The following is a 165,122-nucleotide window of genomic DNA, read 5'->3' as shown; positions in this document are numbered from 1 at the left end:
GCACGATTCGAAACTGGGCACAGGTGTATGGTGAACTGAGTATTATGTACGAAGGCCGCCTTCCGGAGTAACGAATAAACCAGCAAGGGAGACAGGTAGAAAACCGCCTGCTCTTGACATGCCATTCAACAACTGTTATATATAAAATAAGGATGAGAAGCCTGATTTTCAGGCTTACCACCCTCACATATCATAGAAGAATCTTATTTACAGACTTTTTCTCATAGTCTCAACGCTATAGAAATCCTTAAAAAGTAGAGAACTGTGCCGACCTCAAAGTCAAAACATTTAACATGTTGAGGTCGGCATTTTTATTTTTCCCAGTTGATTATCCATGGGGTTAATTCTTGCAAAATAGCCTTTGCTTCCTCGATTGTGTATTGAGGAATATATTCCTGAGGCTTTGTTTTTTCAGCATACATTTGTATAGCAATCTCGTATGAATCTACGTCATTTTTTTGCTTTGCTTTTTTGTATAAGATGGATAATTCATTTGGACGGATTTCATATAAAGGGATTTCATTATTTAATATAGCTAACTGGCGGTCGGTATAAGTATCTCCATACGAACTGACATAATCAGGACTGTCTTTGTTTTTAAATGAAAACCAAGCACTTTTTTTCATAGAATCATCTCCCGCATCTGATATTAATAGTGTATGAAATTTCGGGAAATGATTCAAGCACATCTTATTAGAAAACCAAAGGGAAAGGATTTTTGGTATTACCCCACATTTTCGCTGTCTTTCTGGATTAGCGCTCTTAAAAAAATCCCCACCCCAAATTTCTAATAGCCGTACAAAAAGGTTGAATTGACAATCTAATGGAATTATGCTACTCTTAGTCCATAAGATTGATTTTTACCAAGCATTGATTTTGGTATGTTGTTTAAGGATAAAAAAGCGTTTTTGTTTTTACGTCTAAATGGCGTGAAGCAAAGACGCTTTTTTGTTTTATTCAAATTTATTTTTTTAATGCCCGAACCGGGCGGAAAGGAGTATGTGGTATGATGATTCACATGACAACGGTAGGCGGTGTTACAGCGGATATTGAGGGGAAGGAGAGTGCCAATGGCGCAACATATCTTTCTTTTGATCTTGCAGTAACAAAGGGCTACGGCACAAGCAGGCACACAGTATATTTACAGGTATGGGCCTTTCGTGCGATTGCTGAACGGCTTATAGCAGCAAAGGTCAAGAAAGGGAGTCAGCTTTTGCTTTCCGGTGATCTTGACGTTGTTACATTTGAGCGGAAGGATGGCAGTAAAGGGACGGTAAACAAGGTGATTTTGCAGGATTGGGAGTTTGTAGGCGGAAGTAAAAATAATGAGGATGAAGCTGAGGGAAAGAAATCTCAACCAAAGGCAACGTATCAGGAGCATTACTGCACAGATGATGACGAACTTCCGTTATAAGAAGCAGAAGTGTATAAAAGAGGGATGAATCCAGTGTGAGAGACATAGATTTATCCCTCTTTTTTTATTGCAGACAAGGAAAGGATGAAAAAAATGCGAAAGAATGGAAAAACAAGGGAAACAGTTCTGTCAATGGCAGGTACATTGGCAGCGACAGGCATTGGATGCGCTGTTTTTGTACCGGAACGGTTTCGGGCGCATGCATGGCTGCTGATAATCGGCATTTGTATGGTTTTCCTTTGGGAGCTTTGGAAAGAAAAGCAGACAAGAAGAACGGAACGGGAAAGGGAGAGAACAATGCAGATTGTAGACCTTGAACCGGATTATAAAAATCTTTTTGCACAACAGCTGCAGATGCGCATACAGGAGAAGCTACGGGTGAAATTCCCGGAAGCAACTGTTGCACTAGAAGAAAAGGAAGTTATGTGTATTGCGGAAAGAAAAAAGACGGCTTATATCCCGGTTCAGCAAGCAGGTGAATATTGCCATATCAGTATTGCGCTGAGCGAAATGGGAGAAATTCATATGAACCTGTTTTCCCTTGTAAATTTTGAAAGTATCCAAGGGACAAAAAATCTTATGGAAGATAAGAATCAGGATATAGAACAATGGTTTACACAGAAAGGGCAGCAGCTTTTAACAGAGCTGATTACCAATATGAACAGCAGAGGGTACTCTAGGCTGTCTATCAATGAAAACGGAGATGTAACCGTAAAGGAGAACGGCAGAAATGTGCGGAAGGACCATTTTCGTGAAATTCCGCCAAAAGAGAGTTGGGCAAGACTCAGAGAACTGATGATGGATGAAGATGTACAGGTACAGGTGTCGGGCAGACAGCTGACCTTTGCATGGTAAAGGGAGGAATATATTTTATGGCAGCAAATAAGATTTTTGCATCATGGACTTGGAATCGGAAACTTCCGGCACCCTTTGATGATGTATCTGTGAATGTGAAAAGCAGTACGCATTTATCGACGTATAATACGGAGAGTACCCGTACAGCGTCCCTTCATGCGGCAACCTTATCTGCAATTTTACAGCGGATGGAGTTGCACATTACCCCGGAGGATGAAAATGCCGGAGCAGTCGGAACACAGGGAGATCTGCTGTATACGGTGGAGTATCCGAGTAAGACAGGCGAACTGCATACAGTAGTATTTAACCGCAAAACGGGGAAATTTATTGCAGGGCGTTATGATGACCTTACCCAGCCGCCAAAACTGTATGTCCTGAAGGAAAACGAACAAAGCGGAACGGCATTATTCTTTGCATTACTCGATATTGCACTTGAAGATGAGGAGTTCATGTGGCATTATAACATGCTTCTGGAACAGAAACGAATGGGGTTTCCTGATCTGGCTGCTGCTGCGGAGCACGCCTATATTCTTTGTGATAACCTGTACCGCAGGGTGAAAAAAGCAGATACATTAGGCAGTGCAGGTATTCATGTAGTCACACCGACAACGGGGAATATTCCGAATTTTACAGCGATTAACCTGAATCGTGGGGCATATAACCCGGATACTGTATTATTCGGAAAGTTCAAGGTATTTACTGTAAGCCAAAACGCAGGGAAGAAAAGGAGAATGTCGATTGCACATGAGGACTTTATCGGGAAATATGTGTTAGAAGAACGTGAATTAACGGAAAATGAACAGCAATGTGTGCCGACTCTTCCGGATTGGTATGTTGTACCGGATGAGGTTGTAAGCATCTGTAAGCATGCACAGCAGACCACACGCAGCAGTCGTCCGATGCGGAATTTCCTCCTGCGTGGCAATGCCGGAACAGGCAAAACAGAAGGAGCAAAAGCGATTGCAGCAGGCTTAGGATTGCCTTATTTGCATCTGACCTGCTCTGCTAATACGGAAATCTTCGATATTATGGGGCAGATGATGCCCGTATCGCAGAAACAGAACACTATGGTGGAATACCCGACCTTTGAAGACATCCGCATGGATGCGGCAACGGCGTATTTTAAACTGACGGGTGAATATAACGAAGCGATTACAGAGGATGAAGTATATCATAAGCTGCTTGAGGTGATTGCAGAGGATGCAAGGAAATTCGATGATACCACAAAACAGCAGTTTTCCTATGTGGAATCTCCGTTAGTGCAGGCAATGCGTAAGGGGTATGTTCTGGAATTGCAGGAGCCGACTGTGATTTCAAATCCCGGTGTACTTGTTGGTCTGAACTCTCTTTTAGATACCTGTGGTGCTGTTACATTGCCGACAGGTGAAAGAATCGAGCGTCACCCGGATACGATTGTGATTGTTACAACGAATATCGGCTATGAAGGCTGTCGTTCCTTAAACCAGTCTATTTTATCCAGAATGGATTTAATCATGGATATGGAGGAACCCGATGTAGATACCCTGGTAAAGCGTGTTTCCGGTATTACAGGCTGCAAGGAAAAAGGCAGGCTAAAAATTATGGCGGAGATTGTAACGAGCATACAGCAGAAATGCAGGATGAATATGATTGATGATGGCTGTTGCGGTGTAAGAGAGCTGATCAGCTGGGTGCAGAGCTATATGATCTGCGGCGATCTTATGGAAGCAGCGAGGTATACGATTTTACCCTCTGTATCCGCAGATGCGGAGAATAGAGCAGAAATTATGAGTACCTGCATCGAGCCTGTATTAAATGTATAGGGGGAATGCGGCTGTGTACGAGAATATTGCAGAGAATCTGAGATACCTGCGTGCAAGCAGAGATCTGGTTTATTCCCAAAGGGAGATTGCCAAAAAGCTTCATGTCAGTAAAAGCACCTATGCAAGATATGAAAGAGGTGAATTGATTCCACCGCTCTGGTTTTTACATCAGGTGGCTGTTTTTTATGGGGTATCGGTCGGCGTATTGTTGTCTAAGGAGTTAGGGAAGGAGTGAAAAAAGAGGAATGCGAACATCACATAAGGAAATGCGGCGAAAAATCAATGCAGAGGTATCTAAAATTACGGATGAGGAATTGTTCAGTTCCGCAGCCTTTGCGGCGTATCTGACAGATATTGCAGAGGCAGTAACAAAACGTTATAAGAGAAGGCTGCGCGTGGAAACGATATACGATACGTCTGAGAATGCGATGATTGCCTGTACCAATAACCGTAATATTCTGATTAACACAGGAAACTATATTTCTCAGAGCATGCCTTACAGAAAGCTGAAGGCGGAGAGTATTCTGGGGTTGGTCGGGCATGAAGCTGGACACATGCTTTTTACAAATTTCAGAATTTCGGAAACGTACTTTTCAGAATTATCCTATGGCAGGCTATATCCACAGATGGAGTTATCGGAAGAAGAACAGGAAAGCTTTACAGAAGTAACGGATTATTTTAAGACCGGCACAGAGGCACAGAAACAGGCAATTCTAAAGGCAGCAAAGCTTCTCTTAAATATCCTTGAGGATGCTTATATAGAGGCGAAAATCTGCGACCGGTATACAGGGCGGTTTGCTACGGGTATCCACCTTAATAATATCCGTTTTACGGAAATGATCCCATCTGTTACAGAGCAGTTAACAAATGGCTGCTATCGGTTTTCTGTGTTTTGTAATCTTCTGAATCAGTATTGCCGCAGTGGTGACATCAATAACCGCGATGGGTATACGGGAGAACTGTTAGACCTTTTTTATGATGTACTGCCGCTGGTGGATGATGCGATATACGACGAGGATATGAAACGCAGATGCTACGCAGTCAATCGAATACTGCTTATGGTTTGGGCGTATATCAAGGAAATTGCGGAAAAAGCGGAGGAGGAAGAAAACACGTCTGAAATATTGCAGAAATTAAACAAACAGATTCCGCAAATGGCAGAAGTGCCGAGTTTAAATGGCACACCGATTGTGGCAGGCAGTTCGGTTGATACACAGAAATACATAAGCGGGAGAACGGAGATAGAAGAAAAACTGCGGAAGGCAACAGAGCAGGAATCCGGAAGAATCCCCTGGATGAAAACAGATGATTTTGACGAAGGAGAAGAAGGTGGTGTAGAGCAGAATCTGTCCTATCATGGTGCAGGGTATTCCGCTGCTGGAGATGACATCAGCCGTATTTTAACTGTTGTTGCGAAGGAAAAGGTACAGGAAGAACTGTCATTGGCACTGGCAGAGGAAATGCAGCAGGAGGCAGAGCATATTCGATTGGGAAATGCACATAGCGGTATAAAAATTATCATTAACCGTATGCAGGAGATAGAGGAAAGCTATATACAGCAGTATCAGAGTGTAGCACCGCCCTTGCTTGCAATTTCCAAGCAGATACAGAAACGCCTGCAAAGGGTATTTAAGGATATGTCCTTTACAGAGAAAGAATCCGCCCTTCTGATGGGCAGACGTATAGAACCAAGACTGCTTAAGGATAGAGAAGGCAGGTTTTTCTCTAGAAATCGTCTGCCGAGTGAAAAGAAATCTCTGGCAGTTGCAGTGCTGATGGACGAAAGCGGCTCTATGGCGGATCAGGACAGAGAGACCTATGCCAGAGCGGCAGGTATCATTATTTATGATTTCTGCAAGGCAATGGATGTGCCGATTCTGATTATGGGGCATACGGATGATAGCAATGTTCAGCTATATGCCTATACGGATTTTGATTCCATGGATAAAATGGATCGGTATCGGTTGATGGATCTGTCAGCCAGATATGGGAATCGGGATGGTGCAGCCCTGCGGTATGTTGCGGAGCGTTTATTAAAACAACCCGAGGAAAAGAAGCTGTTGCTGCTGGTATCAGACGGACAGCCGGCCGGTACAGGCGGCTATCTGGGTTCGGCGGCAGAAGCAGATTTAAGAGGGATTAAGAAGGAATATACGAATAAGGGAATACTATTTGTTGCAGCTGCAATCGGGGATGATAAGGAAAACATTGAACGGATTTACGGAGATGCTTTTCTGGATATTTCTGATTTAACAAAGCTGCCTTTTTTATTAGTGAAAAAAATAGAAAAAGAACTGAAAGGATGAAATGAGCATGAGCGAACAGAACTATATTTCAAGACAGATTACAGTATACAAAACAGATAAAAAGCTGATTGAATTCATTGATAAGCTGAAACCTGCACCGACAGATTTCTATGCACATATCCATTCCTTCGGGGATAAGGACGAGGAGGGCGTAAAGCAGACCTCGTGCATCGGTATTGTTCTGCAGGATTACAGCAAGGGTACCGGAAAGCAGACGATCCGTGTGATGGCGAATATTTCACCGGATGAAGCAGAATATATTCTGACACAGCTGCAAAATAAGGTATCAAACTTTGAGCTGAAGCAGGAAAAGATTTTTGGCACGCCGGATAAAGATGGCAGAGCAAGAGTAACGAAGCTGCGTGTCATCCGCGCGGAAACAGGGAAAGATGGGAAGAAAAGAACATATCCATGGTATGTAGAAATCGGAAATGGCACCGGTGTAAAGGTAAAAACAGAGAAAGGCGGTTTTTATATCAAGGGAGATTCTTATAAAGAGGAGGGAAAGGTTTTTATCAATATCAATGATATGGATTTCTTTAAGCTTTTCTTCCGTGTCAGCAGATATATTGCAGCATGGGAACAGACAATTGCACCGCATATTATTATGTCGGGAAAACAGGCGATTGCAGATGCACAGGAAACAGCTGAAAAATGATTTTTTCTGTGGTTGAGGAAAATCATTTTTAGGCTATATTATTTATAGAAGAGATTTCCGATTATAATCCCAATGTGTATTACAGGGACAAGGATAAAATAAGATAATAGAACGGATTACAAGAACAGGAATGATTTAAAACAGATATGTTTTAAATTGTTCCTGCTTTTTTATTTTTAGGAGGAATTGAAATGGATATTTTCAAAAGTATGAATCAAACAAAGGTAGCAGACTTTAGTGTTTTTAAACCGAAGAAAAAGAACCCTGTAACAGCAGAAGAACAGAATGAACAAAATCCTGTTCCCCAAAAAGAAAGTGTTGCGGGCAGAATGACAGAAAAAACAGTATTGCCCATAAAAGAAGAAATTCCTGTAGAACAGGATGAAAAGGGTGATTCCGTACCGGAAGAATCTGTACCAAGGGAGAATGAAAAGGATAACGGAAACATTATCCCCTTTAAACAGCAGGAGAATCAGAGTGAAGAAGCAGCGGTTAAACTGGAGGCTGAGTTGGAAACTGCAAAGAGTAATCTTTTGCCGGTATTTCCCATTGTCAGATATTTGAAAAATAAATGTCAGAATGATGCTACATTCGCCGCATTGGTCAATGATGAGCAGAAAACACTTGCCAAGTGCTTTGCGTATGTAACAAGTGAGGTGAAGAAAGCATTAAACAGCCAGAATGGATGGTTGGATGATAATGAGGTTTATGCTTACGCAGAGACCTATTATATGACGGACGAAGCTACTTTTGAACGATTGGCGGCGGAAAAAGCTGAGGAAGAAAAGAAGCGGCAGGAGGAAGTAGCAAGAAAACAGAAAGAACGGGAAGAAAAACTTAAAAAACTGGAGAAAGAGCGGAAGAAGAAAAATGCCAAGGAAAAAGAAAAAACGGTTATAAAGGAAGAATCGCCCCAGACGGAGAATCCTGAAATACAGAATCAGCTTTGCCTACAGATGTAAAGGAGGTGTTTTTTAAGATGGGAAAGAACAGCTTAAAGAAAGTGTTGCTTCGGAAGATACCGGTACAGTTGGCGACAGAGGCTACCATCAGTCAGGCAAGACGGCATGAAAAAGCATCGTACTATATCAAAGCAGCGGTAAGGATGATAAATCATAAACGAATTCTGGTATTGCAGTTATATAGCAGAAAGGATCTTGTTCTTGGGATAAAAGAACCGAGAATCAGAACCTTCCTGACAAAAACGGATTATATCTCACAGTACTATGAAGAAGGTACTGTGAAATGGCGCACGGGCAGATTAGACTCTCTGCTTGCGTATGATTACTATAGCAAGGAAGAACCTGTTCTTTGTGATACCGCTTCGGAACGAGTGGTGAATGCCTACCTTTCCTATACGGAGGATGAAAGGATAAAGCGAAGTGGGTATGCAAAAATCAGGCAGGCGCAGAACATGATTCTGGAGCAGCGACTTCAAAAGAAGCATGCAATGATTGAGAGACGAATAGATCGGAAAATGCAGGAAGTAAAGCCCTTGCCCAAGGACTTCGATGATTGGATTGATGCGGTTGCGATGGCGCACAGCAGATATATCTATTATCGCTACAGCAGAAAAAAATATATGGACGGCTATTGCACGCATTGCCATCAGGAGGTAAAGGTGCATAAAGTACGGCATCGTGCAAAAGGACACTGCCCGAAATGTGGCGTAAAGGTTATATTTCTTGCAGAGGGAAAAGCAAAACATATTTTTGACCATGGGCAGGTTGCTTATTTCCAGAAAACACCGAAAGGGTTTCTGGTACGGTATTTTTCTGTTTCCAAATCGTATTATGGTGATTACCGTAATCCTAAAATCAGCACGAAGGAGCTGATGCGAGAGTTTTATGAAGATAGCTTGGTTCTTGGCTATGAATATCGGCAGTTTAAACAGACCGGTAAAATCAGATGGTGTGAGGATTGGATGAAATATAGTTTCTTAGACGTAGCGGTCTATACAAAGAATCTGCATGCTGTTCTGAAGAATACGCGGTATCAATATTGTGCATTAAAGGAATTTGCCTCCCGTTGGGACGGGGCCGCAGTGAATCCTTATGGCTATCTGAAGCGGTATCAGAGTATGCCTGAAATCGAATACTTCGTGAAAGCGGGGCTTTATGCAATGGCCTACGAGCTTACAAGCTATTCCAATTATGCATATCGTGTGCAGAGGAATAAGAAGTCCCTTCACGAAATGCTTGGGGTTTCCAAACAGAATTTTCGCTTTATTCAAGCCTGCGATATGTCCTTCTATCAGTTGGATATATATAACAAACTGTGTAAACAGGGTGTGAACCTGAGCATCGGCGAGTTTAAGCGGTTCTATGATACATATAGAGAAAACACGAATGTTATCTTTACACTTTTACAGTATACGACACTGCATAAGGCAGAACGGTACTGTAATGGTTTTATAGACCGACAGTATGACCTTTTAACAATTATGGGCATCTGGAAGGACTATATCTGTTTTTGCCGGGAACTTGGATATGATCTGAAAAATAGCTTTGTCCTGTTCCCGAAAGATTTACTTGTCGCTCATAAATTAGCATATCAGGATGTACTGAATAGACGGGAGCAGGAGCGGAGAAAGAAAATACAGCAGGAAGAAGGCCGAGCAAAGCGATTACTGAAAAAATATCGGAATCTCTATGCCTGGAAAGATAATCGGTTCGCCGTTGTTGTGCCAAAGGATTTACTGGAAATCAAAGAAGAAGGGCACACCCTCCATCACTGTGTTGCAACTTATACCTCCCGTGTGGCAGACGGAACGAGTATTATCCTCTTTGTGCGGGATTTGCAATCGCCGGACAAACCGTTCTATACGATGGAGCTGCAGAAGAATAAAATCATTCAGTGCAGAGGATACAGCAATCATGTTATGACGAGTGAGGTACAGGAGTTTGTGAAACGATACGAAAGCAGAGTTTTGAAGAAAATCAGAGAGAAAAATGCAGCATAAAGGAAGTGAAAACACAATAAATGGGATAAAGCGAGGTGGATCACGTGGACTACCAAAAGAAACTGAAAGAATGGTATGAGCATTATGAGGCACGTTATAAAAAGGCTGTTTCTCTGCATATTGATGAGGGCTCCAGACACTACCAAGCCTTTCGGGAAATAGAGTGCAGATATGTAGCACTTTATCTTGTGATGGAACTGATGCAGAATCTGCCCAAGTATCTTTTGCAGGAAGATACTGAAAAACGGATAAAGGAGGTTATCATGCTGATTCTACAACAGCTATTTCTTGGTGAGGTTATTGTAAATGAGCATAGGCAGAAGGAATATATCAGTCGGCGTATTATGCTTTCAAGAGAGGATACTAGGTCTATAGAAATATATCAGGCGGCAGAAAATGCCATAAAACGGATGGATGAAAGCACTTTTGCGTGGAAGGAAGATACACGCTTTACAGCAGAATTTCAGGCAGATTTGTTTCATATCGTGCAGTGGATGATACTTGCCAGAGAAATGATAGTACCTGTAGAGAAAAATAAGAAAGGTATCTGTGCTTAGAAAGAAAAAATATATCTACTAAAAGAGACCTTGAATAACACCCCATTTGTTAGATAGTACGATAAACAAGTGGGGTGCTTTATTATGCCAAAAGGATTCCCGGTTTTTAACCTTCATTTTTTAGCTAGTATGCTGATTAAATTTCTCGAAAACGTGTAAAACTACGGATATAAAAACTTTGAAAATGTGTATAATTATGGTGTTAAAATTTTGGATTTCGTGATAAAATAAAGGCGTAGTTTTATTATATAATTGAAAGGAGCTTTTAAATGAAGAGAAAAATATATGATGTGCTCCTGGAATGGAAGAAGGACGGAGCAGGAAAAACAGCATTACTGATTGATGGAGCAAGGCGTGTTGGAAAAAGCTATATTGTTGAGGAATTTGCCAAGGCTGAATATAAAACCTACCTTATGATTGATTTCAATAGGGTAAATGATGAAGTGAAAGACTTATTTAATAATTATCTGAATGATTTGGATTCGCTATTTATGTATTTATCGGTTTATTATAATGTAAAGCTATATCCGCATGAATCGCTAATCATTTTTGATGAGGTGCAGATGTATCCAAGGGCGAGAGCTGCGATTAAATATCTTGTGGCAGATGGGCGGTATGATTATATTGAAACAGGTTCACTCATGTCTATTAAAAAGAATGTGCAGGATATTCTGATTCCATCTGAAGAACGCCACATCAGAATGTACCCGATGGATTTTGAGGAGTTTCTCTTAGCATTGGGAAATGATACCCTTATGGGGATTATTAAAAAGTGCTTTACAGAGAATAAGTCAATGGGTCAGAGCATGCACCGTAAGGCTATGGATTACTTCCGGCAGTATTTAATTGTCGGAGGAATGCCGCAGGCAGTTCAGGAGTATGTTTTATCTAAGGATTTTGATAAAGTAGATAAAATCAAAAGAGACATACTTACCTTATATAGAGCAGATATTATGAAACACGCAAGTGGTTATGAAATTAAGGTAGCGAGTATTTTTGATGAAATACCGTCACAACTGCAAAAGCATGAAAAGAAGTTTAAGTTATCATCTATCAGTAAAGAGGCGCGCCTGCGGGACTATGAGGATGCGTTGTTTTGGCTTGAGGATGCAATGATCGTAAATATCTGTTACAATTCTACAGCTCCGAGCATTGGATTGAAACTTAATATGGATCGCATGACCTTAAAATGCTATATGGCAGATACAGGGTTGCTGATTAGTCATGCATTTGATGAAAATGGGATTGTAAGTGAGGAGCTTTATAAAAAATTGCTCTTTGATAAACTGGAAGTAAATAAAGGGATGATCGTGGAGAACATTGTTGCCCAAATGCTTGTTGCAAGTGGTCACAAATTATATTTTTACTCCTGTTCCTGCAGGGAAGATAAAGAAGAAAGAATGGAGATTGATTTTTTGATTGCAAAAAGCAAAACAAGCAATCGCCATAATATTTCTCCCATTGAAGTGAAATCTTCCAAAAACTACACAATCACATCCCTAAAAAAATTTATTAGAAAATTTGATCAACAAACAAATACCCCATACGTTCTGCATACAGGGGATCTAAAAGAGGAAAATGGAATTGTGTTCCTTCCTTTGTATATGACACCGTTGCTTTAATGATCTTGGCGGCACAATTTTATATTGTGCTGCTTTTTCTTGGTGCATTTATGCGTGGAAATAAACCCCCAGTTTTACTGGGGGAAGATAAAACTTTAGTATATAAAAACCTCCTTGTTATAAAATAGCAGTGGTTTGGCGACCGCATTGCTATAAAAAGGGCATGTGAGGGCTTTTCTGTAAAATAGTGTTTAAAGGTTCTTCTATGATACGATAAATATCATTAGTAGGACCTTTTATTATGGCAAGGTATAAGAAACCTAACCACTGAAATATTGCAAAGTGCGGCTACGCCGTCAGAGTTCCCAGACAATCTAAGTTAAAGGGTGCCTTCGGAATTTTTCCTTGTATCTGCAGTTTTGCCGCTATTTCAGTTATAATATGTTTTTTTATTTGGAGGCACCTAAGGCAGTGCCTTTTTTTATACTTATTTTTTAATGCCGCTGCTGCAAAGACAGTTTTATAAAAGTTTTGATTGCAGAATGGTAAGTCGTATGTTATGATAATTACATAATATTACAGGAGTGTAATCACAAGTATACTTTATATATGAAGGAGTGTGCTAATTTGCCGAGAGGAAAACAATCAGTAGGCCTTTTAACACAGCAGAAGGTACTGCGTGCAGCGGTGGCTCTGTTTCTGGAAAAAGGCTATACTAAAACCACGATCGGAGAGATTGCAAGGGTGGCAGGCTTTGAAGTTCTTTCGGCGGAGCAATAATTTTTTGAAAATTATCTTCTTGATTCTTCTTTTGGAGGGGCCCCAACAATATATTTTATTGTATTTTAACATTATAAAAGGAGGGATATTATGAGGGAAAAACTTTTAAGCTTCGTTTTAAGCATGGTTATGGTTTTTTCTCTTGTTCCGGCAAGTGCCTTTGCGGCGACCGATTTTGAGCCGCCATATGACGGCTACGAGCTTGTTTGGAGCGAGGATTTTGAATCTTATGATTCGGAGAGTTTTAAAGAGAACGAGGAATTGGGCTTTATGGCAAGCACCGATATGCCTGAAGAGTGGTCCGGCCAAGGGGCCTATGTTGTTGAAACTGGCGAGAACGTGCTTGCACCCGAAGGCAGCAAAAATTCTCTTTTTTTAAACGGAAAAGATGCTAAAGTAACAATTAAAACAAGCGATAATTTTGACCTTTCAATCGGTAAGGATTATTATCTTACCTTTGACTATTGGACGCTGGATGGCAAAAACCCAGGCAGAAAACTTGCTGCCGAAATTACGCCGGTAGGGCTGTCGGGCGGTTTTTCCGGTGTGCATTGGAGAGTTGAACCAAGCACAGAGAAAATTCAGAATAAAATATTTGACTTTTGGCAGGCCGCAGGATATACTGTTAAGCTTGAGTTTTACTTTGAAAATAATCCGGCGGAAGGTGTTGTGGCTTTTATTGACAACATTGCCCTTTGGAAGCCGAAAGGCGGAGAAACAAAATATAAGCTTTGGGTGGGAAACACACAGGTTACCAGCGCAAATGCAGGAAATGTTTTATCCACAGATACAGTTAACAACGGCAAGATTTCCTTTGATGCGGCAACAAACACCCTTACCCTTGACGGAGCAAATATAGACGAAGGACTTGCCTATAGTAAAGGCGGCAAGCATTATCCGATTTACGGAAAGCTTGATGAACTTAACATTAAAGCTACGGGAAAATCAAGCATTATTGGTACCTATGAAAGCACGTACTCCAACAACTATTGCGGTATTTATAATGAAGGAGCAATTAATATCGAGGGGGACTCGAACCTTACCATAAACCTTGGAAAATATCGTGAGGAGGAGGCCCAGGGAATTTATGCCACAGAGGGCATTACTGTTTCTGATGATGTGAAAATTACGATTCAAGACACTACTGATGATACGGAAAATAAATATATAGGTTTGTATTCTCCCGAAACAATTGAATTTAAAGGCAACTCGGAAACTACGGTGGATATAAACAATAGACATGACTATGTTTCGGCAATTGAAGCCAATGTTTTAAAGGTTTCGGAAGATGCCGTACTTGATATAAAGTCAAACAAAAAGGGCATTTCACATTCTGTAGCAAGCGGTTCAGGGTTTAAGCAGACAGGAGGCAGAGTGACTGTTAATGCGGCTGATGAAGGCATCTATATGGATAACTTTGAATTCGGCGGCGGAAGCCTTAACGTAACATCAGAAAAAACTGCCCTGCACACAGCAGATACTCTTAAATTTACCGGCGGCACGGCAGAGCTTTTTGGCAAAGAAAAAGCCATAGATTCCGGCAATGCAAAGTTTGATTTTTCAGGCTTTAAAAATTATGCCATTTCGGCAGGAAAAAGTGCGGGAGTTGCTGAAAAGCTTTCCCAAGTTCCTGCCACAGCAGAAGAAATCGGTGCACATAAATATTATAAAATTGAAAAAACAGCTGCGCCCGCCCAAGAGTATGACCTTTGGATTTCTGGAGTGCAGGTTACAAGCACAAACGCAGATGATGTTTTAAAAGACGGTACAGTTTCTTTTGATGACGAAACAAAGACATTGACCCTTAGCGGAGCAAATATCACAGGAAAACACGTCAATAGATTCGGTGCATCAATATTCAGCAGCCTTGAAAACCTTGTTATTAAAGTTGAAGGTAATAACACAATTGATTCACCAAAAGATGAAACTACCACAAGCTATAGAGGAATATATTCCTCAGGAAACTTAACCATTTGCGGAACAGGCAGCCTTGATATTGCCTTTGCCTCCGACTGGAACTATATCTATGGAATTGACTCGGTAGGGCTTTTAACTATTGAGGAAGATGTTTCAATTAAAATGGAAAACGTTGTTTCAGGGACTGCGGCTTATGGAATTAATGCAGAAGGCGGAATTAAAGCTTTGGGCAACTCAAAGCTGGATATTGCCTTAACCCGTGGGGCAAATGCTTCAACCGCAATTAAAGCAATTAACGCTTTGGGGGAATTTGAGGTTTTGGAAAACACCGAAATTACCCTTTCCACAGAGATGAACAATTCCTGGGGGATTTTTGTAAGTCTGGGCGGATCAAGCAGGCTTAATTACATTCAAAAAGGCGGAAAAGTGAACGTTAAGAGTACTGATGTTGGTATTGAGGTTACAAACTTCGACTTTAGCGGCGGAGCGCTTAATGTGGTTTCAAATGATAAAGCCTTGTGTGTGAACGGAAATGATTCCGTCACTTCGTTTACAGGCGGAAATGCAGAATTTTTTGCAAAAACCGGTGTTACAGTTTATGAACCTAAAGCAATCACCTTTAGCGACGTGGAGGTTAAAGGCGGCTCCTCTAGTGAAGCTGCACAGCCTATTAAGATTCCAACAAGCGCAGAAGAATTTAAAGCATATCCATATTTTGCAGTAAACGCAAAAACAGCACCGTCGGAATATAACCTTTGGTTGGGCGAAATTCAGGTGACGGAAGAAAACAAAGACGACATTTTAACCGATAATCCGACCTCTGCAAAATTTGACCCAACAACAAATACCCTCACACTTAGCAACGCAGGCTTTTTTGAATTGGTCGGTGTGCTTAGAACAGTGAATGGGAAAGCGGAATATGTTGGTATTTATGCAGATATGCCAAATCTTATAATTAATCTTGAGAATGAAAACATTCTTACTATGGCAAGCCCGACTACGGCTCTTACATGCGACTATGCCATTGCAATTGCAAGCACAGGCAATATCACCTTCACAGGAGGCGGAACAATACATGTGGATGTTCCGAAAGCAAATTTTGCTAAGGACAGCGGCATGAACATGGGAATTTTTGCCGAAGGCAACCTTACATTCGGCAAAAACACAACTGTTAATGTGAACACAATGAGTGACAACCCCGGCGATAAAGTAGGATTTGTTTATGGCGTTATATCTTACGGAAAATGCGTTGTTCAGGAAAGTGCAGAGCTTAATATAACAACCAGCACGAACGAAGACAGTTATAAAGAAAGTACATACTTCATAGGAGCCATGGCTAATGGTTTTGAAATTAAAGACAGCGCAGAAGTTCAGGTATATTCGTCATATGTCGGCATTGAGTCGGACAGCAAGCCTTATACTCAAAACGGCGGCACAGTGAGGATTACATCCGAATATGCAGGTCTTGCTGTGGAAGGCATGGAATTCACAGGAGGCAGTTTAATAGCTGATGGCGAAGAAGTGGGACTTTCTGTTGCAGTTTCGTCCAAAAAATTTGAAATTTCTAACGGAATAATTGAGGCTACAGGAGGTCAGCAGGCAGTTTATTTGGGAGGTATTTTGCCTGACACTTCAAGCTATACCGATATGAAAATACTCGCAGGGGAAAGCAAAGATATTGCGGCAGAAATCACTTCGCTTCCTAACACAGCAGACGGATATAAAATATATAAATATCTGAAAATATATTCTGAAAATTATGAGCCTGAAGAAAAATATAACCTTTGGATTGGTGAAACACAGGTTACAAACAAAAATGCAGCAAATGTTTTAGCAGGTACTGTGAATGATGGGAAAGTTAAGTTTGATGCCAAAACAAATACATTGACCCTTAGCGGAGCAAACATTACAGAAAAAGCGAACATGGGCGTATGGGCTTCTGTTTACAGCAAGCTTTCGGAGCTTAACATTAAGCTTGAGGGTGAAAATACGGTTGGTGCACCGTTTGACGGCTCACTGGGTTATTCTGGGTATAACGGAATATATTCCGAGGGAACCCTCACATTTGTGGGCGAAGGAACCCTTAACCTTAACATTGCTCCGGAATGGACTTTTGCCTATGGAATTGGTTCCAAAGGGCTCTTAACTATTGGTGACAAGGTGACAATTAAAACAGACCACCAGGCAACAGCAGGCACCCATGAAGGAATTTTTGCCGAAGGCGGCTTAACAATTGGTGGCGATGCTAACATTAACCTTAAAATGTCGGGAGGCGGCACTATAGGTATCTGCGCTGCGGGAGACTTTAAGGTAACAGAAAATGCCAAGGTTGACATTGTTTCTGATTTGTATTGTTTCTATCAAACATCAACCAAGGGTGGCTTTGACTATGTTCAAGATGGTGGCAAGGTTAAGCTTTTATCAACCGGCAGCTACTGCATTTATGCGAAGAACTTCGATTTTAAAGACGGTAAAATGACGGCAGTAACCGATTATTGGTATGCATTATTCCTTTTGGGGGATAAAATATCCTTTAGCGGCGGCAGTGCGGAATTTTCGGGCAATCCTGCAATTAAGGCAAATAAAGACAGCCTTGCCACAATAGCTTTTGAAGGCGTAACAGTTAAAGCGGGCGACAGTGCAGAAAATGCAGCAGCTATTAAAGCGCCGACAAATAAGACAGAGCTTGAGGCTCATAAATATTACAAAATTGAAAAAACAACGGTTGAACCTGAAAAATACGATCTTTGGGTTGGCGGAATTCAGGTTACAAGTGAAAATGCAAGTGATGTCTTGGGCAACGGAAAAATTTCGTTTAATGAAAGCACAAAAACACTAACCCTTGACAATGCGGAAATTACAACATACTACAAGAAAGACATTGCCACGGGAAGTGGCCAAACAGATTCTTCCGGCTTTATGATATACAGCGGATTGGAGGATTTAACGGTTGAACTGGAGGGTACAAGCAAAATGCTTCCTTCCAATGTATCTGCAGGTGAATTGGATAATTGTTATGGTCTTTACTCTGAACATAATGTAACGATTAAAGGAAACGGTACCATTTCTATTCCCTACATCACAACCGTTAAATTTGTGTGCGGCTTGGGAGCCTACGGAGATTTGACAATTGAGGAAAATGCGAAAATTTTGATTTCAATAGATCAGGACACGGGTACTGTTAATGAAATCATCAGCATCGGCGGCTCAAACATCACCCTCAAGGACAATGCTTATGTTCAAATTAGAACAATAATTAACGAGACTTTAGGCAATCAGGTGGAAAACATTGCTGTTTTTCCATCCGAAAAAATTGAGATTTTGGGCGATGCACAGCTTTTAGCGGAATCCTGTGGATACGGAATCTTCTGTGATGGACATGGTACAAAATATAAATACATCCAAAAGGGTGGAAGTGTGCAGATTGCCGCTAAAAAACAGGCCATTTCCGTAGATAACGTTATTCAGGAGGGTGGATATCTTCTTGCATCCTCCATAACAACAAATGCTATTTCGGCAGGAAGTGTTGAAATTTCCGACGGCACAGGCGAGTTGTATAGCCCAACAGGCACAATAGATTCAACAAATACTCCGGATTTCTCAAAATATAAAACACCGAAATTTACGGGCGGTGAGGACCCACAAACAGCTTCGGAGGTTGCTTCCTTTGATGCAACGTATGAATATTTCAAATATGAAAAGGCAAATACGCCCGGTACGAAATATACTTTAACGGTAAACGGCGGCACAGGCAGCGGCGAATTTGAAAAAGATGAGATTGTAATGATCGAGGCAAATGCAGCAGAAACAGGCAAGCAGTTTAAGGAATGGATCGGTCTTGACAGTGTAGAATTTGTTGAGGGCACAAGCAAAACAAGCGTAACAGCAAAATTTAAAATGCCTGCTGAAGCGGTTGCGGCAACAGCAACTTATGAAGATGTTATTTCCGGTGAAAAGTATACTGTTACAGCATACGGCCTTTATGGAGATACAATGATAATTACTCCGGGAACAACGTATAAGGCTGATTATGCCAAAGATGAGAGAGTAGCTCTCCAGATTGGTAAGAGAAGTGGATATACATTAAAAGACCTTACACTTGTGGGAATAAGTGAAAGCGACTTAACTTGGACTGCAAAAAATGAAGAAATCAACGACAGAGGCATTAGCTTTACTATGCCTGACCACAGCGTAACCATAACTGTAAACTGGACGAAAATTAACTCCGGTTCTTCCGGCGGTGGCGGCGGCGTAACAAAATATGCCGTAGCCGTTTCTCCCGCAGACAATGGCAAAGTTACGCTTGATAAGACAAGCGCGGCAAAGGGCAGCGTTGTAACCATTACAACAAAGGCAAACGATGGCTATGCACTTGACACAATCAAAGCAACCGACAAAGACGGCAAGGAAATCAAGCTGACCGATAAGGGCGATGGCAAATATACCTTTACGATGCCTGCATCTAAGGTGGAAGTAAAGGCTGCATTTAAGCAGAACGCATCCAAACCCGACCAGCCCGCAGAGGAAACAAAGACAGTCGTAGTAATGCAGATTGGCAGCAAGACAATGTTCGTAAACGGCAAGGCTTACGAAAAGGACGTTGCACCTGTTATCATGAACGACAGAACCTTGGTTCCGATCAGATTCGTAACAGAATCTCTGGGTGGTAAGGTTGCTTGGAATGAAAAGGAAAAAGAGGTCGTACTGACTATTGATGGCAAGGAAATTAAGATGACAATTGGAAAAGTACTTGAAAAATATGGTGTTGCTCCCGTTATCCTCAATGATCGTACCTATGTGCCTGTTCGTTTTGTAGCAGATGAGCTTGGTGCAACAACGACTTGGGATGCAGTAAGCAAAATGGTAACGGTTACAAAAATCGAAAAGTAAATTAAAAAAATAACCGGTAAGTAAGATTAGGCGTTCATCGGAAACGGTGAACGCCTTTTTTCATCCAATATAGTCACGATATATGATTGTTTTGCACTGCTAATGAATATAAATGTGATATATAATAAAGAGCAAGAAAAATTTCTATTCTAAAATTATTTTCGTTTCCCCTTTTGGTATATCTACAGTACAAGAAAATACCTAGCCTTTGAAAATTGAATATAAAATCTTGCAGACAACATTGGAGAGAAACTTCTGTTCAGCCACAGTCCGAGTGTGATGATAACCGCCGCAGGCAATGGGAGCAGGCCGTCAAACGGGGGCAGGTGAAATTCCTATGGGCATTTTGCCATCTGCAAGAGCGGAAAAGGAATATATGCTTTCAAAGAATTGTAGCAATTCAGGAAACCTTTCTGTAAAATAATATAATATTGCAATCAGGAACATTGACACAGCAAATCCTCTATGATACTCTAAAGGTACAAGTATTGTTGGGTATCGAAGCGTTCGCTGAGAGATGTTGTTTAAGGATGATAAGCGTTATTATTTTATGTCTATACGGCATAAGGCAATAGCGCTTTTTTTATTTTACAGTTTTTTAATCAGGAAGGATTTTAAGCGTGAACAGTTTAAGATGCCTTCCTTTTTTATTTGGGTCAAAAGGCAGATGCCTTTGATAGTAGAAAAAATATTATGTTACAGAAAGGTGGAAAAAGAAATGGAAGAAAGAGTATTTGCGGATGAATTCAGGAAAGGCTTCTGGCAGGAGGAGGATTTTCTTGCATTCCTTGAACGGCGAGAAGAAAACTCCGAATGGGGAAAGGTGAAAAGCAATGAAATCAGATTTTATCCTATCGAAGAGGGACATCAGATTTCTGCTATGCTTGAGGAAAAACTGAGAGAAACAGGCAAGGCAAATGTATTTGAGGATACCTTGGAGCATACGCGGTTGATTCTGAAGGTCAAGGAGGACTTGTACCCGGTTCGCAGCTGTGCGATTAAGACAATTCTGGAGCGTGCCAGAATATCCGGCAATGCATTGAATAAGGTGCAGAAAGCGGAGCTGGCACAGATTCTGAATTATTGCATGGGTGTAGCCGGTGGAGATGCACTCCTGCGTTTCTGCGAGGATAAAATTTCCGCTGTTCATGGCGGAGACGCTTCGGATTATGCTGTCTTGGAGACACCGGAACTGTTCCGCAGAACGGTAGAATATTTACAGGATAATTTCTCGGGATATACCTTTGCAGGGGCATCCTATGACCATTCTATCGCTACAGCCGTATGGTCTTTGGAGAATCAGGATAGCTTGTTGCAGGAGTATCGTGAAAGCTTACAGAAATATGGCTTGCCCAATCAGGAGATTCAGTTGGGGCTTCGGCTGACAACATCCGATACCGGGCAGAGTGGCGCAAATTTGTACCCTATGATTTTTTTCGGCTCTGAAGCGAGAAATATTCCTTTAGGCAGTGCTTTGAAATTGCAGCATAAAAATAAGGCTGACCTTGCAAAATTCGATGAGCAGCTGAATCTACTTTATGCACAGTATGGCAAGGCTTTGGGTAATATGCAGTCCTTAATGGATGTATATGTGCTGTATCCAATCAATGCGATGCTCGGCGTAATGAAACGTGTTGGCGTACCGAAAAGGTATGCAATGGAAGTTTCGGAGGGTTTTCGGATTCAGAACGGAAATGCACCATGCAGCGTATATGAGGTATATTTACAGATTGCAGAGGTTATTTATCTGATGCAGTGCGAAGGCATTGACGGCTCCAAAATCGTACAGATGGAGGAGAATATCGCAAGAGCCGTTCATCTGCGCTGGAAGGACTACGACATTGCAGGAGAGTATCATTGGTAAAGGGGGAAAAATTCATGGGATTAAATTTGAATTATACAGCAGATGTGCTTGTCAGTACAGAAGATATGCAGGAAGAAACATGGCTGCAATACCGCAGAAACGGAATCGGCGGCAGTGATGCAGCAGCCGTTATCGGTCTTTCGCCGTATAAAACAGCGAGAGATGTATACTTTGAGAAACTTGGCAGAGAGCCGGAGGATAATAATACGTCCGGATGGGTAGCTATGGAGGTCGGTAAACGACTGGAGGATTTAGTAGCTGCTATTTTTGCGAAGAAAACAGGTTTTCGCATCTGGCAGGAGAAGGTAATGTACCGACATCCGTTATTCCCGTTTATGCTGGCGGACGTAGACTACTTTTTTGAAACATCCGATGGTACGGTTGGTATTTTAGAGTGTAAGACGGCTAATATCCACACAAAGGAGAAATGGGAGAATGATGCTGTTCCGTATCATTATGAGGTACAGTGCAGACATTACATGGCTGTAAAGAATCTGGATACTGCTTATTGCGCGTGTTTATTCGGGAACTCGGAAAATGATTTTGTCTTTCGCAGAATCGACAGAGATTTAGATTTTGAGGAAAATCTGATTTTACAGGAGGAATCTTTTTGGACAGAGTATGTGGAACCCGGAATTGAGCCTGCCTTAAGTGGCGACGGAGATCTGGTATTAGCAAGCTTAAAACGCTATCAGATGCAGAGAAACAATCCTGATGAGGTTTTGATTGAGAGTGATTATGGAGAAGCGTTAGAGCTGATTTATCGTATGAAAAGTGAAAAGGCTGTGATTGACAGTAATTCCAGAATGCTGGAGCAGAAAATCAAAACGGCGTATGCGAAATTTGCGGAAATGCTTGGAAATGCAACAAAAGGGTTATGTGTTGCCGCAGATGGCAGTGAATATCACATCAGCTATAAGCCAATGCAGCGCACCGGCATTACCAAGGATAATCTGCAGAAAATGAAATTGAACGATAGCAAGCTTTATGAAAAATATGCGACAACGACAGAAAGCAGGGTATTTCAGGTAAAGAAGATTGTAAAATAAAGGGAGCTGATAAAACAGTGGAGCAAAAGGAAATGACTTGGAACAATCAGAATCGTGCAGAGAAAGGAGTTACGACAAAAGTAACCTTACTTGCACTTTATGAGAAAACCATATATCAGAATGAAAAGAATGGATTTTGTATCTTTAGAATGACCAGCGAAGACACCGGGATACCGAAAGAGCTTGGGTATGGCAGAGATAACAAAATCCATTTTTCTGTAATCGGGTATTATCTGCCGCCAATTCGCAATAGTATGCTTGCCTTAACAGGCGCATGGGAGAACAGCAGATATGGTCTGCAATTTCATGTAGACAGCTATACCGAGGTATTACCAAAAACAAAAAGCGGGATTGCAGCATACCTTTCCTCCGGCTTAATCAAAGGCGTTGGGAAAGCAACGGCGGATTTAATTGTAGCAAGGTTCGGGACAGATACACTGGATGTGATTGAGAAGGAGCCCAAGCGTCTTCTGGAGATAAAGCGTATTTCCGAAAAGCGTCTGGAACAGATTCTGGATTCCTATGCAGGCAGTAAAAGCATGCAGGAGATTATGACGTTTCTGGGAGCCTATGGCGTAACGCTGAATAAAGCAAAGAAAATACAGAAGCATTTCGGGAGTCGCTCGGTAGATGTGATACAGCATTCGCCGTATTTGCTTTGCGAAATTTCCGGTTTTGGCTTTAAAACGGTGGATCAGATTGCGAGAAATATCAATTTTTTACCTGCGGATCCGCTGCGGTTGGAAAATGGGATACTTTTTATTCTGGAAGAAGCAAAGGACAGTGGGGATTTATTTCTTATGCAGGATATTCTGCTGGAACGGGCTTATGTATTGCTTTCTGAAGCGGTGCCGAAAGGCGAGGTAACAGAAGCTATGATAAAAAATACGCTTTCGGATTTATGTGCTTACGGAAAGCTCTATGCAGATGGAGAACGGATTTATTTACCGCAGTTTTTCCATTTTGAGGAGCAGACAGCAAAAATAACAGCAAAGCTGTTAAGTGCGAAAAAGAGACATAGTGCAAAATTGGAGCAGTATCTGAAGGAAGTGCAGAAGGAAAATGGTGTTTTGCTTTCTGAGAAGCAGGCAGAGGCAGTTCGGATGTGTATGGAGAATCGCTTTTCTATCATTACAGGCGGGCCGGGTACCGGGAAAACAACGGTACTGAAAAGTATCCTTGCAGTCTATCAACGGCTGCACCCGGGGAAAGAAATCCTGCTGGCAGCGCCTACAGGCAGAGCAGCCAGAAAAATGGCGGAGAGTACAGGCTTTCCGTATGCGTCTACGCTGCATGCAGCCTTAAACCTTACCTCTGATACCGCTGATTATGAGGAGGTCATTATCCCTGCGGATTTTGTTGTAGTGGATGAAGCGTCTATGGTTGATATGCGCTTGGCGTATTATCTGTTACATAGCTTAGGTACAGGAACAAAGGTGCTGTTCGTAGGGGATGCGAATCAGCTGCCGTCCGTAGGCGCAGGCAATGTACTGAATGAAATGATTGCAAGTGGGATTGTGCCTGTGACGGTTTTGGATATGGTATTCCGCCAGAAGAATACCAGCCGGATTCCGTTAAATGCACAAAGCATTCAGATGGGAGAAACCAAGCTGTTATACGGGGATGATTTTCAATTTCTGCCTGCGGAAAATGCAGCGGAAGCGGCAGAGATTATAAAATCCGAATTTCTGAAACAAACTTCGATTTACGGTGTAGAGCATACACAGGTTTTAACACCGTTCCGTGTGAAAAGTGATGCAGGCGCTGCAATGCTGAACCTTGTATTACAGGATATACTCAATCCTTTGGTGAATAAGCGTCTGGAAATCAGTTCCGGGAATCGGACGATTCGATATCGGGATAAGGTAATGCAGACGAAGAATATGGAAACGGTCAGCAATGGGGATATTGGCTTTGTGTCTATGGTAGATAAGGATGCCGATTTTCCTGTAACCGTTACATTTTCTGATAACAGAATAAAAGAGTACAGCATGGACGAATTAGGTAGTATTGATTTGGCGTATGCAACAACAATTCATAAAAGTCAGGGGAGCGAGTTTGACTGTGTTATTATCCCGGTGCTTTCCACGTTTTATGTAATGCTGCAAAGAGCCTTAATTTATACTGCAATTACCAGGGCAAAGAAAGAAGTGATTTTAGTGGGACAGAAGCGTGCATTATTTACCGCTGTGCATCGCAATGATACCATTCAGCGAAACACAATACTGTCAAAACGAATCAGGGATATGTTTGAAAAGATGAAGCAGAAAGAACAGAAGGCTGTAAAACAAGAAGAAGCAGAGCAGCTGACACTTTAGGAAAGAGCTGAGTGATTGGGTAACTGATGACTCAGCTTTTTTATTATCAGGAAGAAAGGAGCGGAATTACAATGAACGAAGCAGTAGTAAACAACATGTCCATCATCAACGGGCTGAATAAGGTAGATGGCTTTGATCCCTCGGCTTTTTTAAGACGGCTGACAGGGGAGAATGGCGAGGAGCAGTTTTATTTAGATGTAAAGTATAGAAAACTCTGGTTTCGACTGATGCACCCGGAAGGAAAGATTACAAAGCGCATTATAAAGCTGGAAAATGAGGTTGCAATTATCGAAAGCAGGGTATATCTGAATCGCAATGATGCAGAGGATGCGTATATTTCCTGTGCATTTGCTCAGCGTTGGCGCAAAGAGGATGATGCCTACGGTTTGAAATATGTAGAGACCGCTGAAACGGCGGCCGTCGGCAGAGCATTGGCAGATGCAGGCTTTGGCATCCAGTTCTCCGAACCGGGAGAGGAACAGGACAGAAGCCTTGTGGATGCACCTGTGACAATTCCGGACAGCGGTTTATCAGAAGAAATGGGGCAGGATGAATCGGAGGAAGAACTGCTGGATGAAATGCCACAGGCCGCTGAAATGCAAAAGAAAGCATCGGAACAGAAGAAAGCGGAGTGGGACGCATCTATGCCTGTAGAGGAACTGATGCAGAAAATGAGTTTGGAGGATGCCAAGAATTATCTGATTCCGATTGGTGCGTATAAAGGGAAAACACTGGGTGAGCTTTGCGTAGAAAAGCCCGGTGCAATCAACTGGTACGTCGAGTCTTATCACGGAAAAAATAATGTGCTCCGCGCAGGCGCAAAACTGCTGCTTGCGTCAGTTGAAAAATAGGAGGCGAATAGATGCGTGATTATCCATTTACCATTTTAGATGTTGCGGGGATATTAAACTTAAAGGTTCGTCGCCGACAGCCCACCAATATGGACGTGGATTGTCCTTTTTGCGGACATAAGAAAGGCAAAATGAACCTTAATTTTGCCAAGAATGTATTCCGCTGCAATTATTGCGGAGAAAGCGGTGGAATGATAGAGCTTTACAGCAAGGTCTTTCAGATCAGCAATGCACAGGCATTTGCAGAAATCTGTGAGATTTTACATGATGACAAAAAAGCGGATGCACTGCCAAAGCCGATATATACGCCTGATATGGAGCAGATACCGAAAGCGGACTTAGAAATACGGTATCAGACCTATTCCATGCTGCTTTCACAGCTGATTTTATCAAAAGACCATCAGAAAAATCTTATGGAACGAGGTCTGGATGCAGAGCAGATTGTGAAATATGGCTATAAAAGCACGCCTGCTTTTGGCTTTCATAAAATCGTATCTGCGATTATGGCAAGAGAGTGTGTGCTGGAAGGAGTCCCGGGGTTTTATACGAAAAAGAATAATACCTATGGCATTAACTTCAATAAGCACGCCTCCGGGATTCTGATTCCGATACGTTCTATGGACAGAAGGATAGAGGGATTCCAGATTCGCTTGGACCGACCGATAGAGGATAAAAAGTATATCTGGTTTTCTAGCTCCAACCAATTTCGTGGTACATCTGTAGGTGGGCCGGTGCATTTCATTGGTAATCCGGCGGATAAAACAGTTTATGTAACAGAAGGCGCATTAAAAGCTGATATTGCACACGCCTTCTGTAAGAAAACCTTTGTTGCGCTGGCAGGCGTAAGCCATTACAGAGCATTAGAACCGATTTTTGCACAGCTGAAACGTAACGGCGTAGAGAATATTGTGGAAGCCTATGACATGGATAAGTACACAAACCCGCATGTGGAAAAAAGCTGTATGCAGATGATGGAAATGGCAAATGCGTATAAATTTTCCGTCCATCGGTTATGCTGGAATAAGAAATACAAAGGGATTGATGACTGGTTAGCATCGAGAAAGAAAAGGAATTAAGCAGGATTGGAGCCTGTGAATTTGCAGGTTCCAGATGAAGAAAATTAGTGATGAGATACTTAATACTATATACAGGATGATGTCTGTTCGTTAATGCATAAAAAAATTAAGAAAGTCGTTTTTTAGTAATTTCTGATTACTGGAAAACGACTTTTTTTATTTTGCGCAAAAAATTATGAATAAAGTTTGGTTTTTGAGAGCAGCTTTTGGCTTGTATTAAGTAGAAGGAAAGAATTTCATATAACAAAACTTCAATTAGTAGAAGGAGGTGAACCAAATGAATTTACTTCCTTCTGAGGTTAGCCTGCAGATGCGCTTTGATGCCTTTTGTAAAAAGGTTATAACGTATACAAATTATAAACTGTTACGCGAAGGACAGAAAAGGCGAGAACAGGGCTATGTATTTTCTGATTTTGAGGAGGGGGAGCTGGAACAATATTATTATACTTACGATACATATCCGGCATTGGCGTTAAAGATAGAACTGGAGCATATCAGGGTATTTATCGAAAATGAAATGCTATATCATGCATTGCTTTTACTGCCGAAGAAAAGATTGGAAATTATAATTCTTAGTTTTTTTGCGGATATGACGGATAAGGAGATTGGAAAAACCATCCTGATGCCGAAAAGCTCTGTGCAGTATAACCGAAATGTAGCGTTGCAGTATATCAGGAAGATGATGGAGGTGCATACAGAGGTAAATGAGAAACAGGAAAAACCAAAATGAATTTTTTAGCCAGAATGCAAGAAAAAGCATTTTTGGCAGCAAACAGAAACTAAAGACAAAAACGATACTTCTGGCTGTGTCGGGAGATACAGAAGCTTTGATGGAAGTGGTTGATACTTATAAGCCATACATAGAAAAGCTTTCTATGCGCGTTGTAATGGATGAGAATGGACATTGCAGAGAAATGGTAGATGAAACAGTGAAAAGAAGTCTGGAAGTTGGATTAATTGCAGCAATTATGAAATTTCATCCGTATATCTGAAAAAGCGCAGACACGATAAAAAAATTCGTTTCTTTTAGTAATATTGTACCTTGAAAATTGAATCATCAAATTCCGGAATTGGGCATATGAAAACCCGAAAGGGAAAGCCGTAGGGAGAGATTGCGCCATGACCATAGCAATATACGAGCGAGAAACATCTGCTCCTTTATCCTACTTATGGCAAAGATAGGATTGCGATGACCTTTCATATACCCAAGCCACCGTCAGGAAGTGTAAGACTACTGATGTATGCATAATGAAAAGCAGACCTTCTGAGAATATCGACAAGAATGGAGAATAGATTGACGTTTTTTGGGGGGAGTGGTTTGTGCCGACATTCCGGAATGATTTATATAGCCGGACAGACAAAAATAAATCTTTCTTTTCATACGTTGAACAAAGGGGGGATAATTATGAAACAAGTAAAACCTATCGTTCATTGTATCTATACAGAATCCAATAAGTCCTTAACACAACTTTTGGATGAATATTTCAGAGCATATCTTTCATGTTCGCTTGAAATGACTAACAAAGCTATGTTACCATATTTAAAGTGACTGGTCGCTTATTTCAAGGAGGAATATGATGTATTTAGAAATAAGCAACCCCATGGATTATCATGTTGCATTGTATATTCGTTTATCAAAAGAAGATGAAAGCGAAGGGCCGTCTGAAAGTGTTACAAATCAGAAATCGCTGCTGAATGAATTTGTGCAGCAGCATCGTTTATCTGTTTACGATACTTACATTGATGACGGTTGGAGCGGAACCAGTTTCAATCGACCCGCGTTTCAGCGTATGATTGGTGATATTGAAACAAAAAAGGTCAATATGGTCATCACAAAGGATTTATCACGCTTGGGGAGAGACTATATTATGACGGGGCATTATATGGAGCGGTATTTTCCGGAGAAAAGAGTCCGTTATATCTCCCTCCTGGATGGCATTGATACCGGCATAGAATCCACCGCAAATGATATTACACCCTTTCGTGCGATAATGAATGACATGTATGCAAAGGATATATCCAAAAAAATTAAAAGCGTAAAGCATGATAAACAGCAGAAGGGGCAGTTCATCGGCGGAAAACCTGTGTATGGCTATAAGATGCATCCGACTGAAAAAAATAAAATTGTAATTGATGAAGCAGTTGCACCTATCGTTCGCCGCATATTTGCAATGGCTTTGACCGGCATGAGCTGCCGCAGGATTGCAATGGTGCTGAATGAAGAAGGGATTCCAACACCTGCAACCTATTGCGGCTGGCAAAGGCGGCAAAAAGGCCCGTACAGCGGTCTCTGGTCCAGCGAGCGTATTTCGGATATGCTGAAGAACGAAACCTATATAGGAAATATGGTACAGGGTAAATCGGTTAAAATCAGTTACAAGTCGCAGAAATGCATCAAACAGGAACAAAGCAAATGGATTGTTGTTGAAAACACACATGAACCTCTTGTTGATAAAGAAACCTTCCATAAAGTAAGGCAATTATTAAACAGCAGAAAATATACCCGCAGCAGAAAATATGATTTCCTGTTAAAAGGGCTGATTTTCTGTCACGAATGTGGATATCCGCTTGCGGTCATCAACCGTAAGACGACAACAGGAGAGGACAGACTATTCTTTGTTTGCCGCACTTATCAGCGATTTACAAAAGCAGGGGTCTGTACCTGCCACTGCATAAAGGAACAGGTTGTTACAGACGCAGTGATTGAAAAGGTACGTGAAATCTGTCAGGCATATCTGCATCCGCATCGTTTGCAGATGATTGCCAAAGAAACGATACAAACGGATAAAAAGGAACTGAAGCAGGAATATGCCATACAGGCAGTGCATAATAAAATCAGCAGTCTGACAAACAATCTGGATAAGATGTATATGGATCGCCTTAGTGGCTTACTTACGGAAACAGACTTTGAGCGGATGTATCAACGAATGAAAATAGAACGTACCACTTTAGAAGAAAAATTAAAAGAGTTAGAGCGATTAAAGGAAAGTCCCATCAGTTCCGATACTTTGTCAAAAGAACTGGTGCAGCGCTTTTTACAATCTGCATATACCAGCAGAGAATTACTTGTCAGTTTAATTGAAAGAATTGAGTTAACCGAAACAAAACAGATTATTATTAAATTCCGCTTCCCCGAGCTGGAAGCGATTTCTTAAAGCACTTTATTTACAATAGATGTGGCGGTATACATAGGAACGGGAGATACCGAGCCGTCCGGCAATTTCCTGCTGTGTCAGTTCCTCCTGTCCCCACAGACCATAGCGGAAAATGACAACAATCTGCTCTCGTTTACTGAGACGTTCCCGTACTGCGTGCAGCATTTTTTCCGATTCGATGGCAAGATGCAGCTGTTCCGCAAAATCCAGTGTTTCGCTGTTGATGACATCCAGCATGACGATTTCGTTGCCGTCCCGATCGGTGCCAATCGGTTCATAAAGTGAAATATCGTTCTGAAATTTCTTGGAAAACCGCAGTGACATAAGGATTTCATTTGCTATTCTCCCCCCAATGCGTTTTTGATGCACTGAGGGGTTCAGTTTTTCCCAGGCCTTCATCCTCCATATCGTCATCATAATCTACATCGGAGAAGTCCACCAATTCCTCTGTTTCGTCATCACCCTCTGTATTACCGGAGAGGGCAGCAGCAATTTCCGGATACTCGATTTCATCATCTTTGACACCAAACAAAATCACATGAGCGTTGACACCATCCCATACCACCTTACGCACAATGGTGCGGATGGCTGCTCGTTTCTGCTCTATGGTCATTTCATCAATGCCATCCTTAAAGACAGTCAGCAGCTGACGCATCAAGTCAAACTCAATATCGCTGAGAGCATGCTGTGTGGTCAGACCCTCCAGCTCCTGAATACGTTTTTCAAGGGACTGGTATTCCTCGTTCAACTGCTCAATTCGTTTGGTTACATGAGCCTTGGCAGGGCTGTCACCCATATCTACAAGGGAGTCTACCAGAGAATTGATTTTCTTCTCTGTATCTGCCGTTTCCTTTCGCATATCATCCAATCGCTGTTCATAGTCCATGCGGTTGCCGGTATAAAATCTGCGGCGCTGTTCCAACTGTGCAATGAAAGTATCTCTGTCCTCTGCAAGCATTTTAATCTGCTCAATCACAGCCATATCCAATGTATTGCCATTTGCATTTTTACTGTTGCACACAGAACGCTGGCTGCGCTCCTTCATTTTGCAAACATAGGTGTAAATCACCTTTCCATCCGCAGTTTTTCGCTTGCTCATTTTCGGATACATACGCTCACCGCAGCTACAGAATAACAAGCCGGTCAAAAGCGCTTCGTTACTGCGTGGCTTTCTGAAAGATTTTGATTTATTGCGTTCCAAAGACTCTTGAATTTGTACCCATACTTTACCTAGAACCAGACCCGGATGCTTGCCAACGGATACAATCCATTCACTTGCAGGAAGGTACTTTGTAGCTCTGCCTTTCTCTTGATCGGTGCGGTTGTAAGCCATAATACCGTGCTTGTTGTCAAAGGCATTTTTCTCCGAGAACAGGTCTGTGTCATTCTGAATGAAGAAATTATAAGCATCTTCATCCGCAATCATATAAACCGGATTCTGTAAAATGGCTTTGATGGAAAAACGGGTAAAGTAATTGTTGTTCTTCGTCTTGATACCCTGTTTAATCAAAGCAGCTTCGGTTAAGGTCAGAGAATCCGTTTCTATATATAAGTCATAAATCATTCTGACAATATCAGCTTCTTCAGGAATCAGTTTCAGCTTGCAGGCTTTCTTAGACTTTCCATCAATGGTAATACTCTTGACTGCTTCGGAAGCATAGCCTGTAGGTGTTGTACCACCAAGCCAACGACCTGTCTTTGCCAGTTCGTGCATATTGTCACGAATACGTTCTGCAATGGTTTCACGCTCCAGCTGAGAGAAAACAGATGCGATATACATCATAGCTCGTCCCATAGGAGTGCTTGTATCGAACTGCTCTTTAATAGAAACAAAAGAAATATCAAGACGAGCCAGTTCTTCAATCAGGCTGGCAAAGTCACTGATGTTTCTGCTGATACGGTCAAGACGGTAAACTATGATAGCCTTAAACTTACGTTTCTTGGCTGCATCCATCATTATCTTAAAATCCGGACGATTCAGATTACCACCAGAAAAGCCCTCATCTTCATATACAGCAACTTTATCTACAGCGGTATCACCATAATGTACACGAACATATTCTTTGCATAGTTCTACCTGATTGCCGATACTTTCACCTTTTCCGGTAAATTTAGATTTACGGGAATAGATAGCTATGATGTCATCATTTTTCCGCATTTCATACCCTCCTTATCTTGATATGTGATGTGCCTTGTGGTATTATAACATAGCGTAGCAATAAAGTAAACAGATTGGAGGTATTTCTATGAAGTCAATCTTTGAAGAAATGGGCGGAACCTATACACTTGGCGAAGATGAAATGTATTATCCAGATTTGGAACTGCCGGTTGATGAAGAACCCCACTATGGAAAGTATGGTCGTATGCGTAAAGCCTACATAAAAGAGCATCGCCCTTGGCTGTACGCAGAGCTTTTGTTCGGAGGGAAACTGGTATCTCACTTAAATAGCATTGATGATACAGCTCATCAGAGAATGGAACTGCTGATCCAACAAATACAGGAGCAGCAAGGCGTAAATGAGGAATTAAAATCTCGTGATCAGATGGGTTGGGTAGGTGCTTGTAATAATATCCGCAATGCTGCGGAAGAAATCGTCTTAAATGAATTGATATATTGTTAAAAATGAAGGCCATCACGGTTCTCTATTTGAGAACCAGTGATGGTCTTTATCTTAATGCGAATTTAATGCCATAACCGGCACGCTAATGCCCATTTTATGGTTGAAATGCAATAATACAATTTAAGAAAACGAACATTGGAGGTGTTGAGATGGGAAAACTGGAACGTAAATTATCCTCCTCTCAGATGATTATTCTCGGTTTTGCCGCTGTCATATTGTTGGGTGCGCTGCTTCTGATGCTGCCGGTATCCAGTAAAAGTGGAGAGATTACACCGTTTCTGGATTGTCTGCTGACATCGACTTCGGCGGTTTGTGTGACCGGACTTGTGGTTTATGATACGGCGGCACATTGGACAGTGTTTGGGCAGGCAATCATTATTGTGTTAATTCAAATCGGCGGCATGGGCGTTATCACAGTAGCTGCTGCGATTACAATGGCAGCAGGAAAGAAAATCTCCTTGATGCAAAGAAGCACAATGCAGGATGCAATTTCCGCACCGCAGGTTGGCGGCATTGTCCGATTCACTGGTTTCATCTTGAAAGGCATCGTAATTATTGAGCTTTTGGGCGCAGCGATTATGGCTCCTGTGTTCATCGGGGATTACGGATTTGGCGAAGGTCTTTGGATGGCAGTATTTCACTCCATCTCAGCCTTCTGTAATGCCGGTTTTGACATTGTAAATGATGGTATTCTGTTTAATTCTTTGATGGGATATGCTGCGAATCCAATTATCAATCTGGCAATCATGCTACTGATTATCATCGGCGGACTTGGATTTTTGACTTGGAGCGATATTTGCACCAACGGCATCGACATAAAGCGATACCATATGCAAAGCAAAGTTATCCTTACTGTTACCTCAGGATTGATACTGGTTCCAACAGTCTACTTCTTCTTTTTCGAACTGGTACATCTTCCGTTTGCAGAACGCTTTTGGGGAGCCTTGTTCCAAGCCGTTACGCCGAGAACAGCAGGCTTTAACACCGTGGACTTGAATGCAATGAGTGAAACTGGACAGATGATTACATCATTGTTGATGATCATCGGCGGTGCACCCGGTTCTACGGCAGGAGGTATGAAAGTTACTACCTTTGCAGTAATGATATCTGTCGCAGCGGCAGTCTTTCAAAAACGTCAGAATGGTTGTTTCTTCGGGCGACGCATCGATGATGATACCGTAAAAAATGCGGCAACGGTGTTCTTTATGTATATTTCGTTATTTCTTCTTGGTGGAATAGCAATCAGTAAACTGGAAAATCTTCCGCTTGTAACTTGCCTGTATGAAAGTGCATCGGCGGTTGGCACAGTCGGGTTGACACTGGGTATCACACCGGAACTTGGAGCTATAAGCAAACTGATTCTGATTGCACAGATGTACATTGGCAGAGTTGGTGGGCTGACGTTGATCTTCGCTATACTGCCAGCAACAAAAAACACATTATCAAAACTCCCTGTCGAGAAAATCTCGGTAGGTTAAGAACAAGGAGGTTCTGTTATGAAATCGGTATTATTGATTGGTCTTGGACGATTTGGCAAGTTTATTGCTATGAAGCTGCACACTATGGGACATCAGGTTATGGCAGTAGATACCAGTGAGGAACGTGTAAATGCGCTGCTTCCTTATGTTACCAATGCACAGATTGGAGACAGCACCAATGAAGAATTCCTTGCTTCTCTGGGTATTGGCAATTACGATTCCTGTATTGTTGCCATTGGAGATAACTTCCAAAACTCTTTGGAAACCGCTTATCTGCTGAAAGAATTGGGTGCTAAAAAGGTTATTGCCCGTGCATCTCGTGGGATACAGGAAAAGTTTCTGCTACGTAATGGCGCAGATGAAGTGGTCTACCCTGAAAAGCAGTTGGCTGCATGGACAGCGATCCGTTGTTCCTCTGATAATATCTTGGAGTACTTTGAACTGGATAACGAATACGCTATTTTTGAATTGGAAATCCCACATGAGTGGAATGGAAAACCCATTGCACAGTTAGACATTCGTAAAAAGTTTGGCATCAATATCCTTGGTATCCGTGAGAACGGAAGATTAAATATGAGCATTACGCCGGATACCGTGCTTGGTCGAAATAAATCAATTCTTGTGTTAGGACAGGAAAAAGCCGTCCACAAGTGCTTCTGCATATAATCAATCCTTTTTTAATCAGGCTAAGGAAGTGTTCTTGATGAAGGATCTATTTTTAATACTAATTCTGTTGGCAACTTTTGCATTTGGATACTATGTTGTTGTAAGATTCGGAGATTTCATTGAAGAAAACCAACGCCTAATCGCCGAAGGTAATCGAAATAGCCAATGCAAGATTCATATTGCAGCAGAAACCCCGATGCTGTTGAATTCCATTGCATCTGCATTAGAGAGTTATTCTGAATCTGCTCCTCATGTTGAGTTCTTTCTCAGTAGTGGACAAATCAATCATCTCTTAGATAAGCTAATAAACGAACGTATCGACATTCTTCTTCTGGCAGATGACAGCACAGAACCTTTGGGGAAACAATATGCTTCTGTTCGGATTCCATACGAAAAGACAAAGATGCTGGTAACCACGCTTGGTCTAACAGTTGAAAATCCGGATGAGGAAAAATGGATTCGTGTTGTTTGGAAAAAGAGTTTGAAATCAAAAAATCGTGACCGAGTAATTACAGCATTGGAAATGGAACATTGTAGACTAAAATGCGGATATGCTGACTATTTAGACTGAACGTTCACATTTTCGGGGTAGAAATCAGGACTTTTGTATGGTAGAATCTATTACAAAGTTGGAGGTGAGGATAATGAACAAACTAAATAACATTAACAGCAAGCAGGATCATATCCTCGCCTGTCTGTCGTCGGCACCGTCCAATGCAAAGATCATTCGTTCCGCCGCAAGAATGGCAAAAGCCTTTGACAGTCAGTTTACAGCATTATTCGTTGAAACACCGGATTTTGCAGTGGCTACCGACGAAAACAAAAAGCGATTGGAGGAAAACCGCAAGCTGGCTGAACAGCTTGGAGCGACTATCGAAACGGTATATGGCGACGATATTCCGTACCAAATCGCAGAGTTTGCCCGCATCTCCGGTATTACTCGAATTGTTTTGGGCCAAAGCTCCGCTATCCAAAAGCATCTGTTTGGAAAACCGACATTAACACAACTTCTGTTGTCCTATGTACCAGAGCTGGATATTCATATCATTCCAGATAAAGCAGCAGATACGACCTATCATCCCAAAAAGGCGAGGAAATACCATCACGAGCAAATCATAAAAAACACTGTAAAGAGCGCTCTGATTCTGTTTGCGGCAACATTACTCAGTTTGTTGTTTCACGAGATAGGCTTTACCGATGCAAATATGATAATGGTGTATATTCTTGGTGTGTTGTTGACATCTATTGCCACATCCCATCAGATATACAGCTTGATTTCATCCATAGTCAGTGTATTTATCTTTAATTATCTGTTTACAGCACCTCGATTCTCGCTCGCAGCTTACGATACCGGTTATCCGGTAACATTCGTAGTTATGTTTTTAACGGCGTACATCACAGGTACATTGGCCATTCGATATAAAGAACAGGCACGACAATCAGAGAAAATCGCCAAACGAACAAAGGTACTTTTTGATACAGATCAGCTTTTGTCTAAGGCAGAAAACAAATTAGCCATTCTGCAAACTGCCGGACAGCAGATCAACAAGCTGCTCGGACGAAGTATAGTCATTTTTGACCACGAGGGTGGACGATTATCTGAGCCGATACGTTTCATTTCGGATGGACAGCGCTTTTACGATGAAGAAACAGAACTTGCGATTGTAGAGTGGGTTCTTCAGAACAATCATAATGCCGGAGCTACAACAAAGAACTTCCCGGATGCACAGTATCTGTATTTTGCTGTTCGTGTCAATGAACGAATATATGGTGTCGTGGGAATTGATGCAATGGCAGGTGCCTTGGATGCATCAGAGCAGAGCATCCTTTTGTCTATTCTCGGTGAAACAGCGCTTGCACTGGAAAATGAGAAGAATATCAGGGAAAAAGAAGCTGCAGCAATTCTGGCAGAGAGCGAACAACTTAGAGCTAATCTGCTGCGAGCCATCTCCCATGACTTACGCACTCCACTGACAACGATTTCCGGTAATGCAGGCAATCTTTTACACAACAGTCATAGCTTTGATGATGAAACCAAACAGCAGATTTATGCAGATATTTACGATGACTCCATGTGGTTGACCAACCTGGTGGAAAATCTTTTGTACTCTACTCGTATCGAAGAAGGTCGCATGATGCTGAAAACCTCTCCAGAGCTGGTTTCTGAAATCATCGAGGAAGCGATGCAGCATATCCGCCCCAATGCAAAAAAGCATTCCATCACTGTGAATTATGGGGATGATTTACTGATGGTACGGGTAGATGCAAAACTGATCGTGCAGGTCATCATCAATCTTGTGGACAATGCACTGAAATACACACCTTTGGACACCTTGATTAGTATCAGTGCTGAATGCAAGAACGGGATGGCGGAAATCAAAATCGCTGACACCGGCAAGGGCATCAGCGATGTGGAAAAAGGAAAAATATTTGATAAATTTTACAGCGGCGAACATAAAATAGCGGATAATCGCCGCAGTCTTGGGCTGGGTCTGTACCTCTGCAAAGCTATTGTGGAGGCGCATGGCGGATCAATCCATGTTACGGACAATTTACCGCATGGTTCTGTGTTCCGTTTTACCCTTCCGCTGGAGGAGGTAATAATACATGAAGAAATTTCAAATCCTCGTTGTGGAGGATGATGCTCCGGTACGCAATCTGATAACTACTACATTAAGAGCACATGATTACCGCTTTATTACATCAGGCACCGGTGAAGGAGCCGTGATGGAAGTAGCTTCTCATAATCCTGACATAATTTTACTGGATTTGGGACTACCAGACATTGATGGAGTGGAAGTAATACGCCGTGTCCGTAGCTGGTCAAACGTTCCAATCATTGTTATCAGCGCAAGAGCTGAGGATAATGATAAAATTGATGCACTGGATGCCGGTGCAGATGATTATTTAACAAAACCGTTCTCTGTTGAAGAATTACTGGCACGTCTGCGTGTTACCCAGCGCCGCCTTGCGCTGATACAAAATGTGAGCAATGAACAGGCGGTCTATCAAAACGGTCCACTTCGAATTGACTATTCTGTGGGTTGTGCTTATCTGGGTGACAATGAGCTGTCTCTGACTGCAATGGAATATAAGCTGCTGTGTTTACTTGCACGAAACACAGGCAAGGTATTGACACATCGTTTTATTTTACAAAATGTATGGGGAAGCAGTTGGGAGAATGACATTGGTTCTCTGCGTGTTTTTATGGCAACTCTGCGAAAAAAACTGGAGAAAACCCCTGGCGCTCCACAATACATCCAGACTCATATTGGCGTTGGATATAGGATGCAGAAAGTGGAATAATGCTAAGAAACAGTTAAAAAATCTCTACTTACCCTTTGTTGATGGAGTTATTGTTGACATAGCCAGAGAGCTATTCTATAATAAAAAACATTATATTGTGGGAAAGAAGGTGAAATCACAAAATGGATACAAGCGACAGTTGTCCTGACCCTAACCGATGTAATTACAAAATCTATTTGTTCAGATATAGAAGTTAAGACACGACCCGTGCATTGGAATCCATGCATGGGCTGTGTCTTTTGCTTTTTTGAAGATAGTATATTGTTATTGCAGAAAGAGGTTAAAATGTTAGTATTGTTTTTATTACAGATTATATTGATTGCATTAAATGCAGTTTTTGCTTGTGCAGAGATTGCGGTACTTTCCATAAACGAAACAAAATTGGAAAGGATGGCGGATCAAGGAGATAAACGAGCAAAACGCCTGTTCCATCTGACAAGAGAGCCTGCCAAGTTTCTGGCAACCATTCAGGTGGCAATCACATTGTCTGGCTTCCTGGGTTCCGCATTTGCGGCGGATAACTTCTCTGATCCATTGGTGGATTGGGTGATTAATCTGGGGATTACTGTTCCCAGGGCTACACTGGACACCATCGCCGTTGCTTTGATCACTTTGATTTTGTCCTATTTTACTCTGGTCTTTGGCGAACTGGTTCCCAAACGAGTGGCAATGAAAAAAGCAGAAGCATTGGGACTGGGCATTTCCGGCTTAATTAGAGGCATCTCCATCGTGTTCAAGCCTATTGTATGGTTCCTATCTGCTTCTACTGATGCTGTTCTGCGACTTCTGGGCATTGATCCTAACGAAGAAGACGAACAGGTCAGCGAGGAAGAAATTCGCATGATGGTAGATGCTGGTAGTGAAAAGGGTGCTATTGACGAACAGGAAAAAGAATTCATCCAGAATGTCTTTGAATTTGACGACCTGACCGCAAGGGAAATTGCTGTCCATCGTACAGATGTTACTATGCTGTGGGTCGAAGATTCTATGGAAGAATGGAACAAAACCATCCATAACAGCCGTCATACTCTTTATCCCGTTTGCGGAGATTCCTCAGATAACATTATCGGTATTCTGAATGCCAAGGATTTCTTCCGCTTAGACGATAAAGGACGAGAAAGTGTGATGCAGAATGCCGTCAAAACTCCTTTTTTCGTTCCCGAAACTATTAAGGCAGATGTCCTATTCCGCAAAATGAAAAAAAGCAGCAATATCATGGCCATCGTGCTTGATGAATATGGCGGTGTTGAAGGTATTGTGACATTAAACGACCTGATTGAACAATTGGTTGGTGATTTAGGTGAGGACACTGCTGAGGAAGCCGCAGCAGAACCCTATGTCGAGCAAATAGATGTAAATATCTGGGCTATCATCGGCAATGTGGAACTATATGACATTGAACAGGCTTTGGGTGTGGATATTGGTATGGAGGATGTGGACACTTTCAGCGGACTTGTATTTGGCGAGCTGGATATGATTCCTAACGATGGGGAGCAGAATATCGAACTGGACTTCAAGGGGCTACATATCCATATTACTCATATCGAAAACCACCAGATTTCTAATGCTTTGATTAGCAAGTTAATCCTTTCTGAACCAGACGCAGAATGATTTCGTTGCTGTGACACAGTTAAAAAGCGGGAGTGCATTTTTACGATGCACTCCCGCTGATTTTGTTAGCGTTCTCTGTCTTTCTGCTTTTTTAGGGGGTGGTTCTGCCTGCGTTCTTGTTGGAACTTGCGCTGTTGCTCCTGTTTCAGTTGCTGAATTCTTTGTTCCTCGGCGTATTCATCCAGCATAAGGGAAACCTCCCGCCTTCCGTCAACCATGGTTATATAGCTATATTCGTCGGTATATCGTTCCTGCAATTTGTGTACAGCATCCTGCTCCATTTCGGAACGGATAGCTTGTCGTGCATTGTACAGGTCGATGGGATCAAAGTCTGCCACCTGTTCCTGTAGTGAAGCAAATTCTTTCTGTGCTGCATCCAGCTCGGCAGAGAACTGTACCTCCTTGGCGTCCAGATTTTTCAGTGTATCTTTCATGGTGGACACGCTGGTTTTTACTTTCTTTACTTCCTTATTGTCAGCACAGTCCAACTGGTTCAAAAGCATGGTTCGTTCAGAACATAGTTCTTCCAGATCTTCGGTTAGTTCTGCAATGCGCTGAGATAGCTCCATCTGCTTTTTGACATTAAAAATGGAGGTACCTTTCTTTTCAGAGCGAAGGGATTTCTGCTCACTGCTCTTTTCTCTGATTTCCTGTTTCAACTCCGCATAGCGTTCCAGAATAGGATCTGCGGTATCAACATATTTGGAAATGCTACTCTTGCCTTTGCAGATATACCCAAGCTGATAACAGAAAATAATCATCTTCGCACGCAGAGATTCCATTGCTTTAGCAAGGGAGGGAATGGTATTTTTTGCTGCATCCATCAGTTTCTTGACAGATGCCTTCAGTTCACGCAGGAGCTTATTATCTGCTCTGATCTGACGGTTCAGCTCGCAACGGTCAGAAACAATTCCCATGGATTCCAGTTTTCTTGCATGGTAGCCTTCGTGTACAGTCGGCTGTTCGGTCAGTCCTCTGGCGGCATGGCTGCGGCAGTCTACACGATCAACAATACCATGACGTTCCTGTTCTTCATTGATAATCATTTCCCAACTCTTACGCCACGCAAATATCTGTTCTTCGCTGTTCCAAAGCTCTGTAAGAGGATTTTGTCTCCCATAGCGGGTACTTTTAGGTGTCTTTGATGTTCTGATACATCCCTCGATTTTCTCTGCTTCAGATGGGGTTAAATACTCCTTTTTCTCCCCGAACTGATACATATATTGTTTCTCCCATCCCTGTGTCTTGGCAACTTTGAACTCGTCAGCGGTAAAGCCACATTCTTCTTCGCCACGCTTACAGAGATATTCTTTCTGGGCCTTTGCCTGCCATTTGCCATGCTCATCCAAGGGGCGCATCGTGAAAAGAATATGGCTGTGTGGATTATGCCCCGGAGGGTATGGGTCATGAATGTTCACATCTGCACACATACCAAGATCCGTTCCCTGTTCTCGGATAAAACGCTCCAACATATTTTTCCAATCGTCTAAAGACAACTCAGATGGCAAAGCTACTACAAGCTCTCTTGCCAGTCGGCTGTCCTTTGTTTTTTCTACGGACTCGACCGCTTCCCATAGCACCTGTCTGTCTTTCCAATTCTCCGGTGCATACTGCGGCAGAAAGACTTCGCTATACAGACAACCTTGCTTTCGGGTGTAATCGTGGGTCAGTCCATCGTAGTCGTTGTAGAGTCGAGAGCAGGATGCGTAAGCAGCAGCCGCTATGACGGAACGGCCTGCACCACGACTCACAACTTTAGCTTCTAAATGGAAATAGTTCATTATTTTCCTCCTTCCTGTGCCGCAGCACATTTTTGTTTCTTTTTGCGAAAAAGAAAATAGGTGCTGTCAGATGCTGCACCTATCTCTGCGATAAAGCTGCCGGTGGCAGGTTTTCGCAGGCAGTTAACACAGTAGGGTACAAATTGTCCCCCTACTTACAAACGCTGTAGCGATTGTACTTGTGGAAACTGCGTGGACAATGACAGCAATTTGAAAAAAGTGTGGCATTGTACATAAGGCTCCAGAGGAGCCGCAAAGCCTCGCAGAGCGCACGACCTTGAAGGGGATACCACCGCCCATTTTATGGGTGGTGAGTAAGTGCGCCCTTCGGGATAGCAGCAAAGCTGCCAAGGCTTATGCCTTCAATCGTTCTTCCGTATTCAATCGTCTTTTCAACTCCATTTTCACATCATCAAGCCCCATAGTCTGAACTTCCGGAAACACACTCTCCAAAACGGCTCCCATCTGGATCAATCGTCTGGTTCTTGATTTTCGCTCTTTCTGACGGTTACGGGCTTCAATCGCTTCCATTCTGTGTTGTGCCTGTAATAATTTCTTTTCATCTTCGGTCATAGGTCTGTTATTTGCCATAATATCATCTCCTTTCTGGCATCGGTGTGGTACTGTAATCCAATGTAGATGGTGCAGACACAATTCGCTTTGCAATCCTAAGGTTATCTGTGTACTGACGGGCGAATTGTTCAGCACCATCGGCTATGAAATTAAGTACCGGAATTTAAGATTTTTCGTGCTTCCTGCATATTGGCGGCTGCATTCACCTCTCGGATATTCTGATTGTTGATTTTCAGAGGAACACAACGCTCCAATACTCGGTCATAAATTCTTGCTCTTGCCAGATCTTTCGGATGTTTCAACTCATCCAAGGTCAGATTGGTGGTTACAATCAGCGGTTTCTTGCTTCGATAACGGCTGTCAATCACATTGAATACCTGCTCCAGAGCGAATTCCGAACTTCGCTCAATTCCCAGATCATCAATAATCAGCAGACTGTATTTATTAAAGCTGTCGATGAACTGGCTTCTATCATCGGAATACATTCCGGTCAGCGTATTCAGGATTCTGGAAAAGTTGGTCATCAGAACCGGAACACATTTGTCTAACAGGGCATTTGCAATGCACCCGGCGAAAAATGATTTACCGGTTCCAACATCTCCCCAGAGAAGCAGCCCCAATGATTTCACTTTCATTTCCTCCCAATGTGCCACATAATCATGGGCTTTCTGCATTTCCGGATTGTAGCCTTTATCATTGGAAAAGTTATAATCATGCAGAGATTTATCCTGCAATCCATTGGCTTTCAGACGAGACACTTGCATGAGAAATTCCTGATGCTTGCGTTCAGCTTCTTCTTTGTTGTATTCTTCCTGCTGACAACGGCAGCGAACTGTTGGGAGAAATACTCGTTCCTTCAGTTCAATGTGGTGCTGTCTAGGAGTATGACATTTGGAGCAATAGATCAGTCCGTCAGCTTCATTCAGATATTCATCTTCCGCAAGCTCTCTCGGCTGAAATAAATCGTCCACAGTATTTGCTATTGGCTTCATAGGCTTTCGTTCTCCTTACATTCATAAGTTCGTCTGACAGGAGCAGGATGGTCTTGCAATGCCCAGCTTCGTATGGTAGCTGCATGATTGGCATATTGCTTTCCGCTGGATGCCATATATCTGGATAATTTCTCAATGTATTCCTGATAGTGGGGTACTTCGCTTTGTAAAGCTGACAACTCCTCCGCAGTCAGAAAAACATTTTGATAGGAACCATAGGCGGTGCGATTATCCTTACTCTCTGAATTTGCTCTTTTAATATTGTTCTTCTCTTTATTACTACTGGACAGTTTTCTTTCTGTTACAGAGACAGTTTTCTTTCTATCCGTAGGACAGTTTTCCGTCTGTCTGCTGGAAAGATTTCTGTCCGTCTGCGCCAGAGTTTCCGGTGGCACTCTTACATAGATACTGTTCGGAAACCCTGCGCCCTGACGTTTACGGACAATCAGATTGTCTTTTTACAGAGCAGATAGTGCGGTCTTAATGGACATTTCACTTTTGTGCATTGTTTCTGCCAGATTCTTGATGGGGAAGAAAATGAACACACGACCTTGTTCATCAGTCCAACCATCATTTTTTTGTGACAGCCTTGCTCGGTCGAGCAAAATCGTATAGAGAATTTTGGCAGTTTCATTCAGTCCATCTTTGTCCAGCAAAAATCTTGGGAATGCCATATACGGCGGTATCGGACCATCCTGTGTCAGAAATTGTGTCATGTGTTCACTTCCCTCCCGTGAGATCAGCTTGGAGAAAATTTATTCTCCAAGGAAATCCCAATCCAGTTCTGCATCTGGCTCCTGGTGTGTGACCGAAGCTGCTGCAACAGGCACTTGCGACAATCCCGCCATACAACCTGCCAGAAATATCGGAAGTGTTTTCTCCATGGCACTTTCTACAGAGGAAATAATCTGATTTACAAATCGATCCTCACGTTCTCTGGTTTCAAAGTAAGGATCATCCTGACTGCGGTAATAACGTTCAAAATACTCCACCAGAGCTACGGCTATTACATTGCTGTAGGATTTGAAATGCTGCTTGTCCATGGTCTGAAGATACTGCCATGCTTGTTTCTGTGTGTCCTTTTCTAAATTGAAGCGAAGATTTGTGCTGCGGATATTCTCGCTCATGGGTTACTCCTTCCTGCGAGGACTGGCAAAGGCGAGATATTCATAACCCTTGGCTGTCGCACAAATATCATCCAGAATAGTCACTCGGTTTTCATCATACTGTCCGAAGTGTTTGACCAGACAGCCGCCACCACCCACAATATACAGCCGCATCAGATCCGGATTGTATTCATAGCGTCTGAGCGTGGCGAAAATATCAGCCACATATCGCTTAGCTACGGAAGTGATGCAGCCCAGATATGGCTTGCTGATGTCAGCAGTTCCGAAGCGAAGTACCTGCTCAATGGTAGATTCCTCGATTTTCACGCCGAAGCTGTCCAGTACCGCATTCTTGGCGGCAATCATACATTGATTGACACCGAATTTTTCTGTCCAACAACAGCTTTCCACAGCCTTTTTGTTGTTGATATACAGAATATTCATCGTGCCGTTTCCGATGTCTGCCAGAAGATTGGTTCCCTTGAAATCTCCCAGACGGCTAACAATGGCAGGGTATCCCTGCGGGAACAGACTGCATCCGACAAAACGGATATGGTAGTCCTTGCCGTTAAAACGGAAATCCACATCCTTATTGCGGAGCAGATAGCTTCGGAAATCTTCTCTCTGTTTGCGAATCCAGGTCAGCGGAAGACCGGCAGCCAGATGAATATCTGCTTCACGGATACCATACACATTCAGTTCTCTGGCAACTGCCATCAGAGTCAGAATGTAGTAGTCCTCATCCATAGCCTTGTCTGAGATAAATTCCTTGTGACCTTCCCCGATGCGATAATAGATGCCGCCATACTCCAGAATGTTGCCAGAGAAGATTGGTTCGGTTTCATAAGCTGTCACTCCGGTAGGTGTGACTGTGTTCGCAGTCTTGATGTTGCCATAACCATGATCAACGGCAATAATTTTGATGTTGTTCAGTTCTCTCATTTGCTCTGTACCTCCTTGTGTTTGTTTGTGTTCATAAAAAATGCCCCCTTTCAGTAGATTTGCTTTGAATTAGCACCGAATTTTTTGATTTGGTGTTGTTTTCATTGCAATTTCATTCTACTGAAAGAGGGTGTAAAACTCATTGAGCGTGGATTGAGCGGAAATTGAGCAAAAAAAAGAAAAGCAGCCACACACCGTAGTGCATGACTGCTATGTATTGAACCTCTATTTTTGCTCTTTTGGTAAATAACTCTTGTCGATTGAAAGATTAACGCAAGTTGCCGCCGCAATATAGATTACTAAAATAATAATCTCTAAAACCAAGGTATTGTATGGGCGAGGATAGAAGCTTACCGCAACGCTTATGATAAATCTAATCGGGAAATAAAGTCCCAACCAAGCAGAAATCTTGTAAAACCTTCTACGGAAGTTCTTTGTTTTTTCTGTTGCACTGGACGCTTTCTTTTGGTATGCGTATTCAAAACCGCCAATAGCTGCAACAAACGGAATAAAACTCAAAAAGCCAAAGAACACATTTTGCAGAATAACCGTAGTCATAAACTGCATCAAAAGCGCCATGACTTCGAGAGTTACCAGATAGATCATAATCTGCCCAAGATTATCGTTTTGTACTTCTTTTACCTTTGGCAGGTCATTATCGCTCTGGTAATCATCATTCAGTAAGTAATCTGTGGTGACACCGAACAGCTTACCGAGTTGAAGAATGTTGCTTGCATCAGGCATCGCAGTACCCGATTCCCAACGAGAAATAGCTTGTCGTGATACATTCAGCTTTTCAGCCAAATCTTCCTGCGACATTCCATTAGATTTCCTTAATCCGATAATTTTATCTGATAGCTTCATTTGAAACCCTCCTTTGCTTTTGTGATTTCATTGTACTTAATAATACCAAGAAACTCCACCACATCAGCTTTACATCTCCGCAACATGAGTTTACATTGTTTATTTTTCAAGAATTTGCGGATCAAGGAGGAAGTCATAAATGTTCACAGTCAAAATACCATACTCATCGTAGTGCGGCTGAACGATGTCTTTGGTAACAACAATTTTCTTGAAAGAATCATCAATCTTTCTGAATGGTCTGATTTCCTGAGTACGCTTCGCTTCATCTGGCAGAGAATACGCAGACTGGATGTAGTATCTGGAAGAACCAAGATTGCATACAAAATCAACTTCAAGTTGTTTGCGGATAACCTTACCTTCTTGATCTCGTTCCGCAATCGGTATTACACCTACGTCCACGCTGTAGCCACGCATACGAAGTTCGTTATAAATTACATTCTCCATAGAATGGGTCTGCTCGAACTGACGGAAGTTGATTCTGGCATTGCGAAGTCCAAGATCGGAGAAATAATATTTCTTTGGAGTTTCGATATATGCCTTTCCTTTAATGTCATATCTTTGCGCCGATTCAATCAGGAAAGAATCCTCAAAATAATCCAGATATTTCTTAATGGTAGCGGAAGTGATTCTGGATTTCTTTACCGTCTTGAAAGTATTCTTCAGTTTTTCCGGATTGGTCAGTGAACCAATAGCAGAGGAAAGAATGTTCAGAAGATCTTCCAGTTCTCCAATGTTCTTTACCCGGTTACGTTTGGTAATATCTCGAAGATAAATTTCATTGAACAACTTCTGCAATGCAACTGCTTTATCGTTTGCTCCCTCACGAAGAACAACCAGAGGGATGCCGCCATATAGCATATATTCAGATAATCCCATGTACTTATCACCGTTGTAAACGGTCATGAACTCGACAAAGCTCAGGGGATACATATGAACTTCGTCACCACGACCGGCGAACTCGGTAGCTATATCTTTGGACAGGAGCTTTGCGTTACTTCCGGTCACAAATACATCCATATGATCTTTACGAAGATAGCCATTCAGAACAGCTTCAAAGCAATCCAACATCTGAATTTCATCAAGTAGCAGATAATACATTCCTTCACCTACGACCTTGGAACGGATATATGCCATGAACTTTTCAGGATCAACTCCACGCTTTTCCTTTTCAATCTGAATCAGGCTTTCTCCAATCAGATAAAGATCATCTGCTGAGTCAAAAGCAAAACGGATAATGTGGTCGGCATCAACACCGCTTTCCAGTAAGTGATGATAAAACAGATTATTCAATAAATAGGATTTGCCGCATCGGCGGATACCGGTAATTACCTTAATCAGTCCATTGTTTTTTCTTTTTATTAATTTATCCAGATAAAAATCTCTGCGAATCTCCATCTCAAAGTCTCCTTACGAAAGATTTTTGCAACATGTTGCACTTTTCTATTCTATTATATCCAGATAGACTTCGGAAATCAATATATCATCGGGATGTTGAAATAGATTTTTGTAACTTGTTGCATTTTTCTATTCTACAATCATATTATATGCTTTAGTAGCGGTTATTATCCCTCATTTTATTCGTATTCTTGTTAAAAAAGCAGCCATACACCGTAGTGCATGACTGCTACATATCTAAGATAAGATTTCATTAAGAAGTTTTTGATATTTTTTTCCCAAAGATACAATCATCAACTTATACCAAGTATCACGTGAAAATTCACCATTTTCGATACACCATATTTTGTAATGCAAATCTCTAGTAGCGGTATATTGATCGATAGACATTCCATCCACGCTGTCAGCATATTTCTGAACATAGTCAGTTCCACTATATTGATTCTTTGTATAATCAATATGCGTAAAAACCCCTCTCCGAGGATAATACATTCCATGCAAAAATGTTGTAATTACATGACCGGAGCTACTTTCTTTATATGGCAATGCTTCAATTTCAATATGCAAAAACTCTTCATTTGTGTTCTGATCCACCACTTTTTTTACGACCATAAGAAGCTTTGCCATCGTGTCACTATCAATATGAACAATAACTGTTTTAGTACCAGTTAGGTTACTGCCATCAAACCTGAATTGCGGACCATAGAATTTTTCAAATGCTACTCCCGTATAGTCATAATACTCAGCAGCCGGCATAGCCAGTCTTTCATCCAGACGATACAAAATGTCACAATCCGATGTATCATCATGAATTATTCTTGCAAACCCAACCATGGTATCAAAAGGATTAAGCATAGTTTTGTCCGTAAAATAATTATAGAAATAACCTTTGCCATCAAAAATCAAACCATCTTTTCTGAAGATAGCCCCATTCACCTTTGTTAATCCATATTGATTGATTGGATAAGCAAATTCTTCTTTACCGACAACGTCAGCAATATCAACCTTGCTGGGATATAAATTATCAAAAACAAATGAAACAACAATTAACGCAACCTTATTCATATCTATGTCATCAACAAATGGCGTTAATATTTTGTATTTTGCAATGGCATTGTAATAAGCATCTGAAGAAATTTCTTTCTTTGGTTTAAACATAGTAGTAGCGGCGAATAAAGCACAATTCGATTGATCATTTTCAATCATGTATTTCATCAGCTCATCTATGTCAAGTCCATTCTCTGCTATTTTCGTTTTCACGAAATCTCTGAATGGAATCATAAACGGATCAATAACGCCTCGTTCATGCTTCATTGCATAATAGAGTCCAATATATTTATGAATTGCTAATCGCTTATACATTATTTTGTTGCATTCTTCTGACTCTGCCATTTCCAAAAGAAAAAGTTCTGGTTCCATAACTATCCTCAATTCATTTTTTCTCTAACAACAGTTGTGCCAAATACACTCCCGCCTGTGCATACGTCCCAAGAAGTTCCTGCTTCTTAGTTTCAATCATATTCGGTTCAAACTCAAATACCGTTTCATAGATTTCCATTGCTTTCTGGAAATAAGAAGTTGCCTGCTGGATTTCTCCCATAGTCAGGCAGATACCACCCATTGCTTCCTGAACGCTGGCATAATCCAGACCCATATCAGAATTATATTCTTGGATCACACGGCAGAGTTTTCTTAATGCAGACAAGCCGACATCAGGCTGTCCCATATCTGTCAGCAATACAGAGCATAATTTGTAATCTGCACAACGCTGTCATGGTAACAAAGCAGACCATATTCATCCATAATTCTAATTGCCTGTTCCATATTCTCTTTGGCAAGTTCAAGTTTGCCGTTCACACGGTACATACCGCCAAGATTAGCATAAAGGTTGGAAACCAAAAGCGCATTATCTGTTGTGGCCTCTGGAATCATAGCAATGGCATCTTTCTGCATCCTAATCGCTTTATCTGCCTTCTTCTCACAAGCCGCCTGATAGCTAAGTAGCAATGCTCGATCAGATACAGAACCGACAGCCACATCTTTCAGCAACGCAGAAAGTGTATCAAGAACCAGTTCCATGCCCGGATAATAATAATAATTCTCCATATACGGGAACACATCTTCCAAGAAACGGAGATATACTGACATATCATCATTTTCAATCTGTACGATCACGGATTCGATGGTCTGGAATAGCTGCTTATAATAAGGAACTTCTTCTCCATGACGCAGACAGATCTGCTGTAAACTGTCCAGTAAGGTGTGGCAAGTTTGCACAGAAGGGCTTGTTTCTTCCATTGTCACTTCCTGCATCATTGGATGAAGGGCGATCATACGACCTTCCATTTCCTTGACAAAACCTTTTTCAATCAGATCATTGACCGTATTCATATCTCGCAGCTTCAGCCAGTTCGCAAATAATCTGTTTTGAACACCGGGCAACGGAACCAGTGCAAGGTTTCTCATAATATCTGTTTCTGCTTCTGAAAGCTGATACAGAGAGAACAATGTGTGAATGTGGTCATAATAGGTAGCCTTACGACTTTTACCGTCTTTGGAGATGCCAATGGTATCGGTAGCATCCAGAGCGGCTTTTTCTTCTCTCAGCTTCTTTAACAGGAGCATTGGTTCCATAATTCCGCTTTCCAACAAGCGGGCAGATATTTCTACCGCCAATGTATGACTGTGTACCGTTTGGATGATTTGCTCCAAAATCGGGCGATTCTTTTCAGCGTCGGAATAGAAGCAACCCATTAACTTAACCAACGCTTCTGTATCAGCGATTTCTTCCAGATTCATGGAAGTGTAATTGTCGAATCTGCTTCGGGTAGTAAACAGAATACGGCAATGATATTTCAGGATTACATCCAGAACACTGTCCTTTGCTGTTACAGTATTGAAGTTGTCAATAATCAGCAGACTGTCTGCTCTCAATTTGCGAAGATGGCGATGGTGTCTGCTGAATCTTGCATCGGCAGTTTCGTTTTCGTCTACATCATCAGCAAAGTCCAGATTTGCAATATCGTTCTTCAGATCACCGGAATAGGTGATATACATGATATTGGTGTATTCTTTGTCGTATTTCTTCGCATAGGCTTTTGCCAGTTCGCTTTTACCAATACCGGCGATACCCTGAACGAACACTTTTCCCTTTGAGCAAAGAAGCTCATGAAGCTTTTCCAACTCTGTATCACGACCGCAGAAATGACGGCATGGTCTTGGTACTTTCACATCAAAGATAAAATCACGCATCAGTGGAGAGAAAGAACCAGCTGCTAAAAGAGCTTTGTTATTGACATCACGCTTTCTGAACTCACGCTCCATACCAAAGAATAAAACAGCAGCAAGGAAATCTGCTTTGTCCCTATCTGTCTGACAAGGATAGCTTACAGTTAGTTTGTTCTTTACTTCCGGTGAAATGGTTGTATTCTGAATTAACAACGTGTGAGCATCTCCCACAGCCATAGCACTGTCATACATCAATGGCAGCACATTGTATTCTATATCAGCTGAAAGCAAATCCCTGTTTTCTTCATCCATATAAAAGGAAATGATTCGAGGGCTGATTCTTGCCTGCCCATTGAACCAACGGCAGACCTGTCCGTTATCAAAAGCAAAATCTAATGAGTCTGCATCGTCACAGAACGACGCAAAGACCTGATCCAGCAAATGCATCTGGTCAATCTTAACTTCTTCATTAAGGTTTCGGTCAACAACGGTGCGTTCGTCATTGATATATTTACGAATAATGGTGATGACTGAACTGAAATCTAAATATTCCATAGACAGCCCTCCTCCCAAAAAGTAGTCAATTTACGCTCAATTCACGCTCAATGAATCTTTGACAGATTCTTGATAAGATGATACCACGAAAGAAGTTACGCAATATCCCAATAATATTATAGCAGAAAACGCCATTTTTTGAAGTAGGAAAACCGGCGTTATATCTTTGGTATAGCGGACAACTTCTCTCTCATAGACTGAAATAACGAGGGAGGTGCGTGGTATCGCAAGAAAGAGTGCTCCAATCAATGTAATTGTCCATTATCCTAAAACCATAGAAGGTCAGCGTGAATTGGCAGAGCGTGTTGCCGGTGTCCACGCAAGCTTGGTCAATCAGCATATCAAAAAACTAAATTGTTCTTCTAAGCAGAAGGTACGGCTACTGGATGCGGTTATCAAATCCGCATCCATAGAAAAAGCAGGTGAACAAACTCCTTAAAGTTTGAACACCTGCTTTTTTCTATTCCTTTATGATGTCTTTGAAGTATTTCTCCCAAGAAATCTTGAACATCTGCTTTTCATCATTCTCCCAACATCTGAGCGTTCCCGGATCAAGATTTATCAACCGGGCAAACTGTTTCTTTTTCAAACCAAGACTTTCACGATATTCTCGTATCAGTTTTCCTTGCCCTTTATATAAGAAGCGATTGTAATCATCCAACAAATCATCCACCGGAACCCGATAGAGTGCTGCCAGCTTGTCCACGATTTCTTTCGGATAGTAATCTACATATCCAACCTCAAAGTCTATGTAATGTCCTCTGCTAATTCCAATCAAGTCAGCAACTTCTTTTTGCATCAGGCCCATATGGTGGCGGCACCAGCGGAGCCTGTCCGGTACATTTGGAATATCTTCATAGTTCTGATAGTGCTGATTGAACAGCTGCGCTTCCAATAACCTGTGAGGGGCGATCAGTCGGAAACTATGGATATACATAGGTGCATACCTTACGCAGCCGTCCAAAGTGGAGCAAAGTATATACATATTCTCGGATACCTGCGTCAAAATACGCCATTTTGGTTCTTTTCTGCTCTGAGGGGATTGATTTGGAACCATAAACGCATCCGTGAGAGGATAGCATTTTCAATACAGCGAGAGGCATAGGTGGCAAGGCGGATGCTTTTTTCGCTATCATAGGAAAGAATCGCCTTAATCAGCCCAACGATACCAATGGAAATCAGTTCCTCCGATTCTCGTTGGGCATTGTTGTATTTCTTCGCAATATGGGCGACCAGACGCAGATTATGCAGAATCAGTGTTTGCTTGGCGGATTCCTTTTCTGCATCTGTTCCGTCACGCAGGCGAAGGAGAAGCTGCTGCTCCTTCTCTTTTGCAAGGGGCTTCGGGAAGGAGCCGCCGGAAGAAAAACCACTTAGGAGCGGAACAAAAAATATGGGCAGCATAGGTAAGAAAAACACAGGCGCACCTCCGATGGAAAGGGGATACTTTATTCTATGGCAGCAGGCTATTGTCTGTGCGTGTCTGAACGGAAGTTATCCTGTCCTATTTTTGCAGGAGAGGACGAAAGTTGCGGTTGAAAGAGAAAAAAACAAGCATGAAATCGTGTATGCTTTTGAAAAGGAGGATTTTATATGGATTTGAAATTTAAGCGAAAAAATAAAACACTCATCATTCTGGTTGCAGGAGAAATTGACCATCATTCTTCTAAGGAATTACGCAGCAAAACAGAAAGTGCCTTGGAGCAAATGGGAGGAAGAAATATTATCTTCGGGTTTCAGGAGGTGACTTTCATGGACAGCGCGGGCATCGGCGTAATGATTGGCAGATACAAGCAGGTGCAGTCCTTAGGAGGGCGCATTGCCATTGCCTGCCCAAATGAAAAAATCGAGGAAATGATTCAGCTTTCGGGACTGTCTCGTTTGTTGCCGACCTTTGTTTCTCTGGATGCGGCGATTGCCTATGCGGAGGGGAGGAAATCGGATGCAGTATGAAAATGAAGCGCGGGTATTTTTTACCGCGAAATCAGAAAATGAGGGTTTTGCCCGCCTATTTGCCGCAGGCTTTCTGACGCAGCTTGACCCGACTATTTCAGAAATGACGGATGTAAAAACTGCTGTTTCCGAAGCAGTGACAAACGCCATTATTCACGGCTACGAAGAAAAAGGGGGCTTAGTGGAGCTATTTTGCGGCTATATCGGCAGGAAAATCTACATAGAGATTGCCGACACCGGCAAGGGGATTGAAAACATCGAAAGGGCGAGAGAGCCGCTCTATACCTCCAAGCCGGAGATGGAACGTTCCGGTATGGGCTTTACAATCATGGAAACCTTTATGGAAAAGGTGCGTATTGAAAGCCGTATCGGGGTAGGTACACGCATCTTCATGGAAAAAACACTGGCAAAGGAGTGATTCCATGGAGCAGACCTATGAATGGATTCGTCTGGCGCAGGCAGGAGATGCCGCGGCAAAGGACAACCTGCTACAGGAAAATTCCGGTTTAATCTGGAGCGTAGTGGGACGCTTTCGCGGACGCGGCGAGCCGGAAGACCTCTATCAGATTGGTGCAATCGGACTGCTGAAATGTATCGAAAAATTTGATTTCAGCTATGATGTGAAATTTTCTACATACGCCGTACCCATGATTCTGGGGGAGATTAAAAGATTTCTCAGAGATGACGGGACGGTGAAGGTGAGCCGCAGCCTGAAGGAGCTTGCATGGCGGGCGAAGCGCTTACAGGAAGCGGCGATGCAGGAGGAAAGCAGAGAATTATCCCTACAGGAGCTTGCAGAACGATTAGAGGTAGAAAAAGAGGAGCTGGTTTTGGCATTGGAATCTACAAAGGATGTAGAGAGCCTGTATGCTTCTGTGGACGGAAACGAAGGCACCTTACAGCTGATTGATAAGCTCACAGACAACACAGAAAACGAGAAAGTGATGGAGCGGCTTTCTTTGATGGAGGCCTTGGAGCATCTGGATGCGAAGCAGCGACAAATCATTATTCTGCGATATTTTCAGGATCGCACGCAGGCGGATGTGGCAAGGTGCATCGGCATCTCTCAGGTACAGGTTTCGCGCATTGAAAAACGGGTACTTTCCGAACTCAGAAGGCATTTACAGGAAAAGGACTAGGAAAAAGAGAGAGCATAAAATAAAAAGCATAAAAAATAGAAAACAGTGGTTTGTTTTTCTCTGACAAAGCCACTGTTTTTCTGATGCTTTAATGAATTTTTCTGCCGCATTTCGGGCAATAGGCGTATTCCTGCGAAAGCAGATAGCCGCAGTCGGGGCAATGTATTTCCTGCGCTTGTCCCATGCCTGCGATGGTTAAGTCCTCCTCGCGGAGAGTGACGCTTTCGCCATGCTCGATTGCCTTGCCCAGTTCTGCATCAATGGCATAAATAGTATGGCAGCAGTTGGAAACGGCATAATACTGCTTGCCCCACTTAAACAAAGGAATGAAAAAGAAGCTGAAGCAGGTATAGGTCATAAAAACGGAAATACTGCACAAACGTCCGCATTTTTTGCAGACTATCGTCTGCCGAAAGTGTTCAAATTCCTTTTTGCCCTGAAAAATACCGCCGATAAAAAACATAAAATCACATCCAATCGTAAGAATTTATTTTACAACTCTTGGCTAACATGATAAAATGATTTTAAATAAAATGCAACTATTTTCCTAAGGAGGGGAGTATATGAAAATTTCTCGTTTGGTTGTAAGCGCAGTTTCTTTGGCTGTTTCCGCAGCCATGCTGACACTGAGTATCATTGATTTAATTCGCAACGATGAATATTGATTTTTGCATAAGAATTGAGAAACAGGAGAAACTGTTAACAGTGATTCCGAAAAAAAGACTTGGCGGGAGAAACACAGCACTTGCATGGTTTTCTTTCGCCATAAATTTTATTTATGATTTATCCAAGGAAATATTATGTATTTTTTCGGGAAATAGGCAATTTTTTCTATTTTTTTATTGTGCAAAATATTTTTTGTGCTATACTATAGGTAATAGGACGTTTGAAATAACGCGATGCAAAAAATGTCCCACGCAAGAAATCATATTTGTTAGGAGGAATTTTTTATGGCTAAGGTTGGTATCAATGGTTTTGGCAGAATCGGTCGCCTGTTTTTCCGTGCGGCTTTGGAACGCGGCGATGTAGAAGATATCGTTGCGGTAAACGATCCCTTTATTGATGTAGATTACATGATTTATATGCTGAAATATGACTCTGCACATGGTCGTTTCAACGGCAAGCTGGAGGATAAGGACGGCAAGCTGGTTGTAAACGGACATGAGGTAACGGTTTTCAACGTAATGGATCCGAAGGAAATTCCCTGGAAGGATGCAGGTGTTGAATACGTTCTGGAATCCACAGGGCTGTTTACCACAATGGAAAAGGCGGCACAGCATTTTGAAGGCGGCGCAAAGAAGGTTATTATTTCCGCACCCTCCGCTGATGCACCTATGTTCGTTATGGGGGTAAACCACGAAACCTATACAAAGGATATGAATATTGTTTCCAACGCATCCTGCACGACAAACTGTCTGGCACCTTTGGCGAAGGTAATCAATGATAACTTCGGCATTGTAGAGGGTCTGATGACAACCGTACACTCCATCACAGCAACACAGAAAACCGTTGACGGCCCTTCCAGAAAGGACTGGAGAGGCGGACGTGCAGCGGCTACCAATATCATTCCTTCCAGTACAGGCGCGGCAAAGGCAGTAGGCAAGGTTATCCCTGCGCTGGCAGGCAAGCTGACAGGTATGTCCTTCCGTGTGCCTACGGTTGATGTATCTGTTGTAGACCTGACCTGTCGCTTGGAAAAGACTGCAACCTATGAGGAAATCAAGGATGCGGTAAAGAGAGCATGTGCAAACGAAATGAAGGGTATTATGGATTATACCGAGGATGATGTGGTTTCCACAGACTTCCTGACAGACCCTCATACCTCTATTTTCGATGCAAAGGCAGGCATTGCCCTGAATGACCACTTTGTAAAGCTGGTTTGCTGGTATGATAATGAATGGGGCTATTCCAATAAGGTTCTGGATTTGATTCAGCACATGGAAAAGGTAGATAATCAGTAAGCACTACGCAAAAAACAGTATAGAAAAGCAGACAGCCTTGGGTGTAACAGCCTGAGGCTTTTGTTTTGCAATCCTTATAAAAAAAGTCAAGCGGAAAACAGGACAAAAAATGTCCCACTTTTTTGTCCACAATCACGAAAGGGACATAAAACGTCCCACAAAAATAGATACATTGTCTAAATCATATCCCATTCCTTTCTGTATTTCCTGTATAGACTTCTGAAAAATAAAAAAATACAAAATTCTGAGTTTTTTTTCACTCTGATGTGGTAAAATGAACTGGTAAAAGTTACTGGTCATTCCTATTTTTATATATGAGAGGGGAAGAATCTAATGGCAATTAAAGTTGGCATCAATGGTTTTGGTCGTATCGGCAGAGTTGTATTCAGAGTTCTGATGCAGCGTCAGGATGAATTTGAACTTTGCGGTATTAACCTGAGAAATGCAGAACTGGATTATATGGCATATCAGTTGAAATATGACTCTATCTTCGGTCGCTTTGAAGGCGATATCGAAATCGGCGAGGACTGCCTGATTGTAAACGGTCAGAAAATCCACGTTTTCAGTGAAAGCGATGCTTCTCTGATTGAGTGGGCAAACTGTGGTGCAGAATACATCATCGAATCCACAGGTGCGTTCAATACAATGGAAAAGGCTTCTCTGCACAAAATTGGCGGCGCAAAGAAGGTTATCCTGACAGCACCCGCTAAGGATGAGGTTACACCTACCTTTGTTGTTGGCGTAAACCACCAGACATACAGAAAGGACATGGATATCGTTTCCAATGCATCCTGTACAACAAACTGCCTGGCACCTCTGGTTAAAATCGTAAATGACGCGTTCGGTATCGAACAGGGTCTGATGAGCACTATTCACTCCGCAACTGCAAAACAGAAGGCTGTTGACGCGCGTGCAGGACGTGACTGGAGAACCGGTCGTTCCGTATTCAACAACATCATTCCTTCCACAACAGGCGCTGCAAAGGCAGTAGGTCGTGTAATTCCCGAACTGAAGGGCAAAATGACAGGTATGTCCTTCCGCGTACCTACAAATGATGTATCTGTTGTTGACCTGACAGCAAGACTGAAAACTCCTGCTACATACGAACAGATTTGTGAAAAGGTAAAAGAAGCATCTGAAACCTACATGAAGGGTATCGTAAGATACACAGAGGATGAGGTTGTTTCCTCCGATATGCTGGGTGAATCCAATACCTGTATCTTCGACGCAAAAGCAGGTATCATTCTGGATGATAACTTTGTAAAACTGATTGCTTGGTACGATAATGAATGGGGTTACTCCAATAAGGTTGTTGACCTGATTGCACACATGTACGAAGTAGACCACAGATAATCAAAAAAGAAAACACAAAAAAGCCTTGGTTCTGAAAGATGATCCAAGGCTTTTTATATTCATTTGTAAATTCTGATAAGTAAATCAAGGGGTATCTACCATGCGGTAGCCGATGCCGACCTCAGTAAAGATATATTCGGGGGAGGCAGGGTTTTTCTCCAGCTTTCTACGGATATTCGCCATATTTACGCGCAGAATCTGGTTATCCTTTACAGCATAAGGCCCCCAAAGCTCCGTGATGATGTAATCGTATGTAAGCACGCGTCCGGCGCTTTTTGCCAGTAAGGAAACGATTTTAAATTCAATCTGCGTCAAATGAACATCCTTGCCATCTACAGTGATTTTACGCTTATCGAAATCAATCGTCAGCCCCTTGGTAGAGAATACATCATTATTTACTGCACCGCCGTTGTTTTTTGCACTGTGACGCAAGGCGGTACGGATACGCGCCAGCAGCTCAGATGTGCCGAAGGGCTTGGAAATATAATCATCTGCGCCCAAATCCAAGGCTTCTACCTTATCGGATTCCTCCCCGCGAGCAGAAACGACGATAACAGGAACGGCAGACCATTCTCTGATTTTTTTCAGAATTTCAATCCCATCCATATCCGGCAAACCCAAATCCAGAAGAATCAAATCGGGGCAATGGGAGGGTATCATGGAAAGTGCCTGTCCTGCTGTTTTTGCAAGCAGAGGCGCATAGGCATTTGCCTTCAGCGTGGTTGCAATGAAGTTGCTGATGGCATCCTCATCTTCGATAATCATGATTTTAATTTTATTGGGCATAATCAGATTCTCCTTTCATTGGCAGAACAAAGGTGAAGCTTGCGCCGCCGTTCAAATTATTTTTTGCAAAAATTTTACCGTCATGGGCAAGAATAATCGATTTACAGATAGATAGACCAATGCCGATTCCTCTGGAAGAATCACTTGAGCCATGCTGGGTTTTTCCGTCAAAAATATCAGGGATACGGGAGGGATCAATTCCCTTGCCGTTGTCTGATATGGTAAAGACTGCGCCGCTTTTTTTTCTGGATACCTTTACACCAATCGGCGCGGTACTGCCGGAATGGCGAATGGCATTTTCCATCAGATTGATGAGTACCTGTTCGATCAGGGTGGCATCCATGGGAACAATCAGCATTTCCTCCGGAACAGAAACATTTACAACGGAATCGGGAAAACGCTTGCGAATCCGACCGACAGCCTCACCTACAATTTCTTCTATGATTTCATCCTGCTTTTTCAGATTGGTTGTGCCGCCTGTAATTTTCGTAACAGAAAGCAGATTTTCCACCATGTGAATCAACCATTCTGCATCATGCTGGATATCCATTAGCATTCTTCTGGAATCCTCAGAGGCAATCTGTGTGCCGTTTTCCAAAAGGGTGGTTGCGGCACCTATGATGCCCGTTAGGGGCGTGCGCAAATCATGCGAAACTGCACGCAAAAGGTTGCTCCGCATTTTTTCCTTTTCTGTTTCCAGAAGGATTTCCTGCGCTTTTTTTCGTGCCTGCTGTCTTTGCAGTGCCAGAATAGTCTGCGAAATCATTACGTTGATGAAACTGAAGGTATCGTCAATCAGAAGCTTGGTTTCATCAAAAAGGAAACCGACCACGCCATAAATTTTATCCTCCGTGATGATAGGGAAGTAGGTTCCCTTACAGTTCTGCGTACCGTCTTCGATTTCCGCGCCGACGGGATTCTGCGTATCATAGGCTCTCTGTGCAACCTGTTTTTCCAGAAAGCTATACAGAATCCGTTCATCCTCATCTCTCAGGGTACAGATGGACTGCTTGAGAGGCTTTAGCGGTTGATCTACATAGAGAATGACGCTGCACTGGTTTGTTTCAGAAAAATATTTTGCGGAAATATCAATAATCGTGTCCACATCGCTGGCAGAAAGAATTGCCTTACTCATTTCCGTCAGCGTTTCCGCACGCTTTTTGCCTGCCGCGGAAAGCAATGCCGCCATTTTTACCTTTGCCGTAACAAAGCTGGTTAAAATCGACATCAGAAGCATGATGGAAAAGGTGATGGGGTACCCTGTAATGGAAAAATTCAGGGCGAAATAGGGGAAGGTAAAGAAGAAATTTACCCCGATAACGCCGCCGATTGAAGCAATGACACCCCAGAAATAGCCGCTGGTCATATAGGAAATTAAAGCGACCGCCAGCATATATACGCCGAAGATATTTTCATTTAAAACCTCTGCACCGTTTAAGCAGAGCGCAAGGCAGGTTGCCACCAGATAGACCGCAGCGGTGCGGATGAAATCCTGAAACAATGCAGCTGCATTGAAATTATTTAAGGTTCGTTTGATTCTTTTTTTCATAAATTCTACTCCAGTTTTTTCATATATTTTCAAATAAAATTCTGAACTCCTTTGTTTTTCCTTCCTATTATACAACATTTTTTCAAGAAAAGGAATTGAGAAGTAATATTTATTTGGAAATGGTTTCCATGCTATATCAAAAAGTGTTGGAAAAGAAGGGAATTACGCATTGCAAAGCGGAAATGCCTTTGTTATAATAAAAAAAATATACCTTGACGATAGAAGAAGGAGAAATTTGCAAATGAAAAAACCTTTTGTTACATTAGAACAGGCGAAGAAAATCATCGAAACATACCCTACACCCTTCCATATTTACGATGAAAAGGGTATCCGCGAAAATGCGAGGAAGGTAAATGCCGCATTTTCCTGGAATAAAGGGTTCAGAGAATATTTTGCGGTAAAGGCAACCCCCACACCCGCTATCCTGCAGATTTTGAAGGAGGAGGGTTGCGGTGCGGACTGCTCCTCTTACACAGAGCTGCTGCTGGCGGATGCTGTTGGGCAAAAGGGAGAGGATATTATGTTTTCCTCCAACGTAACCCCGGCGGAGGATTTCATCAAAGCGGCAGAGTTAGGCGCAATTATCAACTTTGATGATATTACCCATATTCCGTTTTTTGAAAAGCTTGCAAAAATTCCTGAAACGGTTTCCTGCCGTTATAACCCCGGCGGCGTATTTCAGGTAAGCAACAGCATTATGGACAACCCAGGTGATGCAAAATACGGCATGACAAAGGAACAGCTGAAGGAAGCCTTCAAGCTGTTGAAGGAAAAGGGCGCAAAGCACTTTGGAATTCACGCCTTTCTGGCAAGCAATACAAAATCCAATGATTATTATCCTATGCTAGCGAAGATTATTTTTGAACTGGCTGTGGAGTTGAAAAACGAGCTGAATATTCATATTGCATTTATCAACCTTTCCGGTGGGGTCGGCGTTCCTTACGAACCCGATGAATTTGAATGTGACATCATGGCAATCGGCGAAGGGGTAAGAAGGGTATACGAAGAAGTTCTGACACCGGCAGGCATGGGCGATGTTGCCATCTTTACCGAAATGGGACGCTTTATGCTGGCTCCCTACGGCGCACTGATTGCAACTGCCATCCATGAAAAGCATACCTATAAGGAATACATCGGACTGGATGCCTGCGCGGCAAATCTGATGCGTCCTGCTATGTACGGCTCCTATCACCATATTACTGTTCTGGGGAAGGAAAACGCACCCTGCGACCATAAATATGACGTAACAGGCGGTCTGTGCGAAAATAACGATAAATTTGCAATCGACCGTATGCTGCCGAAAATTGATATGGGCGATATTCTCTATATCCACGATACCGGCGCACATGGTCATGCAATGGGCTATAACTATAACGGTAAGCTGCGCTCCGCAGAGCTGCTTCTGAAGGAGGACGGCAGTGTGGAAATGATTCGCAGAGCCGAAACACCTGCTGATTATTTCGCAACATTGGATTTTACAGGCTTATAATAATTGAAGCACGAAAGAAAAGCAGGGTCGAAAGACTCTGCTTTTTGTGCCTATGGAAAGGGGCAGAGCATGAACGGTATTTTGTATATGGATGTATCTGTTTTTGAGGATGTTCTGTTATATGAAAAAGGGAAAACACTGCTTTCCGCAGAACGTAGGATGTATATTGAAAAGCTGAAAAATCCGAAGACGGCAAGACTCTCTTTGGGTGCAGGTGTGCTGTTGTTTTTTGCTTTGCAGAAATGCAATTATACAGAGCAGCTAGAGAAAATCAAAAAAACACCCTTGGGAAAGCCATATTTGAAGGGAATTGATTTTCAGTTCAACCTGTCTCATTCGGGAACGTATGCGCTTTGTGCCTACAGCAACAGGAATATCGGCGCGGATTTACAGCAGATGAAAGAGAAGCTTCCCGAAAAAACCGAAAAAATCTTATCGAAGGACGAAACATCTTTTCTGGCAAAATTTACGCAGCCGGAACAAACACAGCTGTTTTATCGACTTTGGGCAAGAAAGGAAAGCCTTATTAAATGGGATGGCAGGGGACTTCGCTTGCCCTTGCAGGAAATTTCTTTTATCAAAAACGGAACCCTGACAGACATCCTGGAATGGGAGGATAAGACCTTATATTTCAAGGAATATCCGAAAATCAACGAGAACTACGCTGCTTGCATCTGTAAAGAGGGCGCGGATTTTGCGCTGAATGCAGAGGAAATAACTGCAGAAATGTTAAAAATTTTTTAAAAATATGAATTTTCGTTGAAATATTTCAGATAAATCCTTATAATAAGAGGATAAAGATTGAAAATATGAGGTTATAATATGAAAAAATTTAAAAAATTCGTCTGCGCTGCCTTGGTTGCGGCAGTTTCGGCGTGCGCCGTTCCAACGTATCAGGCAGATGCAGCTTCAATTTCACAATTACAGCAAAAACGCCAAAATCTGGCATCCAGTACAAAAAAAGCAAAACAGGAAATTGCAAATATCAAAAATAAAAAGCTTTCCGCCGAACAGGAAATGGAAGCAATGGATAAGGTTTTGACCAGCATTCAGGCAGAACTGGATGAAGCAACAGAAGATTTGAATATTCTGACAAAGCAGTTGGAAGAAGCCGAAAAAGCTTTGCAGGAGGCAACGGAAAAACGAGATGCGCAGTTTGCATTACTGGGCAGCCGTATGCGTTTCCTGCAACAGAAGGGCTCCAGCGGCTATCTGGAAATCCTTTTTGATGCACAGAGCTTTTCTGATTTGTTCCTTCGTATGCAATATGTAAACGATATCATGGGCTACGATAAGGAAATTCTGGAGGAACTGGAAGAAACCCAAAGAACGATTGAGAAAAAGAAAAAAGAGATTGAAAAGAATAAGGCTGAGCAGGAAGAGGTTGTTAAGCTGCAAAAAGAAAAGCTTGCCGAGCAGCAGGAAATTGTAAACGAAAAGAAAGCCTTGGTTGCATCCTATCAGAACGATCTCTCGAAATATGAACAGATGGTTGCAGCAAATGAAAAGGCGGATAAAGCCGTTTTGAACCAGATTGCGAAGCAGCAGCAGCAGAGCAAGAGCAGCGGTAGCAGTTCTAAGGTATATTATACCGGAAACGGCTCTCTGGGTTGGCCTGTTCCCGGGCGTACCACTGTCAGCAGCGGCTTTGTCACTCGTACCAGCCCGATTACCGGTAGAACAGAATCCCACAGCGGTCTGGATATTCCTGCACCTTATGGTACAGCGATTGTTGCGGCAGAGGCGGGTAAGGTTACATATTCCGGCTGGATGAATGGGTATGGGAATACCATTATCATCGACCATGGTGGTGGATTGAGTACATTGTACGGACATAATTCCTCTCTGGTTGCAAGAGTAGGACAGGTTGTCAGCCGCGGTCAGACCGTAGCAAAATGCGGCAGCACCGGTTGGTCTACTGGGAACCATTGTCATTTCTCCGTATTGAAAAACGGCGCGTATGTAAATCCCAGAAACTACTTATAAGAAATAAACAGGCAGGGTGATATCAAAAAGGGTATCATCCTGTTTTTTATTGCAAAGAAATAAGATTAACCATAATTTTATTATGTAAATAAAATATTGCTATAGCAGCTGTCAAGTCTCAAATAATATCAATATTTTCGTAAAAGTATCGTTTTGCGAATAAATACAGATTTCCCCTTTTCCATGAATATCAAGCCACTTCTTACAGATTATCATATTTTTGCTATAGCAAAAAGTGTCTGCAAAAAATATTTCACAGACACTTTCTTCCTATTTCATTTCTTTTGTTTCAAATCAGTTTTTAGTTTTAAATTAAAGATTCTATTCTTGTAAACTGATTTTCGTTTTCCTTGATTTTCTGTTCCTTACCGATGCTGCATACGTTTTCGCAATCGACACACCGCAGCAAATCTGCGCAGTCACGAATATCCGCAGCGGTTGTCTGTAGGATTTCAGTGCGTTCCTGCAGAAAATCCGCATCCGTCAGCTGTTTATAAAATCTGCCGATGGCATGATTCAGCTGCTCCATATTCGTTTTCGGCTGATCCAGCGTGTTAATTGTCCCAAGGATATATTTTATCATTTCCCGTTTATCCGCATCAAAATGTTCGATTTGCTGCGCAAGTCCCTTGAAAATATCATAGGTTTCCGTCAGTCTGGGGTCTCTGTAGGAATAAAAATAACTGAAACCGCTCCGCATAAACTGACAGCCACAGCCATACGCGCCGCCTTGTACGCGCACCTGATTCCAGAGATATTCCAGATTGATAATGGTTTTCAATACCTGATATTTCCCATGATATGCCAACCCGTTCTTCTGATAATCAAAGGAAGTTGTGTTGTATAACACGCCGCCTGCATTGGCGAAGGCTGCCCTTTCGGGTTTCAAATCAAAATTGTATACAAAATGCTTTTGTTCCTTCGCAGGTAATTTCTGACGGAAGGTGTCGATTTTTGTCTGTACAACCGCCCTTTCACTCTCCTCACAGCCCAGAGCAACCTCCAGATTCCGCTGTGTAAAGAGAAGATCTGCCGTTTTTTTCAGCTTCGCAATGACAGGTGCTGCATCCTGCTCCAACTGTGCATCTATCTCGCAGAGGAATCGATAATAGCGGATGCCGCTTGTGATATCCTCAATACGCAGTGCCGGAAAGAGATTGCTGCCGCCGTAGAAAATTGCAAAATAATGGGACTGATTCAGCAGTTCATTTTCCCCTTTGATTTTCGCGGATTTCACGATTTTTTTCATACTTTCTACTACATCATATTTTGTGTGGAAAAGAATTTCCTCTGTCATGGCAATCGCAGCATCCAAATCCTCTTTGAGCAGCTTTTCCTTTACGGTCACAAAAGCGCGATAATCCGCCGCGTGGCTATTATAGGTATTGTTATGCAAAGAAAAATCACCGAAAATCTGGTTTTTCACGGTTGCCAGTGTCTGGAAGGAATATTTTTCCGTATCCAGCTTGCCAAGAAGTTCTGTCAGAAGCCCTGTATACGGTAACAATTCCTGTGGCACGGCAGAGATATCAAACATCAGCTTAAGATACAGAATCCCATTGCTTTCCAGCGGCACATGCAGAAATTTTGCGGCTGTATCCGCATTATACGGCACAAGCTGCGGCTTTTTATCAATCTCAGAAATTTCCAGTAATGGAATCTGCGCCAGAATTTCAGGTGTATCTGCCTTTGTCTGGAATTGCTCCAGTTTTTTGGAATCCTCTTTGATTTCCGCAAGGTCTGCGTAGGTCATAGCAGATTTTCGTTCAGCCATCTTTTCTGCAAAAGCCTGCGCATCCTTCTGCGCCTTTCCCTTTTCGGGAGTAAAAACAAGATATGTTTTTTCTTCATTGTGCAGAAAAACCTCTGTCAGCAACCGTTCAAAGTATCCCTCGTCCTTTTTCAGCCGCTCAATCACAGATAACAGCCGTAGGCTATCACAGGGGTCATCGCCATGCAGCCAACGCTTCATCAATCTGGTTGCATAAATCAGTCCCTTCGGCGTAGAGCCGTAATCCTCCTCACGCAGCAGGAAATCAAATTTTCGTAAAGCACCCTTGACTAAATCCACAGGCAGACCTTCTGTAGCCAGACGCTTCCATTCTGCATCAATGATTCTGATAAAGGCATCCGCCTGTTTCACATCCGCATTTTTTGCAATGATACTGAATACCATTTCATAGGTTGAGGAATCAAACCATCCCTCTGTTTCCTGACAAATGCCTGCATCCAACAGAGCTGTTTTTAAGGGAGACGCATTCGTTTCCAGCAGAATATAGGAAAGAATCTGCAATGCCATCACACGCTCAGGGTCTGTGCATTTGCCCGCCTTTATGCTGTAGGCAAGGAAGGAACCGCCCTCTTCGCCCTCCTCCGCCGCAGGGTAGGTTTCATGCAGCAGCTTTCCCTTCTGCACACACTCCGTTTCTGTAATCACGGGCAAGGCATCACTTTTTTCAAAGCCATCCAGATAGTCCTCACTGATATGCTGCAAGCATGCCATCGGTTCCATATCTCCGTAAAGATAGAAATACGCATTGGAAGGATGATAATACTTCCGGTGGAAATTCAAAAAGCTTTCATAGGTCAGATCGGGAATGGCAGCAGGCAGCCCACCGGATTCATAGCCATAGGTGGTTTTACCGAAAATTGAGCGGGAAATTGCACCACTCAGCAGGCTTTCCGGATCAGAAAGCGCACCCTTCATTTCGTTATAAACAACACCCGTTACATCTAGTGTGTTTTTCTCTTCATTCAGAAGATAACGCCAGCCCTCCTGCCGGAAAATCTCTTTTTTCTCATAAATCTTCGGAAAGAAAACCGCATCCAGATACACATCCATCAGATTATGAAAATCCTTTTCATTGCAGCTTGCAACAGGATACATCGTCTTATCCGCATAGGTCATGGCATTGAGGAAGGTATTCAGAGACCCCTTCGCCAGTTCATTAAAGGGGTCCTTTGCTTCATACTTTCGCGAACCGCAAAGCACGGAATGTTCCAGAATATGCGGCGTACCACAGTCATTTTCAGGCGGCGTTTTGAATGCCACATTAAAAACCTTATTGTGATCCGCATTTTTCAGATATAATAAGCGCGCACCGCTCTTTTCATGAGAAAAAAGATACGCTGTGCTGTGAATATCGTTGATTTCTTCGATTTTCTGTAACCGAAACCCAAAATAAATCTCATTTTGCTTGAATTCTGCCATAAAGCACCTCCTTGATTTTGCTTTTATTGTACCATGTTTGCAGGGGAAGAGAACAGCTGCGAAGCAAATATTTTCTTCCGCAAGGCATGGTATGAGCAGGCTCTGCCTGTGCGAATTGTAGAATTTGCTGTGAAAACAGCAGATAGACGCTGTAAGCGGCTAACCCACGGACAAATCCGTGGGTATTATACCACAAAAAGGACGGGATTTCTCCCGTCCTCTGAATTTTTGTATTCTGATTATTTGAAGTATCTGTTATACAGACCCAGGAATGCTTTGCCGTGTCTTGCTTCGTCACGCGCCATTTCATGTACTGTGTCATGGATTGCATCCAGATTTGCAGCCTTTGCTCTCTTAGCCAGGTCAAATTTACCTGCTGTTGCGCCGTTTTCAGCGTCAATTCTCAGTTCCAGATTCTTCTTTGTGGAATCTGTTACTACTTCACCCAGCAGCTCTGCAAATTTTGCAGCATGTTCAGCTTCTTCAAAAGCAGCCTTCTCCCAGTACAGACCGATTTCAGGATAGCCTTCTCTGTGTGCCACTCTTGCCATTGCCAGATACATACCAACCTCAGTACATTCACCTTCAAAGTTTGCTCTCAGGTCAGCCATGATATCTTCGCTTGCGCCCTGTGCAACGCCTACAACGTGTTCAGCAGCCCATTCCAATTCGCCGTCCTTCTGTTCTACGAACTTATCTGCGCCAGCATGGCAAATAGGACATTCTGCGGGAGCGGAATCGCCAACATGAACATAACCACATACGGAACATACAAATTTTTTCATAACTTTTTCCTCCTTGAAATCTCTCTTTTATTGTTTTCTATTTAAATTGATAAATTATTGTTATCTGATAATCATTATAAATTAGAAGTCTGTATTTGTCAACACCAAATTGAAAAAAAATATAAAAAATTTGAATTTTCTTCGGAATATAAAAAAGCCGAAGTATATTTCAACTCCGACTCATTTTATTCTGCTTCTTATGCTTCCTCTTTGCCCCAGATACCCTTTTCTTCACGCAAATCTCTGGTGCTGATAAGATATTTTTCAATCATTTTTACAGGGTTATAGGAACGTTTCGCCTTACGCATCCCTTCAATGCCCATGTCCTCTTCTCTGTTAATCAGTTCCACATCCTCACATTCATGCAAAACATACTGCTGATTGATAATCGGGAAGATACCGTCATACTCTGTATCCCCTTTTTCAATATGAATCAGCTGCATCTGCGGATGCAGGCGCTCACCAATCGTAAAAGCGCACAACTTTCCGTCAATATAAATCGTACCGCCTGTCAGTCCCAGCGCATCCATATTCTGTAATGCCAATTCAACAGAGCGTCTTTCGTCCGCCATTTCCTGCGCATCCTCGCCTGTTTTCTCATCCATCCAATGGTCATATAACGCTATGCAGTCTGCAATCATGCTTTTGTCAAGCCTTCTGTATTCATAATCAGGATATTTCGACAGAAATTTATTGATATGATTTCGTTTGCCGTGCAGCTTTTTCCCTTTCAATGTTGCGAGGCTTTCTCTGGTATATACATAATCCCATGCAATATCGGTTGGCATGGAGAATAATTCAGGGCATGCCGTCAGCATTTTATCCTTAAACACAGTCCAGACGGAACGATAGGTCGGCTCCACGCCGCGCTTTTTCATATAATCAATCCCCTCGTAAACTGCTTTGCGATAATCTACTTCTACGCCGTATTTGGGGATAGGTGCCCAGAGGAATACGGGAACTCCCTTAAATTCCAGCTTGATATACAGCACATTATTTTTCTCTGCATATTCCATTTTCCCATCTGCGCCCCAGATAAAGAGATTTGCAAAGGAAAGATCGGAGCACTGTAGATTCCAAGGCTTTGTGTAGGAATCAATCAGCGCTTTGTCCTCTAATGCGAAGGGCTTGAACATCAGTTCAGCGGTTTCTGCTGCATTGTTTTTTGTTTCTTCTATTGTCTTATTTTTTTCACATTCCAAACATCTTGGCATAAGGCCTGCCTCCATTTTTAATATTCATCTATAATATAACACTTTTGTTTCGGAAGAAAAGCATCCAATTCCTTGTATTTTTCTTCATCGAAAATTTTCAATTCATTTCTTATTTCAGCAAAGGAATGATATCCCACCAGCACCTGTAACAGATGCCCTGCGGAAATTTCAAAAACAGGAGTTTCCGCGGAGGGCTCCCCTTGAAAATTAAATATACCATTATTTTCAGAAATGACAGCATCCGTCAGGCGGAACGCATACGGCAGCTCAAGCTGCAACGCCTGCAGCAGTGCAGACGCATTGCAAAGTCCCATCACGCCCTTCTGTTTCCTCTCGGTTTTTGCAAAGGGAAGTTTCATCTCAGGCGGCAGCTTTGCAGAAAATACCAGACCATCTGCTTCCTTGCGCAGCCCTTCCATTAGCATGGGATAGCATTTCTCATCAGCAACCGCTTCCACGCAGGTTAGCTCCGTTTCTGTCTTATAATAAAAAGCATAGCCCTTTATCTCGTTATTTCTAATATATGCAGCACATTTCCCCCCGTCCGCAGCATAATCTGCCGCTTTACGCAGGAAATCCTCTTTGGTGCGCAAAACCATACCGCTGTATTTTTTAGCAAATGCTGTATAAAGCGGAAATAACGAATCCAATTCTGTAACAGGAGCAAGCGTTACATTTCCTTTTGTTGCATGCATACCGTCGTAGGTCAGATACGCTGCATCCGCAACAGGGAAATGCCCGAAGGGAAAATAGCTCTGCAAAACCGCAGGTGTGTGTGGTGCAACCAGACAACCCTTTTCGCGCAGAAGCTTCATTTCATAGGTGAAAATCTGCCCCATGTAGCCCTTTTTTCTATAATCCGGATGGGTAGAAACACCACAGAGCATCGCTCCCGGAATTTCCCTTCCGCGTATCCAAAGCATATACGGAAACGCCTGCATACAACTGACAATTTTGCCCTCCGTTTCCAGAACAACAGAATAATCAGGCGCAAAGCGGTTTACGAAAAACCAATCGCAAAAGGCATCGCTGTCACCAAAGCAGATTTTCCAAAGATCATAAAACGCTTTTTTATCTTCCGCTTTCGCAATTCTGACAGCTGTCATAAATTCGCACTCTCCTTATCCTATCTTTCCTCTATGTCTTATTCTTTTTTATTATAACGCGCAAAAGCATAAAAAACAACCGATAATTATTATTATTTAACAGTAAATTTTATATTTTTTTTGTACACTGTAACGAAAATACAGACCTATTTCATCTGTTTCAACCCTTCCGCCCATATTTTTTTGAAGGCAGAAGGCAGTGCATACTGTGCTTCAGCTTCTTCTCTTGTCAACCAAAGCAAATCGGATTCTGTTTTTTTTGTTACCCTTACGAAATAGCAGTCCATGTGCCATTCCACATGCGTAAAAATATGCTTTTGCCCCTTCATAGGAAGCAGCTCAGCCTCTAAAATGCCCATTTTCTGCAATGTAATAGGCGGCGCGATGTCTCTCTGTCCGTTCGGCAGCTCCCAAAGTCCCGAAAGCAAGCCATTTTTCGGGCGTTTGCCAATCGCAATTTTCTCCCCATCTACGCAGAAAAATACGTTCAGATATTCTAATGTACGCGGTTTTTTCTCCGCCTTTACGGGATACACTGCTGTCTGATTTTTGCAATATGCCATGCAGCTCGCCCGAACAGGACATACGCTGCACTTCGGCGCGCCGTTCGGCAGACAAACCATTGCGCCAAGCTCCATCAATGCCTGATTCAAATCCCCAGCACACTCCTGCGGCATGATTTCTGCAAGACGGCTTTCCCATTCTTTTTTTGTTATTTGTAAGGAAATATCCGATGCATCTGCTGTAATGCGCGACATTACACGCAGAACATTCCCATCTACCGCAGGAATCGGCAGACCAAACGCAATCGAGCCGACCGCTCCTGCCGTATAAGGCCCAATGCCCTTGAGCGAAAGCAAATCCTTTTGATTTGCAGGAAACACGCCGCCGAAATCTTCCATAATCTGTATCGCCGCCTTCTGCATATTGCGGACACGGCTGTAATACCCCAGACCTTCCCAAAGCTTGAGAATCACTTCCTCATCCGCATTCGCTAAATCCTTTACAGTCGGCAGGGTCTGCAAAAAGCGTATATAATACGGCTTGACCGTCTCAACTCTCGTCTGCTGGAGCATAATTTCCGAAACCCATACAGCGTATGGGTCTTTTGTTTGTCGCCATGGCAAATCTCTTTTATTTTCCCGAAACCACCGAATCAACGGTTCAACAATTTCTTTCAAATCTTTCATAGTTCCACCTCTGTTTTTATCTCCAAAAAAATGAGGAAGGTGTGATACCTCCCTCATTTTTCATCATCTTTGTTTAAATACCTTTAAATAAATCGGAATCAGCATTCCGCCGACGGCATTCCCCAATGTCATCACCAGAACGACAACAAAGCAATGTGCGCTCCATGTTCCGGATAAGCTGAAATAGAACATATTCGCGATAACGTGCTCGAAGCCGCTCAGGATAAATACCATAACGGGAACGAAAACACCAATAAACCGCAGGGTTGAGCCCTGCACATTGCGAAAGCAATCCACCGCAATAAACATCAGCATGCCGCAGAAGACCGCAAGCAGAAAAATACTTGTGAAATCATCCGACAGCTTCACTTCAGCCATGCCCGCAACCCGTTCAGCCATTCCCTCATAAATACGGCTGTTTCGTACCATTGTTGCTGTAATCCATGTGCCAACAAGGTTCCCCAACCAAGTGACCACCAGCTCAATGAGATACACAGGCTTGTTGAAGGGCGTGTAGCCAACCTTCCCGGTAAACAGATGCAGCTGAAACACCACGATGGTAAATAAACCGATGGCGAATAAAAAACTGCCGACTACCGGATTTGACTGCGAAAGGAACACGGTTCCCCCCATGCCAATCAGCATACCTGCCAGGATTGCAGAAAAAAATTGCCTTACTCTTTCCATAAAAACCCTCCTTATTCAGTTGTATAAAAACTTTTCATCTGTCCTTTTATTCTACAAGCTATGACTTTTTCTGTCAATCCTTTTTGTTTCTCTTCTCTTGTTCTATGATAGATACATTCCCCTTGCGGCGTGTTCTCTGCTGTGCTAAAATAAAGGGGCAAAATAAATATCTCTATATTTTAAGGAGGTTTTTGTATGAATCAAGAACTTTTAGAAAAATGCAAAAATGCTGATCTGCTGAAGGAAGTTGCAGAAGGCAAGGAAGTTGTATGGATTAACGAAAATCTGGAAAAAACTGAGGATGCAATGGCAAAAATCAATATCACAATGGCGAATATTGATGATGCAGAGGCAAGACTGGCGCGTTTTGCACCTTTCTTAATGAAGAAATTTCCTGAAACCATCCCCACAAATGGGTTGATTGAATCTCCTCTGACCTATATTCCCAATATGCAGAAAAAGCTGGAGGAGCATTATGACACAAAAATCCCCGGCAAAATGTTCTTAAAGCAGGACAGCCATCTGGCAATCTCCGGCTCCGTAAAGGCTCGCGGCGGTATCTATGAGGTGCTGAAGCATGCAGAGGATTTGGCTCTGGAACATGGTATGCTCAAGAAGGATGATGACTATAGCGTATTCGCTTCTGATGAATTCAAAGAATTTTTCAGCAAATTCAAAATTCAGGTTGGCTCCACAGGCAATTTGGGTATGTCTATCGGTATCATGAGTGCGGCTCTGGGCTTCCATGTAATCGTACATATGTCCGCAGATGCAAAGCAGTGGAAGAAAGACCTGCTTCGCCAGAGAGGTGCAGAGGTTGTGGAATATGCGGATGACTACAGCAAGGCAGTTGAGGTTGGGCGTAAAAATTCCGATGCCGATCCCAATAGCTACTTCGTTGATGATGAAAACTCCGTAACGCTGTTCCTTGGCTATGCGGTAGCGGCAAAGCGTATCGTAAAGCAGTTTGCAGAAAAGAATATCATTGTGGATGCAGAGCATCCTCTGTTCGTTTATATTCCCTGCGGCGTTGGCGGCGCACCCGGCGGTGTTGCTTTCGGCTTTAAAAAGCTTTTCGGAGATAATGTGCATGTATTCTTTACCGAACCTACACAGGCACCCTGCATGTTAGTCGGCATGGCATCCGGTCTGCAAAACAAAGTCTGCGTAAAAGATTTCGGTCTTTCCGGTCTGACCCATGCAGACGGTCTGGCAGTTGGCCGTCCTTCCGGCTTTGTCGGCGGCGTGATGGAGCATCTGCTTTCCGGCGAGATGTCTCTGGAGGACTATCATATTTATGACCTGATGCGTGATCTGGTTGCAACAGAGGATATCTTTATTGAACCCTCTGCTTGTGCATCCTTCTGGGGCCCTATCATGCTGAAGGATGAAAAGGTACAGGCTTATATCAAGAAAATGGGTCTGGAGGATAAAATGGCAAACGCAACACATATCCCTTGGGCAACAGGCGGCAGCCTTGTTCCGCAGGATATCCGCGAAGAATATATGCATACACATTTGAAATAAAATTATATAAAGCATAGCAAAAAAGGCGAGTAAGAAATAAATTGTTTCTCCCTCGCCTTTTTTGCTATGCTTTTTTAGTTTATTATTTTACAATCAGATTGATGATTTTGCCGGGAACGTAAATTTCCTTCACAACTGTTTTACCTTCCAGTCTGGATGCCAGTGCTTCTTTTGCCTGTGCAATCGCTTCTTCCTTGGAGACATTTATTGCAACCTGCATTTTACCTCTCAGCTTGCCGCCAATCTGCAATGCGATTTCTACACTGTCCTGAACCAGCTTGCTTTCGTCAGCTTCGGGCCAGCCTGCTTCGAATACTGTATTTTCATGACCCAGTTCGTGCCACATTTCTTCTGCAATATGGGGTGCGAAGGGAGCGAGCATAACAGTCAATGTTTCCAGAGTGGACTTGGACAGACTGCCTTCCTTCTTCGCTACATCCATCAGTTTATTTGTGGATTCCATGAAGGTGGAAACGATAGTATTCATTGCCAGAGATTCCACACGCTTTGTAACATCTGCAATCATCTTGTTTACGATATATTCTTCATCCTTGGAAGGAGCCTTATCAGAAGCTTTATTTGCATAAACCATCTTCCATACTCTGTTCAGGAAACGGAATACACCGTCGATACCGCTGTCATCCCAGTCGCAGTCCAGTTCGGGAGGACCTACGAACAGTTCATACATTCTCAGAGAGTCGCAGCCGTATTTTTCAACCAGTTCATCGGGGGAAACAACGTTACCCAGAGATTTGGACATCTTGCTGCCGTTCTTTGTAATCATACCCTGATTGAACAGCTTTGTGAAGGGCTCATCGAAGGGTACTGCACCAATATCATACAGGAATTTTGTATAGAAACGTGCGTACAGCAGATGCAGAACCGCATGTTCGATACCGCCGACATACAGATCTACGGGTGCCCATTTCTTCAATGCATCCATGCTTGCCAGCTCCTTATCGTTATGAACGTCTGTGTAACGCAGGAAATACCAGCTGGAGCCTGCCCACTGAGGCATTGTGTTTGTTTCACGCTTTGCAGGTCTGCCGCAGACAGGGCATGTTGTGTTTACCCATTCATCGATATGCGCCAGAGGAGATTCGCCTGTTTCTGTGGGCTGATAGGATTCTACATCGGGCAGCAGTACGGGCAGCTGATCCTCAGGAACAGGAACGGTGCCGCAGTGTTCGCAGTGGATAAGAGGAATGGGTTCGCCCCAGTATCTCTGTCTGGAGAATACCCAGTCACGCAGTTTGTAGTTGGTTGTCTTTCTGCCCCAACCTTTTTCCTCCATCAGGTGAGGAATCTTCTTCTTTGCATCGAATGCCTTCATGCCGTTCCAGTCGCCGGAGTTTACGATGATACCGTCACCTGTGTAAGCTTCCGTCAGAGGCTTTCCTTCATCCTCGCCTTCGGGCAGGATAACAGGGATGATGGGCAGTTTGAATTTTGTCGCAAAATCAAAGTCACGTTCATCATGCGCAGGTACACACATTACTGCACCGGTACCATAATCAGCCAGTACATAGTCAGCAACCCAGATAGGGATTTCCTTGCCGTTTACGGGGTTCACGCAGTAGGAGCCCGTAAATACGCCTGTTTTTTCTTTATTTGTCATACGGTCAACGGCAGATTTTGTAGATGCTTCGTAGCAGTATTTTTCTACGGCATCCTTCTGCTCTGCGGTTGTCAATGCAGCCAGACCTTCATATTCGGGAGCCAGCACCATAAAGGTACAGCCGTGCAGTGTATCCGGTCTTGTGGTGTAAACAGTGATTTTATCATCAGAGCCTGTCAGCTTGAAATCAACCTCAGCACCATAGGATTTGCCAATCCAGTCGGTCTGCATTTTCTTTACCTTATCAGACCAATCCAGCTTATTCAAATCCTCCAGCAGTCTGTCTGCGTATGCTGTGATTTTCAGCATCCACTGACGCAGGTTTTTCTTTGTTACAACAGTACCGCAGCGTTCATGCACACCACCGGCAGCCTCTTCGTTTGCCAATACGCATTTACATTTGGGACACCAGTTCAAAGGCATTTCCTTTTCATAAGCCAGACCCTTTTTGAACATCTGCACAAAAATCCATTGTGTCCATTTATAATATTTGGGGTCTGTGGTATCTACTTCTTTATCCCAGTCATAGATTGCAGAAATTTCATGCAGCTGTCTTTTTGCGTTTTTGATATTCGCATCTGTGGAAACTCTGGGGTGTGTATTCGTTTTGATTGCATAGTTTTCTGCGGGCAGACCGAAAGCGTCCCAGCCCATGGGATGCAATACCTGATAGCCCTGCAGCACCTTATAACGGCTGACAACGTCGGAAAGCACATACCCTCTCCAGTGACCTACATGCAGACCAGAGCCGGAAGGATAAGGGAACATATCCAGACAATAAAATTTGGGCTTTACAGCATCCTCCTTGTTGATGGGATTTTTTTCCCATTCTGCACGCCATTTTTTTTCAATCGTTCTGAAATCATAGCGACTTTCCATAGTAAATTCCTCCTTAAAAAACAGTGTTTTTTGATTTTTCTTGTTTGTGAAACCTAAAAATCCCTCCGTCTCAGTTAGAGACGAAGGGATACTCCGTGTTACCACTCTAGTTTGCCTGCCGAAAAAGCAAGCACGCTCAAAACCGATAACGGCGGCTGCCGCTGCATCCTACTCATGTCATACATTTTCAGAACAGAACTCCGAGGCCAGTTTTGCTTCTCTTTTCTGCCCCCTCGCACCAACCGACGGCTCTCTGTAAGAAAATGAAAAAGCTTATTTTTCCTCATCAGTGTCTTTATACAAATACATTTATATCATATTCACCAAAATAAATCAAGCATTTTTGGGGAATTTTTAAAAGAATACAATCTACATTATGCAGGTTTTTTGTTATACTGCTTCATTTTGGTCAAACTGATTTGTATACAGGTTATAATAAAAGCCCTTTTTCGCCATTAGCTGCTCGTGATTGCCTCTTTCAATAATCTCCCCATGCTCTACAACGGCGATTAAATCCGCATCCTTGATGGTACTTAAGCGGTGTGCAATCACAAAATTTGTTCTGCCCTTCATCAGGTTGTGCATTGCCTCCTGAATTTTCACCTCTGTACGGGTGTCCACACTGCTGGTTGCTTCATCCAGAATCAGTACGGATGGATTGGCAAGAATAGCGCGTGCAATGGAAATCATTTGCCGCTGCCCCTGACTGAGGTTGCCGCCGCCGTCCGTCAGCATGGTATCATAGCCATCAGGCAGTCTGCGGATAAATTCATGTGCATTGGCAAGCTTTGCCGCTGCCTTGATTTCCTCGTCTGTTGCGTTCAGTCTGCCATAACGAATATTCTCCTTGATAGAGTCGGTAAAAAGATAGGTATCCTGCAAAACGATACTCAAGGCAGAACGCAGGCTGTCCCGCTTGGTCTGATAAATATCATGCCCGTCAATGGTGATGGAGCCGCTGTCGATATCGTAAAAACGCGTCAGCAGGTTGATAATTGTAGTTTTTCCTGCGCCGGTCGGGCCGACAAAGGCAATGGTCTGCCCCGGCCTTGCGTAGAGGTTGATGTGCTTCAAAATGGGATGTCCTTTCTCATAGGAGAAGCTGACATCCGTTAGTTCAACATCCCCTTCAATTTCGCCCATTTCGTAAGCATCGGGAGCATCAGGCTTTTCTTCCTCCTCATCCAGAACCTCAAACACACGCTCCGCCCCTGCCATAGCAGAGAGAATCGTATTCACCTGATTGGCAAGTTCCGTCAGCGGTCTTGCAAACTGCTTGGAATAAATGATGAAGTTGGAGATAATCCCCAATGTCATGCCGTTGCCGATAACCATCAGAATACCGCCGACCGCAACCACAATGGCGTAGGTCATGTTATTGATTGCCGTCATAATAGGCCCGATGGAGCCGGAGAAAACCTCCGCGCGTACGCTTTTTGCAAGCAGTGCATCGTTCAGCTTTTCAAATTTATGAATTTCTTCTTCCTCACGGCTGAATACCTTTACAACCTTCTGTCCGGAAATGATTTCTTCAATATGCCCGTTCAGCTTACCAAGCTCCTCTTGCTTTGCCTTGAAGTATTTTCTGGAATGGCTTGTTACCCATTTTGTCACAAGAAGCATTAACGGAATGGTTACAATGGTCGCAATTGTCAGCGGAATACTCAGATAGAGCATCATGGCAAAGGTGCCGATAACGGTCAGGATACTTTGCAGAATTTGCGAAATGCTGCTGTTCAGGCACATGGAAATATTATCAACATCATTTGTTACACGGCTCATTAGTTCACCATGTGTGGTTTTGTCAAAATATTTCAGAGGCAGTCTTTGGAATTTTTCAAAAATTTCCCTGCGGAGCGTCGCAACCGTTTCCTGCCCTACCTTCAACATCAGATAGCTGTAAAGCCATGTTGCAAAAGAGGCTGTCAGATAAATCAGCAGCAGCTCCAGACAAATCCTCCAAAGTCCTGTAAAATCGAATACGGAAATATATTTATCAATCGCAACACCAATCAGGCTGGTTGCGTAAACCGTACCAAGGGTTGTAAGTGCAATACAGATAACGGAAATCAGAATCAAAGGCCAGAATCTTACGAGGTAGCCGCAGAGACGAAGGATGGTCTTTCCTGTGTTTTTCGGTTTCCCGTGCGCAAACATTCCTCTCGGTCCGCCGGGACCGCCGGGGCGTTTTCTTGTATTTTCATTCGCCATCTGCCATCACTCCCTTCTTCATCTGAGAGGCAAGGATTTCCTGATATTCCGTGCTAGTTTCCATAAGATATTTATGGTTACCTTCTGCAACGATTTTGCCGCCGCCCAGAACCAGAATCTTATCTGCATCCCGAACAGAGCTGATACGCTGCGCGATGATGAACTTCGTACAGCCGCTGTGAGAGGTTTTCATCGCCTGCCGAATCCGTTTTTCCGTCAGGGAATCGACTGCACTGGTGCTGTCATCAAAAATAATGATATTCGGGTTCTGAATCAACGCTCTTGCGATGGAAATACGCTGCTTCTGTCCACCCGAAACATTGACACCCCTCTGCCCCAGCTCCGTATCATATTGATCGGGCAGTTCCATAATAAAATCATGCGCCTGCGCCGCTTTTGCCGCCGCAATGATTTCCTCATCGGTTGCATCAGGCTTGCCCCACTTGATATTTTCACGAATTGTACCGGAGAACAGAATGGTCTCCTGCAGAACAACTGCAACACGCTTACGCAAATCGTGAATCGCATAATCGCGCACATCAATCCCATCCACTAGAATCTGTCCGCCTGTTACGTCATACAATCGGGGCAGAAGGTTCACAAGAGTTGATTTGCCGGAGCCTGTTTCGCCCAGAATCCCGACAGTCTGCCCCGGCTCTGCCGTAAAGCTGATATCATCCAGAACAGGGTCACCGCTGCCAAGCTTATAGCGATAGGAAACATGGCGGTATTCCACACGCCCCTCTGCTCTTGCCGGCTGCTTGGGTTTATTGGGGTCTGCAATATCTACAACCGTATCCAGAATTTCTTCCAGACGGTCTGTAGAAATTTTTGCCCTGGAAATAAACATAAAGTTCATCGCCAACAGCATCGTTGCCATCATCATCTGCATCAAATAGGTAATGCACGCCATGATTTCCTCTATGTGCATATTGCCTGCCTGCGTCTGCAAGCCGCCAAACCAAAGAATCCCAATGATTGTGCCGTTTACCAAAATCATCATTACAGGAGACATCAAAAGCATCATGCGAAACGCACTGACGGTGGTTTCTTTATAATCCTGATTGACCTCATTAAATTTTTCGACTTCATAATCATGGCGCACAAAAGCCTTCACCACACGAATCCCTGCAAGACATTCCCGCATAACGGTATTGACCTTATCCAGCTTTTCCTGCACCATTTTAAACTTTGGCATTGCCACACGCAGAATCAGATAAACTGCAACAGCAAGCAAAACCACCACAATCAAAAACATGCCCGCAATTTTTGCGTTTATGGAAAATGCCATAATGATACTGCCGATGCAGAGCAAGGGAGAACGCACCAGCATCCGCAGACAGATCATAATCACCAGCTGAATCTGTGTGATGTCATTCGTCAGACGGGTAATCAAAGACGGTGTGGAAAAGGTATCAATATTATGGAAAGAAAATTCCTGTATCTTTTCGAATGCCGCACGTCTAAGGTCTGTCCCCGTTCTCTGACTAACCAGTGTTGCGCAGATTAAGCACCCAATGCCGCCGATGATACCGATAATCGCAATCACGAGCATTTCAATCCCCGTTTTTGTAATGATGGCAGTGTTTCCTGTGCCGACCCCTTGGTTGATCATAAAGGTCATCAGCTTTGGCATGGCAAGCTCTGCTCCAACCTCCAAAAGCATTAAAATGGGTGCCAAAATCGCCAGCCTTTTATAGGGCTTCATATATTCCCATAGTCTTTTCATTTTTTCACCTCTTCTTTTTTCTACATAAAAACTGCCGCAGTAAGCCATTCGCTTAAGGGCAGTTTTTTCGTTCTTGCTAAAAAAGTCAGGCATCTGAAAAGATGCCCGATACTTTATTTTAACATTTTTTATGAAATTGTCAACGAAAAGAAGATTAAAATACTATTACAGAACATATAAAAACATAAATGCGATATGGAAAGCAGAGCCAAGCATTACGAATACATGGAAAATCTCATGGAAGCCAAAGCTTTTCAGAATCGCGAGATTAGGCTTTTTCAGCGCATAAATCACCGCACCGATGGTATACACAATGCCGCCTGCCAGAAGCATCCCCAGTCCGCCCCAGCCGATGGCTCTTTTCAACGGAATAAACGCCGCAACCGCAAGCCAGCCCATGCCGACATAAATCAGCGTAGAGAGCCAACGCGGTGCATTCATCCAGAAGATTTTCATAAAAATGCCGAAAATTGCAATCCCCCATACTGCCGCAAGCAAAGCCTTTCCCCATATACCGGGGAGGATTACCATGCAGACAGGTGTATAGGTTCCTGCGATTAAAACGAAAATCATCATGTGGTCAATCCGTCTTAAAAACGCAATTTTTTCGGGAGCAAGGCACAGGGTATGATAAATTGTGCTTGCACCATATAGCAAAAGCAGAGAAATGCCGAAGATTGCGAAGGAAACCGCCTGCGCCGTTGTTTCCGATTGTTCCAGCAGGCAGATAACAGGCGGAATCACCGCCAAAAAGCCGATGAAATGCGTCAGTGCGCTAAGCGGATCTCTTGCACGAAATTTCATTTTTTTCCCGATTACTGTTTCCATAATTTCATCTCCCTTATATCAAGTAGTTTTTAATACTACATCTTGCGATATAGGTATAGTATCACATTATGTTTGCCATTTCAAGGGATTCCTGAAATTTTTTAAGAAAAACTTGCGACATAGTATGAAATACTATATAATGAAGAATATGAATATTTTTGAAATTGAGGTGAGAACCCATGAACACATTTAATGAAGTGATTGAACGCTATGCCGCACAAATTCGCACCGCGGATGTCATCGAGATTGCGGATATTCCTACCATAGATTTGTATATGGATCAGGTGACAACATTTATGGATAAGGGCTTAGCGCGGTATAAACGAAATGAAACGGATAAAATCCTTACAAAAACCATGATTAACAACTACACCAAGGCGAAGATTTTCCCCCCTCCGGTGAAGAAAAAATATAGCCGTACCCATTTGATGCTTTTAATCATGATTTATCATCTGAAAGCCATCCTTTCCATTAAGGATATTGGTGTACTGTTTCATGTTGCATTGGCAGAGCCGGATGCAGAAAAGCAGGCACAGCAGATTGAAACGATTTACGCAGGCTTTGTTGCATTGCAGAAAAGCACCTATGCTTATCTTGCCAATATGGCGGAAAATAAGGCAGATGACTCCTTCTATGGGAAGGATATTATGCTTGGCTGCGAGGACAGAGAGCTACGGCGGATTCTTCTGGTTCTGGGACTTGTCATTCGCGCGAATACGGAAAAGCAGCTGGCAGAGCATGCGCTGGATGCCTATTTTTAAGTAATTTTCAAAAAAAGAAAGCAGTTTACGAAATGCTTCGCAGACTGCTTTTTCTTTTGCCTCTTTTTTATTTTTTTTATTTATCAGAACAGACAAAGCTGATTCGTTTCGGGAATCCCGTCCAAAACACCGTTTTCCTTGAGCAGATCAATCAGCGAGCGTCCCAGAGAGGTGCGCTCCTTCAATTCCTCAAGTGTATTGAATTCACCGTCCTTTCTCCCTTCCACAATGCTCTGCGCCGCATTCACGCCTAAGCCCTGCAAAGAGCTGAACGGCGGCAGAAGCCCCTCCTCTGTCGGAAGGAAGTTCTTCGCATCAGAACGGTAAAGGTCAATCGGGCAGAATTTGAACCCTCTTGCATAAAATTCAACTACAATTTCCAGAACAGTCTGTTTATTTTTATCCTTTGCGGTTGCCTCCTGCCCCTTCGCCTGAATTTCGCGAATGGCATCCCTTGCCACATCAATGCCCTGACACATGCAGGAATAATCGAAATCATCACAGGCACGAACTGAGAAATAGGACGCATAATACGCTTCGGGGTAATTGATTTTGAAATACGCAATGCGGAATGCCATCATAACATACGCTGCTGCGTGCGCCTTCGGGAACATATATTTAATCTTCTGACAGGATTCAATATACCAATCCGGCACATCGGATGCCTTCATATCGGCAATATCCTCTTCCGTTAACCCCTTCCCTTTTCTGACCTTTTCCATGATTTTAAAGGATTTTTTCTTTTCTACCCCCTTATTGATGAGGTAAATCATAATGCTGTCTCGTGTGGAAATGGTTTCCTTTAGCGTAATCGTGCCGTTTTCAATCAGGGTCTGCGCATTCCCCAACCATACGTCCGTCCCATGAGACAGACCGGAGATACGCAGTAAATCTGCAAAGGTTTTCGGCTTCGTATCAATCAGCATGCCGCGGACGAATTTTGTCCCAAATTCGGGAATCCCCAGTGTGCCTGTCTTGCAGTTGATTTCTTCTTCTGTTACACCCAAAGCCTTGGGAGATTCAAACAGAGACATCGTCTCCGGGTCGCCCAGAGGCACATCCTGCGGATTGACCCCCGTCAGGTCATAAAGCATACGGATAACCGTCGGGTCGTCGTGCCCCAGCAGGTCAAGCTTCAGCAAACGCCCCGAAATGGAATGATAATCAAAATGCGTTGTCGTAACAGTCGAATTCACATCATTCGCAGGACGTTGAATCGGGCAGAACTCATGAATATCATGGTCGCTCGGTACAACCATCAGACCGCCGGGATGCTGTCCCGTGGTACGCTTGACCCCTGTGCATCCCTCTGTCAGGCGTTGAATTTCAGCATTATGCGGCGTGATTTCTCTGGCATCAAAGTATTTTTTGACGAAGCCATACGCTGTTTTATCTGCCAATGTACCAATTGTCCCTGCCTTGAAAACCTTGCCCTTCCCGAACAGCACCTCAGTATAGGCGTGCGCCTGCTGCTGATAATCACCAGAAAAGTTCAAATCAATATCAGGTTCTTTATCCCCTTCGAACCCAAGAAAGGTCTGGAAGGGAATATCATGCCCGTCCTTTCTAAGCTTATGTCCGCAGACAGGGCAGTCCTTATCCGGCATATCACAGCCGCTTGCCTCCTCCATCGCAAACGCTTTTACTGTTTCCGATTCAAAATCGGAGTATTTGCAGTGGTCGCAGATATAGTGCGGCGGCAGAGAGTTTACTTCCGTAATCCCTGCCATATTTGCGGCAAAGGACGAGCCAACCGATCCTCGCGAACCAACCAGATACCCATCTGCAACGGATTTCCAAACCAGCTTCTGTGCGATGATATACAGTACTGCATAGCCATTGCTGATGATGGAATTCAGCTCTGTTTCCAATCTGTCCTGCACAATGGGAGGCAATGGGTCGCCATAGATGGAAATTGCCTTATCCATACAAATCTGGCGCAGCTCCTCATCTGCTCCTTCGATTTTCGGAGGAAAGGTATCATCGGGAATGGGCTTGATTTTTTCAATCATATCCGCAATCTTATTTGTATTGGTGATAACGATTTCTCTCGCCTTTTCCTCGCCCAGATATGTAAATTCCTTCAGCATCTCCTTTGTGGTGCGGAAATAAAGCGGTGCCTGCTTGTCCGCATCGGCAAAGCCTTCTGCCGCCATGATGATTTTACGGAAGGCGGCATCTTGCGGATCAATGAAATGCACATCACAGGTTGCCACAACAGGCTTATTGTGCTCCTCACCCAATGCAACAATCTGCTTATTGATGGCGATGATATCCTCCATGGAATGTACGCTTTCCACCTTCGGAGACTCAATCATAAAGCGGTTGTTGCCAAGCGGCTGAATTTCCAGATAATCATAGAAATTTACCAGCTCCTCAATCACCTGCTTTGGCTTTTTATCCAGAAGCGCGCGATAAAGCTCCCCTGCTTCGCAGGCACTACCCAGAATCAGCCCTTCCCTGTGCTGAATCAACTTGCTTTTAGGGATGCGTGGTCTGCGGAAGTAATAATCAATATGAGAAAGCGAAATCAATTCATACAGATTCCGCAAGCCGACATAATCCTTTGCTAGAATAATCGCATGATATGCCTTCAGCTTCTTATAATTTACCGTCTGGCTGGAGAACACATTGATATCGTCCACCTTATAAATTTCCTTTTCCACGAGCATGTCAATGAATTTCAGAAAGACCTCCGCCGTTGCTTCGGCATCGTTGACCGCACGATGGTGTCCCTCCAGAGAAACACCCAGCTGCTCACAGACGATGTCCAGCTTATGCTTTTTCAGCTCCGGTAGAAGCGAACGGGAAAGCTCTAATGTATCCAGAACGGTATTTTTTACTTCAATGCCGCATTTTCGCTCTGCATTCAGGCGGATAAAGCCTGTATCGAAATTGGCATTATGCGCCACAAGCACCGCATCTTGGCAAAATTCCAGAAACCTCGGCAAAATTTCTGTAATGACAGGCGCATCGGCTACCATTTCATTCGTAATGCCTGTCAGCTTGGTAATCTCCGCAGGAATGGGGCGTTCGGGGTTCACGAAGGTGCTGAAACGGTCGATAACCTTGCCGTCTACTACCTTCACTGCACCGATTTCCGTAATGCTTTCGGTTTCCTTGGAAAGTCCTGTTGTCTCAATGTCGAATACCACAAAGGTGTCATCCAGAGATTGTCCGCGCGGCATGGTGACAACGCTGCCCAAATCGTCAATCAGATAGGCTTCTACGCCGTAAATCACCTTCAAGTCGGATTTGCCGATTGCGTTCATCGCATCAGGAAATGCCTGCACAACACCATGGTCCGTAATGGCAATTGCCTTATGCCCCCATGCAATCGCGCGTTCAATATATTTTTTCACAGGTGTCACACCATCCATACTGCTCATCTGTGTATGCAGATGCAGTTCCACGCGCTTTTCCTCCGCATCATCCATACGGGGAGCAGGCGCGGCGGCAGCCATGATATTTTTCGCCATAATATCGATTTCCTTGGTATATTTATCAAACTGCACTTCGCCCTGCACGCGCAGATATTTACCCTTTTTGATTTTATCGCTCAGTTCGGCATCAAAAACACTTTTCTTCACGAAAAATTTCACTGTAGTCGAATCGCTCAAATCCGTAATATCAAAGGAAACAATATATTTTTCGCCACGAATTTCTCTCGGCTCGATGTTATAAATACTGCCCTCGATAATGACATTTTCCCCGAGAATTTTCGTATCAATAATCTTCTGGTTTGCGCCGTTGATTTCTTTGCCAAGCAGAATCCCCTTGGAAACGGAGGAGGATACCGCCGCCACCTCTGCATTGGCTTTCTCCTGCACCGCCTCAGCCTGTGTGGTGATAATCTGTCGGCTTAGCTCCTCAAACTTCTTTTTCCTGTTGTTCTCAAGAGCGGCTCTGTCCGCTTCGGTTGCTTTCTGATTCTTAAATTGCACCAGAAGCGTTTCGCCCGTTTCGGTATGAATCATGTTCGCAATGGCATCATCCAGATGCTTCTGCGCCAGATAATATGCCATGTTATGCTTTACCAGAATTTGCAGCTTATGCTCCGTAACTCTCCACTCTGCGTCCGCAATTACACCTGCACAAATCTTGCTTTTTTGGCTCACAAGGGTTTTGATGCTTCCCCAATAGCCTGCTGCCAGTGCTTCGGGAGTTTTATCTGTCAGCTCATAGAAAACGGCAAGTGAAACCGCCTGTATCCCCGGAAGGCTCTCTAAAAGCGCACCCTTCAGCTCCTCCTGCTTTTGCAAGGGAATCATCTTATTTGCGGCAATCTCGATGCTGACAGTACGTTCCTTTTTATGTATCGTCAGCTTGCGTACCTCTGTGCCCTGAAAGGCTTCCAGAAGCGGCAGGGACAGCGAAATTTTCTGAAAGACCAGTTCAAATTTCTGTGCAGTCAAGTTGTCTCCCTCCTTTCCGTTTGGATTTATTATTAAATGCGGTCAATTTCCTCCATCAGTGCGGCAACGAGCTTGTCCTCGCTAACCTTGCGGACAATCTCGCCCTTCTTGAAGACAAGACCAACGCCCTTGCCGCCTGCAATGCCGAGGTCTGCCTCTTTCGCTTCTCCGGGGCCGTTTACCACACAGCCCATAACGGCAACCTTAATATTTTTCTGTATGCTTCTGCATTTTTCCTCGACCTCATTCGCAATGGAAATCAAGTCTATCTCTGTTCTGCCGCAGGTCGGGCAGGAAACGAAGGTTACACCGAATTGGCGCAGACCAAGGCTTTTCAGAATTTCTTTCGCCGCGCGGATTTCTTCGATAGGGTCGCCTGTCAGGGAAACACGAATCGTGTCCCCGATACCCATGGCAAGAATCGTCCCGATGCCGACAGCAGATTTAATCGTGCCTGCATAGGGCGTGCCGGCTTCTGTAATGCCGACGTGAATGGGATACGGGATTGCTTCGGAAAGCAGGCGATACGCTTCGATGGAGAACGGCACATCCGATGCCTTAATGGAAACCACGATATCATAAAAACCGAATTTCTCCAGAATATGTACATGCTTCATCGCGCTTTCCACCAAGCCCTGCGGTGTTACGCCGTCATATTTTTCCACCAATTCCTTTTCCAGAGAGCCGCTGTTTACACCGATGCGAATGGGAATCTGTTTTTCCTTCGCCATATCTACTACCTGCTTGATGCGTGCTTCGTCCCCGATATTCCCCGGATTGATGCGTACCTTATCAATGCCCAGCTCCATTACGCGCAGCGCCAATCTGTAGTCAAAATGAATGTCCGCAACAAGGGGGATATGAATCCGTTTTTTGATTTCGCCGACTGCGTCTGCTGCCGCCATATCCGGAATTGCTACGCGCACCAGTTCGCAGCCTGCTTTTTCCAAGGCCAAAATCTGTGCCACTGTCGCTTCTACATCTCTTGTGTCTGTGTTGCACATGGACTGGATGATAATGGGATTCGTTCCACCCATTTTCAGACTGCCGATTTTAACTTCTCTTGTCAGTTTTCTTTCCATAGTCTCACCTTTTCAAAATTCAGAAAACGCCCAATTTACATCAGGCGTTTCGTTTCATTTAAATCATGTATTTTTTAATGTCGCTGAAAATCACAAACGCCATCAGCCCCATCAGAAAAACGAAGCCTAAAAATTGCAGCTTGGATTCCGTTTCAATATCCATCGGCTTTCTGCGAACCGCCTCAATCAGCAGGAACAGAATTCGCCCGCCGTCCAGCGCAGGAATTGGAAACAGATTTAGCACACCGAGGTTTGCACTCAGCACCGCACCGATATAAACCACGTTTTGGATTGCCGCCTTAATGCTGTATTGCAGCCCTGCCTGATAGCTTTGTCCAACCATATTGAAAATTGCAATCGGGCCGCCGTATTCATCGGGGTTCGCCGTAAAGGTAAACACGCGCAGAAGTCCCTCTGCCGTCATTTTTACATAATTTATCATAGCGAACAGGCTGTAACGTGCCGTTTCCGCAATGCCCATTTTCGCATAGCCGTCCACGCTTTCGGCAAACAGCCCTGTTTTCACCTCAGGCGAAAAGCCAATCAGATATCTGCCCTGCTTCTCGTCCAGCTTTGGTTGCAGCTTATATTTATGATGCGTCCCTGTGGCATCCACCACGTCCAGCGTCAGGCTTTCCCCGTGGTTGGACTGCAATGTATACTGCAATTCATCATAGATATGAATCGTTTTTCCGTCAATTTTTTGAATCCTGTCGCCAACCTCCAGACCGGACGCAGCTGCCGCGGAATCAGGCAGAACCTCTTTGATGACGGGCGTTGCCGTATAGGTTGTACAGGTCAGCCCGAAAATCATGAGAAACGCCAGCAGGAAATTCATGACAGGTCCTGCCGCCATAACTGCCATTCGCGCGCCGACAGACTTGCTGAGGAAGGAGGTCGAGCTGGATGCGCCGTCCTCTGCTTCCCCCTCCATGCGACAAAAGCCGCCTAAGGGCAGAATACGAATACTGTATTCCGTATCCCCCTTGGTGCGGGAAAAAATCTTCGGCCCCATGCCGACCGCAAATTCCTGCACCCAGATGCCATTTTTCTTTGCAATAATAAAGTGTCCGAATTCATGTGCAATAACAAGAACACCCAGAAGTATTATGGTAATCAATAATGAGGAAATGTTCTCCACCTCCAGACAGATTTATCAGAAGCGCACAGACTGTGCATACGCTCTTGCCCATGCGTCCGCCTCCAGTAAATCCTCTAATGTATATTTATATTTGACAGTATATGCGTCCATCGTCCGTTCTATCAGCGAAGGAATCTGCAAAAACGCCAGCTCTCCCTTCAAAAAACGGGCAACTGCAATCTCATTTGCACCATTCAGCACGGCAGGCATTGTTCCGCCTGTTTTCAAGGCACAGTATGCCAGAGAAAGGCAGCGGAAGGTATCCAGATCGGGCTTTTCAAAGGTCAGATGGCTACGCACGGAAAAATCTACCCGAGGAAACGGGCTTTTCGCGCGTTTGGGATACGTCAGCGCATACTGAATGGGAATCCGCATATCAGGCTCACCCATCTGTGCGATGATTGCGCCATCCTCATATTCCACCGCGGAATGGACAATGCTCTGCGGATGCACCAGAACCTCAATCTGATCTACATCTACATCAAACAGCCATTTCGCCTCCATCACTTCCAAGCCCTTATTCATCAGCGTTGCAGAATCAATCGTAATCTTCTTACCCATGTGCCAGTTCGGGTGCGCCAGTGCATCCGCCGCCGTTACATGCGCCAGCTCCTCGCGCTTTTTGCCGCGGAAGGGGCCGCCGGAGGCGGTCAGCAGAATACGCGAAATGCGGTTGTCTGCATTTCCCTGTAAGGACTGAAAGATAGCAGAGTGTTCGCTGTCCACAGGATAAATCCTTACATGGTGCTGTTTCGCAAAGTCCATTACAAGCTGTCCTGCGGAAACAAGCGTCTCTTTATTCGCAAGCGCGATATTTTTGCCTGCACGAATTGCTGCAAAGGTGGGCTGCAAGCCAACATTGCCGACTACAGAGGTCACAACTGTATCCACATCCTCGTATGTAGCCGCCTCGACCAGACCATCCATCCCGCTCACTATGCGAATTTTCGTATCCGAAAGGCGACTCTGCAATGCCTTTGCGTTCTCCGCGTTCATCACCGCAATCAATTCAGGGTGAAATTTACGCGCCTGTTTTTCCAAAAGCGCAATATTTTTATTCCCAGTAATAGCGGCAACACGGATATCACCTAAATTTTCGACAACCTCAAGGGTTTGTGTCCCGATAGAACCTGTCGAACCCAAAATCGAAATTTTTCTCATTTTTTACACCTTCTGTTTTAATGAATCAGAAACAGCATGACATAGTATAACACAGGCGTGGTCAGAATGACGCTGTCAAACCTATCCAGAACGCCGCCATGCCCGGGCAGAAGATTCCCGTAATCCTTAATGCCAACCTGACGTTTGATGGAAGAAGCCGCAAGGTCACCAATCTGGGAGAGGATGGAGCCGAAGAATCCCACCAGACCGCAGAGCAACAGCACATTTACCCCTGCAATGGGGTGGAAACGGTTAATCCAAAGACCATAAAGCAGGCAAAGCACCAATGCGGTAATGATACCACCGATAGAGCCTTCAATGGTTTTTTTCGGGCTTAATGCGGGGCAAAGCTTATTTTTCCCAAGAAAATAGCCGGAGAAATACGCCCCTGTATCACAGCCAAAGGCAGAAATAAACGCCAGCCAAATCAGCAGCTTCCCGTGGTCAAATTCTCGTACGAGATAGACATGAGAAAGCAGGAAGCAGGCATAGAAAAAGCCAAAGAAGGATGCACAGCATTCCACATAGCTTGTTTTTCTGTAGCAAAGCACGCTGTAAATCAGCAGAGCAAGCACAAACAAAGAGGTAAACACGCTGAACAGTGTCTGTGTATACACAAGCTTATCCATGAAAACCACATAAAACAAGCCGAACAGATATGCAATGATATGTGCGCCCTTTACCTCACCTGCAATCGCACGATTGAATTCATACATCCCAATCAGACCAAGAAGCCCAACGCCTACATGCAGCCAAATGCCGCCGCTGATGACGATAAACAACAGCAGGGGAAGTGCCACCACAGCGGAAAGTATTCTCGTTTTCATACAGTGTCACCTCATTTCACTCTGCCGCCAAAACGGCGTTCTCTGTTCTGATAGTAATAAATTGCCCGTTCCAGTTCCTTTTTATCAAAATCGGGCCAAAGCGTATCGGAAAAGAAAAATTCGGAATATGCAATTTGCCACAGAAGAAAATTGCTGATTCTTTCCTCACCGCTGGTGCGAATCATCAGTTCGGGGTCAGGTGTGCCTGCCGTATCCAATGCGTCAGAAATGGTATCCTCCGTAATGGCATCGGGAGAAAGTGTACCATCTGCCGTTTCCCTTGCGATTTTTGTTACCGCGCGGCGCAGCTCATCCCTGCCGCCGTAATTCAGTGCAACATGAACGGTCATGCCGTTCTTTTCTCTGGATAAATCCTCAATTTCTGCAATCGCCTTTTGAATATCTGTGTCCAAGCGACTCTTTTCGCCAATGACGTGCATCCGAATGTTATCCTTCACGAATTTCTTGAAATAATTTTTCAGATAAAACCGCAGAAGATCCATAATCGCCCCAACCTCTTCAGCGGAGCGTTTCCAGTTTTCCGTTGAAAAAGCATATACCGTCAGATGTTCCAAGCCAAGCTCCTTTGCGGCATAAATGATTCTTTCCAGCGCTTCCGCGCCTGCCTTATGCCCTGCTTTTCTGGGCAGACCGCGCTTTGTTGCCCATCTGCCGTTGCCATCCATGATAATTGCAACGTGCTTTGGCATCTTTTCGGGGTTCAGCTGAAAGGATTCGTTTTCATAAAGCATAAATTGCCTCCCTGTAACAAAACCCCTCTCCGAAGAAGAGGGGCTTGGATATTTTGATGAATTAAACGGTAAGGATATCCTTACTCTTCGCGTCACATTTCTTTTCGATTTCAGCAACGTATTTATCTGTCAGCTTCTGTGTTTCATCTTCTAGATCCTGCAATTGATCCTCTGTGATTTCCTTCGCTTTTTCAGATTTTTTGAAAACATCCATAGCATCTCTTCTGATGTTTCTGATTGCGACCTTAGACGCTTCTGCTTTTTTCTTAACTTCCTTTGTCAGTTCCTTACGTCTTTCCTCTGTCAGTTCAGGGAAAACCAGACGAATCACCTTGCCGTCGTTATTGGGGTTGATGCCCAACTCGGACATATTGATTGCCTTTTCGATTGCCTTCAGCAGGGACGCATCCCAAGGCTGAATCTGCAGCAGACGAGGCTCGGGAACCGTAATATTCCCAACCTGATTCAGGGGTGTGGGGGTACCGTAATATTCCACCATAATCTTATCCAGAACATGGGGGTTTGCACGGCCTGCGCGGATGGTGCCGTAATCACTGTCCAACGCGGTCAATGTCTTTTTCATTTTTTCTTCAAAAGGTTTTGTCAGTTCAGATGCCATACTCGTTTCCTCCTATGTGAACAAAATCTTACACAGTTACAATCGTACCGATTTTTTCGCCGCCGACTGCGCGCATAATGCTGTTTTCCTCATTCAAACCGAAGATGATAACAGGAATCTTGCGCTCAAAGCAGAGATTTGCGGCTGCCATATCGATAACCTTCAAATTGTTCTTCACAATATCCTCTGCACGGATGCAGTCGATTTTCTTTGCGTTGGGGTTGGTTGCAGGGTCGTCATCATAAACACCGTCAATGCTCTTGGCAAAGAACAGACCATCCACATCCAACTCTGCACCTCTCAGGGCAGTAATCGTATCCGTAGAGAAGAAGGGGTGTCCCATACCGGCTGCAAAAATTACTACTTCGCCCTTTTCCAGATGCGCAAGAGCGCTTTCCTTGGAAAATTGCTCTGTCATTGTGCCGATGACGATGGGTGTCTGTACGAATGCCTTGATGCCGTTCTGACGGAACGCATCTGCAACATAAATCGCATTCATAACTGTTGCGAGCATGCCAATCTGGTCTGCCTTCGTGCGATCCATCTTGGAATCTGCACTTCTGCCTCTCCAAAAATTGCCGCCGCCGATAACCAGAGAAACCTGTGTCCCCTTTGCCATCACAGCCTTAATCTGTGCAATCAGCCCCCAGATGATGCTGTCGTCAAAGGTAACCCCCTTTTTCTCGCCTGCCAGCGCCTCGCCGCTCAGTTTCAGCACAATTCTTTTATACATTTTTACAGCCTCCTTACTACTCTAATGTATCACAAATTACAGAAAATTTCCAGATATTTTCTCTGCGGCTATGCAGAATATAAAAAAATTTAAGAAATTGTAAAAATATCCGAAAAGATTCCTTTAAAAAAGGAAACGCCGGAGCAATCAATGCAGTAGCGTTTCCTTTTCATTTTTAAAAATAATCCGTTAACGAATTAGTTCATTGCCTTTGCAACTTCTTCTGCGAAGTTTTCATCCTTCTTTTCCATACCTTCGCCTGTTTCAAAACGAACATATCTTGTGATTTCGATGGGTGCGCCAACAACCTTTGCAACGGAGTCGATGTACTGTTTTACAGTCATATCTGTATCCTTAACATAGGGCTGCTCTACCAGGCAGAATTCCTTCAGTTCTTTTTTCAGTCTGCCTGCAATCATCTTTTCGATGATGTTGTCGGGCTTCTTTGCATTCTTAGGATCGTTCTTTGCCTGTACTGTCAGGATTTCTGTTTCCTTTGCAATGAAGTCAGCGGGAACATCGTTTTCTGTGATGAATTTAGGGTTCAGAGCAGCAATCTGCATTGCAATGTTCTTGCCCAGTTCAACCAGCTCTTCTGCTTCGTTTTCGCAAGCCAGTTCAATCAGAACGCCGATTCTGCCGCCGCCGTGGATATAGGAAACCAGCTTACCTGCCTGTGTCTTTTCATATTTTTCAAAACGTCTGATGTTCAGGTTTTCACCGATGACAGCTACCTGCTGAGACAGTGCTTCCTTTACTGTGAACTGAGGGTCAAGTGCCCATTTTTCTTCAAAGAAAGCGTCCATATCTGCTGCTGTTGTTTCGGAAGCCTGTTTTGCAACTGCTGCAACATAGTCTCTGAATACCTGGTTCTTTGCAACGAAGTCTGTTTCGGAGTTTACTTCTACGATTGCACCAATCTTGTTGTCATCGCTCAGGTATACTGCAACCATACCTTCGGATGCGATACGGCCTGCCTTCTTTGCGGATGCAGCCAGACCTTTTTCTCTCAGCAGCTCAACAGCCTTTTCCATGCTGCCGTCAGCCTCTGTCAGAGCCTTTTTGCAATCCATCATGCCTGCGCCTGTCATTTCTCTCAGTTCTTTTACCATACCTGCTGTAATAGCCATGTTTGATTCCCTCCTAAATAATCTTATGTGCGTATCTTTTTCCGTCTTCTGCGAAAAAAAGCTGTTCCGTCTGATATAAAAAGAGCCTCAGCCCGTTTTAGGCTGAAGCTCGGGCAAATGCCTTTTTCTGAATTATTCAGCTTCTACTGTTTCTGTTTCAGCTGCTTCCTGTTCACCCTGCTTGGATTCCAGAACTGCATCAGCAACCTTGGAAGCAATCAGCTTTACTGCGCGGATTGCGTCATCGTTACCGGGAATTACGTAATCGATTTCATCGGGATCGCAGTTTGTATCAACGATAGCAACTGTGGGGATGCCCAGTGTGTGTGCTTCCTGCACAGCGATTCTTTCTTTTCTTGTGTCAACGATGAACATCATATCGGGAACCTTTTTCATTTCCTTGATACCGCCAACGTTTTTCTGCAGTTTTTCCATTTCGTGCATCAGCTTTGCAACTTCTTTTTTGGGCAGTACATCAAATGTACCGTCTTCCTGCATTTTTTCCAGATCTTTCAGTCTTGCGATTCTTGTTTTGATTGTTGTGAAGTTTGTCAGCATACCGCCCAACCATCTCTGGTTTACATAGTACATGCCACATCTTTCAGCTTCTTCACGAATGCATTCCTGTGCCTGCTTCTTTGTACCTACGAACAGGATTTCGCCGCCGTCTGCGATGCATTCACAGATTGCTGCATAAGCCTCGTCAACCTTTTTTACTGTTTTCTGCAGGTCGATGATGTAGATACCATTTCTTTCTGCGAAGATGTATTCTGCCATTTTAGGGTTCCATCTTCTTGTCTGGTGGCCGAAGTGAACACCGGCCTCTAACAGCTGTTTCATAGAAATTACGCTCATTGTATGAACCTCCTATTGGTTAATCCTCCGCATCCGTTTGTCGGGAAAACTGACCCTGTCAGCACCAATCCGCTCTTTTTCGGATACGTGTGTACTAAAAGTTACCTATGGGATTATAGCATATCCAAAACCAAAAAACAACCGTTTTTCTCAATTTTTTTAAAAAAGAGAAAAGCAGCTGTCTTTTGCATGATTTTTGTGTTGTATTTCGATTATTCTTCGTTCTCTTCCTCTGTGGGCTTTTCCTTCATATAGCCGCATTTTTCATTGGAGCAGACGATTTTCGGATTCTTTCTGCCCTTTTCCTCCAGAAACGCACCGCATTCGGGGCATTTTTCGCCCGTCGGCTTATTCCAGCTCATAAAATCACAGCCGTCGCCGTTGTGCTCGCAGCCGTAATAAATACGTCCCTTCTTGGTCTTTTTAATCAGAACCTTGCCGCCGCATTCGGGGCAGTTCACGCCTGCTTCTTCAAAATAGGGCTTTGCATTCTGACATTCGGGGAACCCCGGGCAGGCTAAGAATTTACCGTATCGACCGTATTTGATAACCATATTTCTGCCGCATTTCTCGCAGATAATATCGGTTTCCTCGTCCTTGATTTCGATTTTCTCCAGCTTCTCCGCCGCATTCTCCACGCTTTTTTTGAAATCGGGATAAAAATCACGGATAATCTGCTTCCATTCCTCCTTGCCCATTTCCACGTCATCCAAACGCTTTTCCATGTTCGCCGTGAAATCAATATCCACGATGTCGGGGAAATAGGTTTTCATGATTTCATCAACCATTTCGCCCAACTCCGTCGGGAAAAGATTTTTCGCTTCCTTCGTCACATAATGTCGTGCCTGAATCGTGGTCAGTGTAGGTGCATAGGTGGAAGGTCTGCCAACACCGATTTCCTCCAGTGTTTTAATCAGGGAAGCATCGGTATATCTTGCGGGGGGCTGTGTGAAATGCTGTTCGGGCAGAAGCTGCTCCGCCTGCAGAATATCCCCCTGTGTCAGCTTGGGAATGACTTTTTCATCCTCCTCCTCGCCCTTGCTATAGGCTTCCAGAAAGCCGGAAAAGCGCAGTCTGGAGCCGGATGCACGGAAGGTATAGTCCCCTGCCGAAAGCTTTACAGAAAGCGTATCATATACCGCAGGGCTCATCTGGCTTGCCACAAAGCGCTCCCAGATAAGCTTATAGAGGCGATACTGGTCTTTGGAAAGGGAATCCTTGATGCTTTCGGGTGTTCTGCTCACGTTTGTCGGACGAATCGCCTCGTGCGCATCCTGTGTTTTCCCCTTGGATTTATAAACGATTCTTTCAGGGTTTACGAAGGCATCCCCATAGGTTTCTTTGATAAATGCAACGGCTGCTTCGTATGCTTCATCGGAAATGCGGAAGGAGTCCGTACGGATATAGGAAACCAGACCGACCGTTCCCTCGCCCTTGACATTCACGCCTTCATACAGCTGCTGCGCAATCATCATGGTTTTCTGTGTTGCCATGTTCAGGTGCTTGCTCGCCTCCTGCTGCATGGTACTTGTGGTAAAGGGGGCAACGGGCTTTTTCTGTCTGCTGCCTGTTTTTACGTCCGTAACGGCAAAATCCTTACCCTTCAAGCCGTCCAGAACTTCGTTTGTTTCCGCTTCGTTGGCAAGCTCTGTTTTTGTTTCACCCTTGCCGTAAAATTTCGCTTCAAAGACCTTGCCGTCCGCATCCTTCAGCTTTGCGCCCAGCGTCCAGTATTCTTCGGGGATAAATTCGCGGATTTCCCCCTCTCTGTCGCAAATCAGGCGCAGCGCAACAGACTGCACACGACCGCCGCTCAGACCCTTCTTCACTTTTTTCCAAAGCAGGTCACTGATAGTATAGCCCACTACGCGGTCAAGTACACGGCGCGCCTGCTGTGCATCCACTAAATCCATGTCAATATCTCTTGCTTCGGTAATGGATTTTTTTACTGCCGTTTTCGTGATTTCGTTAAACGTAATACGGCTGATGGGTTTTTCCTCACCCAGATTGAGCGCGTGAAGCAGATGCCAGCTGATGGCTTCCCCCTCACGGTCCGGGTCAGTTGCGAGGTATACCTTATCAGCAGCCTTTGCATCCTTGCGCAGCTTGCCTAAAAGCTCCCCCTTCCCACGGATGGTAATATATTTCGGTTCAAAGTCATGCTCAAAATCAATACCCATCTGGCTTTTCGGCATGTCACGCACATGTCCCATGGATGCTTCGATTTTGTAATTGTTCCCCAAAAATTTGCCGATGGTTGCCGCCTTTGCAGGAGACTCTACGATAACCAGATATTTCTTTCCTGTTTTCGCAGCCTTTTTCACCGTTGCTTTCTTTTTTGTTGTTTTCTTTGCTTCTTTTTCTGCCGTGGCTGTTTTTGCCATTCGTTTCTCACCTCAGTTTTCAATGTGCTCTGATGTAGCCTGCCTGCGGTATTTTTTCAATATAGCCGGAAAGCTCTAACAGAGACAGAATATACTGCACCTCCTGCACCTTTCTGCCAAGCCTTCTGCAAAGCGCTTCAGCAGAAATCGGGGTACTGTCCTCAATCAGATCGAAGATTTCCTTTTCCTCAGGCGAAATATTTTCCGCCGTTTTAATCTGAAATTTTACCTTTTCTGTTTCTTTATATGCAATGCCCAATGCCGACAGGATATCGCTGCCCTCCGTAATGATGGGACAGCCCTGCTTAATGAGGGCGTTCGTGCCGTAGCTTAATGCACTGGTGACATTTCCCGGGACGGCATAAACCTCCCTGCCGTAATCCAGTGCCAGATCTGCCGTGATAATCGTGCCGCTTCTCTTTCCCGCTTCGACCACCACAACCATTTTGCTCAGTCCCGCAATGATGCGGTTTCTGTTCGGGAAATTCTTAGCAACCGCAGGCATTCCGGGCGGATATTCGGAAATGACGCAGCCGTTTTCGATGATGCGCTCCATCAGCTCCTTATTTTCCGCAGGATAGCAAATATCCACACCGCAGCCGAGCACAGCAATCGTTTTTCCGCCACCATCCAGAATCCCTCTGTGTCCCTCGCTGTCAATGCCACGCGCCATGCCGCTGACCACAATCACATTGGTCTTACCCAAGTCCTTCGCAATGTCATAGGCAACCGTTGCGCCGTAACGGGAGCATTTTCTTGCACCGATGATAGCAACCGTATCAATTTCATCATCGGGAATCTCTCCACGGACATAAATCCCAAGCGGCGGATTCTGAATTTCCCTCAGCAGTCGGGGATACCTTGGATGCCAGTAGGAATAAAAGTCAATTTCCTTTTCCTCTAATTCAATAATCCAATCGTTCAGTTGGTCTTCCTCTCTGGAAAGGAGCAGACCCTCCGTCAGCTTCTCTCCCAGAATTGCAGACCGCCGAATTGCAGAGGGTTCCGCACGCCAAACGGCTTCTGCGCTGCCGAAATGCTCCAGAAGACGATGCGCACGTTTCAAGCCGATGCCATCAATCCGCGTCAGCCACATCAGATAATATTCTTCCATACGAACACTCCTTCCCCTCTGTGAGTTACGACCTATACTATAAATGCTTTCTTTTCAAAATTCAATACCAAATTTTTTAAAACTTTAAAAATTCAGCAATTATGATGTATATAACAGATGGATTTTTGTGTTCTGATTGAAATTTTTGTGAAAAATTGTTATGATGTAAAAAAATTGTTCAAAAACAAAAAGAAAAGAGGCTTCGAAATGCTTTCCATTATAAAATCAGCTGCACTCCTCGGCATCGACAGCTATCCTGTCGAGGTTGAGGTAGACCTGAGCAACGGTCTGCCCGCCTTTGATATTGTCGGTCTGCCCGATTCCGCAGTGAAGGAATCGCGTGAGCGTGTACGTACCGCTATTCGCAATGCAGGCTTTTCCTTTCCCGTCAAGCGCATTACTGTCAATCTTGCTCCTGCCGATACAAAAAAAGAAGGGGCTGCCTTTGATTTACCCATCGCACTGGGAATTCTTTCTGCCTGCAATCTTTTTTCCGCAGAAAAAACAGAGGATGCCCTCATTACAGGGGAGCTTTCTCTGGATGGGTCTGTGCGCCCTGTCAACGGCGTTCTGCCCATGCTGTATGATGCCCTGCGCCGCGGCATTTCCGTTTCCTATGTTCCCTTTGAAAATGCAGAAGAAGCGGCTCTGGTAGAAGGAATGACAGTCTATCCCGTTCATTCCGTGAAGGAGATTGTCGCACACCTTTCGGGCGGCACGCAGATTGCACCCTATCATAAGGAAGGTAATGCCTTTTCCCTTACCCAAACGGATATACCTGATTTGGATTTTTCTCATGTAAAGGGGCAGGAAAACGCCAAACGTGCCATGGAAATCGCTGCGGCAGGCGGACATAACATCCTTCTCATCGGGCCGCCGGGCTCAGGGAAAACCATGCTCGCCAAGCGTCTGCCTACTATTCTGCCCGATTTAAGCTTCGAGGAAAGCATTGAAATCACAAAGATTTACAGCGTAGCAGGACTTCTGAAGGAGAAAAATTCTTTGGTCAGAACAAGGCCCTTCCGCTCTCCCCATCATACCATTTCCGCCTCTGCATTGACTGGCGGCGGCAGAATTCCGCGTCCGGGCGAAATTTCTCTGGCGCATCACGGGGTACTGTTTTTAGATGAGCTACCTGAATTTCAGCGCAATGCGCTTGAGGTTATGCGCCAGCCTCTGGAGGACGGCAAGGTCACGATTGCGCGCGTCAACGGCACACTGACCTTTCCATCCGATTTTATGCTTGCGGCAGCGATGAACCCCTGCCCCTGCGGCTATCTGGGCAACAGTGAGAAATGCCATTGCTCTGCGAATGAAATCATGAAATACCACAGAAAAATCAGTGGCCCTCTTTTGGATCGTATTGATTTAATGGTAGAAATGCCACCCGTTGCGTATGAGGAGCTAGACAGCACTATCCCTGCGGAATCCTCCGCCACCATTAAGGAGCGTGTTGTCTGCGCACATAAAATTCAGCTGGAGCGCTTCCGGAACGAAGGCATTTTCTTTAATGCGCAGATGAACGCGGCACAGATTGAAAAATACTGCGCTTTGCGCGAAGAGGATAAGGAACTGCTGCGTACCGCCTTCGCAAGAATGGAATTAAGCGCACGCGCCTACCATAAAATCCTTAAGCTGGCGCGCACTGCCGCTGACCTTTCGGGTGATGCGCAGATTACACGAAAGCATCTGCTTGAGGTGCTGCAGTATCGCTCTCTGGACAGAAAATATTTATTATAAAATTATAAAATCCTGATTTCGACTTAAATGAGTGAGGTAATTTACAAATGATGATTTATTCTAAACGACAAATGTCTGATACTTTTCTGATTGCTGTCCTGCTTGCTGTGGTTGGCGGTTCTCTGGATGCCTATAGCTATGTAGCAAGAGGACATGTTTTCGCCAACGCGCAGACGGGGAATATCGTCCTGTTCGGTCTGCATTTGGCAGATGGCGAATGGATGCAGGCAGGAACGTATATTATCCCTGTGCTTGCCTTTGTGCTGGGTATCTTCATTGATGAATGGATAAAAAAATTCATCTCCCCCCTGCCGAAGGTACACTGGCGGCAGATTGTATTGCTCTTTGAAATTGCGATGCTTTCAATCGTAGCGTGGCTCCCCTTCGGAGAAAGGCACGATATAGTTGCAAACGTGTTGGTTTCCTTTGTCTGCTCCATGCAGGTGCAAAGCTTTCGTAAGGTACATGGCTTGCCCTATGCCTCCACAATGTGTACGGGCAATCTCCGTAGCGGTACAGAGCTATTGTTTCGTTTCGTGCAGAGCGGCGATAAGGAGCTGCGCTATAAAAGCCTGCATTATTACGGCGTGATTTTCTTCTTCATCCTCGGCGCAGGCTGTGGTGCGCTTGTCACACAGCATTTCGGCAGCACCACTATCGTCTATTGCAATATTCTCCTGCTTCTGACCTGTGCACTGCTTTCCATTGAGCATGTGGAGGAATAAGAAATCCGATAAACCGGATAAACTAAAAAGACCTTACCCATTCGTGAAAATGAGCAAGGTCTTTTTTTATTATGTGTTTTGATTATTTATTATGCTTTTCAATCGCTTCTGTCATGCGTTCCAGTCCTGTTTTAATGATGCTGCGCGGCATTGCAAGGTTCAGACGAACATACCCTTCCGCATTGCCGACGAACAAATCATTGCCGCCTTCCAGCAAAACGCCTGCGTTATTTGCAAAGAATCCGGGCAGATCCACAACATCCGGCAGGCAGCCCTTCAGATTCACCCAGGCAAGATAGGTTGCTTCGGGAACAGAGAACACCGCCGCAGGCAGATGCTCCGCCAGATATTCCTTTACAAACATAAAGTTTTCATCCAGATACGTCTTAAATTCCGCAAGCCATTCATCACATTTCTCATACGCCGCCTGATGTGCAGCAACGGAAAGCGGATTAACAAAGCCTACGATTTTATCCCGTTTGCAGAAAATCTTCCGCAGCTGTGCATCTCGAATGATGATATCAGAGAACATCAGCCCTGCCATATTGAAGGTCTTGCTAGCAGACATGCAAGTAATCAGCTTGTCGTAAGCGGGCATAACCTTCCCCATAGGAATATGCTTTCTGCCGTTTCTGATGATATCGCAGTGGATTTCATCAGAAATAAGCCAGAGATTATGCTTCTCCACGATTTCCGCTACCCGCTTCAATTCTTCCTCTGTCCACATTCTGCCGGAGGGGTTATGGGGGTTGCACCAGAGCACCAGCTTCACCAGAGGGTCTGCCGCTTTTTTGGCAAAATCATCAAAATCAATCATAAAGTAGCCGTTTTTATCAATCTTCAAATCGGAGCAGACATATTCCACACAGTTATATTCTGCGGCATGCTGAAAATAGCCATACGCAGGTGCAACCATTAGAACCTTTTCATTCTTTGTCAGCAAAGATTCCAGAAGCTGATACAGCGCAGGAATAATCCCTGGAGAAAAGGTCAGTTCTTCCTTCGGGAAGTCCCAATCGTACATCTTTCTGCACCATGCGGAAAATGCCTGATAGTAATCATCACTGTAAACACAGCTATAGCCGAAAATACGCTTCTCTACCCTTTTCTTAATGGCTTCACAGATTTCGGGAGGTGTCGCAAATTCCATATCCGCAACCCACATTCTGACAAATTCATCATCCGCATAGGGAAATTTCATTTCAGGGCCTGCATGGAAAATATAGCCACGAAAGCCGTCCGTATTGAGCGCATTCGTATTTCTTCTGTCGATAATTTCATCAAAATTGTACTTCATGTAACCACTCCTTTGTATCTGTTTTCCTCTGTCGCCGTCAGCATTTTTGCCTGTTCAAAGTATAAAGGAAAATTTTCCGCAAAGCAATCAATTCTTAGCATTTTTATAGATTTTCCATGAACCGCTTATTTCCCAAGTATGTCTTTAATTTCTTCCAGCGTTTCCGCAAAAAAGATGCCCTTCTGCCGTTCCGCAGAGGAAAGCCCCTTTTCAATCATAAGAGAGAGCAGATGCTTCAGATCATCGTAGTATCCATTCAGATTATACAGAATACAGGGTACATTCAACTGATTCAGGGCAACCTTGCTTATAATTTCAGAAATTTCCTCCAGCGTGCCTGTGCCGCCCGGAAATGCAATAAACGCATCCCCAAGGGCAATCATTTTCGCCTTCCGTTCGGACATATCCTTCGTAACAATCAATTCTGTCAGCCCATTGTACTGGAAGCCTGCATCCATGAAAAACTGCGGTTCTACGCCTGTTACTTTGCCGCCGGCTTCAAGGACAGCCTTTGCAAGCTCACCCATCAGCCCTGTTTTCGAGCCGCCATATACCAGTGCATTGCCGCTTTCACCAACCCAATGCCCCAATGCCTGCACTGCCTCACGCAGACGGTTGTCATTGCCTTCATTTGCTCCAAGGTATACAGTAATATTCATTCTTATTCTCCTTCTTCCTCAAAAAAAGTAACACAAAAAAGAACCAACCGATTCTTCGGTCAGTCCTTTTGATTTTTCATTAAAAAATTCGTCTTGCTGTTACATATGTATTTGCGCTGTAGCCGCTGTTCAGATTTGTTACGGTAACACCGTTGCCCTTTCCATCCGTTGAATGAACGTATGTACCGTCACCGCAATAAATGCCGACATGGCTGATACTGCTGTTTCCACCTGTATTAAAAAATACCAAATCGCCTGCCTGCAGATTCGCCTTGGAAACCTCTACGCCGTTGCTCGTCATAGATGCAGAAGAACGACTCAATGTGATGCCGAAATTTTTATAAACAGCGTATACAAAGCCGGAGCAATCTACGCCTGTGTTCAGATTCGTGCCGCCCCATACATAAGGCGTACCGATGAACTGCTTGCCGTATGCAACCACCGCAGCACCCTTTGCAGATGCTGTATTGCTTGTAGTGTTATCAGGCTTTTCGCCTGTTTTCACAGTCAGGTAATCTGCGGAAACATATCCCTTCTGCCCTGCATCTGTCACAATGCTGACCCAATCCTGTCCAGCACGTTCCACATCAACAATCGTACCGGAAGGAAGAACCGTCAGCACCTCTGCACTTGTGGATGCTTCCTTGCGCAGCTTCAAGCCAGAGCCTGCTGTTACCACGCCGTAGGTATCCTCTGCTTTTGTTGTTGCGCTTACAGGTGCAGCTGTGGTTTCGCTGCTTACCTTGGAAACATACTGCAACAGATTGCCGGAAACATAATCCTTGCTGACATAAGCAGAACCGCCGTTATAGGAAACACGATACCAATCGTCATTCTGTCCTGTTACGGTGACTGCTTCCCCGCTGCTGAATTTTTTCAGAGAATTGGAGGCTGTAGTTGCCTTTTCTCTCAAGTTAACACCGGAGCCGGTAATGCTGCCATCTGCCTTTGTTACGGAGAAATAATCTGTGAATACATAACCGGTTGCACCGTTATAGGAAATCTTGAACCAGTTATCAACCTTATCCAGAACGGTATATTCCGTACCCTTGTTAATTTTACCTAACACATTTGCACCTGTACTTGCCCCTGCGCGGACATTTACATTTGTACCGGAAGCCTGTCCCACGTTTGCCGCGAACGCAGTTACAGTACTCAGCACAACAAGTGCAGCTGTGACACAAAGCTGTTTCATTACTTTATTTAAACCCATTGGAATCTCCTCCAAACCATTTTCCGTCATAATTGTTACAAATCTATTACATTCAGTATAAAAAAAAGTAATAAATCTGTCAATAGTTTTCTGTCGACAGAACCTGTATTTTCTGATTTTTCCGGAAGAAAAGGCTACAGAAAATACTCATTTTCCGTAACCTTTCGGTATTTCCTCTTTCTTAGGATTTCTTTAAGATTTCTTCTTTGAATTTCCCGTTTTCATAGAAAAGCTCACCATCGGCATAGATTTTACCATCCCTTGTCATGTCATTGATCATGTCCCAATGGATAGCAGATTCGTTTTTGCCGCCTGCCTCCCGGAAGGCTTCGCCAATCGCCATGTGCATAGAACCGCCGATTTTTTCATCAAACAGGATATTTTTCGTGTGCCGCTGGATTCCGTAATTCGTGCCAATGGCAACCTCGCCGAAATAGCGAGAGCCTGCATCGGTGTCCACATAGGACAGCAGGGTGTCCAACATTTCTTCATTTTTGCAGGAAACATCCACAATGCGTCCCTTTTCTACCGTCAGGCGTACCTCGTAAAATTCATTCCCGTTCATGATGGCGGGATAGGAAAAGGTGATATAGCCGTTAATCCCATCCTCTACAGGAGAGGTAAAAATTTCGCCGTCAGGGAAATTGGCATCCCCGCAGCAGTTAATCCATTTTCTGCCTGCCACGTTCACGAAAATATCCGTATCCTTAGAAAGAATATGCAGTTCCTTCTTTCCATCCAGATAGCTTGCCCATTTTTCCTGCCATGCCGCCATTTCCTGCCATTTTGCAACAGGATCTTCCTCGTAAAGATAGCCTGCGGTGTAAACGAAATCCTCATATTCCTCCAGGCTCATGCCTGCATTTTGGGCATCCCCGTTGGTCGGGAACTGTGTGCCGCACCAGCGCAGCTCACCCGTTCCCATGCGTTCGGAATAAATCTTGCGGTTGTCCTTATTCGCCAGACGCTTCTGTTTCAGTCGCTCCGCTTCGATGGACTGCATGGTCTTTGTGTTTTCGCTACCCCATGCGCTGATCCAGACATCGCTTTTTGCGCAGGCACCAAAACGAATATTTTCTCTGGCATATTGCTCCTCTGTCCCATTTTTCAGAAGCTCCGCATCCACATCGGGAACGTCAATATAATATTCCACCAGCGCGCCCGCTTTCACTGCCGCCCTTGCGACTGCCTTGATAAACGGCAATGCCGCATCCTCTGCGGAAATAGCAACGCGGTCGCCTTTTTTCACCTTTGTTGAATAATTTACCAGCACATCTGCTAGCTTTTCTAATCTTTCGTCCTTCATACCCTCACGTCCTTACAAAAAAATTTCTATAAAAAAGATTCTCTTTCTGCAAAAAGGTGCTTTTTACCGCACATGAATCTGACACATCTGCATGGTCTGCAATGCCGCCGCATGGCTTTCGGGTCTTACCCCTGCACAGCAGGATGCGTCCACGCTGATTTTCACCTCAGGCAGTCTTGCCTTTAAAATCAGCGCATTAGAAACCACGCAGATATCGGTGCAAAGACCGATAATCTCAATTTCACATTCTTCCGCAGGCAGTCCTGCAAATTCCATGACCATCATATCTGCCAGCTCCCATGAACCGAAGGATGGTTTATTCATCACAACGGCACTGCCCAGAGCCGCCTGTACCTTTTCATTCAGCTGCCAGCCGTATGTGCCTTCGATACAATGCACAACGGGGAGGTTTTCACCCTCCTGCGTTTGCAAATAATTATCCTGATGGGTGTCTCTGGTTGCATACACGCAATCCTTGGTGTAGGTGTTGATTTTTGCAATCACATTGTCTACAATCGCCTCCGCCTCAGGTGTGCCGAGAGAGCCGTCAATAAAGTCATTCTGCATATCCACAACAATCAAAATTTTTTTCATTTTTCTTTATCCTTTCCCTTTTTTCGGGTTATTTTTCTGATATAGATGTATCATACCACAGGGAAATTCTTCTTTCAAGTAAAGTCGTGTATCTAATCTGTTCTAATCCAGTTCCTTTTATCGTACCTCTGCGCCGCCCCATTCCAGAACGGTGAAGCCCTCTCTTGTAAGCGTCGGCAGCTCCTGTTCGGGAACGGAAACAGGCTGTTCCAACGACTTAAATGCCATAAATACGCGTAGCATATAATCAGGCTCAGGAGTAATATGCAGCTTTGCGGATGCATCATAATTTTCCCATTGGAAGGAAATCAGATTATAGGCGTTATTCTGCATATATGGCAGCCAGTAAACAATAAATTCATTGTATTCCTTCGGTATCATGCCCATTGCCGCAAGCTTTTCCTGCAGGAAGGCAACCGTATCCTCGCCTTTTACGACAAAGCCCTGAGAAAAGTCCATTTCCCCATAACCCTCTCCTTCCCAGAAAAGGTAGGAATACTCTCTGCCATCGGCGTGGTTAATCAGTGTGCCGTCAGGCTGTGCTGTTACCTGCCAGCCATTGTTGTAGGCAGGATAGGTCGTTGTCAGTGCGCCATCGTATTCCAATTCCACAGAAACATCGGTTGTTTCCTCGGGATAAAGATAAATGGCAGGCTTTCTATATAAAATCGGCTCACCGTTCTCATCCTGCCAAGGCATGGATACTAATTCAATTACTTTTTCCTCTTCACACCATTCTATATGCATATCAAACAGATCCGCCAACTCTCTCAACATATAAAAGGTATATCCATCGATATTATAGCCATGCAGTATCTTATCTGCCACAATGTCACGCCCACCAAAACGAACCGGCATCATCGAGCGAATCGCCTGTCTTTCCTTTGTACCCGTCACATACGGCTTCGCGTCTTCTACAGGCACATAAGGTTCCCTTTTGAAGGTATTCTGCCAGTTTATCAGCTGAATTTCATTTGTTTTTGCATCATAGGATACATTGAAAAGATGGATGTAATTCTGAATATGATCTGTTACCTCCTGTGCCACATCGCGCAGGCGAAAATAGGTATACCCATCAATGTTATAGCACTGCATAGTTTCCGTATGCCCATCAAAGGATACCTCCTGCTGCAAAGGAATTGCCGTTTTTGTTACCCTTTTCTCTGCCGCATAGGCTGTTGTTTCGAACATTGTCATTGTCAAAAGCACCGCAAAAAATCGTTTCATACCCTTTGCTCCCTTCGCTTTTTCCGGAAATATTATCCTTTTTTGTTGTTTGACATCTTCATTTTACCATATTTCCTCTTCGGCAATATTACAGTCCTCTAACAAAATCCGAAAGAAATTCTTAAGAAATTTCCCTTTCTCCTTGACACAGCCTGCTTTTTCGGGGTATCATAGAAACCGTGAAAAACAATGACAGGGAATAGTAAAAAAGCCCCCTTGCCCCCAGAAAACAGGCGGTTGATGCGAGCCTCGGCAAGCCTTTTTGAACCTGCCCCTTGAGTTCCGCAGGGAAAATGCGGCGTAAGTGCGGCGTTAACGGCTTTGAGAGGATGCGTTTTTGCATCAATAAGGGTGGCACCGCCGAATGACCTTGGTCCCTTTTCAGAGGGATGAAGGCTTTTTTTATTTTCAGAAATTCTCTGTACAGAAAAGTTTTAAGGAGGAAATCAAATGGCAAAAGAAAAGAAATTTGTAGAATCCATCACCGATATGGAAGTGGATTTTCCCCAGTGGTATACGGACGTTGTAAAAAAAGCTGACCTGACGGCATATTCCAGCTTGAAGGGCTGCATGATTATCCGCCCTTATGGCTATGCCATCTGGGAGCTGCTGCAAAGACAGCTGGATGACCGCTTCAAGGAAACAGGCGTAGAAAATGTATATATGCCTATGTTCATTCCCGAAAGCCTGCTGCAGAAGGAAAAGGATCATGTAGAAGGCTTTGCGCCCGAGGTTGCATGGGTAACCCACGGCGGCGAAAAGAAGCTGGAGGAACGCATTTGTGTTCGTCCCACTTCCGAAACCCTGTTCTGCGAGCATTATGCAAACATCGTGCAGTCCTACAGAGACCTGCCCAAGCTGTATAATCAGTGGTGCTCCGTTGTTCGTTGGGAAAAAACAACACGCCCCTTCCTGAGAACCATGGAATTTTTGTGGCAAGAGGGTCATACCGCACACGCAACCGCAGAGGAGGCACAGGAAAGAACCATCCAGATGCTGAATGTTTATGCGGATTTCTGCCGTGACGTACTGGCTATCCCCGTTGTTAAGGGCGAAAAAACAGAAAAGGAACGCTTTGCAGGTGCAGCACACACCTTTACTATTGAATCCCTGATGCATGATGGGAAGGCACTGCAGTCCGGCACCAGCCATAACTTCGGTGACGGCTTCGCGCATGCGTTTGGCATCCAGTATACCGATAAGGAAAACAAGCTCCAGTATGTACACCAGACAAGCTGGGGCATGACAACCCGTATGATTGGTGCTATCATCATGGTGCATGGTGACAACAGCGGTCTGGTTCTGCCCCCTCGTATCGCGCCCACACAGGTGATGATTGTTCCCATCGTGCAGAAAAAGGAAGGCGTACTGGAAAAAGCAGCTGAGCTGAAAAACAGACTGGCAAAGGTTTGTCGTGTAAAGCTGGATGATTCTGATAAATCCGCAGGCTGGAAGTTCTCCGAATATGAAATGAAGGGGATTCCCGTTCGTCTGGAAATCGGCCCCAAGGATATTGAACAGAATCAGTGTGTTCTGGCAAGACGAGATACCGGAGAAAAGATTTTCGTTTCTCTGGATGAGCTGGAAACAAGAGTTCCTGCCCTTCTGGATGAAATTCACGAAAATATGCTGAAAAAAGCAACCGAACACCGTGAATCCAGAACCTACGTTGCAAAAACAATGGATGAATTTGAAAAAATCATCAACGAAACACCCGGCTTCATTAAAGCAATGTGGTGCGGCGATCAGGCCTGTGAGGATGCCATCAAGGAAAGAACAGCGGCAACCAGCAGATGTATTCCTTTTGAACAGGAAGAAATCTCTGATGTCTGCGTATGCTGCGGCAAGCCTGCGAAGCACATGGTTTACTGGGGCAGAGCATACTAATCCCACAACAGAATAAAGCAAATTAAAAAAGGGTAAATCTTCAAATAAAAATGAGGATTTATCCTTTTCTTTCTTCATTCTCTTTTCGGTTATTCCTTTTTCTGCCCTTTCAGATTAAAAAGCAGCAGACCACAGATGATAATCGCACCACCGACAAAGGTTCCCATCCCCGGCACCTCATGCAGAAGCAGAAAACTCATCAGAGTGGACAGCAGCGGCGAAAGGAACATAAAATTCGCCACTTCGCTTGTTTTTTCCGCATACGCCAGAGCCTTCGCCCAGAGGATACAGCCGACGGCATTAGAGATAATTGCAAGATACAGCAAGGCGAGAAAATGCTTCGGCTCCCCGGTTACCATCTCCCGAAAGCCCTGCATAGCAGAAAAGCAGAGCCACAGCGCTGCTCCAAGCATGCTGAAGCAGGTAATCTGTGCGGAGGTATAGCCCATGGCAACCAGCTTTCTTGTCATAATGTTATAGCCTGCCCAGGAAGCGGCAGAAAGAAGCATCCAGAGCATTGCCGCATCAATGGAAAACATGCCATGGCTGTCCCAAAGCAGAAGAATCATAACACCTGAAAAGGCAATAAAAATTGAAATCCAACTTACCGGACCGATTTTTTCTCGGTACACCTTGGATGCAATTATTGCCGTCATAATCGGAGATGTAGCAACCAGAAGGCTGCACGTTGCGGAAGGCAATGTCTGCAAGCCGATATTCATTGCCACCGTATAAATCACATACCCAAGCGCCCCCGCAAGCAGGAATAACGGAATATGCTTTTTCTTCGGCAGTGCCATTCCTTGGAATTTCCCGATGAACAGCATGAAGCTCCCTGCAATGAAGCTGCGAAGAAACGCCAGCGGCACAACCGTAAAATGTGTCTGCGCAATTTTTGTCAGCGGATATGCCGAAGCCCAAAGGAATATGGTAAATAGGCTGTACCCGATGACCTTTTTCTTTTGTATTGTCAAAGCTGTCCCCTTCTTTCTCTTTAGACACGATACACCATTTTTCGCAAAAATGCAAACAAAAAAAGAGAGGGACATCTAAGCCCCTCTTAAAATCATTTCCCTTTCAGGTTAAAGACTACGATACTGATAATAATAATCGCGCCGCCGATAAATGTGCCTGCATTTGGCACCTCATGCAGAATGATAAAACCCATGATGGTGGAAAGCAGCGGTGTCACAAACATGAAGTTTGTTACCTCACTGGTGCGTTCCGCGTAGCTCATTGCCTTGCCCCATGTAAAATATGCCGTTGCGGAGGGTAAAGCCCCCAGATAAATCAGTGCAATGATGTGGCTCACGCTTGCACCTGCCAGCTGATGCAGTCCATCCCCCGCCCAGAAGCCAAGCAGAATGGCACCGCAAATCATGCTGTAGGTTACGATTTCTAAGGCATTATAGCCCATTGCAGAAAGCTTCCTTGTCATGATATTATAGCCGCAGAATACGATTGCCGCACCGACTGTCCAGATAAGACCGATATTGATGGAAAATACGCCTTCCCACAAAAGCAGAATCAGCACACCGATAAACGCAGCCGCGATTGCCGCCCAGCCGATGGGTTTGATTTTCTCTTTATATAGATGGGATGCTACGATTGCAGTCAGAATCGGGGTTACCGCAATGATAATACTGGAGGTTGCGGAGGTCAGTGTCAGAATACCTGTGTTAAAGGTAATCATATAGCCCGTAAAGCCAAGACCGCCGGATACAAAGAACAAAGGGATGTGCTTTTTCTGCGGCAGGCGAATGTGACAGCATTTCCCTATGATAATCAGAAAAATTGCTGCGACCGTACAGCGCAGAAAACCCAGAGGAATGGACGTAAACTGCTGCTGTGCCACCTTCGTCAACGGAAAAGCAGATGCCCAGAGAAAAACACTCAGAAAACTCAAACCAAATACCTTTTTCTTTTCACTCGTCATTTGTATTACCTCCAAAATTATAAAGTAAAATGCGGAAAGTCTTTATTTTGTTCATTATATCAAACAAATGTAAATAATACAATGCCGAATTATATATTTTCAAAAAAACATTTTACAATAAAAAACACCCGAAAATCTTCGGGTGCGAGAAGCTGATAGCGGGACTCGAACCCGCGACCTATTGATTACGAATCAATTGCTCTACCAACTGAGCCATATCAGCGTGACTGAATGATATTATAGTATACTTTTATAAAAAAATCAAGTTTTTCCTAAAATTTCTATCCGACAAAAATTTTATTACTGTTTTTATTACTATATTTATGAAATGATAAAAAAAACGAACCGATTTCCAAAGGAGTTCGATTCGTTTTTGTTTTCTTTTTTTAATTACATTTTTTCGGGTTCGGGATAATCCACGCCAAAGGTATCTACGGTTACCTTCACCATAACCTGATCCTCCAGAGGCTTGTCCTGTCTGTTTGTTTTTGTTTCGGCAATACGGTTTACTACATCCATCCCTTCAATCACCTTACCGAATGCAGCATACTGCCCATCCAGATGTGGAGAGGTTTCATGCATGATAAAGAACTGAGAGCCTGCGCTGTGAGGGTGCATTGCTCTTGCCATAGAAAGTACGCCGGGGGTATGCTTCAGGTCATTTTTGAAGCCTGCCATGCTAAATTCGCCTGCGATATGATAGCCGGGGCCGCCCATGCCTGTCCCCTCAGGGCAGCCACCCTGAATCATAAAGCCGGGAATCACTCTATGGAAAATTTTGCCGTCATAAAAGCCTTTTTTCACCAGAGAGATGAAATTATTGACTGTATTGGGTGCAATTTCCGGATACAGCTCAGCCTTGATGATGCCGCCGTCCTTCATTTCAAATGTTACGATAGGATTCATACGATTTCTTCCTTTCTGAATTTAAGTTATCTTTATTTTAACAAAAAAGCCTCCGCCGTACAAGTCCCTCTGCGGTTATTTTCCCTCTTGCCGCAGTGTTACCTCAATCAGCTCGGGGCGGTTGAAAATACGGAAAGGAAAGCTGCTGTTGCCTAAGCCGCGGCTGACAATCATAACCGTTCCGTCCTTTTCGTGCATTCCCTCTGTATATTTCGGGAAAAAGCCCTGATGCGGCGCAAAAACCCCCTGTCTGAAGAAGGGAATCACAATCTGTCCGCCATGCGCGTGCCCTGTAAAGACCAGATCCAATCCTTCATGCACATAGGTTTCAAATAATTCCGGTCGGTGGGAAAGCAGAATGTTAAAGCTGTCCTCCTGCCCTGCCATCAGGCTATGCAGAAGCAAATCATAATGCCGATTCGCCTTTTTATCTGCCAGACCGAGCAGTGTTATCGTATCTCCATTTCGCTCGATAACAGATTTTCCGTTATTCAGCACCGTAACCCCGGCCTCGACCAGTGCTTTCTCCAGAATTTCCCATTCGCCGCTCTGATGCTCATGGTTGCCGCTGACAAAATACACGGGCGCGTAGGTCACCAGTGCGTGAATGAATTCCATTGCACCGTCTACGTCTGTTCTGTTCTCATGCCTATCTACAAGATCTCCGGTAATCACAATAATATCCGGACAGCTTTGTTCGATTTTGCGCAGGAGCGGCTCCTGTCTCCTCCCGAATACCTTATTCTGCAAATCCGCAATCTGCAAAATTTTATAGCCGTCGAAGCCGGCAGGAATCTCCCCTCGGTATGTCATTTTTGTCAGAATCAATCCATTATTCTGCCAATAAAGAAATGCCCCTAAGAGAAGCCCTCCACAAATACAGCCCAGGGTTCTTTTTTTCATCATACTGCTTCACCCTTTCGTTTTTCTTTACATTATAAAGGCAACTACGGCGGCTTTCAAGAAATACCGAAACGAAAAAATTTCTTTCTTCGTTGAAAAATGACAAAAAAAGTGATATGCTATCAGAAAGTATGTTCGTATTTTAGGAAAGGAGGGCTCTTATGACCAGAATTATTTTTCATATTGATGTCAACAGTGCATATCTCAGTTGGACTGCCATTTCCCTTCTGAAAAAGGGAGAACCGACCGATTTACGCACCATTCCCTCCATCATTGGCGGGAGTATAGAGGATCGTCACGGCATTGTTCTGGCAAAATCTACCCCCGCGAAAAAACACGGCATTGTGACAGGTGAGCCGATTATACAGGCATTGCAGAAATGTCCGAATCTGATTGCCTATCCACCCGATTTTGCGCTGTATTCCAAATGCTCTCGTGCCATGTTCGATATTCTTTCGGAATATTCTGACCGAATTGAGCCATTCAGTATAGATGAAGGATTTCTGGATTATACAGGAATGGAAGCTCTGTTTGGGCCTCCAATCGAAGCCGCAAAAGCCATTCAGAAGCGCATCCTTGCAGAGCTTGGCTTTACCGTCAATATCGGCATCAGCACCAATAAGCTTTTGGCGAAAATGGCAGGCGAATTGGAAAAACCGAATAAGTGCATCACCCTTTTCCCCGAGGAAATTGAAACAAAATTTTGGCCCTTACCGATTGAGGATTTGTTCATGGTCGGGCGGCGCACCGCTCCGCGTTTGCGAAAAATGGGAATTCGCACAGTTGGCGAGCTTGCTGCGTATCCGCCATTGCTTTTGGAAAAGGAATTCAAAAGCTTTGGCAAGCTGCTTCACGCTTATGCAAATGGGATAGATGACAGCCCCGTTGCCCCCTCCGTTTCCGAAAGCAAATCTATTGGCAACAGCACCACAACCCCCTTTGATGTGACCGACCGCGAAGCTGCGTACAAAATTCTGTTGGCTTTATCGGAAACCGTTTCCATGCGTCTGCGGCAGGAAAAGCTTTGTGCAGAGGAAATCGCCGTTACGCTGAAAACCGCTAATTTTCAAGTTTATTCCCACCAGAAGCAGCTGCCAAATGCCATCGACTGCACCAATGCGGTTTATGCCGCCGCGGCGGAAATCTTTGATGAGGTCTGGAAGGGCGAACCTCTGCGGCTGTTGGGGGTGCGCGCGGGCAAGCTTTGTAAAGAGGATTGTATACAGCTTTCCCTTCTGGAGCAGGATTGGAGCAAACAAAAAAAGGCAGATGCCGCCATGGATGCCATCCGCAAAAAATACGGAAAAAACAGCATCCGCCGCTCTACCTTTCTGGGCGAAAAAAATACATTTCAAAAGGAATAAATGACAACCTGCTTTGGAATGATTCTGTTACGCCGCATATTTCATAATTAAAAGCTCTACCGCGGTTTCCTCTGCCGCCCTGCCCGATTTGATATCCAAATCCGCTTGCAGGCAATCTCTGACTGCCTGTTTCCAGCCTGCCACGGGGAAGCGTTTTGACTGCCGCTGATATTCCTTCACCGCAAATTCGCGCAGCTCCAGCCTTGCCGCAATCTGCTCCTGTGTTAGCCCGTTCTGCGTCAGCAGCATCGTTTCCAGAATCAGACGAAATTGTCTGGTAATCAGCGAAAGCACCATATACGGGGATTCCTTCATGGAAAGCAGTGTGCGATAAATCTGAACCGCCCTTTCGGGATGCTTTTCTGCCACCGCCTTCACAAGGTCAAACACACGCGCCTCCAGAGAAACTGTACAGACTGCACGAATATCCTCCGCGCGGATTTCTGCTTTCTCTCCCTTATAGGCAATCAGCTTTTGCAGCTCGCCATCCAGATTTTCCATATCATGATCCACTGTCTGCAAAAAGAGATTTAGTACGCCATCGCTCATCTGCATCCCGTTTGCTTTACAGCGCTGTTTTATCCATGTGCCTAAGTCCTTTTCCGCCTGTTTTTTGAACTCAACCGCCTGTCCGTTTTTGACAACCGCCTTATAAAGTGCATTGTTTTTTTCTACCTTTTCCTCAATGAAAAGCAGGCAGACCGTTTCGGGTAGATTAGAAAGAAAGGCTTTGAGCTTTTCACCCTCCTCTTTTCTGCCACCCTTCTGGAAAAAAGCACTGTTTCGCACGATGACCAGGCGTTTATCATTCAGAAACGGCAAGGTTTCCGCCGCATCCATGATTGCCGCCGCAGTTGCCCGTTTTTCCTCGAAGCTGTCCTCATTCATCATTTCCGCGCCATCGGGCAGAATTGCCTTGCGTAGTGCCGCTTCATATTCCCGAATGAGGTAGGTTTCTTCGCCGAAAAAGAGATAGCAACGGCTAAATTCATGATTTCTCCAGTTTTTCTTTAATGTTTTCATATAACGGTTTCCTTTCCGTCATGGTTTCTATGTTCATTGCACCGTCTTTCCCTATGGTCACAAGGATGGTTCCATCCTCATCCGTACGAAAAATTTCGGCACCCGTTTTTTGCAGACGTTCCATGGCTTCCTTATGCGGATGTCCGTATACATTGTTCGTACCGCAGGAAATGACTGCTGCCTTTGGCGATACCTTTTCCAGAAAAGCGGCATCCGAGCTGTATTTTGAGCCATGATGCGCCACCTTCAGCACATCCGCCGAAATATTCTGCGCCAAAAGCTGCTGTTCCTCCTCCGCGGTAATATCCCCCGTAAACAGCACCTTTGTATCACCATAGCTGTAGCGCAGCACCATAGAGCCTTGGTTTTCCTCTCCTGTCCCGGCAGAAGCTCCTGTCGGATATAAGCAAAGGAACGTATCCCCTAAAGAGGAATCACCTGTTTTTATAGTATACAATGGAATATTGTATTTTTCCACCATTTCTTTCAGCAAATCGGTCTGCTCATTTTCCGCAAAGGCATAATCAGAAAGATAGAGTCCTTTTGTGGGAAGGGTTTCCAGAACCTCAAGCAGACCTGTCATGTGGTCGCTGTCCGGATGGGAAAGAAACGCACCGTCCAGTGCGGACACCCCAAGATATTCCAGATAGGGCAAGACAACGCGCTTTCCGACATTTTCACCAAAATCCTGCCCGAATTTCCCGCCGCCATCCACAAGATATGCCGCGCCATCGTATGTAGAAATCACCGCTGCATCGCCCTGTCCTACGTCCAGAAAGGCAATCGTATTTTCCTTACGGAACAGCGGATTTTCAAACACCGCACAGAACAGTGCCGCGCTCAGCATCGCCCCAACCTTCCAGCTGCCCTTTCTGCCGCCGTATTCCAGAACGAAAAACAGCAGGACATAGTACAGCACAATGGACAGGTAGGATGGACACCCAACGAGTACATACGCAAAGGGCAGACGAACCAGTGCTGTGCAGACAATTTTGAAAGCCTGCAAAATGGCATAGACACTCCCTGCTGCAAAGATGCCCGCAGGCAGACAGACTGCACCAAGCAAGACACTCAGAAGTCCGAATCCCAGAAGCAAGCCGCTCAACGGCACAATCAGAAGATTCGCGAAAATGCCGACCAGAGAGACGGAGGAAAAATAATACGCCACCGCAGGATAGCTGAACAGAGATGCATAAAGGGAGACAAGCAGACTTTCCTTCAGCCAATCAAACTTACCCCTGTCCTTCTTTTTCTTCCGCTCCATTCTGCCTATACCAAACCAGATGCCGAATACCGTCAGAAACGAAAGCTGAAAGCCTGCATGAAACAGATACAGCGGCTGAAAAAGCAGAAGAAGGAACGCCGCAATCGCCATGGTATTCAGCGCATCCGGCAGGCGATAGAACGCTCTGCCCAGAAGCACAACCGTAATCATCAATGCTGCGCGATAGGAGGACGGGGAGGATTTGATAAAAAGCAGGAAGGCAAACACAGCAAAAATCGTCACAAGCGCGGAGGTGCGTTTGCTCCTTCCCAGAGCCTTTTCCAGAAAAAATGCCAGATACAGCGCCAATATGGACAAATGCAGCCCTGAAATGCAAAGCACATGCACGACACCTGCCTTGCTGTATAAAGTATAGCTTTCCTCAGGAATTTTTTCCTTATCCCCCGTCAGCACCGCCTGCATCAATCCGCTTTCCTCCGCAGGCAAAATTCTATCCAGAACCATCTGCACACCCGCTCTGGCTCGCGCAAGCCGAACGGAAAGAGAGGTATCCTGTCCCGTTACTTTGATTTTCTCCGGATAAAGCTTATACTCATAGCCCTTTGTCAGAAGATACAGCTGTTCATCATAGCCGCCGGGGTAGCTTTGCTTGGAAAACGGCACGATTTCACCCGAAAAAGCAACCCGCTCTCCCTCCTGAAAGCGTTCCTCTCCTACCCAGACGGCATAGACCTTGCAGGGCTTTTCCTGCTTTTCAAGACTACAGCGAAGGGTCAGCTTCTGATTGCCGGAGGTAGTTTCTCCTTCTTCCAGAATCACGCCCTCGCCTGTTACGGTTTTTGTCAAAAGGCTCTGCTCTGCCTGCCAATGCACCCCTGCTGAAAAGAATCCAAGCGGAACAAAGAACAGAAGCAGCAGATAAGCAGGCTTTTTCTTGTTTATCACAAAACGAAACAGAAAAAAGAGCAGAAAAAGAAAAGAGACCAGACATATCACTTTCGATATGCCCAGTCTCATATATATTCCACAAATCATGAAAATTGTTGTCCAGAGTATCGGACGCTTCATTTCTGTTCTCCTCTTATTTCTCCTCAAGTCTTCTGATACTGTCAACTGCGGTAAACGGCGTTTTGAACTGCAAATTATCCTTATAGGTATCCAGCTTTTTCCCTTCTACCAGAAACTGCACGCGGTCAATCTGATCCAGCTTGCACAGGGAATTTACAATCGAATAAATCGTCAGCAGCTCCTCCCTTTCTCCGCCGGTGTGCTTCAGCACAAATTCCTCACTCAGATTGACATAGCAGGTGCCGTCATCTGTTGTGGTTACATCCTTGATTTTTGTACCGACAGGAATCGTTGCAACACTGCCTTTTTCCTCCGGTCCTGCAATCAGCTGTTCCAAAACGGTTTTTTCTCTGGTCTGGTTTGCGTTTACCTCTACCACACGCTCCTCCGCCACCAGATCCGTGCCTTCCGCATTTGCGAAATACAGTGTCAGAATTGCGTAGCCTGTGGTTTCCGCGGAAATTTCCGTATCTATCCAGACATTATCTCTGTTGAAAATCGCATACGCCTCACCGTTCTGATTTTTCAGCGGCTCACCCTCTACCAGAATTCGTACATTCTTCACGAAATCCAGAGAGGTCAGCGTCCAGACGACAGAGGAACGGCAAATAGTCTCCTCCAAATCATTCATCTGTAAATATTCCTCGGAAAAATCCACTGTAACAGTGGCTTGCTCCAGTGTAACAGAGCGTATCTCCAGATTCTGCGGCATAGAAGCCGTCGCACCATCCGCATTAGGGCCCTCCTGTAAAATCGCAAGCACGTTTTTCAGCATTGCCTCCTTGTCCGTTCGGGGAATATTTTTTTTCAGAGCACCCATGCCGCCGTCACTCATCATATAATAAAAATCCACTCTTTCCTCATTCGATGAAACTACGGTATCATACACCAGAACGGAACAGGGAATCAGTATGACCAGCACAATAAACAGGACGATCAGCTTTCGCGCCAAAGATTTTCGTTGTGTCATAAAATTCCTCCTTTATCCGTGTGTGGTCGGCTGCTTGAGAGGAATCCGCACCAGAATGGTCGTGCCTTCCTCCTCCTTGCTGTTTACCTTAATGCTGCCCTTGTGCATCATGATGGTGCTGTGGGTAATGGAAAGCCCAAGCCCTGTGCCGCCGGTTTCTCTGTCTCTTGTTTTATCCACACGGTAGAAGCGTTCAAAAATACGGTTGACCTCATCCTCCGGAATCCCAATGCCCGTATCTGCCACGCTGATAAATACGTTTTGATGGTCTGCATCTAAAGAAACCTTTACGGTTCCTTCCTCCGGGGTATATTTCACTGCATTATCAACCAAATTAGAAATCGCAAGGGAAAGCTTCATTTCATCTGCCTCTGCATGGATTTCCTTTGATGCGTCCCATTGCAGAGAAATATGCTTGGCATCAGCCATTGGCTGCAAGCGCTTGATGATATCCGTCATCATCTGCGTAAGATTTGTTTCCTTAAAATTCAGGGGGATTTCCTTTTGATCCAGCTTAACAAGCGTCAAAAGGTCATTGATGATTGCAGTCATACGGTCAACCTCAGAGGTAATATCATGCAGAAATTCCACATACATTTCCTTCGGAACATCCTCCTGCAGCAAAATAGATTCACTCAGCACCTTTACGGAGCTTAAAGGCGTTTTCAGCTCATGTGATACATTGGAAACAAACTGCTGGCGGCTGGATTCTACCTTTTCCAGCTGGTCTGCCATCTGGTTACAGGAAATCGCAAGATCCACAATTTCATTATGCACAATCCCCCTGACCTTTGCACGCTGTTCAAAATGCCCCTCAGACATTTTGCGAATAACGTCAATCAGATTTTTCACAGGCTCTGTAAAGACCTTTGAAATAATAACCATCACAATCAGCACTAGAAGGACAAGCGTTCCCAACAGCAGATATGCCTCCTTGCCGATATCTCCAAGAATATCATGCACATCTGCCAAGCTGTCTACAATCAGCACAACACCAACACGCGTATCACCTGCACCGACAATGGAGGCTGCGGCATAAACCGTACCGTTTTTCTGCTCCTTTGCGGTATCCTTATGCTGTAATGCCTGCACAACCTCAGGCAGAAGCAGCGTTTTCCCGACATCCTCATAGCCTGTATCATAGGTTACCAGGCAGGAGGAATCTAAAATCATAACACGAAAATTCTTTTCCTGACTGGTCTCCAAAATGGTTTCCTCCAGTGCGCTGCGGTTTTCTTCATCAAACAAAAATTCCGAGGATGTAACCTGTCCGGAGATAACATTTGCCTGACTGAGCAGGACCTTCTTCCGCTCATCCAAGAAATATCCCTGAACAGAGTGAAGAATGGTGCTTGCCAGAAGCAGGAGCGGAACAATCCCCCCTACCAGATAGCCTGCAAGCATAATCCAGCGCAGAGAAATAAACGGGAGCTTTTTCTTTTCTTTCGTCGCTTTAGTTAAAATAGTAACCAACTCCCCATTTTGTAAAGATATACTTCGGTTCGCTCGGATTTACTTCAATTTTTTCTCTCAAACGGCGCACATGTACATCCACCGTACGCACATCACCGGGGTAATCATAGCCCCAGACGGTATCCAGAAGCTTTTCTCTGCTGTAAACCTTTCCGGGGTTTTCCATGAGCAGCTCCAGAAGGTCGAATTCCTTCGCGGTCAGGTTTACCTCCTTTCCGCTGATAAATACACGTCTGCTGTCGAAGGAAAGCTCTAGGTCTCTTGCCTTCAGAACTTTTTTCTCCTGTGTCTCGGTAGGTGCTTTTTTCACACTGCGGCGCAGAATGGCTTTGATTCTCGCCTTCAGCTCCAGAATGTTAAAGGGCTTTGTGATGTAATCATCCGCACCGTATTCCAGCCCCATAATTTTATCCATATCCTCGCCCTTCGCCGTTACCATAATAATCGGCACCTGTGAAAATTCTCTTGTCTGCTGGCAAACCTCAAGCCCATCCATCTTCGGCAGCATCACATCGAGCACCACCAAATCGAAATTCTTTTCCTTGATGTTTTGCAGAGCCTCTTCCCCATCATACGCCGCAGTGACCTCCATGCCGTCCTGCTCCAAGGAAAATTTAATTCCCTTTACGATGAGCTTTTCATCATCCACCACTAAAATCTGATACGCCATTTTCAGCCTCCTTATTCTCCCACTGTAATTTCATCCTGTATTTCTGCAAAGGTTTTTTCTCCGATACCGGAAACACGCATCAGCTCCGCGATATCAGAAAAGCCGCCGTTTTCCTCCCGATACGCAACAATTTCCGCCGCCTTTTTCTCGCCAATGCCGGAAAGGCGCGTCAGCTCCTTCGCTGTTGCGGTGTTGATATTCAACCTGCCTGCATCATTTTCTGCGTTTATTTCCCGTTTTTCGGTGATTTTCTCCGCAGAAGCAGGTGTTCCCATTTCCAATGCGCCCGTTGCAAAGCTATGGCTGTACCAGATGCCGCTGAACAGAAAAAACAGCAGCACTGCCAGAAGCTTCAGGCGTTCTGTTCCGATTTTTTTAAAAAATGTATTCTCATGCAACTTTAATACAAACCTCTTTTTCTTTTTCGTTTCATGTGATAAAATAAGGTATTGCCGTTTCCTTCGGAAACGCAGATACTCATACGAAATAACTATATCACATATAAGATAAATTTTCAAATATATAGGAGATTCACATGAAAAAACGATTGACACGATTCCTGCCGTTCTTATTGGCATTTACGATAGCTCTTCCCTCTTATTCCGTCTTTGCAGAAGAAGAAAACCAAGCAAAAGAAACGCAAACAAATAAAACAAACGAAACGCAGGCAGATGAGACCACTGCGAACGATACGCTGAGCCTTGCCGCAGAAACCGCCGTTCTGATAGATGCGGCAAGCGGGGAAATTCTCTATGATAAGGATGCAGACAAAAAAATGTATCCTGCCAGCATCACAAAGCTGATGACAATTCTTCTGGCATTGGAAAACGGCAAGCTGACGGATGAAATCACATTTTCCCACGATGCCGTTTACAACATTGAGCCCGGCAGTGCGCATATTGCCATCCTCGAAGGCGAAACACTAACCTTGGAGCAGGTGCTGCGTGCAATTATTCTGCGTTCCGCAAACGAAGCCTCCAACGGCGTAGCGGAATATGTGGATGGCTCTGTGGAGGCATTTGCCAAGCACATGACGGAGCGGGCGAAGGAGCTCGGCTGTACAAATACAAATTTTGTCAACGCCAATGGACTGTTTGATGAAAACCATTACACCACTGCACATGACATGGCGCTGATTGCAAGGGAGCTGCTCAAGCACGAGGAATATCGTTCCATGATGAGCGAAACCGATTACGAAATTCCTCCGACCAATCTACAGACAGAAACCCGCTATCTGCATGGACAGCACCAGATGTTGAACCCCAATTCCATCTATTATTATAAGGATGCCATCGGCGGCAAAACAGGCTATACCGTTGAGGCAGGCAATACACTTGTGACATACGCCGAACGGGACGGGCTGACGCTGATTGCCGTTGTGATGAAGTGCAATGGTGCAGAGCATTATACCGATACCGCTGCTTTGTTCGATTACGGCTTTGCAAATTACGCATCCGTGAAGATTGCCGCGGTCAGCGACTATACCTCAACCGTACCTGTAACCGAAACCTATAACAAAAAAACCGTTGACTTGGGCAAGGTGACGATTGCACCAAGCGAGGATGTGTATTACACTCTGCCGAAGGGAACGGATGCCTCTGCCGTTACCGTAAAGACGGATATTCCCGAAGGTGTAGAGGGCACAGTCAAAAAAGGGCAGACCCTCGGCACATTGCAGCTTTCCTATAATGGCAAAACGCAGACCGTTGATTTGATTGCACAGAATGCTGTAGACGCGCTGACAGATACACAGAAGGCAGAGCTGGATAAATCCTCTCTTTCCGGCATGGTGAAAAGGGTCGCCATCGGTGTGGGGATTGCGGCAATCGTTCTCCTTCTTATTTTCTGCATCACCCGATTCATCGGCTACAGAAGCTATCAGCGCAGAAAGCAGCTGCGCAGACAAAGACCCCGCAGAAGAAGAAATTACAGAAGATAAACAAAAAGCAGACATTCGTAGAAATAAATTCTATGGTGTCTGCTTTCTTTTTCTGTTTTTTATAATCCCAAAGGCGCAAGGCTTCTTTCCAGAATCCCATGAATATAGGCGATACAGATGCCGTAATTCGTCATTTTCGCGCCCTGCTCCTTCGGTATGGAAAGTCGGTGCTGCATTTCCTTTTCATTCAGCATGCAGCCGCCGCAATGCACAATCAGCGCATAGGGAGATAAATCCGCAGGGAATGTGCCGCCGCTTGTAAATTGAAACTGCAATTCCTTCCCCGTATATTCCCGAATCCAACGGGGCAACTTGACCGTTCCGATATCCTCACACTGACGGTGATGGGTACAGCCCTCGGAAATCAGTACCGTATCTCCATTCTTCAACTGCTCCAAGGCTCTCGCCCCTTTGACATTTTGCTCCAGATTGCCCTTATACCGCGCCATCAGAATCGAAAACGAGGTCAGAGGGATATCCTCCGGTACGATTTTAGAAACCTTCCCGAAAATCTGGCTGTCCGTGATGACCAGCTTCGGACGTTTTCCAAGGGCTGCCAGCGTTTCCGCAAGCTCAAAATCTCTTGCGACAATCGAAACCGCGCCCGCCTCCAGAATATCCCGAATCGTCTGCTGCTGCGGCAAAATCAGCCTGCCCTTCGGCGCAGCGGAATCAATCGGCACAACTAAAACCACAAAATCATTTGGTTCCAGTAAATCCCCGATAATTCTGCGTTCCTTCTCCCCCTTTGGTGCTAACGCAGCAATGCGTTCCTTCAAGACGGAAATATTTTCGCCCGTTTTTGCGCTGACGAAAATTTCATTTTCTCCATCCTGCTTCTGCGTCAAATCCGCTTTGTTTTTTACGATGATATAAGGAATGCTTCTCTTTTGAATTTCTGCAAGAATTGCCGCATCCTCTGCTGTCTCCCCGACAGACGCATCTATCACGATAACGGCAATATCGGTTTTTTGCAAAACCTGATATGCCTTTTCTACGCGCATTTTTCCAAGTTCCCCCACATCATCCAGACCGGGGGTATCAATCATAACAACAGGCCCAAGCGGCAGCAGCTCCATTGCCTTCTGTACAGGGTCTGTTGTTGTGCCTGCCACATCAGAAACAATTGCTAAATTCTGTCCTGTCATAGCATTGATGACACTGGATTTTCCTGCATTTCTTCTGCCGAAAATCCCGATATGTATCCGTTCCGACAACGGTGTATTGTTCAGTCCCATTTTTTCCTCCTATTCTACCAGAGAATCCCCACGGGCGCTGACCACCCGATAGCCAATGGATTCCATCTCTGCCTTTAAAAGGGCAAGCCCCTCCGCCGCTTCATCCCCCATGGATCGTTTGTTATCATACAGACTGTAAAGCTTTCTGTTTTCCTGCGGGGAAAGGTTCGGCATGACAACATTTGCCCCTGCCAGAATCCCCATTTTCCGCCCATCCGGATGAATGGTGCTGAGTGCCGTTGTAGAGGGCAGAAGCACCTTTGGCAGCATCAACCGCAGAAGTCCCAGAAGGAAAAGTGTCAGTTCCAATGTACCTGCCTTTTCCTCCCGAAAGGGCGTATCCTTCTGGGGAATGAAGGGTCCAATGCCAATCATGTGGGGATTCAGCTCCTTCAGAAACAGCAGATCCTCCGCCAGATGCTCTGCCGTCTGCCCAGGCGAGCCAACCATAATGCCGCTTCCTACCTGATAACCGATTTTCTTCAGGTTCCGGAGGCAAGCCTTGCGGTGGGTTAAATCCAGCTCCGCAGGATGCAGCGTACGATAATGCGCTTCGTTTGCCGTTTCGTGCCGCAGCAAAAAGCGGTTCGCCCCTGCCGCAAAATACGCTTCATATTCTTCTCTTTCCCTCTCCCCGATGGAAAGCGTAATCGCACAATCGGGGTATTTCTCACGCATAGAACAGATAATATGCGTCATTTTTTCCTGCGTAAAATACAGATCCTCGCCGCCCTGCAAAACGAAGGTACGAAAGCCGAGGGCATACCCCTGTTCACAGCAGGAAAGGATTTCCTCCTCCGTCAGCCGATAGCGTTTCAGTCCTTCGTTCCCTCTGCGGATACCGCAGTAATAGCAGTTATTTCTGCAATAATTCGTAAATTCAATCAGCCCTCGAATATAGATATCCCTGCCGTAATGCCGATGGCGAATGTCTCTCGCCTTTGCAAAAAGATATTCCGCCAAATCAGGCGTTCTGCCATTCAGCAGGGTAATCCACTCCGTCTTGGTGAGGGCTTTTTCTCTCCCCAATTTGTCAATTAAATGCTTCATCTTAATTCCCATCAACCTTCTATCTTTTGCATTTTCTCTGAGTATACCATAAACGGATTCCTGTGAAAAGCACAGAAAAAATCCTCGGACGAAATTATCCGAGGATTGTATATGCAGCTCCCAATCAGTTTCCACATTCAATACTGATTTTCGTGAAGATATCCAGAATATCATCCACCTTTGTATTGACCTTTTCTTCTCCTGCCTTATCCAGCACGATATGACCCTTATCCATCATAATCAGACGACTGCCATATTCCACCGCATAGCGCAGGTTATGCGTTACCATCATTGCCGTCAGGTGCTTTTCCTGCACCACCTTATTCGTCAATTCCATGATGATATCCGCCGTTTTGGGGTCAAGTGCAGCGGTGTGTTCATCCAGAATCAGAAATTCAATCGGAGTCAGCGTTGCCATAATCAGCGTTGCCGCCTGTCTTTGTCCGCCGGAAAGCGCCCCCAGCTTGACATTCATTTTATTTTCCAGACCCAACCCCAGAATGGAAAGCTGTTCCCTATAGAAATTTTCTCTTGCCTTATTCACACCTCTGCCCAGACCGAAGGGCTTGCCCTTATTATCCGCCAGAGACATATTCTCAAGCATTGTCAGATTTGGACAGGTGCCTGCCGAAGGATCCTGATAGACACGCCCAATGGTGCGATATCTCTGAAAATCCTTCATTTTTGCAATATCCTTGCCGCCAATCAGCACCTCTCCTTTCTGAATGGGGATGCTGCCGCAGATGATATTCAGCATGGAGGTTTTGCCCGATCCATTACTGCCGACAATCGAAACAAATTCGCCGTCGGGCACAGTCAAATTAAAATCCTCAAACAGCAGTGTTTCGGAAATGGTGCCGGGATTATAGATTTTTTTGATATGCTTCAATTCAAGCATGCTCCGCACCACCCTTCTGTTTATTACCAAGAATCAAAATAATCAGGAACAGCACTGCCGTTGCCAGCTTCATCAGATTTGCGGGCAGGCCCAAGCTGATTGCCACCTGTATACAAGCCTTATAGAACACACTGCCGACCAGGACCGCCGTAGTGCCCTTCGCAAAGCTAACCCTACGGAACAGGGTTGTGCCGATGATAACCGCCGCCAAGCCAAAAACCATCTGCCCTGTCCCCATGGTACTGGAGAAGGCTCTCTGCTCCATGCAGACCAGCGCGCCGGAGAAGGCAACGAGTGCATTTGCAACCGTCAGCCCGATAATCTTTACAATGCCCTTATCCTTTGCAAGGGTGGTTACCAGTGTGCTGTTATCACCAACTGCACGCAGGAGCATGCCGCTTTTTGTCTTGAGATACCAATCCAGAATGAATTTGAAAATCATAGCTACCAGCAAGGATACTACAAATTTACGCATCATCAGGGTAGAATTGCCCATCACAGCCATAATCGGGCCGGAGGTATAAATCGTACCGATGGCACGCTCTACCGCCAGATTGGAGCCTGCAATCTGCAAATTGATGGAGAACAACGCCGTCATAGTGATGATGCCTGCCAGAAGGTCTCTGACACCGAATTTCACATGAATGACACCTGTGACCAGTCCGGCTGCCGCGCCCACCAGAAGCGCCGCTACAAGCACCAGAAAGGGGTTCATCCCCTTTACCAGAAGGACTGCCGTAATCGCCGCCCCAAGGGGAAAGCTGCCATCTACCGTCAAATCAGGAAAATCCAGTATTTTATATGTAATATAAATGCCGTAGGACAACAGGGCGTAAATAAAGCCCTGTGTCAGCGTACTGATAATCAAATCAAACATAAAGGAACCTCTTTCTATGCGGACGCTTATTCCGCAGTTACATCAATCGCATTTTCCACATCTGCGCTCAGCTTCAGTGCAGCCATTGCATCGGGATTTACATAAATTTCAAATTCGGAAATGGTTTCGTAGGGCATATCGGATGCTTTTGCCTCACCCTTGAGAATCTTTGCTGCCATCATACCTGTCTGTCTGCCCAGTGCAACGTATTCAATCCCTGCGGAGGCTACGCAGCCCAGCTTTACCTGCTCGATTTCACTGCCGTAAACAGGGATGCCTGCTTCATTTGTTTTTTCCAGAATGGAAGGCAGAACGCCGACTACGTTATTGTCTGTCAGGTTTGTGAAGCAGTCCACACCCTTCGAAATCAGCGTATCTGTTGCCTGATTCACCTCTGCCTGTGTCATAACGCCCAGTGCTTCAATCTTGAAGCCGTATTCTCCTGCCTTTTCCTGATATTCCTTTACTGCGGAAACGGAATTGGGTTCGCTTGTTGTGTAAAGAATCCCGATTGTTTTTGCATCGGGCTGAACCTTACGAATCAGCTCAAGCTGTCCTTCGATGGGAAGCTTGTCGCTGGTGCCTGTGATGTTGCCACCGGTCAGCTTTGCTTCCTCAGGGTCGGTAATTGCTGTGAAGATAACAGGGATATCCTTATCCTCTGCCGCCGCATAGCAAGCAGTTGCGGATGGTGTTGCAATCGCACACATCAGCGCAACATTCTTTGCAGAGAAGTTCTGTGCAATCTGTGTTGCGGCGTTGTCATCAAAGCCTGCATTCTGATATTCAATCTTGTAATCCACGCCTTCCTTCAAACCTGCTTCCTCCAGACCCTGCAAAAAGCCCTCTCGACAGTTATCCAAAGATGCGTGCTGTCCATACTGATTGATGCCGATAACGGGAATATCTCCACTTGCCTTATCATCTGCCGCATTGCTGCTGCCGCAGCCTGTCAGTGCCATTGCTGCCATCACCATTGCCATTGTCATTGCCATAAACTTTTTCATACCAATCGCTCCTTTTCTCATACTGTTTTTTGTTTCCTTCTGTCTCGTCTCATCTCATCTTAGCTGTTTTCTCGAACGAGGTACTCGATTTTGCCGAATAAAAAAAGCCTTATCACATAGTAATCTACTATGGGACAAGACTTGTATATTCCTGCGGTACCACCCAAATTGATGAAAAATCATCCGCTCTTTCCACTGTACAGCCATACAGTTACGCTCTGGTAACGGGTGCGTTTCCCGTCGGTTACTACTTGCTTTCGCTTTCGACCGCCCTCATAAGTCCATTCACCCATCCTCTCGCTGTTGCGATTCCACCATCCGCAACTCTCTGAAAGCTGATTTGAAAGGCTACTCCTCTTAATCATCGGTTTCTCTCTTTGGTTAGTTAGATTATAGCACCCCGATTTTATTTGTCAAGAGCTTTTTTTCAAAAAAATAAAAGCAGAAAAATAAGGACTCTTCCTGCCCTAAAAGCAGGAAAAGTCCCTGTTTTTTGATTTTATGCAATTTTCAGGCGTTCCACCAAGGTGCTGTTTTTCAAAACCTGACGAAACAGAACATAACCCACAACGGAAACGGAAAGGAATTCCCCAAACGCAACCGTTGCCATGCTCAGCAGAAGCGGACTGCCGAACAGATACAGCTCAATGCCGATGAATGCATTGCAAAGCACAGGCCAAAGGCTTGCGCCGAACAGTGTTTTGCTGCATTTCGTAATCCCCACAAGAGAAGCCGCTGTGCAGGCTGTACCGAATACAACGTCCATCATACCGAAGGGGCTGAAGCAGTTCGCGATGAAACAGCCAAGCACCAGACCGGGCGCATACTTTTTGTCGATAAATGCCATCAGCATCAGCACCTCGGAAATACGAATCTGAATCATTCCGAAGCTAAGTGGTGCAATCGCCAATGTCATCACAACATAAATTGCCGCAATGAGCGCTGTGGAAACCAGAAATTTTGTGTTTACAATGTTTTTGTTCATTAAAAAAAGACCTCCTGTTTTTTATTTACCGAGATGGTGGGATACCCATGGTCCTCTCGTGGTCCTTTTCGGTGGTATCCGTAGCAGGTACATCTCGTTTGTTCAGTTACTTTGACAGTATAACACAGGTGCAGAAAGAAATCAACCCTGCCGTTGATTCTCCGACAGGGTTTTTTGTATGTAATGATTGCTGCTCTGTATAAAAAAATTATGCCAATACTGCCGCCAGCTCTTCCACTGCCGCTGCTTCGTCCTTGCCGTCCGCAGTAATCAGGGCAGTCTGCCCTTCCTGCATATTCAGCGCGATAGTGCCCATAATGCTCTTTGCGTTAATTCTTTTTTCATCCACACTAACCTGAATTTCAGATTCAAATTTCCCGGCCGTCTGCACGAAATACGCAGCCTGTCTTGCATCCAAGGATGCCTTGATGGTAATTGATTTCTGTGTCATTCTATTCCACCCTTCCCTTCTCTTAATGCCTCAGCAATGCTGCTGATTTTACGCAGTCTATGGTTGACACCGGACTTTCCGACAGGTGTCATGAGGAAAGAACCCAGCTCTTTCAAGCTTCTGTCCGGATATTCCAATCGCACCCTCGCCACCTCTGCCAACTGCTCCGGCAGACGCGCAAGCCCGATGGTTTCCTCAATATAATTGATATCCTCTAATTGCTTTACAGCCGCTCCGACCACCTTATTCAGGTTTGCCGTTTCACAGTTGACTTTTCTGTTGATATCATTGCGCATTTCCTTGACGATGCGGACATTCTCCAAATCCATCAGCGCCAGCGGTGCCTCCATGATATTCAACAAATCGACAATCTGTTCACCTTCTTTCAGATAGACGATATAATGCTCTTTTCTCTCTACCACCTTGGCATCCAATCCGAAGGCATTGATTAACTCCCGCAGCTGCTCCGCCGCAGACAAATCCGCCAGAACGAATTCCAGATGGTAGTTCTTTTCCGGATCATTTACAGAGCCGACAGAAATGAATGCGCCGCGAATATATGCCCGCCGACAGCAGATGCTGCTGACCACAGGCGGATAAATCCGCTTTTTCAGTTTCTTCTGTTCTTTTTCTATTGTTAAAATACCGGTTGCCTGTAAGATGGCTACTGCATCGCGTACAAGCAGGGTATACACCTTAGTCTGCCGCTTCTGCCCGCTGATTCTTACAGATACATCCGCTATCATATTAAAAGTATTTCTCAATAATGTAAAGCATTTTTTCACAGCGTAATCATTCTCTGTTTGGATTTTTAAACAAAAATTTCCGCCAAACACGGCTATCTGTCCATAGATATTAACATACGCTGCAATTTCCGCAATTTCACAATGTCTTCCATTTCCAAAATGAAGGGACAACTCACCCTTAACCTTAGACGAAAATGACAAATTTGCCCCTCCTTTCTGTTTTTTGCTTATTTCTTGTGTCTGCTGTCCTTTTCAATGTCATTATGCTTGAGAAGGAGGGTGTGTCCATCCTTTCCAAGGGCATTGTAAAGGGCATTCGTAAGGGTAACAGAGCGGTGCTTTCCGCCCGTGCAGCCGATGCTGATGACAAGACTATTTTTGCCCTCTTTAATATAGTGCGGAATCAGAAATTCCAGCATATCCACCAGCTTTTTCAGAAATGTTCGGCTTTCCTCAAAGCTCATCACATAGCTACTGACAGGTTCGTCGTTCCCCGTCATTTCCTTCAGCTCCTGAATATAAAAGGGATTGGGCAGAAAACGTACATCGAATACTAAATCACTGTCTGCAGGAATTCCGTATTTAAAGCCAAAGGATTGCACCGTAATCATCAGATTTTCGTAAGATTGATTTTCTACAAAAATACGGTTAATCTGCTCCTTGAGCTGTCGGGTCAAAATCTGGCTCGTGTCGATGATATAGGTTGCCTTACGCTTGACATCCTTCAGTATTTCGCGCTCCTTCTGAATTCCCTCTTGAATGGAGCCGTTTTTGGAAAGAGGATGACTTCTTCTGGTTTCCTTATAGCGTTTAATCAGCACATCATCCGAGGCATCCAAGAATAAAATCTCATATTCATATCCCTTATGCTGCAAATCAGACAGTACCTCAAACAGGTCATTAAACAGCTTACCGCCACGAATATCAATCCCCATGGCAACACGCTCGATTTCACCCTCCTGCTCATAGCAAAGCTCCGCAAACTTCGGCAGCAATGCAGGGGGAATATTATCTACACAGAAAAAATTGATGTCCTCCAGAAATTTCAGCACAGAGGTTTTCCCTGCGCCGGACATCCCCGTTACAATTACAAACCGCATACTCCTTCACCGACCTTTCCCATCTCTCCTTATTCTTCTCCGACGATTTTCACTTCCGTTTCCAGTGTCACACCGAATTTATCCTTGACTTCCTTCTGGCAGAACGCAATCAAATCCAGAATATCCTGTGCCGTTGCGCCGCCGATATTAATCAGAAAGCCGGAGTGCTTTTCGGATACCTGTGCGCCACCGATGGTTTTGCCCTTTAGCCCTGCATCCTGCACCAGCTTCCCTGCAAAATACCCCTCAGGACGCTTGAAGGTGCTGCCTGCACTGGGGTACTGTAAGGGCTGCTTTGCCCTTCTCTGCTCTGCCAATTCTGCCATGCGTCCACGGATTTCTGCGGCGTTGCCTTTTTTTAATTGCAGCGTTGCCCCCAGAACGATATAGCCCTTTTCGGGAATGCTGCTGCAGCGGTAGCCTAAATTCAGCTCCGCCGCAGGAATGGTCTTGATTTCTAAATCCTGCGTCAGCACATCCACACTTGCCAGCACATCCTTCATTTCACCGCCATACGCGCCTGCATTCATCACAACTGCACCGCCGATGCTGCCGGGAATCCCGCTTGCAAATTCCAGACCGGTCAGACCCTTATCCGCAGCCCTTGCCGCAACAGCACTCAGCAGTGCGCCGCCCTTGGTATGAATTGTATTCCCTTCTATCGTAATCTCCGCCATGCGGTTATAAATCTGAATCACCGCGCCGCGGATGCCTTTATCCCTTACCAGAAGATTGCTGCCGTTGCCAATCACCAGAACGGGCATTTCATATCTATGCAAAATTTCAAAGGCAGCACGCAGCTCCTCTGCGCTTTTCGGCTGAATAAAATAGTCCGCCGCGCCGCCCACACGAAATGTCGTATGCTCCTTCATCATTTCATGAAGCTTCAGCCCTTCCTCTCCCAGGCAGGCAAGAAGCTCCTGTTTCAATCTTTCCATCGTTTCACCTTCTTATTTTCCGATTCGATTTGCAAAATCCTGTGCGGTATTTTTCCCCATCTTCTTCTGACGGTTTGTCATTGCCGCCGATTCGCAAATCATTGCCACGTTTCTGCCCGGGCGCACAGGAATCGTATTCAGCTGCACCTTATTTCCCAGAATATCCATATATTCCTCATTCAGCCCCAACCTGTCATAGGAATCCGCCTTCCCATCCCAGACCTCAAGCTTAATGACAAGGTCAACCGTTTTCTGCTCCTTTACAGAGCCGACACCAAACAACTCCTTTACATTCAGAATCCCGATGCCGCGCAGTTCAATCAGATAGCGGATAATCTCCGGACAGGAGCCAATCAGCCTTCTGTCGGCAATCCGTTTGATTTCCACTGCATCATCCGCAATCAGGCGGTGTCCTCTTTTAATCAGCTCCAGTGCCGTTTCGCTTTTCCCGATGCCGCTTGCACCTGTAATCAGCACGCCCTCGCCGTAAATATCCACAAGAACGCCGTGCATCATCACACGGTCTGCCAGTTCCTCTCTCAGCCAGAAAATCAACTCCGCCGTAAAGTCGGTTGTATTCTGCGCGGTGCGAAAAATAGGTATGCTGTATTCTCTGCCGTATTCCACCATTTCGGGGAAAATCTCAAGATTCTTGCAAACCACCAGACAGGGAATATGATACTGAAATAAATGGCGGATAGCATTTTTTCTGTCCTCATCGTTCAGACTCAGCAGATAGCTGTATTCCACACGCCCAATCACCTGCAAGCGGTCGCTGTCAAAGCGTTCATAAAAGCCTGCCAGCTGTAATGCAGGGCGGTTAATTTCCCTACGCAGAACAGAACGCCCCTCCAGACTCAATTCCGGCAAAACGCTTTCCAGTTCAAATACCTCTACGATTTTTTTTAACTCCGCAGAATACATTTGCGGCTCACCTCGTCTTTCGTTTTTCTATAAAATCAAATAATCTCCTAAATATATATCTTACCCGAAAATCATCCGTTTTGCAATTCCTCCCGATGGAAAAAAAGATAGACCTGCTCCGCCGCAGGAATCGTCATGCCATCCACCTCTAAAAGATCTGCCACCTCTGCTGCGGCAATCCTTTCGATTGAGCCGAAATGGCGCAGTAAAGCCTTGCGGCGTACCTCACCGATGCCCTTGATATCATCCAGAACGGAATGAAGATTTCTTTCATCGCGCAGCTTTCTGTGGTAGGTGATGGCAAAGCGATGCACCTCATCCTGTATGCGCGTCACCAGCTTAAAGCCCTCCGAGGTCAGGGGAATTCTGATTTCCTGCTCATGAAACAGCAGTCCTCTGGTGCGGTGCCTGTCATCCTTCACCATCCCGCAAACAGGGATATCCATCCCGAAGGCAAGCAGCACCTCCTCTGCGGCGTGTACCTGCGTTTTGCCGCCATCCATCAGGATTAAATCGGGCAAACGGGTAAAGCTGGAGGTTTTGCCCTCTGTGTTTTCCTTGATGGCATGGCTCAGGCGGCGCGTGATGACCTCCTTCATAGAGGCATAATCATTTGCCCCGACAACGGTTTTAATCTTAAACTTGCGGTAGTCGCTGTTTTTGGCGCGCCCATCCTCGAACACAACCATCGAGCCGACCGATTCAAAGCCCTGCGTATTGGAAATGTCATATGCTTCCACGCGTTTCAGCTCGTTTGGCAGAGAAAGTGCCTGCCGCAGCTCTTCCATTGCGCCCTTCGTTCGCTGCTCCTCTCGTTTCAGCTTTTCGCCAAACTGCTCGAAAATGAGCATCGCATTCTTATGCGCCAGCTCCGTCAGCTTATGCTTTTCTCCCTTGACAGGAACCGTCAGCGTAACGCGGCTGCCCCGTTTTTCGGAAAGATATTCCGCAATCAGGTCGCTTTCCTCTGCCACAAGCCCTTCCTGCAAAATGATTTCCTTCGGGATATAGGCAGTGCCGCTGTAAAACTGCTTAACAAATGCCGTCAGAATCTCCGCGCGGCTCTGCTCTGCAAAGGCAGTCAGGGTGAAATTCTCCCGTCCTGTCATTTTGCCGCCACGGATAAAGAACACCTGCACCAGACATTCCTCATACGCACGCACAAAGCCGATGACATCCGCATCCCCCAGACCGGTGTTGGAAATTTTCTGCTTTTCCGCAACGCTTTTAATCGCGGCAATTTTATCCCGCAGTGCCGCCGCCCTTTCAAATTCCATATTTTCCGATGCCGTCAGCATTTCCTGCTCCATTTTCTTCATGATAGTATGGTGCTTTCCTTCCAGAAAATCCATAGCATCCTTGATATAGACCTGATATTCCTCAGGGGGAACCCTTCCGCTGCATGGCGCAATGCACTGCCCGATATGGTGATTCAGGCAAGGACGTTCCTTCCCGATATCCCTCGGAAATACCTTCTTGCATTTACGGATTGGGAACAGCTTATGCAGGGTTTCGACGGTTTCCTTCGCCGCCAGCACATCCGTAAACGGCCCATAATATTTCGCCTTATCCTTCTCCATTCGGCGTGTGATGAAGATGCGCGGAAACATCTCCTGCACCGTCACCTTGATATAAGGATAGCTTTTGTCATCCTTCAGAAGAATATTATAATAGGGATGATGCTTTTTAATGAGGTTACATTCCAAGAGAAGCGCTTCCATTTCGGAATCCGTTACGATATATTCAAATTCGCGGATATTCGGCACCATGGAACGTGTTTTTGCCGTCTGATTGCGGCTGCTTTGAAAATACTGCCGCACGCGGTTTTTCAAATTCACTGCCTTCCCCACATAAATGATATGCCCGTTTTCATCCTTCATCAGATAAACTCCCGGCTTTTGGGGCAGCTTTTTCAATTCCTCCTGAATATCAAACATGACCTCACCTCTTTTCCGATTTTTTACTCTGCTCTCTATTATACAAAAGGGAGTATTTTTTTACCAGACTCTCCCCTGTCAATTTTTCTTGTAATTCTCTTTTTCATACAAAAAAGAAGTCCCTGTCTGGGACAAGGACTTCTCTGTCAGCTAAAATCGGAATTTTAACTGAAATTATTTCATTTCTGCGATAACTTCAACTTCGCACAGTACGTTCTTAGGCAGTGTTTTAACTGCTACGCAGGAACGTGCAGGCTTGCCTGTGAAGTATTTGCCGTAAACTTCGTTGAATGCTGCGAAGTCGCCCATATCAGCCAGGAAGCATGTTGTTTTTACAGCATCTGTGAATGTCAGACCGTTTGCTTCCAGAACTGCAGCCAGGTTTTTGCAAACCTGTTCAGCCTGTGCCTGAACATCGGAACCAACGATTTCACCTGTTGCGGGATCCAGTGCAATCTGACCGGATGTGAACAGCAGACCGTTTACGGATACTGCCTGAGAATAGGGACCCAGTGCTGCGGGTGCTTTATCTGTGCTTGTAAATTTCATTTTCATTACCTCCAAAATTTTTTTATTTTTGTTACATTTCCTAACGTTCTTATTTTAGTCCAAAGACATTCTCGCGTCAATGTATTTTCCCGAAAAACATGAAAATTTTCTCTCTCCTGCACTTTTTTCCTATCTTTGTATTCCATTTTTGTGGAAATTCGGGTAAAATAGAAATAATGTGTATTCAAATATAACAAAAAATACCCTATTCCACGAAAGAAAGGAAAGAAATATATGAGTAATGCAGATGCAATTCAGAAGCGGCGTATTTTTGGGATTATTTCCCATCCCGATGCCGGCAAAACAACATTGACGGAAAAGCTGCTGCTGCACGGCGGTGCAATCCGCGAAGCAGGTACGGTAAAGGCAAGAGGGAAAAACAAATTTGCAAAATCCGACTGGATGGAAATTGAAAAACAGAGAGGGATTTCCGTTACCTCCTCCGTTATGCAGTTTGAATATGATGATAAGGTTGTTTCCATCATGGATACTCCGGGGCATAATGACTTTGGTGAGGACACCTATCGTATCCTGACCTCTGTAGATAGTGCAGTTATGGTTATCGACGCGGCAAAGGGTGTCGAAGCACAGACTGTAAAGCTGTTCAAGGTCTGTTCCATGCGTGAAATCCCTATTTTTACCTTTATTAACAAATTAGACCGTCAGTCCAAGGATCCACTGGATTGTATGGCGGACTTGGAGGATGCGTTAGGTCTACCCTCCACCGCTGTCACATGGCCTATCGGCAACGGTCTGACCTTTGAAGGCATTTATGACAGACTGGAAAACAAGGTTTATCTTTATAAGCAAAAGGATGGCGTGATTGCGCTTGGTGCAAACGGTGTATTCGGTGATACGCTGGAGGGTATCATTTCTGATGCGAATCTGGATATCCTGCGTAGTGAGATGGAGCTTCTGGACGGTGCAGGCAATCCCTTTGATTTGCAGGCAATCAAGGACGGCAAGCTGTCTCCCGTATTCTTCGGCTCTGCACTGGCGGATTTTGGTGTAACGCCCTTCCTGCATCATTTCTTGGAATGGTCCCCTGCTCCCGGTACAAGAAAGACTACTACAGGTGAGGTTAACCCCAATGATGATTTTTTCAGCGGCTTCATTTTCAAAATTCAGGCGAACATGAACCCTGCGCACCGTGACAGATTGGCATTCTTCCGCATCTGCTCCGGTACGTTTACCAGAGGGATGAGCGTAACCCTTTCCCGTACAGGCAAGCAGATGAAGCTGAGCCAATCCACACATCTGATGGCGAATGACAGAGAAACCGTGGAAACTGCCATTGCAGGCGATATCATCGGTATTTACGACAGCGGCAACTTCCAGATTGGGGATACGCTGACAGACAGAAAGGAAAAGCTCTTTTTCGAGCCATTGCCGACCTTCCCGCCCGAGCTGTTCTGCCGTGTGCGCCCTGTGAACTCCCTGAAGGCGAAGCAGTTCCAGAAGGGTGTACAGCAGCTGGCACAGGAGGGTGCAATTCAGGTATATCATAACGAATTTAATGATGTCATTCTGGGTGCGGTTGGGCAACTGCAGTTTGAGGTGTTCCAATACCGCTTATTGAATGAATATAATTCCGAAATCCGCATGGAACCCTTGGAATATCAGGTAGCGCGTTGGGTTGCGCCCGGTTCTCCCAAGGATGTCAAGGATTATGTGGTAGCAAGAAGCACTCTGGTTTATGACCATTTTGAGCGTCCGATTCTGCTGTTCGCGAACCAGTACACGCTGAACAATTTCATGCAGAAGAATCCTGAGGTAAAGCTGGTTGAGGCATTGGATGTGGATGACACCGAGCATCTGGAAGGGTAAAGAAGACCTTTTTCTTCTCTGGGGACGCTGTCCCCAAACCCCTGCAAGGGCATCATGCCCTTGACCTGATATAAGATAAAAAAATCCGACTATAAAAGTCGGATTTTTTTATCTTGTTTCTATTATATAGTATTTTTTATTCCTATCAAAATTTTTCCACTCCACTAAATAAGAGCCTTGCACTTCAACAATTTCTTTCTGCTTACCTGTTGGTTTATGATATATTCCAGATATTACCTTTTCTCCACGAAAGCAATCATAAATTTCTGACGATATTTTGCCCTCATAAAAAAGTTTATCATCTACTAAAACCATCGAGAAAGTAGCATTAAATCCTTCAGTTTTTAACTGTTCCATAAAAATAATATCTTTCACAAAAGAATACATTTGCTCTGGATATTGACCATTTCTAGGATATTTTAACTCTATCGCATATTTTTCCGACATATCTTTTTTATATACTACAATATCAATTTCCTTTTTAATTAACTTCTTATTGATTCTAAAAAAAGATATATTCCGTTCAAATTGAACAACATATTCTTTTAATTCATTTCTAAGAAAAATACCTAATTCATGTTGTAGAGAAAATTCATTATAAAGTTCTATTTCCTTCTCTCCAACATAACTAGGAAATTTAGCAAGTAGAGTTTTCAAAATCACAAAATCACTCTTTTCTGTTACAGTTCTTCTATATCCTGCAATAGCTCAGCTACATTTTCCTCCTTCGTTGCCCAGCTGGTGCAGAAGCGTACAGCGGTATGGGCATCCCCCACTTTACACCAGAAGGAGAACGCATATTTCTCCGCCAGCTTTTCCATCATTTTGTTTGGCAGAATCGGAAACTGCTGATTTGTTTTGGAATCAAAGAGCATTTTTATACCCTTTTCCTCAAACGCGTTCCGAATCTGCATCGCCATTTTGTCTGCGTGCTTTGCCACTTGGAAATATAAGCCATCCTCAAAGAGTGTTTCAAACTGAATCCCCAAAAGTCTGCCCTTTGCAAGCATTGCACCGCGATTTTTAATGATATAACGGAAATCCTTTTTCAATGCAGGATTTACGATCACAACTGCTTCGCCCATCATTGCACCGACCTTTGTGCCGCCAATATAGAACACATCCGCAAGCCTTGCAATATCCTGCAAGGTATGGTCGCAATCCTCCGCTGCCAGCGCATAACCCAGTCTTGCCCCATCAATAAACAGCGGCAATTCACATTTGCGACAAATTGCACTGATTTCCTCCAGCTCTGCTTTGGTGTAGGCGGTGCCATCCTCTGTGGACTGAGAAATATACACCATGCCCGGCTGTACCATGTGCTCGTGGGTTGCATCATTCCAATGCGCCTCATACGCCTTTCGGATTTCCGCCGCAGTCAGTCTGCCGTCCGCCGTGGTGGGCAAAACAATAACCTTATGCCCTGTCGCTTCAATCGCACCTGTTTCATGCACATTCAGATGTCCCGTATCCGCGCAGAAAACACCCTGATAGGGGCGCAGAATACTCCCGATTACAGTCAGATTTGTCTGCGTGCCGCCAACCAGAAAATGCACATCAATATCCTCTCTGCCGCACGCCTGCTTAATCAGCGCCGCCGCACGTTCGCAGTGGGAATCCTCGCCATAGCCTGCCGTCTGTTCCATATTGGTCTCCACCAGACGTTCCAGAATACGAGGATGCATCCCCTCCGCATAATCACATTCAAAACGAATCATTTTTCTCCCTCTTTCTGACAAAAGTGCCGACAAAGTCGGCACTTTCATCTTTTCTTCTATTTTCAAAAGCGATTATTTGAAATATTCTACCATGGATTTAAACAGCTTCATATCGTAATTGCCTGCCACGTTCTGATACAGACCATCACCGATACGTTCTGCATGCCCCATCTTGCCCAGAACACGACCATCGGGAGAAATCAGACCCTCGATGGCATAGGTAGAGCCATTGGGGTTAAACTGGATATCGTTGGTAGGCAGACCGTTTTCGTCTACATACTGTGTCAAAATCTGACCCTTCGCCGCCAAATCCTGCACCAGCTGATCTGCAGCCAGAATACGCCCTTCGCCGTGGGAGATAGGTACGCTGAAGATATCCCCAGCTTTTACATTTGTCAGCCAAGGAGATTTTTCTGTTGCCACTCTCACACGAACAATTTTAGACTGGTGTCTGCTGATTGTGTTATAGGACAATGTCGGGCAGGTTTCATCAGTATCAATGATTTCGCCGTAAGGCACCAAGCCAAGCTTAATCAGTGCCTGGAAGCCGTTACAAATACCAATCATCAAGCCATCCTTCTCCTTCAGGTGTGCTGTGACAGCCTCCTTGATTTCGGGGTTACGGAAGAATGCTGTGATGAACTTACCGGAGCCATCGGGTTCATCGCCGCCGGAGAAGCCACCGGGAATGAAGATGGTCTGTGCCTGCTTCACTTCCTTGGCAAAGCGGTCAATGGAATCTGCAATGCCTGCTGCGGAAAGGTTGTTGATGACAAAGATATTTGCCTCTGCACCTGCACGCTCCACTGCCTTTGCGGAATCAAATTCGCAGTTTGTGCCGGGGAATACGGGAATCAGAACACGAGGCTTCGCAACTGCCGCCTTTGCGTGGTAGGAAGTACCCTCTGCCTTTGCAGTGAATGTGGGAATTTCCTTCTTTTCCTCTGCCGCTGTGTGCATAGGATAGATTTCCTCCAGTTTATTTTCATAAGCTGCAAAGATTTCCTCCAGAGCAATGCTTTCGCCGCCGCAGACGATTGCCTTGCCGCCTGTTGTACCAAGCAGTGTGCCAACCTCTGCATCGCCTGTCAGCTCCAGAACAAATGCACCGTAGTGATAGCCGAAGATATCCTCCTTGCTTACATCGCCTGCATAGGTAAAGCCGATATCATTACCCATTGTCATTTTCAAAATTGCTTCCGCTACGCCGCCATAGGTCGGGGTATAAGCTGCGGCAACCTTGCCCTCTCTCATCAGACCTGTTACCACATCAAAGAGCTTTTTCAGGCTCTCTGTTGTAGGCAGACCCTCTTTATCATATTCGGGCTTCAGCAGAACAACCTGATGCCCTTCGCCCTTGAATTCGGGAGAAATGATGTTTTTGATGCTGTCTGTTGTTACTGCGAAGGAAACCAATGTAGGAGGTACATCAATATGCTCAAAGGTACCGCTCATAGAGTCCTTGCCGCCGATTGCCGCAATTTCCAGACCCTTCTGTGCCATGAATGCGCCCAACAGCGCCACCAGAGGCTTGCCCCAACGCTTGCCATCCTTCATGGGCTTTTCAAAATATTCCTGGAAGGAAAGATAAACATCCTCAAATTTTGCACCTGTTGCCACCAGCTTTGCAACAGATTCCACAACTGCCAGATATGCACTGTGATAAGGGCTGTTTTCCGCAATGAAGGGGTTATAGCCCCATGCCATCAGAGAGCAGGTGGTGGTATCCTTCTTTTCAACGGATACCTTATTTACCATAGCCTGAATGGGTGTTTTCTGATTTTTACCGCCGAAGGGCATCAGAACTGTGCCTGCGCCGATGGTGGAGTCGAAGCGTTCGGAAAGCCCTCTCTTGGAGCATACGTTCAAATCCTGCGCCAATGCCAGATATCCCTTCTTGAAATCTGTGGGAATTTCCTTTGCAAAAGGCTTGGGTGCATCGGGTGTAATATCGATATGCTTTTCTGCGCCGTTGGAATCCAAGAATGCACGGGAGATATTTACAATCTCCTTGCCATTCCAGTGCATCACCAGATAAGGCTTTTCTGTTACCTTCGCAACAACGGTTGCTTCGAGGTTTTCTGCATAAGCCAGCTCTTTGAAACGCGCAACATCCTCTGCCGCAACAACAACAGCCATTCTTTCCTGAGATTCGGAAATTGCAAGCTCTGTACCATCCAAACCATCGTATTTCTTGGGAACTGCATTCAAATCAATTTCCAGACCATCCGCCAATTCGCCGATAGCAACGGAAACGCCACCAGCACCAAAGTCGTTACAACGCTTAATCAGCTTAGATGCTTCGGGGTTGCGGAACAGTCTCTGTAATTTTCTTTCTTCGGGGGCGTTACCCTTCTGTACCTCTGCGCCACAGCTTTCCAGAGATTCCAGTGTATGGGATTTAGAGGAGCCGGTTGCGCCGCCACAGCCGTCACGCCCTGTTCTGCCACCCAACAGAATAACGATATCGCTGTCAATCGGGCGTTCTCTGCGTACATTTTCCGCAGGTGCTGCCGCGATTACTGCGCCGATTTCCATTCTCTTTGCCACATAGCCTTCGTGATAGAGTTCATCTACCTGTCCTGTTGCCAGACCAATCTGGTTGCCGTAGGAGCTATAGCCTGCTGCCGCAGTTGTCACGATTTTTCTCTGGGGCAGCTTGCCGCGCAGTGTTTCGGAAACGGGTGTCAAGGGGTTGCCTGCACCTGTCACGCGCATTGCGGCATATACATAGGAACGACCGCTCAGAGGGTCACGAATGGCACCGCCTACACAGGTAGCCGCGCCGCCAAAGGGTTCGATTTCTGTGGGATGGTTATGGGTTTCATTTTTAAACAGCAGCAGCCATTTTTCTGTTTTGCCTTCTACGTCTACATCAATTTTCACGGTGCAGGCATTGATTTCCTCGGATTCATCCAGCTTATCCAGCTTGCCTTCCTTTTTCAGGAATTTTGCTACAATCGTACCCATATCCATCAGATTGATGGGCTTTGTTCTGCCGATGGCTTCTCTGGTTGCCAGATATTCGTTATATGCCGCCTGCAGGGTCGCATCCTCAAATTTGATGCTGTCGATGGTTGTCTGGAAAGTAGTATGACGGCAGTGGTCAGACCAATAGGTATCAATCATCTTGATTTCCGTAATGGTAGGGTCTCTCTGCTCGCTCAGGAAATACTTCTGGCAAACCTTGATATCATCCAAATCCATCGCCAGACCCATATCCTTGATATAAGCCGCTAATGCCGCTTCATCCATTTCACAGAAGCCCTCCACGGTAGCAACCTCTGTAGGGATTTCATATTTCACATCCAGTGTATCAAACGCGTCCAGAGATGCTTCTCTGGATTCTACGGGGTTGATGAGGTATTTCTTAATCTCCTCAACATCCTCCCTGCTCAGATTGCCATACAGTACATAAACCTTTGCGGTCTTAATCAAAGGTCTTTCCTGCTTGGAAATAATCTGAATACATTCCGCTGCGGAATTTGCTCTCTGGTCAAACTGACCCGGCAGATATTCTACCGCAAACACAGCCGCACCATCCGTAGGGATTTCTTCTCTCAAATCATCCAGCTGCGGTTCGGAGAATACCGTTTTTGTGCAGTAATCAAATAAATCCTTATCCAGCTGCTCTGCATCATAGCGGTTCAGCAGGCGCAGCCCTGTCAGCCCCTTGATGCCTAACAGATTGACAATATCATTTCTCAGGGCATCTGCTTCGGCAGTCAGACCCTGCTTTTTTTCAACATAGATTCTATAAACCATTTCATACCTCCGCCGCAAGGGCTTTTTTCCCAATATCGTTTCTATAGAAAGCGTTATCGAATTTCACTGTTTTTACAGCTTCATAGGATTTTGCGATTGCTTCAGGCAAGGTGTCCGCAATTTCCGTAACACCAAGCACACGACCGCCGTTTGTCAGCAGCTTGCCGCCCTCTTTCTTTGCGCCTGCAACAAAAATCAGCTGATCCTTTTCGGGCAATGTGATGGGGAAGCCTTTTTCATAGCTCTGGGGATAGCCTGCGGATGCCATGATGACACAACAAGCCGCCTTATCGCTGAATTTTACCTCAACATCAGCCAGCTTTTCAGCCGCAACTGCCTGCATGATGGTCAGCAAATCGCTTTCCAGCAGGGGCAGAACCACCTGTGTTTCGGGATCGCCGAAGCGGCAGTTATATTCAATTACCTTGGGGCCGGCAGGTGTAATCATCAGACCGAAGAACAGGCAGCCCTTAAAGGTGCGCCCTTCCTTGTTCATCGCTTCCATAGTCGGTACGAAAATCTTTTCCATACATTCCTTTGCTACAGCCTCAGTATAGAAGGGGTTGGGTGCAATCGTCCCCATGCCGCCGGTATTCAGACCCTTATCACCATCCAATGCTCTCTTATGATCCATTGCGGAAACCATAGGAACCATGGTTTTCCCGTCTGTGAAGGCAAGAACGGAAACCTCGGGACCTGTCATAAATTCTTCGATTACGACATGGTCGCCGCTTGCGCCGAACACCTTATCCGCCATCATGGAGCGCACCGCATCCTGTGCCTGCTCCTTTGTTTCTGCAATGATAACGCCTTTACCCAGTGCCAGACCATCCGCCTTCACAACGGTCGGCAGAGGTGCGGTTTCGAGATAAGCCAACGCCTTTTCCATATCATCAAACACTTCATACGCCGCTGTGGGGATGCCGTATTTTTTCATCAGATTTTTGGAGAACACCTTGCTGCCCTCCAGAATTGCCGCCTTTTTATCAGGCCCGAAGCAAGGAATACCGATTGCGTTCAGCGCATCCACCATACCCAGAACCAAAGGATCATCCGGTGCAACAACAGCAAAATCAATGCCCTTTTCCTTTGCGAAGGCAACCACGCCTTCCACATCCTTCGCCGCAATATCTACGCAGGTCGCGTCCTTAGCAATGCCGCCGTTGCCGGGCAGTGCATACAGCTCCGTTACCTGTGGATTTTCTTTGATTTTCTTAATGATGGCATGCTCTCTGCCGCCACCGCCAACTACCATAATTTTCATTTTTCGCAAGCTCCTTTCCAATCTTTTCTTAATCAGTGATGGAACAATCTCATGCCTGTGAATGCCATTGCCATGCCGAATCTGTTGCAGGTTTCAATTACATTATCATCACGAATGGAGCCGCCGGGCTCTGCAATATAGCTAACGCCGCTCTTTGCCGCACGTTCAATATTGTCACCGAAGGGGAAGAATGCATCGGAGCCAAGTGCCACACCCTTGATTGTAGAAAGATATGCCTTCTTTTCTTCCTTTGTCAAAGGCTCGGGCTTTTCAGAGAACAATGTCTGCCATGTACCCTCAGCCAGAACATCCTCATAATCATCGGAGATATAAATATCGATGGTGTTATCTCTATCGGGGCGGCCTACGGTGGGCAGGAAAGGCAGATTGAGAACCTTTTCATGCTGTCTCAGATGCCAGATGTCAGCTTTGTTGCCTGCCAGTCTGGTGCAGTGGATTCTGGACTGCTGCCCTGCACCAACGCCGATTGCCTGTCCGTCCTTTGCGAAGCAAACGGAGTTGGACTGTGTATATTTCAGTGTAATCAATGCGATAATGAGGTCGCGCTTTGCTTCCTCAGGCAGGTTCTTGTTTTCTGTTACTACATTTTCCAGAAGAGCCTTATTGATGGCAAAGTTATTTCTGCCCTGCTCAAAGGTAATGCCAAAAACCTGTTTCTTTTCCTGCACCGCAGGCACATAGGCAGGGTCGATTTTTACGATATTATAGTTGCCCTTTTTCTTTGTTTTCAGAATTTCCAGTGCTTCCTCTGTATAGCCGGGCGCAATGATACCATCGGAAACCTCTCTTTTAATCAGCTTTGCGGTTGTTGCATCGCAGACATCGCTGAGCGCAATCCAGTCACCGAAGGAGGACATTCTGTCTGTCCCTCTTGCTCTTGCATAAGCCAATGCCAGAGGGGAATCATCCAGACCCTCGATATCATCCACGAAGCAGGCTTTTTTCAGCGCATCACTCATGGGTGTGCCGACTGCCGCAGAGGTAGGGCTTACATGCTTGAAGGAGGTTGCCGCAGGCATACCCAGTGCTTCCTTGATTTCCTTTACCAGCTGCCAGCTGTTGAATGCGTCCAGAAAGTTGATGTAGCCGGGTCTGCCGCAGAGGATTTCGATGGGCAGATCGCTGCCGTCCTCCATAAAGATTTTTGCAGGCTTCTGGTTTGGATTACAGCCATATTTCAATTCAAATTCTTTCATTTGCCAAAAACTCCTTTCTTCCCTGTTCTGCCAACAATGCTTACGCATTTTTGTTAATCATTCTATTTTCAACCGCACCTGTTTTCAGGTCTGTGAAGCGTACATAGATGGAAATTTTGTTCTGCTCATTCAGATTTTCCCAGATTTCCTTTGTCCATGCATCAATATCGTTGGGGATGCTTGCACGTTCAGGCTCGCCTGTAAAGGTGGGCAGAGGGCTGCCGTCACCCATATAGGTATGCAGGAAATACCCTACGCCGGCGATTGCCTTATAGGAATAGGTGAATCTGTTGCAGGCTGTCCCTGCTTCATCCGCACTCTTTAAAATGCTCATTTTATATGTAAAATCGTTTTCCGCAAAGGTCAGCATACCGCTGATTCTGGGTGTCCAGTTCGGTGCATCGGGTTCAAATTCTCTGGTTTCCAGTGCATCCTCAAAGGATTTGCCCGCAACAACAAAATCACGGATGGTATCTGTCTGGTCGCCGTTTGTCACAATCAGCTTGCCATCCAGCTTACGGATGGGTGCGTAGATAATCAGAGAAGGGTCTTCCACCTTGGATGCATCGAAGGGATAAATCATAACATCCTCGCCCTCCTCCTTGAAGATGCGGTTGCGGCTGTTATCGCTGCGCCCCATGATGAAATAAGCCACTGCCGCCTTTGTGCCATCCTCTGTTTTGCCGATGACAATGCCGCGACCCACATAGCTGTTATCCTTTACCAAGTCCTTCATGGTATCCTTTTTATATACATTCATGCTTTTTACTGTCCTTTCTGCAGTCTTGCTGCCACCATTTCCACTGCCTTCGGCAGAAGAATCCATTCCGCCTGCTCCATGACTCTTCTTTGCAGTACCTCAGGGGTATCCCCTTCTTCGATTTCCACTGCCTTCTGCAAAATGATTTCGCCGCCGTCGGGAATTTCATTTACATAATGCACCGTTGCACCCGTCACCTTTACGCCGTACGCCAGTGCCGCCTCGTGCACATGCAGTCCATAGAAGCCCTTGCCGCAGAAGGAAGGAATCAGAGAGGGATGCACATTGACGATACGCTTGGGGTATGCAGCTGTGAAGTTTTCGCTGAGGATGGACATAAAGCCTGCCAGAACAATCATATCAATGCTGTTTTCCGCAAGAACCGCCTTCACGGCTTCCTCATACGCAAGCTGTGTTTCAAATTCCTTGCGCTTTACCACAACAGAAGGGATATTGTTTTCTGCCGCTCTTGTCAGTGCATAGGCCTTATCGTTGCTCGCCAGCACCAATGCGATTTCGCCGCTGGGGATTTCTCCTCTTTTTGCCGCATCGATCAATGCCTGTAAGTTTGTGCCGCCGCCGGAAACGAATACGGCAATCCTTGTCTTAGACAATGACAACACCTTCCTCGGAGGCGATGATTTCGCCCATAATATACGCATCCTCGCCGTTTGCCTTCAGGATTTTCAGCGCCTTTTCCGCATCCTCCTTAGCAACAACCACACTCATGCCAACGCCCATATTGAAGGTATTATACATATCTCTTTCGGGGATATTGCCTGTTTCCATAATCAAATCAAAGATGGGGGGTGTTTTCAGGCTTGCCTTATTGATTTTCGCACCAAAGCCCTTGGGGATAGATCTGGGAATATTTTCATAGAAGCCGCCGCCTGTGATATGGGAAACCGCCTTTACCTTCACTTCTTCGAACAGCGCCAGCATAGGTTTTACATAAATCTTTGTGGGTGCAAGCAGTGCTTCACCGATGGATTTGCCGCCCAGTCTTTCCAGAGGTGTTTTGATATCCGCATTTTCTACATCCAGCACACGACGCACCAGAGAGAAGCCGTTGGAATGTACACCGCTGGAGGGCAGAGCCAGAATGACATCGCCTTCCCGGATAGTCTTATTATTCAAAATTTTATCCTTGTCAACAACGCCCACGGAGAAGCCTGCCAGATCGTATTCATCCTCGGGATAGAAGCCGGGCATTTCCGCTGTTTCGCCGCCAATCAGTGCCGCGCCGGACTGCACACAGCCTTCTGCCACGCCGCTTACGATGGAGGCAATCTTTTCGGGGAAGTTCTTGCCGACTGCGATATAGTCTAAGAAGAACAGGGGCTTTGCGCCAACACAAATGATATCATTTACGCACATAGCCACGCAGTCAATCCCTACGGTATCATGCTTATCCATCAGGAATGCCAGCTTCAGCTTTGTACCAACGCCGTCTGTACCGCTGACCAGTACGGGTTTTGTGATACCTGTCATATCCAATTCAAACAGGCCGCCGAAGCCACCGATATCGCCCATAACCCCTGCGGACATGGTTTTTGCGATATGCTCCTTCATCAGCTCCACCGCTTTATACCCTGCTGTAATATCTACACCTGCTGCTTTATAGCTTTCACTATGGCTTTTCATTCTTTTTCTCCTCTCGCTTTGTCCTTATATTTTTTATAATTTTTTATATATAATATAATAACTTATTTTGCGTATTTTTCTTCCAGTGCCTTATTCTTTGCCAGAACCTTTTCGGCTGCTTCCTTTCTTGCATTGTCCAGCTTTTCTGCCAGAGTCGCATCCTCTACAGCCAAAATCTGGATTGCCAGAAGCGCTGCGTTTTCCGCACCGTCAATGGCTACGGTCGCAACAGGAAGTCCCCCCGGCATCTGTACGGTGGAAAGCAGGGCATCCAATCCATCCAATGTAGAGGATTTGATAGGAATACCGATTACAGGAAGGGTTGTATTTGCCGCCATGGCACCTGCCAGATGCGCCGCCTTTCCTGCTGCCGCAATGATGGCACCAAAGCCATTTGCCCTTGCGCCCTTTGCAAATTCGCTTGCCTCTACAGGCGTTCTGTGTGCAGAATAAACGTGCGCCTCAAAGGGAACACCGAATTTCTCCAGAGTTGCCATCGCTTTTTCCACTACAGGCAGATCGCTGTCACTGCCCATAACGATACCAATTTTCTTCATGGGTTACCTCCTCAAAAAATCTAAAACATCCTGTCTTTTTTCCCTACGGAACAAACAGAAAAAGGCAGTCCGATTCCGCATTACTTCCGTATTACAGAAACAGACTGCCCAGACGGTCGACAAAAAGCAGTTCTGCACTGCTTAATTTTCTTAAGTCCTTTGCTCCCCTGTGGTTGCCCACCTGTTCCGTCAGTTGCAAAAAACCGCATAAATTTACAAATTTAGTCTAACACAACGAAATTGCAGTGTCAACAAATTCCCAAAACACTTTCTCTTGTAACGGAAAATTCCGAAAAAACTATATCTTGACACTACTATTCCTTTATGATATAGTATTGAAGATTTAGATAAAAATAAGTTTGGAACCAAGTTAGCGACGAAAGGAGAGAAGACAGTGGACTATATTCTAGCGAATGCAACTGTATTTGTTCATGGCAAATTCATGAAATCCAACGTATTTATCGCCAACGGTATGATTCACGAAATTTCCAACCGCACACCTCAGGCAGATTGTTCCGTTTATGATTTAAACGGCTGCTTTGTTTTTCCCGGTTTTATTGATGTTCATGTGCATCTGAGAGAGCCGGGCTTTTTTTATAAGGAGACCATCAAAAGCGGCAGCCTTGCGGCGGCACATGGCGGCTATACGGCGGTCTGCGCCATGCCGAACCTGAACCCCGTCCCTGATTGTCGGGAAAATCTGGAGGTGCAGCTAAAGGCAATCCGCGAAACCGCCTGCATTCAGGTTGTCCCCTACGGCACGATTACGGTAGGTGAAAAGGGCGAGGAATTGGCGGCGTATGACGAAATCGTCAACGATGTCTGCGCCTTTTCTGATGACGGGCGTGGTGTGCAAAATGATGAAATCATGCGTGAAGCAATGAAAAAAATCAGCACTTACAACAAAATTGTTGCCGCGCACTGCGAGGATAATTCCCTGCTTGCGGGCGGCTATATTCATAAGGGCGAATATGCACAGGCACACGGGCATCGGGGTATCTGCTCCGAAAGCGAATGGAAGCAGATTGAGAGAGATTTGCAGCTGGTAAAGGAAACCGGCGTGAAATACCATGTCTGCCACATCTCCACGAAGGAAAGCGTGGCACTCATCCGCAAGGCAAGGGCAGAGGGGTTGGATGTGACCTGCGAAACCGCGCCGCATTATCTGACCATGAATGATTCCATGCTACAGGAGGACGGACGTTTTAAAATGAATCCCCCCATCCGCAGCGAGGAGGACAGAGAAGCACTGATTGCCGGTATTCTCGATGGCACGATTGGTATGATTGCGACAGACCACGCTCCCCACTCCGCAGAGGAAAAGAGCAGAGGTCTGGAAAAGAGCCTGATGGGTGTAGTCGGTCTGGAAACTGCCTTCCCCATTCTGTATACCAAGCTGGTGAAAACAGGCGTACTTTCTCTGGAAAAGCTCATCGAGCTGATGCACACCAATCCCAGAAACCGCTTCTGTGTCGGCACACCTCTGGAAGAAGGACAGCCTGCAAGCCTGACGGTTTACGATTTGGATAAGGAATACACCATCAACCCAGATGACTTCCTGAGCATGGGCAGAGCAACGCCCTTCGCAGGAGAAAAGGTTTTTGGTGCCTGCAGGCTGACAATGTATCATGGCAGCATTGCATGGAAGGATGAAACACTGTAAAATAGAAACAGATAGAAATAGCTATATAAATGAAATAGCTATATAATAGGTATAAACAGGTAAAAAGAACATGAGGAGGAACAAAACATTATGCCAAAGAGAACAGACTTAAAGAAAATTCTGATTATCGGCTCCGGCCCCATTGTAATCGGTCAGGCGGCAGAGTTTGACTATGCAGGCACACAGGCGTGTCTGGCTTTGAAGGAAGAAGGCTACGAGGTTGTGTTGGTAAACTCCAACCCCGCAACCATCATGACAGATACCACCATTGCGGATAAGGTTTATATGGAACCTCTGACTCTGGAATATGTTGCAAAAATCCTGCGTTACGAAAGACCTGATGCCATTGTTCCCGGTATCGGCGGACAGACAGGGCTGAATTTGGCAATGCAGCTTGAGAAAAAAGGCATTTTGAAGGAATGTCAGGTAGAACTTCTGGGGACTCCTATCGATAGCATCGAACGTGCGGAGGACCGTGAGCTGTTTAAGGAAATGTGCCAATCCATCGGTGAGCCCGTTATCCCCTCTCAGATTACTTATTCCGTAGAAGAAGCTATCACAGCGGCAAATGAAATCGGTTATCCCGTTGTGCTGCGTCCTGCCTTCACACTGGGCGGCACAGGCGGCGGCTTTGCCAATAACGAAGCTGAACTGGTGGAAATCATGAAGCATGCGCTGAAGCTTTCCCCTGTGCATCAGGTTCTGGTAGAAAAGAGCGTAAAGGGCTATAAGGAAATCGAATTCGAGGTTATGCGTGACGGTACCGACCATGCCATCACCATCTGCGGTATGGAAAACATCGACCCCGTTGGTGTGCATACAGGCGACTCCATCGTTGTAGCACCCATCCTCACACTGAATGACCATGATTTCACCATGCTGCGTGATTCTGCACTGAAAATCATCAAGGAATTGAAAATCGAAGGCGGCTGCAATGTGCAGTTCGCACTGAACCCCAATTCCTCCGAATATTACTTAATCGAGGTAAACCCCCGCGTTTCCCGTTCCTCTGCACTGGCATCCAAGGCAAGCGGCTACCCCATCGCAAGAGTTACCGCAAAAATTGCTGTCGGCATGACATTGGATGAAATCAAGCTGGGCGAAACAACCGCAAACTACGAGCCTGCATTGGATTACATCGTGGCAAAAATGCCCCGCTTCCCCTTCGATAAATTTGCAACTGCCGCAAATACGCTTTCCACACAGATGAAGGCAACCGGCGAGGTTATGGGTATCGGACGTACACTGGAGGAATGTCTGCTGAAATCCATTCGTTCCTTGGAAATCGGCGTTTGCCATCTGTATATGCCGAAATTCGACACCATGTCCAACGAGGATATGCTGAGCTATATTGCAACAAGCCCCGATGACCGCATTTATGCCATCGCACAGCTGATTCGCAATGGCGTTTCTCTGCATGAAATCTTCAAGGCAACCATGATTACGGAATATTTCCTGGAATCCTTCAAGAAGATTGTCGATTACGAAACCACTCTGGCAGAAAATGTCGGCAATAAGGAAATTCTGACAACGGCAAAGAAAATGGGCTTTTCCGACCAGTATATCGCAAAGCTGTGGAAGCAGGATGAGGTTGCAGTTTATAATCTGAGAAAGGAAATGAACCTGTTCCCCGTTTATAAAATGATTGAAACAAGCGGCTGCGGCGGCTACATCCCCTACTTCTACTCCACCTATGAGAAGGAAAACGATTCTCGTATCAGTGATAAGAAGAAGATTATCGTGCTTGGCTCCGGCCCCATCCGTATCGGGCAGGGTGTCGAATTCGACTACTCCACTGTACACGCGGTAACCACCATCAAGAAGTTCGGCTATGAATCCATCATCATCAACAACAACCCCGAAACCGTTTCCACAGACTACACCACAAGTGATAAGCTGTACTTTGAACCTCTGACGGTTGAGGATGTTATGAACGTGGTAGAGCTGGAGCAGCCTCTGGGTGTAATTGCATCTCTCGGCGGGCAGACTGCCATCAACCTTGCAGAGCCTCTGATGAAACGCGGCGTAACCATCATCGGTACAGACGTTGCGGCAATCGAAAAGGCAGAAAACAGAGATTCCTTTGAGCATATCATGACTCAGCTTGGCATCCCTCAGCCCAAGGGACAGGCTGTTACCAATATCGAGGCAGGCGTAAAGGCTGCGGCAGAAATCGGCTATCCCGTTCTGGTTCGCCCCTCCTATGTTCTGGGCGGACGTGCCATGCAGATTGTTGCGGATGAAAATCAGCTGAGAACCTATCTGAAAACAGCTGTAGCGATTAACGAGGATCAGCCTGTTCTGGTTGATAAATATATTCAGGGTAAGGAATTGGAAGTAGACGCTGTTTGCGACGGCTATGATGTATTTGTACCCGGCATTATGGAGCATGTAGAACGTACAGGGGTTCACTCCGGCGACTCTATCTCCGTATACCCCACCTTCTCCGTATCCAACAAGGCTAAGGGCAAAATTCTGGAATATACAAAGAAGCTTGGTCTGGGTATCGGCATCATCGGTCTGTTCAATATCCAGTTCATCGTAGATAAAGAGGATAACGTATATGTTATCGAGGTAAACCCTCGTTCCTCCAGAACGGTTCCCTTCCTTTCCAAAGCAACAGGCTATTCTCTGGCGGATATCGCAACACTGGTTATCCTTGGCAAAACACTGAAGGAACAGGGCATCTTCGGTCTGTATCCCGATGAAAAGCAGAGATGGTATGTAAAGGTTCCCGCCTTCTCCTTCTCCAAGCTGCATGGCATGGATACCTACCTCTCCCCCGAAATGAAATCCACAGGGGAGGCCATCGGCTATGATAATAAGCTGAACAGAGCGCTGTATAAGGCTTTGCAGGCATCCGGCATGAATATCCAGAACTATGGTACGGTTCTGGCAACCATTGCGGATAAGGATAAGGAAGAAGCACTGCCCCTCATTCGCCGTTTCTACGAGCTGGGCTTCAATATTGAAGCAACAAAGGGTACTGCCGATTTCCTGAAGGAACACGGCATTCGTACCAGAACAAGAAAGAAACTGTCCGACGGCAGTGAGGAAATTTTTGATTCCATCCGTCAGGGCTATGTAAGCTATGTTATTAACACAAGAGATATTCATTCTGCGGCAAGCAACAGCGATGGGCAGGAAATCCGCCAGTGTGCCGTTGAAAATAATGTAACTGTTTTCACAGCACTGGATACCGTTCGCGTGCTTTTGGATGTTCTGGAAGAAACCACTCTGGGTATTTCCACGATTGATGCGTAAGGAGGTTCTCTCTTGAAACAATCTGTTTTTACAATACAAAGCAATGAAAGGCTGACCGAAAGCGTCTGTAAAATGGTTCTGGCAGGGGATACCTCTGCCATTACCGCCGCAGGTCAGTTTGTAAATATTCAATTAAAAGGCTTTTTTCTGCGCCGCCCCATTTCCGTCTGTGATTATGACGAAAATACACTGACGATTCTTTATAAAATCGTCGGCAAAGGCACAGAGGCCATGAGCAAAATGAAAGCCCCCCATAAGCTGGACATTCTGACAGGCTTAGGCAATGGCTACGATACCTCCAAGAGCGGAGACAAGCCCCTGCTGATTGGCGGTGGCGTAGGCGTTCCCCCGATGTATCGTCTGGCAAAAAATCTGCTTGCGGAGGGGAAAAAGCCCATCGTCATTCTCGGCTTTAATACAAAGGATGAAATCTTCTATGCAGAAGAATTTAAAGCACTGGGCGCAGAGGTGCATATCGCAACGGCAGACGGCTCTGTCGGCACAAAGGGCTTCGTTACGGATGTGGTGAAAACCATTCCCGATTACACCTATTTCTATACCTGCGGTCCCGAACCCATGCTGAAAGCCCTTTCCGCTGCCACCAAAACAAGCGGTCAGCTCAGCTTTGAAGAACGCATGGGCTGCGGCTTTGGTGCCTGCATGGGCTGCTCCTGCAAAACAAAATACGGCAATAAGCGCATCTGCAAGGATGGCCCCGTTCTGGTAAAGGAGGAAATTATATGGTAAACACAAAGGTGACACTCAGCGGCATCACGCTGGATAACCCCGTCATTCCTGCCAGCGGTACCTTCGGCTACGGCTATGAATTTGCAGAGCTTTACGATATCAATATTCTCGGCACCTTCTCTTTTAAGGGAACAACAAGGGAGCCGCGCTTTGGCAACCCCACCCCCCGTATCGCGGAATGTACCGCAGGAATGATTAACTCTGTCGGTCTGCAGAACCCCGGCGTGGAAAAGGTTATTTCCGAAGAGCTGCCTAAGCTAAAAAAATGCTTTCATAAGCCTGTCATTGCCAATGTCAGCGGCTTTTCCATCGAGGAATACGCAGAAACCTGTGCTTTATTAGATAAGGAACCGCAGGTCGGGATTCTGGAGGTCAATGTATCCTGCCCGAATGTACATCATGGCGGCATGAGCTTTGGCACAGACCCTGCGGCGGCGGCAGCTGTTACTAAGGCAGTCAAGGCAGTTACCGCAAAGCCTGTCTATATCAAGCTGACCCCTAACGTAACCGATATTGTTTCCATTGCAAAGGCGTGCGAGGAAGCCGGTGCAGATGGGATTGCTCTCATCAATACCATGATGGGTATGCGCATTGATTTAAAAACCCAAAAGCCCGTCATTGCCAATAAAATGGGCGGCTTTTCCGGCAGTGCTATCTTCCCTGTTGCTGTTCGCATGGTCTATCAGGTGGCTGAGGCAGTCGACATTCCTGTGATTGGCATGGGCGGCGTTTCCTCTGCGGAGGATGTCATTGAAATGATGCTTGCCGGCGCAACTGCCGTAGAAATCGGTGCGGCAAATCTGGTTGACCCCTTCATCTGCAAAAAAATCATCGAGGATTTGCCTCGTGTTATGGAAAAATACAATATCAAGGATTTAAACGACATCATTGGAGGTGCCCATAAATGAGTAAGGATGTAATCATTGCCTGCGATTTTAACAGCAAGGCAGATTTGATGACATTTTTAGATAAATTTGAAAACGAAGACAGAAAGCCTTTCTTAAAGGTCGGCATGGAGCTGTTCTATGCGGAAGGCCCTGCCATCGTAAAGGAAATCAAGGCAAGAGGACATAAGATTTTCTTGGATCTCAAGCTGCATGATATCCCCAATACCGTAAAAAAAGCCATGGCGGTTCTCTCTGCTCTGGATGTAGATATCTGCAACCTGCATGCGGCAGGCACAGCGGCTATGATGGAGGCAGCTCTGGAAGGCTTGACAAGAGCGGATGGCACACGTCCCCTGCTCATTGCCGTAACACAGCTGACCTCTACCAGCGAGGAACGAATGCAGAAAGACCTTCTGATTGACCGCCCTCTGGATGAGGTTGTTATGCACTATGCAAAAAATGCGAAGGATGCCGGTCTGGATGGCGTTGTCTGCTCCCCTCTGGAGGCAGGTAAGGTAAAAGCAGTCTGCGGCGATGCCTTCCTTACCGTAACCCCCGGCGTACGCTTTGCTGATGGCGAGATTGGCGATCAGGTGCGTGTGACAACACCCGCAAAGGCAAGAGAGCTTGGCTCTGATTACATCGTGGTCGGCAGACCTATCACACAGGCGGCTGACCCCGTTCAGGCATATCACAGATGTATTCGCGAATTTTTAGGAGGAGAAGTAGAATGAATATCAAAGAACAGATTGCAAAAGACCTGCTGTCCATCGGTGCAGTTTTCCTGCGCCCCGAAGACCCCTTCACATGGGCAAGCGGCATCAAAAGCCCCATTTACTGCGATAACAGACTGACGCTGACCTCTGTAGAGGTAAGAAATCATGTAGAAAATGCTCTGGCAGAAACCATCAAAAGAGAATACCCCGATGCCGAGGTACTGATGGGTACCTCCACCGCAGGCATTGCCCATGCTGCCATCACAGCACATCTGCTTGACCTGCCCATGGGATATGTTCGCTCCGGCGCAAAGGATCATGGCAGACATAACCAGATTGAAGGCAGACTGGAAAAGGGACAGAAGGTTGTTGTTGTAGAAGACCTGATTTCTACTGCAGGCAGCTGTATCGAGGTTGTAAACGTGCTGCGTGAAGCAGGCGCAGAGGTTCTGGGTGTTGTCAGCATCTTCACCTATGGCCTGCAGAAGGGTCTGGACAGACTGGCAGAAGCAAATGTAAAAAATGTAAGCCTTTCCAATTTTGATGCTGTGGCAGAGGTTGCCGCAAAGGAAGGCTATATCAAGGAATCCGACATCGCACGTCTGCTGAAATTCCGCAGTAACCCGAGCGATGAAAGCTGGAGGGAGATGTAAGCATGAGAAGCCTCATTGATATTATAGACCTAACGGTAGAAGAAATCGATGATTTGATTGCCACCGCCAATGATATCATTGCAAGTCCCGATAAATATGCAGAAAAGTGCCACCGCAAAAAACTGGCGACGCTCTTTTTTGAGCCTTCCACCCGTACACGTTTGAGCTTTGAAGCGGCTATGCTAGAGCTTGGCGGCAGTGTGATTGGCTTCTCCGGTGCAAGCAACAGCTCCGCCTCCAAGGGCGAAAGCGTTTCCGATACGGTGCGTGTGGTTGGCTGCTATGCCGATATCATCGCCATGCGCCACCCCAAAGAAGGCGCACCTATGATTGCATCCATGCGCTCTCCGGTGCCTATCATCAATGCCGGGGACGGCGGACATAACCACCCCACCCAGACTCTGGCTGACCTCTTGACGATTCAGCGGGAAAAGGGCTCCTTTGAAAACCTGACCATCGGGATGTGTGGTGACCTGAAATTCGGCAGAACCGTACATTCTCTGATTCATGCCATGCGCCGTTATAAAGGTGTAAAATTCATCCTGATTTCTCCTGAGGAGCTGAAGGTTCCGGAATACATCATTCAGGAATTAGACCATGAGGGCATCCCCTATGAGGAAACCACAAGCCTTGAGGATGCAATGCCCTCTCTGGATATTCTCTATATGACAAGGGTACAGCAGGAACGCTTCTTCAACGAAGCGGACTATGTCCGTCTGAAGGACAGCTATATTCTGAATCCGGATAAGCTGGAAACCGCAAAAAAGGATCTCTGCATCATGCACCCCCTGCCCCGTGTCAATGAAATCTCCGTTGCAGTGGATGATGACCCCAGAGCCTGCTATTTCAAGCAGGTGCTGAACGGCAAATATATTCGCATGGCTTTGATTCTGAAATTACTGGAGGTGGCGTAACATGATGAAGGTAACCGCAGTGAATAACGGTGTGGTCATTGACCATATCACCGCAGGCAAATGTATGAAGCTGTATCAGTTTCTGGATTTAGACCACGTTGATGCAACCATTGCGCTGATTAAAAATGCGCCCAGCCAGAAAATGGGCAAAAAGGATATCATTAAAATTGATACCGAGCTGGAACTGGATTTGGATGCGCTGGGCTATATTGACCCCAACGTAACCATCAATATCGTAAAGGACGGCGTTTGTGTGAAAAAGGTACATCCGCAGCTGCCCGAACGGCTGACGAATATCATCCAGTGCAAAAACCCTCGCTGCATCACCTCTGTGGAGCAGGAGATTCCCCATATCTTCAAGCTGACAGACAGGGAAAAGGGCGAATATCGCTGCATTTACTGCGAATCCAAGGCAAAAAATTAACCTAAGTCGAAATCAGGATTTCGACTTGTTTAAAAAAGGGTATCGACACAGTCGATACCCTTTTTCTCATTCTTCTATTTTATCTTCTATTTTATTCTGTTCCTTTTGCAGCTTATTCCGCTGAAGCCCATAAATCACCAATAAAATAATCCCTAGAAATCGACCGCCTCTGCCAAGCAGCAGAAAAACGATCGGCAGAATCATTCCCTTCCACCATTCCTCTTTTTGGGCAAGCCGCCATTCCAGATAGCAGATTGCAGCATAAATCAGAAGCATCACCAGAATGATTGCACATACATAAAGTGTACCGGACATCCGAAATGTATCTAACATGCTCATAAAAATCCCCCTTTCTGCCTTTCCTATCTCAAACATACCATAGTTTCCACAAAAAAGCAATTCTTTCCCCGTTTTCTTTATGATACATTTCCCTTTCCCTGCATAAACTGTTATGAAAAACCTATAGGGAGCGTTTCCATGCAGAATCCGTATGTAAAATATCTGAAAACGAAGAATGGCTATTTCTATCTTTTTTATTATGAACACGGCAATATTTTCTGTCGCAGCTTTTCCCATGACGGCTGGACAGTGCCGCAGAAAATCGCGGAGAAAGCCTCTCCTGTTTTTTCCGTCTGCCAATATGAAGCTATCACCTATCTGCTCTATTCCGGCGGCGAAGGGCAGCTTTATCTGGCATCCTCTGCCGATTTTGCCAACTGGGAGCATCGCCCCCTGCGAAACGGCACCTCCCCCACCGACCGCACAAGGTTTTTCCTTCTGCCAAGCAAGGAGGCCTTCCATATTATTTACCACCTGCCGACAGAAGCAACCGGCGTGGATTCCCTTGTTTACAGCGTCTTTCGCAATGGGCAATGGGAAAAGCCCTATCAGATTGACCGCTTCCTGTCGTTGAAGCAAACACCCTTCCTCGCCAGACGGCTGAGTGATGCGCATATCATCTTGTATTACCGCACCGGCAGAAACGTCCTCAGCGCAAGAGAAATGCTCTTGACCCCCTATACCATCGGCAGTGTCACGCCGCTGATTCAGACCCCCACCCCTTGCACCGACCTCTCCATCATCAACGATACCGAAAGAATCCATATTCTCTATATTGTCCGCAATATGTTCCGCACGCAGGTGGTCTATCAATATAAGCATACCGCCGCTATCAGCACGCCGCGCATCCTCTGGGAGGATACGAACTGCGAAAACTGCCTTGCCTATCAGGAAAACGGCAGACTGATTCTCATGTGGACAGCAAACGGACAGCCATTTCGCTGTATTTCCGAAAACGGCGGTGCCTCCTTCGGCGCGGTGGAGCGCTATATGGAAAAATTCCCTGCCTACTGCATAAAAGGCGAGCTGCTCGGCACAAATGATGCAGCACTGAACGCGGCGGAGTGCTATGGCAACGGACAGCATGGCTTTCTGCCTGCGGTGTTTGCCCCCTCTCCCCTGCCCGAAGCACCAAAGGCGGCAAAGCAGGCGGAGGAAGATGACTATTCCAAGGCATACACCGCGTTACAGGCATCCCATAAAAAGCAGATAGAGGAATTTTCCGTTCTTCTGGAGCAAAGAAGTGATGAAATTGCCGCTGTCAATGCCCGTTGGAAGACACAGCTTGAAAAAATGGAGCAGGAGCTTTCTGCTCTCCGCATGGAAAATGCGCAGCTGCGGCAATCCTCCCTTCCGGAACAAGCCGAGAAGGAATCCTGATTTTTTGCATACAAAAAGCCCTCCCTACGTTTTTTGTAGTCGAAGGCTTTTTTTATCTTTCTTATTCGGGTGCCGTTTCGTCCTGCTGTACCCTTCTCTGAATTTCTCCTGCAAAATCCGCTACTGCAAAGACATCTGTGCAGAAGGTATCGGAATCCGTAATCACTGCGCCAACCCTTGCCATATCCTCCATATTCACGCGCTGAATCTCCGCCGTATTGGAGGAACAGCAATCCTCAATGATGAGAATATTATAATCCAGAGAAAGCCCGTCATAGCAAGAGGTACGGATGCAGTTCGGGGTGGTTGTTCCTGTCAGAATCACAGTTTTCACGCCCAGACGGCGCAGAATTAAATCCAGCTCTGTCTGGAAAAAAGCGGAAAAACGAGGCTTTATAATTGTATAATCCCCCTTCTGCGGTGTAAATTCCGCAGGCACCTCGATAGATAACGCACCCGTGCTGTTGGGTGCAAGGTAACGATTGCCGCCAAGCCAGCTGTCATAGCGTGTAAATTCCACATCACTGCCGTTTCTGCGATAAATGCGGTTCACAAAGAATACCTGAATCCCTCTTTCTCTCGCCTTGCGAATCACCCTGCCGCAGGCAGGCACGCTTTTTGCCGCCTCCTGAATACACAGAGGAGATTCCTTGCTGATAAATGCATTCTCCATATCAATCACAACCAGAGCTGTTGTTTTCCAATCCATATTTATTTCTCCTTTCACATTGTTCTTTCGGAAATACTACCATATTTTTCTCTCTGCGGCTACCCCTTCTTTTTTCTGAGAAATGCACCATTTGTCCCCTTTGCAATATATTGAAAGTATCAAACTCTGCAAAGGAGGTCCTTTCCATGAACCCCATTGTTTCTCTGGAGGATGTCAGCCTCCGCTACCACAGCATCGGCGGAGAAACCTCTGCTGTGTCTCATCTGAGCCTTTCCGTCCAAGCGGGCGAATTTATATCCATTGTCGGACCTTCGGGCTGCGGCAAATCCACAATTCTTTCCATGCTGGCAGGGCAGCTTGCCCCTTCCGAAGGGAGCATTTACATCGGCGGCACGATTGGCTACATGCTCCAGAAGGATTATCTCCTGCAATGGCGGAGCATCCGTTCCAATGCCCTGCTCGGCTTGGAAATCCAGAAAAAGCTGACCCCCGAAAACATCGCCTATGTTGATACCCTGCTTACGCAATATGGTCTCGGCGATTTCAAAAACAGCCTGCCCAACCAGCTTTCAGGCGGTATGCGCCAACGCGCGGCACTCATCCGCACACTTGCTGTTCGTCCCGATATTCTCCTTCTGGATGAGCCGTTTTCCGCACTGGATTATCAGACAAGGCTTTCCGTTTCGGATGAAATCGGTACGATTATCCGCGAGGAAGGAAAAACCGCCATCCTCGTCACGCATGATATTTCCGAAGCCATCAGCCTTTCCGACCGCGTGGTGGTGCTCTCCAAGCGTCCTGCAAGCCTGAAAAAAATCTTCCCCATTCAGTTCTCCACCAAAAACCATACCCCCATGCAGGCGAGAGAAGCCCCTGAATTCAAGGATTATTTCAATGCCATCTGGAAGGAGTTGGATGTTCATGTTTCATGAAAAAGAACACATTTCCAAGGAGCAGACGGCGTATCTGCGCCGCACACAAAAAAGAAAAGCCGCTGTCTGGCTTTTGCAGGTGCTTTTGCTTATTCTGTTTTTCCTTCTTTGGGAAATTGCCGCAGACTGCGGTTGGATTGACCCCTTCCTTTTTAGCCAGCCGACAGAATTATTCGCAACAGCCGTTAAAATGATTCGGGACGGCTCTCTTTTCCTGCATATCGGCACAACGCTCCGAGAAACGGTAATCGGCTTTCTTCTGGGGACAATTCTCGGCACGCTGACGGCGGTGCTGCTCTGGTGGAATCGCTTCATTTCCGATGTAGCAGAGCCATATCTCGTGGTTCTCAATTCTCTGCCGAAAACAGCACTTGCTCCCATCATCATCGTCTGGTTCGGGAATAATCAATCCTCTATCATCATCGTTGCCCTGCTCACCTCGATTGTAGTGACGATTCTTTCCGTACTGAATGGCTTCTTGCAGGTGGATGAGGACCAGATTAAGCTGATTCGCATTTTCGGCGGCACAAAACGACAGGTGCTCACAAAGGTCGTTTTCCCTGCGAATATTCCCTGCATCCTCAATGCGCTGAAAATCAATGTCGGGCTTTCCTTTGTCGGGGTCATTGTCGGGGAATTTCTTGTCGCACAGGATGGTCTGGGCTTTTTGATTGTCTATTCCTCGCAGACCTTCGCCATGCGCGTAGTGCTTCTTTCGGTTGTCATTCTGGCAATCCTCTCCGCCCTAATGTATCGCGCCATTTCCCTTCTGGAAAAACAGTTTCATAAATGGCAGGGATAAAAAATGGTGTGTCCCGATAAGAAACCGTGTATTCTGAAATGCTGAAAGCTACGGCTACTGCATCAGCTTCCCCTGACAGCCTAAGCCAAAGGATGCCTGTGGGAAACCTCACTGTATCCGCAGTGCTTTCGCTATTTCATTTTCCTCCTGTTTTCTAGTCGGGACACACCCAAACATACTTCTTATTTTTTTATTTTATACGCACTGCAAGGGGCAATCTGCCTTTTCGCAATAGCGTTCCAAAACAGCAATCAATTCTTCCCACACTAGCGGCTTCGGCAAATATGCCGTCATGCCTGCCGCCTTGATTTTTTCGATATCGCCCGGAAAAATACCTGCTGTTACCGCAAAAATCGGAATTTGTTCGGCATCCGGCCGATTCAGACTGCGGATGCGTCTGGTCGCAGTCAGCCCATCCATCTCCGGCATCATTACATCCATCAGAATGATATCAAAGCTGTTTTCGGGCGCATTCTTGAAAAGCTCCAATGCGGCTTTTCCGTTTTCTGCCTTGGTGACAACCGCACCTGCCTCCGTCAGTATATATTCCGCAATTTCAAGATTCAGCGTATTATCATCTGCCAAAAGGATATTCACACCAGAAAGACTTGCTAATTTCTTCTGCTGCGCTGCCACCTTCGGCTTTTCAAACGGCAGCTCCAGCGTAAAAGTGGAACCCTTATGCAGTTGGCTTTCCGCCGTGATGGTTCCGCCCATGCGGTCAACCAAGCCCTTTACGATTGCCATACCCAAGCCGCTGCCCTGATATTTTGTGCGCGCACTTTCCTTTTCCTGCGTAAAAGGCTCAAATAGCTGCGTATCAATGAATTCCTGCGACATTCCCTCGCCGGTATCACTGATTCTGATTTGAAAAACCACCTGCGTCTCTGTTTCGCGCAGAAGCGTAATTTGGGTCGCAACCAAGCCGCCTGCCTGCGTATAGCGAATGGCATTGGTGTAAAGATTGAAAAGGATTTTCTTGATATGATAGGGGCTGCCAATCAGCTCCTGCTCACATGCCGCCTGCACCTGAAAGGAGAACTCCAGACCGTTGTCCGGAAAAAGATTTCTGCTGTTTTCCATCGTTTCTCTGCAAAGTGCCACAAGCCGAAACGGAATCTTCTCCATCTGTATATTACCGGACTGCATCTCATTCATATCCAGCACATTATTCGCAAGGGAAAGCAATGCCGATGCAGATTTCTCTATCTTTTCTACATTTTCCAGTACCTTTGCAGTATCCGCAGGGTTGCTTTCGATGATGTGTGCCATTCCCAGAATCCCATTGATGGGCGTGCGAATATCATGCGACATATTGTGCAGAATCTGCGCGCGTGCTGCCGCAATCTTCCCTTCTGCCTCCAGCTTGGAAATCTCCTGTATCGCATTTTTATTTCTCTGCTGTAAATGTCCGATGACACAGATATTGGCAATCAAGCCTAACAGAACAACGATTAGCTTATCTCTGTTGATTGGTTCAAAATAAATCCAACTATGGTCTATGGAAAAAAAGAACATAGAATAAAGCAAGGTCAGGATGCCGCACAGCGTCCCCACAAGATAGCCACACTGCACCAGAACCGCCGATAAAAACACAAATAATATAATATTGGGATTGGGAATGTTGAATCTATACACAGCTGCACACAGCAAAAGCTGTATTGCACACAATAATACACATTCCCTCCCCCTGCTTAAGCTCTTTTTCATCTTTATTACCCCTTTTTAAAATGTAAAAAGCTGTTCGCACAGGATTTTATTTTAATCTCTGTTACTCACAATTTGCACCATAATACAGTACAATTATACTGGTTTTTTGCACATTTTTCCAGTATAAATTGTTCTTTTTTTTAAACATTATCGTTATTTGGCTGATTATTAAAGAATTTTAATCATTAGACTGCAAAGAAAGCTCCCCCTCCTGCCAAACGCCGTAAATCTCCTCCAGAAGCGTAAACGGCTGTGCGCCGCAGAAGATTTCCGTCATTTTCTTTTCAAAGCTATCTGCCGCATCTGTTTCCACCAGAACGATAAATTCCACCTGCTCCGTATAAATCGTATCAAACAGCTCATGCCCATCCTGCAGAATTTCATACTGCACCTTTCCCGAATCGGGATATGCTGCCAGAACGGAATATTTCCGATACAAAACCAGCTCCGCAATCCCTGCCGCAAGCAGTCCCTCCTTCGCAGAATGACCATACGCACGCACCAGACCGCCTGTTCCCAGAAGTGTGCCGCCAAAATAACGTGTCACCACAATCGCCGTATCCTTGATATCCTCACCCTTCAGCACGCTTAATACAGGCATCCCCGCTGTCCCCTGCGGTTCGCCGTCGTCGCTGAAACGCTGTAATTCGTTTCTCTCCCCAATCTGATATGCAAACACATTATGCGTCGCATTCCAGTATTTCTTTTTCATTTCCTCAATGAACGCCTTTGCTTCCTCCTCAGTTTTCACAGGGCGCACCGTTGCGATAAAGCGTGATTTCTTCTCCACAATCTCCGCCTCCGCCTGCGTCAGTATGGTTTTATATTTTTTCAGCATAAAGTCACCTTTTTTTCTGTTATTTTTTCTTTTATTTTAACATATTTCCCTGTCCGCACTCAAGTCCGCTTTTGTATGGAATTTTGTTTTTCTGTCCATCCTAAGTCTATCGAAAGGAGAGGATATCATGTTCGGACGAGAATACAGAGATCTGGCAGATTTGCTGTTAAACAACGAGCGTGCAAAGCATTTTTACAAAAGCCTGCCGCAGGATATACAGCAGATACTCACCGAAAACGGCAGTGAAATCCGCACCATGACTGCCCTGCGGCATTTCGCCAAAACTGCACCGAAAACAGACGATTAACGAAAAAAGCGGCTGACCGAGGAAACCTCGGCTTGCCGCCTTTTTCTTGGTTCTTGGAAAATTATTTTTTATCAAAGCCCATCAGCTTTGCGCAGTTATTATAAAAAACATCCTTTATCTGTTCCTCTGTCAATCCGCTTGTCATAACCTTCATGGCTTCGACTGCCGCAGGATGATAGGGTGCATCCGTACCGAACATAATGCGGTCAGCACCAACCTCCTCATACGCCTCTCTGATTTTGGAGGGCATCGGCATGCCGCTCATTTCCAGATACAAATTGGGATAACGCTTTGCCATTTTCAGGGTAGCATCAATATATACCCCATGTCCATGCCCCATGTGAATCATGACAAGCTTCACATCGGGATGGCGTTCTGCCAGAAGCGCAATGCTCCAGGGCAGAGAATAAGGGGGGTGTCCGCAGTGCATGAAAACAGGAATATTCAAATCCTTTGCCGCCTCCATGATGGGGTCCATCAGCTCTGCATCTGCAACATAGGCATGCTTCAGAGGATTCGCCTTAATGCCCTTGAAGCCCTTATTCTGCACATAATCATAAATCATATCTATCGCCTTCTGCCCGTCATAGGGGTTAGGATATACCATCCCCACAAAGCGGTCGGGGTATTTCTCTACTGCATCCAGACAGATTTCATTCGGTTCAGAGCAAAGCAGTGTTTTTTCAATATTGAATTCATCCATCTGCGCAATCAGCTGCTCCGCGTTAATGGAAAGCTTTGCCCAGCCGCCGAATTCACCAATATGTGCATGTGCGTCTATTTTTTTAAATTCCTTTACATCCATTTTTTACATCTCCCTTAATTTCTGCATAATGCCTGCTTTATTGAACAATACCACCAGAACTGTTGCCAGAACAACGCCTGTAATTGTTTGCGAAGTCAGCCCCGGTACACCGCCGATGGCATACGCCCAATCGAACAGGAAAACCTTAAACACGGTATACAGGATAATCTGTACGATACCGCCCACGATGGAGCCGATCAGCCAGTTTCCTTTTCTGTTTGGCATGATTTTATCAATAAACAAACCCATGACCGTTGCCATGATATACTTAATGATAAATGTCGGGATAACCCAGTGCATGTAGCCGCCCAGAAGGTCGGACAGCGCTGCGCCGATGCCCCCTGCCAACGCGCCCTTTCTGGTACCCAGAATCAGAACGCTCAGGAAAATCATACAGTCCCCCATGTGGGAATAGCCATGCAAAGAAGGAATCTTTACGGTATAAATCCCGATGAAGGTAATCGCTGCCATCATTGCTGTTTTTGTAATGTCTTTGACTGAATAGGTACTGCTGTTCATTTTACTTCCTCTCTTTCTTAACCCTTTCACCTTTTCTTTTGTGAAATCTCTCTGAATTGCTTACAATTCTATCATGGAAAGATACGGTATCCAATCCCTCAGGCATAACATTCCAGAATTGTATGGGTATAATTATACAGAATGTATCGGTGCAATTTTGGATTCGCTATACAATCGACTATCTTTTTTCTGTTCGTTATGTTATACAATCTGTAAAATAATTGCATATACTTAGAACCGAAAATGCCCCCCGCATCACTCTATTGTGACACGGAGGGCACCCTCTTCACGAAACAATCATGGTTTCTATTCTTATTTTCTTTTACAGAACAACGTAGTTCCCATTTTCATCCACATCCACGGTCAGCGTTGTGCCGGGCTCTACCTCGTCGGCAATAATCTTTCTTGCCAGCAGGGTTTCCACATGACGCTGTACCAGACGCTTCAGCGGTCTTGCACCAAAGGCAGGGTCATAGCCCGTTTCAATGATGTAGTTCTTTGCACGCTCTGTCAGCTCGCATTTCAACTGCTTATCTGCCAGACGGGTGTTCAAATCCTTCATAATCAGATCAATGATATGAGTGATGTTATCCTTTGTCAGCGGTTTATAGAATACAATCTCATCCAGACGGTTCAAAAATTCGGGACGGAAGGACTGCTTCAGTA

At 45.0% G+C, this 165,122-nt stretch carries 143 protein-coding genes, 1 tRNA gene, 1 riboswitch and 3 other annotated features (1 of these 148 cut by a window edge); of the genes, 56 read left to right on the top strand and 88 right to left on the bottom strand.

Going from position 1 to position 165,122, the window contains the following annotated elements:
• Positions 1 to 311 precede the first annotated feature (311 nt).
• Positions 312 to 626: a hypothetical protein gene (locus GPK49_RS03135; protein ID WP_215676708.1), complete on the bottom strand. Its 315-nt coding sequence runs from the start codon at positions 624 to 626 to the stop codon at positions 312 to 314.
• A gap of 380 nt (positions 627 to 1,006) precedes the next feature.
• Here GPK49_RS03135 and GPK49_RS03130 point away from each other — a divergent pair, with 380 nt between their 5' ends.
• The 20 genes from GPK49_RS03130 to GPK49_RS03035 all read left to right on the top strand — a co-directional run bounded on the left by GPK49_RS03130 (position 1,007) and on the right by GPK49_RS03035 (position 30,016).
• Positions 1,007 to 1,414: a single-stranded DNA-binding protein gene (locus GPK49_RS03130; RefSeq protein WP_215676707.1), complete on the top strand. Its 408-nt coding sequence runs from the start codon at positions 1,007 to 1,009 to the stop codon at positions 1,412 to 1,414.
• Positions 1,415 to 1,507: 93 nt separating this feature from the next.
• Entirely contained in the window at positions 1,508 to 2,269 is a 762-nt protein-coding gene (locus tag GPK49_RS03125) for a hypothetical protein (RefSeq protein ID WP_215676706.1), read from the top strand.
• A gap of 17 nt (positions 2,270 to 2,286) precedes the next feature.
• Entirely contained in the window at positions 2,287 to 4,071 is a 1,785-nt protein-coding gene (locus tag GPK49_RS03120) for an AAA family ATPase (RefSeq protein WP_215676705.1), read from the top strand.
• Positions 4,072 to 4,084: 13 nt separating this feature from the next.
• Positions 4,085 to 4,306 (top strand): helix-turn-helix transcriptional regulator, encoded by a 222-nt coding sequence (locus GPK49_RS03115; RefSeq protein WP_318283826.1) that lies wholly within the window; start codon positions 4,085 to 4,087, stop codon positions 4,304 to 4,306.
• 10 nt (positions 4,307 to 4,316) lie between these two features.
• Positions 4,317 to 6,377 carry a cobaltochelatase CobT-related protein gene (locus GPK49_RS03110; protein ID WP_215676703.1) on the top strand — a complete coding sequence of 687 codons (2,061 nt, stop codon included), beginning with the start codon at positions 4,317 to 4,319 and terminating at the stop codon, positions 6,375 to 6,377.
• A 7-nt stretch (positions 6,378 to 6,384) separates the two neighbouring features.
• The gene (locus GPK49_RS03105; RefSeq protein WP_215676702.1) at positions 6,385 to 7,035 is read left to right on the top strand and encodes a hypothetical protein; all 651 of its coding nucleotides are present in this window, start codon (positions 6,385 to 6,387) and stop codon (positions 7,033 to 7,035) included.
• Positions 7,036 to 7,226: 191 nt separating this feature from the next.
• Positions 7,227 to 7,997, top strand: coding sequence for a Cas9 inhibitor AcrIIA9 family protein (locus GPK49_RS03100; RefSeq protein WP_215676701.1), 771 nt, complete (start codon positions 7,227 to 7,229; stop codon positions 7,995 to 7,997).
• Positions 7,998 to 8,014: 17 nt separating this feature from the next.
• Positions 8,015 to 9,997 carry a PcfJ domain-containing protein gene (locus GPK49_RS03095; RefSeq protein ID WP_215676700.1) on the top strand — a complete coding sequence of 661 codons (1,983 nt, stop codon included), beginning with the start codon at positions 8,015 to 8,017 and terminating at the stop codon, positions 9,995 to 9,997.
• Between the two features lie 44 nt (positions 9,998 to 10,041).
• Positions 10,042 to 10,554 carry a hypothetical protein gene (locus GPK49_RS03090; protein ID WP_215676699.1) on the top strand — a complete coding sequence of 171 codons (513 nt, stop codon included), beginning with the start codon at positions 10,042 to 10,044 and terminating at the stop codon, positions 10,552 to 10,554.
• 269 nt (positions 10,555 to 10,823) lie between these two features.
• Positions 10,824 to 12,176 (top strand): ATP-binding protein, encoded by a 1,353-nt coding sequence (locus tag GPK49_RS03085; protein WP_215676698.1) that lies wholly within the window; start codon positions 10,824 to 10,826, stop codon positions 12,174 to 12,176.
• Positions 12,177 to 12,743: 567 nt separating this feature from the next.
• Positions 12,744 to 12,896: a TetR/AcrR family transcriptional regulator gene (locus GPK49_RS03080; protein WP_243107994.1), complete on the top strand. Its 153-nt coding sequence runs from the start codon at positions 12,744 to 12,746 to the stop codon at positions 12,894 to 12,896.
• Positions 12,897 to 12,986: 90 nt separating this feature from the next.
• Positions 12,987 to 19,703, top strand: a complete 6,717-nt coding sequence (locus tag GPK49_RS03075; protein WP_215676697.1) for a stalk domain-containing protein — start codon at positions 12,987 to 12,989, stop codon at positions 19,701 to 19,703.
• A 718-nt stretch (positions 19,704 to 20,421) separates the two neighbouring features.
• On the top strand, positions 20,422 to 21,567 hold the full coding sequence (locus GPK49_RS03070; RefSeq protein ID WP_215676696.1) for a hypothetical protein: 1,146 nt from the start codon (positions 20,422 to 20,424) through the stop codon (positions 21,565 to 21,567).
• A 14-nt stretch (positions 21,568 to 21,581) separates the two neighbouring features.
• Positions 21,582 to 22,616 (top strand): lambda-exonuclease family protein, encoded by a 1,035-nt coding sequence (locus GPK49_RS03065; protein ID WP_215676695.1) that lies wholly within the window; start codon positions 21,582 to 21,584, stop codon positions 22,614 to 22,616.
• A gap of 32 nt (positions 22,617 to 22,648) precedes the next feature.
• A complete protein-coding gene (gene recD2 / locus GPK49_RS03060; protein ID WP_215676694.1) occupies positions 22,649 to 24,934 on the top strand; it encodes an SF1B family DNA helicase RecD2 in 2,286 nt (761 codons plus the stop codon).
• Between the two features lie 71 nt (positions 24,935 to 25,005).
• A complete protein-coding gene (locus GPK49_RS03055; protein ID WP_215676693.1) occupies positions 25,006 to 25,785 on the top strand; it encodes a hypothetical protein in 780 nt (259 codons plus the stop codon).
• Positions 25,786 to 25,796: 11 nt separating this feature from the next.
• Positions 25,797 to 26,861: a DUF3854 domain-containing protein gene (locus GPK49_RS03050; RefSeq protein WP_215676692.1), complete on the top strand. Its 1,065-nt coding sequence runs from the start codon at positions 25,797 to 25,799 to the stop codon at positions 26,859 to 26,861.
• Between the two features lie 277 nt (positions 26,862 to 27,138).
• A complete protein-coding gene (locus GPK49_RS03045) occupies positions 27,139 to 27,591 on the top strand; it encodes a hypothetical protein (protein WP_215676691.1) in 453 nt (150 codons plus the stop codon).
• Positions 27,566 to 27,853 carry a helix-turn-helix domain-containing protein gene (locus GPK49_RS03040; protein ID WP_215676690.1) on the top strand — a complete coding sequence of 96 codons (288 nt, stop codon included), beginning with the start codon at positions 27,566 to 27,568 and terminating at the stop codon, positions 27,851 to 27,853. The genes GPK49_RS03045 and GPK49_RS03040 overlap by 26 nt, the downstream gene beginning before the upstream one ends.
• 585 nt (positions 27,854 to 28,438) lie before the next feature.
• Entirely contained in the window at positions 28,439 to 30,016 is a 1,578-nt protein-coding gene (locus tag GPK49_RS03035) for a recombinase family protein (protein ID WP_215676689.1), read from the top strand.
• Positions 30,017 to 30,022: 6 nt separating this feature from the next.
• Here GPK49_RS03035 and GPK49_RS03030 read toward each other — a convergent pair whose 3' ends face one another.
• Both GPK49_RS03030 and GPK49_RS03025 read right to left on the bottom strand, forming a co-directional pair.
• Positions 30,023 to 30,340 (bottom strand): sigma factor-like helix-turn-helix DNA-binding protein, encoded by a 318-nt coding sequence (locus GPK49_RS03030; RefSeq protein ID WP_215676688.1) that lies wholly within the window; start codon positions 30,338 to 30,340, stop codon positions 30,023 to 30,025.
• A 7-nt stretch (positions 30,341 to 30,347) separates the two neighbouring features.
• Positions 30,348 to 32,174 (bottom strand): recombinase family protein, encoded by a 1,827-nt coding sequence (locus GPK49_RS03025; RefSeq protein ID WP_215676687.1) that lies wholly within the window; start codon positions 32,172 to 32,174, stop codon positions 30,348 to 30,350.
• A gap of 88 nt (positions 32,175 to 32,262) precedes the next feature.
• Here GPK49_RS03025 and GPK49_RS03020 point away from each other — a divergent pair, with 88 nt between their 5' ends.
• The 7 genes from GPK49_RS03020 to GPK49_RS02990 all read left to right on the top strand — a co-directional run bounded on the left by GPK49_RS03020 (position 32,263) and on the right by GPK49_RS02990 (position 39,698).
• The gene (locus GPK49_RS03020) at positions 32,263 to 32,637 is read left to right on the top strand and encodes a TnpV protein (protein ID WP_016408401.1); all 375 of its coding nucleotides are present in this window, start codon (positions 32,263 to 32,265) and stop codon (positions 32,635 to 32,637) included.
• 149 nt (positions 32,638 to 32,786) lie between these two features.
• A complete protein-coding gene (locus GPK49_RS03015) occupies positions 32,787 to 34,115 on the top strand; it encodes a TrkH family potassium uptake protein (RefSeq protein ID WP_016408402.1) in 1,329 nt (442 codons plus the stop codon).
• Between the two features lie 18 nt (positions 34,116 to 34,133).
• Entirely contained in the window at positions 34,134 to 34,781 is a 648-nt protein-coding gene (locus GPK49_RS03010; RefSeq protein WP_016408403.1) for a potassium channel family protein, read from the top strand.
• Between the two features lie 37 nt (positions 34,782 to 34,818).
• Positions 34,819 to 35,352 (top strand): hypothetical protein, encoded by a 534-nt coding sequence (locus GPK49_RS03005; RefSeq protein WP_016408404.1) that lies wholly within the window; start codon positions 34,819 to 34,821, stop codon positions 35,350 to 35,352.
• Between the two features lie 73 nt (positions 35,353 to 35,425).
• Positions 35,426 to 37,423, top strand: coding sequence for a DUF4118 domain-containing protein (locus tag GPK49_RS03000; RefSeq protein WP_016408405.1), 1,998 nt, complete (start codon positions 35,426 to 35,428; stop codon positions 37,421 to 37,423).
• Positions 37,389 to 38,087 carry a response regulator transcription factor gene (locus GPK49_RS02995; RefSeq protein WP_088108181.1) on the top strand — a complete coding sequence of 233 codons (699 nt, stop codon included), beginning with the start codon at positions 37,389 to 37,391 and terminating at the stop codon, positions 38,085 to 38,087. The genes GPK49_RS03000 and GPK49_RS02995 overlap by 35 nt, the downstream gene beginning before the upstream one ends.
• Positions 38,088 to 38,372: 285 nt before the next feature.
• Positions 38,373 to 39,698, top strand: a complete 1,326-nt coding sequence (locus tag GPK49_RS02990) for a hemolysin family protein (protein WP_215676686.1) — start codon at positions 38,373 to 38,375, stop codon at positions 39,696 to 39,698.
• Between the two features lie 65 nt (positions 39,699 to 39,763).
• On the opposite strand, the gene mobQ is transcribed toward GPK49_RS02990, so the two are convergent.
• The 12 genes from mobQ to GPK49_RS02940 all read right to left on the bottom strand — a co-directional run bounded on the left by mobQ (position 39,764) and on the right by GPK49_RS02940 (position 51,134).
• A complete protein-coding gene (gene mobQ / locus GPK49_RS02985; RefSeq protein WP_215676685.1) occupies positions 39,764 to 41,479 on the bottom strand; it encodes a MobQ family relaxase in 1,716 nt (571 codons plus the stop codon).
• Positions 41,480 to 41,833: 354 nt separating this feature from the next.
• Positions 41,834 to 42,070 carry a DUF3847 domain-containing protein gene (locus GPK49_RS02980; protein ID WP_215676684.1) on the bottom strand — a complete coding sequence of 79 codons (237 nt, stop codon included), beginning with the start codon at positions 42,068 to 42,070 and terminating at the stop codon, positions 41,834 to 41,836.
• Positions 42,071 to 42,201: 131 nt separating this feature from the next.
• On the bottom strand, positions 42,202 to 43,044 hold the full coding sequence (locus GPK49_RS02975) for an ATP-binding protein (RefSeq protein ID WP_215676683.1): 843 nt from the start codon (positions 43,042 to 43,044) through the stop codon (positions 42,202 to 42,204).
• Positions 43,041 to 43,439: a hypothetical protein gene (locus GPK49_RS12900; RefSeq protein ID WP_318283825.1), complete on the bottom strand. Its 399-nt coding sequence runs from the start codon at positions 43,437 to 43,439 to the stop codon at positions 43,041 to 43,043. The genes GPK49_RS02975 and GPK49_RS12900 overlap by 4 nt, the downstream gene beginning before the upstream one ends.
• Positions 43,440 to 43,502: 63 nt before the next feature.
• Positions 43,503 to 43,760: a replication initiator protein A gene (locus tag GPK49_RS12895; protein WP_318283824.1), complete on the bottom strand. Its 258-nt coding sequence runs from the start codon at positions 43,758 to 43,760 to the stop codon at positions 43,503 to 43,505.
• A 39-nt stretch (positions 43,761 to 43,799) separates the two neighbouring features.
• Entirely contained in the window at positions 43,800 to 44,171 is a 372-nt protein-coding gene (locus GPK49_RS02965; RefSeq protein WP_215676682.1) for an adenylate cyclase, read from the bottom strand.
• 3 nt (positions 44,172 to 44,174) lie between these two features.
• A complete protein-coding gene (locus GPK49_RS02960; RefSeq protein ID WP_215676681.1) occupies positions 44,175 to 45,092 on the bottom strand; it encodes a ParM/StbA family protein in 918 nt (305 codons plus the stop codon).
• Positions 45,093 to 45,317: 225 nt separating this feature from the next.
• A complete protein-coding gene (locus GPK49_RS02955; protein WP_215676680.1) occupies positions 45,318 to 45,956 on the bottom strand; it encodes a helix-turn-helix domain-containing protein in 639 nt (212 codons plus the stop codon).
• A gap of 99 nt (positions 45,957 to 46,055) precedes the next feature.
• Entirely contained in the window at positions 46,056 to 47,351 is a 1,296-nt protein-coding gene (locus GPK49_RS02950; RefSeq protein WP_215676679.1) for an ATP-binding protein, read from the bottom strand.
• 237 nt (positions 47,352 to 47,588) lie between these two features.
• Complete coding sequence (locus GPK49_RS02945) at positions 47,589 to 48,770, bottom strand: hypothetical protein (protein WP_215676678.1); 1,182 nt, start codon at positions 48,768 to 48,770, stop codon at positions 47,589 to 47,591.
• A 13-nt stretch (positions 48,771 to 48,783) separates the two neighbouring features.
• The gene (locus tag GPK49_RS12890) at positions 48,784 to 49,077 is read right to left on the bottom strand and encodes a tetratricopeptide repeat protein (RefSeq protein WP_318283823.1); all 294 of its coding nucleotides are present in this window, start codon (positions 49,075 to 49,077) and stop codon (positions 48,784 to 48,786) included.
• Positions 49,078 to 49,082: 5 nt separating this feature from the next.
• Complete coding sequence (locus GPK49_RS02940) at positions 49,083 to 51,134, bottom strand: NB-ARC domain-containing protein (RefSeq protein WP_318283822.1); 2,052 nt, start codon at positions 51,132 to 51,134, stop codon at positions 49,083 to 49,085.
• Positions 51,135 to 51,426: 292 nt separating this feature from the next.
• Here GPK49_RS02940 and GPK49_RS02935 point away from each other — a divergent pair, with 292 nt between their 5' ends.
• Positions 51,427 to 51,573 carry a hypothetical protein gene (locus GPK49_RS02935; protein WP_215676677.1) on the top strand — a complete coding sequence of 49 codons (147 nt, stop codon included), beginning with the start codon at positions 51,427 to 51,429 and terminating at the stop codon, positions 51,571 to 51,573.
• A 21-nt stretch (positions 51,574 to 51,594) separates the two neighbouring features.
• On the opposite strand, the gene GPK49_RS02930 is transcribed toward GPK49_RS02935, so the two are convergent.
• Together GPK49_RS02930 and GPK49_RS02925 are read right to left on the bottom strand one after the other, a co-directional pair.
• Positions 51,595 to 52,191, bottom strand: coding sequence for a helix-turn-helix transcriptional regulator (locus GPK49_RS02930; protein ID WP_215676676.1), 597 nt, complete (start codon positions 52,189 to 52,191; stop codon positions 51,595 to 51,597).
• Positions 52,137 to 52,553: a sigma-70 family RNA polymerase sigma factor gene (locus tag GPK49_RS02925; protein WP_243107988.1), complete on the bottom strand. Its 417-nt coding sequence runs from the start codon at positions 52,551 to 52,553 to the stop codon at positions 52,137 to 52,139. The genes GPK49_RS02930 and GPK49_RS02925 overlap by 55 nt, the downstream gene beginning before the upstream one ends.
• Positions 52,554 to 52,727: 174 nt before the next feature.
• Between GPK49_RS02925 and GPK49_RS02920 the strand changes: the two genes are divergently transcribed.
• The 3 genes from GPK49_RS02920 to GPK49_RS02910 are packed head-to-tail and all read left to right on the top strand — an operon-like array spanning position 52,728 to position 54,226.
• On the top strand, positions 52,728 to 53,087 hold the full coding sequence (locus GPK49_RS02920) for an STAS domain-containing protein (RefSeq protein ID WP_118578683.1): 360 nt from the start codon (positions 52,728 to 52,730) through the stop codon (positions 53,085 to 53,087).
• The gene (spoIIAB, locus tag GPK49_RS02915; RefSeq protein ID WP_016408419.1) at positions 53,077 to 53,505 is read left to right on the top strand and encodes an anti-sigma F factor; all 429 of its coding nucleotides are present in this window, start codon (positions 53,077 to 53,079) and stop codon (positions 53,503 to 53,505) included. Before GPK49_RS02920 ends, spoIIAB begins: the two co-directional genes overlap by 11 nt.
• A gap of 4 nt (positions 53,506 to 53,509) precedes the next feature.
• Positions 53,510 to 54,226: a SigB/SigF/SigG family RNA polymerase sigma factor gene (locus GPK49_RS02910; RefSeq protein WP_118578685.1), complete on the top strand. Its 717-nt coding sequence runs from the start codon at positions 53,510 to 53,512 to the stop codon at positions 54,224 to 54,226.
• Positions 54,227 to 54,314: 88 nt separating this feature from the next.
• On the opposite strand, the gene GPK49_RS02905 is transcribed toward GPK49_RS02910, so the two are convergent.
• On the bottom strand, positions 54,315 to 54,689 hold the full coding sequence (locus GPK49_RS02905) for a zinc ribbon domain-containing protein (protein WP_118578687.1): 375 nt from the start codon (positions 54,687 to 54,689) through the stop codon (positions 54,315 to 54,317).
• 487 nt (positions 54,690 to 55,176) lie between these two features.
• Between GPK49_RS02905 and gap (GPK49_RS02900) the strand changes: the two genes are divergently transcribed.
• Positions 55,177 to 56,187, top strand: coding sequence for a type I glyceraldehyde-3-phosphate dehydrogenase (gene gap, locus GPK49_RS02900; protein WP_016408423.1), 1,011 nt, complete (start codon positions 55,177 to 55,179; stop codon positions 56,185 to 56,187).
• Between the two features lie 333 nt (positions 56,188 to 56,520).
• Positions 56,521 to 57,540 (top strand): type I glyceraldehyde-3-phosphate dehydrogenase, encoded by a 1,020-nt coding sequence (gene gap, locus GPK49_RS02895; protein ID WP_118578691.1) that lies wholly within the window; start codon positions 56,521 to 56,523, stop codon positions 57,538 to 57,540.
• Between the two features lie 84 nt (positions 57,541 to 57,624).
• Here gap (GPK49_RS02895) and GPK49_RS02890 read toward each other — a convergent pair whose 3' ends face one another.
• Together GPK49_RS02890 and GPK49_RS02885 are read right to left on the bottom strand one after the other, a co-directional pair.
• Positions 57,625 to 58,326: a response regulator gene (locus GPK49_RS02890; RefSeq protein ID WP_118578693.1), complete on the bottom strand. Its 702-nt coding sequence runs from the start codon at positions 58,324 to 58,326 to the stop codon at positions 57,625 to 57,627.
• Positions 58,316 to 59,875 carry an ATP-binding protein gene (locus tag GPK49_RS02885; protein WP_016408428.1) on the bottom strand — a complete coding sequence of 520 codons (1,560 nt, stop codon included), beginning with the start codon at positions 59,873 to 59,875 and terminating at the stop codon, positions 58,316 to 58,318. The genes GPK49_RS02890 and GPK49_RS02885 overlap by 11 nt, the downstream gene beginning before the upstream one ends.
• Before the next feature lie 241 nt (positions 59,876 to 60,116).
• Between GPK49_RS02885 and GPK49_RS02880 the strand changes: the two genes are divergently transcribed.
• From GPK49_RS02880 to GPK49_RS02870, 3 genes are all read left to right on the top strand, one after another.
• The gene (locus GPK49_RS02880; protein WP_215676675.1) at positions 60,117 to 61,364 is read left to right on the top strand and encodes a diaminopimelate decarboxylase; all 1,248 of its coding nucleotides are present in this window, start codon (positions 60,117 to 60,119) and stop codon (positions 61,362 to 61,364) included.
• A gap of 69 nt (positions 61,365 to 61,433) precedes the next feature.
• Positions 61,434 to 62,108, top strand: coding sequence for a 4'-phosphopantetheinyl transferase superfamily protein (locus GPK49_RS02875; protein WP_215676674.1), 675 nt, complete (start codon positions 61,434 to 61,436; stop codon positions 62,106 to 62,108).
• A gap of 78 nt (positions 62,109 to 62,186) precedes the next feature.
• The gene (locus GPK49_RS02870; protein ID WP_215676673.1) at positions 62,187 to 63,350 is read left to right on the top strand and encodes a murein hydrolase activator EnvC family protein; all 1,164 of its coding nucleotides are present in this window, start codon (positions 62,187 to 62,189) and stop codon (positions 63,348 to 63,350) included.
• A gap of 307 nt (positions 63,351 to 63,657) precedes the next feature.
• Here GPK49_RS02870 and GPK49_RS02865 read toward each other — a convergent pair whose 3' ends face one another.
• The 6 genes from GPK49_RS02865 to GPK49_RS02840 all read right to left on the bottom strand — a co-directional run bounded on the left by GPK49_RS02865 (position 63,658) and on the right by GPK49_RS02840 (position 71,543).
• Positions 63,658 to 66,561: an insulinase family protein gene (locus GPK49_RS02865; RefSeq protein ID WP_215676672.1), complete on the bottom strand. Its 2,904-nt coding sequence runs from the start codon at positions 66,559 to 66,561 to the stop codon at positions 63,658 to 63,660.
• A 239-nt stretch (positions 66,562 to 66,800) separates the two neighbouring features.
• Positions 66,801 to 67,346 carry an NADH peroxidase gene (locus GPK49_RS02860; protein ID WP_215676671.1) on the bottom strand — a complete coding sequence of 182 codons (546 nt, stop codon included), beginning with the start codon at positions 67,344 to 67,346 and terminating at the stop codon, positions 66,801 to 66,803.
• A gap of 197 nt (positions 67,347 to 67,543) precedes the next feature.
• Positions 67,544 to 68,560, bottom strand: coding sequence for a DUF2156 domain-containing protein (locus GPK49_RS02855; protein ID WP_215676670.1), 1,017 nt, complete (start codon positions 68,558 to 68,560; stop codon positions 67,544 to 67,546).
• 17 nt (positions 68,561 to 68,577) lie between these two features.
• The gene (locus tag GPK49_RS02850) at positions 68,578 to 69,666 is read right to left on the bottom strand and encodes a GNAT family N-acetyltransferase (protein WP_215676669.1); all 1,089 of its coding nucleotides are present in this window, start codon (positions 69,664 to 69,666) and stop codon (positions 68,578 to 68,580) included.
• 146 nt (positions 69,667 to 69,812) lie between these two features.
• Positions 69,813 to 70,856, bottom strand: a complete 1,044-nt coding sequence (mutY, locus tag GPK49_RS02845; protein ID WP_215676668.1) for an A/G-specific adenine glycosylase — start codon at positions 70,854 to 70,856, stop codon at positions 69,813 to 69,815.
• Positions 70,857 to 70,919: 63 nt separating this feature from the next.
• Positions 70,920 to 71,543: a formate/nitrite transporter family protein gene (locus GPK49_RS02840; RefSeq protein WP_215676667.1), complete on the bottom strand. Its 624-nt coding sequence runs from the start codon at positions 71,541 to 71,543 to the stop codon at positions 70,920 to 70,922.
• A 195-nt stretch (positions 71,544 to 71,738) separates the two neighbouring features.
• Here GPK49_RS02840 and GPK49_RS02835 point away from each other — a divergent pair, with 195 nt between their 5' ends.
• Positions 71,739 to 73,070, top strand: coding sequence for a D-serine ammonia-lyase (locus tag GPK49_RS02835; protein WP_215676666.1), 1,332 nt, complete (start codon positions 71,739 to 71,741; stop codon positions 73,068 to 73,070).
• A gap of 82 nt (positions 73,071 to 73,152) precedes the next feature.
• Here GPK49_RS02835 and leuS read toward each other — a convergent pair whose 3' ends face one another.
• The 4 genes from leuS to trhA all read right to left on the bottom strand — a co-directional run bounded on the left by leuS (position 73,153) and on the right by trhA (position 80,335).
• Positions 73,153 to 75,567: a leucine--tRNA ligase gene (gene leuS / locus GPK49_RS02830; RefSeq protein WP_215676665.1), complete on the bottom strand. Its 2,415-nt coding sequence runs from the start codon at positions 75,565 to 75,567 to the stop codon at positions 73,153 to 73,155.
• 73 nt (positions 75,568 to 75,640) lie between these two features.
• Positions 75,641 to 75,866, bottom strand: a binding site (T-box leader).
• 91 nt (positions 75,867 to 75,957) lie between these two features.
• On the bottom strand, positions 75,958 to 77,778 hold the full coding sequence (locus GPK49_RS02825) for an ABC transporter ATP-binding protein (protein WP_215676664.1): 1,821 nt from the start codon (positions 77,776 to 77,778) through the stop codon (positions 75,958 to 75,960).
• The gene (locus GPK49_RS02820; RefSeq protein ID WP_215676663.1) at positions 77,768 to 79,507 is read right to left on the bottom strand and encodes an ABC transporter ATP-binding protein; all 1,740 of its coding nucleotides are present in this window, start codon (positions 79,505 to 79,507) and stop codon (positions 77,768 to 77,770) included. The genes GPK49_RS02825 and GPK49_RS02820 overlap by 11 nt, the downstream gene beginning before the upstream one ends.
• A gap of 165 nt (positions 79,508 to 79,672) precedes the next feature.
• The gene (gene trhA / locus GPK49_RS02815) at positions 79,673 to 80,335 is read right to left on the bottom strand and encodes a PAQR family membrane homeostasis protein TrhA (protein WP_318283821.1); all 663 of its coding nucleotides are present in this window, start codon (positions 80,333 to 80,335) and stop codon (positions 79,673 to 79,675) included.
• Between the two features lie 179 nt (positions 80,336 to 80,514).
• Here trhA and GPK49_RS02810 point away from each other — a divergent pair, with 179 nt between their 5' ends.
• Positions 80,515 to 81,096: a DUF1836 domain-containing protein gene (locus GPK49_RS02810; RefSeq protein ID WP_016408443.1), complete on the top strand. Its 582-nt coding sequence runs from the start codon at positions 80,515 to 80,517 to the stop codon at positions 81,094 to 81,096.
• An 83-nt stretch (positions 81,097 to 81,179) separates the two neighbouring features.
• Here GPK49_RS02810 and GPK49_RS02805 read toward each other — a convergent pair whose 3' ends face one another.
• The 12 genes from GPK49_RS02805 to dprA form a co-directional block, all read right to left on the bottom strand.
• Positions 81,180 to 85,511, bottom strand: coding sequence for a PolC-type DNA polymerase III (locus tag GPK49_RS02805; RefSeq protein ID WP_016408444.1), 4,332 nt, complete (start codon positions 85,509 to 85,511; stop codon positions 81,180 to 81,182).
• A gap of 32 nt (positions 85,512 to 85,543) precedes the next feature.
• Positions 85,544 to 86,593, bottom strand: a complete 1,050-nt coding sequence (ispG, locus tag GPK49_RS02800) for a flavodoxin-dependent (E)-4-hydroxy-3-methylbut-2-enyl-diphosphate synthase (RefSeq protein WP_016408445.1) — start codon at positions 86,591 to 86,593, stop codon at positions 85,544 to 85,546.
• Between the two features lie 58 nt (positions 86,594 to 86,651).
• Entirely contained in the window at positions 86,652 to 87,713 is a 1,062-nt protein-coding gene (locus GPK49_RS02795) for a M50 family metallopeptidase (RefSeq protein WP_215676662.1), read from the bottom strand.
• Positions 87,714 to 87,749: 36 nt separating this feature from the next.
• The gene (locus GPK49_RS02790; RefSeq protein WP_215676661.1) at positions 87,750 to 88,895 is read right to left on the bottom strand and encodes a 1-deoxy-D-xylulose-5-phosphate reductoisomerase; all 1,146 of its coding nucleotides are present in this window, start codon (positions 88,893 to 88,895) and stop codon (positions 87,750 to 87,752) included.
• A gap of 17 nt (positions 88,896 to 88,912) precedes the next feature.
• Entirely contained in the window at positions 88,913 to 89,722 is an 810-nt protein-coding gene (locus GPK49_RS02785; protein ID WP_215676660.1) for a phosphatidate cytidylyltransferase, read from the bottom strand.
• Positions 89,723 to 89,733: 11 nt separating this feature from the next.
• A complete protein-coding gene (locus tag GPK49_RS02780) occupies positions 89,734 to 90,474 on the bottom strand; it encodes an isoprenyl transferase (RefSeq protein ID WP_215676659.1) in 741 nt (246 codons plus the stop codon).
• A 61-nt stretch (positions 90,475 to 90,535) separates the two neighbouring features.
• A complete protein-coding gene (gene frr, locus GPK49_RS02775) occupies positions 90,536 to 91,093 on the bottom strand; it encodes a ribosome recycling factor (RefSeq protein WP_016408450.1) in 558 nt (185 codons plus the stop codon).
• 28 nt (positions 91,094 to 91,121) lie between these two features.
• The gene (gene pyrH, locus GPK49_RS02770; RefSeq protein ID WP_118578727.1) at positions 91,122 to 91,826 is read right to left on the bottom strand and encodes a UMP kinase; all 705 of its coding nucleotides are present in this window, start codon (positions 91,824 to 91,826) and stop codon (positions 91,122 to 91,124) included.
• Between the two features lie 197 nt (positions 91,827 to 92,023).
• Positions 92,024 to 92,956: a translation elongation factor Ts gene (tsf, locus tag GPK49_RS02765; RefSeq protein WP_016408452.1), complete on the bottom strand. Its 933-nt coding sequence runs from the start codon at positions 92,954 to 92,956 to the stop codon at positions 92,024 to 92,026.
• Positions 92,957 to 93,088: 132 nt separating this feature from the next.
• A complete protein-coding gene (rpsB, locus tag GPK49_RS02760) occupies positions 93,089 to 93,811 on the bottom strand; it encodes a 30S ribosomal protein S2 (protein WP_016408453.1) in 723 nt (240 codons plus the stop codon).
• A gap of 212 nt (positions 93,812 to 94,023) precedes the next feature.
• Positions 94,024 to 96,195, bottom strand: coding sequence for a type I DNA topoisomerase (topA, locus tag GPK49_RS02755; protein WP_215676658.1), 2,172 nt, complete (start codon positions 96,193 to 96,195; stop codon positions 94,024 to 94,026).
• Positions 96,196 to 96,214: 19 nt separating this feature from the next.
• Positions 96,215 to 97,309 (bottom strand): DNA-processing protein DprA, encoded by a 1,095-nt coding sequence (gene dprA, locus GPK49_RS02750; RefSeq protein ID WP_016408455.1) that lies wholly within the window; start codon positions 97,307 to 97,309, stop codon positions 96,215 to 96,217.
• A gap of 207 nt (positions 97,310 to 97,516) precedes the next feature.
• Between dprA and GPK49_RS02745 the strand changes: the two genes are divergently transcribed.
• Positions 97,517 to 99,049 carry a YifB family Mg chelatase-like AAA ATPase gene (locus tag GPK49_RS02745; protein WP_215676657.1) on the top strand — a complete coding sequence of 511 codons (1,533 nt, stop codon included), beginning with the start codon at positions 97,517 to 97,519 and terminating at the stop codon, positions 99,047 to 99,049.
• Positions 99,050 to 99,096: 47 nt separating this feature from the next.
• Positions 99,097 to 99,774, top strand: coding sequence for a YoaK family protein (locus GPK49_RS02740; RefSeq protein ID WP_016408457.1), 678 nt, complete (start codon positions 99,097 to 99,099; stop codon positions 99,772 to 99,774).
• 82 nt (positions 99,775 to 99,856) lie between these two features.
• On the opposite strand, the gene GPK49_RS02735 is transcribed toward GPK49_RS02740, so the two are convergent.
• The 6 genes from GPK49_RS02735 to GPK49_RS12885 all read right to left on the bottom strand — a co-directional run bounded on the left by GPK49_RS02735 (position 99,857) and on the right by GPK49_RS12885 (position 106,070).
• Complete coding sequence (locus GPK49_RS02735; protein WP_215676656.1) at positions 99,857 to 101,071, bottom strand: aminotransferase class I/II-fold pyridoxal phosphate-dependent enzyme; 1,215 nt, start codon at positions 101,069 to 101,071, stop codon at positions 99,857 to 99,859.
• Between the two features lie 125 nt (positions 101,072 to 101,196).
• Complete coding sequence (locus GPK49_RS02730) at positions 101,197 to 101,730, bottom strand: LOG family protein (protein WP_016408459.1); 534 nt, start codon at positions 101,728 to 101,730, stop codon at positions 101,197 to 101,199.
• A gap of 79 nt (positions 101,731 to 101,809) precedes the next feature.
• Positions 101,810 to 102,943: a C40 family peptidase gene (locus GPK49_RS02725; protein ID WP_215676655.1), complete on the bottom strand. Its 1,134-nt coding sequence runs from the start codon at positions 102,941 to 102,943 to the stop codon at positions 101,810 to 101,812.
• A gap of 181 nt (positions 102,944 to 103,124) precedes the next feature.
• Complete coding sequence (locus GPK49_RS02720) at positions 103,125 to 104,249, bottom strand: aminopeptidase (RefSeq protein ID WP_215676654.1); 1,125 nt, start codon at positions 104,247 to 104,249, stop codon at positions 103,125 to 103,127.
• Positions 104,250 to 104,312: 63 nt separating this feature from the next.
• A complete protein-coding gene (locus GPK49_RS02715; RefSeq protein WP_215676653.1) occupies positions 104,313 to 104,843 on the bottom strand; it encodes an isochorismatase family cysteine hydrolase in 531 nt (176 codons plus the stop codon).
• A 117-nt stretch (positions 104,844 to 104,960) separates the two neighbouring features.
• Positions 104,961 to 106,070, bottom strand: a complete 1,110-nt coding sequence (locus GPK49_RS12885) for a hypothetical protein (RefSeq protein WP_318283820.1) — start codon at positions 106,068 to 106,070, stop codon at positions 104,961 to 104,963.
• 180 nt (positions 106,071 to 106,250) lie between these two features.
• Positions 106,251 to 106,452, top strand: a binding site (T-box leader).
• Between the two features lie 68 nt (positions 106,453 to 106,520).
• Between GPK49_RS12885 and proS the strand changes: the two genes are divergently transcribed.
• A complete protein-coding gene (gene proS / locus GPK49_RS02705; protein ID WP_215676652.1) occupies positions 106,521 to 107,957 on the top strand; it encodes a proline--tRNA ligase in 1,437 nt (478 codons plus the stop codon).
• Between the two features lie 89 nt (positions 107,958 to 108,046).
• Here proS and GPK49_RS02700 read toward each other — a convergent pair whose 3' ends face one another.
• From GPK49_RS02700 to GPK49_RS02680, 5 genes are all read right to left on the bottom strand, one after another.
• Positions 108,047 to 108,931 (bottom strand): DMT family transporter, encoded by an 885-nt coding sequence (locus GPK49_RS02700; protein WP_215676651.1) that lies wholly within the window; start codon positions 108,929 to 108,931, stop codon positions 108,047 to 108,049.
• Between the two features lie 92 nt (positions 108,932 to 109,023).
• On the bottom strand, positions 109,024 to 109,893 hold the full coding sequence (locus tag GPK49_RS02695) for a DMT family transporter (protein WP_118578747.1): 870 nt from the start codon (positions 109,891 to 109,893) through the stop codon (positions 109,024 to 109,026).
• 150 nt (positions 109,894 to 110,043) lie between these two features.
• A tRNA-Thr gene (locus GPK49_RS02690) sits at positions 110,044 to 110,116 on the bottom strand.
• A 167-nt stretch (positions 110,117 to 110,283) separates the two neighbouring features.
• Complete coding sequence (locus GPK49_RS02685) at positions 110,284 to 110,799, bottom strand: peptidylprolyl isomerase (RefSeq protein WP_016408467.1); 516 nt, start codon at positions 110,797 to 110,799, stop codon at positions 110,284 to 110,286.
• Between the two features lie 75 nt (positions 110,800 to 110,874).
• Entirely contained in the window at positions 110,875 to 111,705 is an 831-nt protein-coding gene (locus GPK49_RS02680) for a metallophosphoesterase (RefSeq protein WP_318283819.1), read from the bottom strand.
• 158 nt (positions 111,706 to 111,863) lie between these two features.
• Here GPK49_RS02680 and GPK49_RS02675 point away from each other — a divergent pair, with 158 nt between their 5' ends.
• Positions 111,864 to 113,066, top strand: coding sequence for a Y-family DNA polymerase (locus tag GPK49_RS02675; RefSeq protein WP_215676650.1), 1,203 nt, complete (start codon positions 111,864 to 111,866; stop codon positions 113,064 to 113,066).
• Positions 113,067 to 113,093: 27 nt separating this feature from the next.
• Here the strand turns inward: GPK49_RS02675 and holA are convergent, their stop codons facing one another.
• The 6 genes from holA to GPK49_RS02645 form a co-directional block, all read right to left on the bottom strand.
• Positions 113,094 to 114,089 carry a DNA polymerase III subunit delta gene (holA, locus tag GPK49_RS02670; protein ID WP_215676649.1) on the bottom strand — a complete coding sequence of 332 codons (996 nt, stop codon included), beginning with the start codon at positions 114,087 to 114,089 and terminating at the stop codon, positions 113,094 to 113,096.
• Positions 114,055 to 116,331 carry a DNA internalization-related competence protein ComEC/Rec2 gene (locus tag GPK49_RS02665; RefSeq protein ID WP_318283827.1) on the bottom strand — a complete coding sequence of 759 codons (2,277 nt, stop codon included), beginning with the start codon at positions 116,329 to 116,331 and terminating at the stop codon, positions 114,055 to 114,057. Before GPK49_RS02665 ends, holA begins: the two co-directional genes overlap by 35 nt.
• A gap of 64 nt (positions 116,332 to 116,395) precedes the next feature.
• Entirely contained in the window at positions 116,396 to 117,352 is a 957-nt protein-coding gene (locus GPK49_RS02660; RefSeq protein ID WP_118578751.1) for a GerMN domain-containing protein, read from the bottom strand.
• 12 nt (positions 117,353 to 117,364) lie between these two features.
• The gene (locus tag GPK49_RS02655) at positions 117,365 to 118,825 is read right to left on the bottom strand and encodes a sensor histidine kinase (RefSeq protein WP_215676647.1); all 1,461 of its coding nucleotides are present in this window, start codon (positions 118,823 to 118,825) and stop codon (positions 117,365 to 117,367) included.
• Positions 118,806 to 119,495: a response regulator transcription factor gene (locus GPK49_RS02650; RefSeq protein ID WP_118578755.1), complete on the bottom strand. Its 690-nt coding sequence runs from the start codon at positions 119,493 to 119,495 to the stop codon at positions 118,806 to 118,808. Before GPK49_RS02650 ends, GPK49_RS02655 begins: the two co-directional genes overlap by 20 nt.
• Before the next feature lie 11 nt (positions 119,496 to 119,506).
• Entirely contained in the window at positions 119,507 to 119,893 is a 387-nt protein-coding gene (locus tag GPK49_RS02645) for a ComEA family DNA-binding protein (RefSeq protein WP_215676646.1), read from the bottom strand.
• Between the two features lie 137 nt (positions 119,894 to 120,030).
• Between GPK49_RS02645 and GPK49_RS02640 the strand changes: the two genes are divergently transcribed.
• Positions 120,031 to 121,434, top strand: a complete 1,404-nt coding sequence (locus tag GPK49_RS02640; protein ID WP_215676645.1) for a D-alanyl-D-alanine carboxypeptidase family protein — start codon at positions 120,031 to 120,033, stop codon at positions 121,432 to 121,434.
• A 59-nt stretch (positions 121,435 to 121,493) separates the two neighbouring features.
• On the opposite strand, the gene hydF is transcribed toward GPK49_RS02640, so the two are convergent.
• The 13 genes from hydF to GPK49_RS02575 all read right to left on the bottom strand — a co-directional run bounded on the left by hydF (position 121,494) and on the right by GPK49_RS02575 (position 134,134).
• Positions 121,494 to 122,672 (bottom strand): [FeFe] hydrogenase H-cluster maturation GTPase HydF, encoded by a 1,179-nt coding sequence (hydF, locus tag GPK49_RS02635; protein ID WP_215676644.1) that lies wholly within the window; start codon positions 122,670 to 122,672, stop codon positions 121,494 to 121,496.
• 9 nt (positions 122,673 to 122,681) lie between these two features.
• Positions 122,682 to 123,722, bottom strand: a complete 1,041-nt coding sequence (gene hydE / locus GPK49_RS02630; protein ID WP_215676643.1) for a [FeFe] hydrogenase H-cluster radical SAM maturase HydE — start codon at positions 123,720 to 123,722, stop codon at positions 122,682 to 122,684.
• A gap of 124 nt (positions 123,723 to 123,846) precedes the next feature.
• Entirely contained in the window at positions 123,847 to 124,620 is a 774-nt protein-coding gene (locus tag GPK49_RS02625; RefSeq protein ID WP_215676642.1) for an ABC transporter ATP-binding protein, read from the bottom strand.
• Positions 124,613 to 125,497: an ABC transporter permease gene (locus tag GPK49_RS02620; RefSeq protein ID WP_215676641.1), complete on the bottom strand. Its 885-nt coding sequence runs from the start codon at positions 125,495 to 125,497 to the stop codon at positions 124,613 to 124,615. Before GPK49_RS02620 ends, GPK49_RS02625 begins: the two co-directional genes overlap by 8 nt.
• Before the next feature lie 26 nt (positions 125,498 to 125,523).
• Complete coding sequence (locus GPK49_RS02615) at positions 125,524 to 126,504, bottom strand: ABC transporter substrate-binding protein (RefSeq protein WP_118578765.1); 981 nt, start codon at positions 126,502 to 126,504, stop codon at positions 125,524 to 125,526.
• Positions 126,505 to 126,631: 127 nt separating this feature from the next.
• Positions 126,632 to 126,878 (bottom strand) — a binding site (T-box leader).
• Positions 126,879 to 127,003: 125 nt separating this feature from the next.
• Positions 127,004 to 127,489, bottom strand: coding sequence for a QueT transporter family protein (locus tag GPK49_RS02610; RefSeq protein ID WP_215676640.1), 486 nt, complete (start codon positions 127,487 to 127,489; stop codon positions 127,004 to 127,006).
• A 208-nt stretch (positions 127,490 to 127,697) separates the two neighbouring features.
• A complete protein-coding gene (locus GPK49_RS02605; protein WP_016408483.1) occupies positions 127,698 to 127,940 on the bottom strand; it encodes an HPr family phosphocarrier protein in 243 nt (80 codons plus the stop codon).
• The gene (gene whiA, locus GPK49_RS02600; RefSeq protein WP_215676639.1) at positions 127,937 to 128,887 is read right to left on the bottom strand and encodes a DNA-binding protein WhiA; all 951 of its coding nucleotides are present in this window, start codon (positions 128,885 to 128,887) and stop codon (positions 127,937 to 127,939) included. Before whiA ends, GPK49_RS02605 begins: the two co-directional genes overlap by 4 nt.
• Before the next feature lie 26 nt (positions 128,888 to 128,913).
• Entirely contained in the window at positions 128,914 to 129,786 is an 873-nt protein-coding gene (rapZ, locus tag GPK49_RS02595; RefSeq protein ID WP_016408485.1) for an RNase adapter RapZ, read from the bottom strand.
• A 29-nt stretch (positions 129,787 to 129,815) separates the two neighbouring features.
• Positions 129,816 to 130,724 carry a UDP-N-acetylmuramate dehydrogenase gene (gene murB / locus GPK49_RS02590; RefSeq protein ID WP_215676638.1) on the bottom strand — a complete coding sequence of 303 codons (909 nt, stop codon included), beginning with the start codon at positions 130,722 to 130,724 and terminating at the stop codon, positions 129,816 to 129,818.
• Between the two features lie 12 nt (positions 130,725 to 130,736).
• Positions 130,737 to 131,648 (bottom strand): HPr(Ser) kinase/phosphatase, encoded by a 912-nt coding sequence (hprK, locus tag GPK49_RS02585; protein WP_118578767.1) that lies wholly within the window; start codon positions 131,646 to 131,648, stop codon positions 130,737 to 130,739.
• Between the two features lie 71 nt (positions 131,649 to 131,719).
• The gene (gene uvrC / locus GPK49_RS02580; RefSeq protein ID WP_215676637.1) at positions 131,720 to 133,585 is read right to left on the bottom strand and encodes an excinuclease ABC subunit UvrC; all 1,866 of its coding nucleotides are present in this window, start codon (positions 133,583 to 133,585) and stop codon (positions 131,720 to 131,722) included.
• Between the two features lie 174 nt (positions 133,586 to 133,759).
• Positions 133,760 to 134,134: a RidA family protein gene (locus GPK49_RS02575; RefSeq protein WP_016408489.1), complete on the bottom strand. Its 375-nt coding sequence runs from the start codon at positions 134,132 to 134,134 to the stop codon at positions 133,760 to 133,762.
• 234 nt (positions 134,135 to 134,368) lie between these two features.
• Here GPK49_RS02575 and GPK49_RS02570 point away from each other — a divergent pair, with 234 nt between their 5' ends.
• The gene (locus tag GPK49_RS02570) at positions 134,369 to 135,961 is read left to right on the top strand and encodes a peptide chain release factor 3 (RefSeq protein ID WP_016408490.1); all 1,593 of its coding nucleotides are present in this window, start codon (positions 134,369 to 134,371) and stop codon (positions 135,959 to 135,961) included.
• A 108-nt stretch (positions 135,962 to 136,069) separates the two neighbouring features.
• Here the strand turns inward: GPK49_RS02570 and GPK49_RS02565 are convergent, their stop codons facing one another.
• The 9 genes from GPK49_RS02565 to purE all read right to left on the bottom strand — a co-directional run bounded on the left by GPK49_RS02565 (position 136,070) and on the right by purE (position 146,886).
• Positions 136,070 to 136,624 (bottom strand): hypothetical protein, encoded by a 555-nt coding sequence (locus GPK49_RS02565; RefSeq protein WP_215676636.1) that lies wholly within the window; start codon positions 136,622 to 136,624, stop codon positions 136,070 to 136,072.
• A gap of 17 nt (positions 136,625 to 136,641) precedes the next feature.
• Positions 136,642 to 137,679, bottom strand: coding sequence for a threonine aldolase family protein (locus tag GPK49_RS02560; RefSeq protein ID WP_215676635.1), 1,038 nt, complete (start codon positions 137,677 to 137,679; stop codon positions 136,642 to 136,644).
• Between the two features lie 72 nt (positions 137,680 to 137,751).
• Positions 137,752 to 141,444: a phosphoribosylformylglycinamidine synthase gene (locus tag GPK49_RS02555; RefSeq protein WP_215676634.1), complete on the bottom strand. Its 3,693-nt coding sequence runs from the start codon at positions 141,442 to 141,444 to the stop codon at positions 137,752 to 137,754.
• A gap of 1 nt (position 141,445) precedes the next feature.
• Entirely contained in the window at positions 141,446 to 142,708 is a 1,263-nt protein-coding gene (purD, locus tag GPK49_RS02550) for a phosphoribosylamine--glycine ligase (protein WP_016408493.1), read from the bottom strand.
• Between the two features lie 32 nt (positions 142,709 to 142,740).
• Positions 142,741 to 143,925, bottom strand: a complete 1,185-nt coding sequence (locus GPK49_RS02545; protein WP_016408494.1) for a phosphoribosylaminoimidazolecarboxamide formyltransferase — start codon at positions 143,923 to 143,925, stop codon at positions 142,741 to 142,743.
• A 40-nt stretch (positions 143,926 to 143,965) separates the two neighbouring features.
• A complete protein-coding gene (locus tag GPK49_RS02540; protein WP_215676716.1) occupies positions 143,966 to 144,685 on the bottom strand; it encodes an IMP cyclohydrolase in 720 nt (239 codons plus the stop codon).
• A 5-nt stretch (positions 144,686 to 144,690) separates the two neighbouring features.
• On the bottom strand, positions 144,691 to 145,299 hold the full coding sequence (gene purN / locus GPK49_RS02535; protein ID WP_288672457.1) for a phosphoribosylglycinamide formyltransferase: 609 nt from the start codon (positions 145,297 to 145,299) through the stop codon (positions 144,691 to 144,693).
• Entirely contained in the window at positions 145,292 to 146,329 is a 1,038-nt protein-coding gene (purM, locus tag GPK49_RS02530; protein WP_215676632.1) for a phosphoribosylformylglycinamidine cyclo-ligase, read from the bottom strand. Before purM ends, purN begins: the two co-directional genes overlap by 8 nt.
• Before the next feature lie 62 nt (positions 146,330 to 146,391).
• The gene (gene purE, locus GPK49_RS02525; protein WP_215676631.1) at positions 146,392 to 146,886 is read right to left on the bottom strand and encodes a 5-(carboxyamino)imidazole ribonucleotide mutase; all 495 of its coding nucleotides are present in this window, start codon (positions 146,884 to 146,886) and stop codon (positions 146,392 to 146,394) included.
• 99 nt (positions 146,887 to 146,985) lie between these two features.
• Positions 146,986 to 147,093: riboswitch (ZMP/ZTP riboswitch) on the bottom strand.
• A 187-nt stretch (positions 147,094 to 147,280) separates the two neighbouring features.
• Between purE and GPK49_RS02520 the strand changes: the two genes are divergently transcribed.
• The 8 genes from GPK49_RS02520 (at position 147,281) to GPK49_RS02485 (ending at position 156,154) form a co-directional block, all read left to right on the top strand.
• Positions 147,281 to 148,549: a dihydroorotase gene (locus GPK49_RS02520; protein ID WP_016408499.1), complete on the top strand. Its 1,269-nt coding sequence runs from the start codon at positions 147,281 to 147,283 to the stop codon at positions 148,547 to 148,549.
• A 90-nt stretch (positions 148,550 to 148,639) separates the two neighbouring features.
• Complete coding sequence (carB, locus tag GPK49_RS02515) at positions 148,640 to 151,813, top strand: carbamoyl-phosphate synthase large subunit (RefSeq protein WP_215676630.1); 3,174 nt, start codon at positions 148,640 to 148,642, stop codon at positions 151,811 to 151,813.
• A 12-nt stretch (positions 151,814 to 151,825) separates the two neighbouring features.
• A complete protein-coding gene (locus GPK49_RS02510) occupies positions 151,826 to 152,560 on the top strand; it encodes a dihydroorotate dehydrogenase electron transfer subunit (RefSeq protein ID WP_288690599.1) in 735 nt (244 codons plus the stop codon).
• Positions 152,554 to 153,468, top strand: coding sequence for a dihydroorotate dehydrogenase (locus GPK49_RS02505; RefSeq protein ID WP_215676629.1), 915 nt, complete (start codon positions 152,554 to 152,556; stop codon positions 153,466 to 153,468). The genes GPK49_RS02510 and GPK49_RS02505 overlap by 7 nt, the downstream gene beginning before the upstream one ends.
• Positions 153,465 to 154,181: an orotidine-5'-phosphate decarboxylase gene (gene pyrF / locus GPK49_RS02500; RefSeq protein ID WP_016408503.1), complete on the top strand. Its 717-nt coding sequence runs from the start codon at positions 153,465 to 153,467 to the stop codon at positions 154,179 to 154,181. The genes GPK49_RS02505 and pyrF overlap by 4 nt, the downstream gene beginning before the upstream one ends.
• Positions 154,178 to 154,816 (top strand): orotate phosphoribosyltransferase, encoded by a 639-nt coding sequence (gene pyrE / locus GPK49_RS02495; RefSeq protein ID WP_016408504.1) that lies wholly within the window; start codon positions 154,178 to 154,180, stop codon positions 154,814 to 154,816. Before pyrF ends, pyrE begins: the two co-directional genes overlap by 4 nt.
• A gap of 2 nt (positions 154,817 to 154,818) precedes the next feature.
• Complete coding sequence (gene pyrB / locus GPK49_RS02490) at positions 154,819 to 155,730, top strand: aspartate carbamoyltransferase (protein ID WP_016408505.1); 912 nt, start codon at positions 154,819 to 154,821, stop codon at positions 155,728 to 155,730.
• Between the two features lies 1 nt (position 155,731).
• Positions 155,732 to 156,154 carry an aspartate carbamoyltransferase regulatory subunit gene (locus tag GPK49_RS02485; RefSeq protein ID WP_016408506.1) on the top strand — a complete coding sequence of 141 codons (423 nt, stop codon included), beginning with the start codon at positions 155,732 to 155,734 and terminating at the stop codon, positions 156,152 to 156,154.
• Between the two features lie 66 nt (positions 156,155 to 156,220).
• On the opposite strand, the gene GPK49_RS02480 is transcribed toward GPK49_RS02485, so the two are convergent.
• Positions 156,221 to 156,493, bottom strand: coding sequence for a hypothetical protein (locus GPK49_RS02480; protein WP_016408507.1), 273 nt, complete (start codon positions 156,491 to 156,493; stop codon positions 156,221 to 156,223).
• 138 nt (positions 156,494 to 156,631) lie between these two features.
• On the opposite strand from GPK49_RS02480, the gene GPK49_RS02475 reads away from it, so the two are divergent.
• Positions 156,632 to 157,873, top strand: a complete 1,242-nt coding sequence (locus GPK49_RS02475; protein WP_215676628.1) for a hypothetical protein — start codon at positions 156,632 to 156,634, stop codon at positions 157,871 to 157,873.
• A gap of 61 nt (positions 157,874 to 157,934) precedes the next feature.
• Here the strand turns inward: GPK49_RS02475 and GPK49_RS02470 are convergent, their stop codons facing one another.
• Positions 157,935 to 158,582, bottom strand: a complete 648-nt coding sequence (locus GPK49_RS02470; protein ID WP_215676627.1) for a cysteine hydrolase — start codon at positions 158,580 to 158,582, stop codon at positions 157,935 to 157,937.
• Positions 158,583 to 158,728: 146 nt separating this feature from the next.
• Between GPK49_RS02470 and GPK49_RS02465 the strand changes: the two genes are divergently transcribed.
• Positions 158,729 to 159,475 carry an ABC transporter ATP-binding protein gene (locus tag GPK49_RS02465; RefSeq protein WP_016408510.1) on the top strand — a complete coding sequence of 249 codons (747 nt, stop codon included), beginning with the start codon at positions 158,729 to 158,731 and terminating at the stop codon, positions 159,473 to 159,475.
• On the top strand, positions 159,465 to 160,277 hold the full coding sequence (locus GPK49_RS02460) for an ABC transporter permease (RefSeq protein WP_016408511.1): 813 nt from the start codon (positions 159,465 to 159,467) through the stop codon (positions 160,275 to 160,277). The genes GPK49_RS02465 and GPK49_RS02460 overlap by 11 nt, the downstream gene beginning before the upstream one ends.
• Before the next feature lie 195 nt (positions 160,278 to 160,472).
• On the opposite strand, the gene GPK49_RS02455 is transcribed toward GPK49_RS02460, so the two are convergent.
• Complete coding sequence (locus GPK49_RS02455; RefSeq protein WP_215676625.1) at positions 160,473 to 161,987, bottom strand: ATP-binding protein; 1,515 nt, start codon at positions 161,985 to 161,987, stop codon at positions 160,473 to 160,475.
• A gap of 178 nt (positions 161,988 to 162,165) precedes the next feature.
• Positions 162,166 to 162,825 carry a YigZ family protein gene (locus GPK49_RS02450; protein WP_215676624.1) on the bottom strand — a complete coding sequence of 220 codons (660 nt, stop codon included), beginning with the start codon at positions 162,823 to 162,825 and terminating at the stop codon, positions 162,166 to 162,168.
• Between the two features lie 127 nt (positions 162,826 to 162,952).
• On the opposite strand from GPK49_RS02450, the gene GPK49_RS02445 reads away from it, so the two are divergent.
• The gene (locus GPK49_RS02445) at positions 162,953 to 163,132 is read left to right on the top strand and encodes a hypothetical protein (RefSeq protein ID WP_118578804.1); all 180 of its coding nucleotides are present in this window, start codon (positions 162,953 to 162,955) and stop codon (positions 163,130 to 163,132) included.
• A gap of 61 nt (positions 163,133 to 163,193) precedes the next feature.
• Here the strand turns inward: GPK49_RS02445 and GPK49_RS02440 are convergent, their stop codons facing one another.
• From GPK49_RS02440 to clpB, 3 genes are all read right to left on the bottom strand, one after another.
• Positions 163,194 to 163,937, bottom strand: coding sequence for an amidohydrolase family protein (locus GPK49_RS02440; protein WP_215676623.1), 744 nt, complete (start codon positions 163,935 to 163,937; stop codon positions 163,194 to 163,196).
• 3 nt (positions 163,938 to 163,940) lie between these two features.
• On the bottom strand, positions 163,941 to 164,456 hold the full coding sequence (locus GPK49_RS02435; protein WP_124984531.1) for an ECF transporter S component: 516 nt from the start codon (positions 164,454 to 164,456) through the stop codon (positions 163,941 to 163,943).
• A 322-nt stretch (positions 164,457 to 164,778) separates the two neighbouring features.
• On the bottom strand, positions 164,779 to 165,122 hold the 3' portion of the coding sequence (gene clpB, locus GPK49_RS02430; protein ID WP_215676622.1) for an ATP-dependent chaperone ClpB. It continues 2,242 nt past the right edge of the window; 344 of the gene's 2,586 nt are visible here — the last part of the coding sequence; its start codon lies off the right edge, out of view — the gene reads right to left on this strand; it ends in the stop codon at positions 164,779 to 164,781.

The sequence above is a fragment of the Clostridium sp. MCC345 genome, assembly GCF_018785345.1.
GTDB classification, from domain to species: domain Bacteria; phylum Bacillota; class Clostridia; order Lachnospirales; family Anaerotignaceae; genus Anaerotignum_A; species Anaerotignum_A faecicola.
This window is presented reverse-complemented; position numbering and strand designations above follow the sequence as displayed.

Excerpts from the sequence above, each read along its gene's own strand:
- GPK49_RS02885 (WP_016408428.1), bottom strand. The coding sequence starts at position 59,875 with ATGAAAAAAAGAATCAAACGAACCTTAAATAATTTCAATGCAGCTGCA.
- GPK49_RS03020 (WP_016408401.1), top strand. The coding sequence starts at position 32,263 with ATGAAGTCAATCTTTGAAGAAATGGGCGGAACCTATACACTTGGCGAA.
- GPK49_RS03105 (WP_215676702.1), top strand. The coding sequence starts at position 6,385 with ATGAGCGAACAGAACTATATTTCAAGACAGATTACAGTATACAAAACA.
- mutY (WP_215676668.1), bottom strand. The coding sequence starts at position 70,856 with ATGAAAGATTTGAAAGAAATTGTTGAACCGTTGATTCGGTGGTTTCGG.
- GPK49_RS02820 (WP_215676663.1), bottom strand. The coding sequence starts at position 79,507 with ATGAAAAGACTATGGGAATATATGAAGCCCTATAAAAGGCTGGCGATT.
- GPK49_RS02460 (WP_016408511.1), top strand. The coding sequence starts at position 159,465 with ATGTTTCATGAAAAAGAACACATTTCCAAGGAGCAGACGGCGTATCTG.
- GPK49_RS02615 (WP_118578765.1), bottom strand. The coding sequence starts at position 126,504 with ATGAAAAAGTTTATGGCAATGACAATGGCAATGGTGATGGCAGCAATG.
- GPK49_RS02780 (WP_215676659.1), bottom strand. The coding sequence starts at position 90,474 with ATGCTTTATGAAAACGAATCCTTTCAGCTGAACCCCGAAAAGATGCCA.
- GPK49_RS02440 (WP_215676623.1), bottom strand. The coding sequence starts at position 163,937 with ATGGATGTAAAGGAATTTAAAAAAATAGACGCACATGCACATATTGGT.
- GPK49_RS02875 (WP_215676674.1), top strand. The coding sequence starts at position 61,434 with ATGAACGGTATTTTGTATATGGATGTATCTGTTTTTGAGGATGTTCTG.
- purM (WP_215676632.1), bottom strand. The coding sequence starts at position 146,329 with ATGAAAAGCCATAGTGAAAGCTATAAAGCAGCAGGTGTAGATATTACA.
- rpsB (WP_016408453.1), bottom strand. The coding sequence starts at position 93,811 with ATGAGCGTAATTTCTATGAAACAGCTGTTAGAGGCCGGTGTTCACTTC.
- hydE (WP_215676643.1), bottom strand. The coding sequence starts at position 123,722 with ATGAAGCATTTAATTGACAAATTGGGGAGAGAAAAAGCCCTCACCAAG.
- GPK49_RS02975 (WP_215676683.1), bottom strand. The coding sequence starts at position 43,044 with ATGAAGCCAATAGCAAATACTGTGGACGATTTATTTCAGCCGAGAGAG.
- GPK49_RS02620 (WP_215676641.1), bottom strand. The coding sequence starts at position 125,497 with ATGTTTGATTTGATTATCAGTACGCTGACACAGGGCTTTATTTACGCC.
- ispG (WP_016408445.1), bottom strand. The coding sequence starts at position 86,593 with ATGGAAAGAAAACTGACAAGAGAAGTTAAAATCGGCAGTCTGAAAATG.
- GPK49_RS02995 (WP_088108181.1), top strand. The coding sequence starts at position 37,389 with ATGAAGAAATTTCAAATCCTCGTTGTGGAGGATGATGCTCCGGTACGC.
- pyrB (WP_016408505.1), top strand. The coding sequence starts at position 154,819 with ATGAGAAGCCTCATTGATATTATAGACCTAACGGTAGAAGAAATCGAT.
- GPK49_RS02810 (WP_016408443.1), top strand. The coding sequence starts at position 80,515 with ATGAACACATTTAATGAAGTGATTGAACGCTATGCCGCACAAATTCGC.
- GPK49_RS02640 (WP_215676645.1), top strand. The coding sequence starts at position 120,031 with ATGAAAAAACGATTGACACGATTCCTGCCGTTCTTATTGGCATTTACG.
- GPK49_RS03015 (WP_016408402.1), top strand. The coding sequence starts at position 32,787 with ATGGGAAAACTGGAACGTAAATTATCCTCCTCTCAGATGATTATTCTC.
- GPK49_RS02725 (WP_215676655.1), bottom strand. The coding sequence starts at position 102,943 with ATGGGTTTAAATAAAGTAATGAAACAGCTTTGTGTCACAGCTGCACTT.
- GPK49_RS02730 (WP_016408459.1), bottom strand. The coding sequence starts at position 101,730 with ATGAATATTACTGTATACCTTGGAGCAAATGAAGGCAATGACAACCGT.
- GPK49_RS02735 (WP_215676656.1), bottom strand. The coding sequence starts at position 101,071 with ATGAAGTACAATTTTGATGAAATTATCGACAGAAGAAATACGAATGCG.
- GPK49_RS02860 (WP_215676671.1), bottom strand. The coding sequence starts at position 67,346 with ATGAAAAAATTTGTATGTTCCGTATGTGGTTATGTTCATGTTGGCGAT.
- GPK49_RS03100 (WP_215676701.1), top strand. The coding sequence starts at position 7,227 with ATGGATATTTTCAAAAGTATGAATCAAACAAAGGTAGCAGACTTTAGT.
- GPK49_RS02540 (WP_215676716.1), bottom strand. The coding sequence starts at position 144,685 with ATGAATGTATATAAAAAGGATACCATGAAGGACTTGGTAAAGGATAAC.
- GPK49_RS02990 (WP_215676686.1), top strand. The coding sequence starts at position 38,373 with ATGTTAGTATTGTTTTTATTACAGATTATATTGATTGCATTAAATGCA.
- hydF (WP_215676644.1), bottom strand. The coding sequence starts at position 122,672 with ATGGGACTGAACAATACACCGTTGTCGGAACGGATACATATCGGGATT.
- GPK49_RS02835 (WP_215676666.1), top strand. The coding sequence starts at position 71,739 with ATGAATCAAGAACTTTTAGAAAAATGCAAAAATGCTGATCTGCTGAAG.
- leuS (WP_215676665.1), bottom strand. The coding sequence starts at position 75,567 with ATGGAAAGTCGCTATGATTTCAGAACGATTGAAAAAAAATGGCGTGCA.
- GPK49_RS02840 (WP_215676667.1), bottom strand. The coding sequence starts at position 71,543 with ATGGAAAGAGTAAGGCAATTTTTTTCTGCAATCCTGGCAGGTATGCTG.
- GPK49_RS02475 (WP_215676628.1), top strand. The coding sequence starts at position 156,632 with ATGCAGAATCCGTATGTAAAATATCTGAAAACGAAGAATGGCTATTTC.
- GPK49_RS02945 (WP_215676678.1), bottom strand. The coding sequence starts at position 48,770 with ATGGAACCAGAACTTTTTCTTTTGGAAATGGCAGAGTCAGAAGAATGC.
- GPK49_RS02950 (WP_215676679.1), bottom strand. The coding sequence starts at position 47,351 with ATGGAGATTCGCAGAGATTTTTATCTGGATAAATTAATAAAAAGAAAA.
- gap (WP_016408423.1), top strand. The coding sequence starts at position 55,177 with ATGGCTAAGGTTGGTATCAATGGTTTTGGCAGAATCGGTCGCCTGTTT.
- trhA (WP_318283821.1), bottom strand. The coding sequence starts at position 80,335 with ATGGAAACAGTAATCGGGAAAAAAATGAAATTTCGTGCAAGAGATCCG.
- GPK49_RS02605 (WP_016408483.1), bottom strand. The coding sequence starts at position 127,940 with ATGACACAGAAATCAATTACCATCAAGGCATCCTTGGATGCAAGACAG.
- GPK49_RS03065 (WP_215676695.1), top strand. The coding sequence starts at position 21,582 with ATGGGATTAAATTTGAATTATACAGCAGATGTGCTTGTCAGTACAGAA.
- GPK49_RS02940 (WP_318283822.1), bottom strand. The coding sequence starts at position 51,134 with ATGGAATATTTAGATTTCAGTTCAGTCATCACCATTATTCGTAAATAT.
- GPK49_RS02905 (WP_118578687.1), bottom strand. The coding sequence starts at position 54,689 with ATGTTTTTTATCGGCGGTATTTTTCAGGGCAAAAAGGAATTTGAACAC.
- purE (WP_215676631.1), bottom strand. The coding sequence starts at position 146,886 with ATGAAGAAAATTGGTATCGTTATGGGCAGTGACAGCGATCTGCCTGTA.
- GPK49_RS02450 (WP_215676624.1), bottom strand. The coding sequence starts at position 162,825 with ATGCTGAAAAAATATAAAACCATACTGACGCAGGCGGAGGCGGAGATT.
- GPK49_RS12885 (WP_318283820.1), bottom strand. The coding sequence starts at position 106,070 with ATGAAACGATTTTTTGCGGTGCTTTTGACAATGACAATGTTCGAAACA.
- GPK49_RS03010 (WP_016408403.1), top strand. The coding sequence starts at position 34,134 with ATGAAATCGGTATTATTGATTGGTCTTGGACGATTTGGCAAGTTTATT.
- GPK49_RS02920 (WP_118578683.1), top strand. The coding sequence starts at position 52,728 with ATGGATTTGAAATTTAAGCGAAAAAATAAAACACTCATCATTCTGGTT.
- GPK49_RS02650 (WP_118578755.1), bottom strand. The coding sequence starts at position 119,495 with ATGGCGTATCAGATTTTAGTGGTGGATGATGAAAAGCTCATCGTAAAG.
- tsf (WP_016408452.1), bottom strand. The coding sequence starts at position 92,956 with ATGGCTATTACAGCAGGTATGGTAAAAGAACTGAGAGAAATGACAGGC.
- GPK49_RS03125 (WP_215676706.1), top strand. The coding sequence starts at position 1,508 with ATGCGAAAGAATGGAAAAACAAGGGAAACAGTTCTGTCAATGGCAGGT.
- recD2 (WP_215676694.1), top strand. The coding sequence starts at position 22,649 with ATGACTTGGAACAATCAGAATCGTGCAGAGAAAGGAGTTACGACAAAA.
- holA (WP_215676649.1), bottom strand. The coding sequence starts at position 114,089 with ATGAAAACATTAAAGAAAAACTGGAGAAATCATGAATTTAGCCGTTGC.
- GPK49_RS03030 (WP_215676688.1), bottom strand. The coding sequence starts at position 30,340 with ATGTCACTGCGGTTTTCCAAGAAATTTCAGAACGATATTTCACTTTAT.
- GPK49_RS03040 (WP_215676690.1), top strand. The coding sequence starts at position 27,566 with ATGAGAAACAGGAAAAACCAAAATGAATTTTTTAGCCAGAATGCAAGA.
- GPK49_RS02890 (WP_118578693.1), bottom strand. The coding sequence starts at position 58,326 with ATGCCCAATAAAATTAAAATCATGATTATCGAAGATGAGGATGCCATC.
- GPK49_RS03050 (WP_215676692.1), top strand. The coding sequence starts at position 25,797 with ATGCGTGATTATCCATTTACCATTTTAGATGTTGCGGGGATATTAAAC.
- murB (WP_215676638.1), bottom strand. The coding sequence starts at position 130,724 with ATGGAAAGATTGAAACAGGAGCTTCTTGCCTGCCTGGGAGAGGAAGGG.
- GPK49_RS02955 (WP_215676680.1), bottom strand. The coding sequence starts at position 45,956 with ATGAAGCTATCAGATAAAATTATCGGATTAAGGAAATCTAATGGAATG.
- GPK49_RS02695 (WP_118578747.1), bottom strand. The coding sequence starts at position 109,893 with ATGACGAGTGAAAAGAAAAAGGTATTTGGTTTGAGTTTTCTGAGTGTT.
- GPK49_RS02825 (WP_215676664.1), bottom strand. The coding sequence starts at position 77,778 with ATGGCGAATGAAAATACAAGAAAACGCCCCGGCGGTCCCGGCGGACCG.
- GPK49_RS02910 (WP_118578685.1), top strand. The coding sequence starts at position 53,510 with ATGGAGCAGACCTATGAATGGATTCGTCTGGCGCAGGCAGGAGATGCC.
- GPK49_RS03075 (WP_215676697.1), top strand. The coding sequence starts at position 12,987 with ATGAGGGAAAAACTTTTAAGCTTCGTTTTAAGCATGGTTATGGTTTTT.
- pyrH (WP_118578727.1), bottom strand. The coding sequence starts at position 91,826 with ATGTATAAAAGAATTGTGCTGAAACTGAGCGGCGAGGCGCTGGCAGGC.
- proS (WP_215676652.1), top strand. The coding sequence starts at position 106,521 with ATGGCAAAAGAAAAGAAATTTGTAGAATCCATCACCGATATGGAAGTG.
- GPK49_RS02965 (WP_215676682.1), bottom strand. The coding sequence starts at position 44,171 with ATGAGCGAGAATATCCGCAGCACAAATCTTCGCTTCAATTTAGAAAAG.
- GPK49_RS02470 (WP_215676627.1), bottom strand. The coding sequence starts at position 158,582 with ATGGATTGGAAAACAACAGCTCTGGTTGTGATTGATATGGAGAATGCA.
- GPK49_RS02850 (WP_215676669.1), bottom strand. The coding sequence starts at position 69,666 with ATGACAGCTGTCAGAATTGCGAAAGCGGAAGATAAAAAAGCGTTTTAT.
- pyrF (WP_016408503.1), top strand. The coding sequence starts at position 153,465 with ATGAGTAAGGATGTAATCATTGCCTGCGATTTTAACAGCAAGGCAGAT.
- topA (WP_215676658.1), bottom strand. The coding sequence starts at position 96,195 with ATGGCAAAAACAGCCACGGCAGAAAAAGAAGCAAAGAAAACAACAAAA.
- GPK49_RS02610 (WP_215676640.1), bottom strand. The coding sequence starts at position 127,489 with ATGAACAAAAACATTGTAAACACAAAATTTCTGGTTTCCACAGCGCTC.
- GPK49_RS02455 (WP_215676625.1), bottom strand. The coding sequence starts at position 161,987 with ATGAAAAAGAGCTTAAGCAGGGGGAGGGAATGTGTATTATTGTGTGCA.
- GPK49_RS02855 (WP_215676670.1), bottom strand. The coding sequence starts at position 68,560 with ATGCCAAGATGTTTGGAATGTGAAAAAAATAAGACAATAGAAGAAACA.
- GPK49_RS02480 (WP_016408507.1), bottom strand. The coding sequence starts at position 156,493 with ATGAGCATGTTAGATACATTTCGGATGTCCGGTACACTTTATGTATGT.
- GPK49_RS02675 (WP_215676650.1), top strand. The coding sequence starts at position 111,864 with ATGACCAGAATTATTTTTCATATTGATGTCAACAGTGCATATCTCAGT.
- GPK49_RS02545 (WP_016408494.1), bottom strand. The coding sequence starts at position 143,925 with ATGAAAGAATTTGAATTGAAATATGGCTGTAATCCAAACCAGAAGCCT.
- GPK49_RS02685 (WP_016408467.1), bottom strand. The coding sequence starts at position 110,799 with ATGAATCCTATCGTAACATTTGAAATGAAGGACGGCGGCATCATCAAG.
- GPK49_RS02485 (WP_016408506.1), top strand. The coding sequence starts at position 155,732 with ATGATGAAGGTAACCGCAGTGAATAACGGTGTGGTCATTGACCATATC.
- frr (WP_016408450.1), bottom strand. The coding sequence starts at position 91,093 with ATGGCATCTGAACTGACAAAACCTTTTGAAGAAAAAATGAAAAAGACA.
- GPK49_RS03120 (WP_215676705.1), top strand. The coding sequence starts at position 2,287 with ATGGCAGCAAATAAGATTTTTGCATCATGGACTTGGAATCGGAAACTT.
- GPK49_RS12895 (WP_318283824.1), bottom strand. The coding sequence starts at position 43,760 with ATGACACAATTTCTGACACAGGATGGTCCGATACCGCCGTATATGGCA.
- purD (WP_016408493.1), bottom strand. The coding sequence starts at position 142,708 with ATGAAAATTATGGTAGTTGGCGGTGGCGGCAGAGAGCATGCCATCATT.
- GPK49_RS02435 (WP_124984531.1), bottom strand. The coding sequence starts at position 164,456 with ATGAACAGCAGTACCTATTCAGTCAAAGACATTACAAAAACAGCAATG.
- GPK49_RS02560 (WP_215676635.1), bottom strand. The coding sequence starts at position 137,679 with ATGATTCGTTTTGAATGTGATTATGCGGAGGGGATGCATCCTCGTATT.
- pyrE (WP_016408504.1), top strand. The coding sequence starts at position 154,178 with ATGAATATCAAAGAACAGATTGCAAAAGACCTGCTGTCCATCGGTGCA.
- GPK49_RS02745 (WP_215676657.1), top strand. The coding sequence starts at position 97,517 with ATGCTTTCCATTATAAAATCAGCTGCACTCCTCGGCATCGACAGCTAT.
- GPK49_RS02555 (WP_215676634.1), bottom strand. The coding sequence starts at position 141,444 with ATGGTTTATAGAATCTATGTTGAAAAAAAGCAGGGTCTGACTGCCGAA.
- dprA (WP_016408455.1), bottom strand. The coding sequence starts at position 97,309 with ATGGAAGAATATTATCTGATGTGGCTGACGCGGATTGATGGCATCGGC.
- GPK49_RS03110 (WP_215676703.1), top strand. The coding sequence starts at position 4,317 with ATGCGAACATCACATAAGGAAATGCGGCGAAAAATCAATGCAGAGGTA.
- GPK49_RS02980 (WP_215676684.1), bottom strand. The coding sequence starts at position 42,070 with ATGGCAAATAACAGACCTATGACCGAAGATGAAAAGAAATTATTACAG.
- GPK49_RS02740 (WP_016408457.1), top strand. The coding sequence starts at position 99,097 with ATGATGATTTATTCTAAACGACAAATGTCTGATACTTTTCTGATTGCT.
- GPK49_RS02575 (WP_016408489.1), bottom strand. The coding sequence starts at position 134,134 with ATGAAATTTACAAGCACAGATAAAGCACCCGCAGCACTGGGTCCCTAT.
- spoIIAB (WP_016408419.1), top strand. The coding sequence starts at position 53,077 with ATGCAGTATGAAAATGAAGCGCGGGTATTTTTTACCGCGAAATCAGAA.
- GPK49_RS02465 (WP_016408510.1), top strand. The coding sequence starts at position 158,729 with ATGAACCCCATTGTTTCTCTGGAGGATGTCAGCCTCCGCTACCACAGC.
- GPK49_RS02570 (WP_016408490.1), top strand. The coding sequence starts at position 134,369 with ATGAGTAATGCAGATGCAATTCAGAAGCGGCGTATTTTTGGGATTATT.
- GPK49_RS02870 (WP_215676673.1), top strand. The coding sequence starts at position 62,187 with ATGAAAAAATTTAAAAAATTCGTCTGCGCTGCCTTGGTTGCGGCAGTT.
- GPK49_RS02665 (WP_318283827.1), bottom strand. The coding sequence starts at position 116,331 with ATGAGACTGGGCATATCGAAAGTGATATGTCTGGTCTCTTTTCTTTTT.
- GPK49_RS03055 (WP_215676693.1), top strand. The coding sequence starts at position 25,006 with ATGAACGAAGCAGTAGTAAACAACATGTCCATCATCAACGGGCTGAAT.
- GPK49_RS03085 (WP_215676698.1), top strand. The coding sequence starts at position 10,824 with ATGAAGAGAAAAATATATGATGTGCTCCTGGAATGGAAGAAGGACGGA.
- rapZ (WP_016408485.1), bottom strand. The coding sequence starts at position 129,786 with ATGCGGTTTGTAATTGTAACGGGGATGTCCGGCGCAGGGAAAACCTCT.
- GPK49_RS02785 (WP_215676660.1), bottom strand. The coding sequence starts at position 89,722 with ATGAAAACGAGAATACTTTCCGCTGTGGTGGCACTTCCCCTGCTGTTG.
- uvrC (WP_215676637.1), bottom strand. The coding sequence starts at position 133,585 with ATGTTTGATATTCAGGAGGAATTGAAAAAGCTGCCCCAAAAGCCGGGA.
- GPK49_RS03005 (WP_016408404.1), top strand. The coding sequence starts at position 34,819 with ATGAAGGATCTATTTTTAATACTAATTCTGTTGGCAACTTTTGCATTT.
- GPK49_RS03130 (WP_215676707.1), top strand. The coding sequence starts at position 1,007 with ATGATGATTCACATGACAACGGTAGGCGGTGTTACAGCGGATATTGAG.
- GPK49_RS02790 (WP_215676661.1), bottom strand. The coding sequence starts at position 88,895 with ATGAGAAAAATTTCGATTTTGGGTTCGACAGGTTCTATCGGGACACAA.
- GPK49_RS03070 (WP_215676696.1), top strand. The coding sequence starts at position 20,422 with ATGGAAGAAAGAGTATTTGCGGATGAATTCAGGAAAGGCTTCTGGCAG.
- GPK49_RS03135 (WP_215676708.1), bottom strand. The coding sequence starts at position 626 with ATGAAAAAAAGTGCTTGGTTTTCATTTAAAAACAAAGACAGTCCTGAT.
- GPK49_RS03095 (WP_215676700.1), top strand. The coding sequence starts at position 8,015 with ATGGGAAAGAACAGCTTAAAGAAAGTGTTGCTTCGGAAGATACCGGTA.
- GPK49_RS03000 (WP_016408405.1), top strand. The coding sequence starts at position 35,426 with ATGAACAAACTAAATAACATTAACAGCAAGCAGGATCATATCCTCGCC.
- GPK49_RS02880 (WP_215676675.1), top strand. The coding sequence starts at position 60,117 with ATGAAAAAACCTTTTGTTACATTAGAACAGGCGAAGAAAATCATCGAA.
- GPK49_RS02680 (WP_318283819.1), bottom strand. The coding sequence starts at position 111,705 with ATGATGAAAAAAAGAACCCTGGGCTGTATTTGTGGAGGGCTTCTCTTA.
- GPK49_RS02505 (WP_215676629.1), top strand. The coding sequence starts at position 152,554 with ATGGTAAACACAAAGGTGACACTCAGCGGCATCACGCTGGATAACCCC.
- GPK49_RS02445 (WP_118578804.1), top strand. The coding sequence starts at position 162,953 with ATGTTCGGACGAGAATACAGAGATCTGGCAGATTTGCTGTTAAACAAC.
- gap (WP_118578691.1), top strand. The coding sequence starts at position 56,521 with ATGGCAATTAAAGTTGGCATCAATGGTTTTGGTCGTATCGGCAGAGTT.
- mobQ (WP_215676685.1), bottom strand. The coding sequence starts at position 41,479 with ATGAACTATTTCCATTTAGAAGCTAAAGTTGTGAGTCGTGGTGCAGGC.
- GPK49_RS03035 (WP_215676689.1), top strand. The coding sequence starts at position 28,439 with ATGTATTTAGAAATAAGCAACCCCATGGATTATCATGTTGCATTGTAT.
- hprK (WP_118578767.1), bottom strand. The coding sequence starts at position 131,648 with ATGTATTCTGCGGAGTTAAAAAAAATCGTAGAGGTATTTGAACTGGAA.
- GPK49_RS02865 (WP_215676672.1), bottom strand. The coding sequence starts at position 66,561 with ATGGCAGAATTCAAGCAAAATGAGATTTATTTTGGGTTTCGGTTACAG.
- GPK49_RS02715 (WP_215676653.1), bottom strand. The coding sequence starts at position 104,843 with ATGAAAAAAATTTTGATTGTTGTGGATATGCAGAATGACTTTATTGAC.
- GPK49_RS02660 (WP_118578751.1), bottom strand. The coding sequence starts at position 117,352 with ATGACACAACGAAAATCTTTGGCGCGAAAGCTGATCGTCCTGTTTATT.
- GPK49_RS02930 (WP_215676676.1), bottom strand. The coding sequence starts at position 52,191 with ATGGTTCCAAATCAATCCCCTCAGAGCAGAAAAGAACCAAAATGGCGT.
- carB (WP_215676630.1), top strand. The coding sequence starts at position 148,640 with ATGCCAAAGAGAACAGACTTAAAGAAAATTCTGATTATCGGCTCCGGC.
- GPK49_RS03025 (WP_215676687.1), bottom strand. The coding sequence starts at position 32,174 with ATGCGGAAAAATGATGACATCATAGCTATCTATTCCCGTAAATCTAAA.
- GPK49_RS03045 (WP_215676691.1), top strand. The coding sequence starts at position 27,139 with ATGAATTTACTTCCTTCTGAGGTTAGCCTGCAGATGCGCTTTGATGCC.
- GPK49_RS12890 (WP_318283823.1), bottom strand. The coding sequence starts at position 49,077 with ATGGGACAGCCTGATGTCGGCTTGTCTGCATTAAGAAAACTCTGCCGT.
- GPK49_RS02960 (WP_215676681.1), bottom strand. The coding sequence starts at position 45,092 with ATGAGAGAACTGAACAACATCAAAATTATTGCCGTTGATCATGGTTAT.
- GPK49_RS02720 (WP_215676654.1), bottom strand. The coding sequence starts at position 104,249 with ATGAAGGACGAAAGATTAGAAAAGCTAGCAGATGTGCTGGTAAATTAT.
- GPK49_RS02625 (WP_215676642.1), bottom strand. The coding sequence starts at position 124,620 with ATGCTTGAATTGAAGCATATCAAAAAAATCTATAATCCCGGCACCATT.